Annotated in this window: 157 protein-coding genes and 2 tRNA genes (1 of these 159 running past the window's edge); 53 read left to right on the top strand and 106 right to left on the bottom strand. The window is 45.2% G+C overall.

What is annotated here, in order from left to right:
• The 4 genes from Q1A18_RS06785 to Q1A18_RS06800 all read left to right on the top strand — a co-directional run.
• Nucleotides 1-158, top strand: partial view of a putative sulfate exporter family transporter gene (locus tag Q1A18_RS06785; RefSeq protein ID WP_299578180.1) — the final stretch only. It extends 778 nt beyond the left edge of the window; 158 of the gene's 936 nt are visible here — the last part of the coding sequence; its start codon lies off the left edge, out of view; the stop codon is at nucleotides 156-158.
• Between the two features lie 91 nt (nucleotides 159-249).
• Complete coding sequence (locus Q1A18_RS06790; RefSeq protein WP_299578181.1) at nucleotides 250-693, top strand: DMT family transporter; 444 nt, start codon at nucleotides 250-252, stop codon at nucleotides 691-693.
• Nucleotides 694-841: 148 nt separating this feature from the next.
• The gene (locus tag Q1A18_RS06795) at nucleotides 842-1,387 is read left to right on the top strand and encodes a GNAT family N-acetyltransferase (protein ID WP_299578182.1); all 546 of its coding nucleotides are present in this window, start codon (nucleotides 842-844) and stop codon (nucleotides 1,385-1,387) included.
• A 259-nt stretch (nucleotides 1,388-1,646) separates the two neighbouring features.
• Nucleotides 1,647-2,645, top strand: coding sequence for a DMT family transporter (locus Q1A18_RS06800; protein ID WP_299578183.1), 999 nt, complete (start codon nucleotides 1,647-1,649; stop codon nucleotides 2,643-2,645).
• A gap of 67 nt (nucleotides 2,646-2,712) precedes the next feature.
• Here Q1A18_RS06800 and Q1A18_RS06805 read toward each other — a convergent pair whose 3' ends face one another.
• Nucleotides 2,713-4,059 carry an FAD/NAD(P)-binding oxidoreductase gene (locus Q1A18_RS06805; RefSeq protein ID WP_299578184.1) on the bottom strand — a complete coding sequence of 449 codons (1,347 nt, stop codon included), beginning with the start codon at nucleotides 4,057-4,059 and terminating at the stop codon, nucleotides 2,713-2,715.
• Nucleotides 4,060-5,307: 1,248 nt separating this feature from the next.
• Between Q1A18_RS06805 and Q1A18_RS06810 the strand changes: the two genes are divergently transcribed.
• Both Q1A18_RS06810 and Q1A18_RS06815 read left to right on the top strand, forming a co-directional pair.
• Nucleotides 5,308-7,590 (top strand): tetratricopeptide repeat-containing sensor histidine kinase, encoded by a 2,283-nt coding sequence (locus Q1A18_RS06810; protein WP_299578185.1) that lies wholly within the window; start codon nucleotides 5,308-5,310, stop codon nucleotides 7,588-7,590.
• 972 nt (nucleotides 7,591-8,562) lie between these two features.
• Complete coding sequence (locus Q1A18_RS06815; protein ID WP_299578186.1) at nucleotides 8,563-10,110, top strand: TlpA disulfide reductase family protein; 1,548 nt, start codon at nucleotides 8,563-8,565, stop codon at nucleotides 10,108-10,110.
• 231 nt (nucleotides 10,111-10,341) lie between these two features.
• On the opposite strand, the gene Q1A18_RS06820 is transcribed toward Q1A18_RS06815, so the two are convergent.
• The 7 genes from Q1A18_RS06820 to Q1A18_RS06850 all read right to left on the bottom strand — a co-directional run bounded on the left by Q1A18_RS06820 (nucleotide 10,342) and on the right by Q1A18_RS06850 (nucleotide 25,942).
• Nucleotides 10,342-11,058, bottom strand: coding sequence for a hypothetical protein (locus Q1A18_RS06820; RefSeq protein WP_299578187.1), 717 nt, complete (start codon nucleotides 11,056-11,058; stop codon nucleotides 10,342-10,344).
• A gap of 105 nt (nucleotides 11,059-11,163) precedes the next feature.
• Nucleotides 11,164-15,879, bottom strand: a complete 4,716-nt coding sequence (locus Q1A18_RS06825) for an efflux RND transporter permease subunit (protein WP_299578188.1) — start codon at nucleotides 15,877-15,879, stop codon at nucleotides 11,164-11,166.
• Nucleotides 15,880-15,941: 62 nt separating this feature from the next.
• Nucleotides 15,942-19,022 (bottom strand): efflux RND transporter permease subunit, encoded by a 3,081-nt coding sequence (locus Q1A18_RS06830; protein ID WP_299578189.1) that lies wholly within the window; start codon nucleotides 19,020-19,022, stop codon nucleotides 15,942-15,944.
• A 12-nt stretch (nucleotides 19,023-19,034) separates the two neighbouring features.
• The gene (locus Q1A18_RS06835; RefSeq protein ID WP_299578190.1) at nucleotides 19,035-20,093 is read right to left on the bottom strand and encodes an efflux RND transporter periplasmic adaptor subunit; all 1,059 of its coding nucleotides are present in this window, start codon (nucleotides 20,091-20,093) and stop codon (nucleotides 19,035-19,037) included.
• Nucleotides 20,094-20,119: 26 nt separating this feature from the next.
• Nucleotides 20,120-21,604 (bottom strand): TolC family protein, encoded by a 1,485-nt coding sequence (locus Q1A18_RS06840; protein WP_299578191.1) that lies wholly within the window; start codon nucleotides 21,602-21,604, stop codon nucleotides 20,120-20,122.
• Between the two features lie 15 nt (nucleotides 21,605-21,619).
• On the bottom strand, nucleotides 21,620-24,955 hold the full coding sequence (locus Q1A18_RS06845; RefSeq protein ID WP_299578192.1) for an ABC transporter permease subunit: 3,336 nt from the start codon (nucleotides 24,953-24,955) through the stop codon (nucleotides 21,620-21,622).
• 93 nt (nucleotides 24,956-25,048) lie between these two features.
• Nucleotides 25,049-25,942, bottom strand: a complete 894-nt coding sequence (locus Q1A18_RS06850) for an ABC transporter ATP-binding protein (RefSeq protein WP_299578193.1) — start codon at nucleotides 25,940-25,942, stop codon at nucleotides 25,049-25,051.
• Nucleotides 25,943-26,429: 487 nt separating this feature from the next.
• Between Q1A18_RS06850 and Q1A18_RS06855 the strand changes: the two genes are divergently transcribed.
• The gene (locus tag Q1A18_RS06855) at nucleotides 26,430-27,371 is read left to right on the top strand and encodes a mechanosensitive ion channel family protein (RefSeq protein ID WP_299578194.1); all 942 of its coding nucleotides are present in this window, start codon (nucleotides 26,430-26,432) and stop codon (nucleotides 27,369-27,371) included.
• 171 nt (nucleotides 27,372-27,542) lie between these two features.
• Here the strand turns inward: Q1A18_RS06855 and Q1A18_RS06860 are convergent, their stop codons facing one another.
• On the bottom strand, nucleotides 27,543-28,193 hold the full coding sequence (locus Q1A18_RS06860) for a hypothetical protein (protein WP_299578195.1): 651 nt from the start codon (nucleotides 28,191-28,193) through the stop codon (nucleotides 27,543-27,545).
• A 137-nt stretch (nucleotides 28,194-28,330) separates the two neighbouring features.
• Between Q1A18_RS06860 and Q1A18_RS06865 the strand changes: the two genes are divergently transcribed.
• Both Q1A18_RS06865 and Q1A18_RS06870 read left to right on the top strand, forming a co-directional pair.
• The gene (locus tag Q1A18_RS06865) at nucleotides 28,331-29,965 is read left to right on the top strand and encodes a HAMP domain-containing sensor histidine kinase (RefSeq protein WP_299578196.1); all 1,635 of its coding nucleotides are present in this window, start codon (nucleotides 28,331-28,333) and stop codon (nucleotides 29,963-29,965) included.
• A 47-nt stretch (nucleotides 29,966-30,012) separates the two neighbouring features.
• Nucleotides 30,013-30,702, top strand: coding sequence for a response regulator transcription factor (locus Q1A18_RS06870; RefSeq protein WP_299578197.1), 690 nt, complete (start codon nucleotides 30,013-30,015; stop codon nucleotides 30,700-30,702).
• 24 nt (nucleotides 30,703-30,726) lie between these two features.
• Here Q1A18_RS06870 and Q1A18_RS06875 read toward each other — a convergent pair whose 3' ends face one another.
• Nucleotides 30,727-31,734 carry a hypothetical protein gene (locus Q1A18_RS06875; protein WP_299578198.1) on the bottom strand — a complete coding sequence of 336 codons (1,008 nt, stop codon included), beginning with the start codon at nucleotides 31,732-31,734 and terminating at the stop codon, nucleotides 30,727-30,729.
• Nucleotides 31,735-31,903: 169 nt separating this feature from the next.
• The gene (locus Q1A18_RS06880) at nucleotides 31,904-32,728 is read right to left on the bottom strand and encodes a hypothetical protein (protein WP_299578199.1); all 825 of its coding nucleotides are present in this window, start codon (nucleotides 32,726-32,728) and stop codon (nucleotides 31,904-31,906) included.
• Between the two features lie 340 nt (nucleotides 32,729-33,068).
• On the opposite strand from Q1A18_RS06880, the gene Q1A18_RS06885 reads away from it, so the two are divergent.
• From Q1A18_RS06885 to Q1A18_RS06895, 3 genes are all read left to right on the top strand, one after another.
• Nucleotides 33,069-33,746 carry an outer membrane beta-barrel protein gene (locus Q1A18_RS06885; protein ID WP_299578200.1) on the top strand — a complete coding sequence of 226 codons (678 nt, stop codon included), beginning with the start codon at nucleotides 33,069-33,071 and terminating at the stop codon, nucleotides 33,744-33,746.
• A 224-nt stretch (nucleotides 33,747-33,970) separates the two neighbouring features.
• Nucleotides 33,971-35,614, top strand: a complete 1,644-nt coding sequence (locus Q1A18_RS06890; protein ID WP_299578201.1) for an NAD+ synthase — start codon at nucleotides 33,971-33,973, stop codon at nucleotides 35,612-35,614.
• A 149-nt stretch (nucleotides 35,615-35,763) separates the two neighbouring features.
• Nucleotides 35,764-36,465, top strand: a complete 702-nt coding sequence (locus tag Q1A18_RS06895) for a Crp/Fnr family transcriptional regulator (RefSeq protein ID WP_299578202.1) — start codon at nucleotides 35,764-35,766, stop codon at nucleotides 36,463-36,465.
• A gap of 128 nt (nucleotides 36,466-36,593) precedes the next feature.
• On the opposite strand, the gene Q1A18_RS06900 is transcribed toward Q1A18_RS06895, so the two are convergent.
• Both Q1A18_RS06900 and Q1A18_RS06905 read right to left on the bottom strand, forming a co-directional pair.
• The gene (locus Q1A18_RS06900) at nucleotides 36,594-39,074 is read right to left on the bottom strand and encodes a bifunctional UDP-N-acetylmuramoyl-tripeptide:D-alanyl-D-alanine ligase/alanine racemase (RefSeq protein WP_299578203.1); all 2,481 of its coding nucleotides are present in this window, start codon (nucleotides 39,072-39,074) and stop codon (nucleotides 36,594-36,596) included.
• 2 nt (nucleotides 39,075-39,076) lie between these two features.
• The gene (locus tag Q1A18_RS06905) at nucleotides 39,077-39,649 is read right to left on the bottom strand and encodes a thymidine kinase (RefSeq protein ID WP_299578204.1); all 573 of its coding nucleotides are present in this window, start codon (nucleotides 39,647-39,649) and stop codon (nucleotides 39,077-39,079) included.
• A gap of 77 nt (nucleotides 39,650-39,726) precedes the next feature.
• Between Q1A18_RS06905 and Q1A18_RS06910 the strand changes: the two genes are divergently transcribed.
• The 10 genes from Q1A18_RS06910 to Q1A18_RS06955 all read left to right on the top strand — a co-directional run bounded on the left by Q1A18_RS06910 (nucleotide 39,727) and on the right by Q1A18_RS06955 (nucleotide 55,301).
• Nucleotides 39,727-40,572 carry a hypothetical protein gene (locus tag Q1A18_RS06910; protein WP_299578205.1) on the top strand — a complete coding sequence of 282 codons (846 nt, stop codon included), beginning with the start codon at nucleotides 39,727-39,729 and terminating at the stop codon, nucleotides 40,570-40,572.
• A 41-nt stretch (nucleotides 40,573-40,613) separates the two neighbouring features.
• Nucleotides 40,614-41,306, top strand: coding sequence for a 16S rRNA (cytidine(1402)-2'-O)-methyltransferase (rsmI, locus tag Q1A18_RS06915; protein ID WP_299578206.1), 693 nt, complete (start codon nucleotides 40,614-40,616; stop codon nucleotides 41,304-41,306).
• A gap of 150 nt (nucleotides 41,307-41,456) precedes the next feature.
• Nucleotides 41,457-42,209, top strand: coding sequence for a YjjG family noncanonical pyrimidine nucleotidase (locus Q1A18_RS06920; RefSeq protein ID WP_299578207.1), 753 nt, complete (start codon nucleotides 41,457-41,459; stop codon nucleotides 42,207-42,209).
• 1,068 nt (nucleotides 42,210-43,277) lie between these two features.
• Complete coding sequence (locus Q1A18_RS06925; RefSeq protein WP_299578208.1) at nucleotides 43,278-46,427, top strand: SusC/RagA family TonB-linked outer membrane protein; 3,150 nt, start codon at nucleotides 43,278-43,280, stop codon at nucleotides 46,425-46,427.
• Nucleotides 46,428-46,437: 10 nt separating this feature from the next.
• Nucleotides 46,438-47,892: a SusD/RagB family nutrient-binding outer membrane lipoprotein gene (locus tag Q1A18_RS06930; RefSeq protein ID WP_299578209.1), complete on the top strand. Its 1,455-nt coding sequence runs from the start codon at nucleotides 46,438-46,440 to the stop codon at nucleotides 47,890-47,892.
• A gap of 19 nt (nucleotides 47,893-47,911) precedes the next feature.
• The gene (locus Q1A18_RS06935; protein WP_299578210.1) at nucleotides 47,912-48,646 is read left to right on the top strand and encodes a BT_2262 family domain-containing protein; all 735 of its coding nucleotides are present in this window, start codon (nucleotides 47,912-47,914) and stop codon (nucleotides 48,644-48,646) included.
• Nucleotides 48,647-48,664: 18 nt separating this feature from the next.
• A complete protein-coding gene (locus Q1A18_RS06940; protein WP_299578211.1) occupies nucleotides 48,665-49,111 on the top strand; it encodes a lipid-binding protein in 447 nt (148 codons plus the stop codon).
• Nucleotides 49,112-49,723: 612 nt separating this feature from the next.
• A complete protein-coding gene (locus Q1A18_RS06945; RefSeq protein WP_299578212.1) occupies nucleotides 49,724-52,891 on the top strand; it encodes a SusC/RagA family TonB-linked outer membrane protein in 3,168 nt (1,055 codons plus the stop codon).
• A 16-nt stretch (nucleotides 52,892-52,907) separates the two neighbouring features.
• Entirely contained in the window at nucleotides 52,908-54,518 is a 1,611-nt protein-coding gene (locus Q1A18_RS06950; RefSeq protein ID WP_299578213.1) for a RagB/SusD family nutrient uptake outer membrane protein, read from the top strand.
• A gap of 24 nt (nucleotides 54,519-54,542) precedes the next feature.
• Nucleotides 54,543-55,301 carry a hypothetical protein gene (locus tag Q1A18_RS06955; RefSeq protein ID WP_299578214.1) on the top strand — a complete coding sequence of 253 codons (759 nt, stop codon included), beginning with the start codon at nucleotides 54,543-54,545 and terminating at the stop codon, nucleotides 55,299-55,301.
• Between the two features lie 768 nt (nucleotides 55,302-56,069).
• On the opposite strand, the gene Q1A18_RS06960 is transcribed toward Q1A18_RS06955, so the two are convergent.
• The 9 genes from Q1A18_RS06960 to Q1A18_RS07000 all read right to left on the bottom strand — a co-directional run bounded on the left by Q1A18_RS06960 (nucleotide 56,070) and on the right by Q1A18_RS07000 (nucleotide 64,965).
• A complete protein-coding gene (locus Q1A18_RS06960; protein ID WP_299578215.1) occupies nucleotides 56,070-57,368 on the bottom strand; it encodes a hypothetical protein in 1,299 nt (432 codons plus the stop codon).
• Nucleotides 57,334-58,881 carry a replicative DNA helicase gene (gene dnaB, locus Q1A18_RS06965; protein WP_299578216.1) on the bottom strand — a complete coding sequence of 516 codons (1,548 nt, stop codon included), beginning with the start codon at nucleotides 58,879-58,881 and terminating at the stop codon, nucleotides 57,334-57,336. The genes Q1A18_RS06960 and dnaB overlap by 35 nt, the downstream gene beginning before the upstream one ends.
• A gap of 130 nt (nucleotides 58,882-59,011) precedes the next feature.
• Complete coding sequence (locus Q1A18_RS06970; protein ID WP_299578217.1) at nucleotides 59,012-59,989, bottom strand: D-alanine--D-alanine ligase; 978 nt, start codon at nucleotides 59,987-59,989, stop codon at nucleotides 59,012-59,014.
• A gap of 3 nt (nucleotides 59,990-59,992) precedes the next feature.
• Complete coding sequence (locus tag Q1A18_RS06975) at nucleotides 59,993-61,051, bottom strand: RluA family pseudouridine synthase (RefSeq protein ID WP_299578218.1); 1,059 nt, start codon at nucleotides 61,049-61,051, stop codon at nucleotides 59,993-59,995.
• A 2-nt stretch (nucleotides 61,052-61,053) separates the two neighbouring features.
• Nucleotides 61,054-61,860 carry a PASTA domain-containing protein gene (locus Q1A18_RS06980; protein WP_299578219.1) on the bottom strand — a complete coding sequence of 269 codons (807 nt, stop codon included), beginning with the start codon at nucleotides 61,858-61,860 and terminating at the stop codon, nucleotides 61,054-61,056.
• 270 nt (nucleotides 61,861-62,130) lie between these two features.
• Nucleotides 62,131-62,289 (bottom strand): 50S ribosomal protein L34, encoded by a 159-nt coding sequence (rpmH, locus tag Q1A18_RS06985; RefSeq protein WP_299578220.1) that lies wholly within the window; start codon nucleotides 62,287-62,289, stop codon nucleotides 62,131-62,133.
• 230 nt (nucleotides 62,290-62,519) lie between these two features.
• Nucleotides 62,520-63,140, bottom strand: a complete 621-nt coding sequence (rsmG, locus tag Q1A18_RS06990) for a 16S rRNA (guanine(527)-N(7))-methyltransferase RsmG (protein ID WP_299578221.1) — start codon at nucleotides 63,138-63,140, stop codon at nucleotides 62,520-62,522.
• A gap of 95 nt (nucleotides 63,141-63,235) precedes the next feature.
• Complete coding sequence (locus Q1A18_RS06995; RefSeq protein ID WP_299578222.1) at nucleotides 63,236-63,847, bottom strand: sigma-70 family RNA polymerase sigma factor; 612 nt, start codon at nucleotides 63,845-63,847, stop codon at nucleotides 63,236-63,238.
• Nucleotides 63,838-64,965, bottom strand: coding sequence for a glycosyltransferase (locus Q1A18_RS07000; RefSeq protein ID WP_299578223.1), 1,128 nt, complete (start codon nucleotides 64,963-64,965; stop codon nucleotides 63,838-63,840). The genes Q1A18_RS06995 and Q1A18_RS07000 overlap by 10 nt, the downstream gene beginning before the upstream one ends.
• Nucleotides 64,966-65,103: 138 nt before the next feature.
• On the opposite strand from Q1A18_RS07000, the gene tgt reads away from it, so the two are divergent.
• The 4 genes from tgt (at nucleotide 65,104) to Q1A18_RS07020 (ending at nucleotide 69,437) form a co-directional block, all read left to right on the top strand.
• Nucleotides 65,104-66,234 (top strand): tRNA guanosine(34) transglycosylase Tgt, encoded by a 1,131-nt coding sequence (gene tgt, locus Q1A18_RS07005; RefSeq protein WP_299578224.1) that lies wholly within the window; start codon nucleotides 65,104-65,106, stop codon nucleotides 66,232-66,234.
• A gap of 32 nt (nucleotides 66,235-66,266) precedes the next feature.
• A complete protein-coding gene (locus Q1A18_RS07010) occupies nucleotides 66,267-67,355 on the top strand; it encodes an LptF/LptG family permease (RefSeq protein ID WP_299578225.1) in 1,089 nt (362 codons plus the stop codon).
• A 201-nt stretch (nucleotides 67,356-67,556) separates the two neighbouring features.
• Nucleotides 67,557-69,101 carry an acyl-CoA carboxylase subunit beta gene (locus Q1A18_RS07015; protein ID WP_299578226.1) on the top strand — a complete coding sequence of 515 codons (1,545 nt, stop codon included), beginning with the start codon at nucleotides 67,557-67,559 and terminating at the stop codon, nucleotides 69,099-69,101.
• A 15-nt stretch (nucleotides 69,102-69,116) separates the two neighbouring features.
• Nucleotides 69,117-69,437, top strand: coding sequence for a biotin/lipoyl-containing protein (locus Q1A18_RS07020; RefSeq protein WP_299578227.1), 321 nt, complete (start codon nucleotides 69,117-69,119; stop codon nucleotides 69,435-69,437).
• Nucleotides 69,438-69,499: 62 nt separating this feature from the next.
• Here the strand turns inward: Q1A18_RS07020 and Q1A18_RS07025 are convergent, their stop codons facing one another.
• The 5 genes from Q1A18_RS07025 to Q1A18_RS07045 form a co-directional block, all read right to left on the bottom strand.
• Entirely contained in the window at nucleotides 69,500-69,736 is a 237-nt protein-coding gene (locus Q1A18_RS07025; RefSeq protein WP_299578228.1) for a hypothetical protein, read from the bottom strand.
• A gap of 123 nt (nucleotides 69,737-69,859) precedes the next feature.
• Entirely contained in the window at nucleotides 69,860-70,672 is an 813-nt protein-coding gene (ispE, locus tag Q1A18_RS07030) for a 4-(cytidine 5'-diphospho)-2-C-methyl-D-erythritol kinase (RefSeq protein ID WP_299578229.1), read from the bottom strand.
• 53 nt (nucleotides 70,673-70,725) lie between these two features.
• Nucleotides 70,726-73,590 carry an aminomethyl-transferring glycine dehydrogenase gene (gene gcvP / locus Q1A18_RS07035; protein WP_299578230.1) on the bottom strand — a complete coding sequence of 955 codons (2,865 nt, stop codon included), beginning with the start codon at nucleotides 73,588-73,590 and terminating at the stop codon, nucleotides 70,726-70,728.
• Nucleotides 73,591-73,675: 85 nt separating this feature from the next.
• Nucleotides 73,676-74,317 carry an MBL fold metallo-hydrolase gene (locus Q1A18_RS07040; protein WP_299578231.1) on the bottom strand — a complete coding sequence of 214 codons (642 nt, stop codon included), beginning with the start codon at nucleotides 74,315-74,317 and terminating at the stop codon, nucleotides 73,676-73,678.
• A gap of 7 nt (nucleotides 74,318-74,324) precedes the next feature.
• On the bottom strand, nucleotides 74,325-74,975 hold the full coding sequence (locus tag Q1A18_RS07045) for a protein-L-isoaspartate(D-aspartate) O-methyltransferase (RefSeq protein ID WP_299578232.1): 651 nt from the start codon (nucleotides 74,973-74,975) through the stop codon (nucleotides 74,325-74,327).
• Nucleotides 74,976-75,311: 336 nt separating this feature from the next.
• Between Q1A18_RS07045 and Q1A18_RS07050 the strand changes: the two genes are divergently transcribed.
• A complete protein-coding gene (locus tag Q1A18_RS07050; protein WP_299578233.1) occupies nucleotides 75,312-76,727 on the top strand; it encodes a sugar transferase in 1,416 nt (471 codons plus the stop codon).
• Between the two features lies 1 nt (nucleotide 76,728).
• Here the strand turns inward: Q1A18_RS07050 and thpR are convergent, their stop codons facing one another.
• Both thpR and Q1A18_RS07060 read right to left on the bottom strand, forming a co-directional pair.
• A complete protein-coding gene (gene thpR / locus Q1A18_RS07055; protein WP_299578234.1) occupies nucleotides 76,729-77,289 on the bottom strand; it encodes an RNA 2',3'-cyclic phosphodiesterase in 561 nt (186 codons plus the stop codon).
• Between the two features lie 25 nt (nucleotides 77,290-77,314).
• Nucleotides 77,315-77,926, bottom strand: a complete 612-nt coding sequence (locus tag Q1A18_RS07060) for a DUF4294 domain-containing protein (RefSeq protein ID WP_299578235.1) — start codon at nucleotides 77,924-77,926, stop codon at nucleotides 77,315-77,317.
• Between the two features lie 88 nt (nucleotides 77,927-78,014).
• Between Q1A18_RS07060 and Q1A18_RS07065 the strand changes: the two genes are divergently transcribed.
• Nucleotides 78,015-79,286, top strand: a complete 1,272-nt coding sequence (locus Q1A18_RS07065) for an arginine deiminase family protein (RefSeq protein WP_299578236.1) — start codon at nucleotides 78,015-78,017, stop codon at nucleotides 79,284-79,286.
• A gap of 92 nt (nucleotides 79,287-79,378) precedes the next feature.
• Entirely contained in the window at nucleotides 79,379-79,909 is a 531-nt protein-coding gene (locus Q1A18_RS07070) for an RNA methyltransferase (RefSeq protein WP_299578237.1), read from the top strand.
• Nucleotides 79,910-79,993: 84 nt separating this feature from the next.
• Here Q1A18_RS07070 and Q1A18_RS07075 read toward each other — a convergent pair whose 3' ends face one another.
• The 8 genes from Q1A18_RS07075 to nagB form a co-directional block, all read right to left on the bottom strand.
• Nucleotides 79,994-81,595 carry a tetratricopeptide repeat protein gene (locus Q1A18_RS07075; protein WP_299578238.1) on the bottom strand — a complete coding sequence of 534 codons (1,602 nt, stop codon included), beginning with the start codon at nucleotides 81,593-81,595 and terminating at the stop codon, nucleotides 79,994-79,996.
• 246 nt (nucleotides 81,596-81,841) lie between these two features.
• Nucleotides 81,842-82,480: a deoxynucleoside kinase gene (locus tag Q1A18_RS07080; RefSeq protein ID WP_299578239.1), complete on the bottom strand. Its 639-nt coding sequence runs from the start codon at nucleotides 82,478-82,480 to the stop codon at nucleotides 81,842-81,844.
• Between the two features lie 147 nt (nucleotides 82,481-82,627).
• Nucleotides 82,628-84,733, bottom strand: coding sequence for a prolyl oligopeptidase family serine peptidase (locus Q1A18_RS07085; RefSeq protein ID WP_299578240.1), 2,106 nt, complete (start codon nucleotides 84,731-84,733; stop codon nucleotides 82,628-82,630).
• A 60-nt stretch (nucleotides 84,734-84,793) separates the two neighbouring features.
• Nucleotides 84,794-85,279, bottom strand: a complete 486-nt coding sequence (locus tag Q1A18_RS07090) for a hypothetical protein (protein WP_299578241.1) — start codon at nucleotides 85,277-85,279, stop codon at nucleotides 84,794-84,796.
• Between the two features lie 51 nt (nucleotides 85,280-85,330).
• The gene (gene pnp / locus Q1A18_RS07095) at nucleotides 85,331-87,595 is read right to left on the bottom strand and encodes a polyribonucleotide nucleotidyltransferase (protein ID WP_299578242.1); all 2,265 of its coding nucleotides are present in this window, start codon (nucleotides 87,593-87,595) and stop codon (nucleotides 85,331-85,333) included.
• A gap of 106 nt (nucleotides 87,596-87,701) precedes the next feature.
• On the bottom strand, nucleotides 87,702-87,971 hold the full coding sequence (rpsO, locus tag Q1A18_RS07100; protein WP_299578243.1) for a 30S ribosomal protein S15: 270 nt from the start codon (nucleotides 87,969-87,971) through the stop codon (nucleotides 87,702-87,704).
• A gap of 268 nt (nucleotides 87,972-88,239) precedes the next feature.
• Nucleotides 88,240-89,523, bottom strand: coding sequence for a DUF2851 family protein (locus Q1A18_RS07105; protein WP_299578244.1), 1,284 nt, complete (start codon nucleotides 89,521-89,523; stop codon nucleotides 88,240-88,242).
• 138 nt (nucleotides 89,524-89,661) lie between these two features.
• Nucleotides 89,662-90,489, bottom strand: a complete 828-nt coding sequence (gene nagB / locus Q1A18_RS07110) for a glucosamine-6-phosphate deaminase (protein WP_299578245.1) — start codon at nucleotides 90,487-90,489, stop codon at nucleotides 89,662-89,664.
• A 332-nt stretch (nucleotides 90,490-90,821) separates the two neighbouring features.
• On the opposite strand from nagB, the gene Q1A18_RS07115 reads away from it, so the two are divergent.
• On the top strand, nucleotides 90,822-91,346 hold the full coding sequence (locus tag Q1A18_RS07115; RefSeq protein WP_299578246.1) for a VTT domain-containing protein: 525 nt from the start codon (nucleotides 90,822-90,824) through the stop codon (nucleotides 91,344-91,346).
• A 64-nt stretch (nucleotides 91,347-91,410) separates the two neighbouring features.
• On the opposite strand, the gene pyrF is transcribed toward Q1A18_RS07115, so the two are convergent.
• The 6 genes from pyrF to cls all read right to left on the bottom strand — a co-directional run bounded on the left by pyrF (nucleotide 91,411) and on the right by cls (nucleotide 98,381).
• Entirely contained in the window at nucleotides 91,411-92,244 is an 834-nt protein-coding gene (pyrF, locus tag Q1A18_RS07120; protein ID WP_299578247.1) for an orotidine-5'-phosphate decarboxylase, read from the bottom strand.
• A 58-nt stretch (nucleotides 92,245-92,302) separates the two neighbouring features.
• Nucleotides 92,303-93,388, bottom strand: a complete 1,086-nt coding sequence (gene prfA, locus Q1A18_RS07125) for a peptide chain release factor 1 (protein WP_299578248.1) — start codon at nucleotides 93,386-93,388, stop codon at nucleotides 92,303-92,305.
• Nucleotides 93,389-93,497: 109 nt separating this feature from the next.
• Nucleotides 93,498-94,664 carry an AIR synthase related protein gene (locus tag Q1A18_RS07130; protein WP_299578249.1) on the bottom strand — a complete coding sequence of 389 codons (1,167 nt, stop codon included), beginning with the start codon at nucleotides 94,662-94,664 and terminating at the stop codon, nucleotides 93,498-93,500.
• A 78-nt stretch (nucleotides 94,665-94,742) separates the two neighbouring features.
• The gene (locus tag Q1A18_RS07135) at nucleotides 94,743-95,216 is read right to left on the bottom strand and encodes an N-acetyltransferase (RefSeq protein WP_299578250.1); all 474 of its coding nucleotides are present in this window, start codon (nucleotides 95,214-95,216) and stop codon (nucleotides 94,743-94,745) included.
• A complete protein-coding gene (locus Q1A18_RS07140; protein ID WP_299578251.1) occupies nucleotides 95,216-96,655 on the bottom strand; it encodes a RimK family protein in 1,440 nt (479 codons plus the stop codon). The genes Q1A18_RS07135 and Q1A18_RS07140 overlap by 1 nt, the downstream gene beginning before the upstream one ends.
• Nucleotides 96,656-96,914: 259 nt before the next feature.
• Nucleotides 96,915-98,381 (bottom strand): cardiolipin synthase, encoded by a 1,467-nt coding sequence (gene cls, locus Q1A18_RS07145; RefSeq protein ID WP_299578252.1) that lies wholly within the window; start codon nucleotides 98,379-98,381, stop codon nucleotides 96,915-96,917.
• 96 nt (nucleotides 98,382-98,477) lie between these two features.
• On the opposite strand from cls, the gene Q1A18_RS07150 reads away from it, so the two are divergent.
• Complete coding sequence (locus Q1A18_RS07150; RefSeq protein ID WP_299578253.1) at nucleotides 98,478-98,879, top strand: DUF6146 family protein; 402 nt, start codon at nucleotides 98,478-98,480, stop codon at nucleotides 98,877-98,879.
• A 248-nt stretch (nucleotides 98,880-99,127) separates the two neighbouring features.
• On the opposite strand, the gene ribD is transcribed toward Q1A18_RS07150, so the two are convergent.
• The gene (gene ribD, locus Q1A18_RS07155) at nucleotides 99,128-100,174 is read right to left on the bottom strand and encodes a bifunctional diaminohydroxyphosphoribosylaminopyrimidine deaminase/5-amino-6-(5-phosphoribosylamino)uracil reductase RibD (protein WP_299578254.1); all 1,047 of its coding nucleotides are present in this window, start codon (nucleotides 100,172-100,174) and stop codon (nucleotides 99,128-99,130) included.
• 35 nt (nucleotides 100,175-100,209) lie between these two features.
• Here ribD and prmC point away from each other — a divergent pair, with 35 nt between their 5' ends.
• The 3 genes from prmC (at nucleotide 100,210) to Q1A18_RS07170 (ending at nucleotide 103,103) form a co-directional block, all read left to right on the top strand.
• Nucleotides 100,210-101,061 (top strand): peptide chain release factor N(5)-glutamine methyltransferase, encoded by an 852-nt coding sequence (prmC, locus tag Q1A18_RS07160; RefSeq protein WP_299578255.1) that lies wholly within the window; start codon nucleotides 100,210-100,212, stop codon nucleotides 101,059-101,061.
• Nucleotides 101,062-101,071: 10 nt separating this feature from the next.
• Nucleotides 101,072-101,950, top strand: a complete 879-nt coding sequence (locus Q1A18_RS07165; RefSeq protein ID WP_299578256.1) for a DUF362 domain-containing protein — start codon at nucleotides 101,072-101,074, stop codon at nucleotides 101,948-101,950.
• A gap of 82 nt (nucleotides 101,951-102,032) precedes the next feature.
• Complete coding sequence (locus tag Q1A18_RS07170; RefSeq protein ID WP_299578257.1) at nucleotides 102,033-103,103, top strand: endonuclease/exonuclease/phosphatase family protein; 1,071 nt, start codon at nucleotides 102,033-102,035, stop codon at nucleotides 103,101-103,103.
• Here the strand turns inward: Q1A18_RS07170 and Q1A18_RS07175 are convergent.
• Nucleotides 103,097-104,026, bottom strand: coding sequence for a DUF58 domain-containing protein (locus Q1A18_RS07175; RefSeq protein ID WP_299578258.1), 930 nt, complete (start codon nucleotides 104,024-104,026; stop codon nucleotides 103,097-103,099). The genes Q1A18_RS07170 and Q1A18_RS07175 overlap by 7 nt on opposite strands.
• Nucleotides 104,027-104,197: 171 nt before the next feature.
• Here Q1A18_RS07175 and rimM point away from each other — a divergent pair, with 171 nt between their 5' ends.
• Together rimM and Q1A18_RS07185 are read left to right on the top strand one after the other, a co-directional pair.
• Nucleotides 104,198-104,731 (top strand): ribosome maturation factor RimM, encoded by a 534-nt coding sequence (gene rimM / locus Q1A18_RS07180; RefSeq protein ID WP_299578259.1) that lies wholly within the window; start codon nucleotides 104,198-104,200, stop codon nucleotides 104,729-104,731.
• A gap of 85 nt (nucleotides 104,732-104,816) precedes the next feature.
• Complete coding sequence (locus Q1A18_RS07185; protein ID WP_299578260.1) at nucleotides 104,817-105,521, top strand: head GIN domain-containing protein; 705 nt, start codon at nucleotides 104,817-104,819, stop codon at nucleotides 105,519-105,521.
• Nucleotides 105,522-105,596: 75 nt separating this feature from the next.
• Here Q1A18_RS07185 and Q1A18_RS07190 read toward each other — a convergent pair whose 3' ends face one another.
• The 4 genes from Q1A18_RS07190 to Q1A18_RS07205 form a co-directional block, all read right to left on the bottom strand.
• The gene (locus Q1A18_RS07190) at nucleotides 105,597-106,145 is read right to left on the bottom strand and encodes a hypothetical protein (protein WP_299578261.1); all 549 of its coding nucleotides are present in this window, start codon (nucleotides 106,143-106,145) and stop codon (nucleotides 105,597-105,599) included.
• Nucleotides 106,146-106,256: 111 nt separating this feature from the next.
• Complete coding sequence (locus Q1A18_RS07195) at nucleotides 106,257-106,691, bottom strand: FKBP-type peptidyl-prolyl cis-trans isomerase (protein ID WP_299578262.1); 435 nt, start codon at nucleotides 106,689-106,691, stop codon at nucleotides 106,257-106,259.
• An 87-nt stretch (nucleotides 106,692-106,778) separates the two neighbouring features.
• Nucleotides 106,779-108,095, bottom strand: a complete 1,317-nt coding sequence (locus Q1A18_RS07200) for a TldD/PmbA family protein (protein ID WP_299578263.1) — start codon at nucleotides 108,093-108,095, stop codon at nucleotides 106,779-106,781.
• Between the two features lie 32 nt (nucleotides 108,096-108,127).
• Nucleotides 108,128-109,654, bottom strand: coding sequence for a metallopeptidase TldD-related protein (locus Q1A18_RS07205; protein WP_299578264.1), 1,527 nt, complete (start codon nucleotides 109,652-109,654; stop codon nucleotides 108,128-108,130).
• A gap of 454 nt (nucleotides 109,655-110,108) precedes the next feature.
• On the opposite strand from Q1A18_RS07205, the gene Q1A18_RS07210 reads away from it, so the two are divergent.
• Together Q1A18_RS07210 and Q1A18_RS07215 are read left to right on the top strand one after the other, a co-directional pair.
• Nucleotides 110,109-111,128, top strand: a complete 1,020-nt coding sequence (locus tag Q1A18_RS07210; RefSeq protein WP_299578265.1) for a glutamine synthetase beta-grasp domain-containing protein — start codon at nucleotides 110,109-110,111, stop codon at nucleotides 111,126-111,128.
• 108 nt (nucleotides 111,129-111,236) lie between these two features.
• Entirely contained in the window at nucleotides 111,237-112,364 is a 1,128-nt protein-coding gene (locus tag Q1A18_RS07215) for a histidinol-phosphate transaminase (protein ID WP_299578266.1), read from the top strand.
• Nucleotides 112,365-112,381: 17 nt separating this feature from the next.
• Here Q1A18_RS07215 and Q1A18_RS07220 read toward each other — a convergent pair whose 3' ends face one another.
• Genes Q1A18_RS07220 through Q1A18_RS07230 form a run of 3 tightly spaced genes read right to left on the bottom strand, consistent with a single transcriptional unit; the run spans nucleotide 112,382 to nucleotide 115,688 of the window.
• Complete coding sequence (locus Q1A18_RS07220; protein ID WP_299578267.1) at nucleotides 112,382-113,230, bottom strand: HAD-IIA family hydrolase; 849 nt, start codon at nucleotides 113,228-113,230, stop codon at nucleotides 112,382-112,384.
• A gap of 6 nt (nucleotides 113,231-113,236) precedes the next feature.
• Entirely contained in the window at nucleotides 113,237-114,280 is a 1,044-nt protein-coding gene (locus Q1A18_RS07225; protein WP_299578268.1) for a hypothetical protein, read from the bottom strand.
• A 49-nt stretch (nucleotides 114,281-114,329) separates the two neighbouring features.
• On the bottom strand, nucleotides 114,330-115,688 hold the full coding sequence (locus tag Q1A18_RS07230; RefSeq protein WP_299578269.1) for a glutamine synthetase family protein: 1,359 nt from the start codon (nucleotides 115,686-115,688) through the stop codon (nucleotides 114,330-114,332).
• A 402-nt stretch (nucleotides 115,689-116,090) separates the two neighbouring features.
• Here Q1A18_RS07230 and Q1A18_RS07235 point away from each other — a divergent pair, with 402 nt between their 5' ends.
• The gene (locus tag Q1A18_RS07235; protein ID WP_299578270.1) at nucleotides 116,091-118,280 is read left to right on the top strand and encodes a glutamine synthetase III; all 2,190 of its coding nucleotides are present in this window, start codon (nucleotides 116,091-116,093) and stop codon (nucleotides 118,278-118,280) included.
• 111 nt (nucleotides 118,281-118,391) lie between these two features.
• Here Q1A18_RS07235 and Q1A18_RS07240 read toward each other — a convergent pair whose 3' ends face one another.
• The 21 genes from Q1A18_RS07240 to Q1A18_RS07340 all read right to left on the bottom strand — a co-directional run bounded on the left by Q1A18_RS07240 (nucleotide 118,392) and on the right by Q1A18_RS07340 (nucleotide 154,062).
• Nucleotides 118,392-120,014 (bottom strand): sulfatase, encoded by a 1,623-nt coding sequence (locus Q1A18_RS07240; RefSeq protein ID WP_299578271.1) that lies wholly within the window; start codon nucleotides 120,012-120,014, stop codon nucleotides 118,392-118,394.
• A 121-nt stretch (nucleotides 120,015-120,135) separates the two neighbouring features.
• Entirely contained in the window at nucleotides 120,136-121,689 is a 1,554-nt protein-coding gene (locus Q1A18_RS07245; RefSeq protein WP_299578272.1) for a sulfatase, read from the bottom strand.
• 91 nt (nucleotides 121,690-121,780) lie between these two features.
• The gene (locus Q1A18_RS07250; protein ID WP_299578273.1) at nucleotides 121,781-123,241 is read right to left on the bottom strand and encodes a sulfatase-like hydrolase/transferase; all 1,461 of its coding nucleotides are present in this window, start codon (nucleotides 123,239-123,241) and stop codon (nucleotides 121,781-121,783) included.
• Nucleotides 123,242-123,427: 186 nt separating this feature from the next.
• Entirely contained in the window at nucleotides 123,428-124,459 is a 1,032-nt protein-coding gene (locus tag Q1A18_RS07255; RefSeq protein ID WP_299578274.1) for an alpha-L-fucosidase, read from the bottom strand.
• Between the two features lie 3 nt (nucleotides 124,460-124,462).
• Nucleotides 124,463-126,583: a discoidin domain-containing protein gene (locus Q1A18_RS07260; protein WP_299578275.1), complete on the bottom strand. Its 2,121-nt coding sequence runs from the start codon at nucleotides 126,581-126,583 to the stop codon at nucleotides 124,463-124,465.
• A gap of 50 nt (nucleotides 126,584-126,633) precedes the next feature.
• The gene (locus Q1A18_RS07265) at nucleotides 126,634-127,638 is read right to left on the bottom strand and encodes a LacI family DNA-binding transcriptional regulator (protein ID WP_299578276.1); all 1,005 of its coding nucleotides are present in this window, start codon (nucleotides 127,636-127,638) and stop codon (nucleotides 126,634-126,636) included.
• A gap of 257 nt (nucleotides 127,639-127,895) precedes the next feature.
• Nucleotides 127,896-129,542, bottom strand: coding sequence for a RagB/SusD family nutrient uptake outer membrane protein (locus Q1A18_RS07270; protein ID WP_299578277.1), 1,647 nt, complete (start codon nucleotides 129,540-129,542; stop codon nucleotides 127,896-127,898).
• A 33-nt stretch (nucleotides 129,543-129,575) separates the two neighbouring features.
• Nucleotides 129,576-132,932: a TonB-dependent receptor gene (locus Q1A18_RS07275; RefSeq protein WP_299578278.1), complete on the bottom strand. Its 3,357-nt coding sequence runs from the start codon at nucleotides 132,930-132,932 to the stop codon at nucleotides 129,576-129,578.
• Between the two features lie 148 nt (nucleotides 132,933-133,080).
• Nucleotides 133,081-134,082 carry a FecR family protein gene (locus Q1A18_RS07280; protein WP_299578279.1) on the bottom strand — a complete coding sequence of 334 codons (1,002 nt, stop codon included), beginning with the start codon at nucleotides 134,080-134,082 and terminating at the stop codon, nucleotides 133,081-133,083.
• A 76-nt stretch (nucleotides 134,083-134,158) separates the two neighbouring features.
• Nucleotides 134,159-134,752, bottom strand: coding sequence for an RNA polymerase sigma-70 factor (locus Q1A18_RS07285; protein ID WP_299578280.1), 594 nt, complete (start codon nucleotides 134,750-134,752; stop codon nucleotides 134,159-134,161).
• Between the two features lie 461 nt (nucleotides 134,753-135,213).
• Complete coding sequence (locus Q1A18_RS07290; RefSeq protein ID WP_299578281.1) at nucleotides 135,214-136,077, bottom strand: endonuclease/exonuclease/phosphatase family protein; 864 nt, start codon at nucleotides 136,075-136,077, stop codon at nucleotides 135,214-135,216.
• Between the two features lie 91 nt (nucleotides 136,078-136,168).
• A complete protein-coding gene (locus Q1A18_RS07295; protein ID WP_299578282.1) occupies nucleotides 136,169-137,944 on the bottom strand; it encodes a RagB/SusD family nutrient uptake outer membrane protein in 1,776 nt (591 codons plus the stop codon).
• Between the two features lie 27 nt (nucleotides 137,945-137,971).
• Nucleotides 137,972-141,274 (bottom strand): TonB-dependent receptor, encoded by a 3,303-nt coding sequence (locus tag Q1A18_RS07300; RefSeq protein ID WP_299578283.1) that lies wholly within the window; start codon nucleotides 141,272-141,274, stop codon nucleotides 137,972-137,974.
• A 366-nt stretch (nucleotides 141,275-141,640) separates the two neighbouring features.
• Nucleotides 141,641-143,098, bottom strand: coding sequence for a hypothetical protein (locus Q1A18_RS07305; protein WP_299578284.1), 1,458 nt, complete (start codon nucleotides 143,096-143,098; stop codon nucleotides 141,641-141,643).
• A gap of 94 nt (nucleotides 143,099-143,192) precedes the next feature.
• The gene (locus Q1A18_RS07310) at nucleotides 143,193-144,923 is read right to left on the bottom strand and encodes a hypothetical protein (RefSeq protein ID WP_299578285.1); all 1,731 of its coding nucleotides are present in this window, start codon (nucleotides 144,921-144,923) and stop codon (nucleotides 143,193-143,195) included.
• Nucleotides 144,924-145,102: 179 nt separating this feature from the next.
• Nucleotides 145,103-146,185 carry a DUF5007 domain-containing protein gene (locus Q1A18_RS07315; RefSeq protein ID WP_299578286.1) on the bottom strand — a complete coding sequence of 361 codons (1,083 nt, stop codon included), beginning with the start codon at nucleotides 146,183-146,185 and terminating at the stop codon, nucleotides 145,103-145,105.
• 199 nt (nucleotides 146,186-146,384) lie between these two features.
• Nucleotides 146,385-147,023: a fasciclin domain-containing protein gene (locus Q1A18_RS07320; RefSeq protein ID WP_299578287.1), complete on the bottom strand. Its 639-nt coding sequence runs from the start codon at nucleotides 147,021-147,023 to the stop codon at nucleotides 146,385-146,387.
• 36 nt (nucleotides 147,024-147,059) lie between these two features.
• The gene (locus Q1A18_RS07325) at nucleotides 147,060-148,598 is read right to left on the bottom strand and encodes a RagB/SusD family nutrient uptake outer membrane protein (RefSeq protein ID WP_299578288.1); all 1,539 of its coding nucleotides are present in this window, start codon (nucleotides 148,596-148,598) and stop codon (nucleotides 147,060-147,062) included.
• Between the two features lie 20 nt (nucleotides 148,599-148,618).
• A complete protein-coding gene (locus Q1A18_RS07330) occupies nucleotides 148,619-152,047 on the bottom strand; it encodes a SusC/RagA family TonB-linked outer membrane protein (protein ID WP_299578289.1) in 3,429 nt (1,142 codons plus the stop codon).
• Nucleotides 152,048-152,274: 227 nt separating this feature from the next.
• Nucleotides 152,275-153,378 (bottom strand): FecR domain-containing protein, encoded by a 1,104-nt coding sequence (locus tag Q1A18_RS07335; protein WP_299578290.1) that lies wholly within the window; start codon nucleotides 153,376-153,378, stop codon nucleotides 152,275-152,277.
• Between the two features lie 54 nt (nucleotides 153,379-153,432).
• Complete coding sequence (locus Q1A18_RS07340; protein ID WP_299578291.1) at nucleotides 153,433-154,062, bottom strand: RNA polymerase sigma factor; 630 nt, start codon at nucleotides 154,060-154,062, stop codon at nucleotides 153,433-153,435.
• 148 nt (nucleotides 154,063-154,210) lie between these two features.
• On the opposite strand from Q1A18_RS07340, the gene Q1A18_RS07345 reads away from it, so the two are divergent.
• The 4 genes from Q1A18_RS07345 (at nucleotide 154,211) to Q1A18_RS07360 (ending at nucleotide 159,490) form a co-directional block, all read left to right on the top strand.
• A complete protein-coding gene (locus Q1A18_RS07345) occupies nucleotides 154,211-156,208 on the top strand; it encodes an OmpA family protein (RefSeq protein ID WP_299578292.1) in 1,998 nt (665 codons plus the stop codon).
• A gap of 206 nt (nucleotides 156,209-156,414) precedes the next feature.
• Nucleotides 156,415-157,671, top strand: coding sequence for a threonine ammonia-lyase (gene ilvA, locus Q1A18_RS07350; RefSeq protein ID WP_299578293.1), 1,257 nt, complete (start codon nucleotides 156,415-156,417; stop codon nucleotides 157,669-157,671).
• A gap of 305 nt (nucleotides 157,672-157,976) precedes the next feature.
• Nucleotides 157,977-158,750 (top strand): DUF5995 family protein, encoded by a 774-nt coding sequence (locus tag Q1A18_RS07355; RefSeq protein ID WP_299578294.1) that lies wholly within the window; start codon nucleotides 157,977-157,979, stop codon nucleotides 158,748-158,750.
• Nucleotides 158,751-158,920: 170 nt separating this feature from the next.
• Complete coding sequence (locus Q1A18_RS07360; protein WP_299578295.1) at nucleotides 158,921-159,490, top strand: acetate uptake transporter; 570 nt, start codon at nucleotides 158,921-158,923, stop codon at nucleotides 159,488-159,490.
• A gap of 176 nt (nucleotides 159,491-159,666) precedes the next feature.
• On the opposite strand, the gene Q1A18_RS07365 is transcribed toward Q1A18_RS07360, so the two are convergent.
• The 6 genes from Q1A18_RS07365 to sppA all read right to left on the bottom strand — a co-directional run bounded on the left by Q1A18_RS07365 (nucleotide 159,667) and on the right by sppA (nucleotide 167,504).
• Nucleotides 159,667-161,940: a GH92 family glycosyl hydrolase gene (locus Q1A18_RS07365; protein ID WP_299578296.1), complete on the bottom strand. Its 2,274-nt coding sequence runs from the start codon at nucleotides 161,938-161,940 to the stop codon at nucleotides 159,667-159,669.
• 161 nt (nucleotides 161,941-162,101) lie between these two features.
• Nucleotides 162,102-163,046 (bottom strand): pyridoxal-phosphate dependent enzyme, encoded by a 945-nt coding sequence (locus Q1A18_RS07370; RefSeq protein WP_299578297.1) that lies wholly within the window; start codon nucleotides 163,044-163,046, stop codon nucleotides 162,102-162,104.
• Between the two features lie 233 nt (nucleotides 163,047-163,279).
• A complete protein-coding gene (locus tag Q1A18_RS07375; RefSeq protein ID WP_299578298.1) occupies nucleotides 163,280-163,573 on the bottom strand; it encodes a putative quinol monooxygenase in 294 nt (97 codons plus the stop codon).
• Between the two features lie 157 nt (nucleotides 163,574-163,730).
• Complete coding sequence (locus Q1A18_RS07380; RefSeq protein WP_299578299.1) at nucleotides 163,731-164,546, bottom strand: purine-nucleoside phosphorylase; 816 nt, start codon at nucleotides 164,544-164,546, stop codon at nucleotides 163,731-163,733.
• Nucleotides 164,485-165,588: a tetraacyldisaccharide 4'-kinase gene (gene lpxK, locus Q1A18_RS07385; protein ID WP_299578300.1), complete on the bottom strand. Its 1,104-nt coding sequence runs from the start codon at nucleotides 165,586-165,588 to the stop codon at nucleotides 164,485-164,487. The genes Q1A18_RS07380 and lpxK overlap by 62 nt, the downstream gene beginning before the upstream one ends.
• Before the next feature lie 143 nt (nucleotides 165,589-165,731).
• Nucleotides 165,732-167,504, bottom strand: a complete 1,773-nt coding sequence (gene sppA / locus Q1A18_RS07390; protein ID WP_299578301.1) for a signal peptide peptidase SppA — start codon at nucleotides 167,502-167,504, stop codon at nucleotides 165,732-165,734.
• 89 nt (nucleotides 167,505-167,593) lie between these two features.
• On the opposite strand from sppA, the gene folK reads away from it, so the two are divergent.
• Nucleotides 167,594-168,082: a 2-amino-4-hydroxy-6-hydroxymethyldihydropteridine diphosphokinase gene (folK, locus tag Q1A18_RS07395; protein WP_299578302.1), complete on the top strand. Its 489-nt coding sequence runs from the start codon at nucleotides 167,594-167,596 to the stop codon at nucleotides 168,080-168,082.
• A 108-nt stretch (nucleotides 168,083-168,190) separates the two neighbouring features.
• Entirely contained in the window at nucleotides 168,191-169,474 is a 1,284-nt protein-coding gene (locus tag Q1A18_RS07400) for an MFS transporter (protein ID WP_299578303.1), read from the top strand.
• A 90-nt stretch (nucleotides 169,475-169,564) separates the two neighbouring features.
• Here Q1A18_RS07400 and upp read toward each other — a convergent pair whose 3' ends face one another.
• The 18 genes from upp to Q1A18_RS07490 form a co-directional block, all read right to left on the bottom strand.
• Nucleotides 169,565-170,227: a uracil phosphoribosyltransferase gene (gene upp / locus Q1A18_RS07405; RefSeq protein WP_299578304.1), complete on the bottom strand. Its 663-nt coding sequence runs from the start codon at nucleotides 170,225-170,227 to the stop codon at nucleotides 169,565-169,567.
• 49 nt (nucleotides 170,228-170,276) lie between these two features.
• Nucleotides 170,277-171,344 (bottom strand): GNAT family N-acetyltransferase, encoded by a 1,068-nt coding sequence (locus Q1A18_RS07410; RefSeq protein WP_299578305.1) that lies wholly within the window; start codon nucleotides 171,342-171,344, stop codon nucleotides 170,277-170,279.
• Nucleotides 171,345-171,347: 3 nt separating this feature from the next.
• A complete protein-coding gene (locus Q1A18_RS07415) occupies nucleotides 171,348-172,286 on the bottom strand; it encodes a polysaccharide deacetylase family protein (protein ID WP_299578306.1) in 939 nt (312 codons plus the stop codon).
• A complete protein-coding gene (locus tag Q1A18_RS07420; RefSeq protein ID WP_299578307.1) occupies nucleotides 172,283-173,194 on the bottom strand; it encodes a hypothetical protein in 912 nt (303 codons plus the stop codon). The genes Q1A18_RS07415 and Q1A18_RS07420 overlap by 4 nt, the downstream gene beginning before the upstream one ends.
• On the bottom strand, nucleotides 173,175-174,503 hold the full coding sequence (locus Q1A18_RS07425; RefSeq protein ID WP_299578308.1) for a polysaccharide deacetylase family protein: 1,329 nt from the start codon (nucleotides 174,501-174,503) through the stop codon (nucleotides 173,175-173,177). The genes Q1A18_RS07420 and Q1A18_RS07425 overlap by 20 nt, the downstream gene beginning before the upstream one ends.
• Before the next feature lie 9 nt (nucleotides 174,504-174,512).
• Complete coding sequence (radC, locus tag Q1A18_RS07430) at nucleotides 174,513-175,202, bottom strand: DNA repair protein RadC (RefSeq protein ID WP_299578309.1); 690 nt, start codon at nucleotides 175,200-175,202, stop codon at nucleotides 174,513-174,515.
• Between the two features lie 123 nt (nucleotides 175,203-175,325).
• Nucleotides 175,326-175,577 carry a 30S ribosomal protein S20 gene (gene rpsT / locus Q1A18_RS07435; protein WP_299578310.1) on the bottom strand — a complete coding sequence of 84 codons (252 nt, stop codon included), beginning with the start codon at nucleotides 175,575-175,577 and terminating at the stop codon, nucleotides 175,326-175,328.
• Between the two features lie 30 nt (nucleotides 175,578-175,607).
• Nucleotides 175,608-175,679: transfer RNA gene (locus Q1A18_RS07440), tRNA-Glu, on the bottom strand.
• Between the two features lie 180 nt (nucleotides 175,680-175,859).
• On the bottom strand, nucleotides 175,860-176,801 hold the full coding sequence (locus Q1A18_RS07445) for a hydrogen peroxide-inducible genes activator (protein ID WP_299578311.1): 942 nt from the start codon (nucleotides 176,799-176,801) through the stop codon (nucleotides 175,860-175,862).
• A 60-nt stretch (nucleotides 176,802-176,861) separates the two neighbouring features.
• Nucleotides 176,862-177,374, bottom strand: a complete 513-nt coding sequence (locus Q1A18_RS07450; protein WP_299578312.1) for a TrmH family RNA methyltransferase — start codon at nucleotides 177,372-177,374, stop codon at nucleotides 176,862-176,864.
• A gap of 56 nt (nucleotides 177,375-177,430) precedes the next feature.
• Complete coding sequence (locus tag Q1A18_RS07455; protein WP_299578313.1) at nucleotides 177,431-177,913, bottom strand: LytTR family DNA-binding domain-containing protein; 483 nt, start codon at nucleotides 177,911-177,913, stop codon at nucleotides 177,431-177,433.
• 526 nt (nucleotides 177,914-178,439) lie between these two features.
• The gene (locus tag Q1A18_RS07460; RefSeq protein ID WP_299578314.1) at nucleotides 178,440-179,879 is read right to left on the bottom strand and encodes a thioredoxin family protein; all 1,440 of its coding nucleotides are present in this window, start codon (nucleotides 179,877-179,879) and stop codon (nucleotides 178,440-178,442) included.
• Between the two features lie 109 nt (nucleotides 179,880-179,988).
• On the bottom strand, nucleotides 179,989-196,710 hold the full coding sequence (locus Q1A18_RS07465; RefSeq protein WP_299578315.1) for a hypothetical protein: 16,722 nt from the start codon (nucleotides 196,708-196,710) through the stop codon (nucleotides 179,989-179,991).
• A gap of 160 nt (nucleotides 196,711-196,870) precedes the next feature.
• Complete coding sequence (locus tag Q1A18_RS07470) at nucleotides 196,871-197,272, bottom strand: hypothetical protein (protein ID WP_299578316.1); 402 nt, start codon at nucleotides 197,270-197,272, stop codon at nucleotides 196,871-196,873.
• Nucleotides 197,273-197,384: 112 nt separating this feature from the next.
• Nucleotides 197,385-201,272, bottom strand: a complete 3,888-nt coding sequence (locus Q1A18_RS07475) for a tail fiber domain-containing protein (RefSeq protein WP_299578317.1) — start codon at nucleotides 201,270-201,272, stop codon at nucleotides 197,385-197,387.
• A 92-nt stretch (nucleotides 201,273-201,364) separates the two neighbouring features.
• Nucleotides 201,365-208,168 (bottom strand): hypothetical protein, encoded by a 6,804-nt coding sequence (locus tag Q1A18_RS07480; protein WP_299578318.1) that lies wholly within the window; start codon nucleotides 208,166-208,168, stop codon nucleotides 201,365-201,367.
• 111 nt (nucleotides 208,169-208,279) lie between these two features.
• Nucleotides 208,280-209,278: a PorP/SprF family type IX secretion system membrane protein gene (locus Q1A18_RS07485; RefSeq protein WP_299578319.1), complete on the bottom strand. Its 999-nt coding sequence runs from the start codon at nucleotides 209,276-209,278 to the stop codon at nucleotides 208,280-208,282.
• Nucleotides 209,275-210,468 (bottom strand): gliding motility-associated C-terminal domain-containing protein, encoded by a 1,194-nt coding sequence (locus Q1A18_RS07490; RefSeq protein WP_299578320.1) that lies wholly within the window; start codon nucleotides 210,466-210,468, stop codon nucleotides 209,275-209,277. Before Q1A18_RS07490 ends, Q1A18_RS07485 begins: the two co-directional genes overlap by 4 nt.
• A 459-nt stretch (nucleotides 210,469-210,927) precedes the next feature.
• Between Q1A18_RS07490 and Q1A18_RS07495 the strand changes: the two genes are divergently transcribed.
• A complete protein-coding gene (locus Q1A18_RS07495) occupies nucleotides 210,928-211,716 on the top strand; it encodes a hypothetical protein (RefSeq protein WP_299578321.1) in 789 nt (262 codons plus the stop codon).
• Nucleotides 211,717-211,807: 91 nt separating this feature from the next.
• Here the strand turns inward: Q1A18_RS07495 and ppk1 are convergent, their stop codons facing one another.
• The 3 genes from ppk1 to Q1A18_RS07510 all read right to left on the bottom strand — a co-directional run bounded on the left by ppk1 (nucleotide 211,808) and on the right by Q1A18_RS07510 (nucleotide 216,539).
• Nucleotides 211,808-214,207, bottom strand: coding sequence for a polyphosphate kinase 1 (gene ppk1 / locus Q1A18_RS07500; protein ID WP_299578322.1), 2,400 nt, complete (start codon nucleotides 214,205-214,207; stop codon nucleotides 211,808-211,810).
• A gap of 410 nt (nucleotides 214,208-214,617) precedes the next feature.
• A protein-coding gene (gene prfB / locus Q1A18_RS07505) for a peptide chain release factor 2 (RefSeq protein WP_363322885.1) occupies nucleotides 214,618-215,707 on the bottom strand; the annotation gives its coding sequence in 2 pieces (ribosomal slippage) (nucleotides 214,618-215,652 and nucleotides 215,654-215,707; 1,089 coding nt in all).
• Between the two features lie 115 nt (nucleotides 215,708-215,822).
• Nucleotides 215,823-216,539, bottom strand: coding sequence for a hypothetical protein (locus Q1A18_RS07510; RefSeq protein ID WP_299578324.1), 717 nt, complete (start codon nucleotides 216,537-216,539; stop codon nucleotides 215,823-215,825).
• A gap of 773 nt (nucleotides 216,540-217,312) precedes the next feature.
• On the opposite strand from Q1A18_RS07510, the gene Q1A18_RS07515 reads away from it, so the two are divergent.
• Nucleotides 217,313-217,909, top strand: coding sequence for a 30S ribosomal protein S16 (locus Q1A18_RS07515; protein ID WP_363322886.1), 597 nt, complete (start codon nucleotides 217,313-217,315; stop codon nucleotides 217,907-217,909).
• Between the two features lie 106 nt (nucleotides 217,910-218,015).
• Here Q1A18_RS07515 and trxA read toward each other — a convergent pair whose 3' ends face one another.
• The 3 genes from trxA to Q1A18_RS07530 form a co-directional block, all read right to left on the bottom strand.
• Nucleotides 218,016-218,333 (bottom strand): thioredoxin, encoded by a 318-nt coding sequence (gene trxA, locus Q1A18_RS07520; RefSeq protein ID WP_299578326.1) that lies wholly within the window; start codon nucleotides 218,331-218,333, stop codon nucleotides 218,016-218,018.
• Nucleotides 218,334-218,376: 43 nt separating this feature from the next.
• A complete protein-coding gene (gene dnaE, locus Q1A18_RS07525) occupies nucleotides 218,377-222,018 on the bottom strand; it encodes a DNA polymerase III subunit alpha (protein WP_299578327.1) in 3,642 nt (1,213 codons plus the stop codon).
• Between the two features lie 159 nt (nucleotides 222,019-222,177).
• On the bottom strand, nucleotides 222,178-222,651 hold the full coding sequence (locus Q1A18_RS07530; protein WP_299578328.1) for a regulatory protein RecX: 474 nt from the start codon (nucleotides 222,649-222,651) through the stop codon (nucleotides 222,178-222,180).
• A 538-nt stretch (nucleotides 222,652-223,189) separates the two neighbouring features.
• Here Q1A18_RS07530 and Q1A18_RS07535 point away from each other — a divergent pair.
• Nucleotides 223,190-223,585, top strand: coding sequence for an HU family DNA-binding protein (locus tag Q1A18_RS07535; RefSeq protein ID WP_299578329.1), 396 nt, complete (start codon nucleotides 223,190-223,192; stop codon nucleotides 223,583-223,585).
• A 338-nt stretch (nucleotides 223,586-223,923) separates the two neighbouring features.
• On the opposite strand, the gene Q1A18_RS07540 is transcribed toward Q1A18_RS07535, so the two are convergent.
• The gene (locus Q1A18_RS07540) at nucleotides 223,924-224,619 is read right to left on the bottom strand and encodes an energy transducer TonB (protein WP_299578330.1); all 696 of its coding nucleotides are present in this window, start codon (nucleotides 224,617-224,619) and stop codon (nucleotides 223,924-223,926) included.
• A gap of 350 nt (nucleotides 224,620-224,969) precedes the next feature.
• Nucleotides 224,970-225,042, bottom strand: a tRNA-Met gene (locus Q1A18_RS07545).
• A gap of 220 nt (nucleotides 225,043-225,262) precedes the next feature.
• Between Q1A18_RS07545 and Q1A18_RS07550 the strand changes: the two genes are divergently transcribed.
• From Q1A18_RS07550 to Q1A18_RS07570, 5 genes are all read left to right on the top strand, one after another.
• Nucleotides 225,263-226,126, top strand: a complete 864-nt coding sequence (locus tag Q1A18_RS07550; RefSeq protein ID WP_299578331.1) for a M23 family metallopeptidase — start codon at nucleotides 225,263-225,265, stop codon at nucleotides 226,124-226,126.
• Between the two features lie 8 nt (nucleotides 226,127-226,134).
• Entirely contained in the window at nucleotides 226,135-227,313 is a 1,179-nt protein-coding gene (locus Q1A18_RS07555) for a 1-deoxy-D-xylulose-5-phosphate reductoisomerase (RefSeq protein ID WP_299578332.1), read from the top strand.
• A gap of 1 nt (nucleotide 227,314) precedes the next feature.
• Nucleotides 227,315-228,649 carry an RIP metalloprotease RseP gene (gene rseP / locus Q1A18_RS07560; RefSeq protein WP_299578333.1) on the top strand — a complete coding sequence of 445 codons (1,335 nt, stop codon included), beginning with the start codon at nucleotides 227,315-227,317 and terminating at the stop codon, nucleotides 228,647-228,649.
• A 50-nt stretch (nucleotides 228,650-228,699) separates the two neighbouring features.
• Nucleotides 228,700-228,906, top strand: a complete 207-nt coding sequence (gene tatA, locus Q1A18_RS07565) for a twin-arginine translocase TatA/TatE family subunit (protein WP_299578334.1) — start codon at nucleotides 228,700-228,702, stop codon at nucleotides 228,904-228,906.
• 96 nt (nucleotides 228,907-229,002) lie between these two features.
• Nucleotides 229,003-230,040: a DUF4837 family protein gene (locus Q1A18_RS07570; RefSeq protein WP_299578335.1), complete on the top strand. Its 1,038-nt coding sequence runs from the start codon at nucleotides 229,003-229,005 to the stop codon at nucleotides 230,038-230,040.
• Between the two features lie 82 nt (nucleotides 230,041-230,122).
• On the opposite strand, the gene Q1A18_RS07575 is transcribed toward Q1A18_RS07570, so the two are convergent.
• The gene (locus tag Q1A18_RS07575; RefSeq protein ID WP_299578336.1) at nucleotides 230,123-230,683 is read right to left on the bottom strand and encodes a DUF3332 domain-containing protein; all 561 of its coding nucleotides are present in this window, start codon (nucleotides 230,681-230,683) and stop codon (nucleotides 230,123-230,125) included.
• Nucleotides 230,684-230,686: the final 3 nt, after the last annotated feature.

Here is a 230,686-nt window from a genome sequence, read left to right on the forward strand (position 1 = left end):
AGCGTGGCATGGTAGTAGCCCTGTTTCTGATAGGCTCAAACATTTCGCTGGGTGAAGTCAAAAAAGCAGGCTCGCGCAGTTTTATCCTCGGCATTTTGCTTTGGATTTTCATTGCCAGCCTATCCTTGCTGGTACTCCACAAGTTCAGTGCTATCTAAGCCGCGTCATGTTGTCTTTGATTTTTATGGCGGTCCAAATTTTCATCATCATAAAAACATTCCCTAGTTTTGTGTTCTTAAATAGAATTTGATGAAAATTATTTACACGCTTATTGTTCTTTTAATCGGGTGTTTGCTGGCCATTCAGGGAAGTATTAACACCCAGCTAACAACATTCTTAAAACATCCTTTGCAAGGAGCATTAGTTAACTTCCTGGTGGGGTTTATCTGTCTGGTGGGGTTCAATTTAATTTTAAAAACTCAAACGCCAGACTGGGGACAGCTAAAAATAGCCCCTTGGTATTTATTTGCCGGTGGCATGCTGGGCGCCATTTTTGTATCATCAGTTATCTTTTTTATTCCCAAAATTGGCGTTAGTACCGTTTTAGCGGCATCCATTGCCGGACAACTTGTGGCCGCGTCCATCATCGATCATTTTGGCTATTTTGGTCTGGCCGTGCATCCTATTTCTGCAGGTCGGATTGCCGGCATCCTGCTCCTGCTTGGTGGAATATTTCTGATTCAGCGCTATTAAACAGACTTTCCCTCTGCACTTGTTATCCCTAAGATAAAAGCCGATCTTTGTCCTTCTTTTCCGTTGAGCTCGTTACCTGCAAAAGGAACTTGCCCGGGAAAGTGAGTTGAAACGATGCAAAGGATTCATCCTTCAAAACCAGTTTAGCATGAGAAGATTTCGCCTATACAACGATACGGACCAGCGCCTGGCTGATGCCTGGAATTTATATGAACAGTCCTTTCCTTCCGAGGAAAGACGAAGCTGGCACCTGCAACAGGAGATCATGAAGCATGAATCGTATCACTTCGATCTGATCCTGGTTGACGAAGCGTTCGTGGGCATTCTCCTGTGGTGGGAATTTGAGACAATCCGTTACATCGAGCATTTTGCCATATCGTCCACGCAGCGGAATTCCGGGCTCGGCAAAAGATGTCTTGAAGCCTTTCTGGCCGAAAGCCATCAGCAAGTCCTGCTGGAGGTTGAAAAACCGGAAGACTCGCTGAAACAGCGACGTATTGGTTTTTATGAGCGCATAGGCTTTTACCTGAACAACTACGACTATGCCCAGCCTCCGTATCAGGAAGGAGGGCCGTTTGTTGAATTGCTGCTCATGTCATACCCGGCTGCTTTAAGTGAAGCGGACTTTCAAGTCTTCCTAACCGAGTGCCATCCCATTATCCACCACCCCTATTTTGAAAAGAATCCGGGATAACTACCCCAGAGCCGGTGGATTGGCCAGCCTTCGGTCATTGACTGCCGCCACAAAAATACGAGCCCGCAACATCCTCAAAACTTACTGAGCTAAAACGCAGAAAGACTGCCAATTTCCTCTTTCAGAAACAAACCATACGAAGTGTATTTTTTCGTGTTGTTTATTGATGAAAAATGTGGATATTTGCGCACTTTTTTGGATCAGCCCAAGTGGCTTGATCGATTAACAATTAAACAATTACAAGTAAAACCGGATAGCCATGATTTCATCGACAACTAAAGGAACAATAATGATTTTGCTGTCGGCCATCTTTTTTGGTCTGATGCCTTTCTTCGCCTTAAAAACCTACGCCGAAGGATTTGATGTAAACAACCTTTTGTTGTACCGTTATACCTTTGCCTTCATCCTAATCGGCTTGTTTTGCATGTACAAACGCATTCAGATTCGGATAAGCCGGAAGCAGTTTTTTCACCTGTTGCTGGCTGCTTTGGTAGGAACCATGATGACCACCTATACGCTTTTTAAATCCTATCAATACATTTCATCGGGTTTAGCCAGCACCCTGCACTTTGTGTATCCGATCTTTACGCTGGCTCTGGCTTCGCTGCTGTTTAAGGAACGCTTTACAGGCCGAAAGCTGCTGGCCCTGCTCTTGTCATTTGCCGGCATTGCTATTCTGGCCACTGGCTCGGGTGGAGACCTGAACATGGTAGGTATTCTGTGGGCGTTGGCCTCCGGCATATTGTATGCCTTTTACATCATCACCATGGCTCACCCCGAGTTGAAAAACCTGAATTCCTTTACCGCCACCTTCTGGATATTTGGATTCACGGCGGTGCTGTTTCTCATTCAGGGGCTGGTAACCAACGACATCAACCTGCACTTCACCCCCAAAGCCTTGTTCTATACGCTTAACCTGAGTGTATGGTCCAGCTTTGCAGCCGTCGTTCTTTTCTTCAATGGCTTAAAACGCATCGGGCCGGGAAATGCCTCGCTGTTATCCACCCTGGAGCCACTTACCGGAGTTTTGGTGGGTGTGCTTGTTTTTCATGAAACGCTGGACATGAAAAGCCTGGTGGCCATGTTGTTGATTTTGGGCTCGGTATTCACCGTAATTCAGCATAAAGGCCAGCCGGCAGAAGCCGGCAAAGCCCCTTCAATTCCCTGGTGGAAAACCGCATTTTCCAGCCTTAAACGACACCAGCGGCTCGCCTATGTTTTTGTTCTGCTTAAAGGATCGAAAAAGCGGCCGCTGTAAAACAGAAAAGGGATTGCCTACTTCAACAGTACCTGCAATCCCTTTTCTTTTCTACCTGAACGTCGGCTTACATCAGCCCTTTCAGCATACCATGGTAATACATGGGTTTTAGGCCGTGAACCTTTAAAATCCACCACATGCCACGCTCCACTGCCGGATCGAGAAACGGAACAGTCGGCATCAACTCCTTGTCGTAGCCAAATTCGCACATCAATACTTTGCCATGCTCGGTAACAATCGGGCAGGCCGTATAGCCATTGTAAATCTGCTCCGGTTCTTTTCCTTCCATCATGGCAACCAGGTTTGCAGCTGCAATGGGCGCCTGAATACGAATAGCGGCCCCGGTCTTACTGGTTCCCAGGCCTGCCACATCACCCAGCACTACAATGTTGGGATAGTCGGGCTGAATTAATGTTCCTTCATCGACTTTCGCCCATCCACCATGTCTCAATTTCCCTTCAGTAATCGCCAGTGGCGAATGACGCATAAAGTCGGGCGCCTCCATCGGGGGTGTAAAGTGCAGCATATCGTAATCCACGCCAACCAGCTCCGAGTCGGCTACGCGGGGCAAATGAGCCAGCGTGGGCTCGTCCAGTCGTTGGAAAAAGGCCTTCTTAGCCTGCGTGTCCACCTTCACCAGCCGGTGCTGGTACTGAACGCCTACTCCACGTTCGTCATACAAGGTCTGCAGACGATCGCCATACACTGCAGGAGTCATCAGGTTATTGGAGTTGGAATAATAAGTCATTTCAAACCCCTCACAGATGCCTTCATCCCGCAGGTAATCTTCGGTCATCAGGGTAATTTTCTTGGGCGCTCCTCCACATTTTAACTTCGAATATGTGTCGGTAAACACCAGTTTCCCTTCCGGCTTTTCGCGCAGTTTGGTGATGGCCTCGTGGCACTTAATGGCCCCCTGGTAATCGTAAATGCAGTGCGCATTTCCTTCGCCCAGTGTTTCTCTGGAAATGCCTTCAATCCGGTCAAAATTCATTTGACAGCCGGGAGCCAATACTAAAAAGTCATAGCTTACTTTTCCATTCGCCCGGGTCATCAGGTAATTCTGGTCCGGAACCAGCTCTTCCACGAAATCTTTTAGCCACTTTACGCCTGAAGGCATCAGGTCCTTGTTCGGCTTCAAAATTTCCTCCGGCGTAAACACGCCCCCGGCAACCAGGGTGTATCCGGGCTGGTAGTGATGAATTTCCTGTGGTTCGATGATGGTGATATCGTCGTGCCGAAGCATATCCGACAAATAAGCCGCCATGGTTATTCCGGCTGCTCCTCCTCCTACAATCACCACTTTGGCCTTGGCCTCACTGGCCGATAGATATTGATAGGCTCGTCCTCCCAGAACAAGTCCTCCCAATCCGGCTACGCCGGCTGTTAAAAATTTTCTTCTTGATAGCGTCATGCTTTATCAAATTTTAGTTGGTTGGTTTTTGGTCAAGCCGCCAAAACTAGCTTTTCCCCAAAGGTCATCCTATGACGAATCTCATTGCAACGAAAGGCCCGGCTTTCCGACACGCTCATTTATTCGGATAGTTTGAAGGGAACAATTGATCATTTAACACGCAAAGACAGACGCTTTTCTGGCACCTTGGAGTTAAAAAAGTTATCGGTTGTCCGTTGTCGGTATTCAGTTGTCAGTTTTCGGTATTCATTGGTTTTTTGCTCTGTTTCGCTCTGTGCTTATAAAATTTGTCATTGATAGTCATTATTTGTCAATGATGGTTATTGGTTGTTAGTCGATAGCTATTTACGTGGTGCCCAGACAGGCAGATTGTGCGTGAGTTCGTACGTTCATGTCTTCGTGCGTTCTCCCTTCTACCTGGCTCATCTGCTCACTTTTCATTAACCCATCCGTCCCGGTTCCCGGGACACCTTCCCTTCGAGAAGAGAAGGAAATCCAACCACCAGCGTAAGGTGCGTTTTCTAATTAGATTGAGGAATACGCTTAGCGATAAAAGGAAGGCGCATAACACATGGGGCCTGGGAAATCACCTACTGCCTACTGCCTGTTTACTGTATTCTTTGCTGTTAAAAATTGATCTTCGGATAGTCAGCTATTCGGATTGTGCGTGAGTTCGTACGTTCATGTCTTCGTGCCTTCTCCCTTCTACCTGGCTCATCTGCTCACTTTTCATTAACCCATCCGTCCCGGTTCCCGGGACACCTTCCCTTCGAGAAGAGAAGGAAACCCAACCACCAGCGTCAGGTGCGTTTTCTAATTAGATAGAGGAATACGCTTAGCGATAAAAGGAAGGCGCATAACACATGGGGCCTGGGAAATCACCTACTGCCTACTGCCTGTTTACTGTATTCTTTGCAGTTAAAAATTGATCTTCGGATAGTCAGCTATTCGGATTGTGCGTGAGTTCGTACGTTCGTGTGTTCTTTTCTTTGCGTTCTCTTGGCGACTTGGCGGTTAAGAAGATTGTTATCAGTTTGGCTCTCGCTACTCGAAGCCTGTTAAAGTTGATTGTGCGTGAGTTCGTACGTTCATGTCTTCGTGTCTTCATGCCTTCACTCGTTCGTTGATCTGTCCGTTGAATTTAAAGCCAATACCAAATTCAGAAAAAAGAATCCATCCAGCATTATTTTTTCAGAGGTTTTCTCCGATTTCTTGCTATTTTAGTTTGCTTATTCTTCAACCCCGATAATGAGCAAATTATTCTTACTCCTTACCTTCTTTTTGGCTGCAATCCATGCTTCAGCTGGTAACCAAAGTGAACTGTGGCAACAAATACAAGGTTCAAAACATGATACAAGCCGTTTTCGTTTATTCACGGAATTAGCCGAGTATTACGATAAGCTTCCCCTACCCGATTCGGCCATTTTCTACAGCCAAAAGGCCATTCAAACAGGGCAAAGTGTTCAGCCCAAAAAGTCAGAAAAGACAAACCACAACTTGCTACTAAGCCGATGTTACCGGGTACTTGGATTTTCATTCTTCATGCAATATCAACTGGATAGCACCTATCACCACTTTCATCAGGTGGAGCAAATTGCCCGGCAAGAACTCAGCCAAGAAGATAACAAGCACCAGAAGCGCTATCAACAATTTTTAGCAGAATCACTCCGGAACATGGGAGTTATTAATTACCTAAAAGGCAATCTGGATCAATCCACCCAGCTGTACCTCCAAGCCATTCCCATCAGTGAAGCCTTACAAGACACTTCGGAGCTAGCCAACTCCTACTCAAAATTAGGCCTTACCTACAAAAAACAAGGAAAACTGGCAGAAGCTCTAAAATATTTCTACGAATCACTTCACTATTACGAACGTCTTAATCAACCCAAAGAAACAGCTGTCGCCTTCCTCAACATTGCAACCATTCACTACGATCAGAATAATCACGAAGAGGCCATTGAAGGCTATAAGCGCACCTTACAATTATTTAAAGCACAAGGCGATGAAAGAGGGGTCGCCATTTGTTTGTCCAATATTGGTAAGTCCTATGGGCACCTTGAAAATTTCGACCTGGCTTTGCAGTACGTACAAAAAGCCTTGGAAGTAAACCAAAAAAGGAATAATAAAGCGGGCATAGCCAATAACTATGGAAGCATCGCTATTCTTTATGAGAATATGGGCAAGTACGAACAAGCTTTAAGCTACTATAAAAAGACCTTAAAACAACAACAAGAGTTGAATGACATTCCCGGCTTGATCAACATTTATGGGAATCTGGCTTCTGTTCATATCAATCTGGCCAATACGAGTACGAGTTCGGCGCTTCGAGAATCACACCTCAACAGTGCCATTGCCTATGGAACTAAAAGCCGCCAACTTGCTCCTAACTTCAATGCCCCATTCCAACAAAAGGCAGTTACAATAGCACTTCGTGAAGCCTATACCCAAAAAGGAGATTACAAAAAAGCATTGGAATTTGCCAATGCAATTATTGAATTGAATGACACCATTTTCAATAAAAGTAAGGCGGAGGCAGTTGCTGAGGTAGAAGCGAAGTACGAAACAAGCCGGAAAGAACAACAGATTGAACTTCAAAAGAACCAGCTAGCTCAAAAAGAAATCTTGCTCAGTAAAGAACGCCTGTGGCGCAACTCGGCGATTATTGCCTTTTCCCTCACCTTGCTGGTTCTAATTCTGATATACCACAACTATAGCCAGCACAAGAAGAACAATCGCATCCTGAGGCTAAAAAATCAGTTGATTGAAGAACAGCGGAAAGAAATTCAGAAGCAAATGGACAAGCAATGCGAAACCAACAAACGCCTGAACGAGCTGGTCTTGTTTAAAGAAAAAATCACCGGAATGATTGTCCACGACTTAAAAAGTCCGTTGAATGGCATTATCAATAGTGGGTATATTGATGACGAAGAGCTTCGCAGTGAACTTGTCATTCACTCCGGTTACGAAATGCTCAACCTGGTTGATAACATGCTCAACGTTTATAAGGCCGACAGTACCGAAATGAAAGTAAATCCAAGGAAGAATGACTTATTCCAATTGGTTGAAAATGAAAAAACCGGACTGCTCTTTCTGCTCAACGAAAAAGAATTAAGCCTCAAAATTGAAGACATCACCCGCCCTGTTTTCTTTGCCGACAATCATTTAATCAAACGGGTAATTGCCAACCTGCTGAGCAATGCCGTTAAGTTTTCACCGCAAAAAGGAACCATTACGGTTCGCATAGAGCAACCAGGCGAAACAGATATCCGGATCGGGATTCGCAATCAAGGGCCTCACATTCCGGAAGAAAAACAGCACCTGATTTTTGAAGAATTTGGACAACATGACTTACGACAACTCGGAGTAACGGCCTCCACCGGACTGGGACTGACGTTTTGCCAGTTGGCAATAAAAGCTCATGGCGGAACGCTTGGCGTAAACTCATCGGAAGGCAGCGAGACGGAATTCTGGTTCAAATTACCCAACAGTGTTGTTGAAGAAGAAACTGAAAAATCAATCGAAAATAATTGATTGTCCGATTTTCGGATGTTCGGATAGTTCGTAAGTTCGTGACTTCTTGAGTTCGTGACTTCGGTTATCCGCTTTAAGCGTCTTCCTGAACTTGTTTCAGGATCTGTTGCTAATCAGAAGTTGTCGGTTTCGATTAAACGCTGACAGGACCTTCCGACGCTGACAGGACCTTCCGACGCTGTCAGGTTATGGGCTGCCGTTCACCGATGCGTTCTTTTCACCAAGGAAGAGTGGCACCGGGTTACCGGTGACGAGGTAGTTTTGTTGCCAATTCAGAATTAGTCCGCTTCCTTCTTTGTGCAGTTTTTGACCACCCCGTCCCCGACAAGTCGGGAACACCCCTCCTTGTCAGGCGGGGAAATGGGCCTGAGCCGGACAATAGACTTTGCGCCCAACGCAAAAGGAAGTGTTGAACATGGATGACACCACCACGCAAGGAACATTGGCCCAGCCGGAAGCTCGCCGTTGATCCCCAACTGCAGTTTGCTGCAAGCCGACTGGAGTTCGTCCGGGACCAACTCGAGTTCTGATTTTGCCGACTGCAGTTTGCTTAGAGCTGACTTCGCGGACCTTTTTGCCGAATCAATTCACCTCAGACCCGAATGAGTTTGGTTCAGACCCGAATTAATTCATGTTTTAGCCGAATTAATTCACCTCAAAGGGAACTGAATTCTGTTTTGACCCTCGCGAGTTCATGTTCGACCTCCGCGAGTTCGGTTTTGAGGTGGGGGGGGGTACCTCGGAGGTACCCCCCTGAGGTGTTAAATAGAAAATGCTTCGTAAAGATTATCAGCTATTTAGAACGAAAATAAAAAAGTGCTTACTCGTACATACATTTTGTAAATTTTTATAACTTAATCGGCGAAAACGAAAACAACTAAACTTAAAACGATCACTAATCAGATATATGTTGCACTGCAACTTACACATACCTTGTGTTCAATTTTAAAAGAAACAGAAGACCATAAAATAATGAAAAACCAATTACTGATTTTAACATCCATTTTTTTCTTGGCAATAAATATTAGTTGTAACAAACCGACAAATTCGATTCAGCAGCCAAAAGAAGTTACCATAACTGGGCAAGTAATTAACAAACATAATTATGACCCAAAAACAATCGTCATAATCATTAATGACGTAGCTTCAGGAGAACAAATCAAATTTCTTGATGATTTGGATGAAAAAGGAAACTTCGAAATAAAATTTGAAAGGTATTATCCTCAGGAAGTCATGTTAAAGTATTTCTCAATATGGGAAATATTTGTTCATCCAGGAGACAGTATTCATATTGAATTGGATGCTGAAAAAATGAAATCAAATGAAACTATTTATAATGCTTTGACTTTTTCAGGAGATGCAATAACCGAAAACCAACAGCTTTCTGCTTTTAATGCATGGTTTAGCCCAATACGAAAAAAAGAATCTCAGTCAAGAGTAGAAGAAAGTCGTTATAATTTTGAAATGTATAAACAATACAGGGATAGTTTGAGAAATGAATACCAAAAAGAATCTAATGAATTTATAAAGGCGAATAAAATCTCAGAGCCAATAAAAACCTGGATTTATTATGAAATTGAACATGACTACATTCATAATTTGGTAAACTATCCAAGACATCATCGTCAATTGAATAATTATGAAAAAAGTTGGGATGTACCAGTCGATTATTATGATTTTTTTATAGAATCAAAACTTAATTCCAGATTCATTGCTAACGCACATTTTGCAAAATCCTTTCTGAACGAATTTTTTATCTTTTATGTCCGTGGTCATATCAGGCAAGAACTAATCACCAAGGGTTTAGTAAAAGACACAATTTTCCCGAATGGTAGAACAGCACAACGTTGGCTTGTGGAAAATATTGATTCTGTTATAATTAGTGGAATAGACAAGTTAACTCCAGACGAAATAAAACAATATATGCTAAGTAATTACTTTATTATGAAGCAAAGGCAGAACAGCGATACGGAAACCTATGAAGAGTATTTGCCACTTATAAATAAGGAGATTAAGGAACCATTTTTATTGGCAAACCTGAAAAAGAATTATGAAGAGAATAAGAAATTAGAGAAATCACCCCAATCAAATAGGAAGAAAATATTTGATGCTGAAGATAACTTAGGAACTGAGATATTAAAGAAAATTATTTCGGATAACAAAGGCAAAGTAATTTATATCGATTGTTGGGCAATTTGGTGTGGACCTTGTATTGCAGAAATGCCTAATTCGAAAAAATTGATGACTGAATTAAATAACGAAAAGGTTGAATTTGTATTCCTGTGTTGTAATTCACCTGCGGATGCAGGAAAGAAAAAAGTGGAAGATTTGAAACTTGGAGGAACACATTATTTTTTAAATCAAGACCAAACAAATTATATTCAAAAAGAACTTGCGTTTTCATCGTATCCTAACTATGTTCTAATTGACAAGAAAGGAAATATCGTAACATCAAGTCCATTTAATAGCCCAAGTAATATTGAGACAAAGAAAAAGATATTAGAATTGATTAATGAATAAAAAACAGAACCACCTACTCCGCTAGCACAGTTTTACAAACCGTGTCTTGCCGGTAAAAGCAAGAAGTTATTTGCCCACCTACCCCTCGTCTCAGCAAAGCGGTGCCGAGGGGTAAGCTGCTTGTCGTTTGCAACGACGCGACACCAACCAATTGCTTTGAAAAGCCTTTGTTGTTAGCTTTCCATTTAAATAGCTTGGGGCAGCACACCGGACTCACGACTCACGACTTCTTTAAATGAACTTCTCGCGTTTTTGCAGGTTAAACAGGCCGTAGAGGGTAAACAACAGGGTACCGACGATCAGAAAAATACGGTTTTTCAGCACGATGCCTTCCCACACTACTTCATTCATATTTCGGGGAACACTGAGTGGATTGAGGAACACATTCCAGTAGGTACGCTGCAGGGCATCGCTAAAGATGAGCAGCACCACCCCCAGAATGACCATCACCACCGCAGTTCCGTTGCCATTTTTAATGATGGTGGAAAACATAAACGCCAAACTGCCCAGAAACAAAACCGGAAACATGAGTTGCCGGGCTATTTCAACTAAATTAACGGGCGTAAGGAAAATAGAACTCACCCCGGCAAAGGCCAGCAGCAACAGGAAAACCAATACAAAAACCAGTACGAGCCGCACCAACCACACTTTGTAGCGGTAGTCGGGTATGCCGAATAAAATTTCGAGAATACCGGCGTCCAAATCGTTCTGAATTCCAAAGGTCATGGGGTAAAAAATCAGCAGCATGGCCGGAAAGATCAGGATGCCATACACAAACTCTTCATCAGGCACCTCGCCATTCCAAACGGCAGTAATGGCCACAAAAGCAAAAAAGGCAAAAGCAGCCAGTAAAAACCAGATAAAGCGGCCCCCAAAGATGATCCGGAAATTGTATTGAATCATTTTACGGATCAGGTTTATCGTATTCTTTAATTTGAGTCTATTCATTTTTAAGTAAGAGTTTTCAGTTGAGAGTTATCGGTTATCAGTTAATCGTCCCTTGTCAATCGTCCAATCGTCAATAATTTTGCCTTTGCCTCTGCCTCTGCCTTCCTATTTCAAATCTTTAATCAGGCACAAGTAAGCGTCTTCCAAAACCGGCTTGGCCTCAATGGCGTCCTCCGCAGGTTGCTCATGGCTCAGCATGCGCACCCGAATCTTATCCTCCACCCGCATGTGGTGGGTCACCATGTGTTTGTTGGGCATTTGGTCGAACTCCGCCACATCCACATCAAACTGCCACACCAGCTTATCGGCCAGGTTCACCATCGCAATCGGAGTTCCGTGATACTTCACCCGCCCGCGGTTGATGACAGCCACCTGGTTACACGAGCTGGAAATATCTTCAATAATGTGGGTGGAAAAGATCACGATTCGCTCGCGGCTCAACTCGACCAACAGGTTCCGGAAGCGAATCCGTTCGCGCGGATCCAGACCGGCAGTCGGCTCATCCACCACCAATATTTTAGGCAGATGAAGCAGGATTTGAGCAATCCCGATTCGCTGCTTCATTCCTCCGGAAAATGACCCGATTTTGTCGCCGCGTTTTTCCCACATATGCACCGACTTCAGTACATATTCAATGCGCTCCCGACGGGCTTTGGCATCGGTCAGTCCTTTCAGCAATGCCTGATAATCCAGGAATTCCTGCGCCGGCATATTTTCATAGGTTCCAAATTCCTGCGGCAAATAGCCAATCAGTCCCTGCAACTCTTCCCGCTTTTTCTGGGTGTCAATTCCATTGATCCACACCTTGCCATAGCTCTGCTCAAATATTCCGCAGATAATCCGCATCATGGTCGATTTTCCGGCTCCGTTGGGCCCCAGCAAACCAAACATGCCGGTGCCTATCTCCAGCGACACCCCATCCAGAGCTTTAAAGGGCACTTTTCGTTTCCCGATAACCGGAATTTGTTTCACCAGGCGCAAGGTGGTCCTCCGCAGGTTTCCAAAGCGTCCGGTAATCCGGTCAATATTCACTTTCTCATCATACAGGCGCCGTGCCGTAACCGAAATAAGCAAGGCCAAATACCACAGAACGGCAAAGGCCACCACCAAGCCAATAAAGTTGGTTTTCTTCCACAGCACAAACAGCTCAACCAAAGGCAGCAACCAAAACAGGAACAGCTTGCTGTATTTCTGAATGGCCTTGAACAAGCCGCCGGAGCTTGCCGCTTGCCGGTGTTCCAGGTAAATGGCTACCGGTTTCCAAATTTGGTTCAGGTAGAGGTAAACCATAACCAACATGAAGCTGATCCAGAAAGCTGAGGCGAGGTAGAAAAACGTAAAATAGATCAGGAACGCCAGCAGGGGCAGTTGCCAAATCAGCTGATCAAATTCCCGGATGGACCGGTATTCCTTTTCCAGCCCGGCCCGTCGACGAATGTTCAATCCTCCAGTCCATTCGCGGCTAAAGCGTCCCGGCCGGTCATAAATTTTCACCAGATTTTGAATAACGATATGCACCCGGTCATCGGGCCCAATCAGTCGGGTTCCCGCTTTTTTCAAGCTGTTTAGCACAAACCAGGTCATCCCCGGTACCAGCACCACGGCCAACACTGTATCCAGCAGTTGCCAGGTCAGGGCATCCACCTCCAAGTAAATCCAGCTCAGGATGGCTCCCATGGCCAGCAGCTGAAAAGCTTTCAGTTTCCAGTCCAGTTGGTAAAACCACTCCAAGGCACTTTCCAGTCCCGAATAAAAGGTCGGAATAAAGATGAGGGTCAGCACCGTACTCAAGGCTAATCCGCCAATAACAATAATGGCAAAGGGAGCCCCAATCACGCTGACATACTCGGCTTGTCCCATGGCCAGCGGCACCATGGCCACAATGGTGGTAATGGTGGTAATCAGAATGGGACGCACCCGCGACAAGCCCGCGGTCATCAGTGCCCGCGGACGACGATAGCCCTGCTTGCGCAAAATGTTGCTGTAGTCAATCAAAATAATCCCATTGTTGACCACCACACCCAGCAAAATCAGGAAGCCAATCATGGTATTGGCATTGAACAAGCTGTTGCCGGTAAGCAACAGGGCCAGCAGCGAACCAATAGCGGCCAGCGGAATGGAAAACAGCAACACAAAAGGCGTGGCAAAGGATTCGAAAACCGAAGCCAGAATCATAAAAATCAGAATGATGGCGGCCAGAATCAGGAACTTAAACTCGCCCAGGTCGTCTTCTTCATGAATCACCTCGGCAGCAACGCCCGATGGAAAGTTATAGGAGGCAATCAGCTCATCAATTTCGTAACGGTAGGAAGCCAGCAAATCATTGGACTGCTGTGCCTCATCAATCAAGCTGTAGGTAATTTCAATTTGTTTTTCCTGGTTCACCCGGTTAATTCCGGCCAGCCCACGGGCATACACCAGCTGGGCAAAATCCTGCAGGTCGTGCAGCCCTCCGGCAGCATCGCTCACTTGCAACAGCTTCAGGTCATCCATCGTTCGGGTGTCGTCCTCCAGCGGGTCTTCCTCCCCCTGCCGAATGATAATTTCATACTCATCCACCCCTTGGTTAAACTGTACACCGGTAGAAATTTCGCCCGAAAACGAATTCAGCTCGCTGGTAACCTGGCTGATGTTGATGTTGTATTCCGTCATCAGCAAGGGGTCGAACAGCATGTGCACTTCCGGCCGGTTATCCGACACGTTCAGCCGCACCCGGTTGATGAAATCCAGTTCTTCCAGGAAGTACTCAATGTCTTCGGCTACGGTCTGCATCATCTCGAAATCCTGCCCTTTCAGCACCACTTTTTCTTCGTTGCTGCCAATCCCCAGCAAGCGTTGGAAATTACCCATCATATTTCGACCGCCACCGCCAAAGCCGCCACCACCACCGCCGGAGCTGCTTTGTTCAAACGAGATTTCGGCCGAACCGATATTCCGGGTCAGCTCACTGATTGATGACTTAATTTCAGCAAAACTACGGCCATCTATTTTTTCAAAATCCTCCACCAGCTTCACCGTCACCACTGCTTCTTCTTCCTCAATGGTGCTAAGCACATCCTGCTTTTCCTTCACCTCCTCCAGCTTTTCTTCAATCTTGCTAACCGTTTCATCAGTCGTTTCCAGGCTCGACCCGGAAGGCATGGTCACATACAGCTGAATTTGATCGTTCTCCACTTCCTGCAAAGAACTGACACTGATTGCCAAACTGGCAAACACCGTGATGAAAAAGATTGCCACCGCGCCCAGAATTGTTCCGGCCGGATTGCGCATGCACGATTTCAGCAACAACATGTAAATCTGCACCATCCGGTTGTTCGTGGTCAGCTTCTGGAATGCAATGTCCTTTCCCTTTTTTCGTTTCAGAATGAAATGAACAGCCATGGGCACAAAAAGCAAGGCCACCAACAGCGACACCAGCAAAGTTGAAATGATGGAGACACCCACATGCTTACCCAGCATTTCAATCATGAAGTTGGACGAAAACACGAACGGCAGAAAGACCGTGATTGTGGTGAGCGTAGCCGCCAGAATGGAGCGCCAAACTTCCGTGGTTCCTTGTGTTACGGCCGAATCGGCCTCCTGTCCCTGGCCGGCAAGCCGGTAAATATTTTCGAGCACCACCACACTGTTGTCGAGCAGCATGCCGATAGCCAGCGCCATCCCCACCAGCGTAAGGCTGTTCAGGGTAATGTCGTAAGCATAAAACAGGTTGAAAGCCGTGAACACCGACACCGGAATTGCCAGCGCGATGAAGGCCACAATGCGCACGTTTTTCAAAAACATCCACAACACAAACACGGCCATCAAGCCCCCAATCAGCGCCAGGTTGATGATCTGATCAATGTTCTCCTCCATCGTTTCGGCGGAGTTGTCCTGCACAAAGAGCTGAACATCTTTTCGGGCCAGCTTTTCATTCAATCGTTCAACCAGCTCCTTCGTTTTATGCGACAATTCAATCTGGTTGGCCTGCGAGTCATTAATCAGCCGAATGGTAACCGCATCCTGCCCATTCACGCGGCTGTAGCTGGTTTCTTCTTTCACCCCAAACCGAATATCGGCAATATCCTTTAGCAGAATGGGACCTTCGGCAACCACCAGCCGTTCCAGATCACTCACCTGCGTATATTCAGCCGTAACATGAACGAAGTAATGCTTTTCCTTTTCGCGAAGCGCCCCCACATAGGTACGCGACTGCGAATTTTGCGAGAGCAGCGAACGAATCTGTCCCGGAGTAATGTGATAAGCTTCACAAGCCTCCATATCCAGAATCACCTCGATGGATTTTTCTTTTCCGCCAAAGACATTCACCCCGGCAATCCCATCCAGGTTCTCCAAATCGGGAGCAATCTCCTGATCCACCAAATTCCGAATCCGGTCTACTCCACCACCACCACGCGCTTGCAGCTCCATAAACTGGCTGCTCATCTGAGACAGATCCACCCGGTTAACACTTACCCGAACGCCTTCGGGCAAATCTCCCTGTATTTCATTGATTTTTTCCTGCAGCTTGAGGTAGGCGAAGCTAAAATCAACCCCTTTCTGATAATAGACAATCACGGTTCCCATGCGGGACGTGATGGTAGATTCGAGCGACTCAATCCCTTCCAGCGTTCCCACGGCTCCTTCAATGGGAATGACCACCTCATTTTCGAGGTACTCCGGATCAGCTTCCTGCGGTGCAACAGCCTGAACAAAGAGGAAGGGAAGCTCTACATTGGGCAGTAGCTCCACCCCCAGCTGTTTGTAGGAAACATAGCCCAAAAGGGTTAGTCCTAAAAACAACATGCTAATCAGGGTCTTTCTATCGATGATAAATTTCATTGGTCTATTTTCCATTTAACTGGTTACCATTTACGAATTGTCAACCGTAAATGAGCAAATCGTCAATTCTTATTTTTGATCCGGTCTTTAATTCCCTCAATGGCATCGTACATACACGGAATGACAATCAAAGTCAGCAAGGTGGAGGTCACCAAACCACCAATAACCGCCAGCGCCATGGGCGAACGCAGCGAGGCACTTTCACCAATTCCCAGGGTTAGTGGGAACAAGGCCAAAATCGTTGTTAAGCTGGTCATGATGATCGGGCGAATCCGTTGCTGTCCGGCTTGTAAAATTGCCGCGCGCCGTGCCATGCCCTCCTGCCGCAATTGCAGGATGCGGTCGACAAAGATGATGGAGTCGTTCACGGCAATACCCACCAGCATGATGATACCGATGTAAGCCATGATGTTGAGTGTTTTTCCCAGCAGGAAGAACACCAAAACAGAGCCCACCACCGCCAACGGGATGGTCAGCAAAATCGTGAACGGGTGCAGCAACGACTCAAACTGCGAGGCCAACACCATATACACCAGCACAATGGATAAAAGCAAGGCGAAGCTCAGGCTGGCCATAGACTCCTGCCGTTTTTCTTCTTCACCACTAATGTTCACTTGGTAGTCGGGAGGAATGCTCATGGGAGCCAAGGCCGCACGAATTTCCTTGACAGCCTGATCCAGCGGGACATCCTTATCCAGCTGGGCCGTAATTTTTCCAATCCGGTTTTGGTTGCGGCGGTACACCTCTTTGGGTGATTGTCCGATATGAATGTCCGCCAACTCGCTGACCATAAACTCCTGGTTATTGCTTGAAATCATCAGTTCGTCCAACTGCGCCAATCCCTTATCCGGAAGCTTCAGGGTAATGTCCTGCATTTCGCCCTGCCGTTCCACCTGCCCGGCCAGCTTTCCTTCCAGCTGATCCTGAATTTGCGACACAATGGTGTTCACACTCAGGTTATACATCCCGGCCCGCAAACGATCCACCATGATTTCCACTTCAGGCGAACCTTCTTCCAGCGACGACTCAAAATTGTACATGCCCGGCAGCCCTTCAACCCGCTGTTTCACTTCAGCAGCAAGCGATTCAATCACCGCCAGGTCTTCTCCCTGCACTTCAATAACCAAAGGAGCCTCGTCGGTTCCCATAATACTTTTCAAGGCCGTTTCATCCTGATGATAACTGATTTCCATCCCCGGAATTTCACCCACGGCCTGGCTGATTTTGCGGATGGCAGCCGTTGAGATCAGTTCGCTTTCCGGAGCCAAAATGATTTTTATGCTGGCGGTATTTTCGCCTTCAAAAATATCGGTGGTAGAGCTGCTGATGCCACTGGTTGGCCCCACATGGCTGAAACTGGTTTCCAGGTTGTCACCCAACAGTTCAGCCACAATGGCTTCCATATTTTCCACAGCGGCCGTAGTACGAGCCAGGCGTGTGCCTTCCTGCATTCGAATTTCGATACTGAATTCGCGGGTTTCTGTTTTCGGCATAAATTCGGTACCAATAAAAGGAACCAGCAAAGCGGATCCGGCCACCAGAATAAGTGCACCCAGGATAACCACCCATTTTACCTTCAGCACCTTGTCCAGGAAATTCCCATAGCCTTTCACCTGAACCGAGCGTGATTTCACCTGCTTCTTCCTGTTCTTATAAAACAGGTTGAACAGCATGGGAATAAACAGAATGGCCACTGCCAGGGATGAAACCAATGAAAAAGCAACCGTCCAGGCCTGATCTTTAAACAGCTCGCCCGACGCACCATGCAGGTAAACAATGGGCAAAAACACGATGATCGTGGTGATGGTTGATGCGGTGATGGCACCTCCCACTTGCGAGGTTCCCAGAATCGCGGAATCGCGCACCGATAGACCCGACTCGTGGTTTCGGAAAATGTTTTCCATCACCACAATGGCATTGTCAACCAGCATGCCGGCCCCCAGCGCCAGCCCTCCCAAAGTCATTATATTCAGGCTAAGACCGTTAAAATACATGAGGTTGAAAGTGGCAATGATTGAAATGGGAATGGCAACACTGATAATCAGCGTGCTTCCGGCCCGCCGCAAGAACAGAAACAGCACAAACACGGCTAATAAAATTCCCAGCAAGGCCGACTCTTCCACCTCATTAATGGCATCGCTGATAAAGCTGCCCTGGTTGGTCACCATTTGCAGTTGGTAGCCGGGCAGCGCTTTTTGAATGTCCGCAATGCCTTCGTTGATTTGCTCAACGGCTTTCACCGTGTTAAACTTCGTTTCCTTATAAACAGAAAGGCCCAAACAACGCTTGCCATTCAGGCGAACAATATTCTCAGGATCCTTATTCTGAAAACGAACGGTGGCCACTTCACGCAGGTAAATGGGGGCAAAAGCCGCCTCGGCATTATCGGCCGTAATTTGTTTATAGCCTACAATCACGTTTTCAAAATCCTCAACATCCGTTAGCAGGCTCACCCCTTTCACCACATAGCGCAGGCCCATCTCTTCAATGCTTCCGCCCGAAATATTCTGATTGAAGCTGGCAATACGAGTGCTGATTTCATCCAGCGACAAGCCAAAAGCATCCAGCAAGTATTCGCTGGTTTCAATGAGCACTTCCACTTCCTGTGCACCCGACACATCCACTTCGGCCACCCCTTCCAAACGAATCAGCTCGTTGCGAATGTAGTTGTCGGCAACCTTGCGTAAGTCGTTCATATCGTCGTTGGTGGCATGGCTCAAGCCCAAGATCATTACCGGTGAAGTGTTTGGATCGTGCTGGGTAATGTTGATGGCATCAATATCCTGGTTTTGGGCAAAGGAGGTCACGGCTTTCTGTAAATCCAGAAAGGCATCGTCCATGTCCTTGTTCCAGGCATATTCAACCGTAATCTGGGCGCTTCCCACTTTGGAAACCGACGAAACTTCCACCACATCCGACTGCCGGATTGCCAAAGCTTCGAGGTTTTCCACAAACTGATTTTCCATTTCCTCCGGCGGCCGTTCACCCGATTCCAGCTCAATAAACAGGCGCGGGTTATTCAGGTCCGGAAACAGGTCAACGCCCAGCTTATCGTAGGAGATGTAGCCCAGAAGCACCACGCCAAGCACCATCATCAAAACAGTAACCGGATAATTGACCGAAAATTCGCTTAACTTCTTCACGGGATATCCTTTCTATTTGATGATTTTTACTTTCGAACGGGCACGCAAGGTCTCAAAGCCTTTCACCACCAATCGGTCGTTGGCTTTCAAGCCGGAAGTAATCTCCACCTTATCCTGATTTTCATAGCCCAGGGTCACCTGTTTTTGCTCAGCCGTTCCCTGCTCAACCACAAAAACCGACTTGCCCCGCTGGTTCGAGATGATCACCTCTTTCGGAATGACGATGACACTGTCTTTCCGATCAAGCACAATCTCGGCCTGCACAAACATTCCCGGCCGCAGCTTCAACTCGTCATTATCGATGCTCAACTTTCCTGTGAAAGTGCGCGTTTCGGTGCTGATCGCCGGCGATAATTCCCGAACCATCCCGTGCAAAGTATCTTCGGGCAAAGTGTAATTCATCACGCGTACATCCTGGTTCGGCTCCACCTGGTTGATGTATTTCTCCGGCAGGTTCACTTCCAGCTGCAACTTCTCATAGCTCATCAGGCTGACCACTTCGGTGCCGCTGGTTACTTTTGTTCCCTGAGTGAAATAAGGCAATTGGGTAATCACCCCGCCAAACGGTGCACGCACATTCATCTTTTCCATCTGAATTTTAGCCAGTTCATAACTGTCGCGTGCATTAACGGCCGACACCTCGGCGTTACTCAATTCACTTTGTGTTACCCCACCCTTGTCGAAAAGCGATTTTTGCTTGGTATAGTTTTGCTCTGAAATTTTCAGGTTCAGCTCTTTGGACTGCATCCCAAGGTTATTGACATACTCTTCATCCTCCAACTTCACAATCACCTGTCCCTGATTGACCCGGTCGCCCAGCATAAACGGTTTGCCGGTCTTCGGATTGGTCGCCAGGGTATAGCGACCGGCCATCTCCGTTGTCAGCGTAGCCTCTTTGGTCGCCACCACGGTACCTGTCGTATTAATGGTTTGCTCGATAAAGCCAGGTCTCAACTCCTCAACCGAAACCGGGATGGCAATTTCAGTTTCCGAATCAGCACTTTGGTTGTTGCACGCAGTCAAACCCAGTAGTGCGGATAAAATTACGGTAGTATACAAATTGATCTTCATGGGATTGCGTTTTATAAGGATGGTTTTTAGTTATTACTTTTTTGAATTAGTTCTTCGGGAACAATGCCTCGTCCCAGCTCAAAGTCGTACAGGGTTTGAATCTTCAGGTTGAGCAGTTCTATTTTATAATCGATTAAAGACTGTGCGTAAGCCATTTTCTTTTCCGAAAGCTGGGTTTGAAACAGGTTCAGGTCCATGCTGGTCAGGTCGCCATTGGCATAGCGCTCCAGGTTGATCTCGTAGGTCAGCTGGGCATTCCGCTCGTTTTGCTCGGCGATGGTAATTTGGTTTTTGAGGTTCTGCAACGAACGATACACCTGACGAATATCCATGATGATTTGAATTTTCTGCTGTTCAAAACTCAATTCCTGGGTTTTAATCACAGCTTCCTGGGCTCTCATTCGGGATTTTTTCTCGCCCCAGTCAAACAAGGGCACATTGAACGAAAGCGAAACCCGCGGGTTGTTCGTTGGATTCTGATAGATGTTGGACAACTTGGGATCATCGCCAATGATTCCGACCGAAAGGTTCATCTCCCCTTGAAACTCATTCAAGGCGTTGGTGCGAATCAGATCAAATTGCGAAGTTTCAATGTCAATCTCCCGCTGGCGAAGCTCCATGCGCGAACCCAATCCATAATTAATGGCATTTTTCAAATCGACCGCAACAGGCGTGGCATCCACATTAGCCATCACGGCAATCTCCTCAAAAATATCCATGCCAATGTACTGCTTGAACTGGTCTTTATAATTTTCCAGACTCACCTGCTGGTTTTGTACGTTCGACTTGGCGGTGGCATAGTTCAATTCAGCCTGATACAGCTCCTCGCGGGCAGCCAGTCCGGCCTCTACCTTGTTTTTTGTGATCTCGTAACTTTTTTCGGTATTCGCCAATTCGTCCTTCGAAATATTCAGGCTCATTTGAGCCATGTACACATTGTAGAAATACTGTGTCACCAACTTCTCCAGATTAAGCAGCTGCATGGCATAGCTCAGGTTCGAGTTTTCCAAATCCAGTTGTAGTTCCCTCAGCTGCAGTCGAAGCCGGTTGTAGGTGAACAGCGGCTGAGCCAAGCTGATGTATAAATTATTGGTAAACGACCGATCTTCCACATTATTAATGTCACTGTTGCTCTTTTGCCAGCCAAAGCGGTTAACCAGCGAAACCGTTCCGTCGGTCAGCAAAATAGGCTGCGACACGGTAAAGGTTCCCGACGAACCAAACGACTCATTGGTATACCAGGAAGAATAATAATCATCAAACGAGCGGGTACGGCTGTATTCCACCGGGTTCAGGCTGAGCGAAAACTGCGACTTCAATGCTGCTTTCTGGGCATTGAGCGACTCCTGCGAACGCTCCAGATTCAGCAAGGATCGCCGAATATCGGGGCTGTTTTGCGAGGCAATTTCCATCGCTTTCTCCAGACTTAGCAGCTGTTGGGCCCAAAGTGCGCTTACCGGAAACAAGACCAGCAAAATCAGGAACCTAAGTTTAACGAAAGTAGATTTCATACGTATTTCTTCTTTTTATTGTTTAATCAGTTTAACGGCATCGGCCACTACCATGCGGGCAGTTGACTGGTTGGTCAGCTCAATTTTGGCCGTATCCGGAGAAAAATAGTAACCACCCAAATGGTTCCATCCCTCCTCGGCTGTTTTCAAGTCAACCACGACTTCTTCATCCCCATCATCATGATGTACAATAAAGTGGTATTCGCCATCATTACCGCCACGACGCCCACGTCGGTTATCTTTATACACATAGGCATACACCTGGTAATAGCCCACTTCGGAGAGGGGCACATTCCAGGTAGCCACCTTATCGCCTTCGCCCGCCCGCAGGTAGTAAGCCGAGCGAATGTAGGCGCCATAAAAACTGGAATGGGTTGTCAGCGTCCAGGTTCGTGGAGCCCGCCAACTGGAGAACCCGGCGTATTTGCCGGTCGATTTTTCTTCTTTAATCAGCAATTTGCGCAGCAAGCTGGTCTCGGCCTCTCCCCTTACTTCAAAGCCCGGATCTTCATTGTCCAAAATAATTTCATTGTCTTCGGCAATGCGAACCGGCTGATCCACAATGCGCTCTCCTTCATAAGGAATCGCCTTTTTATCTTCTTCTATATTATCCAAGGGCAAGCGAATTTCAGACGGGATATTTTTAGAGGTCAGCGTATTGACATTGGCTCCACGAGGAGTGCCATTAAGCAAATAGCTCACCTCCTTGGTTTGGTTTCCTTCCAGGCGAATCAGCTTACTAATGGTTTCCGGGGAACCACCCATCCCGCCAAAACGACCACCAGGCCCTCCTCCCAAACGAAAGTCAACCGACACAATTCCTTCCACATCTTCGGTGTTGCTTATCTTGAATTTGACCATGGTTTTGAGTTGATCGCCATCCAGCACATTCACCGCATCCACCGGACCAACCAAAAAGGCCGGCAAGCGAGTACTGCTGAACCAATCTTCCATATAAGGAATCAGATCAATCCCAAATTCTGCCCAAATGGCCTCGTTAAAATCTTCGATGCTTGAAGCGGTAAATTTCACTTCCCGAAGGTAATCATACAGAAAATCTTCAAACGCCTCATCTTCGGCCTTGGTCTTGATGATGGAGAACAGGGCTTTTCCTTTTTGCTGAATGACATTATCAATGATTTGCTTTTCATCCGGATCATCCAGAATTTCTTCAAAGCTGCGTGATAAAAGAGCCAGGTTGGCTTGCTCATCTTCCGACATGCCTTGCAGGTCGCGCATCCACCCCATCCGCATGTCTCCGGTCGATTGCTTTTTGTAGGCTTCAAACACCCGGTCGGATACCGGCCAGCGCTCGGAGCGAATGTAATAGGCATAGTTGTAAAACAGGGGGAATGCATAAAACGCATTTTGTGTCTCCTCAATCTCCAACTCGCCCTGCGACCGGTTAAAATCAGGCCTGCCCTGCTCGCGGGTAAAGGTTGCCAGGAAGTTTTGAAACACCTGGACTTTCTTCTCTGCGGTGGTCAGGTTTTCATCGTTTCGCCCACCATAGCGACGGCGTTGATTCAGGCGGCCGTTAAAGTCAGCTTCGCCCACCAACAAGCCTTTTTCAGGGAATAAGATCATTTCGGGTTGAATTTGCTCACGCGCCCCACTTAAAATGCGTTCATACGAATAGAACTGCACCGGAACTTCTACCAAATCAAGCCGCTCAAACGGATAATACAAATCAACATCCCGTTCAAAATCCTGAATTACTTCGGTAATAACTCCCGGAATGGTGTCCTTAATTTCTTCGAAAAACCCGGAAAAATAATCATGTCCTTTCCGGTAATAAATGTTGAAATCCAATCCGTCAATTTCTTTGTTCATCCGCTCATACGACCCAATGGCCAGCGAAATTTGCGACTGCGCATGCGAGTTGGTAAACACAAACCGTCCTTCAGTTTCCTCCACCAGGCCCTGCGAAATTGCGGTCAGCCCCGGACGCGAACTGACTTCAAGCCGATACGTACTAAACTGTCGCGACAACCATTGCTTATTTTTCACTCCAAAGCCCGCGCCGGGAATTGGGTACCAGTTATTTTCGCGGGTCAGCAGCACATAGTCCGGAGTAATAAAAGCATGTCGTTTATCAATCTGATACATGAAGTTGCGATAGGCTTCTTCCCGGGTTTCATCATCAATATCCAGGAAGCAAGCGGCCTCATTAATCTTTCCGGCGTATGAGAATGTGATTTCCAACTGCTGCCCCGGCCGCACGCTCAGCCCAGTTAGTTCAATCAGGCCAAGCTTACGTTCAAAGGCCTGAGCTTGTCCGTCCACCGTAAGCTGTTCCAATTTCAGAGCAGGATTCAAACTAAACAAAACCGTAGAAATCGGTTCATTCCGGGTATTTTGAGCCTTCAATCTGGCTTCACACACAATCTGTTCGCCCCGATGCTCTAACTGAATATCGTAATTCGTAATGGTCAGTTGGGGTGTTCCCAGGTATTCATCGTTCAACCGAATCATTTCTGCCCGCAGCTCCTGATCCTTCAAAAAAGAACCGACATGCAAACTTCCCAGGTAAATGCCCCCCGCCAAACAAAGGGTTCCGAAAACCAGCGAAAACAGACGCATGGTTTCTGAATGCGGCAACCGACGTAAAAGCAGGATGGTATAAAAAATAAAAGCAATGCCGAAAACCAGGTACATTCCCCGGTGAACAAGAATGGTGGATAAGTTGCCAAAGCCGACAAAATCGGAAAAAGTCAAAGGAATATTAAAAGCCATGTAATCGAACAGGTAATAATACTTATCCTGAAGATAAAACAGCGAAATCGCAACATACCCCAGCAGGACGACAAAAGTAACTGCCTGGTTGCGAATAAGCGACATAACCAAAAAGGAAAGCCCCATGATAAACACCAAGGTGGGCACACTGATTACCAAGAAATAGTAGAGGTAAGCCAACCAGTTGACACTGGTGTTTTGCGTAATCAAGTTAAATATGAGGGCAATTGTAAGGATGATCAGGTTCAGCACAATAAAAACAACCAGGTTACCCAGCGTTTTGCCAATCACATATTCGCCGTTGGTCATCGGACGCATATAGATCACCTCGGTGGTATCCAGCTTCTTATCCCGTTTCAGAAAGTCGGAAGCCAGGAAAATGGCGATCACCGCCTGCACCACATTCAAAAACAACAGATTGACATACGGAATGATTGAAGGAAGCCCTTTCATGGCCCACTCTCCGGCACCTCCATTCGACTCAATCAATACGCCAAAATTGAATAAAGAGAGGAAGATCATCGCCAGAATCGCGAAAATCCGGAAAAACCAGCTGCGCAACAAAGTCGTTGTTTCGTAACGGGCAATTGAGCGAATATTGTGTATCGAAATCATAAAAGTCAGTTATCAGTTGTTCAGCCCTTCTGGCCTATCTAATATTTTCTATACCAAATTGTCCGGGAGGCCCTCCTCCCAATATCTGAATCCTTAAACGGCCGTCCATTGGTTTAAGCGACTTTCCATAAAATAAACGTAGGCATGTTCCAGGTTCGGATCAATGTTGTGCCCCGAATACCCGTTGATCTGATCGGCCACCACCTGTATTTCCCATCCTTCGCTGGTTGGCACATTGGATATTACCGGATACTTTTCATTGATTTCCTGGTATTCTGTCTCGCTGGCGTGAATAAGCCAGACCTTATCCCGGGCTTTATCCACCAAGTCATCGGGCGAACCACTGTAAGCCAACTCTCCAAAATTCAGTAAGGCCATGTTTTTACACGTGCTGGAAATATCGCCCACAATGTGGGTCGAAAGAATAATAATAACATCGTTGGTGGAGATGGTCGATAACAAGTTTCGAAAACGAATGCGCTCTTCTGGGTCCAGCCCCGTGGTGGGTTCGTCCACAATGATAATCTTCGGATCGTTGATTAAGGCCTGAGCAATTCCCAGGCGGCGCTTCATCCCTCCCGACAACCGATTGGCTTGTCGGTCGCGCGCTTCAAACAAGCCCACTTCTTCCAGCATTTTGTCCACAGCACTGGCCCGCTCCCTGGCATTTTTCATGCCCGCCAGCCGCGCTGCATAGTCCAGAAATTCGTAGGTTTTCAATTGTGAAAAAAAGCGGAAATCCTGCGGCAGGTAACCCAGCATCTTCCGAATCTCTTTTCGGTTTTTCACCAGGTCATAACCATTGACAGTTACTTTGCCGGAACTTGGTTTCATCAAGGTCACTAAAATCCGCATCAGGCTTGATTTGCCTGCACCATTCGGCCCCAGCAGCCCAAACATCCCATTCTCAATTTCCAAATGAACATCGTTTAGGGCCCGGTTTCCGTTGGGATAAATTTTACTTAGTTGGTCAATCGTAATTTTCACTGCGTCAGTTTCGTTTAGTTTGTAGACTCTTTCTTTCAGCAAACGTTTAATGCTTATCGAAAGAATTCACCCCTTGTTTCAATAAAAATCCGGCTCCTAAATTTGGTAAACATTGGCTCATTTCCATTTTTATTAGACCAAACAGGTTTGCGTACCGACCAAATTACAAAAGAACAGGGTAAACAACCTCATGTAAAGACCTGCTGTGAAACGAGTTCTACAAGATTCACAATTATTCTACATCAACACCCAAAGAGAAGCAAGCATCAAATCTCATGTAAAACACTGCGGAACAAGGCATTGACATCAACTAAACAAAACTGGCACGATTTTCCGGAATAGTTAACAAGGTCAATTTTAAATTCACCTGGGCTTAAGCCTTATCTGTGAATTGTTCCATTGACCCTGGAATTGACACCAAAGCACTAGCCGCTTGCGTCAATTTCTTCTAATAACTTGAATTACTAATCATCACACTCCGCAAAAAATGAACACATTATTCACTGCCGACTTTTGGGGTACTCTTCTAACCCGATTATCCCACTGGATTTTTACCGAATTGCCATCAATCGTTATTCTGATTGTACTCTTACTGGTCACGTTGCGGGTCAGCTTTTTCATGATTCAGAAAATCCGGAATCTTTTGGCCAAACGCACGGTTCATCAATCCGAAGAACCCAACCTGGAAGTAGAAAAGCGCCTGAATACCTTGATGGGGATCGTCCGCAAAATCGTGGCAGTTATGATTTGGTCCATTTTCATTATGATTTTTTTGAAGAAAATCAACATCGACATTGCACCTATTTTGGCCGGTGCTGGTATTGTGGGGCTGGCTGTGGGCTTCGGAGCTCAGGAATTGGTTCGCGACTTTATCAGCGGATTCTTCATTCTACTTGAAAACCAGATCCGCACCGGCGATGTGGCCATCATTAATGGCACCGGAGGGCTCGTCGAAAAAATTGAACTTCGAACCATCACGCTGCGTGACTTGTCAGGCGTGGTTCACATTTTTCAAAATGGTAAAATCAACACGGTTTCGAACATGACCAAAGAATGGTCGGCCATGGTTTTTGACATCGGCGTGGCCTACAAGGAAGATTTGGATCAGGTGATGAAAATCATGCAGGAGGTGGCTGAAAAAATGAGGCAGGACAACCAGTATAAAAACCTTATTCTGGAACCCATGGAGATTTTCGGGCTTGATAGTTTTGGCGACAGCGCCTTAGTGATTAAAGGGCGGCTAAAAACCAAGCCCAGCCATCAATGGACCGTTGGCCGCGAATACCGCAAGCGCCTGAAAGCAGCCTTCGATCAGCAACGGATTGAAATTCCGTTTCCACACCGCACCATTTACTGGGGCGAAGAAATTGACCCGCTCAAATTGGTCATGGACAAGGAGCAAACCGGCAAAACCTGGCCGGAGCAATAAACGATTTTTTGCGGTTGGCTGGGTTTAGTATCCGAAAACACTAAGCCATTCTTGGTCAACCGACTTAGTCTGCGTGAAGATTGAGTAAAGCTGGCTGCTAATGTATGCAGCCAGCTTTTTCATTGTTTAATTGATCTGTTTTCTGAAAAGAGCGGGAGCAAAATTTTCAAATCACTGGTTATCTTCCAAAATAATTTCGTCCTCAACGTCCATTTCTTCGGAATGCTCAACAGGCTTTTGACGGATAATCTCAATTTTTTCACGACCTCCACGCAAGTCCTTCTTCTTGTATGAGATGACTCCCGGGTCGTCTAAGCGAATCACCATCTTATCATCCTGTTGTGCGCTGTGCCAACGAATGGCCATAGGAGGATGCGGCGGCTTGGGAACATGCACAACATGTGGAGCCGTATGAATCATCATTTCACGTTTCATAGGTCCGTTACCACGTTTGATTCTCACCACTTTCCGAACGGAATCGCCCGCTGCAAACCACTCCGATGGCAGGTCGTCTTCTTTCGAAAAAACAAAAACCTCCTGGTTTTCTCCGTCATCCGTCACCTCTATATTAAAGCGCTTCAGCTTTCCTTTTAGGATGGAATCAAGCTCTTCGGTAAAGCCAAATTCTTCCATCAACTCAAGCTCTGAGGCATCGCCCAGTAAAACGGTGTCCATAACTGTTTTCTCACCGTTTTCTATTTTAACCAACTTGAGGTGCTTTTTCTTGTCGGGTTGCGAATCGGGTTGCGCGGTCACCAGAAGAGCAGCCAGCAGAAAAAGTAAAAACAAGCCGATTCTTCTTAATTGTAATTTTGTTTTCATAACATGAATTTTAATTGAAGTTTGCATCATCAAAGGTAGGACAGCCCCCACCCAACTCTCCGTTAAAGCCTGGTTAAACTCTGTTAAGGAAAAGTTAAAGTCAAAAACACGCCAAATGAATTGGTTATCTTTGAACTATGAACAAACGGTTTTTCACATTACTAATGGTGCTGATGGGCACGTCAATTCTGGGAATTATTGCCATTCAGCTTATTTGGATAAACCAAGCCATGCAAGTACGCAATGAGCTGTTCGATCGCAGCGTAAACCAGGCCTTGACCAATACGGCGCACCGGATGGAAACCCAGCACGATGTTCAGCTGATCACCGGAATTCCGCGTCCGGGGCAATTCCACTGGCAAACAAAGCAAATGCCAACACCACCCATTCCGCCTCGTCCCGTGAAAATTATCCGGAATTCAAAATCACCGCAAAGCAGCAGCCGCATCAAGCTGGACCTTTCCGTCAACGACAGCAATGTGCATATTATAGAACTAAATCAAGACAGTACGTTTAACCTTAAGAACACGCACTCCTTTATTTCCAAAGCCGATACCATTTACACCACCACCACCGCTTTGGTGAAATCAACCATTGTCAAGCTCGATTCGATTGAAACCATTGTGGATACACTCAGCTATTTTCATCCACAACTCAAGCAGCGCCTACAAGACAAATCAAAAAATCTGAAAAACATTGGGAACCGGGTTATCCGCGAAATTATCGCTTTTGAAGATGCTCCCATTTCCATTGATCAGGTCAATTCGATTCTGAAAGAAGAGCTTCAAAACCAAAACATTAACCTCAGCTACGATGCTGCCATTCTGGAACAAGACACGATCACCAGCATGACGGCACAAGCCGACAGCCTTGCCCTAAGCCATACGCCATACCAAACCAACTTATTTCCTCAAGCCATCTTCGACCGCAATACCCAACTGGCCCTCTTTTTCCCTACACAAAACCGCTACATTTACCGCTCGGTTTCGTGGCTACTGGCAGCTTCTTTCATCTTTTCACTATTTATTCTGACAACCTTTGGATTGACGATCTTTTTTATGCTGAAACAAAAGAAGATTTCGGAGATGAAGTCGGACTTCATCAATAACATGACCCACGAATTTAAAACGCCCATTGCCACCATTTCAGTGGCTGCCGACTCCATCAAAAATGAAAAAGTGATTCGTCAACCTGACAAAATCAACTACTTTATTGACATGATCAAAAAGGAGAACTTCCGTATGAACCGGCAGGTAGAAGACATCTTAACCATTGCCCGGCTGGATAAAAAAGAGTTTGATTTCAAATGGGAACCCATTAACCTGCATCATCTGATTGAAGATGCTATTGAAAGCATCATATTACAAGTAGAGAAACGCGGAGGTAAAATTGAGACCGAACTGCAGGCGGTCAATCCAACCGTGACAACCGACCGGACTCATTGTGCCAATATTATCTACAACCTGCTAGATAATGCCAACAAATACTCAGAGGATAGTCCCCAAATAAAACTTGAAACCCACAACAACTCCAAAGGGGTAATCATTCGGGTTTCAGATAAAGGCATTGGTATGAGTAAATCGGTTCAAGGCCGGATATTTGAACGCTTTTACCGGCAGACCAGTGGCAATATTCACAACGTAAAAGGGTTTGGACTCGGACTGAGCTATGTTAAAGCCATCGTAGAAGCCAATCAAGGAACGATTTCGGTCCACAGCGAACTGGGCAAGGGTAGCCAGTTTGAGGTATTTTTACCCTTCATGAGAGGATAAACTGACAATTGATAACATTGAATTCGGAACTTAAAACTAAGAAAACAATGAATGAAAAGCGACACCTGTTTTTAGTGGAGGATGATTTGAGTTTCGGTGCGGTATTGAAATCCTACCTTGAACTGAATGACTTTGAAGTGAGCTGGGTGGATGATGGCAAGCTGGCCATCGATCGCTTCCGAAACTCCAGCTACGACCTCTGTTTGCTGGATGTGATGCTCCCCAACCTGGATGGCTTTACCATTGGTACCGAAGTCCGTAAAATTGATCCGCACATTCCCTTCATTTTTCTTACGGCCAAAAACCTGAAGGAAGATGTGCTTCGAGGTTATTCGATTGGTGCCGACGATTACATAACCAAACCTTTTGACACCGAAGTGTTGCTTTGCAAGATTAAAGCCATATTAAACCGGAACAAGCAACACCCCAAGTCTCGCCCCACTCAATACCAGCTGGGAAACTCGGTTTTTGATGTTTCGTTGCGAACCATTTCACGCGAAAATATGGAGCAAAAACTTTCACCCAAAGAGGCTGACCTGTTGGAGCTACTCTGCCAAAACAAAAATGAACTTTTGCTTCGCGAAACAGCCTTGCTTAAGATATGGGGAGATGATGGTTATTTTACCGCCCGAAGCATGGACGTTTACATTACCAAACTTCGGAAATACCTGGCCAACGATGCATCGGTTGAGATTGCCAACATCCACGGGCGAGGCTTCCTGCTTAAAACAGACTGATCTCTGACAACAAGCCCCCAAAGCCTATTCCGGCTGATAGCCCGACTGATTTAAGATGCTGAGATAATCCTGTTGCTCCATCAACTGCTGCAGGCTCACTTCCGGATTCTTCTTCATATAAGACCGTACAATCTGCCAGCCCAGCCAGGCTCCTACCCTGCCGGGTGACTCGGTGGTAAAACTGGAGGTATAAGGGCCATCATCCACATACCTTTTGATATCCATACGCTTGGTCGAAAACAACAAATTCTGCTCAGCCATGTAGCTCCACATAGCCGCCTCGCTTTCCTCACAAAAAGCAAGCTGTGCATCAGTATAACCAACAATCAGACTATCGGGCAAATCCGGCATCATGGCCTCCACAAAGTACAGCAGGCTTCCTTGATACACCATGTTTTCAATTACTTTGCTGGCCCTGTTGCTGATTGGAAACTCGGTAGCTCCCCAAAAATGCATAGCATCCGACACAATCTTTTGCGGGTGCATGTTTCGTATTTTATAGTTCGCAATTCCCAAGCTCGGATAATACGGAGAATCGGCCCCTAGGTACTTGTCCAAACTAATGCCGATCAGTGAATCGGCCAACACCACCGACTGGTTCAATCCACTGATGCAGGTATAAATAGTTGGAACCACTTTTTGAGGGAAATAATAATGATAGTGCTTAAAGGCCTGCGTAAAATCGTGCGCCAGAGCCTCTTTATCAATCAACTGATCGGCCTGCTGTTTAAGGCTTACAATCATCGTATCCGCCACAAAGGATTTTAGCTGGGAAAGGAAACCTTCGTCTTCTGGTCCTCCAATCCCAATCATGTGGTAGTTGAATAATTCGAAAAAGCGCCCATACTCCTGCTCCAGTTCGGCAATTCGTTCTTTGGTCAGCGCCTCATCTGCAAAAAGCGCATCGTCATAAAACTTCACTGTCTGTCCTGTCTCGACATCCGAAACATCAACACGCAAAGGATTTCGTTGGCACGAACCAATAACAAAAGCCATACCCACCAAAAACAAAGCCCATTTTATCCTCGTCATTTCAGCTTTCATGTTTAAATCATTCGTTCTGTTTAACTTCAAAACAAACCCCGACAAATCACGGTCGGGGTCAAAATTACAACTCGTTAAACTACAAAATATTTTCTGATGAACGAACGAAATCCTTGAAAGGCTTGAATTTCTCGCTAAGAAAAGCCTCAATCAATGGTTATTCTTTCCAAACCGAATCAAGCACTTCCCACAATTCAGCACGCACGTGACTTCGCGATTCATTTGTCTCCTGCATCAACATGTCGATATCTTTACCGGCATGGGCATTCTCAAAGGCTCCATATACATCGGCTGCCCCCAGTTTCGAAAAGTCAGCAAAGTAATCAACAGTTACATAATCAAAAGGCAAGCTTTCCCCAAATGGGTAAACCGACTGCCACAAGGACCAGCCACTACGGGTATCGGCATTAATCAATGCCTGGTGCACGGGGCGCCATACGTTCATTTCATTGTTCACATAGGCACCTCCATGTCCAGGCTTAACTTTCATGCTGTTGACCTGAATGTATTTAAAATTGCCGGGGCCACCTTCTGGATAAACAGCGCCAACCCGACGAATCAGAACTTGCCGGACAAGCTGCCGGCTATCCATCGTTTCTTCAAACAACTCATCCAGATCCGCTTCAGGATGCACCTTTTCCATGTCCACCGAAAAGGTATGCTCCAATTTAGCCGGATCATCAAATAGCGCAACGGTAACAAAGTTATACTCATCATCAGCGCCCGTGTAATGAATGCGGTACAACACCCATCCAATGATCTCCCCTTGGTTAATGCGCTCCTGGTGGATGGGCTTCCACACCTTCTGCTCAAGGTCAACATACTTACCCTCATCGCCAGCTTCCACTTTCATGAAATCAACCACTGCAAAAAGCGAGGGTTCATCCTGAGCCTGGCTGGTAAAAAGCCCGGCTCCAAAAACAAATGCGATTGCCAAAGCCCAACGCATTACCTTCCGACTCATGTCATCTTTTGTACTCATTTTCATGTCATTTAAAGTTATTCAATCAATTCCTGAATAAGTTACCACTTATTTAGATTAAATAAAAATAAAACCTAAAGGGCAAGAACCTAACCACCAGTCGATTAACATACTAAAAAGCATCGGCAGTGACATAAAAAAATCGTTTAATTAATGTAAAAATCACCCAGCAGCAGGAAGTTTCATTAAATCGTCTAATTTTGGGTTAACAAATCCAAAAGTTCGGAAACAACTGATAAACCGATGAATTGTCTTTCTCAAAAGAAAATTCGAGATTTGCAGATACAAAAAAACAAGATCATCCGTTCAATTATTCAGATATTCAGAAACAAAAACAATTATGAAACACCGATACCATAACCTTTTGCTCCTCCTTCTTTTGTTCCTTATCAGTCAATCGGCGTTCTCGCAGCGAGCCATGGACCTATCCTTCACCGGCAGCCCTTCCATCAACTGGTTTTCCTCCGACACCGAGGGCGTTGAATCAGGAAAAGTAGCCATGGGTTTTGATTACGGAGTAAATGCGGACTTTTATTTTGATGCCGAAAACAAGTACGCCATTTCTACCGGATTAATTGTCAACAACGTGGGAGCCAAACTGAGTTACTACAACCCAATGGGCGATATTCAGTTTGCCGGCGAAAGCTTTGCTTCAGGAGCCTCTTTCCGCTACCGGCTAAAATATGTCGAAGTTCCCCTGATGATAAAGTTACACACCAGCCAGTTTCAACGCTGGTCGTACTGGGGACAGTTTGGCTTCTCCTCCTTTGTGAACATCCAGGCCAAAGGCGACAGCAGCGACGGCAGATTCGATAAGCACAAGATCAATGATGAAGTCAAATTATTCAACCTCGCCCTGAACATTGGTATTGGCTCCAACTTTGACTTGGGAGGCGACAACGCCATCGCCCTTGGGCTGGTGTACAAAAACGGTTTTATGGATGTAACATCCAATGACCAGTTTGAAGACAAAACAACCTTAAATTCACTCGTTCTGAAACTGGGCTTGATATTCTAAAGCCTGTCTCCGGCTTCGAAATAAACGATTGTGGCAATTCGACAGGCAATCAAGGGGTTTTTTATTCTTTTTCAGTTATTTTTGCGAATCCCATAGGATCCGTTTGAAAACGAATAAATTATCAGATGAAACACCCATGACTGCGATTTCCGGATACCAGGAGCATGCTACAAGTAGCTTATTCGGTGTCTTGATTTTCGGGTCCTGGCTCTAATTTAAAACACATGAAAATTGCACTGGCGCAACTGAATTACCATATTGCCAACTTCGAGGCAAACACCAATAAAATTATCGGAGCTATCCGGCAGGCTGAAGAACAAGGAGCTGAACTTGTCGTTTTTTCAGAACTGGCAGTTACCGGCTATTATCCGCATGATTTACTGGAACGCAAAGAGTTTATTAAGAAAGCCGAACAGGCCATTCTGAAAATTGCGCAGGAGTGCACCAACATTGCGGCGCTGGTTGGCGCACCAAGCATCAATCAAAGTCCGCGAGGTAAGAAATTATTCAACTCTGCATACTTGCTTAACCAAGGAAAGGTTGAAACCGTACGCCACAAGTCATTATTGCCAACCTACGACATTTTTGACGAATACCGCCACTTTGAACCCAACCGCCAATTTGAAATCGTTCCGTTTAAAGGCAAGAAGCTAGCCATCACCATTTGTGAAGACCTGTGGGACGAACAGCCCACCCAAAATGAATTTGGAAAAGATAAATTATACACCCGGTCGCCGCTGGAAGAGCTCAGCAAGCACCAGCCTGATTTGGTGATCAACCTGTCGGCATCACCGTTTTCCTACAACCAGGAAAACTGGCGCAAAGACACCTTGGTCAAAAAAGCCATCAAATACCAACTTCCGATTGTCTATGTCAACCAGGTTGGCGCGCAAACCGAAATTGTGTTCGATGGCGGTTCCTTTTTCCTGAAAGAAGATGGAACCATTCCCGTGGAACTGGCCTATTTTGAAGAAGACTTTCAGGTGATTGATACCGATAATCCTACTTCAAAACCAATCGAACACGAGGATTACATTGCCAAAATTCACCAGGCCTTGGTTTTAGGCATTCGCGACTATTTTCAGAAAATGGGCTTTAAAGATGCCATACTGGGGCTATCCGGCGGGATTGATTCAGCACTGGTTTGTGCCTTGGCCGTTGAAGCCCTAGGCAAAGATCATGTACGTGGCGTACTAATGCCCTCCCGCTACTCGTCAGACCACAGCATTGACGATGCTGTAAAACTGGCTGAAAACCTCGGAATCAGGCACGACACCATCGCTATCCAAAGCATGGTCAATGATTTTGAAGAACAACTAAAACCCTTGTTCAATAACCTGCCACCCAATGTGGCCGAAGAAAATATCCAGGCCCGCACACGAGGCATCCTGGTGATGGCTCTTTCCAACAAGTTTGGCAATATTTTGCTGAACACGACCAACAAAAGTGAGTGCGCTGTGGGCTACGGCACCTTGTATGGCGACATGAATGGTGGACTGTCGGTATTAGGCGATGTTTACAAAACCGATGTTTATAAACTCTCCCACTACATCAACCGCGAGCAGGAGATCATTCCACACAACAGCATTGTCAAGCCACCGTCGGCCGAATTACGCCCCGACCAAAAAGACACGGATTCCCTGCCCGATTACGATATTTTGGATGCGGTACTGTTCAATTACATTGAAATGAACCTATCTCCGGATGAAATTATTAGCAAGGGTTTTGAGCCGGAAACCGTTTTAAAGATAACTCGAATGGTCAATCAAAATGAGTACAAACGGTTTCAATCCCCTCCAATTTTAAGAGTAAGTTCAAAAGCTTTTGGCTTTGGCCGAAGAATGCCCCTGGTGGCCAGGTATAATTAGTTTAAAAAGGCTTGATTTTCCCTGCACACCCCATAAAATGAGAGGTCACCACAATCAGCCTCACTCAAGGGCAAATAAGTCGTCAAAAGATTTTTTATTTGTTAAATTTAGTTAACTTTGATGCTGTATAACATATAAAGTTGGAATATATGCTGAGTCATGAAAGGGGAATTAAGGAGATGCTCGAAAATCCAGAATCGGTTTTCAGTTTGTTAACTCCCGATGAAAAAGAGCAACTACTCAAACATATCACGCTCGCCAATTTTAAGAAAAATGAGTTCATCTATAAGGAAGGTGATAAACCCAGCGGATTCTTGTTCTTGATTGAAGGAAAAATCAAGATCTTTAAAGAAGGGGTTGGGGGACGCGAACAAATCATTCGCATGACCAAGCCTTGTGGCTTTATTGGGTACCGCGCTCTTTTGGCCGGAGAAATACACATTGCATCAGCCGTTGCTTTAGAAGACTCACTGGCCTGCCATGTTGATTCCGAATTTTTCTTCGACTACATGCTGAAAAACTCAGACATTACCGCTAAGCTTTTACGGAAACTGGCCCGCGAACTCGGTTTTTCCAACTCGCGCACCGTTACGCTTACCCAGAAACATATTCGCGGACGTTTAGCCGAATCCTTGCTTTTATTAAAAGAAAAGTATGGGTATGAAAACGACGGGGCAACGTTGAAAGTGTTCCTTTCGCGCGAAGATATTGCCAACCTTTCAAACATGACCACATCCAATGCCATCCGTACGCTTTCCACTTTTGCAGGCGAAAAAGTCATTGCCATTGATGGTCGTAAAATCCGGATTCTAGACGCACATAAACTGGATAAAATTAGCAAACTGGGCTAAAATCCACTAACTATAAAAAGCAAAAGGAGAAATTGACCTGTTTCAGCTCAATTTCTCCTTTTGTTCTTACTGGCCCCACGCTACCGGAAACCTCCATTTGGACCAAGTCGGATTTTGCAAAAGTTTTCTTATTCTTGCGAATACACCCGTCGTACGCGTTGCGAAATCCCTGTCAAAATCTCATACGGAATCGTTTCGGCCCAAGCAGCAAGCTCCATTAAGCCAATGTGCTCGCCCATCAACTCGACCAAGTCACCCGCTTCTACCTCTACTTCCGAAACGTCAATCATCGTCATATCCATGCAAACATTCCCGATAACAGGCACCCGCCCACCATTCACCCATACTTTACCCACGCCATTACTGAAGCGGCGGTTGTAACCATCGGCATAACCGACCGGAATGACCGCGATTTGCTTGTGTCGATCCACTTTTCCTTTTCGTCCATAGCCAACGGTCTCTTGTTTCAACACCGTTTTCACTTGCGAAACAGCCGTTGTCCAACGCGCAATTGGTCTTACGTCAATCGATTCGGAAGCCACTCCATAAAGCCCTATTCCCAGTCGGACCATATCCATCTGAAACTCCGGGAAGCGCTCAATGCCGGCTGAGTTGAGAATATGCCGGATCACCTTATTTTTTTGATTAGCAACAACCACATCAGCTAGTTGCTCGAACCGCTCATATTGCCTTCGGGTGAACGCATCATGCAAGGGTTCGTCGGTGGCTGCCAAATGCGAAAAGACCGACTGCACGCGCAGAATCCCCTCTTGTTGCACCTGGCTCGCAATTTCAGCCAACTCCTCAGCATCCGAAAATCCCAGGCGGTTCATGCCAGTTTCCAGCTTAATATGAACCGGATACTGCGAAACCGCTGAGTGAGCCGCCACCTTATTAAATTTCCGGAACACCTCCCAGGAATAAATGTTGGGTTCCAAGCGGTACTCAATCATCGCATCAAAGCTGTGTTCCTCCGGGTTCATTACCAAAATGGGCGTTTCAATGCCGGCCTGTCGCAACTCAATTCCCTCATCAGCCACGGCTACCGCCAGGTAGTTCACCTTCTGGTATTCCAGAGCACGAGCGATTTCCACCGTTCCACTTCCGTAGGAAAAGGCTTTCACCATAACCATTATACGGGTTTCAGGTTTGATTACAGCCCGAAAAGCGTTCAGGTTCTCCACCAAGGTGTTCAAGCTAATTTCCAGCTGGGTACGATGGTATTTTTTCTGAAGCAAGGAAGACACACTTTCGAATCGAAACTCACGCGCTCCTTTTAAAAGGATGACTTCATTCTGAAAATCTTCCGTCTTTGCCTGTTTCACAAACTCCTGCGTTGACTCGTAAAACTGGGCCAGCACCTGAAACACACCTCGATGCTCCTGAATGACCGAACCAATTCCGATGAGTTGATTCACCCGATTCAGCTGCAGCAAACGATTCACCTCCGTGTAGAGTTGATAGGGCGCAAAGCCAGATTGCTTGATGTCGGATAAAATAACGGTTTTCCGCTGGCTTGGGAAACCGGTTTGTTGATTCAGAAACTGCAAGGCAATTTCCAGCGAATTGATATCTGAATTGTAAAAGTCATTAATCAGCGTACAGCCATTCACCCCCTGCTTAAGCTCAAGTCGCATGGCAACGGCCTGCAAACTTTCAAACCCGCAGATGACGGAATCACTCAACCATCCTTTGGCACAAATGAGCGCCAAACAGTGACAAGCATTCTCTATGGAAGCCTCATCAACAAATGGAATCGGAATGGCATAGCTGGATTTTCCCCACTCAAAAAGAAGCTGGGTTGTTGCCTGGCTGGATTTTACAGTAAACGCCAGATCGGCCGGCAAACCATTGGTTGACCACGAAAAAATACGGGTTTCGCTTGATGCATATTTTTCAGAAGCCATTTGAAAAACCAGCTCCTGATCCCGCCGGCAAACCAACAAGTTGGCTCCTTCAAAAAGCCGCAGTTTTTCGCCCACTTTTTCTTCCATCGAAGAAAAGTTTTCCTGATGTGCATCACCAATGTTGGTAAACAAGCCCATTTCCGGACGAATCAATCCGGTCAGTTTCTCCATTTCGCCGGGCTTTGAAACTCCTGCCTCCAGAATCCCCAACTCCGCATCTCCCTGCATGTTCCAAATTGAAAGCGGAACACCAACCTGCGAGTTGTAGCTTTTGGGACTTCTAAAAATTCGGAATTCCTGTTGCAGCAAATCAAAAAGCCATTCTTTCACAATGGTTTTCCCATTGCTCCCGGTGATTGCCAAAACAGGGAACTGAAATTCATTTCGAATAAAGGCGGATAACTGCTGAAGCGCAGTCAATGTATTCTTTACAACAATAAAAGAGGCTTCCTGAAAGGCATCCGATTCCTGCGGAGGCGCTGAAACCACAAAATGGCGAACGCCTTTTTCATACAGCTCAAGCAAGTGACGGTGGCCGTCATGACGCTCTCCGACCAAGGCAAAGAAAAGACAGCCTTCCGGATCGACCAGTGTTCGGCTATCGATGGAAAGCAATGAAACACCCCTCGTTTTTGCAGCACTTCCCGTCACTACGGTTCCCTCAACAACTGCTGCTATTTTCTCAATTGACAATTGGCTCATAATTATTTCACCTTATTGTAGCACACCCGACAAAGTGGTTCATATTCTGACTTCTCCCCTAAAAAGACTTGCTTGTCATTCGAGACCAGTCGGTGCGAAAACTGAGCCACACTGCCACATCGTACGCAGATGGCATGTACTTTCGACACATAATTGGCGATTGCCATCAGGTCGGGCATCGGCCCAAAAGGCTTCCCTTGAAAATCCATATCCAACCCGGCAACAATTACCCGAACTCCCATGTCAGCCAATTTCTGGCAAACATCAACCAGGCCTTTATCGAAAAACTGAGCTTCATCGATGGCCACCACATCCACATTTCCGGCCAGCAACAAAATATTCGCAGAGTTTTCAACCGGAGAACTGGGGATGGAATTCTCGTCATGCGACACCACATCCTGCAATGAATAGCGGGTATCGACAATCGGCTTAAAGATTTCCACTTTTTGGCGGGCAAACTGTGCTCGTCGCAATCGTCTGATTAACTCTTCTGTTTTTCCGGAAAACATGGAACCGGCAATAACTTCTATTGTTCCGCCGTTTTTATGATGACTGACATCCCTTTCAAGAAACATTTACAGTGTTTAAATTTGTATTTTACTACTTTTACAAAAGTAACGAAATTGTCGGGTTAAATTGTTTTTGAATCATTATGGAAAAGCACAAATTGATACACCTCATTTTAAAAGATCTGGAAGAATTAAATGAAATTGCCGCCGAGCTAAAACAGTCTCAGGAGCTCTCGCGTTTTATGCTTGACATTGCCGTTAGCAAGTCGAAACTTGTGGCGCAGGAGTTTGAATTCTTAAAAGAACTCAGCCAGCAGAAAAGCACCAACGGAAGCGCTCTAAAAGAGCCCGTAACCCTGGCAAGTCCCATTGTTTCGGAACCGGCAATGGAAACAACAGAGGAGGAAATAACAGCAAAGGTAGAATCTCCCAAACAGGCAATTGAACAGCCGGAGCCTTCTTCGATTCAACCCGAGAAAAGCGAGGAGCCCACAACAACTGAACCTGAACCTCAGGTAGCCGAAGTTCCTGAGGAACCAATTTCAGCAGAAACTAACGAGGTAGAACCGGAAGCTGTTGTTAGCCCGAATATTCAAGAAGTGGAAGAAGTAAGTGAAAAACAAACCGTCATGGCTGAGAACTTACCAGAAGAAGAGGAAGAACCTGTGTTTTCCAAAACCCTTGGTGAAAATTTTGTTACGGGCAAGTCACTGAATGACCTGCTTCTGGAAGGCAAACCAGTAGACACCAAACTGTCCAGTTCACCCATCCAGAAGCTCGAAACAGCCATTGGCCTTAATGACCGCTTTCAATATACCCGGGAACTTTTCAACAACAATCCCGAACTTTTTTCACAAACCGTGAAGGAGATTGACCAGGCCCAAAACCTGGAGGAAGCCGTGGCCTATCTGAATTCCAACTTCAAATGGAAAAAGACCGACACCAGCGTTCAGTTTGCTCAACTGATTAAACGACGTTTCAACAACTAAACCGAAATTCAAACTGAGATACATTAATTACACAGCAAAAAATGGGAAAACTATATATTGTGCCAACTCCAATTGGCAATTTGGATGATATGACTTTGCGGGCCATCAAAGTTTTAAAGGAAGTGGACTTGATTTTGGCAGAAGACACACGCACCTCTTCCAAGCTGCTTCATCATTTTGAAATTCAGAAGAAGGTCTTTTCACACCATAAATTTAACGAACATAAAACCGTAGAGCACATTGCCCAGCGTATTGCCGGGGGCGAAACCATTGCCCTCATTTCGGATGCAGGCACGCCAGCGATAAGTGATCCCGGTTATTTATTGGTGAGAGCTTGCATTGACCATGAAATTGAGGTTGAATGCCTGCCCGGAGCCACTGCGCTAATTCCAGCCTTGGTCAACTCCGGACTCCCCAACGACCGTTTTTGCTTTGAAGGATTTTTACCACCCAAGAAAGGACGTCAGAAAAAGCTGATGCAACTGGCCGAAGAAGAACGCACCCTGATTTTTTACGAATCGCCTTACCGACTGGTGAAGAGCCTCGAGCAATTTGCTGAGTTTTTTGGTGCCGACCGCAGAGCATCCGTTTCACGCGAACTTTCCAAACTGCATGAAGAAAATGCACGAGGCACAGTCACCGAACTCGCCAACCATTTCAAATCAAAAACTGTTAAGGGGGAAATTGTAATTGTGGTAGAAGGCAAAAGCAAGCCAACAAAAGCCAATAATTGACCACTATCACAAGGAGGTTCAACATTCGGACATTCAACTTCCCGGGCTTTAAAGAACTTCGAACAACTTGATATTTCGAACCTGGAATTTGGAACTTGCAACTTGCAACAAAAGACTCAGTCAATAATAAAAAAAGAACAACGGAGCTGCATGAGACAATACGACCATCTCTATTTTGACCTCGACCATACCCTGTGGGATTTCGGCACCAATTCGAGACTCGCCATGCAAAAAACCGTTGCTGAAATGGGATTAGACAAGCTGATCCCTGACTTTGACCGCTTTTTTGCTTATTACGAAACCATAAACACCAAACTCTGGGCAGCATACCGCAAGCAGGAAATCCGAAAACAAGAATTGATTCGTAAACGATTTGAGGATACTTTGAATTATTTCAACATCACGACGGTTGACCCGCTGGCCATGAACGACCACTACCTGAAGCTGATGCCCGTCCAAAAACAGCTTTACCCCAATGTACTTGACGTATTGGACTACCTGAAGCAAAAAGGCTATCAAATGCATATCATCACCAATGGCTTCACCGAAGTTCAACATCGCAAAATTGAATCAAGTGGCTTAGCGCCTTATTTCAAACGCATTTTTATCTCAGAGGAAGTGCAAGCCCCAAAACCAGACAAACGGATTTTTCAACACGCCCTTTCATCCTGCAATGCCCGTAAAAAGAAGAGTTTAATGATTGGCGATTCATGGGAGGCAGACATCCTAGGAGCTAAAAACGCTGGTATCAATCAGGTCTTAGTCTTACACAATACACACCCCCAGACAACACCACCAGCAAAAGAATGGGGCGAGGAAAAAGAACACTACTTCCAAAATATATCTCCTTCAACAACGACTTACATTGTAAGCGGAATTGAAAAGCTAAGCAAACTGCTTTAAATTCAAAGCTGTCCTTTCCGCTATTCTAAAAACAAAAGCTTACCCAGCAGCAGGCACAACACGTTGTTTTTGCGCTTCTGTATCCAAACGGGCAGAACCACCAATGATGACTTTTGTCATCATTTTATACCAATTAACATTTTTGATTATTTATTCAACATTTCATCTGCCATTGCACCTGATCCAATACACTTCTTAGCAAAAACCATTGAATTAATTACGAAATGAAACTAATCTTTCTGTAAATTATTTCCCGCATAAAATAAATAACACAATCTTGAAACAAGAGTCTTCAAACCCGCATGCCATAAGGGGTTCAGCAAACAGCCACCGAGACACGGAACACCAAACACTTACAATCCACAAATGAGATATATCAACTTTTATGTATTTTTTTGATTAAAAACTTTCGCGGTATGAGGATTTTTATATTTTTGTATTTAGTTAAGGTTTTTTAACAATCTTAAAGCAATTGAAATTGAAGGTTTCAAACACTTTTTCTCGCTAAACAACAGGCCAATTTTATTTGGGGGAATAAACGACCTGTTTTACACTAAAGGGGATAAAATTTTACTATCCTGTTTTATTGATGCATGATAAATTAATGCTATTAAAAAACTAACATGACTAAATCCGCATTATTGCCAGCAATTTCTGCCTGCTCACTTTCCGAGCAACAAGCAATTAAAATGAACCGCAATATGCCTATGATATTAAAAAAACGGACCAGAGGCTTGCACTTCTTTCTCCTTCAATTTCAAAGAAAAGTTCTCAGTAACTGCACCTCTGGTCCTCTTTGCTCTCAACACACGACTACTCACTACCAAAACAACATACTCAACACGACAAACACAGCTAACATTGGTGCAAATTTTTTAACTAAATAACACAACACTAGACCGAAAAATAAAATGAAGTGAAAAGTAAAATAAAAGAATGCTCTTGTTCATGATTCATGGTTGGGGGACCGAAAAGTAATCAGAAACCAAAAGGAAGCAAGATCAGATTTTACTATCCCTTTATCATACGAGCAAAAAATTAATGCTGTTAAATTTTAAAATTATTTCTATGAAAAAAATCGCATTGTTACTTGTAATTTTTGCATTTGGTTTGCAGTCGATATACGCGCAAACCAAGGAAATTTCAGGTACAGTTACTTCCGCCGAAGACGGGAGTACTATCCCTGGCGTTTCCGTATCTGTGAAAGGTACTACACTTGGTACCATAACAGACCTTGACGGAAACTATGTCATTACCGCTCCTCAAGAGGCAAGAACATTGGTATTCTCCTTTGTTGGCATGCAAACCCAAGAGTTGGCGATCACCGGCAACAGAGTCGATGTTGAAATGGAATCCGACGTTGTTGGAATCAACGAAGTGGTTGTAACAGCCCTGGGTATTAAGAGGTCGCAAAAAGCAATCGGATATGCAGCAGCCTCCGTTGGCGCCGAAGAGCTAACAAAAACCAGAAACTCAGACATCATGTCAAGTGTTTCGGGAAAAGTTGCTGGGGTTCAGATCTCCACAAGCTCGTCCGACCCTGGTGCTTCAAACTCAGTAATCATCCGGGGGGTAACTTCCTTAGGCGGAAGCAACCAGCCCTTGTATGTTATTGATGGCGTTCCATTAACCAACAACGCCAGCAGCAGTGCAAGCCTGGACAATGGCTTTGACTTTGGTAATGCGGCCAACCTTGTCAATCCCGACGACGTTGATAATATTACCATCTTAAAGGGAGCATCCGCTACGGCACTGTATGGTAGCCGCGCCTCTAACGGAGTTGTATTAATCACCACCAAAGACGGATCAGGCAAAACCAGAATTGACTTCAACTCAAGTGTTGAATTCTCAGACATTCTTCGCCTGCCTGAATTCCAAAACGACTTTGGAATGGGATGGGACGCACACCACACATTAAACGAGAATGGTAGCTGGGGACCAGCCTTCGACGGAAGCCTACGCCTATGGGGTAATATCTACAACAACTCCCAGAAGCTCAAACCATTTCTTCCTCAAAAGGACAACGTAAAAGACTTCTTTGACTATGGAATGAAATACTCAAACTCAGTCTCTCTTTCAGGAGGAAGTGACAAAACAACTTACTATTCTTCATTATCGTACATCAAACAAGATGGACTTATCCCCACTGATATTGATTTATACAACAAGTACACATCCTCTTTCAGGGCAACACACGAAATTGGTAAATTGAAGGTATCAACCTCCATCAACTACTCTCAACAAGAGAACAAGTTCGCCCCAACAGGACAGGGACTGACCGTTATCAATGGACTCTACCAAACACCAAGAGACGTAAGCATTGTAAGTTTAGCTGACTATAAAACCGATCCTTTCGATAACATCGATTATTATTACACTCCCTACGGTATTGCGAATCCCTATTTCGTAATTGATAACATGGAAGCAGCCTACGAACAAAAAAAGTTCTTTGGAAAAATGCAATTTGACTATCAAATCACAGACGACTTGGGCGCGATGTATCGTATGGGTATTGATGCTTCTGATGATGTTCAAAAGATTGGAACACCTGAGGTTCAGGCCGCTCCAGGAACACCCAACGAAAATGCATCGACAAATCAAGAAGGCTCAGTTGAAAAAGCAACTATTCGCAGACATGAATACACCCACGATTTCTTGCTGAACTACAACAAAATGCTGGAAGACTTCACCATCAGCGCAGTAGGCGGTATTAACATCAACGAACGCAATGTAAGCTCACTAGAAGGAACAGTAACCGGCTTAGATATCCCTGGGTTTTATGATCTAAGCAACTCTTCCTCCACTCCCGTCGTAAATGAATTCTATTCAAAAAGACGCCTGGTTGGCTTATTGGCCAGCGCAGAAGTCGGGTACAAGGAAACATTATTCCTTACCCTGAATGCCCGGAACGACTGGTCATCAACACTCCCTAAAGACAACAACCAATTCTTCTACTATGGAGCCGCAGCGAGTTTCCTCTTCAGCGAATTACTACCTGAAAACATGAAAAAATCCGTTGACCTCGGAAAAATTCGCTTAGCCTATGGAACAACCGGTAATGATGCTGACGTATACTCCATCAACCCTGCTTTCATCAAGAGTGTAATATTCAACCCATTCCGAACACTGGATTTCCCTCTCAACGGACAAAATGCGTTTGAGGTGGGCAACACCTTAGGAAACCAATTACTACAACCTGAGATTTCTTCCGAATTTGAAATTGGAATGGAAGTTAAACTCTTCGGCAACCGACTGGGATTTGACATCGCCTATTACGACAAAACCTCCGACAATCAGATCTTTGGACTTGACCTGGCTCCATCAACCGGATACACCAACCAAACAACAAACCTTGGTGAAATCAACAACAAGGGTATCGAACTATTGGTGGAAGGTACACCTATCCGCACCAGAGACTTCAGCTGGAACATTCTATTTAACTATGCTAAAAACAAAAATAAACTGGTTAGCCTTCCCGAGGAACTAGGCGATAAAATTCCAATTGGAGGATTAAGCACAATCGGCTTTGTAGCTGTTGTAGGACAACCCATTGGGCTTTACGAAGGAACAGTTCCTCAAAGAACACCCGATGGCAGAATCGTTGTAAATCCAACCACAGGTAGACCACTTACGGCAACCGAGAAAGAAATCATCGGAAGCTCAGATTACGACTACACCATGGGGATTACCAACTCATTCAGCTACAAAGATTTCACCTTAAGTGCTGATTTAGACATTCGCCAAGGTGGAGTGATGTTCTCAAGAACAGCTGACATCAACTATTTCACGGGTAACATTGTTCAAACAACCTACAACTCGCGAAGAACTTTCATTATTCCAAATTCGGTCATTGAAAATCCAGATGGAGAAGGCTACATCACCAATACCACACCTATCTCCAAAGAAGACATGGATGACTATTTTGCAGATGGAGCTGACTTACTCGATGAAACATTCCTGATTTCGCGCTCATTTGTGAAACTGAGACGCGTAGCCTTAACGTATGATCTACCAAGAAAATACACAGAAAAAACACCATTTACCGGGATTTCACTAACAGCATATGGAAACAACCTGGCACTGTGGACCCCGGCTGAAAACAACCTGATCGATCCAGAAGTATCGACTTTCGGAAATGATCTTGAAGGTAAATTTGGTGAATTTACAGCAAACCCATCAACACGGAGCTGGGGCTTTAATCTTAAGTTGAACTTCTAAAAAAAAGAACATGAAAAAAATATTGTTAATACTTACTCTTATAAGTACAATGTTGGTTTCCTGCGAGAGCTGGTTGGATGTTAATGACGACCCCAACGTACCCACTGCAGTAACCACAGAACTGGTTTTACCTGCTGCCCAGGCATCCATTGCTGTTCAAGTTGGAGGTCTGCTTTTCAATACGGGTGGTTTTTACGCGCAATATTGGTCACAAGCTCCTGAAGCAAACCAATACAACAACTTAGACAAGTTCGATGTAAAAACCGACTTTATGGATAACGTCTATACGGAGCTATACGCCGGAGCACTTAACGACCTAAAGTATATTTTAACTGCCGCTGAAGAAGAAGAAGATTGGGGAAATTATTTGGCTGCAACAGTTCTGCGTGCCTACACTTACCAACTTCTGGTTGATTTATTCGACAAGGTTCCTTACACTGAAGCCCTACAAGGGACAGAAGTACTCAACCCAGTCTTTGACGACGGAAAAGTCGTATATGATGGCATCACAAGTGAAATCAATGATGCCCTCAGCAAGGTAACAGGCACTGAAATGGTAGCCACCACCGACATGCTTTTAGGAGCAGACATTGATGAATGGATCGGTTTTGCCAATGCCCTGAAATTAAAAATCTTCATGCGTCAAAGCGAAACTTCCGAAAACCATCAGGCAGAAGTAAAAGCTTTGATTGCCGAGAATAATTTCATGACAATGGACGTCATGTTTGCGTCATTCGCTGACGAACAAAACAAACGCAACCCTTGGTACGACACCGATGTTGATCGCTTGGGAGGAATCAACCATGTAGCAACAAGAAACATCATCAGTTTCCTTGCTACAAACGCAGACCCTAGGATAGATATCATGTGGAAGAAAGCAACCAAGAATGACGAATTCAACGGTAACTTCCCTGCTGGAAAAACGATTCCCGGAATTAAAAACGAAGACTTTAGCTTCCCGAACGTAAGTCCAACACAACCAATTTATCTTTACACAATGAGCGAGCTATACCTGTTTATTGCGGAAGCAGAACTTCGCTACAACAATGATGCAACTGCCGCTAAAGTAGCCTACGAAGCCGCCATTGACGCCAACTTGGCACTTCACGGAATCAGCACTCCAGGAGCCGACCTCTACGGAACGGGCAAACCCTATGAGTTTGACGGAACACACAAGCAAATTATGATGCAGAAGTGGGCATCCCTGGCCTTAGTTAATAATATTGAAGCTTGGTTCGAAACGAAGCGAACGGAATACCCGGTTATATCAGGAGCAACGGCAAGCCAAATCATGGATAATCCTACTTTATACACACCCGGAGATCGTATTCGCCCTTATGAGAACAATCTTGGAGATGGCAAATGGCTAAATCGCTTCTATTATCCTGATGCTGCTGTGTCTACCAATGAAAACACACCTAGTCAGCCAAACCTGACGGACAAAGTTTGGTGGGATCAAAATTAAATTTTAAAACGAAAGAAATATGAAAAAAATAATAGCGAGCCTTTTCGTATTGAGTATCCTGTTTATTGGATGTGAAAAGGATATTACGACAGAAGACATATCCACCATTACAAACTATGTTACTTTCTCATTTGACGATACAAGTGAAAAAGATCAGCTTGGAAATAATAAATTGATAATTGAGAAAGGTACTCCGTATGACGTTGCAGAACACTTCTCTGCAACGGAGGGCTCTGAAGACGTGACTGATAGAGCTGAAATAGATGGAACAATAGATGTTAATACACCGGGATACTACCCGATTCACTATTCTGCAGTTAATGCAGACGGCTATTCTGCCGGAGTAACAAAAGGCATCTTTGTTTCTGATCCTGACTTTACAACTGATATCTCAGGCAGTTACACTGCAACTGTCTACAGAACACCAACAGGAGAGACATTCACTGAAGGATTTCCTGTTAACATTACCCTAATTACCAATGGAAATTTCTACATTAACAGACTACTAGGTAGTTATTACTATGATGGATTTGGGTATAGTTCTTCTGGCAGTTATTTTGTCCATGGATTTGTTGCTCTACATCCTGACAATACGTTAACCCACGGAGCAAGCTTCTCTCCCGCATGGCAAGATACGCTGGAAGGAGAAGGTATCGTTGATGGCAGTTATGACCCAGACTCTGGTGTAATTACATACGGTGCACTCTATGCAGGAGGACGTACCTTCCATGTTACATTAACCCCAAATTTCTAACATAAAAATTGATAGAATATGAAAGCAATCACTAAATATTTTTTCTTCCTTCTTGCATTTGTCGCATTTTCGGCATGCCAGGAAGACCTTAAAATTGAAGATGCAGGGTCCTTACAACTGTCAGGCGACTGGACTGTCATAGAATACAGCCTGGATGCCGATCCGCTTTATGGCCCATACGAATTGCAGCTTTACAACACGGCCACGGGTACCGATTCCATTTGGATTGAAAACATCTACGACAGCGGATATAAGGTAAAAAGTGCTAAACTCTCCGAAACAACCTTTGCAGTCACTGGAGCAACTGATGTTAATGGCGAAGCTGATGGACTAATTGATATCATTGATGGCAAAGTTATCAACAATGACAGTATCGTCTTTCGTGTAGTTCTGTATGATGAAGATGGTGAAGTAGTTGACGATTACCTGGAATCAGGACACCGCTATACAGGCTGGCAAGATTAATCTCTAAATCCAGAAAAACCGCAGTGTGCTTTTTAAAAGCTAAAAAAGCTTACATGAAACAAATATTCCCTGAGCAAGAAATGCTCAGGGATTTTTGTTTAGTAAAATGAGAGGTAACAAACTCAGCGTCCAATAATAGCCCCGAACATATCATCTCCTCTCCTTCAACAACCTTCAATAATCAACATCCGTTGAGCACCTTACTAATAATTACGCCATACAAAACCGCCACTCTACCCCTACACTACTCATTGTCAGTAAACAATATTCTTTTCATCCGTATTTTGGCAACAAAAAACACCCCTCCTCCAAAACCCCAGTAAAAACGACCCATGTAAGCTTTAGGTTACTTATTTCTTAACAGATGTTATCAACACTAGCAAGATTCAGTTTAATTATTATTTTTGCTCAATTAAGACTTTTTAACATCTGGTTAGAAAGCATAAATTGAAATTGAAGGGTCAATTTAAGTCATTTCGGTTCGTGCTTTTATGATTTGGGGATCATAAAACAAGCTTAACGTTAAAGGACAGTCTCGTCTTGTGGCTACGCTTTTGCCTTGATTGTTGAATAGTTATAAAATTAATGCTGTTAAATTTTAAAATTATTTCTATGAGAAAAATCGCATTGTTACTTGCAATTTTTGCTTTTGGTTTGCAGTCATTGTATGCGCAAACCAAGGAAATTACAGGTACTGTCACTTCCGCCGATGACGGAAGTACGATCCCTGGTGTCTCTGTTTCCGTAAAGGGCACCACACTGGGAACTATTACAGATTTAGATGGAGCTTATGTTATTAACGTTCCTCAAGACGCCGCATCCTTGGTGTTTTCATTTGTTGGTATGCAGTCACAAGAATTAGCCATTAGCGGCTCGGTGGTGAATGCAACACTAGCACAAGATTTCGTAGGTGTTGAAGAAGTTATGGTTGTTGCCTACGGTACATCAACCAAAGGATCATTTACCGGTTCGGCTGCAGTTATGGGAACCGAAAAACTGGAAAAACGCCAAGTATCCAACGTATCCAACGCATTAGCTGGAGCCGTTGCCGGTGTTCAGGTATTGACAGACAACGGACAACCCGGATCTTCAGCAACAGTGCGCGTTCGTGGTGTTGGATCAATCAACGCAGAATCAGACCCCTTGTATGTTGTGGATGGTATTCCATTTGACGGAGACTTAGCCTCAATCAATACTTCCGACATTGAGTCGATGACCGTATTGAAAGATGCTGCTTCTACAGCCCTTTATGGTGCACGTGGAGCCAACGGGATCATCATGATTACCACTAAAAAAGGAACATCCGGAGAAGCTAAAATCAACTTCGACATGAAAGTTGGTGTAAACGACCGTGCCGTTGAAAACTATGATGTTTTCACCAGCCACCAAAAATATACGGAAACAGCCTATAATGCTATCTATAATGCTGGTATTTATAACCTGAAATACAGTCCAGCTAAGGCTAACGCGTATGCCAATGCAATGTTGACCACTGATTCAGAAGGTGGTTATGGATACAATATTTACACAGTTCCACAAGGTGAACTTCTAGTTGGATTTAATGGAAAACTAAACCCCAACGCTGCTTTAGGCTATAGCGACGGAACCTATTATTATACGCCAGATAACTGGGCCGACGAAACATTCTCGAACAACCCAAGACAAGATTACAACCTGTCGATCTCTGGTGGTAACGACAAACAAAACTACTTCATTTCATTTGGTTACATGGATGACCAGGGAGTGATTTCAGGTTCTGGCTTTAACCGTATCTCCGGACGTTTCAACGGAGACCATAAAGTAAAAGAATGGTTGAAAGTGGGCGCCAATGTGAGCTACAGCCAAATCAACAGCGATTATCCTGGCGAGCAGGTAACAACAAACTCCAGCGGGAACGCTTTCTTTATCGCCAACTACATTGCTCCGGTTTATCCAATCTATGTGCGCGATGCCAACTCGAAAGACATCTTGCTTAACAATGGTCGTAAAGTCTATGACTATGGAGATGGAAATAGCACGAACTTCTCCCGTTCGTTTATGCAAATCGCCAACCCCGCCGGTGACTTGACTTACAACAAAACAGAATACTTAACGGATGTTATTAACAGCTCTTGGTATGCTGAACTGACTCCACTGGAAGGATTGAAGTTGACTGCCAAGTATGGTTTCAACATCGATAATACGCGTTACAACGACTTAGGAAATGCCTACATGGGACAAAGTGCAAATTACGGCGGAACGGCTTACCAGGAACAAACCCGTACACAGGGCTTCAACCAGCAATACATTGCTTACTACCGTTTTGCCGTAGCTGATGTACACCAGTTTGACATCACGGCTGGTTACGACGGTTATACGTATTCTGACGAGTTTGTTTTCGCTTCGGGAGACGAACTATATAATCCGGAAAACTATTATGTAGGTAATGCCATTGACAACCTCCGTGGTGGTGGTGGTAAAGATGTTTACACCACCAAAGGTATTTTGGCCCGTGTAAACTACTCGTATCAGGACACCTACTTTGCAAACATTGCATACCGTCGTGATGCGTCATCTCGTTTTAGCCCGGACAACCGTTGGGGTGACTTCTACTCGGCCAGTGCTGCGTGGATGATGAGCAACGAAGACTTCCTGGCTGGTGTGCATTGGATTGACATGTTGAAGTTGAAAGCCTCTTACGGGGAGCAAGGAAACGACAACATCGGAAACTATTATGCCTGGTTAGACCAGTTCAAAGTAACCGGATCAGATGGTGTATTTTCGGATGGAACCTTGGCTTACAAAGGAAATCCGGACATTACCTGGGAAACTTCTACTTCATATAACTTGGGAGCAGATTTTGGCCTGTTCTCCAATACCGTGTCAGGATCAATTGAGTATTTTGGCCGTAAATCAGCCGACATGCTTTACTACAAGCCTGTTGCCGGAAGTTTGGGCTACACCTCAATCCCGATGAACGTAGGTTCAATGACCAACTCAGGAATTGAAGTTGACTTGGCTTGGAGCATTTTGAAAACAAACAATATCAACTGGAGCCTGAATACAAACGCCACCTTTATCAAGAATAAGATTAATGAGCTGCATTCTGATTTGAATGGTGAGTTGATTGATGGTGCAAGGATTTATGAAGAAGGCGAATCGATGTACCGGATGTACTTAGTTGACTATGCTGGCGTAGATGCCGAAACCGGAATGGCACAATACTGGGCTGAAGATGCTGAAGGCAACCCAATTAAAACCAGTGACTACACCGTTGCTCAAGACTATAAAGTAGCGACAGATAATTTGCTACCTGCTGTATACGGTGGATTTGGAACAACTGTTGATGCCTATGGCTTTGATGCTTCTATTCAATTCTCTTACCAATTGGGAGGTGAAATTTACGATTCAGGTTACGCACGCCTAATGCACAGTGGTAAGTCAAGTTCTGCCGGAACCAACTGGCACAAAGACATCCAAAACGCCTGGACACCAACCAACACCAATACGGATGTTCCGCGCTTAAACGCAAACGACCGGTATGCCAGCTCTCAGTCTACCCGCTTCCTGACAAGCTCTGACTACCTGAGCTTGAACAACATTACAGTAGGTTACACTTTGCCTTCAAACATGGCACAATCAGTAAGTTTTGATAAAATCCGCGTTTATTTTGCTGCGGATAACATCGCTTTACTGTCAAGTCGTAAAGGCTTGGATCCACGTCAAAGTTATACCACAGCAACAACGGCGCGCTACACACCAATTCGCACCATTTCTGGAGGTATCAATTTAACATTCTAATAAAAAATTGACAATTATGACTTTTAATAAAACATATTTCCTTGCGTTAATCGCATCCTTTTCCTTCGCCCTTACTGGGTGCGAAGACCTGGACATGCTGCCCGAAGGAGACGAAATAACGTCTTCCCAAAAAGAAGAGGTGGTGGAAAACGACCCGTCGAAAGCAGAAGCCGGAGTAAACTCTATTTTTGCTCAATTTTCGCAATTTGCCCCCAATGAAGATGCTTTGGGGTCTGAACGTCACAATGACTTTGGCTACCCGGCCATCATGATGTTTACCGATGCCAACGGCTACGATGTAGTATCGGAAGACAACGGTTACAACTGGTCAGGCAACAGCCTGGACTACTCTGACCGGGAGAAAGCATCCCGCGAAGGCCAAATCACCTGGAACAACATGTACGCCATCATCAACATGGCGAACAATGTAGTTGGATCTATCGACGAAGAAGTGGAAGACCCAACTTCTCAATTCTATTTAGGACAAGGATTGGCCACACGTGCCTTTAGCTACTGGGTATTGGCTCAGTTGTACCAATTCAACTATGTGGGGAATGAAGCGGCTCCTTGTGTACCAATCATTACGAATGAAAATGCGGGTGTAGCTGCTTTGGAAGGTGCAGCACGCTCAAGTGTAAAAGAAGTGTATGACTTAATTACTTCTGATATTGACAAAGCCATTACTTTCCTGAGCTCGGCAAAGGAACAAGGCATCAACCGCAAAGACAAACGTTACATTGACTTAGCCGTAGCCTACGGTCTTCGCGCCCGGATTAACCTGACTATGCAGAACTGGGCTGAAGCTGCTGCAGATGCCAGCAAAGCTATTGAACTTTCAAATGCCACACCTAGTGGTCTTGATGCAGCCAATAAACCAGCTTTCTGGACAGTAGACGAAGACAATTGGATGTGGGGAATTATTATTGCTGAAACCGACCGTGTAGTAACTTCTGGTATTGTGAACTGGATCTCACACATTGGTTCTCTAAACTGGGGATATGCCAATTATTCCGGAGGAAAGCAGATTAATAAACTTCTTTTCGAATCAATCCCGGCAACAGATGTTCGCAAAGGATGGTGGATCGATGAGACTCTGAGCTCTCCTAACTTGAATGAAGAGCAAGCTGAAGCAATGATTAGCATTGGCTATGTTCCTTACACGCAAGTAAAATTTGCTCCTTACCAAAACGTGGTTGAAACATCAACCAATGCCAACGACGTTCCTTTGATGCGCATCGAAGAGATGTACCTGATTAAAGCCGAAGCGGAAGCCATGAGCGGAGCAAATGGAAAAACAACCCTGGAAAACTTTATCCAGACTTACCGCAATCCGGACTATGTTTGCGCAGCCACATCTCCTGAAGATATTCAGGAAGAAGTATTCAACCAACGTCGGATTGAATTGTGGGGCGAAGGCTTAAACTGGTTCGATATTATGCGTTTGAACAAAGGTGTTGACCGTCGCGGTGCAGGCTACCCGAATGCCACGATGGTATTCAACATTCCGGCCAAAGACGCTAACCTGCTATGGCCAATTCCTGAAGCTGAAATTCAAGCAAACCCGGCTTTAACCAACGCGGATAATAACCCAGCGGGTACAACTCCGGAGCCAGTAGCAGATCTTTAATGTCTCACCCAATTATTGAAAATTATGAAAATAAACAAATTATATTTCGCATTCTTCGTATTACTAGCAACTACCATGGTAGCCTGTAGCGAATATGAAGATACCGTTGAGCCAAGCCCAGTGGTGCCAGCAGATAACCCTGCCGTTCGCTTTTACTCGAATAACGCCACATTGTTTGAATTTGAATCAACAGATGTCCTGTCGTTTGACCTAACTGTGGTTAGAGACAACAAAGAGGAAGCAGTTGAAGTGCCAATTACAGAAGTGGCTGATACCGCAAACATTTTCAATGTACCTGAGACCTTAACTTTTCCAGCTGGAGTAGATACTCTTAGTCTAACCATTACACTGGATGACAATGCTCCACTAGGAAAAAATTGTGGTTTGGAAATTCAACTTGACGAGCAATATGCAAATCCTTATAAAGTAGAATATCCCTACTTCAAACTTGAAACCTTTATTCAACCACCATGTTCAGAGAATGAAGTAATTCTGAATATTACTTTTGATGGCTATGCCAGCGAATGTACATGGGAAATTCTGGATGCTGACGACGAAGTTATAACATCAGGAGGCCCTTGGGCCGATGGTACTGTTTCAGCAACCAGCAAGCATTGCTTGGAAGATGGTACTTATACATTCAAAATTTACGATGAATACGGCGATGGACTAACTTACCCGGAAACGGGAGCTGCCTCTCTTGTTTTTGATGGTAACGAGATTGTACACATCGATGGTGATTTTGGAGATACAGGATCTGCAAGCTTCACATTAGGAAATTAATCCTACAAAATAATTCACTTAAAGGGCTGTCCAACTATTGGGCAGCCCTTTTTGTTTTTCGCTCTAACGCGCGACATGCTTGATACCATCTCCACTACTACATTGTTTATTCCTTGATATCTAAAGGTATTTTCTCTGTATTTAAACACAGAAGATACGCAGAACTAACACAGAAAATACATTGAAGATATGACCTTGCTCCGAACACAAGACCTCGCCGGGTACATGGTAAAATCGGTCAGACACGAATTCAGGGACACACAAAAGCATGAATTCTCGGAAAGGAAAACCGATATATGATAACAATCTTCTTAACCACAAAGAAAGCGCAAAGGAAAGAACACACGAGATCACGAAGGCAAGAACTCACGCACAATCCGAAAAGCTGACTATCTGAAAATCAATTTTTAACTGCAAAGAATCCAGTAAACAGGCAGAAGGAGAACCTACTGACGTCAAATGGAAATAGTGGGAATCAAGCATCTAACCAATGTCCATCATTGACAAATAATGACTATAATGACCAATTTTAACCACAGAGGAAAACAGCGTTTTTTTCACCGACTTACACGGAGAAAGGCGCAGCTGTTGGGCACAAACTGAAAACCGATAACCGATCCTGAAACAAGTTCAGGAAGACGCTCAAATCATCGTACACACGAAGTTTGAAAACTGTCAACTGAAAACCGATAACTGAAAACAGTCTTCTTAACCGCGAAGAAATAACACATGAACTTAAGTACTCAGGAACTTATGAACTTTCCTCTTTTAAGTCTTCTGCTTTTTCTTTTTAGCGGCAGGGAAAAGAATGTTATTCAAAATCAGGCGGTAGCCCGGAGAGTTGGGGTGTAGGTTTAAATCGGTTGGTGGATCGCCCACCAGGTGACGGTAGTCTTCCGGATCGTGCCCGCCATAAAAGGTCCAGAAGCCCTGCCCTACTTCGCCATGAATATAACGGGCCTCACCGGCTGCCTTATTTTCGCCCATTACCAGCACATCCGGTTTCACCAGCTGATGCTTAAAAGCAGTGGTTTGCCCCATAAACCCCTTAATGATCCGTTCGTGGTTTTGGGTAAGCATGGTGGGTATAGGGTCCCATTTGGCTGAAAATTCAAACAAGGTAAAGTAGTCTTGTGCCGGCGTCACTTTTCGGCTCGTAGAAACATCAATATCCGAAAACTCATACTGAAAGGGATCTTTCACCACGGTAAAATCACGAAAGGCCAGTGTGCGGTTATAATTGAGCTTATCGTTCAGATGCGGGTCGGCCGGGTCGCCGTCAAACATCGACTCACAAATGTCCACTCCATCTGCCGCACGGGCAATATCGTAGGTGTCGGTAGCCGCACACATGGCAAATAGAAAGCCGCCGCGAGCAATGTAAGCCTGAATTTCGTTGGTTACAGCCTGTTTCATCTCCGAAACTTTGGCAAAGCCCAGTTTATTGGCCAGTTCCTGATTGGTCTTCACTTCCTCCTGGTACCAGGGCATATGCTGGTACGAGCGGAAAAACTTTCCAAACTGCCCGGTAAAATCTTCATGATGCAAGTGCAACCAATCATAGTCCGGCAACTGATTCGTCAGGATTTCTTCGTCATAAATCACCTCGTATGGAATTTCGGCATAGGATAAAACCAAGGTCACGGCATCATCCCAAGGCTGTTTGTTAGGTGGAGAATATACCGCAATTTTGGGTGCTTTTTGCATGCTTATGGCATCCTGGTTTACCTCAGCCCGACCTATCTCGGCCAACAATTGATTGACCTGTGCATCTGCCAGCTTTTCAACGCGAACACCGCGAACCAAACATTCGCTTTCAATTTCCTGGTAATAGGGTATTAAAAAACTGCCGCCGCGGTAGTTGAGTAACCATTTTACTTCAATGGCCTGCTCCAGCGTCCAGTAGGCAATTCCGTAAGCTTTTAAGTGATTTTGCTGTTGCTGATCCATGGGAACCAACAAATAAACAGCCCAGCTGCTCTGGGCGAAGAACAACGAAAGAAAAAGGACCAGCAAGCCCTTCTTCAGGCGTTTAAAAAGGAATATCGTCTGCTTTAGGCATTCCATATGAATCGCTATTTTCGGACTCAAAACCACTGTTGACCGGCATTTCCATGCCTCCCGTGTCATCATTCATTTTTGACCCAAAGGTTTGTCCAAAGTTTCCATCGCCAATTTCCTCCGGAATAACCGTTTCCAAATCGGCAAACTTCACGTTTTGTTTCTTAAAGGCCAGCTGCACATCGCCCACCGAACCGTTACGGTGTTTGGCAATAATAATCTCGGCCACACCAATCAGCGAATTCCCGTTTTCATCCTCTGTAATTCCGTAGTATTCCGGACGGTGAATAAACAACACCAAGTCGGCATCCTGCTCAATCGCACCGGATTCCCTCAAGTCGGAAAGCTGTGGCCGTTTCCCTTCGCGCGATTCCACCGAACGGTTTAGCTGCGAAAGTGCCAAAATCGGGATATCCAGCTCCTTGGCAATGGCTTTCAGCGAGCGGGAAATCATACTCACCTCCTGCTCACGGCTTCCGCGTCCGGCATCACCTGCCGTCATCAGCTGCAAGTAGTCAACAATCACCGCACCAATATTGTGTTGCATTTTCAAGCGCCGGCACTTGGCCCGGAATTCAAAAATGGACAAGGCAGGCGTATCGTCGATAAACAGCGGGGCATCTTCCAGCACGTTCAGCTTCCGGTTAAAGTGTTCCCACTCCCAATCGACAAGGCTACCATTCTTAATTTTTTCGGATCCCAGCTCCGTTTCGGCCGCAATCAAACGGTTAACCAACTGCACCGAGGACATCTCCAGCGAGAAAACCGCTACCGGAGCCCGATGCTCAACAGCCATGTTCCGAGCCATGGAAAGTACGAAAGCCGTCTTACCCATCGCCGGACGTGCGGCGATAATCACCAAGTCGGTTTTCTGCCATCCTGAAGTCATTCGGTCCAAAGCAGTAAATCCGCTGGGCACCCCGCTCAAGCCATCTTCGCGCTTCGATGCTTCTTCAATCAAGCGCGCAGCTTCTTTCAGAATGGGTTTAATTGGCAGGGTTTCTTTTTTGATGTTTCCTTCCGCAACTTTAAAAAGAGCCGTTTCCGAAAAGTCAATCAAATCATCCACATCCATATTGTCATCATAGGCACTGGTTTGAATCTCCGATGACACCCGGATCAATTCGCGTTGAATGTATTTCTGGGCAATAATGCGGGCATGGAATTCGATGTGAGCCGCCGACGCCACACGACTGGTTAATTGGGTAATGTACAGCGGACCACCAACAGCATCCAGCTGCGCCATGTCGCGCAATTGCTGAGTTACCATCAACAAGTCAACCGGCTTTTCGTGGGTGGACAAATACTTGATGGCATCAAAAATCTTTTTGTGTTCTTCCTTGTAAAAACTAGGCGTGTCAATCACATCAGCCACCGTAACATAAGCATCCCGCTCCAACATTAAGGCACCCAAAACGGCTTCTTCAACATCAATTGCCTGGGGGGGCAACTTGCCATATTGCGCGTTGAGCTGTTCTAGGGAGGAAACTTTTTGATTGCTTTTTTTATCTGTGGCCATATCTGCAAATACTATACGTGTTGATTTTCAATTTCTTTCGAAAAGCTAATTGGTTCGAGAAACGAACTTTAAAGGTAAAAAAAAAGGAGACCTTTTATAATCTCCCTCAGGAATTTATAAGGACTAGTTTTCAACAAACCTGGTCTTTTATAATCTTGCTTATGATGTCTTTCAGTTGCATTCCCATGGCTTCAATCTGCTGAGGAATAAAACTTGTTGCGGTCATTCCCGGTGTGGTATTTACTTCCAGGAAATAAAAAACACCATCCTTCAGGATATAATCGATCCGGACAATTCCCTTGCAATTGCAAAGGTCGTAAATACGCGATGAAAGCTGCTGACAGGTTTCAGTCAGCGATTCGGAAATACGAGCAGGTGTAATTTCAAGCGTTGCGCCTTTGGTGTATTTCGCCTCAAAATCGAAGAACTCATTCTTGGGGATCACTTCGGTTACCGGAAACAAAAACGACTCATTCTTCAGCTTCACAAGTCCACTGGTAATTTCAAGTCCTTCAATAAACTCTTCAACCAAGGCTTCGTTGCTTTCTTTCCAAGCGGCTTCAATAGCTACTTTCAGGTCAGACTTCGTCTTCACCTTGGTTATTCCAAAACTGGAACCACCGGCATTGGGTTTTACAAAAACAGGCAAACCCAGCTCTTCAACCAAGACATCCTCGTCAATCACATCCCCTTTGGTTAGGCGAACGGATTTGGCCATAGCCAGATCGAAATTGCGTAAATAGTTGCTGCAGTAATACTTATTGAAGGTAAGCGCTGATGATTGCACGCCGCAAGTGGAATAGGGAATTTTCAACAAATCGAAGTAGCCCTGCAAAATACCATCCTCACCCGGTGTGCCATGAATGGTGATGTAAGCATAATCGAACCGGATGTGCTCATTTTGGTAGTGAACTGAAAAATCCTGCTTGTTGATGTCCGCCACCGGCTCCCCATCAACCACCAATTTCCAGTCGGCTCCTTTCATTTCCACAGCCCAAGGCTGAAACAATTCCGGATCAATCGACTGAAAGACATTTTTGCTGCTATTCACCGATACCACATATTCGGAGGAATCGCCTCCGTACACCACTGCAATATTCTTTTTCATCCGTTAATCAATATTTCTGTTAGCAATGTAAGCACGCCATTTGTCAATCGCCTGGCTCATGTCTTCCGGCAATTCGGAATCGAAAAGCATTTCCTCGCCTGTTACCGGGTGAATAAACCCGAGTGTTTTGGCATGCAAGGCCTGGCGAGGCAACACGTTAAAACAGTTGTGTACAAATTGCTTGTATTTGGCAAAAGTGGTTCCCCGTAGTACCTGATTGCCACCATAGGTATCATCGTTAAAAAGCGGATGCCCCAGGTATTTCATATGTACCCGGATCTGGTGCGTACGGCCGGTTTCCAGCTGGCACTGAACCAGGGTAACATAGCCCAGCTCTTCCAAAACCTTGTAGTGTGTTACCGCATGTTTGCCATGTTCCCCTTCAGGATACACGGTAAAAACCTGCCGGTCTTTCACACTGCGCCCAATATTTCCTTCAATGGTGCCCGTGGGTTCTTTGGGTGTTCCCCAAACCAACGCAACATACTGTCGTTTCGTTGTTTTATCAAAAAACTGTTGAGACAACTTCACTTTGGCCAATTCGGTTTTAGCGACCACCATTAAGCCCGAAGTATTTTTATCAATGCGGTGTACCAGTCCGGGACGCGGATCTGTTGTTTTGAAAAGCGGCAGGTCCTGGTAATAATAGGCCAGGGCATTAACCAATGTTCCGCTGTAATTCCCGTGTCCGGGATGAACCACCAAACCAGGCTGCTTATTGACCACCAGCAACTGGTCGTCTTCGTACACAATATCTAAAGGAATATGTTCCGGTATAATCTTCAACTCACGCCGGGGAAAATCCATTACAATGGCCACTTCATCCCCAGGCTTAACTTTATAATTTGACTTGACAGCCTGTCCGTTAACCAGAATATTACCGGCTTCGGCCGCCGCTTGAATCCGGCTTCGCGAAGCATTGTCGATCCGGTTTACCAGAAATTTATCCACCCGAAGCAATTTCTGCCCGGCATCTACCATCAGCTTATAGTGCTCATACAAAGCACCTTCTTCCGACTCATCCAGCTCTTCACTGAAGTCTGTATTTTTATCTTCAACCATCCTTAAAATTCCTCTTCTTCTTCCAACTTTAGTTTCTCCTCATCCACGGTCAACCAGATATCGATTGACGCTCCCTGCTCAATTTTTGCGCCCGGGGCCGGGGCCGGACGTTGCTGCCACACACGTGCGCTGGCACTATCTTCAGCCGTTTCAAAAGAGTCATCATAAATAATTGCTCCCAAATTCAGGAACGACACTGCAGTCAACTCAGTGGCTTGATCCAGCCGAACACCTAATAAATCCGGAACTTCAGTAGCTTCACCAAAGCGACTTTGCCCCACCGTTAAATCAATATTAGCCCCCTTGTTGACCAAGGTTCCTTGTTTCACCGGTTTCCCTTGAAGTTTCTGTTCCAACACCAGGTTTGGAAACTCGCTAGGCACATAATCCACATTCCCAACATTCAAGCCGAAACTCATCATCAGGTTCATGGCCTGACGATACGAAATATCGGTCAGTTTGGGCATAGCAACCTGCTCCGGTTTAGACGCGCAAATGGTCAAAAAAATAGTACGTCCACGCTTCACCATGGCTCCGGCTGCAGGCACTTGGTCAATGACTGCTCCAGGCGCTGCATCTTTAATGTACAAGGAATCCACGACATCAAAAAGCAACTCATCCTCCACCACTTTCATTTTCACTTGCTCAAGCTGCATGCCCGAAAAATCGGGTACGGCATAAGCTTCACCATGGTTGGTATAAATTCGCAATCCGAATATGGTGATCAACAACAGCATCACCGTAATAACAATTGCCAGTAAGACACTTATCCAGAAACTCTTACTTGCCAGGTACGCCTTAAAACTCATAGGGTAAGCATTTAATCTTCTTATGAAACAAAAATAGCTTAAAAATTAGTATGTGGAAATGCGATTAAAATTTAATCCGAATATCTGGCACAATGGGTTATCAGCTTAACGTTTTGGTCAACTCATACCCGCTCGGAGGATAGTTTCAAGCCTGCCAACCAACTTCGGTCTCCCGGCATCTTTCGGCTGACCTATTCAACATGGCCCAACAAAAAAAGGCAAAGAATAGTTATTCTTCACCTTTCAATGTATTTAAGTTTTTTCAGTGTCTTAACGCTTATGACGTGGTTCGTCAGAAACAGTCAATTTCTTTCTTCCTTTCGCACGACGCAATTTCAAAACTTTGCGACCGCCGACAGAAGCCATTTTCGCACGAAATCCATGTTTATTTCTGCGCTTTCTGTTAGATGGTTGAAATGTCCTTTTCATTTGTCAATATTTTTATGTGTGATGTACTCTCGCTTATTTTGGACTGCAAAAATAATTCTTTTTTGATTCCTTCCAAAATATTGTCAGGAATTTTCACGGGTTTTCATACGAATTCTTCATCCGGCTCGGGTTCCAGCAACATTTTTATAGTCAGTCAGTCCAATCCTTCGCTGGCAGCAATTCCTGCGTTACAGCCAAGGTCATGCCACAGCCAGCGGTATTGCATGAAATTAGAGTCGTAAATGAATCAGCTTTTTCGTTTCAAAAAACTCCTCCTCAAATTGGTCACTCAAAGGGTAAACCGATACCTTTTTCCTGAAGGCTTCCAGCTCATCGTCAAAATCGCCACCCTTCAGGTATAAAATACCATTCGCTAATGAATTATGCTGAACCTTACTGATTTTCTTGCGCACCAGCGAAACAAATTTTGGGAAAGCAGTGACCGCCCGGCTGACAACAAAGTCAAATTGCCCGGGCACTTTTTCTGCCCGGTTCTGCTCCGCCCGAACATTGGTTAAGCCCAGACTCTGGCTCACTCCTTCAACCACTTTAATCTTCTTGGCAATGGAATCGACCAGAAAAAAATTGGTTTCAGGAAAAAGAATCGCTAATGGAATGCCCGGGAAACCACCTCCCGTTCCAACATCCATGATGGAGGTTCCCGGTTCAAACCGGATGTATTTGGCAATGGCCAACGAATGCAGTACATGGCGCTCATACAAATGATCGATGTCCTTGCGGGAAACGACATTAATTTTTTCGTTCCACTCGCTGTACAATGCTCCCAATTGTGACAATTGCTCCTGTTGCTGACTTGTTAAATCCGGAAAATATTTCGTGATGATTTCCATAGAATATGCGTATAATAAAATTACAAAACCGCTGACCCTTGAAGATGTCTTCAATTTAGCCTCGAAACAAAATAAACAAGCTGCAAGCTACGAACTTACTCTTCCTGATCATCAATCTCGGTAGATTCAATCATTTTAAAAAGCATTTCCCGTGCTCTGAACAACTGAGCTTTTACTGTTCCGAGCGGCAAATTTAGCTCTTTTGCAATTTCCTCATACGAATATTCACGAAAATAACGAAGTTCCACCAAGGTGCGGTAGCGCGGTTTTAGTTTATGAACGATGCGACGTAGTAAAATGGCCTTTTGAATACGAATCAGTTTTTCCTCCGGGTTCGGGTCTTTCGATTTGAGTCGAACCGACTGCTCATTTTCATTGCTTTCCGGATTGCTTTCAATCGAAACGTGCACGCCCTTCTTCTTACGCAAGAAATCGATGCAATTGTTTGAGGCAATCTTAAACAGCCAGGTACTAAAGGCGTAGCTAGGTGAATACTGATGCAGATTTTTAAATGCTTTACCAAAAGCTTCGATGGTCAGGTCTTCGGCATCGTTCTTATTATTGACCATTTTCAGGAGCATAAAATAAATGGCATCCTTATACTTACTCAACAGCTTTGCAAACGCTTTTTCATCTCCTTCCAAGGCGGACTCGACTAGCGCGTAATCCTGTTGGGCCTTATCGGACAAATTAGGATTTAATTCCATTTATTTCGTTTATGATGGATGTAAATTTTTATACCATGCAACAAACTAATTATCGGCCTGATATAAACGTACACAAACGAAGATAAAAAGATTTTATCTTCCTTCAAACGGGCTGACATAGTTTTGACAATAAAAAGTTGTAAAAAAAGGACAAAAAAGGCTGGAATTACAAAAAACGGCCAATTCTGAGGCTCCACAACTAACAGCCAGGTCCCTAGTCCGACAAACAGTAACTTAAAGACATCGGCCAGCCCATGAAGCAACCGGGCTCCAAATCGCAACTGCCGGTTCAGACAAATTTTCTTTTTTATTAAAGCTGAAAAATCGCTCGATTCCGTCTCGGTATTTTCCCGTACACAGGTTTCAGTATCCACAGAAACCTTTACCTTCTTCTTGACCGCAGCATTCAAAACCAATTCCAGGTTAGCAAAATGGTCGTTCATCTTCCCTTTAAAGCCAGATTGGTTAAAATAAATGGCCCGTTGAAAAAGCACGTTACTATCCTGATAAATAACAGGCAAACCTCCCAATGAATAGGCAGCCGAGCTTAAGAAAGCAGAAAAACGCTCCAATCGACACAGTTTATTCCACACATTTCGTTGTGCCAAAACATTGGTGTAATTAATCAGCAAGCTTGAATCGCCCACCTGTTCATTCGCCTTTTTCAGAAACTGCCGATTAATCTGATGACTGTCGGGCCTTACAAACAATACCAACTCCGAGTTGGAGGCTTTCATCGCCAGATTGATGGAAAGCTTTTCAGAGAAATTGGTTTCCTGACAAATAGAGGTGAATTTTAACCGGGGAAATTTTTTGGCCAGCTGAGCGACCTTCTGAATGGTGCAATCTTCGGAGAAATCATCCACCACAATCACATCATAGTTCGAATAATCCTGCTCCAGCAACTGCGTCAGCACCGCTTCAATGCGCTCTTCTTCGTTACGTACCGCCAGGCAAACACTCACCGACCGCTCTGCCTGTTGCGGTGATGTTTTTTTTATCAACAACAAACGGAGATAGAAAAACAATAGAAAGAACAACTCAACCACCACAGCTCCAAAGAAAATGGCCGGGGCAATCCATTCCAACGTTGTTCGGTTAAAGAAGTCGCAGTTCATGTTCAGATTTTACTCGCAAATTTAACAATCAAACACATTTAATTCCGTTTTTTTAAATTAAAATAATGACCAGCCAGAAGCGTGGCTTTCTGGTGGTTTAACTTTTATGCCTATCTTTGAGCACTCAAAAATTAATGCATGGACTTTACGCTTCAACATCAAGCAGTTAACAGCCAAGCCCGGGCTGGAAGATTGGAAACAGACCACGGGGCAATTGAAACACCTATTTTCATGCCGGTTGGAACAGCCGGATCAGTCAAAGGAATTCATGTTAAAGAATTAAAAGACGATATTCAAGCACAAATCATTCTTGGAAACACCTACCATTTGTATCTGCGCCCCGGAACCGAGATCATTCAAGAGGCTGGCGGCCTGCATAAATTTAACGGATGGGATGGCCCCATTCTGACCGACAGTGGCGGTTTTCAGGTTTTTTCACTGGGAGACATCCGCAAGCTAAGCGAAGAAGGAGCTAAATTTCAGTCTCATATTGACGGATCGCGTCACTTGTTTACGCCCGAAAGCGTCATTGACATTCAACGTCAGATCGGCGCCGACATTATCATGGCCTTTGACGAGTGTACGCCAGGGGATGCTGATTACGATTACGCCAAAAAATCGCTGGGACTAACCCAACGCTGGCTTGAGCGTTGTGTCAACCAAATGGAAAAAACCAGCCCGCTTTACGGGCACCAGCAATCCCTTTTCCCCATCGTTCAGGGGGCCGTTTATCCGGATCTTCGGGAAGCGGCTGCCAAACACGTCAGCTCCATCCCCAGTGATGGTTATGCCATTGGCGGATTGTCGGTAGGCGAATCCGAGGAAGACATGTACGCCATGATTGATGTGGTTAATCCGATTCTGCCCAAAGAAAAGCCCCGCTACCTGATGGGCGTTGGAACCCCCATCAACATTCTGGAAGCCATTGATCGTGGCGTGGACATGTTTGATTGTGTAATGCCTACCCGCAACGGGCGAAACGGTATGCTGTTCACGAAAAACGGCATTATCAACATTAAGAACCGGAAATGGGCCAACGATTTCTCTCCGGTTGACCCCGATGGCACTTCTTTTGTGGACCAGCACTATTCGAAGGCTTTTTTACGTCACCTTATTGTTTCTAATGAAATGCTGGGTGCACAAATTGCCAGCCAGCATAACCTGGCCTTTTACTTGTGGCTGGTTAAGGAAGCCCGCCAGCAAATTCTGGCAAACACCTTCAAAGAGTGGAAAGAAGAGCTGGTTCAAAAACTTGGCAGGCGATTATAAATTTTTCAGCATAAAGAAAACTAGTGGGCCCTATGAAAATACCCAGACTGCAAACCATTGACATTTACATCATAAAGAAGTTTCTCGGAACATTCTTTTACTCCATTGCACTAATCATCAGCATTGCCATGGTGTTTGACGTCTCGGAAAACCTGGACGAATTTATTTCGAAAGACGCGCCTATCAACGTCATTATTTTTGACTATTACCTGAATTTCGTTCCCTTCTACGCCAACTTATTCAGCGCGCTGTTTACATTCATTGCCGTCATCTTCTTTACCTCGAAGATGGCCTACAACTCGGAGATCATTGCTATTTTGAGTAGCGGCGTTTCTTATGCCCGGCTCATGCGTCCGTACATGGTTTCGGCCTTTATGATTGCACTTTTCTCTTACACACTGGGCAACTACATTATTCCGCCGTCGAATAAAAAAAGGATCGAATTCAGAAGCACCTATATCGATTCGCCCCGAAACTACCTGGAAAGAAACATTCACCGACAACTCTCTCCGGGCGTTTTTATTTATATGCAAAGCTACAATACCTCCAATGATGTGGGGTATAAGTTTACCATTGAAAAGTTTGAAGAAGGAAAATTGAAGTCGAAGCTTGAAGCCGACTACATCAAATGGGACCGGGAAGATAAAAAGTGGACCGTTAATAATTATGTCATTCGCGATATTGACGGCTACACGGAAACCATCGACACCGGTACCAAGCTGGATACCACTTTAAATATGACACCTGAAGACTACCGGGTCATGAAAAATGTTGTGGAAACCATGATACTGCCTGACCTGAATGATGAAATTAAAGACATGAAGCTGCGCGGGGTGAATACCACCGAATTTGAAATTGAAAAACACCGGCGTTTTGCAGGCCCCTTCTCCGCCTTTATCCTGACGATCATCGGAGCATCGCTGGCTTCGCGAAAAGTAAAAGGAGGACTTGGCCTTCATCTTGGCTTAGGAATTCTGCAAGCCTTCACCTACATCATGTTTATGCAAATATCCACCGTTTTTGCACTGTCAGGAGCCGTTTCCCCCTTGATGGGCGCATGGATCCCTAACATCCTTTTCGGTGCACTGGCCGCATACATGTACAAATGGGGAAGCCGCTAAGCGAACCTTCAAACGATATATCAAATTGTTCAAAACCAAATATTAACTCTCTCGTAAGAGCTAACATCAAATGTTTTAAAAATGTAGTAATGTGTTTGAAAAAGTTCTAATTTTGACCCGTTGAAGAACATAAAACTAAACACAAAATCATAACGGTCTCAAACAAAAACGAGACATTTTTTTTAATTAAAACTATATGATATGTCGTTGAAACGGAATATCCTTGACCTTCGAAAAAGGAAAAGTGAAGTTCTCAAAGGTGGTGGTGAAAAAGCCATTGAGAAGCAAGTAGCCATGGGGAAACTCACGGCCCGCGAACGTATTTTATACATCCTTGACGAGGGTTCATTTCACGAGTACGACCTGTTTGTTGAGCACGTTGGCCGCGATTTTGACATGGAAAAGAAAAAATTGCATGGCGATGGTGTCATCATCGGAACAGGAACAATTCATGGTTCTCCGATTTGTATTTTTGCACAAGATTTCACCGTAGCCGGTGGGTCACTGGGCTTAATGCACGCCCGGAAAATCACAAAAATCATGGATCACGCCCTTAAAATGCGCGTGCCTTTAATCGGTATCAACGACTCTGGTGGTGCCCGTATTCAGGAAGGTGTTGACTCCCTGGCAGGTTATGGCGAAATCTTCTTCCGCAACACCCTGGCCTCTGGTGTGATCCCTCAAATCTCAGTTATTCTGGGCCCTTGCGCCGGTGGAGCCGTATACTCTCCTGCTTTAACTGACTTTGTATTTGTGGTAAATAACATCTCCAAAATGTTTATTACCGGACCAAGTGTCATCAAAACGGTACTTGGCGAGGAAATCTCCATGGAAGAGCTTGGAGGAGCTAAAGTTCATGCTGAAGTGACCGGGAACGCCCACTTCTATGCTGAAAGCGAATTGGAATGCTTTGATCAAATCAAGAAATTGATGGCTTACATTCCATGGAACAACAAGCAAAAAGCAACGAAAATTGAGCCTCAACTTCCGAAGAAGAAGACAAAAATTGAGAATATCGTTCCCGGCGATCCTAAAATGCCTTATGACATTCGTGACATTATTGGAGCCATCACCGACGATTCTGAGTTCTTTGAAATCATGGAATTGTTTGCTCCAAACATCGTTATCGGATTTGGTCGCTTGAACGGAGAAACAGTTGGTTTTGTCGCCAACCAGCCTAAAGTATTGGCCGGAGTATTGGATTGCGACAGCTCGGATAAAGCAGCCCGCTTCATTCGCTACTGTAACGCTTTCAACATCCCAATCATCACTTTAGAAGACTTACCAGGCTATCTTCCGGGCGTTGACCAGGAGCATGCCGGTGTAATTCGCCATGGTGCAAAAATTCTGTATGCTTACAGTGAAGCCACTGTTCCAAAAATCACCGTGATTATCCGCAAGGCTTACGGTGGAGGTTATATTGCCATGAACTCGCGTCACCTGCGTGCCGACTTCGTATTTGCATGGCCTACAGCCGAAATTGCCGTTATGGGCCCTGAAGGAGCTGCGAACATCGTATTCCGTAAGGAAATCAGCGAAGCAGAAGATCCGGATGCCATGCGTCAGGTTAAAATTGAGGAGTACAAAGAAAAATTTGCCAACCCGTATGTGGCAGCAGCAAGAGGATACATCGATGAGGTTATCGAACCTGAAGATACCCGCAAAATGTTGCTTCACGCCCTGCAAGTGTCTGCGAACAAAGCGGTGAGCGGACCAAGCAAAAAGCACGGAATTCCTCCATTTTAAATTAAAACAAGAAGTATGACTGAAAAGAAATACGAAACGATAATCGTTCATAGCGCAAAGTACTTGACTGAGTACACGCGCAAATACCGGAACAGACCGATTTGGGCAACCCCCGATGAAAACCTTATCTATTCATTCATCCCAGGCACCATCATTGATGTGCATGTAAAAGCGGGTGAAAAACTGAAAGAAGGTGATAGCCTGTTGATCCTGGAAGCGATGAAAATGCACAACAACGTTCAAATGCCATTTGATGGCCAAATTGTAAAAGTGCATGTTAAACCGGGAGAGAAAATTCCGAAGAAACATTTGATGCTTGAAATCAAACCATTATAAAAAAAAAGGGGCTTAAGCCCCTTTTTTTATTTGTTTTCAACCGCCGGGCATCCCCTCTTGTTCTATTGCCAGTAGTTATCATCCACCATCCAGGCTTCAAGTGCCAGCGTCTGATCAATTGCCGGAGTCCAGTCCATTGTTCCCCGGTTCCAGAAAAACTCATCCACCATCCAGCTTTCGAGCTCCAATGCCGGCTCAACTTCTGCTTTCATCAAATCGCTCCTTGCTCTACTCTGCATGCCCGCCAAAACAGCAGCAAAAAGAGCCAATACTAAAATTTGTTTAACGAATCGTTTCATAGCTTCAAGACTTTCGTGTGTGTTTCTAATTGTTTTCTAATCAAAAGACTCACGAAAAGAGCAAAAGTTACGAACGAGACTGTTAAAGTTTCTGAGTTTAATCTTAATGAAATCTTAAAATCCTTATAATTCCTGGCTAAACACTTCGTAATCATCCGGGAAATGAGCCGCCAGATTCTTCTTCTCGGAGCGGAAAAGACCATACACCGCCGAACCACTTCCGGACATTAAGGCGAAAGTGGCTCCCAGCTGGTATAATTTTTCTTTGATGGCCTTTACTTCAGGATGCTTCTCAAAGACAACCTGCTCAAATTGATTTTGAAGGTTGCCCTTCCATTTTGAAACGGGAAATAGAATCAAAGCTTTCAGGGACATTCTACTCATTCCGGGTACAATATTTTTATAGGCTTCCGGGGTAGAAATATGGATAGGAGGCTTTACAACAGCCAGGTAGTAGTCAGATAAATTCAGATGAACCTCTTCCAGCAACTCCCCGCGACCACGGGCAAGAGCCGGTTTCTGGCGAATAAAAAACGGACAATCGCTCCCCAATTGCAAGGCATAAGCCAACAATTGCTCTTCGGAAAGCTTCAGTTGAAAAAGCTCATTTAAAAGAAGCAGCATGTAGGCTGCATCCGACGAACCTCCGCCAAGACCCGCTCCTACCGGAATATTCTTGTGCAAATGAATTTTCACCGGAGGTAACTGAAAATCCGTTTTCAGCAACTGATAGGCTTTCACAACCAGATTTTTTTCAAAGTCTTCCTTCAAATCAATCCCTGAAATTACAATGCTAAAAGCGTCAGATTCGACCACTTCCAAGGCATCCTGAATCGGGACAGGGTAAAAAACGGTCTCTATATTATGAAATCCATCGGGTCGTTTCTCTGTAACCAAAAGACCCAAATTAATTTTGGCAATCGGATATACTATCATGGTAAAAAAAATGACTGCTGTAAAGATACGAAACAGCAGTCATGATCAAGTAACTATTGATAAGATTCTATCGGATCGCAGGTACACATCAAGTTGCGATCACCATAAGCATCGTCTACACGGCCAACTGGTGGCCAGTATTTATTTTCTTTTTGCCACAACAACGGGAAGGCTGCCTGCTGGCGACTGTAAGCATGCTCCCAGTTGTCAGCTGTTACGGTATCAGCCGTGTGCGGCGCATTTTTCAGCGGGTTGTCTTCCTTGTCCGATTCACCCCGGATGATGGCTTGAATTTCTTCGAAAATCGATTTTAATGCCTCAATGAAACGATCCAGCTCCTCTTTCGATTCGCTTTCGGTTGGCTCAATCATCAAAGTACCATGAACCGGAAATGAGAGCGTTGGTGCATGGAAGCCATAATCCATCAAACGCTTGGCAATATCAGCTTCGGTAATTCCTGAATCTGCCTTCAAATGACGGCACTCCAGAATCATTTCGTGTGCCACCCGTCCCTTTTCTCCAACATATAAAATGCCGTATGTATCTTTCAACTGACTGGCAATATAATTGGCATTCAAAATGGCAATTTCTGTGGACTTGGTCAAGCCATCAGCGCCCAGCATTTTAATATATCCATAAGTAATAGGCAGCACAGAGGCACTACCCCATGGCGCTGCCGAAACAGCTGAAATTCCAACATGTCCATTATTCATAACCGGATGCGATGGCAGGAATTCCACCAAATGCGCGGCCACTCCAATAGGGCCAACACCCGGACCACCACCACCGTGTGGAATGGCAAAAGTTTTATGCAAATTCAGGTGACAAACATCGGCACCAATCCGCTTGGGATTGGTTAAGCCCACTTGCGCATTCATGTTGGCACCATCCATGTAAACCTGACCACCATATTGATGAATGATTTCGCACATTTCTACAATCGATGCTTCAAACACCCCGTGCGTTGACGGATAAGTAACCATAAAAGCTGAAAGGGTATCTTTATATTCTTCCGCTTTCTGACGAAGAGCTTCTACATCCACATTTCCCTTTTCATCGCAAGGCACCACCACAACATTCATCCCGGCCATTACGGCACTTGCCGGATTGGTTCCATGCGCCGAGGCGGGAATCAACACCACATTCCGATGATCATCTCCACGGCTTAGGTGGTACTGGCGGATTACCATTAATCCGGCGTACTCACCAGCTGCCCCTGAGTTTGGCTGCAGACTCACATCAGCAAAACCAGTAATTTCAGCCAAATCACGTCGCAGCTCCTCCATCATTTCATGGTAGCCGCGAGCCTGATTCTTAGGCACAAAAGGGTGAATACTGCTAAACTCAAACCAGCTAAGTGGCAACATTTCGGTTGCTGCATTCAGTTTCATGGTGCATGAGCCCAGTGGAATCATGGAGTGTGCCAGAGAAATATCACGATGCTCCAACTTTTTAATGTAGCGCAGCATCTCGGTTTCCGAACGGTACTTTTTAAACACCTCCTGCTTCATAAATGAAGACTGGCGCAAAAAGGCCGCATCAATCGCACACACTTCCGGATAGTCCAGAATATGCGGATAACGTTTGTTTGCAGCTTTGGCAAACACCTCAATAATCCAGTTAATATCTTCCAGGTTGGTGGTTTCGTCGATGCTTAAACCAACTTCCCCATTTTCAAAATAACGGAAGTTCATTTCCAGCTCATGCGAAAGCCACTCAATGTCTTCGCGTTTAACGTGCTTGGGCAGCGCAAAACGAATGGTGTCAAAATAATTCTGATTCAACTGCTGGTAGCCCAGTGCGCTTATTTGCTTGTCCAGCAAAACAGCGATGGCATGCACCCGTTCGGCAATTCCACGGATTCCTTCCGGACCATGATACACCCCGTAAAAACCGGCCATCGTAGCCAGCAGCGCCTGGGCTGTACAGATATTAGAAGTTGCCTTTTCGCGTTTGATATGCTGTTCACGTGTTTGCAGAGCCATGCGTAAAGCATGATTACCATGCTTATCTTTTGAAACGCCAATGATTCGGCCGGGCATAATCCGCTTGTACTCGGCACGGGCTGTAAAGAAAGCGGCATGCGGACCTCCATAGCCCATAGGTACGCCAAAGCGTTGTGAGCTTCCAAAAACAATGTCGGCTCCCCATTCTCCCGGAGGTGTTAACAAGGCCAGGCTAAGCAAATCTGCCGCCACAGCCACTTTGGCATCCACAGCATGGGCCTGTTCCACCCAGTTGTCATAAGACAAAATTTCGCCATTGGCGTTCGGATATTGCAACATGGCTCCAATAACCTGCTCATCAAAAGCAAAGTCACCAATAGCACCAATCCTCAAATCAATGTTTAACGGCATGGCTCGTGTCTGAAGTACTTCCAATGTCTGCGGCCACATATTTTCATCAATCAAAACCACATTGGCACCGGCTTTGGCTTTAGCTCTGGACCGTCCATTGTACATCATCACCATGGCTTCGGCTGCTGCAGTCGCTTCATCAAGCAAGGAGGCATTCGCCAGTTCCATCCCCGTCAGCTCACAAACCATGGTTTGAAAATTCAACAAAGCTTCCAGCCTCCCCTGAGAAATCTCGGCCTGGTAAGGTGTATAGGAAGTGTACCAAACCGGGTTTTCCAAAACATTCCGCAGAATGACAGCGGGCGTAATGGTGTCGTAGTACCCCATCCCGATATAGGTATTGAACACTTTGTTCATTTTAGCCAAATCGTGAATCCGACGGTAATATTTTCTTTCCGTCAGTCCATCCTTCAGCTTCAATGGCTTTTCCAACCGGATATTGGCCGGCACAGCCTGATCAATTAACTCTTCAAGAGAGGAAACACCGATGGTTTCCAGCATACTTTTGATATCCTCCTCCCGAGGACCAATATGGCGTGTTGCAAAATTATCACTTCCCATTTTTTCTTTTTTATATCTGAAGTTTGCTGTAATATTAGCTGGAAGATGTGTATAAAAAAATGATTTTTACCCGCAACTAGTGCGTTCAGTCCACTAAAAAGGGATTGCTATTTTTCTCAAATCCAATGCTGGTTTCCGGCCCATGTCCGCTGTAAACCACCGTCTCATCCGGGAATTTGAATAACTTGTTTTTGATGTTTCCAACCAGCTGCTCAAAATTCCCTTTGGGTAAATCGGTACGGCCAATACTTCCGTAAAACAACACATCACCTACCAGCATGAATTGCTGATCGGGTTGATGCAGTACGACATGCCCCGGAGCGTGGCCCGGCACATGAATCACCTCCAACGAAGACTTCCCAAAAACAACCGGTTGCCCTTCGGTTAAGATGTGATCAGCCGGATCAACAGGTTCTACAGGTACCCCAAACCGATCTCCATGCTCGGTGATGGCTTCCACCAGAAAAGCATCTTCCTGGTGCGCATAGAACGGAATGTTATACTTACTCCGGCAATAATTAATCCCCAATATGTGGTCGAAATGGCAATGGGTATTGACCAACTTAACCGGCTTCAATTGCTTTTCCTGAATAAACTGATCCAGCTCTTGCTGCTCATAATCGAAAAAGCAACCGGCATCAACAATGATGCACTCTCCGGTTTCGTCATACAACACGTAAGTATTCTCCTGTATCGGATTAAATGTAAATTTCTTAATTTGTATCATTCGCTTATTAATTAACAGTACCCTTTAACATGGGAACAAAAACAAATGTTCCATGTTTTTCCCTTTCAAATTCTTCCTCAGAAATTCGGGTAATTTTATACATGATTTGTTTTTCGGTTGGTCCCACGGGAACCACCAACACGCCACCTACACGTAACTGCAGCAGCAAGTCTTCCGGAACATACGGCGCCCCGGCTGTAATAATGATCTTATCGAACGGCCCGTATGTTGGCAATCCTTTGTAACCATCACCATAAAAGAACTTGGGATGATAACCCAATTCGGGAAGTAACTGCTGCACTTTCAGGAAAAGTTCGCGCTGGCGCTCAATGGTAAAAACCGTAGCACCAATTTCAAGCAGCACAGCTGCTTGATAGCCACTGCCGGTTCCCACTTCCAACACTTTCTCGTTGGGTTGCACATCCAGCAGCTGGGTTTGAAAAGCAACCGTAAAAGGCTGCGAAATGGTTTGTCCGGCACCGATAGGGAACGCCTGATCCTTGTAGGCAAACTGAATAAAACTACTATCCATAAACAGGTGGCGCGGAATCTTGGCGATGGCATCAAGTACCCGTTGATCTCTAACACCCTTAATACGAATACCTTCAACTAAGCGCTTCCGCAATCCTTTATGTCTTAAACTATCGCGAGCATCCATTAGCATCCAATTTTTAGGTAAAAATACACCAAAATGACTGTAATTTGTGGCCTTAGCAGTTAACATTATCAACAAATCCCGTTGAAAAGTACTGATTTGGCCGAGTCCATCAAAATAGCCTTTTATTTCTAAACGGACGCTATAATCACCAAAAGGAATTTGCTTTCGTTCCTTGCCAGCCACAAGGCGCTCCACGCGATCCGCTGAAAGTTGATGCGATAGCAAGCATTCCGTGATGGAGAACAAGCTAAAAAGGTTAAATTAGTCCATTAATTAGCCCTGCCGCCCGTTTCAACCAAGAGGCGTAGCAGACGCAAGCAACCCAAATTTGTCTCTATGAAGGAAAAAGTACAAGTAGCCAGGTACTTATTTTTTGACTTTATCGCAGCTGCAACCAGCTGGACTTTTTTTTACGTCTACCGCAAGCGCCATATCGAACCACAGCTGTTCCAGGTTGATGTTCCGCTTGAATTGACCCAACACTTTTTCCTGGCTTTAGTGCTAATCCCTCTGTTTTGGATTTTCATCTACTATTTCTCGGGCTATTACAGCAACATTTTCCGAAAATCGCGCTTACTGGAGTTGGGACAAACGTTCCTAAGCACCTTAACCGGAGTGATCATTCTGTTTTTCTGCTTTCTGCTTGACGATTACATCAGTGGCTACCAGGACTACTATAAATTATTCGTCACCCTTTTCCTGCTCCACTTTTGTTTCACCTATCTCTTTCGGCTTATTCAAACCAGTCGAATTATACGCCGGATTCATCAGCGTGAATTCGGATTTAACACCTTGCTCATTGGAAGCAATGAAAAGGCCCTGAACATTTATCGCGAGCTAAACAGTCAGCCCAGGCCTGCCGGCTTTCAGTTTATTGGTTTCCTGACCATTGATGAGGATGATCCGCAAATACTTTCGCCAGAGCTTCCCAACTTGGGGAACTTAAATGACCTTGCCACCATTGCTGAAAAGCACAAACTGGAAGAAGTGATCATTGCCATTGAATCGTCCCAGCATGATTTGCTTGCGCCTGTTTTAACCGCCCTCCAAAATCTGAATCTGACCATCTGGGGAATTCCGGATTTATACGATTTATTATCCGGGAATACCCACAGTAGTATTATATACGGTAGCCCGCTTCTGAAAATATCCAACGGCATTTTGCCCGACTGGCAAGCCAAACTCAAGCGATTGATTGACATCAGCTTTTCCGTTCTGGCAATTCTTTTCTTCTTGCCTCCCAGCCTTATCATTGCCATCATCATCAAACTTCAAAGCAGTGGGCCGGTGCTTTATAAACAAGAACGAATTGGACGGTTTGGCAAACCGTTTACCATCTTTAAATTCCGAACCATGGTCCGGCATGCAGAAAAGAACGGCCCGGAACTATCCGGAGAAAATGATCCCCGTATCATCCCTGTCGGGCAATTTCTGAGACGAACACATCTCGATGAAATTCCCCAGTTTTTAAATGTCATTAAAGGGGAGATGTCGTTGGTCGGTCCACGTCCGGAGCGTAAGTACTTCATTGAACAGATTGTGCAACAGGCGCCACACTTCAGTCTTCTACACAAAATCCGGCCTGGAATCACCTCCTGGGGCCAAGTAAAATACGGGTACGCTTCTTCGGTTGAGCAAATGATCAAGCGGCTTCCTTACGATCTGGTATATCTGAAAAACAGGTCGATTTACATCGATTTCAAAATCTTAATTTATACCCTGATTGCCTGCTTTAAAGGTGATGGAAAGTAAACTAGCTCAACGTGTATTTTCCCAAAACATGGTATTCTGAGCCGGAAGGTGACAAATGACTCTCATACAATATCAATTCATCAGCAATCACATTTTGAATTGCTGTTTTCCCCAACTTTTCCATCGTGGCTTCAAAATACTCGACCTTATTGGGGCGTTTAAGCCGCCCCAGCGTCAGGTGCGGATTGAACTTTTTGGAAGATTCGATTCCGGCATTTTCCAGCTCCGTTCGGAGTTTTTTGGCCAACTCTACCAATATTTCGTCGGTTTGTACCCCAAGAAAAATAACCGATGGAATTCCACGGTGTCGAAAATAAGCCAATCCCCCCAGTTGAAATGAAAACGATTTGGTATGGCTGGCTACCCGACTGAGCACAGCCTTCACCTCTGCCAGTTGGTTTGCTGAAAGGTTCCCAAGAAAACGAATGGTCAGATGTTGCTTTTCCTTAGAAACCCACCGAATTCGTTCCTGCTGCAGCTCTTGCTTCAACCGCTGAACCTGCTGCAGGAGCTCCGGCTGCAGGTCTATTTTAAAGGCTATAAATACGCGTTTTGCTTCCATCCCTACCATTAAATATGCAGTTGGTTCAAATAACTCCAGCCTCAATTCTCAGAATAATTTGTTCGATTAACAGGTCTTCAATCACCGGATCATATTCCTCTTTCAGGTCGTTGCCAAACAAGCGTGCCACCCCTTGCCAGAAGAAAGCTACCAATCCCCCTTTCAAATCTTTAATCAATTCATACGAAGTATGGCCGGTTTGCCGGTCAATCAGTTTGATCAGAATCCGCCCTTCCGAAATGGTCAATTTCTTTAACTCCGACCCATATTGATCAAACAGCTCTTTTTCTACCTGTTTCACATATTTTCGTCGCTCCTTTTCGGTCGCTGCAGCCAAGTACTCCGCTTCGTATTTATCCAAAAGCTCAGCCGCTTTGGTTGCATACGGATACACTTTTTTCACCTTTCGCTCCAGCCGGTAATAGCGTTTCTCATACCGGTGGTTCTTAAACTTCAACTTCGGAAAAACAGGGATTTCTTCCAGATTCTGATGAGGCAAAGTATCCCCGTTCGACTCAACACCCTCAAGCCAATACAGCGAATCCGGCTCCTGAGCCATTCCTGCCAGAGCCAGACCAAAAAACCAAACGAATAAAATCAAACAGTTTTTCATGATACCCTGCGAAGATAATGACATGTTATTTAACTTGAAACGAATCAGGCTTGTTTCAGATTAGCTTCGGTTTAGAGTTACTATATTTGTGCAAATCTTAGAAAATGGTCACATGTCTGAAAGATTAAAAGTAAACGTAACATCAGAGTTCGGCGAACTCGAAGGCGTCATTGTGCATACCCCGGGACTGGAAGTTGAGGAAATGACCCCGGAAACAGCCAAGCGAGCCTTATACAGCGATATTCTGAACCTGGCAGTTGCCGGAAAAGAATACATGCAACTGAAGGGCGTCTTATCCAAAGCCAGTCGTTGTTTTGAAGTGAAAGACCTGCTTAGCGATGTGCTTAGTAATGATCTGGTGCGACAAAAACTGTTGCAGGAAATATGCACCGCCGAGAAAGCGCTGGACATCCTTCCGGCCTTGCTCGAAATTGACGCAAAAGAACTTGCCCGCCAGTTGATTCAGGGAGTTCCCATCAAGCGCGACAACCTGACTCGCTACCTGAGCCAGGAACGTTTTAGCCTGACTCCACTCCATAACTTTTTATTCACCCGCGACGCTTCCATGTCCTTTTGCGACGAGGTTGTTATTGGAAAAATGGCCAACAAAGTTCGCGACCGCGAGGCTTTAATCATGGAGACCATCTTCAACAACCATCCATTAATCGAAGCCCGGACCTTAAACCCCTTGAATGCTGAAGGCCTAACGCCCGGCAAAAAAATCATGATTGAAGGCGGTGATTTTCAGGTGGCGCGTGAAGATGTGCTCGTAATCGGAACCGGTATCCGAACCAGTACCGAAGGAATTGATTTTATTCTGGAAAGCATCAAGGCTAAAAAGGAGAAAATCCACCATGTCATCGTGCAGGAACTGCCCGATATGCCGGAGTCATTTATTCACCTCGATATGGTTTTCACCTTTCTGGACCGCGATGCCTGCATGGTTTACGAGCCCTTGATTTTAGGTACCAATCGTTACCACACCATTCATATTCAAATTGAAAACGGAGAAGTTTCATCCATTCAAGAAGAGAAAAACCTGCCGGAAGCGCTGAAGAAACTCGGCATGGATCTGAAACCGATTCATTGTGGTGGCAGCAAGGACATCTGGACTCAGGAACGGGAACAATGGCACAGCGGAGCCAACTTTTTCGCCATCGCCCCCGGGCAGGTTATTGGCTACGAACGCAATGTTAATACGGTGGAAGAGCTCAACAAAAATGGCTTTGAGGTCATTAAGGCCGAAGATTATATCAGCGGGAAAGCAACACTTCCGAGAAACCAGAAATGCGTGATTACCATTGCAGGCTCGGAACTGGCACGCGGTGGTGGCGGAGCGCGATGTATGAGCATGCCTTTCCGCCGAAAAGCAATTGAGTGGTAGCTCTGAGCAAAGCCATTACAAAAGCTACCGTGGTATTATTTGTGATTTAAAAATGGAGAAAACAGTCCTGTTTTCAATTTGAACTAATTTTGATGCGTAAACTACGAACAAACGAACTCGGGCGAATCAGTGCCGAAGAATACAAAAAGACAGAAAAGACGCCCTTGGTGATTGTACTGGACAATATTCGCAGCTGCAACAACATCGGCTCAGTATTTCGAACATCCGATGCCCTGCTGATTGAAGCAGTGCACTTATGCGGCATTACAGCTACCCCACCCAACAAAGAAATTCATAAAACAGCTTTGGATGCCGAAAAATCGGTTCCTTGGACTTATTTTGAAAAGACCGAAGATTCCATTCAGCAACTAAAAGAAGAAGGCTACCGCATATTTGCTTTGGAACAGGTCGAAAACAGCATCATGCTTCCGGATTTTGAGGTAAAGAAAGACGACCGCTTAGCGCTGGTCTTTGGCAATGAAGTAAAAGGGGTACAGCAACAAGTCATTAACCAGTGTGATGGCGCCATTGAGATTCCTCAGTTTGGAATCAAGCATTCCTTCAATGTCTCGGTTAGCGCCGGCATTGTGATGTGGGACCTGTTTAAAAAGTTCCGCTACTAATTGAATTCCATTTCAGAAAAGACATAAAAAAAGCGACTTCAAATGAAGTCGCTTTTTTTAGCTCATCGATCTTGATCGATGTTATTATTTTACAATTCCTTGAAATTTAGCGTCATCCCAGTATTTAGCAAATTCTAAATCTGTAGCTGCTTTTTCTTTCAATTCAGGTTTCATATCAACTGCTTTTTCAAGGCTTTCGTACATCAGGTTTTCTTTAGCTGTACGAGCACCAACAACTGCTTTGAAGTATTCTTTCATGTAGCAGCCTTCCCAAGTGCAGTTCTCCAATGATTTCAACGCACCATTGTTATCACCAGCCAGGATTTTAGCCAAACCTACGTTTGGAGAATCGCTGTCGCCAAACAATTGAACGGCTTTGTCATACTCACCTTTTTTCAGGGCAACAATTCCTAAGTTGTAGTTAACTTCTTCGCCAGCACCTGAAGCAGCACCGAATAAAGCTTCCGCTTTGTCCAAGTCACCTTGACGTAAAGCAACAGTTCCTAAGTTGTTTTTGATGATTGGCTCATTGCTAGCCAAGCTTTCTGCTTTTTCGAACAATGGTTTAGCCTCATCGTATTTTCCTTGCTGAGCCAAGATCATACCAGCGTTGTTATGACCTCTCCAGTCTTTAGGATAAACTTTGATGAATGAATTGTAGATAGCCAATTTTTTGTTTTGGTCAGCTGTCAAAGTAGCAGCATAAAGCAATTCAGCTGGGTTCAATGAAGCTGGGTCAGAATCAGCCAAAGCGGCGATTTCTTCGTCCGTTTTACCAATCAGGTCAACGTTGGCAGAAATTTTAGCACGACGCAATTTTGGAAGAATCTCGTCAGCAACAACTGTAAAGGCTTCAGACAAGTTTCTGATTTCACGCTCACGTACTTCAGGATCTGAGTACATTGAAAGAACACGCAAGATCAATTCTTTATCCTGGATGTTAGATTTTTCCATCATTTCCTGGAAACCTTCCCAGTCTTCCGGAGTGAATTTTGTTTTCAATTCAGCTTCCACTTTTTCTTTTTTCAATTCTCTGGCAACAACTTTGTTTGAAGAGTTTTCACGTTGCTCAGACAATTTTGTGTTCCAATCCAACTCACCATCAGGAGAAGCATAAGCTGAAACTTCAACATTTTTCAACTCTTTGCGCTCAGCCTCGAAAGCGTCTTTCGCGTAAGCATACAATTCTTTTACATCTTCGCTTTTCAATTCAGTTCCACGAACATAAGAGCTGTTGATTAAGTAGTGAATGTCAGCTACGTACTGATCTGGCACAATGCGTTGGAATGCATCGATGTTTGGATCGTAAACACCTGTTGTGTTTTTCTCACGCTGAATACCAATGATTGGCATGGGGTAGTTAATGGCCATTTCTGAAGTTGACAACACACCGTCAGCCACTTTGATCGGCTCGAAATCCAAACTCTTAGATCCTTTTGAAGCAGTAATACGAATTTCAAGATCAGAAACACGCATGTCATCATCATAAGCTACCGCATCTTTGTATGAAAAGTTTCCACCAGCATAGCTAATCACTTTATTGTTGGCGTCTACTTTTTCCCCTTGAAGAGTTACTGATTCGAATGCAGTTTCACCACCGTCATATTTCAAGACCGGAGTCGCTACAATTGTGGCTTTTTTGTTGAAATATTTTGCCGGGAAACGGCCATCAATAGCAACATCCACATCGCCACCGTTGGCTTCTAAAATTTCCGGAGTTACTTTGAAGTTAATGTCATCTGCATTCTTTTTCATCTTCTTAAGGCTGGAGCAGCCTGCAAAAAGCACTGCAGCCAAAACAAAAAAGGATAGAGTTTTTAAACTAAGTTTTTTCATGTCGACAGTATTAGAATATTTAATTTTGAATTAATTCGGTACTTGTACACAAAAATAGCAATGTTTTGACGAAATAAAAGCATTGTTCGAACTTTTTTAATCCATTAAAACCCTGTTAATCCCACTGGAATAGTCGGTTTCAAAAATAACGGAAAGCAGTTGGCGAAAATGAGTTTCATCATGCACAAAATCAATATTATTCGTATCAATTACCAGAATTGGAAAATCATTTTGTTGCTTAAAAAAACGGAAATATCCCTGACGGATTTGCTCCAGGTAAGCCGGATCCATATTCTGCTCGTAAGCCCGTCCTCTTTTTTCAATATTGCTTAGCAGTTTTTCAACATCAGCATGTAAATATACGTAAAGATCAGGCTTGGGCAACTTGTCGTAGATGATGTTAAAAAAACGTTGATACAACACATACTCATCGGGTGACAGGGTGGTTTGGGCAAAAATCAGCGATTTCATAAAGTAATAGTCCGAAACAAGGAACGAGCTGAAAAGCTCAAACTCACGAATGTTGTTTTTCAACTGGTTGTAGCGGTCAGCTAAAAACGACATTTCCAGCGGAAAGGCAAACTTCTCACGCTCGTTGTAAAATTTGGGCAGAAACGGATTGTTATCAAAGCCTTCCAATACAGTTCGGGCTTCAAATTCCTCGGCAATCTTATTGACCAGAGTTGTTTTCCCCGAGCCAATATTTCCTTCTATGACTAAATAATTGATTTTCATATCAAAAAAAATCCCGGAAGTTTCATCTCTTCCGGGACATAAAAATACAATAATTTCCTGTTGATTGGCAAGATCTCTTGCCTCATCTGCTGATGGTGAATAACGATTTCAGCCCAAAGCTGATGATAGTATGTATTCGGTGAGTGTTTACATCCTCATACCCAGATGGAAAAACAGAAATGACCAAACATCAGTATATTCTTCAATCACTTTGGCGGTGGGCTTACCTGCTCCATGCCCGGCTTTGGTGTCAATCCGAATCAAGGTAGGCTGCGATCCGCTGTGCCGTTCCTGCAAGCGGGCAATGTATTTAAAGGAATGTGCCGGCACCACGCGATCATCATGATCTGCTGTGGTTACCAAAACCGCCGGATAGTCAACATCTTCGCGGATGTTGTGATAAGGTGAATAGCCGTAGAGGTACTCAAACATTTCCTTGCTGTCTTCGCTGGTTCCGTAGTCGCCGGCCCAGGCCCAACCAATGGTAAACTGATGAAACCGAAGCATGTCCATCACGCCAACTGCAGGAAGGCCTACCCGAAACAACTCAGGACGTTGATTAATAACCGCGCCCACCAATAAGCCTCCGTTCGATCCACCCATCAGGGCCAGCTTCTCACTCGAAGTATAATTTTCGGCAATCAGGTATTCAGCTGCAGCAATGCAATCGTCAAATACGTTTTGCTTATTCAACTTGGTGCCGGCCTGGTGCCAGTCTTCACCGTACTCACCGCCACCCCGCAGGTTAGCCACCACATATATTCCGCCATTGTCAATAAAAACCATGCGGGTGGTAGAGAAAGAAGGTGTTAAACTGACGTTGAATCCACCATAACCATATAACAAAGTGGGATTTGTTCCATCGAGCTTAAGACCTTTTTTATGCACAATAAACATCGGCACACGCGTCCCGTCTTTCGAAGTGAAAAACTCTTGCTTGACAATAAAGTCACCCGGATTAAACTTCACCTCAGGGCGATAAAACAGCGAAGACTCCTGGGTTTCAATATCAAACTGATAGATCTCGCCCGGTGTATTGTAGGATGAGTAGCTGTAAAAAGCTTCCGGCTCTTCCTTCTTTCCCGAAAACTGGCCGACACTTCCAAGCCCGGGTAGTTCAATCTCATACTCCAAAGCGCCATCGTAGTCATAAACTTCCACCACGCTGTGGGCATCTTTCATGTATTCGGCCACGATCCGGCCACCAACAAAACTAACGGTCTGCAGCACCTCGTCTTTCTCCGGAATGGTTTCAACCCAATTTTCCTCTTCCGGATGCTTCACATCAATCTTCACCAACCGGTACTTCGGAGCTTTATAGTTGGTCCGAACAAACAGGTTGTCACCTACATTATCCTGAACATGAAACTCATAATCCAGCCGGTCCATTAACGAAACATACTCGGCATTTGTACGGGTTAAATCTTTCACCGACAAGGCATTTCCATGCGAAGCCTCACTTACCGACACCAGCAAGAAACGCTTATCTTCAGTAACTTCGGCACCAAACATGCGCTTAGGCTTATCCTGATCTTCCATGATCAGCTGATCCTCAGCCTGCGATGTTCCAAGCTGATGATAGTAAATCTTCTGATATTGATTGGACTCTGACAGTTCAGTCCCTTCCTCTGGCCGGTCATAGGCACTATAATAGAACCCATTGTTGTACCAAGCCAAACCGGAAAACTTCACCCATTGGATATGGTCGTCAAGCAACTTCCCAGTTTCTAGATCCTTCACGAAAATTTCATTCCAGTCAGAGCCTGACTTGGCCACCATGTAAACCAGGTATCGCCCATCTTCCGAAAGTTCGACTCCCGACAAGGCGATGGTGCCGTCCTCCGAAAAGGTATTGGGATCAAGAATGACTTCCGCTTCCTCGCCCAGCTTTTCCGTACCATACAGAACATTTTGATTTTGAAGCCCATTGTTTTTGAAATAAAAATATTTTCCGGCTCTTTTAAACGGGGTACCGTGTTTCGGGTAGTCCATCAAATCGGTTAGCTGTGCCTTAATTTCTTCCCGGTATGGAAGTGATTCCAGGTAATTAAAGGTCACCTTGTTTTGTTTTTCAACCCATGCGGCTGTTTCGGCTGAGTTATCATCTTCCAGCCAGCGGTAAGGGTCAGTCACTTCCGTACCAAAGTAGGTATCTTTCACCTCCTCTTTGGCAGTTTCCGGATAAGGTATTGTGGATTGGTTTGTACAGGAACTCATCAATACAAAAACGAATAAGTATAAGCTATTCTTCATGATCGGATATATTTGTTTTGCAAAAACTAAAACCTATCCGTATTCAGCTCTGGTAAATAATTACAATATTTTATTTTCGGATCGAATTCGCGCGTCTTTCCGATTGCCAACCAACTGGCCTGCCAGTAAGCCAAAAACAAGGCCAGGGATAAGAAAAAACCAGCGATCGGTAGCGGGAAACAGCAGGCTAAGCAGGAAACCAATTACGCCGGCCACTACAATAAAGTAAAAGCTGCATGAATAAGTATAGAAATAAGGCGGATAAAAGCCATGCTCTTTTTTCAGATGGCGAGCCAGCTTATCAATGTGCTTGTCGTAGCTACGTCGTTCTTTGCCAATTTGCGTAACAGCCTGCTTGATCGATGCCGATTGCTCTTCGATTTCCGGCTTTAACTGCTTACAGTGCGGACAACCATCCGAGAACTCATCAATCCGGCTAAGCATGCGAAGGTATTCGGCAACTCGCATAAAACGCAAATCACTTGCTTTGGTTCCTTCCAGCTCCTGCTCAACATGAGCGGTTAATCTCTGACTCCATTCTTTCATAATAGAAGAAAAAAAATGCCCGACAAGCGGGCATCTATTTATAAACTAGTATTAGTCTCTGTTTTCTCTTGGCGGACGACGATCACCCCGGTTGTCGCGGTTTCCTCTTCCGTCCCGACGGTCACCTCCATCACGGCGTGGCGGACGACGATCGCCTCCACGGTCGCTACGTTCGCGCTCCACATAACCTTCCGGTTTTGGAAGTAATGCTTTGCGAGAAAGTTTCAGTTTCCCATCGCGGTCAATATCCAGCAGTTTCACTTCTACCTCATCACCCACTTTCAAGGCGTCTTCCACATTGGTCAAACGCTCCCAGGTAATTTCAGAAATATGAAGCAAGCCTTCTTTGCCCGGCATAATTTCAATAAAAGCTCCAAAAGTGGTGATATTCTTCACCTTACCTTTGTAAGTTTCTCCTTTTTCAGGTAGTGCAATAATTCGTTTTACGCGCTCTTTAGCAGCTTCCAACGCATCTTTATTCAATCCTGAAATTTCAACCCAACCAAAATCATCGCGTTCTTCAATCACAATCACCGTGTTGGTTTCTTCCTGCATTTGCTGGATATTCTTACCTCCAGGTCCAATGATTGGTCCAATCATTTCCTTCGGAATCTGAATGGTTTCAACGCGTGGTACATTTGGTTTGTATTCGGCACGTGGCTCAGGAATAACCTCAAGGATTTTTCCAAGAATATGCTCGCGGCCTTTTTTGGCTTGATGCAAGGCTTGTGTCAGAACTTCATACGAAAGTCCGTCTACTTTGATATCCATTTGAGTAGCCGTAATACCTTTTTCGGTTCCGGTTACTTTGAAGTCCATATCACCCAAGTGATCCTCATCACCCAAGATGTCAGAAAGAACGGCAAATTTACCTGATTCCTTATCTGAAATCAATCCCATGGCAATACCTGAAACCGGACGTTTCATGTTCATACCGGCATCCAACATACACATTGTTCCGGCACACACAGTAGCCATAGACGATGATCCGTTTGACTCCAGAATATCAGAAACAACGCGCACCACATAAGGGAAATCCTGAGGGATCATGCGTTTCAGGGCACGGAATGCCAGGTTACCGTGACCAATTTCACGACGACCCAGTCCGCGAGGTGTTTTTGCTTCACCTACACAGAAAGGAGGGAAGTTGTAATGCAACAGGAATTTTTCGGTTCCCTGGAAAGTTACATTATCAATCTTCTTAATGTCCATTTTTGTTCCCAAAGTAATGGATGAAAGCGATTGGGTTTCGCCACGGGTAAAGATGGCTGAGCCATGTGCACCTGGCAAGTAATCCACTTCACCCCAAATTGGGCGAATTTCGTCTGTTTTACGACCATCCAGACGAATACCTTCATCCAAAATCATGCGACGCATGGCCTCGCCTTCCACTTTGTGGAAATAGCGACGGATTAGTTTTTCGTCCTGTACCAAGTCAATTTCTTCATTCTCAGCATTGGCTTCCAAGTAAGCTTCTACGTAGTCATCCACAATCTTTGCAAACGACTCAATACGAACTTGCTTGTCAGTAATTTGCTGCTTGGCAACATCATAACAAGGCTGAAACAAATCAGCCTCTACTTTGGCTTTCAGCTCCTCGTTGTTTACTTCGTGACAATACTCACGTTTCACAACACCTACTTCAGCGGCTAATTCTTCCTGTACTTTACAATGAACTTTAATGGCATCGTGAGCAACTTTAATGGCTTCCAGCATCTCTTCTTCCGAGACTTCATCCATTTCACCCTCTACCATCATAATATTATCGTAGGTAGCTGCCACCATAATATCGATGTCAGCTTCGTCCAACTGAGCGCTGCTAGGGTTAACAATCAATTCTCCGGCAACACGGGCTACGCGCACTTCAGAGATTGGTGCTTCAAAAGGTACGTCAGAAACGGCAATGGCAGCAGACGCAGCCAGCCCGGCCAATGAGTCGGCCATGACGTTTTCATCGTAGGAAATCAAGCTGATCATCACGGCTGTTTCAGCGTGGTAATCAGAAGGGAATAGCGGACGAAGAGCACGGTCAACCAAGCGGGCAACCAAGATTTCATCGTCACTTGGGCGAGCTTCACGTTTTAGAAATCCACCGGGGAAACGACCTGCAGCCGAGAATTTTTCACGGTAATCAACCGAAACAGGCATGAAGTCAACATCTTCTTTAGCTTCTTTGGCTGAAACCACCGTGGCCAGCAACATGGTGTCACCCATTCTAACGACAACTGCACCATCAGCTTGCTTTGCCAAACGACCCGTTTCAATCGAAATGGTCCGGCCATCGCCAAGGTCAATCGTTTTAATAATTTGATTCATAATCAATTTTTCAGATAAAATTTAACAATACGAACTAAGTCGAATGGTGGTGGGGATTTCAAAAATAAGAAAAGGCAATAACTTTATTGCCTTTTCTTTTGTAAAATTATCGACGTAATTTCAATTCTTTAATAATCGCACGATATCTTTCGATATCTTTATTTTTCAAGTAGTCAAGCAAGTTACGACGCTTACCTACCAAACGAACCAAGGCACGCTGTGTACTATAGTCCTTTTTGTTTTTCTTCAGGTGTTCGGTTAAGTGAGAAATACGGAAAGAGAACAAGGCGATTTGTCCTTCTGCAGTACCCGTATCTTCTGCGTTTTTACCAAATTTTTTGAAAAACTCTTTTTTTGTTTCTGAAGTTAAATACATTTTTTCTTTTTTAAATTGTGATACAATTTTTAAACCGCTGCATCGCTTTCAATTACAACCGCTTAAAATTAATTCCAAAAAACTTCCGCAAAAGTAATGAATATTCTTTGATTATCAATCCCAAAGATTGATTTTTCAGCCAAAAGAGTGCCTCATTCTGAATTGTTTGAAATCCGAGTCCACTTTCTGCAGCAGGCTGCCCTGCCTGCTATCAGCCCAACCGTCAAATGACAGTAAATCTTTCAGCCAGGCCCCATGTTCCTTACATCTATTTTTGCTCAAACGCATGATTAACGAGCTTCACACCCAAATGACACTGCAAGCAACGCTTTGGAGTGCAATAGCCATTTTTCAATTGAATCAAAGCCTGGCTGTCAAAAGCAGACCGAACCGATACTCCCAATTCTTTCCAGTTCGAAATAATGGAATTGCTTTCGGCCGGTAGTTTCTCCAAAAACTGCAGAGCCCTGTCTTTCAAGTATTGCCGGTTGTGGTATTCGCCATAAACGAACAAGAAAGGCACGACCGTATTGATTAAGATGTTTTGAAAGGCAGCATCGCCCAATAGCTTAGGTCGGTTGCCCGATTCTTTGTTGAAACGATAATGGGTATCCCAATAGCCCGAAGCCTGAACCCGAAACAATTCACGGATTTCATGCAAATTATCCTTTTCAACCAAATTCGAAAACAAAGCCGAAGAGTGGTGCACCAAGGCGGCAAACTGTGCCAGCCGAACCGTCGGAAAATTGACCGGACGCAATCGTAAAAATTTCCAGAGATGAGCTTCAATGGGCTTTAATCGGTACTTTTTATACAAAAACCCGTATTCTTTCTGTAAGGCCAGAAAGTAATCGTCCCCCAACAACTGTTCGTTCAACAAGCCGGCATTTCCAAACAGTAAGGCTTCCAACTGAAACAGGTCATTCTTATGCTTCGCCAAAGTTTGAACCGGTAAAGCCCGGGCCAGCAGCTCAAACGGCAGGGCATTGGTTTTCAAGCCAAAATTACGCGCCAGAAACAGGTAAAAGGTTTCGTTCCAATCGTTCTTGTTAAGTGTCAGCTGGTCAACAATAGCCCGTGTTTTTTGCTGCAAGCGCTCCACCATCAGCCCATGAAACCAAATTTGCAAAGCCATAGAATCTATTTCATGAAAACGGTCGGCACACGCAATCCAACGATCAGATTTCAGCAATTTTTGATAATTCTCTTCCAGGTAAGATGGATACTGAAGCACCAGACTTGGAACCTCTTCGCCTGCTGAGGTTTTCACTTCTACATTGTTTTCGCGCACCACATGCAACACCACGTTGTCATAAGCGGCATCCTTTTCATGCTGGTGCAGGTACCAATCCGATGCTTTTTGATGAATCTCAACATTGCCGGCCCAGGTTGTTTCACCAATCTTAACCCGCGCGTTAAAGAAATCGGGACCAGCATCGGTATTCGGCTGCCCGGGATGAACCACCTCGACCACTTCCCCATCTTCGGTCTTTAAATTACCCGCCCTAAATAACCGGTGCTTCCATATAAACTGAAGAAAAGCCTCGTTCATAATGACTTATTTTCCACTAAAGTTATGAAAAATATGAGTTACTGACAGCCTGTTGTACAAAACAAAAAGGACGACTGCCATCCCCTTTAACCGGGTAATTGCAATCGTCCTTTCAATGCGCTATTGGCTGGGGTCAGGCTACCAAACCAAATCTGAAGCGGCTAATTTATCCGCGTCCAAATTATCTGCTTCAATTGATTTGAAATGCTTGTAAGTACCCACTTTCAGTTCATAAGTTGCCTGCTCGTCACAAACAATCATTCCTTTGGGGTGCAGTTGCAGCGCGCTGATGGTCCACATGTGGTTCACTCCTTCTTCAACAGCATGGCGTAAAGCTCTTGCTTTCGACAGACCATTCACAATAATTACCACTTCTCTGGCATCCAGGACAGTTCCAACACCAACGGTCAGTGAGCTTTTAGGCACCTTATTTACGTCATTGTCAAAAAAGCGTGAGTTGGCCACCATGGTATCGTAGTTCAACTCTTTGTCGCGTGTGCGAGATACCAACGATGAACCAGGCTCATTAAAAGCAATGTGTCCGTCAGCACCAATTCCACCTAAAAACAAATCAATTCCACCAACCGATTTAATTTTATCCTCGTAACGTTGGCATTCTGCTTTCACATCCGAGACATTGCCATTCAGAATGTTAACATTCTTTTCCTGAATATCGATATGTGAAAAGAAATTATCCCACATAAACGAGTGGTAACTCTGAGGGTGATCTTTAGGAATTCCCACGTATTCATCCATATTGAAGGTCACCACATTTTTAAAGCTCACTTTTCCGGCTTTATGCAAGGCAATTAACTCTTCGTAAGTTGCCAATGGAGAGGACCCTGTTGGTAAGCCCAGGACAAATGGTTTTTCTTCGGTAGCATTGGCTAACTGAATTCTTCGCGCGATGTAGTTGGCCACCCAACGTGACGCAACCTGATGTGTTTCTTGAATAATTAATCTCACGTTATTTCATGTTTTAATGTGAATAGTTCTATTATACGGCTAATTGCTTCCCGGCTTTAAGAAGGGTTTAAACTTCCAGAGGCAAACCGCTTACACAGCCTTTGACAGAGCAAAATGCAAAGCTACAATTTTTACCATTAAAGCCTCCATTGCCAAGCCGAATTAACTGTTTACTAACACTCGTGTCGTTTTAAAGCACTCCCGAACAAATCAAAAATCAAACTCACTTGCTAAATTTTCATTTTTGGAACATCATTCTACAGAAAAGGGCAACACAAAGCATGTATTTATGACAAAAAGCTGGTAAATTTATTCTGAAAGGAATGAATGCCATGAACAGGTCCTACTTCAAACTGAAACAAATACTGCCTTTCCTGATTCTGGCAGCACTGGCTGTAACCATTGTTTCACTTACAGTTGGAAAGGAAATATACGGACATCGCGAACACAACCTGCTGTCCTTTGGCGTGGTTAACTTTTCAGGCTATTTGTTCTTCTTAGTCATGCCGGTAGAGCTGGCGTTTATTTACTACCTCACCTCGGGTATGGATGTAATGCTGCTGAACCTGCTGGCAATAAGTACAGCACTGGCCGCACAGGTCATTGATTATTACATCGGGCGTTTCTTTAGCGGGCGCATCATCGACCAGCTGATTGGTCGCCACCGGTATGAAAAAGCCAAAGAGGAGATCCGAAGATATGGCAACATCACCATTTTTGTTTTCAACCTGCTGCCACTTTCCTCCCCGGTTATTTTACTGGCCGCCGGCATGCTCAAGCATAACCTGAAAGAAACGCTTTTCTACAGTTTGCTGGGCTTGTTTTTGAAATACCTGCTGATCAGCCTCATTTTTTAACGGCATAAAAAAACCCGAAGCAGATTCGGCACTTCGGGTTGATTTTATCTTATGCGAAAAGCGCTTACAACAACTCTGCTTCCAGCAACAATTCTTCCATATCAACCTGCACATCCATCGCGGCTTCGCGGGCTTTTTCAGCAAAGTCCGTATCATTCGAAGCATAAATAATTCCACGCGATGAGTTAACCAACAGGCCACACTGGTCATTCATGCCGTATTTGGCTACTTCTTCCAGGCTACCTCCTTGTGCACCAACACCAGGAACCAATAAAAAATGATCAGGCACAATGGCCCGAATTTCTTCCAGTTTCTCAGCCTTAGTAGCTCCAACCACATACATCATGTTATCGGTATCGCCCCATTGCTGCGATGTTTTCAAGACCGTTTCGAACAGCATTTCGCCATTGGCCTCATTTTTCAGAAACTGAAAATCGAAAGCACCTTTGTTTGAAGTCAGTGCCAACAGAATAACCCACTTATCCAGGTAAGTCATGAATGGCTTCACCGAATCTTCGCCCATATAGGGAGCAACGGTTACCGCATCAAAGTCCATCCGATCAAAAAATGCCCGAGCATACAAGTTCGAGGTGTTTCCAATATCGCCCCGTTTGGCATCGGCAATAATAAATTGCTCCGGATATTTTTCACGAATGTAGTGCACCGTTTTCTCCAGGCTTTCCCAACCGGTAACACCCAAACTTTCGTAGAAAGCCAAGTTGGGTTTATAAGCCACACAAAGATCCTGCGTAGCATCAATAATTTCTTTATTGAAAGCAAAGATCGGGTCAGAAGTTTCTTTCAGGTGTGCAGGAATTTTCAGGATATCAGAATCCAGGCCCACACATAAAAAACTTCTTTTTTTTCTGATCTGTTCAAATAATTGTTCGCGGTTCATGTTTATGCTGTTTTAACAAAGGGGTGACCCAAAGCCACCCCCTCACTAATATTTTAATTTAAATTTCTGCTTCTTTCAGTCGTTCTGAATTTTCTTCGACCATCAGCTTTTCGATAATCTCATCGATGTCGCCATTGATAATAGCCTGCAAATTATAAAGCGTCAGGTTGATGCGGTGATCGGTTACCCGGCCTTGTGGCCAGTTGTAGGTCCGAATTTTAGCTGAACGGTCGCCGGTTGACACCATGGTTTTCCGTTTCGAAGCAATCTCATCCAGGTATTTCTGGTGCTCCATGTTGTAAATACGGGTCCGCAGTTCGGCCATCGCTTTATCCAGGTTTTTAAGCTTCGATTTTTGATCCTGGCACTGCACCACAATTCCGGTCGGAATGTGTGTCAGACGAATGGCCGAATAAGTGGTGTTCACCGACTGTCCACCCGGACCTGACGAACAGAACTCATCACGACGAATGTCTTCGTTTCGCAGTTCAATATCGAACTCTTCCGCTTCAGGAAGCACCGCTACCGAAGCAGCCGAGGTGTGCACACGCCCCTGTGTTTCCGTCTGAGGAACACGTTGTACCCGGTGTACGCCTGATTCATATTTCAGCACACCATAAACGCCTTCGCCCGTAACGGTTGCTACAATTTCCTTGTATCCGCCCGAGGTACCTTCATTCACGGTAGTCACTTCCATGCGCCAGCCCTTTTTCTCGCAATACTTCGAGTACATGCGGTACAGGTCGCCGGCAAAAATACTGGCTTCATCACCACCAGCTCCTGCGCGAATCTCCAAAATGGCATTCTTGCTATCTTCCGGATCAGCCGGAACCAGCAAGAGTTTTATTTCTTTTTCTTTGGCCGGAAGCAGCTCTTCGCTGGCTTCAATTTCTTCGCGGGCCATTTCGCGGATTTCTTCATCCGTTTCCTGTGCCAGCATTTCTTTACCCGATTCGATATTATCCACCAGGCTACGGAATTCTTTAAAGGCTTTCACCAAAGATTCCAGCCGCTTGTATTCCTGGCTTAGTTTCACGTATCGCTTCATGTCAGCCATTACCGACGGATCGGTAATCTGTTGGCCTACTTCATCCAGCCGATGCTGAATGGCTTGGTACTTTTCTAATATTGAATGGTCTGCCATATTTTATATTCCAAATTCCAAGTTTAAAAATCCATCATCAAAAACGATTGAACTGCTACAAAAGCCTTGACTTTTGCGGTTCCGAATTGCTTCCATAAAGCAATCAGAGCTAGTACTCAAAGGTTCCGAACTCGGATTCGATCGTTAGTTTTTTCCCTTCGCAAGCCTCAACCCGACCAACAATCTGCGCATCAATGTTAAATGATTTTGATATTTCAATGATTGATTCTGCAAACTCCGGTTTCAGGTAAATTTCCATACGGTGCCCCATGTTAAATACTTTGTACATTTCGGACCACTCGGTTTTTGATTCTTCCTGAATCAATTTAAACAACGGAGGAACAGGGAAAAGGTTATTTTTAATTACATGCACCTGATCTACAAAGTGCAGCACTTTGGTTTGCGCACCGCCCGAGCAGTGCACCATGCCATGAATATCAGCGCGGTGATGATCCAAAATTTTCTTGATCACCGGCGCATAAGTCCGTGTTGGAGAAAGCACCAGTTTCCCGGCATCCAGGCCAAGGTTGTCAATGGCATCGGTTAGCTTTTTGCTACCGGAATAAACCAAATCAGCCGGAACTTCCGAGTCAAAACTTTCCGGATATTTCTGGGCCAGGTAGTTGGCAAATACATCGTGACGAGCCGAAGTCAGTCCATTGCTGCCCATCCCGCCATTGTATTCCTTTTCGTAAGTGGCCTGACCAAAAGAAGCCAGTCCAACAATCACATCGCCCGGCTGAATGTTATCGGCCGAAATCACATCTTCGCGCTTCATCCGGCAAGTTACCGTTGAATCAACAATGATGGTGCGTACCAGGTCGCCCACATCAGCTGTTTCGCCGCCTGTAGGATAAACCCCAACGCCCATTTCCTGCAACTCTTTGCACAGTTCATCGGTTCCGTTGATGATGGCTGCAATAACTTCGCCTGTAATTTTATTCTTGTTCCGACCAATGGTTGACGACAACAGGATATTGTCGGTTGCACCCACACACAGCAGGTCGTCAATATTCATAATCAGAGCATCCTGCGCAATGCCTTTCCACACCGACACATCGCCGGTTTCTTTCCAGTACATGTACGCTAAGGAAGATTTGGTACCAGCACCGTCAGCGTGCATAATGTTACACCACGCCGGATCGCCGCCCAGCACATCGGGAATAATTTTGCAAAATGCGTTTGGAAACAATCCCTTGTCAATATTTTTAATGGCCTGATGGACATCTTCTTTCGATGCGGAAACGCCCCGCGCCATGTACCTGTTATCGCTCATAAAATCAGTCTGTATTTTCAGGCCACAAAGTTAATATTTTTAGGCGATTCTGAAATTAGTAATTTGAAGGTATTCGCATTAATCTCCAGCAAGCGAGGAAAGCGTCTGTCGCATCAGCAAGGCATCGCTGCCATCCTGGTAATAGTTTTTCCGTCTGCCAGTATGCTCAAATCCCCAGTTTCGATACAGCTGAATGGCCCCAGTATTGTGTTCGCTCACTTCCAAAAACAGGAATATTTTCCCACTCTCTTGCGCCACCTGAACCGCTTTCTCCAACAAGCGCCGGGCATATTGCTTCCCCCGGAACGCAGGAGCCACAGCCAAAGAGTAAACCCGCAAACCCAGGCTATTCTTTCGTTTGAGCAGAACGATAAAACCAGCGATCTGACTTTGCTCGGTCAGCACCAAAAAATCGCCGGAAGCACGGCTTAGCAGATAGAGTATCTGGCGGCGCGAAAAGCATTCGGCAGCAAAACACACTTGCTCCAACCGAACAAGCTCATCCAGATCGGTCTTTACAGCAAGCCTTATGGTATACTCACTTGCTTTCATTAGCGGCGTTTTTGTTCCAGCCGGTCTAAAAACTCACGCAGAATCAGGCGATACAACTCATCGCCCAGGATAGCATCTTCTACGCCCTGATCAATCGAAGGATTGTCGTTGACTTCAATCACTACCGACCGACCATCAATTTCTTTTAAGTCGACCCCATACAAACCTTTTCCAATCAGCGAGGCTGCTTTTACAGCATTCCGAACCACATGCTTGGGAACCTTGCCGATGGGTACCGACTCAAAAGCACCCGAGCGCGTTTTACCATTATCCTGGTGGTTGTAAATTTGCCAGTGTCCCCGTGCCATAAAATACTTGCAGGCATACAGCGCCTCGCCATTCAACAAGCCAATGCGCCAGTCGAAACGGGTTGGCATAAATTCCTGGGCCAGAAATACCGAAGACTTTTCTGACAACAGTTCCAGTGCCTTGCCGTATTCCTCTTCGTTGCTCACTTTATGCATGCCAACAGAAAAAGAGCCATCCGGCACTTTCAATACGATGGGGTTTCCAAGAGCCGTTTCAAGCTCATCAAAAGCAATGAGGTTATTCTTAAAAATCAGTTTGGACTTGGGCGTTGGAACACCCTCCCGCTCCAGTAGTTCTTTCAGGTACACTTTGTTGGTACACCGAATAATGGACAGCGGATCGTCGATAACCACCATATCGGCCTGCCGTGCCTGCTGAGCCAGCCGATAAGTCAGGTGATTGAGCGCTGTGGTTTGTCGAATAAACAAAGCATCAAACTCAAGCAAGCGAATCGTGTCCTCTTCCGTAATCAGTTCGGCATTGATGTTCATTTTCCGGGCTTGCGACAAAAACTTATTCAAGGCCCCTTTATTACTGGGCGGCAACTGCTCTTCCGGATCGTGCAAAATGGCCAGATCAAAGCGGGAAGATTTGTGCGAGCGCGGCTGACGCCAGACTTTCTTATTGAATCTATCCAAAGCCTGAGCAAACAAATCCTGCTGCTCATCACTCAACTCATTCAAACTTAAAGGACGGATGGAGTCAATCTGGTTTTTGGCGCGGTTAACAAAGCATACCCGCAAAATGGGGCTTGGCAGCTGCTCAAAAACAAAATGAGCCACCTTGCTCATTTCCGGAACATTGCAGCTCCCAAAGTAAATATCAAGGGGCACCAATTCCTGCTCTGGCTGATTCAGGGATTGAATCCAGCGGTAGGTAATTTTCTGCAGGTTGTCATCCAAACGGGCAATAGCACCACTTTCCATCCGGTTCAACACATCCACATCGGGCAACACTTTATGCCCGCGGGCCTGAGCCAGCAGCGAACAATAATAGCCTTCGGAGTGGTACTGAAGCTTCTCGCAAAGGTTTATCACCAGCAGATTCTTCTTACTTAAATGTTCATTTTGCAGATAATCTGCCGCAGTGGTAATGGCTTCCGTTTCGTAGTAAGGTTTCCATTGCGTCACTGAATCCAATAATATTAAGGTGGACTGCATGCGTTATTTTAGTCAAAAAAAATAAGGTTAACGGATTAAAATCCGGCGGACATCAAATGCCGCCAATCACTCTCTGCCCAAAGGCAACCCAATCTAAACAGACAACTAGGCATCAGCCAGTTGAACGGTCGGATCAGACGTCCTATTGACAATGCAATTGTACGTAAATAAATGATTGATTATTCTTCCGCCTGCTTTAATTTCATAAAATAACGACCGGAAAATTCAGCTACATCATCGGGCTTAAAATACGGGCAAACGACTCCATGATTTTACGATACCGGCTCCGCTGTTTCCATTCATCCAGCAGCAACTCCTCACTGTTCTCCAGGTCATCCAAAAACAAGGCTTCTACCTGATGCGCCATGGGTTCATCATAAATCATGGCATTCACTTCAAAATTGGTTTCAAGACTCCGAAAGTCCATATTGGCTGTTCCTACGGAAGAAAAAACACCGTCGACCACCATAAACTTGCTGTGGGTAAAACCGGGCTTATAATGAAAGATGCGCACGCCAGCTTCCATCAGCTCCTCCACATAGGAGTCGGACCCCCACTTGGGGAAAAAGGCATCCGAACGCCCGGGCAACAAAATACGAATATCGATTCCGCCAAGTGCGGCCGTTTTCATGGCATAAATAATTTCAGAGGTTGGAATAAGGTAGGGCGTGGCCAAAAACACGCGTTCGCGAGCCGATGCGATGGCCGAAAAATAAGCCTGCCCAATACTTTCCCAATCCGAATCGGGACCACTGGACACCACTTGCATGAGCTTGCCATCTCCACCCGAAAGCTCCGGGAAATAGCGTTCTCCCTTCAGGATTTCCTTGGACACAAAATACCAGTCGGCCATGAAGATAATTTGCAACGAAATAGCCGCACCGCCGGTCACCTTCAGGTGGGTATCACGCCACAAGCCCAAATCCTGGCTTCCATGCATGTAACGATCGGCAAAGTTCAGTCCTCCTGTAAAGCCAACTTCTCCATCAATAACAATAATTTTGCGGTGGTTCCGGTAATTCACCCGTGAAGTAAGCATGGGAAAGCGAACCCGCATAAAGCAGTCAATTTGCACACCGGCCGCCTGAAGCTCGCGAATGTATTTTTTAGGCAAACGCCAGCTGCCTACGTCGTCATAAATAAAGCGAACTTCAACGCCCTGAGTGGCTTTCCGAATCAACAACTCCTTCAGCTGGTTGCCCAGCTCATCATTTTCAACAATGTAATACTCCAGGTGAATGTGATCCCGGGCTTGTTCGATGGCCTGAAAAATAGCCGGAAAAGTTTCGTGTCCATTCCGAAGCAAGGTCACCTCATTATCGCTGGTCAACAAAGCATTGGAGTTTGACAACATCAAGTTCATCAAGTGTCGCTTACTTACAATCTGCTCATCAAAAAGGTGCTCGTTCTCTGGCAGCAAACGCAGTTGATCCTGCGTTTCTTTCCGTAACCTCTCAAGGTAATACAAGCCCTTTTTCGAAAACATCTTTTTCTTGCGGTACTCCTGCCCAAAAAACAGGTAAATAATGATACCCGCTACCGGCAAGGTAACCAAAACCAAAACCCAGCTAATGGTTTTAATCGGACTACGATTCTCAAGAATAATGAAAACAGCGATGAAAACAACCGTTACAAAGTACAAGATGGTAACGGTTCCCGGCGTGTATTGCCAGATTCCCTTCAAAAACTCTACCATTCAAGAAAGATTTAAATCAATCAACTAAATTTCTGTATTTTTCACCTGATAAACAAACCATGGCCCTTTTTCGTATAAAATTTCAAAACAGCAGCCATGAAAAATTTTGCATTTATCCTTCTGGTTTTAATTTTAGCCGCTTGCGCCAGCCAGAACAACATTCAACTCAAAGAAGTGAATGCGGAGGAAGAAAACGACAGTGTCAGCTATGAATTGATTGTGTTGGATCCGGGTTTCGAGAGTTGGTACATTACCTACAGCAAACCGTCGTGGTACCATTCTCAAAGCTATTATGAAAACTGGAACCAACAATATGTGAATGCGTGGAACTACCAAACCATTTGGCGACACAACTCACAACTGCTCGATGGGCAAATCAACTATGATTCGCAAACAGACTACGGACTGGAAATCAACCACAAACTGTTCTACTACTTTCAATATGTAGAGCGCGTGCTGAAAATTCGAATCATTGAAAACGGGCCAAGGGCTATTTGAGCGCGATCAGCGAATAACCATGTCAACCTAACGAAAGTCTGTTTCAACCCCACGAATAATGACTTTCCCTTAACGAACAGGCATTTGAGTTAGACGAATAATGACTTTATCGAAACGAATGGCAACTTCAATCGAACGAATAAGTACTTGAACCAAACGAATTCAACTTCCTGCATTTCCGGCCCATCCCCTTTGCAGGCAAAAGTCCCGCGATGCAATCATGGTTAGCTTGGGGCTAACATTAGCCTTTAAGCCGGATTGATAAAAAACTTCAGCAAGGTATCGTGCATATTTTCCGATTGGGATGGTGCTACGGGCAAACGAGGAGCGGGCACCCCTTTTACAAAAAAGGTATTCCCATAGTACACATAGGCTTCGTCCCACAAATTCTGATCGATAAACGATTGCAACAAATGCTGGCCCCCCTCAACCACCACCGACTGAATGTCGTGGTCATACAAATACGCTAAAACCTGAGGGATAACCTTCGTCTGAAAATCAATTTGCACATATTCCAGGTTGGGCTTCGATTCGACTGCTTCCTGGGTAAAAACCACCGTAGGACAGCTTCCGCTTTTCAGGTTCAGCTTTTCCGACAAGTGGTTGGTGCGATCCAAAAGCAAGCGCAAGGGCTGATTGCCATCCCACTCACGAACGGTAAGCGAAGGATTGTCTTTCAAAGCCGTGTTGGTGCCGATTAAAATAGCAGCTTCCTCGGTCCGCTGTTTATGCACCTGCCTGCGCGAAAGCTCATTGCTAATCCAGGTGGGCTTGCCATAGGTTATTTGCGAACGGTCAATATCCAGAAATCCATCCATGGTTTGTGCCCATTTCAGAATCAGGTAAGGTCGTTTTTTCTGATGAAAGGTAAAGAAACGCCGGTTCAGCCACAGGCAGTCTTTTTCCAGCACCCCAACCGTAACCTCAATCCCGGCTTTACGCATTTTTTCAATGCCTTTGCCGGCCACTTTGGCAAACGAATCAATCGAACCAATAATCACTTTCGGAATCCGATGTTCAATAATCAAATCGGAACAGGGAGGTGTTTTACCAAAATGCGCACAAGGCTCCAGACTCACATACAGGGTCGATGACGACAGCAAATCCTTGTTTTTCACCGAGCGAATGGCATTGACTTCAGCATGAGCTTCACCACATTGCTGATGAAAACCTTCACCAATAATTTTCCCTTCATGCACAATCACACAGCCCACCATCGGGTTTGGTGCAACATTGCCGGCACCCAAACGGGCCAGTTCCAAACACCGGTTCATGTATTTTTCAGCTGTGTTCATCCCAAAAAATTTAACTTTGCCAAAAATACAAATAAATGCAGGCAAGCATCAAGTTTATCCGAAAAGAATTAACCGGGCTTTATCACGAAGGTGAAATTGAAAGTCTGATCCGCATCATCTTTGAAAAGCTCCGGCGCTACACGCTAAGCGACCTGATGCTGAAAAAAGATGTCCTTTTGACGGAAGAGGAAAATCAGCAAATCCTCCAAATTGTGGCCCGGCTAAAAAAGCAGGAGCCCATTCAGTATATTTTAGGTGAAACCGAATTCTACGGACTTCCGTTCAAGGTCACCCCCAGTGTATTGATTCCCCGGCCCGAAACAGAAGAGCTGGTGGACTGGATTTTGAAATCCCGTCAAACCCAGGCTCCCCGCATTCTTGATATGGGAACCGGCAGTGGCTGTATTCCCATCAGTCTGAAAAAGCACTGGCCCGAAGCTGAGGTAATGGGCTGCGACATTTCGGAGGAGGCCCTGGATGTTGCCCGCAAAAATGCAGGACTGAACAAAACCGAAGTGGCTTTTTTTCACCTGAACATTTTAAACCCACTGCTTCCCGAGTCTTTCCCCGGTATTGACATCCTGGTTAGCAATCCGCCTTATGTTACCGATTCGGAAAAAGCAGTCATGAGCGACCTGGTTTTAAACAACGAACCGGCAAAAGCCCTGTTTGTACCCGATGAAGACCCGCTGGTTTTTTACCAGGCTTTAACCACATTTGCCCTGAAACACCTTCGGTATGGAGGCCAGCTATTCTGGGAAATCAACGAAGCTTTTGGCGAAGAATCGGTTGCTTTATTGAAAGAAAACGGTTTTTCAAACGTTACCTTAAGAAAAGATATAAACGGAAAGAACCGCATGATTTATGCGGAAAGACTCCGACCATAAAATCCCTCTTATGAAACGCAGACAATTTATCACACATAGCCTTCTGGCAGCCGGCGGCTTTTGCCTTTTACCAAAAGCTTATGCAGCCACAAGCCACCCCGAGATGGTGATTTTACGAGGCGGAAGTCCGGCAGAGATGCTTGACTTGGGACTGGAAGCGCTTGGCGACCTGGACCGGTTTATTCAGCCCGGACAAAAAATACTGGTAAAACCCACCCTCCAATGGAACCAGTCGCCCGAAAGCGGGTTAAACACCAACCCCAAATTGCTGGCCACCTTGGTCAGACGTTGCTACGAAGCAGGCTCACGGGGCGTTTTCCTGGTTGACCAAACTGAGGATAAATGGACCCAGTGCTACAAGAACAGCGGCATTGAACGAGCAGTAAAAGATGCCGGGGCCAAAATTCTGCCCGGAAACAAAGACTTCTTGTACAAAAGCGTAAACATTCCCAACGCCCAATCCATGCAACACCCCAAGTTGCATGAGGTTTTGCAGGAAGTGGATCTGATCATCAATGTGCCGGCCGTACAAATCAGGCCAGACAACCAATATTTTGGAGCATTCCGAAACTTGGAGGGCTTAATCTGGCAAGAGTCCGGCAATCAATCTATGGCTCCGCAACAACTGCTTGACTTTCTGCACTACAAAAAGCCGAGCCTAAACATTATGGACGCCTGCCGGGTAGCAACTCCAACAGGCTTGAAGGACTATAAAAGCCTGATTATTTCAACCGATATCGTATCAGCTGAGAGCTCTGCCGCCCAACGCCTTGGCATCAATCCGGAAAGTTTGCCCTACCTCGCACTGGCAGAACAAGCCGGTCTGGGAAAAACCAAACTTGCTCAGGAACAAATCCGGAGTATCGTGCTGAAAAACACCAAGCAATAAATCCTTCCCAAACGGGCTTGATTTGCTTGCTGGCTTTTCTTTATATTTGTTTAAACTGTTTTATAAAACTTGAACCATCGCCTTGAAAAAATTTCTCAGAAATAGCATCCTGTTTTTCAACCTACTGGCCATCCTGGGACTTTTAATGAGCTACCTGTCTGTCAAAATCAGTCCGGCCAGCTGGTGGGTTGCCGCCTTTTTTGGCTTGGCCTTCCCTTATTTTTTATTGCTGAACCTGCTTTTCATTGTGCTGTGGTTATTTACCAAAACCCGCTTTGCCATTTTATCCCTGCTGGCCATTGCCGTGGGCTACACCCACCTGTCGCACTACATTCAGCTAACAGGTAAGCAAAGCACGGAAGAAGGCCTGGTTGTTTGCAGTTACAATGTGAAGAATTTTTATGGTGATATGCGCAGCAAAAAAAGCGATGTTGCCGCCAACGTATTAACACACCTTCAAAGTAAAAAGGCCGACGTAATTTGTTTGCAGGAGTTTCGCCCATCCGGCCAAAACAGCTTTACCAAAAGGCCAACCAAAGGCAAGTTACCCGATCCCAAAAAACTGAAATATGTGCACACCAGCAAAACAGGCTCGCTGGTTAACTATTCCAGCTTCCCCATTATTTACAAGGAAGAAGTGCACTTTGAAGCCTCGGCTAACATGATTCTGATTTCGGACCTGAAGACCCCAACAGACACCCTTCGCCTGTTCAACTGCCACCTGGAAAGCTATCGGTTTACGGATGCTGAAATCCAGTCGCTGGACTCCATTTCGTTTAAAGAACAGGAAGAAACTTACCGCAAAGTACGGTACACCGGATCGAAGCTAAAGAAAGCTTTCATCAAACGCACCGAGCAGGCCGAAACCCTGCACCAGCTCATTGCGGCTTCTCCGCATGAAGTCATTGTTTGTGGAGATTTTAACGACACGCCCATTTCCTACACCTACGCCACGGTGGCCCAGGGACTAAAAGACGCCTTTGTTGGTTCGGGAGTTGGCATTGGGAATACCTACCTGGGCAAACTGCCCTCGTTTCGAATTGACTATATCCTGCATAGCCCCAATTATCAAAGTTACAATTTCAAGGTTGACCGGGTGAACTACTCGGACCACTACCCCATCAGCTGCACCTTAATCAAAAGCGATCAGTAAAGCTTTTTTCGCTTGCGCAAAAACTGGTGCAAAACCTGGCTGAATTCTTCATTGATGTCGGCTTCAACCAGGTCGATGTGGTACTGCCCGCACTTCACCCGCAGCTGCTCAAACCGCTGAGCAATCGCTTTCAGGTAATTTTCTTTTAGTTCGTGCGGCGAAAATTTCAATTGCTGACCACTTTCCAGGTCAACAAAGCGGTAGGGGCGGTTCTGAAATTCGAACTGCTTCTCCTGCTTATGGTCGGTTACATGAAAAAGAATGACCTCATGCTTGTTGTACCGCAAATGCTGCAAGGCCGAGAAAAGCTCCTCGTCTTCGCTGTCATCCATCATATCGCTAAAAATCAAAATCAGCGATCGCTTATGCACCTGCTCGGCAATTTGATGAAGCGCCTCAACCGCATTGGTTGTTTTGCGAAGATCATCCTTTCCCCTCGTTAACAATCCGGCCAGCTTGCCATACAGCAACTCCGCATGCACCGAGGACAATCGGCATTCGGAATGATATTCAATATGATCGGAAAACAAGCTTAAGCCAACCGAATCGCGTTGCCGCCGCATCAAGTACATCAGGGCAGCAGCGCTGTAAGCTGAAAATGCCAGCTTATTGAACAGTTTATGCTTCCCCGTTTCATAAGGAAACAACATGGACGAGGAAGTATCAATCACCAGCTGGCAGCGCAGGTTGGTTTCTTCTTCATACTGCTTAACATACAAACGATCTGACCGGGCAAACAATTTCCAGTCGATGTGCTTGGTCGATTCCCCTTGATTGTATTGCCGATGCTCGGCAAACTCAACCGAAAACCCATGAAAAGGGCTGCGGTGAAGTCCGGTAATAAAACCTTCAACCACTTCACGGGCAATCAGCTCCATATTGTCGAACTGCTGAAACTGCTGGATGTCAAAAAGTTTGTTCATTGTTTACAAAAATAGGCAAAGCAATGGCGCTAACAAGCTTTCCGACGATCTAATTTCGCAACCAAGTCAGGAAACAGGCTCATTTTCCGGCCGAACAAAAACCTACGGCTTAGTCGATTTAATTTGAATTTCTGATTTGTTTCAAGCAAGCTTGTTTCCTATTTTTGAGCCATGGAAACGATTGAAAAAAACACCTGCCAAAAAATTGGCTATTTTCAGAAACCGCATGGCATCAAAGGGGCACTCTCCTTAATTTTTGAGCCTCAGTATGACTTAAGTCTGGAAGAAGAACCCACGCTTTTTCTGGAACTGGACGGCCTGCTGGTTCCTTATTTCATTTCGGACGAAGGTCTTCGCTTTCGTTCGGCCGAGTCGGCCATTGTGCAGCTGGACTGGATCGAGAACGAAGAACAGGCCCGCAAACTGAACGGAGTTTCCGTTTACCTGAAAGAAGAAGATCTTATTCATTCGGAGGATGAATTTACGCTTCACCACCTCATTGGCTTCCGCCTATCGGACCCCAAAATTGGGGAGATCGGTACCATTGAGCGCGTGGAAGACTTTGGCGGCAACCTGCTGTTTCAAGTTCAATACCACGGCAAAGAAGTGCTGATTCCGTTCAATGAAGATTTACTGGTTCAACTGAATGAGAACGAACGGACAATCGTTATCCAATGCCCCGATGGAATTCTGGACCTCGATTAATTTTTTGGGCCCGCTCATGCAACCTTTCATTTTTTAAGCGGTCTTTACGAAGTGAACAAACAATAGAAAACTAAAATAACACGCTATGAAAACAAAATTGATAACCTTAGTTACCATCTTTAGCTTATTTATCGGACTGACTGCCAAAGCGGACGAAGAAACCAGAGAAGTTCCTTCCTTTTCTGAAATCTCCATTCGCATTCCGGCTCAGGTCTATGTTGAACAAGGCGAAAAACAATCGGTTGAGCTGGTGGCTAAGTCATCAACCCTTGAAGAAATCATCACGGAAGTAAAAGGCCGGGAACTGATTATTCGTTTTGCTGCCAAAAACTACGTATTCAAATCATTCACTCCGGGAAAAATTGAAGTATACATTACCGTCCCCGAAATAAATGCTTTATCACTTTCCGGCTCAGGCGACCTGATCAATGATGGCCCCATTGTAAGCCGTATTCTTGACCTTACAGTAAGCGGAAGTGGCGACATTTTACTGGACGACCTGAAAGCTGACCGGGTTAAGGCCTCGGTTTCAGGCAGCGGAAATATTAAAGTTGCCGGCGACGGTGTTTCTGATGACCTGTCGGTCAACCTTTCCGGTTCGGGCAATTTCAAAGGCATTAACTTTGAATCAACTGATGTTAAGGTAAAAGTAGTTGGCTCGGGAAGCGCCGACGTGTTTGCCGTAAAAAACCTGCATGTACGCATTGCCGGCTCCGGAAGCGTAACCTACCAGGGCAATCCGCTGGTTGACCAGGGAATTGCCGGCTCCGGAACTGTCAAAGAATATTAAGCGAAGTATCGCTCAGAATAAAAAATGGCACGTCAACTGATTGACGTGCCATTTTTTTTATTCCGTTGTTCCTGGCTATTTGGTGATACTCACTTTCTTCACCGTCTTCTCGCTTACATTCATTGTCTTCATCACGGCATCCAGGTTGTTAATATCAACTGATTTAGTTGACCAGAACTCGGCAGGCAGCACCGCAATCCGGAATATTTGATTATCGGTCTCTTCCGGCAGAAGCTCACCCACAGTTTGATCAATAAAGATTTCAACATCCCCCACGGTATAGTCGAAATTATACACGATCAACCCCTCATCCACAATGTAGGTTTGAGGTAAAGCCCGCCATACATCCAGCCATTCGCCAGTGCTCGACTCCACTTGGTCCCACAAAATGTAAACCATGACGATATCCGTATCGTAAGTCGTAAAATCTTCCGGGAAAGCAAAATACAAGGAATAATCATTGGTCGGTGAAAAAGTCCCCTCTATTTCAAAAAGATAGCCATTTTCTCCATCAAATCCATCCAGCCCATCTTCTCCCGGAGGTCCGGGAGGGCCTACTGGTCCTTCACAGGCCGCAAAAACAGCAAGTGTAAGGATCATTAAAAGTCGTGTAATTGTTTTCATACGCTTCAATTTTTATTGTTTATTTTATTCTAACTTCCTATAAGTTCCCGATTAAACAAGATTAATGCCAGAACTTGAATCCCAAACGCAAAAGGATGCTATTTATTTCGACTAAGCAAGGATATCAACCAAACGAATGTCAAAAGAAAGCACCGCATAAGGTGGAATTTTATTGCTGGTTCCTTTGCGCCCCCAAGCCAAATCAGCAGGCACCCAAAACTTATACCGACTTCCTTTCCCCATCAACTGGAGGCCTTCCTGCAAACCCTCAATCAACTCAGCAAGCCTCACCTCGTCCGGCTTATTCTGGCGGTAAGTATCTTCCAGAATGGTTCCATTCAGCAGCAAGGCCCGCTGATGAATCAGCACAGTACTGTAAGCATCTGGCTTTTCACCTTCCACTTCTTCCACAATTTTATACTGCAGCCCGGTAGCCGTTTCTACCACGCCTTCCTTTTGCGCATTCTGTTGCAGAAAGTCCTCTCCAACCTTCTGATTGTACCCTGCTGAACTTTTACTTTTCCCTTTTTTCTCTCGTCTTGCCACAATTTGTTTTTCTTCAAAAATAAAAAAAGAATACCTTCCCCGCTAAACGAAGAAGGCATTTCACTCATTCCATATCCTTGGCCAGACTTAGCTTCCGCTAAAGTCGACCCCCTCAAACACCATGGATGGCGTTTGCCAGGATGAATTTAAATTGGGATCGTTGCCGACTTCCGCCAGACTCACCCACAAATCCTTCATATTACCACTGATATTCATTTCGGAAACCGGCTGAACAATTTCACCGTTTTCAATCAGAAATCCATCGATTCCATAGGAAAAATCGCCCGTTGATCCATTGGTGTTTCCGCCATTAAAGCCGGTAACCAGAATGCCTTTTTTCATTCCTTTAATCAACGCCTCCAGGTTCTTGTCTCCCTGCTCAAAAATCAGGTTCGATGTTTCGCCGGTGGTCGGCTCAGTCTCCAGCTTTTTGGCGTAATACGTATCGATGAAATAGGTTTCCAAAACGCCTTGATTGAAGACCATTCGCTTTTTCGCGGCCAGCCCTTCGCCATCAAACAAATGCGACCCCAATCCACGCTGAAGGAAAGGATCATCAGTCAAAGTTAATTTTGGCGACGCAACTTTTTGGCCCAGCTTGTCTATCAAAAACGAGTTTTTCTGCTGAATACTGTAACCATTCAGCGCACTAATTAAGGGCGAAAACAGGCGCGGTATACTTAAATTTTCAACGAGCATGTCATATTTCCCCGAAGCGATTTTCTTCTGCCCGATTTTCTTCAAGGCACGATCCAGGGCTGTCGTTCCAACTTCTGTCTTTTTCAGTTGGTCAAAAAAGATGGCACGTTCACTCCAGCCTTCGCTCGGGCGGGCATCTCCTCCGTCAACCGATACAGACGCGTACAGGCTGAAACTGCTGTTGGACGTTTCTCCTTCAAAACCATTACTGGTAAGCATCAACCGGCTGCTGGTATGATCCGAATAGCTTGCCGTAACCGAAATAATCCGGTCATCTTTTTGATACACCTCCTTCTCCACCTGAAAAGCAAGATCGACTTTGGTTTTCGGGTCAAGCTGATCATACGAAGGATCAACAGTGCTTAAGTCCCGCTCTTCACCTTTGTAATACAAGGCCGGATCGGGCAAACTGCGAAACGGGTCAGGCGACAAATACTTCGTACCGGCAATGGCCTGCTCAATAAAATGCGCCAGCTCCTTTTGCTCCAGGCGGTTGGTGCGGTGCACCGAATATTTGTTGTCGACAAACAACCGGACACTCATACTACTTTGAATGGCTTCCTTCAGGGTATCAATCTTTTGCTCCCGGACATCGACATTGCTGCTCTTACTTTCTGAAATGATGATACCGACATCATCGGCACCATTATCCAAGGCGTGTTGCATGGCCCACTTGGCCAGCGTATATTTTTCTTCTTGTGTCATTTTATACCATTTTTCTGATGAATTCAAGCTTTTTAACTCATACCTCCAACCGTCAGCTTTTTAACCAAAACCGTTGGAAGACCACAGGTAACCGGAACTGACTGACCTCCTTTTCCGCAGGTCCAGGTTCCGTTATCAATCAAGTAATCATCAGCACACATGGTAATATCTGCCAGCGCCTGCGGCCCATTACCTATGATATTGATATCTTTAATGGGTTGGGTCAGCTTGCCATTCTCAATTAGGTAACCCGACTTCACAAAGAATGTAAAGTCGCCGGCGCCAATTTTCACCTGGCCATTGCTGAAGTTGTCCACGTAAATGCCTTGCTTTACATTGGTAATGATGTCCTCGCGGGTATGAGGACCCGTCTCCATATAAGTTGCCCGCATTCGGGGCAAAGGAACGTGCCGGAACGATTCGCGCCTTCCATTTCCTGTTGGATTCACCTGGTAGTGCTTGGCACTAATCCGGTCGTGGATGTAACTATTCAAAACACCATCTTTCACCAAGTAGGTTTTCTCGGTCGGATTTCCTTCATCATCGCGGTTCAATGATCCCCGATTGTCAGGCAGGGTGCCGTCATCAATAATATTGACAAAGCTTTCAGCTACCTTCTTACCCATTTTATCAGCAAAAATAGAAGTGCCTTTGCGGTTGAAATCGGCCTCGAACGTATGGCCGATGGCTTCATGCAGCAAAATACCGGAACCACCGGCCCCCATCACCACGGGCATTTCGCCGGCCTTGGGCTTGGTGGCTTCAAACAGCAAGCTGGTACGGTCAACCACCTCTTTGGCAACCAGTTCAATCAGGTCGTCCTGTAAAAATTCAAATCCTTTGCGGAAAGAACGGGAACTGTAGCCATTTTCAATTTGTCCGTCTTTCTCCATCACACAGAAAGCACCCAAACTAACCAACGGACGGTAGTCGTAGCTCAAAACCCCTTCCGAACTATAGAACAACACATAGGCTGACTCGTCAGACAAGTTCGCATTCACCTTGGAAACGCGGTTGTCCAGCGCAAAAATCTGATCATTCAGCCGTTGAATAAACGGAATTTTTTCCGGAACCGTCACCTCCTCCCACGAGCGATTGATTCCATAGTAATCGGATGGGAAAGCTTCAACAATTTCCTGCGTCGGAATATTTTTGGATCCGCTGGCAATATTGGCTGCCGTATTCGCAGCCTTCATCAATGCTTCAGGTGTAATGGTCTCAGAATAAGCAAAACCGGTTTGGTCTCCCTTCAACACCCGAATGCCTACACCAAAGTCAATATTGGAAAAGGCCCTGTTCACCTTGCCGTCTTCCAATGCCAAAATATTCATTGTTTTGTGCTCAAAAAACAGGTCGGCATAATCACCGCCTTTGCTCAGTGCTTTATCTGTCACTTTTTGTAACAAATGAAGGTCTATCCCGAAATGATCCAGGTAGGCCTGAACTTCAACCGACAGGGGCGTACCCTGACACGACTGAATAAAAGCAGGCAACATCATGCTTCCTGCGACAGCCGAACCGGAAGATTTCAAAAATTTTCTTCGGTCAATGTTTCTCATTTTTACTAAAATTTATCGGGTTGTAAGTTTTCATCGTTTATAAATCTCATTGTTATTGACATCCACCCCATCAGTTCGGAGCAAACAATTAAAATTACGCAATGAGAAGAAATAATAACCCATTCTTCTGCAAAAATATTTTTTTTGATTACAAAAACGACCGCATCCCCAAAGCCCCAAACCTATCTAAAAAAGGGACCACCAACCACGAAACAGAACACAAAGAACAGGACACCCCCCTATTATCAACACCCACAAGCAACAAAACAAGACATCTACACAATAACACCCCTTTCCAAAACAGGGGATAACACAAATACATTCCACTTATGTGAATTTAATATTAACATTATTACAAAATGTTGGCAACTTATGCGTATTTTTGATCCATGACTCTACTTTTGACCTAGGATCATTGACAAAAACATATCGTTAACTCAAAATTCATAACAAAATGAAATCAAAACTGGAATACATTTGGCTGGATGGATACAAGCCGACGCAAAGCCTAAGGGCGAAAACAAGAATTGCAGAAAACTTTAGTGGGAAACTGGAAGATTGTCCTGTATGGTCATTTGATGGCTCATCAACACAGCAAGCAACAGGAGGCTCTTCGGATTTATTATTAAAACCCGTTGCCATTTTTCCAGACCCCGACCGCAACAATGCCTATGTCGTCATGACAGAAGTACTGAACCCGGATGGCACACCTCATGATTCCAATGGAAGAGCTCATATTGAAGAAGAAGACGAAGATTTTTGGTTTGGCTTCGAACAGGAATATTTCCTGATGGACCCTAAAACCAACAAACCCCTTGGATTTCCGGCTGATGGCTATCCGGCCCCTCAAGGCCCTTACTATTGCGGTGTTGGCGGAGACAAAGCATTTGGCCGTGACATTGTTGAAGAACACTTCGACATTTGTCTGGAAGCCGGCCTGAACGTAGAAGGAATCAACGCGGAAGTGGCTGCCGGACAGTGGGAATTTCAGATTTTCGCCAAAGGCGCGCACAACGCAGGCGATCAGATCTGGGTGGCGCGTTACTTCCTGGAAAGAACCGCTGAAAAATACGGCATCGTTGTTGACTGGCACCCCAAACCTCTTGGCAAAGAACTGGACTGGAACGGCTCTGGCATGCACGCGAATTTCTCCAATGGCTTAATGAGAACCTGTGGCGACAAAGCCGTATTCGTTGCCATCTGCGAAGAATTCGGAAAAAACATCAAGGCACACATCGATGTTTACGGTGCTTACAACGACCAGCGCTTAACCGGTCTTCACGAAACAGCAGCCATTACCGACTTCAGTTACGGTGTTTCCGACCGCGGGTCCTCTATCCGTATTCCGGTAGGAACAGTTGAAGATGGATGGAAAGGCCGCCTGGAAGACCGTCGCCCTGCCTCAAACGGGGATCCTTACAAAATTGCTGCCGTGATTATTAAAACAACACACAAAGCAGTAGCCAAACTTTAGGCTAAATACAATCGCACAAAAAAAGCTGTCCTCCCCCGGGCAGCTTTTTTTTATCTTCTGCATTTTAGCCCGTCTGGTTTATTTACTTTTGGGGTCAAATTTCACGCCATGCAACAACAGCAAATCAAGATCAACAGACAACTTTTCACCGAAACCTCTCACTCACCGGCCTTAATCGATATGGTAGGCGAAGAACAACTCGACCAAGTCATCGACTTTTGCTTCATTGCCAACCCTTACTACCCCACCGATGAAATGCTGGATGAACTAAAAACCAAGCTAAATACCATCATCAAAGCCTATCCGTCGAGCAACCCCAAGCTGGCCCGGCAAACCCTGGCCGAAGTGCTGCAATTGGATGCGGAAACCCTGTTTCTGGGAAACGGAGCCACCGAACTTATCACCATTGTTGAAAAATACCTGATTGATGACATTGCCATCCCCATCCCTACCTTTAGCGAATACATTGAAAAAATTCGCAGTGCCGATGCCGCCAAGCTCTACCAACTTGATCCGAAAAAAGACTACCAGCTCAACCTACAGGACTATGCCCGTTGGATTCGAAAAAACAAGGTCAGCGCGGCACTAATCATCAATCCCGGCAACCCCACCGGGCAACTGATGCACACCAACGAACTACGGCAATTCCTGACCGAAATGAAAGAGCTGAAACTAATTTTACTTGACGAATCGTTTATTGATTTTGCGGACGAACAAATTCCGAGCCTGCTGAACGAGGTCCACCAGTTCAAAAATCTGATTATTGTGCGAAGCATGAGCAAACACTGCGGTGTTCCGGGCTTGCGACTCGGCTATATTTGTACCTCCAATCCGTTTTTTCTGAAAACCATTCAGGAAGCGCTTCCCATCTGGAACATCAATTCGATTGCAGAGTATTTTTTACTGCAACTTAAAAACACCAGCCCAATTTACCACGAAACACGCTTGCGTGTTATTCAGGACATTCGGGAACTGCACCAAAAACTGAAACAACTGGATGGCTACAAAATATACCCGACCGGAAGTAATTTCATCCTGCTGAAAATTGAATTTGAACTGAAAGCTTTTGATCTCCAAATGCAACTGCTGGAAAAGTATGGATTATATGTACGCGATTGTAGCAATAAAATCGGACTGGATCAATATCACATTCGGGTAGCTTCACAAGGCCCCGACAAAGACCAGCTATTGGTTGATGCCCTGCAGGAGATTGCTACTTCTTGCTGTTCGGCTTAAGTAAGAATAAAGCGAAACTAGAAACTGGCCACCGAATCACACACATAAGTTGGAATAATTCCGGTGGAACGGATTTTCATTTTTGCATTCTCCGGCAAGGTATTCCCGGACAAAACCAACATGGTGTCCATCCCAAACTTGTTGCCTCCCATGATGTCTGTCAGCAAAGTATCGCCAACCATCAGAATATCATCACGGTTCAAGGCCTGTTTCTTGCAGGCCTTTTCATAGGCAAACATAAACATCTGAGCATCGGGTTTTCCAAAGCGAATGAAGTGCCGACCTAAAATTTCCTCCACCATATCAGAAATACCACCAATGGCTATCGCAATATCGGTCCGGTTCAACGGGTAGTTAATATCGGTATTGGCCACAATCACCGACATGGATTTCTTCCGCAGCAAGTTGACCACCTTATTGATATCATTGTTCCAGTCAAACCCTTCATCATCCAGAAAAACCAGACACTGCACATCATCAACGTCTTGCAAATCCAGCTGACTGATCGGCAAGGTTTCCAAACCTGCCAGTTCTATATAATGAGCCGACTGCTCAGTCCCCAGATAAGCCACCCGTCCTTTTTTAATTTTCAGCTTCAGCCAGTCGTGCGCCAGCATGCCCGACGAAATAATTTTATCCGTTGTTATGCTCGGAATGCCATTGATTTGGTAAATGCGAGCCAGTTCCTCCGGACTGCGGGAAGCATCATTCGTAAGCACATAGTAGTCAATTCCTTTTTCATCCAAAAAATCGAAGGTATTCTCAACCCCGGGAATAATCCCTTTATGATTTTTCAAGACTCCGAAAGCATCAAAAAAAACCGCTTTATACCTGGTCGCTACGCTTCTAAAATCTTTTGTTTTCATACAACTTTACAATTTTAATGCTTTCAACAGCCGATCTACATTGAAGTTAGTATCAATAGTCGGAATGTATAAATCATAGGCTTCCTGCTGCAACTTTCGGGCATAGGAGGGCAAGAAGAAATGGGTGCCATCCTTTATGACATAATTGAGAATAAAGAAGCGGTAAACCTCCTTGATCAGGCGAACCTCAGACTCGTTTAACGGATAAATCCGATGATATTCCTTCAGAAACATCAGAAAACGGTCTTCCATCAAGGTATCAATCTTATAACTAAACACCGTACGGTCGCCGACATCGGAAACCACCCGGCTAAAAAAATAAAAGTCCATCACGCGGGTTGACTCCCGAAACCAATCGTAATCCCATCGCGAATAAAACTTACCATCGCCGCGAACCGAAAAATTCCCGATGTTCCAGTCCACAAAAACAGGAATCGTTTCAATTTCGGTTGAATAATTCACCTTGTCGGCCCGAAAGAGAAACTGATCGCACTGCCGCTTGATCAAATCCTTTTGCTGCTGGTTTCCGCAGAACTTTCCGGTGTCCACATTTCGCATCAAACGATGAATGTCGGTCACCACGGTTTTGGAAGCACTTGGCAACTGGTTGCTGACATTGGAACAGGCCTTGTGAAAGCGGGCCAACTCACGCCCCAGCTTCCGGATATTCTTATCCTCCAGCCGGCGGGGCATCTTGTCTTTTATTTTGATGGGATTATAGAAAACAACCCAGGCACACTTCTCCTGTTCAAAATAACGGTAGATGAATAAATCATTGCGTTTAACCAGCGACCGTGCCAGGAAATTCTCATACGGCGCCTCCAGGTTATTGGCCAGGTTGTTAATGATGACATGATCTTCCTTGAAATGCTCAAAATTGCCATACTCTGTTAGCTTGGCAAACACAGGCTGCCGTTCGTAAAAGGAGATTTTGTATACCTGATTGGTTGAGACATGGGCACTCACATCAAAAATCCCTTTGATTTCGTGCCGGTCATCAAATTCGCGCCAGGCCCGTCGTATAACCTGAAAATAATCGAGCGTCTGCATAGTCATTTCTTTTTCTGAGCTTTCCAAAAGTAATCAGAAAGACGGATTTCTAAATAATTTCGAAATACCTTTTTATCTCCCAATCCGTTACCGCACGCATAAATTCGCGCCATTCCCATTCGCGGGTTGCTGTAAAATGCGCCACAAAATCATCGCCAAATAAACTCCGGGCCACGTCCGACTCTTTCATTTTCTGCGTTGCGTCCATCAAATTAGCTGGCAGATGCTCGCGCTCATGCTGGGCATATTCATTGCCACCAGTAGCCGGTATGGTCAGCTTCATTTCCTGCTGAATACCATACAAGCCCGAAGCCAGCGAGGCAGCCATGGCCAGATAAGGGTTGGCATCAGCACCCGACAAACGCATTTCCAGCCGGGTTGTCCGGGCCTCTCCATTGATCACCCGCACCGCCACTGTCCGGTTGTCAAATCCCCAGCTCGCGGTTATTGGCGCCCAGGCCCCTTCGCGCAGGCGCTTATAACTATTTACAGTAGGTGCATACATTGATAAAAGAAAAGGCATGCAATACAACTGTCCGGCCAGGTAACTTTCCATCAGCGGACTCATGGGAGCCTTGGGATCTCCGGAATAGAACAGGTTCTTTTTCTGATGGCGATCCCATAAACTTTGATGAATGTGCCCGCTACAGCCCGGCAGTTCTTCATTCCATTTTGCCATAAAACTAGCCACAATTCCATGGCGGTAAGCAATCTCTTTCACACTGTTCTTAAACAAAACCGCCTTATCTGCCGCGCGCAGCACCTCGTCATAACGAATGGCAGCTTCGTAAACCCCCGGCCCGGTTTCCGTATGAATACTCTCCAAGGGGACATCAAACAATTCCAAATCGTTATACAGGTCGTTGAAAAAAGATTGATACTGACTGGGGCGCAACATGGAGTAGCCAAACATTCCGGGAGAAATCGGCTTTAATTCCGAATAATTTTTGGCAGCCAAATCATGAGGTGTTCCTAAAAAGTTAAACCACTCAAACTCCTCGGAGAAGACTCCGGCAAACCCCATATCCGAAGCCATTTGCTGCACCCGTTTCAGTAAACTCCTCGGACAGGCGGCTTTGCCTGCAAGCTCATCGCCACTAAAGTCAGCCAAGAAGAAAGGCAAATCGCCATCCCAGGGAACTTTCCGATAGCTGCTCAAATCAAGCTGAACCCGGGCGTCGGGATAGGCCGTATGCCAACCGGTCATCTGCACATTATCGTAAACTTTATCGTTGGAATCCCAGCCAAAAACCACATCACAGAAGCCCATACTTCCTTCTGCCGCTTCCAAAAACTTGTCTTTGCTAATGGTTTTCCCCCGCAAAATTCCGTCAATGTCAGCCACCGCAAATTTCACTTTATTGTGATGACTGTCCTTTAGCTTCTGAATTAACTCTTTGTTCCCCATAAAATTTACTCCATTCAGTATTTAACGGCACCTAGCAAGATAAAAAGATTGCCCTATGCAAAGCAAGGTATTTCAATAAAATAAAAACACAATGCTCCGACAAGCATTCAGCCCGTAGCTCTACACCTCAGACGATCATCAAATAATTATGATCACATTCCATTTTACTGCCCCCGAACCACCAGCATTTAAATTTCAACTCAAAAGGTAGTCATTTTAGAAATACATCCCCTTAAAACACCCCCTTCTTCATAAAAATGACAACATAAAAACAACACACACCCTAAATTCGGAGGAAATTTCAATAAAACACACATACAAAACTGAAAAATACCTATTTTTGCAACCGTTAAAAACAGAAAGAACTTCTTCGAGATATTATATTAATTAAAGCAAACCACCATGGCACATTTCAGATTTAAAGCGCTGCAAAAAGTAATCGAACGGCAGCCCGTTAAGGTAGTCAGAGAAGACAGCCTGACCTCCAACTATTATGGGATAAATGTTTTTGATCGTCCCAAAATGAAAAAATACCTTTCGAAAGATGCGTATAAAGCCGTTTGCGAAGCCATTGACCTGGGCCGGGCTATTGACCGCAAAATGGCAGACCAGGTTGCACAAGGTATGAAAGCCTGGGCTACAGAGAATGGTGCCACACACTACACGCACTGGTTTCATCCGTTAACCGACGGAACAGCAGAGAAACACGACGCTTTTATTGTTCACGAAGAAGGTGGCGGCGTGGTCGAAGCCTTTAGCGGGAAAGTGCTTTCGCAGCAGGAACCCGATGCTTCATCCTTCCCCAGTGGTGGAATTCGTCAAACGTTTGAAGCGCGCGGCTACACCGCCTGGGATGCTTCCTCTCCGGCTTTTATTGTTGACGGAACGCTGTGTATCCCCACGGTTTTCATCTCCTACACCGGTGAAGCACTCGACTACAAAACACCGCTGCTCAAATCGATTCAGGCTGTGGACAAAGCGGCCACTGCCGTGTGCCAATATTTTGACAAGAACGTAACCAAAGTCAACGCAAACCTGGGATGGGAACAAGAATACTTCCTGATTGACGAAGCGCTGTTTGCTGCCCGTCCCGACCTGATCTTAACCGGACGTACCCTGATGGGGCATGCCTCATCCAAGGACCAGCAGTTGGATGACCACTATTTTGGATCGATTCCAACACGGGTTTACTCCTATATGGAAGACTTGGAAAACGAAGCCTACAAACTGGGCATTCCGCTAAAAACACGCCACAACGAGGTGGCCCCCAACCAATTTGAGGCTGCCCCTATTTACGAAGAAGCCAACCTGGCCAACGACCACAACCAACTGTTGATGGACATCATGAAAAAGGTAGCCCGTCGCCACAATTTCAGGGTCCTGTTTCATGAAAAACCCTTTTCCGGAATTAACGGATCAGGAAAACACAACAACTGGTCGTTAACTACCGATACGGGCGTTAACTTATATTCTCCGGGAAAAAACCCCAAAAGCAACCTGCAGTTTCTCACCTTCGTGATCAACGCCATGAAAGCCGTATACGATCATCAGGACTTGTTACGGGCCAGCATTGTTTCGGCATCCAACGCACACCGCCTGGGCGCTCACGAAGCCCCTCCGGCCATCCTTTCGGTATTCTTAGGAACAGAGATTAGCAAGATGCTCGACCTGATGGAGGAAGCTGTTGTTGACCGCAAAATGACTCCTGATGAAAAAACAGCACTGAAGCTGAATATTGGCCGGATTCCTGAAATCATTCTGGACAATACCGACCGCAACCGCACTTCGCCGTTTGCCTTTACCGGAAACCGGTTTGAGTTCCGCGCTGCCGGATCATCAGCCAACTGCGCTTCATCATTAATCGTTCTGAACACAGCGGTAGCCGCACAACTTGACAGCTTCAAGGCTGAAGTGGATGCCCTGATCGAGAAAGACGTTAAGAAAGATGAAGCAATCTTTCAGGTGCTTAAAAAACTGATCATCAACTCAAAACCCATTCGTTTTGATGGCGATGGTTACAGCGACGACTGGGTAGCCGAAGCCCAAAAACGCGGTTTAACGAACATCAACAGTGTTCCAGAGGCGCTGACCGCCTACCTGAGCAAGCAAACCAAACAGCTATTTACTTCGCAGGAAGTTTTTTCAGAAAAAGAGCTTGAAGCCCGCACCGAAGTTGAGCATGAGAAATTTACCATGAAAGTGCAGATTGAAGCCCGCGTATTGGGTGATCTGGCCATCAACCACATTGTTCCTACAGCGGTTCAGTACCAAACCACGCTGCTGGAGAATGTTAAAAACATGAAAGAAGTTTTTGATGCCGACGAGTTTGAGACGCTGGCGCATGCCCGCAAGGAACTGATCCGCGAGATTGGCGGTCACATCTCATCCATCAAAGCCAAAGTGCGCGAAATGGTGGAAGCCCGCAAAGTGGCCAATGTCATTGAAGACAGCTTTGAGAAAGCCAAGGCTTATGACAATACCGTTCGCCCATACCTGGATGATATCCGCTACCATATTGACAAGCTTGAACTGACGGTGGACAATGAGCTTTGGCCATTGCCCAAGTACCGCGAACTGCTGTTTGTACGCTAACAAACGCAAGCCGATAACATACCAAAGAGGCTGCTCACCTAAAGTTGTGAGCAGCCTCTTTTTTCATTTAAATGCTTCCGCCTTCGAGGAGAAGCTTTCCGCGATCTCCACTTAGTTGTTTACCACATCCAGGTAAGCTTTCAGGAAGCGCTGATCATTGGCATCGCTGTCTCCGTATTTTTCGCGCAGCTCGGTTAAGCGTTCGTGCATCATTTTTTGCACTTCAGCATAAGCCGGATCGTCATACACATTGGTCATTTCCTGCGGATCCTTTTCCAGATCATACAATTCCCACTCATCAATATCGTAGTAAAAATGAATCAGCTTGTATCGGTCGGTTCGCACCCCGTAATGGCGTTTCACCATATGAATGGAAGGGTATTCGTAGTAGGTATAATAAATGGCATCGCGCCACTCCGAGCTTTCGCCGCTAACCAACTTGCGGAAGGATTCACCTTGTACATCCTGCGGAATATCAACACCGGCATAATCCAGAAATGTTGGTGCAAAATCAATGTTCTGAACCAGTTCATCCACGACGGTGCCCGGCTCAATTTCCGACGGATACATCATCAGCAAAGGTGTCCGAAACGATTCTTCGTACATAAACCGCTTGTCGAACCAGCCATGCTCGCCCAGGTAAAAGCCTTGATCGGAGGTGTACACCACAATGGTATTTTCAGCCAATCCGTTTTCTTCCAGAAAATCGAGCAACTGGCCAACGCCCTCATCCACCGAGGCAATACAGCCCAGGTAATCCTGCATGTATCGCTGAAAGCGCCACTGCATCAGCTCCTTTTCATTCATGTCTGGATATTTGCGGGCAAAGTCTTCCACAATCGGATCGTACACCGCATCCCAGGCTGCCCGTTGTTGCTCATCCATTCGCCCCAGGTTGTTGGTATAAGCCGCTTTGTCCCAGGTCAAGGTCTGAGGAATGCCCAGCTCATCCATCACCTCGGGCCGTATTTTGGAGTCGCCGGCCCAGTTCATATCTTTCAGCACATTCATTTCCTGCTCTTTGGCAGCTGTTCCACGCCCTTCGTAATCATCAAAAAGCGTTTCGGGCTCCTTAAAGGTCATCCCGGTGTATTCCTTGTAATGACGCTCGGCTGGCAACCACTCGCGATGCGGGGCCTTTTGGTGGTAAAGCAAGCAGAAGGGCTTTTCCGGATCGCGCTCTTTCAGCCACTTCAACGACATTTCGGTGGTTAAATCCGTCACATAGCCATCCAGGCGTTTTTTCTCACCATTAATGATGAAATCCGGATTGTAATAATGGCCCTGCCCCGGCAATACCGCCGAATAGTCAAAGCCCTGCGGCAAGCCATCCAGGTGAATTTTTCCGATCAGAGCCGTTTGATACCCATTTTGCTGTAACAATTTCGGGAAGCTCATCTGGTTCCAATCGAACGGCTGCACATTGTCCACCTTTCCGTTGACAAAACTGTGCTTGCCGGTAAGCATAACTGCCCGGCTCGGCGCACAAATGGAGTTGGAGACAAACCCCCGGGTAAAAATGGCTCCCTGCTCTGCAATCCGGTCAATGTTCGGCGTTTTATTGAGGCCATGCCCGTATGCACTGATGGCTTGATAGGCATGATCATCACTCATGATGTACACAATATTCGGCTTGGTCTTGGTTTTCTCCGCGGCCGGTTGGCTGCAAGCTGCCAGCCCCAGTCCGGCAATCGACAAAAGACCAATTGATTGGCTAAGGTTTATATTCATCATTAACTGTTTATTGATTTAAACTAGAAATCGTATCTTAATAAGTATTCTACACTTCGTCTGCTATAACTCATCGCTTCGGCTTACTGCCTTTGGATAATAACTTCGGAATAAGACGTAAATTTTAATTATTCCAGTGTGTTTCTACAAGTTCCCTCATCACAGGATAAGACTCATCCGTGTCGCCAACTTCTTTCCGAAGCAGAATAAGCTCCTCTTTCATTTCTTTTATAATTCCGGCATAAGCGGGATCATGATAGGCATTGTAGTTTTCATGCGGGTCTTTCTGAAGATCGTAAAACTCCCAGGCAGGCGCTGTCGTTTCTTGCTGCGCTCCCGCCATGTCCAGCGGTTGACCATAGAAAAAGGCCAGTTTATAACGTTCATTCCGAATACCGAAATGTCCGGGCCGATCCTCCAGGTGCAGCCAGTACCGATAATACATCGATTTTCGCCAGTCTTCAGGAGTCTCCCCTTTCAGGTTGTTCCGGAAACTTCTTCCTTCAATAAAATCGGGCTTTTCAACCTTGGCATAATCGGCCAGCAAAGCCGCAAAGTCAATGTTCAAAATAATATCATCAATGCGTCGTCCACCATTAAATTCTTTGGGGTAACGAATGACAAAAGGCATTCGCAAGGATTCCTCATAAATCAGTCGTTTATCAAAGAAACCATGCTCACCCAAAAAGTAGCCCTGATCGGCCGTGTAGATAACAACCGTATTATCGGCAATCCCCTCTTCTTCCAGGAAATCGAGCAACTTGCCAATGTTGTCGTCAATGGCGGCACCACTTCGAATAAAGTCTTTCACCAACTTCTGATAGGTTTTCTTGCGTTGTTCCCTGGCATCCAGGCCATCTACCGAAAATGGCAACTCCGGATACTGCGCCCAGTAGTTGGGATTTTTGGTATTCTCGAGGTAACGATCACGAAGGTTTTCAAGTACCTGACCTTTAAATGTTCGGCCAGTGGTTTCAGGCCCTGAATCGTAAAGGCTTGCCGGCTCCGGCAGCTCAACGCCATCCAGCAGATTTTTATAGCGATCGGGAAAATCAAAGGGTTCGTGCGTTGCTTTAAAGTGACACATCATCATAAAGGGCTTGGTTTTATCCCGCTTCTTCATCCAGTCGATACTCAAATCAGCAATCACATCGGTCGAAAATCCTTCATACTCTTTCCCGCCACCATAGCCGTCTTCCCAGTTATCCTTGGTTTTCAGAATCGGGTTCCAGTACCTTCCCTGCCCTGGCAAAACATTAAAATAGTCAAAGCCGGCCGGTTGCGTTTTCAGGTGCCACTTCCCAATAATGGCCGTTTGGTAGCCATTTCCTTGCAACACTTTGGCAATGTTCATACGATCCGGATTCAAGGCATTGGCAAGCGTATAAACTCCGTTATGATGACTGTACTGTCCGGTTAATATGGTGGCACGACTTGGTGTACAAATCGAGTTGGTGCAAAAACAATTGTCAAGCACAACACCTTCGCTGGCCAGCCTGTCGATATTGGGCGCATGCACATAATCCTTTAAAATTCCGCCGTAAATACCCCAAGCCTGTGAAGTATGGTCGTCACTTAAAATAAAAAGGATGTTGGGCTTTTCTTCTGGCACTTGCTTTCCGGTGCAAGCTGAAAGAACACCGAGCGCAGCAGCCATTAAATCAAATCTGAATCTCATTGGTTTATCGTTATATTTTCAATCATTTTCTTTGAACTCGCAAGGAATATTATCCTGCTTCTCTGTGCTTGTTTAAGCCCAGGCACATTTCCTATTTCTCAGGCTCTATTTTGTAATCTTCCCCATTTTCGGATTTTTGGCAGGATTCCAGCCAATCCATCAAGTCGGCTTTCATTTGAGCCGCCAGTTCTGAATTTTGCGCCAAAATATTATTTTGCTCTCCCGGATCATTCAGCAAATGATATAACTCAAAGGTTTTTCCGTTGTCGGTACTAATCAGTTTGTACTCTTGCGTTACCCACGATAATCTTTCCAGGTACCGAAATCCCATCGGTCTTTCACGCTCCGCTTTCTTCCCCTTCAAAACCTCTGTCAGGCTGATTCCGTCGATTGGCCTTTCTTTTGGAAAGTCAAGTTCCAGCAGGTCGACTACAGTTGGCAAGTAATCGCTGGTAAAACAAGGGAAATCGGTCTTTTGCCCAGCTTCAATCCCCTGTGGCCAAACACAGAATGCCGGCACACGTACTCCTCCTTCGTACAAATCGCGCTTACGCCCGCGGTAAGGTCCGGCACTTCCGGGCGTACGCAGCTCGGGGCCATTATCACTGCAAAACCAAATCAGGGTGTTTTCGGCTTCTCCCAGCTCCTCCAGCTTTTCCCACAAACGGCCCATCTGTTGGTCCATGGCTGAAATTGTCGCGTAATATAATTGCTCCCGGTAGGAATACGAACCATACTCATTCATCATTTCTTCGTTAGCCACCACCGGCAAATGCGGCGTATGTATCCAAATCACCGAAAAGAAAGGCCGCCCCTTTTCTACAGAGTTTTCAATAAAAGGGATCGCCCGGTCAACAATGATTTTTGAATCGTCTCCATCCAGGTTTTCGGTTTCACTGGTCTCTTCGCCTATCCAGTAAAATGTTTCATACGATTCTGCCGTGCTTTTATCTTCAATTGCTTTCCAGCCATACCGCAGGCTTTCTCCTTTTTCGGTATCAAAAGTGGCCGGCTTTAACATCGGATCGTAGGTGGGGACCTTCGATTCGGTTACAAAATAAGTATCGTAACCATGCATGCTGGGAATACTATAATGCGTTGAATCGCCGGGACGGCCGCGATTAGCATCTTTCACTTGAGTCGTTAAGGTGCCTAAATGCCATTTTCCAAAGTGGCCGGTTGCATAGCCTTTCTGCTTAAGCAGCTCGGGCAAGGTAATTTCTTCTGTTTTTAGATGACCTGAGTTTGCATTTGGAATTCCGAGACGATACGGGTTTCTTCCGGTTAAACAACTAGCCCGGGTTGGCGAACACACCGCTGAAGCAGCATAAAAACGATTAAAGGTGATTCCTTTGCCTGCCAGCATATCCAGGTTGGGCGTTTTTATTATCTCATTCCCGTTAAATCCCGTATCTCCCCATCCCAAATCATCGCACATCACAAAAACGATATTGGGCGTTGCGGCCTTTTCGGCCTTAGTTGGTCGGGCTTGAACGAAATTACCCGGCAACAACAAGGATGTTCCGGCAATTAGTTTGATGAGGTTGGTCATGATTTGCTTATGTTTTGTGCGCGCTTATTTACCAAATACTGGCCAAAGGCAAGGCGTTCCCCTGGCTTCCAAAATTAAATAAAAAATCCTTGCCCTTGATAATTGGATGGAAAGCTCCACCAAAAACCAAAGGCAAGGACATCAAAATGCATTTCTAATAAAACTGGAATTTGTGAATAGCTAAACTTAGTCTTTCTCCGACAGTTTTAGCTCTCCTGAGATATACCTTCCAACTTTCTGAAGTGTTTCAACATCTACATCTCTAATCTTTCCCTCGTAATTTGGTCCAACATTAATAGAAAAGATATTTCCATATTCAACAGCTCCCAGATAATCTTTATAAAGATCTTCAGCTGGCTTGCATAGCTTATCATGCTTAGGCAAGGAATAAAACCAGTCAGCCCCACCTTCATGCTTGGGAAGTATGGGATAGGTAAATTCAGCCACTAAAAAATCGTCATAACTATCTTTAAGGTGATGTTCATTCCATACCGTTGATTTATCGCCGATTGGTCCGGGTTTTCCTCGCTCACGAAGGTTTAAACGGCCGGCAGTTTCTCCAGTATTAAAACCAATAAAGCAATTGGGTTGAAACTGGTGAATAAAATCAACGGTTTCTTTGTGCGATAAACCTCCATCTCCAGCGGCATGATCCATCCAGAAAAACTCGATGGGGCCATATTGAGTACAAAGCTCTTCCAACTGTGCCTTTTTCATTTCCGGGTTAGTCCCACCTTTCATCCAGCCTCCGTCTTCGGCTCCGGGCCAGTTCCAGTCACCTTCAGAAAAATAGAGTGCCAGTTGTATGCCGTATTTATCACACGATTTTTGAAGTTTAGCCAACACATCAACCCCCAGCGGACTGTTGGTCACTTTTTTATCCGTGGTTTCTGTATCCCACAAACAAAATCCATCATGATGCTTAGCCAGAAAAAGGATATATCCCATTCCGGCTTCTTTAGCTACCTTACACCACTGGTCGGTGTCACAGCCCGAAGCTTGAAAAAAAGAAGCATCTTTATCCAATGTTGGTGTCCACTCACTTCCATAAAAGGTACTGAACGACCAGCAGATAAACATGCCGAACTTCATCTCTTTAATTTGTTCTGCTCTAACCTTATCGTCAATCCTTTGGGAGTAGTCTGAAATAGAACTGCCACCACATCCCAACAAGATTAATCCGGCCATTAATAAAGAAAATACACTTCGTGATTTCATCGTTTATTTTGTTTGTAATTTGTTACCAATAACAAATACCTCAACTTCAGCAAAGGAAGCCAGGCCAGTTTGCCGGACATCCGATCTGGATACCAGTTTAACAAATCGTCCTTCAACGGTATGCGTAAATTTTATCCGCCGACGAATGGGGTTATTTTCAATATTACTGAATGTTCCGATTGCCTGCGGTTCTCCCCAGCTTTTCCCATCCGTGCTTACATAGCAAGCATATTCATAAATAATCCCAGCCTTTTCACCATCCTGACGGGGTAAATAGGAAAAGCCATCCAGCGTCAAATTCGTTCCTAAATCCAAAACAATTTCATGCGGATGAGCATGTTTACTTTCAGCTAACCAAAAGGTTTTGGGATCATTATCAATCGCTTTTTCCGAACTGGCCTCCTTCCGGCCGTCCACAGAAACCACGTTCCACTGTGCTTTCGGTACCCCAAATTCGGTGATCATTAAATCCGTTTTGAAACCGGTGGCTTCATCCTGGGCATAAGCATGTACTTCTCCTCCTAAAGGCAGCTTTACCGGGCCTTCGTATTTTTGAAAATCCGTTGATTGGGGTTCTTCTCCAAGCGCATAAAAAACAGAAATTCCTTCAACGGCTTCAAAACTCAGGTTTCCCAGAATATCGAACCGTGCCACAGGATCGGCAACCAAACGAGGCGCGCAGTAAATTCCCAAATTGGAAAGGGTTAAGCAAGGAGCTTCCGTTTCCAAAGTCAAGCGCAGCCTGGATGTTGTTACATCATCAAAACGCAGAATCCGCTTATAGCCAATGGTTGTTCCCTGTGTCAAAGGCTTGTACTTCCCATCGTCTTCATACTCCAGAGTGAATGTATGTACCCGTTGACCCAGGCGGATATACTCCTGAAGCAATAACCGGTTCAGGGTTGTTTCCTGCCCAAAATCGATGGTAAGTGTGGCTTGCTGAATGCTATCATTGGTTGCCCAGTAGCTTTCTGTACTTTCGTCAACACATCGGTCAGCCGCAAATTCGGTCTGTCCTCCGCGATAGTCACTTGCAGTAAGGGTGGCATTTTTAGCCAGGTTAACGGCAAACTCCCGCTTGACCTGCTCCCTGAATTTCAGCAAAGCTTGCGCATCAACATCCCGAATTTGCCCGGTTGGTGCAATTGCCAATCCTAAATCCAAAGACGATCCCCGACCAATGGAGGTATAGTACAAATCCATCAGATTGGCTAAGCTCCTTGGCTGATGTCCGGTGTGAAAATACCATGCTTTGGGCCACAGCAAAGTGGTGTTCACCTCTGCCGGAATCCACTCGTTTCCGTCGGGATCACCTGTTCCCAGCTTTTTCGTGTACTCCTGATTTCCCTCTCCGGGAAATTTACCTGCTGTGCTAATTGTATTCCAGTTGGTTTCGCTACCGATGCCCGCTTCGTTTCCAACCCAGCGAACTCCCGGGCCCACATCGCTAAAGATTACCGCATTCGGCTGGTGTTTCTGAACAATGGAAAAGATACTATCATACCCATAATAGGTTCTACGATCGATGTTTCGCAGTTCGTTGGCTCCACCGTAATAGCCGGTACCACCATTGGCGCCGTCAATCCAGAATTCGAAGATTTCTCCATATTCAGTCATCAGTTCTTCCAGCTGCCTGTAAAAATAGTGGACATACTCCGGACGCCCGTATTCTGCATGATTTCGATCCCAGGGAGACAGGTAAACACCGAGTTTTAATCCATACTTTTTACATGATTTTGACAAGTCGTCCAGCACATCGCCTTTTCCGTCTTTCCAGGGGGTGGCTTTAACCGAATAGTCGGTATACTTGCTGGGCCACAAACAAAAACCATCGTGATGTTTAGCCACCAAAATCAGTCCTTTCATGCCTGCTTCGCTGGCTACCCGGGCCCACTGGTCGGTATCCAGATCGGAAGGATTAAACAACTGGGGATCGACATCGCCATAGGCCCATTCTTCTTCGGTATAGGTATTCAGTCCATAACAAACAAGGCTGAAATATTCCATTTCATGCCATTGCAACTGTCCCTCGGTTGGCACGGGCCCATAAGGCTTCGGAGGATCAACTTGTTGCACACAAGCACTTAGCAGGAGCAACACAATAAGCAGGTGATTGATTTTCATCGTTTTATTTCGCTAGGTTCTCAATTAATAGTTTGTATTATATATTTCGCTTAACACGATTGTCTTCTTAAAATGGATGTCGGTAAGATTTGCTCCTCCACTCGCGTTTCGGAAGCGTCGATTTTCGCCAGCAACATCTGCAACGAAACGTCTGCCATCAGCTCAATCGGCTGGCTCACCGTGGTCAACTCCGGATCAATAGCCACTCCCATTGGATCATTGTCAAAGCCAACTACTGCAACATCTTCAGGGACCCTGAATCCGGCGACTTTCAGGTATTTAATTGCTCCAATGCCTACGTCATCACCAACAGCCAAAATAGCATCCGGCTTCCGAGGCAGCGCCATTAACTTTTTCGCTCCCTCCATGCCATCTTTCATGAAAAAATCACCCCGAACCACAAGCTCTTCCTGAAATTCCAGACCAACATCAAGCAGCGCTTGTTTATAGCCTTCCAGTCGCTCCTGATAAACATTGAGTTCAATGGAGCCGGTAATGAATGCAATTCGCTTTTTAGGCATGCTGCGAATGAACTTAACAGCTTCGTATGCCCCCTGATAGTTATCTACAACAACCTTTGAAACGGCTTCCTGAGCAGGAACCCGGTCGAAAAAAACCAAGGGAATATCCTCTTGTTTGAAGGCGTCAAAATGCGCTCCTGTAGTGGTTTCCTTCGACACCGAAGCCATTACGCCAGCCACCCGGTTGTCAATTAAAGCTTCAACATTTCGCTTCTCGGTAGCCTCCTTTTCATTGGACTGAAAAACCATGACGGAATACCCGGACTGGTTGGCTTTTTCGGACACTTCGGAGATAAACTTGGCAAAAAAATGGTGCTGAATATTGGGGACCAATACGCCAATGGTATTGCTCCGTCTGTTTCGAAATCCCTGGGCCAAACGATTGGGGCGATAGCCCATTTCTGCCGCTTTATCCCAAACCTTTTTGCGGGTTTCATCACGAATGGACTTACTGTTGCGCAGAGCCAGCGAAACAGTGGTGTGATGTACGCCTAATTCATGAGCGATATCTTTAATGGTAATGGTCTTTTTCATGCGCTGATATAGAGATAACAAAACTGCAGTTCTCACGTGAGAATTCCAAGCACCTCACAAGAAAAATTCTAGATTTATTCTGCAAACTCATTCCTACCCCAAAACATTGCCAACAAAAAAACCGCCTCTGTAAAAGGGCGGTTTTCTGTTTCTTTGGATTTTATAAAAACAAGGATCAATCGAGCACTACTTTGGCAACCACCGGCTGATGATCCGAAGGGTATTTCTGGTCATTTACTCTGAACATTAGCCTATGGTCAATAATTTGGATTTTGAACCATGGCCCCTTGACTCAAGTCCATTTGAGTTTGAGGAATGGGTTGATATTCGTGTTTCCCCGCTACAAATGCTGCATTGGCTAAGTGAGAGCGAAGCTGTTTTTCAGTTTCGAAATAGCTATTCATCACTTCGTCAGCAATACCCCACCGAACAAGGTCAAAGAACCGGTGCCCTTCGTGCGCAAACTCCAGACGACGCTCTGTGCGCAAAGCCGCTAAAGCTGCATCTTTCGATCCGAATGCAGTTTGATAACTGTCAATGACATAGTTGGCTGCATCAGCACTGCCATCCATCGTTTTGACATACATGCCATCGCGGGCACGTTCCCGAACCATATTGATATAAGTGCGGCCTGTTTCAAGGTCATTGGTTTCGATAGCTGCCTCAGCACGCCAAAGGAGTACATCTGCATAGCGAATGATGTAGTAGTTGACGGCTGTAATGTATGGCCATACCGCCAAATAATGAGGGGAGTTAGTTGACAGTAGTCGCTTTTTTGTAATATGGGGTCCGTATACCGAAGCTTCACGTGGTGTCCAGTCATAAACCTGAATATCAAAAAACGGAATACCGTGGCGGCCTAATGTGTGATCAAGTCTCGGGTCAATTGGATCAGCGTCTTCAAGCATGGTATTATCGTAAGCTGGCAAGCCATTAGCATCAGTTTTAAAGGCATTGACCAGGTTTTGGGATGGACGAAGGAAGCCATAGCCTGCATAAGGGCCTCCGGGAGACATTAAGCGGTCTCCGATAGAGCCATTGTAGTTGCTCGGAGAACCATCATTAATTGAATACTGGATCGCAAATACAATCTCTGGCCCATTGTCATTATCTGGCAAAAAGACATCGCTGAAGTTGGTCATCAGGCTATACTTTTGCGATTCAATGACATCATCGGTTTCAGTAATCACATCATCCCACTTTTTCTGAAACAGATAACATTTGGCCAAGTAAGCTTTTGCAGCCCATTTTACCGGACGTCCGGGCTCAGTTTGCTCTCCGGGAAGTACTTGGGCCGCGGCTTTAAAATCATCTTCAATTTTTGCCCATTGTTGTTCGTTTGTTAAATCAGAATTTGAAAGAGCATAGAAATCTTCCTTGGTAACAACCGTTTCGTCAATGTAGCAAATATTGCCATAGATTTTTTTGGCTTCAAAATGATAATGCCCTCGCAAAAAGCGCATTTCTGCCAAACGTTGCTCTTTTAATGAGGCGTCAAACTCTTCGCTTTCATTCAAGAGACGAATGGCCAGGTTGGCACGACGAATTCCTTCATAAAGGGCTAACCATTTACGCTCGATGTCTTTAACGGTTGGGTCGGTTGCAAAAATCTCCATTAGGTGAATTTGGTTTTGGTCACCAGTACCACCACCACCTTTATAAGCATCATCGGAAACAACATCGCCAAAACTCCAGTTTGATGCTGGAGAATTGTATGCATTCGAGGCTTCGTCAAATTGTCCATTTAAAACAGAGTAAGCTGAAATAACAGTCTTTTCAACATTCTCTGGTTTTAAAATCTGATCGGGTGAAAGCTCTCCAATTGGGCTTTCCTCCAGGAAGCTATCACTACAACTACTTAAAAGGAATACGCTTAGAATCAGAAAATATATAATTCGTTTCATGATAATTTCTTTTTATGGTTCACTGATTAAAGATTAAAATCCAAGGTTTACACCAAAGGTGAATGTTCGGGAAGGAGGATATAATCCACGGTCAACACCAATATCCAAGTTGCGGTGTTCCGAGCTATAGTTTTGTAAGCCGACTTCCGGATCCAGTCCATCGTAGCCAGTGATGGTAAATAGATTTTGGATTTGAACGTAAACACGGAGCTTACTGCTGTTGATACGTGATGCCAGCTTATCGAATGTGTAGCCAATCGTTAGGTTTTTCAGACGGACATAGGAAGCATCAGAAATGTAATAGGATGAAGGACGGATGTTGTTGTTGGTATCATCCAACGATAGGCGAGGAACTGTTCCGCCTGTGTTATCTGTACTCCAGGCATCGTGCACATGGTCCAGCTTGTTGTAAGCCGAAAGGTTGAAGAAATCTCCGTAGTAACGGGTTAAGTCCCAAACTTCGTTGCCAAAACTGCCATTAAAGAATAAGGCCGCATCCAGATTCTTGTACTGGAATCCAAGATTCAATCCTAGAGTAAAATCAGGATGTGGGTTCCCGATAAAACCACGGTCATCTCCATCTAAAACGCCATTGTCATCGGAGTCCTCAAATTTCAGGTCACCAGGCTTGGCATTCGGTTGAACCTTATGGGCATCAATTTCTGCTTGATCTTGGAAGATTCCCAAGCTGCGGTAGCCATAGAATGAAGAGATGGGCTGACCAACTTCAGAACGAGAAGTTTCCTGATCGAAGTTTACACTGTGCAGGTAGGAGCCTGGCAAAGCGATGAAGTCAATGTCATCAGGCAGACTGGTCAATTCATTTTTAATGTGAGCGACATTTAGGCTGGCATTCCATGAGAAATCGGCTTTGCGAACACTTTGGTAGTCGATCAACAATTCAATCCCTTTGTTTTCCATTTCACCCACATTGTCCCAAACGGTTTGGTTGGTACCACCAGCAACCGGAGGAAGAGGACGCTCCAAAAGTAAGTCTTTGGTTTTCTTGAAGAAGTAATCGGCAGTAACACTTAAACGGTTATCAAAGAATCCCAAGTCTAATCCAATGTTGGTTTGGGTCGTTGTTTCCCATTTTAGATCGGCATTTCCGTTCCTACTTTGAGTAAAACCGTTGTAAACAGAACTTTGTGCTCCGTCAATCGCGTAGTTTGAATGATTTGGGTTGGTGTAATAACTTTCAATTGTGGCGTAAGGAGGAACATCCTGGTTCCCGTTTTGTCCCCAACCTAAACGTAACTTCAGATTATTTATGGTGCCTTTGTTGAAGAAATCTTCTTCACTGATTCGCCATCCGGCAGAAAGAGCCGGGAAGTTCCCCCACTTGTTGTTGCCAAGTTTTGAAGAACCATCACGACGGAAGGTGAATGAGAAAAGATAACGACTGTCGTATGTGTAATCGGCTTTTCCAAAATAGGAGGTCAAAGAGGAGTTTAAGCCACTGCCCGAGTTCTTCTGAGTGCCGCCATCTCCTGCATCCAGGTACCGGAAGTTATCTTCTTCATACGGAAAGCCTTCACGCGAAGCGCTGTTTATTTCGTAAGTTGATTCAATGGCTTCCATCCCCCCTAACAGATCAATTTGGTGCTTGTCGTTGATTCGGGTGCTATAGGCAATCGTATTGGTCCATATCCAATCAAACTTCCAGCTACTGGTTGTTGACAAGGTGCTAATGGTGCTGGGGTTGTGCGCTCCTGTTTCCTGAAACTTAGGGCTGAAATTTCTCCGGTAATAATTGGAGTAGTCGGCACCAAAGTTTGTTTTTAACGTCAGGCCCTTAATGATTTCCAGCTCAGCATAAATATTTCCAAAGAATTTAAGTCGTTTGTGGGGATTATCCTGGTTATGGAAAAGTTTGGCGTAAGGATTTCGGATGTCACTTAAAAAGGCTCCGGCAAAGTTGCCATCCAAATCATAAACAGGAGCAATCGATGGGTACTTGTAAGCATCGTAAACCACACTACCCAAAACACTGTTCGTTTGCGCTTGGTTGGACCACGAGTGAGATAACGAAAGGTTTTCGCCAATTGTCAATCGGTCAAAGAAGCGGTATTCTGAATTGTAGCGGGCGTTTATCCGTTTAAAATCGGTGAATTTAATAACTCCTTCCTGATCGAAATAACCCAAAGAGAATGATTGGTTGGAATTGTCTCTTCCGTTGGAAATACTTAGGTTATAAGATTGAACCAGCGCATTTTGCTGAATTTGGTCTACCCAATTTATATCGGTTGATGGCACCAGGCTATTTTCATCTAAAAACGTTGGGATTGTTGGTGTAGCGCCCGTTCCGTAAACATCACTTACAGGTGTCTTTCCATCGTTTTTGTGGGCTTCCCACAGCAGGTCGCCATAGTCTTTTGCATTCAACGGATTCAGTTGCTTGGCTGATGATTGCACTCCCCAGTAAGCATCGAAGCTAACACGAGCATCCCCTTTTTCTCCTTTTTTGGTCGTAATGATAATCACCCCATTGGCAGCCCGCGAACCATAAATAGAAGCTGACGAAGCATCTTTCAAAATTTGAAGTGATTCGATGTCATTGGGATTGATCATGTTAATGCCTGATTCGACAGGGACTCCATCGATAACATATAGCGGATCATTGTTCCGAATTGTACTGAATCCCCGAACCCGAACAGACACGCCTCCACCTGGAGCATAATCCCCAACGACATTAACTCCGGCCATTCGGCCTTGAAGCATCTGATCAACCCCGGCTACTGGTGTGCCGCTCAAATCTTCAACGTCAACGGTTGAAACAGCTCCGGTTAAATCTGCTTTTTTGACCGTGCCATAACCAATTGCAACGACTTCTTCGATGCCAATAGTTTCGTCTTGCAAAACAACATTGATTGTACTGCGTCCGGCTACTGACACTTCTTGTAGCTGCATTCCTACAAAGGAGAAAACCAAAACAGCCTCTACCGGAACATTGGGTAATTCGTAAAAGCCTTCACCGTCGGTGATGGTTCCGCTTGACGTGCCTTTAACCATAACAGTCGCTCCGGGGATAGACTCTCCGGAACTGTTGGTCACCGTCCCTCTTACCGGTTGTTGTTGAACGGTTGTTTTTTCAGTGATGACTACATTCTTGCCAACAAATTCAAATTGGTAGCCATTGGGACTCAAAACTTCGTCCAATATTGTTTCTACAGTCGCATTTCTCACTGAAATATTAATATTCCTTTCGTCATTTAAGAGATTACTGGGAACAAGAAAACCAATACTGAGCTGATTCTCAATCTCTTCAAAAACCTCCGTCAGACTAACGTTTTCAAAACTCATAGTTATTTTGGCGGTTTGTGAGTTGCCGGTATTGGCTTTGGCCAACATGGCTGAAATCAAAATTAAAAAGACAACTAAACGCATCATGAGATACCATTTTTTCAAGTAACAACGGGATATTAACCCGTAGAATACAGATTTTTTTTTCATAATTTTGTCCTATTATTTTTTATTAAAACTCAAGGGATTGGTAGTCCCTTATTCCAGCGGGCAATATTGGTAGTATTGCCCGTTTTTATTTCAAATAGATTAAGTCGGGCTCTGGAAACCTTTCTTTTCGTTCAACTTCCATCGGAATTGAAATTTTTAGCATTTTGATGACTTCGCCAATAGAGGTCTCCCGGTGTATGGTCCCGGAAAAACGATAACTATCGGCAAGTTTGGTGTTTTGATAGATAAACTGGACATGATAGATTTTCTCCAGTTGCTTGGTTATGTTTCCAAGAGTTTCGTCCCTGAAAATTATTTTTCCATCTTTCCAGGCAACATAAAGGTTCGTATTTACTTCGCTAATAGTAACGGTGTTCTTTTGTGTATTTAGTTCAAGCATTTGATTCGGTTGCAGCAAGTATTTTTTTCCTGAATTGGGCTGAAATTCTACCTGCCCTTCAACCAAGGTTGTTTGATAGATTGGTGCTCCCTGTTGGGCTGAAACATTGAACTTGGTTCCGAGTACTTTTATTTGAGCCAGATCTGTTTTTACAATAAATGGTTTGTCGGTCTGCCGGGTAACATCAAAATAGGCTTCTCCATTAAGTAAGACTTCCCGTTTGTTGGCATTGAATCCATTATCGTAGTCCAGGGTAGACCCCGGACGCAGGCAAACCATGGTTTGATCCGGAAGTGTGACAATTGAGTTGGCGTAGGGAGTTGCACGAATTGAAAAATCCTGCTTGGCCGTTTGATTTTGTTTTTGGTAGAAAAAGTGAGAGCCCCACCAACCAAGGTTTAATACCAGAAACGCAATTGCAGCATACCGAAGAATGAAAAAGGAGTTGAACCTTTGGGCTTGGTTATTTTTTCCTGTTTGCCGAGGCTGAATCTTTTCCCAAGTCTCCGAAAAAGGGACTGCCGGCTTTTTATCCGCCGCTTGCCCAGACCAGGACCAGAGTTTATGAAGATCAGCAAATTCATGGGCATTTTTATCATCATCGAGCCATTGGTCCAGTTTTTTTAGTTCATCCTGGCTGGCCTGACCTTGAAAAAAACGTGCTATGATTTCGTGAATATTTCGCATTCGTTGAATGTGTTTGTTATAAAAACACGAACTGGAGGTTGAACCCTACATGGATTTTGAAGAAAAATGGATTTTTTTAGGACAGACTTAAATAAAATAAAACGGGGAGTTTGGGGGCTGCTTCTTTTGAAATCAAATAAGGAGCAAGTTCTTCCCGGAGCTGCTTGATCGCTCTTGTTATATTGGCTTCAACAGCTTTGATTGAAATATCCAATACAGCAGCAATTTCTTTGTTGCTTAAATCTTCGAAGCGACTTAATTGAAAAACTTTTTTGCATTGTGGACTCAAGCCCTGAATGGCTTGTTGCACTTTTTCAAAAAGTTCGTGGTAAAGCAAAATATCTTCGCCTGTCTTTTCAAGCAGTTTATGACTGATTGAGTTGATTAGGTATTCCGGTTGATCTGTTGTTTGAAACTGTTTTTTTCGCTGCCGAATAACATTCAAACTTCGATTGCGCACCAGAATGAAAAGATAGTTTTTGATCTCATCGTCGTTTTGCAAATGGATTTCGTTTTCCCAAAGTTTGATGAAAGCGTCCTGAACGACGTTTTTGGCATCTTCTTCATGATACAAAAAACGTTGGGCAATGTCATAGTAAACGTGGAAGAAACGATTGTAAATCGTTTCAAACTCATTTTTTTGAAGTGGTTTTAGTTTTTTGTTAGCCATATAGCAAGCAATCTTTACAAAGCTATGAAAAATATTATCGTCCTTTTTCTGCTTTTAAACAAGCCTGTTGTTAGCAATACTGAATTTCGGTTTAAGATATCCGCTTCATACTAAATATAAGAAAACAATGTTAACAACCCGCAAACAATGAATGACTCAAAACTAAATACTGAAGTTTGCCTTAAGTTTAACTCAATATCAAATCTGTATAATTAGGTAATAACGCCCTCACTCATTCATCCAGAGCTGTTTGTTCTGTAATAAGAGCAATTACTTTAAATGCGCTTCGCTCTTATTGATGCTATATATCGCTTGCATTTGCACTAAACAAGAAATCACAGATTAACAGAAAAGATGGAGTAATGACTCTTCCAAGGCACTTCTAAAACAGCTATCAACAAAAAAAACCGCCTCTGTAAAAGGGCGGTTTTCTGTTTCTTTGGATTTTATAAAAACACGGATCAATCGAGCACTACTTTGGCAACCACCGGCTGATGATCCGAAGGGTATTTCTGGTCATAGCTGTCTGTTAACACGCCGTAAGACATCACGTTAACATCCTCACTAACAAAGACGTAATCAATTCGATTGTTCATTGGGGCATCAAACTTGAAACTATTGAAGGTTCCTACCGGGCCATAAGGAGGCATTTGAGTAACCGCATAGGTATCGTTCAAGTAGCCGCTAATGGTTTGAATCTGCTCCGTTTCAGGAGTTGAATTTAAATCACCCATGAAAATAATGGTCCCATCACCCGCTATTTCCTTCATCTTTTCAACAACCAGAATACCGGACTGACGCTGCGCCTCAACGGCCTGGTGATCAAAATGCGCATTGAAAACAAAGAAGGTCTTTGCCGTCAGTTTGTCTTTAAACTCACCCCAAGAACAAATCCGTCGGTGCTTGGCTTCCCAGCCGTAAGAGGGTTCTTCAGGTGTTTCGCTCAGCCAAAAATCACCACTGTCAAGCAACTCGAAACGCGATTTCTTATAAAAAATTGCGGAGTGCTCTCCGGCCTGCTTACCATCATCGCGCCCCACTCCTGTAAAGGCAAATTCCTGCATTTCCAACAGGTCATTCAGTTGCCCAATTAACCCTTCCTGCGTACCAAAAATATCAAACTCATGGTAGCGAATCAGCCCTTTCACTTGTTCCTTTCGGTTTGGCCAGGCATTTTCGCCATCATTTGGCGTATTGTAGCGGAGGTTGTATGAAGCAACAATCAGCTTGGTTTCAACTTGATTGGTATCCGATGTGGTTTGTTTGCCATTGCATGCAGCAAAAGCCAGCATCACAAAAATTGAGAAAAGAAATTTTATTTTCATTGTTATAAATTATGAAGAACGAATGGGTTCATTTCCATTCGTTCCTGTGGCTATTCAATCCGTTCTTTTCCGTATTAAAAACCCATTTCGCTTACTCCCATCCTGGGTTTTGTTCCAAGTTAGGATTCATCAAAACATCATTCTCCGGAATGGGATAGTAATAATTCCGATCGTTCCAAACGCGTGGAATGTTATCCAACCAAGTCAATTCTCCCGAGGTTCCGTTGGTCAGACGCTGTGGGTTGGGCTCACCATTGATCGTCTCCCCCACCTGCACAAATTCATACGAAACATCGGGCAGTGGATTCGGAAGTTGTTCAACAAAGATAACATCATCAATCCCATCTTCATTCAAATCCATCGGAACATTTAATGCCGGCACATAAAAACCACGCCAATTCATTTTCATTAGCTCTCCGCGTTTCCATCGCACTAAGTCGTTGAAACGAAAGCCTTCCATAACCAATTCAATAGCCCGTTCTCTTCTGACTTCCAATATTACCGGATCACCAATTTCCGGAAAGTAGTTTGTTTGCAGGTACGAATCAATCTGAGAGGGCAACTGATCAAGCCCTGAAGTAATGCCCGCACGTGCACGCAAAGCTCCAATGGTCATTGCCCAATCAGCATCGTTAAGAGTTCCCAGCTCAGCTTTGGCTTCGGCGTAATTTAACAACACTTCGGCATATCGGAAAATGGCCACTGAATTGTCATTGTAATCTCTCAAATCATAATAAGTATCATCCAAAACCCATTTGATCGGCTGGTAGCCCGTCAGCACATAACCGAAGGTTGGTGGCGCCGGAATAATTTGTCCGCCATGCACCCGCGTGTAATCACCCAAGCGAATGGTCTGTTTCAAACGCAAGTCCCGTTCTTTTACTTCTTCCCAGAAAGGCTTGGTTTCATAACCGGCTTCAGCCGTAAACGCTGTGCCATCCAGGTTCAGGTAGGTATTCACAAAAGTTCGGGACAAGCTTGACTTAACCCCGTAGGTAGGACTGGTATATTTCCAGTTGGCCGCATGCAGAATACCTAATTCCTGGCTCATAACCACGGCCAGCATCACTTCGGTATTCACCGGGTTTGTGCTTACAAACAAGTTGCGGTAAGCCATGTCGGCATCCCCGGAACGATTCAGTGCATAGCCTGAATGGTCAATAACTTCCTTGGCAGCAGCGGCAGCTTGCTCCAGCCAGGCATCAGCCGAAGTTTGAAGTCCCAGTTCGGTATGGTACTTCCGGAAAGTTCCTTCGAACAGGCAAATGCGTGCTTTAAGCGCATAGGCCACCCATTTGGTAATGGTGCTGCTAGAGGCATCACTTTCTTTGCTGATGTTTGTGCAGGCATAGTCGATGTCTGCCAGCACCGAGTCCATCACCAGTGTCCGGGAATCTCTTCCGGCATAAAGCAATTCCGTGTCATTGATGTCCGGTACTTGGCTGATCCATGGAACATCGCCAAATCGCTTAACTTTTTCGAAGTAGAAAAAAGCCCGGAAAAAGCGCGCCAACCCCATGTAGTGTTCACGAACCTCCGGAGCAACGGCTTCATCGGTATTGTTTTCAATGAAGAAATTAATATTCCTCAAGTCAGACCAATTCCATTCCGATGCCTGGTTTGGGCCATAGCTGTTGGTGAGGAACTGGTTAATGGAATTGCTGGCAATAAAGTCAGACATGTCATCGCCCAGGTAAATATCCTGAGCGGATGGAAGGATGTTATAAAATGAGTTAGAGTACAATTTGAGTCCAGCCTCGGTGTTAAACACGGGCTCTTTAGAAACCTCGGCTTGCGGCAGTTCCACCATTTCGCATGAAGTCAGCAGCAAGACAAACAGCGCTATATATAAATTGAAATACTTCATCGTTCTATTTTTATTTTTCATTAATTACTAGAATGTTGCTGAAATTCCGAAGGAAACTGTTTTCAACATGGGATAATTCAGCACGTTTCCGCTTCTGCGTCCACTTCCCGATGTTAATTCCGGGTCTGACCCTCCGATATTCTCCACATCAAAATCTTTGGTTGTGCGGTACAAAGGCGACCAGGACCAAAGGTTTTCGCCCGACAGGTAAACCTTGGCTGACGACAGGAAGGAGATTTGCTGCATCATGCTTTTAGGCAGGTTGTAGCCCAGTTGCACATTCTTCAGCCGGACGTAAGCAACATTCATCGTATACCGGGTTTGTTTCTGATTGAGCTCTCTTCCCCAACCAGCAACATAGCCGCGGTAGCGCGGAAGAAAAGCGTTCGGATTACTCTCCGACCAAATGTTATCCAGGTGCCACTTAGGCATGTTGTTGTAAGGGCGGTTGTATTGGCCCCAAAAGTGACTGGCCTCGGCATCGGGCCACCAATCCTGCTTGCCAACTCCTTGGAAAAATCCGGAGAAAAAGAAGTTGTTCCAGTCACCGCCCAGGTTCAAACCAAAGGTATAGCGAGGACTTGCATTCCCGATCACCTTCAAATCGCCCGAATCGCCAACCCGGTTTTGACCAATATTGATTTTTCCATCGTTGTTCAAATCCTGAAACTTGATGTCACCAGGCAAAAGAATATTGTTGGATGAAACCCGAATATAGGATTGATCGGCATGAGCCTGAATTTCGGCCTCACTTTGGAATAAGCCTTCAGTTACAAATCCCCAGATCTCGCCAAGCTCCATGCCTTCATAATAGTCCGACAGCAACTTATCCGGGTTGTTAAATTTCGTAATCACCGATTTATTGTCGGCCAGGGTGAAACGCACATTGTAGTTAAACGGCTTGGCGGCTAACTTAAACTGATCGCGCCAGCTAACAGTCAATTCCCAGCCTTTGGTTTCCATATCGGCATAGTTGCCCTTAGGCACGCTGGCTCCAAATACTGCCGGAACCGGTAAGCCACTGGTATACATATCGGTTGTTTCCCGCTTATACACATCGGCTGTAATGTTTAGCTGATTGGAAAAAAAGCCCAGGTCCAGACCAAGGTTTTTAGTGGTTGCCGTTTCCCAGGTCAATCCTTCCGGAATCACATTGGGCTGTGACGTAACCGCTGGTCGTGTTCCGTTGATTACGCGTCCCAGTTGCGAAATATTAAAAAGTTCGATGTAGGAATAAGGCGAAACATTACCATTTCCCAACGAACCGTAAGAGGCCCGCAATTTTACGTTCGAAACTTTTTCATCATCCAGGTTCCAGAATGATTCTTCAGAAATACGATAACCGACAGAAACCGAAGGGAAAAAGGCCGTTTGCTGGTCGGACGGAAATTTAGAAGAAGCATCCAAACGACCATTGAACTCCACCAAATACTTGTCTTCGAAACTATAGTTTAACCGATAAAACTGACCGGCAACACGCCACTTATTATAACTTCCGTCAGTAGCAATATTTTCCCCAATGGTCAAAGCTATATTTTCGGCATCCTCAAACAAAATTCCATTCCGTTGCCCTGAAAATGACTCATAGGTACTTTCTTCATAGTTAAAGCCAGTCATAACTTTCAGGTAGTGCTTTTCGTTGAAGGTGTTTTCATATTCTCCATAAATATTGGAGGCCAGGTAGTGCGTATCAGCACTAATCCGACGAATATCATTGGTTGTTGTTCCAACATAGTTCACAACACCTTCCTGCCGGCTGTAAGGTACTTGTATCCGTCTTCGTTTCTTAGATTGGTTGTTGGTTGAAAAGGTAAAATCGCCTCGAAGACGCAATTTGTTATTGAGCAAACTGGCCGTTAAGCCGGTGGTGTTTTTAACAAACGTCCGCTCACTGTCCTCGCCGTTTTTGCCGTAGTACATGTCTCCTACCGTATAAGCCCCGGCATGAGTCAGCGTTCCATCCGGGTTCAGCATGGGTGATGTGGGGTGCCCTTCGTCGGCAATGTTTCGCCAGATACCGCCACCTTCACCAACATTCAGGGGTTGGTGGTATTTTTGCTGCGAGTACTCGGTATTGTTATCCAGCGTTAGCCAGTCCGTAATTTTAATGTCTCCCTTCGCTCTGAAGTTATAAATGGAATAATCATCAGAATTATACCGAAAGAGGCCTTCCTGATCATTGTAACGGCCAGAAACATAATAGCTCACTTTTTCGTTGCTTCCTGAAACTGAAATATTCTGATCCACTGAAGTCAGCTTATCTTTATACAACAAACCGTACCAATCCGTACTTCCATAATAGACATAGTTCCCATCGCTGTCAATTTCGTAGTCAGGCAAATCGGGGTTCTCCGAGCGCCTTTTCAGCTCTTCCAGATAGGCCAGCGAAAAAGCCTGGGTTTTATTAATCGAGGACGGAATACGGCTGTAATCATTGTAAGCATTGTAGCCCTCACTGAACCACTTGGCATAAGTATAACCATCTGTAACAAAATCGGGCACAGCGGTAGGAGATTTAATTCCGTAGTTCATGGTGTAATTCACAGCAACCTTCCCGCTCTCAGGTTTCTTCGTTGAAATAAGAATCACCCCGAAGGTTCCACGGGCTCCATAAATGGCTGCAGAAGCGGCATCCTTCAATACGGAGATATTTTCGATATCATTTGGATTCAGCAAACTGGGGTCTCCCTCAACTCCATCAATCAGGATTAAGGCAGAACCTCCCTGCCCTATGGAAGAGGCTCCGCGAACCTGATAACTGGCACTCCGCATTGGCTTTCCATCAGCCAAATTGATGGTCAGGTTGGGAACGACACCTTGTAAGGCCTGCGTTAGGTTATTAACCGGACGGTTGGTCAAGGTTTCTGAACTAACTTGCTCAACAGCACCTGTCAGATTCACTTTTTTCTGAGTACCATACCCCACAGCAACCACTTCTTCGATACCAATAGTTGCATCCGCCAGACTAACATTAATCACGACTTGGTTACCCACGGCTACTTCCTTTGTTTCCATCCCAACGAACGAAAAAATCAAGATAGCATCAGCAGGTAGATTGGTTAAAGAATACTTCCCGTCAAAATCTGTAACCGTCCCCTTGGCTGTTCCTTTTATAACGATTGCGGCACCGGGTAACCCTACTCCGGAAACATCCGTCACCTTCCCGCTAATCGAGCGAACCGGTTGATTCGTTTGTGAATAGCCGTTTAACGCAATTGCTTGCATTACTCCGAGCAGCAAAAGCAAGCCTGTTAGTTTCACCCTCACTAGAATTTGGCCCGACTTCCCTGGAAGAGAAAATCCGGCATGAATCTTCTTGTTTTTATTCATACTTTTGAATTGTCTTGATTAAATAATTCATTTATTTGATCTCAAACCCGAAGGGCGCGCAGGCCTTTCAGGTTTCCTTTTTCTGGCGGCAAATCTAGACCAGCCTTGTTACAAAAAGATTACAGCGAAATTAAGTTTGAACTGTTTTCTGATTCCCTTGAATTATTGAAGCAGATTCCCACACTAGTTTATAAAAGAAAAGGCCGCCCATTAAAAAATGAACAGCCTTAAATTTCTAAAAAGAGAAATGCGTTACCCCCAAAGACCTGAAGCAAAGAACGTAACTAATGCAAACTGAAATAGCCAGATCTCATTTGCAGCCTCGAATATGGGGAACAAGAGCAGGTGAAGTAGGTATTTCCTCAATTAATTCTTTTCAATTCTTATCTCTGCTTTTGAACGATCCACCTCCATTCCATGCTCATTAAACCAGCTAAACAGGTCTTTCCCCATAGCCATGCTTAATAAAGCAACGGTATTATTCATATCATACTTGGTTATATTCTCTTTGGTAGCATGCTTTCTCTTTAGTCTAAAATAATCCGCTAAAAAGTCGGGATTTTCGCTTCTTAATTGCTCAAAAACCCAGTACGTTTTTCCCCAATGAATATTATTCTTTGCTCCCTTATCTAATTCATCGCCTGTTCCAGTCAGGTTGCCACGAATATCATAGTTCTTCATTGACGGATCATGTTTCAAAGCTCGTTCAATTGTTCTTTGAATACGCCGCATACCTTCTTCCTCATAGCCCATGTCCATCATCACCAAGTTACCAACATAGGTTGCTATTGGCTCATTCCAGACTTCAGCAAAAGGAAGCACCCAAGAGTGAACAGATTCATGCGTCAAAAATTCAATCATGCTATCTTCCCGTTCAGGAAAGCCTCCCCACCAAACGGCCAGGGCTACTACTTTTCCACTTGAAAACCCACCACCGCCAGTTGCTAGCAATGTGATCTGAGAAGCCATCCCAGGGGATAATGAAACTCCCATTCGATTTTCAATATAGGGAAATGATCGTTTATATACATCCACCATGCTGTTAGCATATGGTTTCATATAATCGTTAAAACTCAAGTTGAAAGTTCCGTGATCTTCATTGTATTCTAACTGATCAATTCCCCTTCCATGAAACTCTTTTTCCTCATCAACTTTTTTACCTGAGACTATATCCTTTAACAATGGACGCCAAATAACCTTATTAATGGAATCTCGCGCACTGGGATGATTTCCAGCTAACGCCCTTGAAGAAACTAAAAGAGTACCTTTCCCAACTTTTCTTTTTGCCATTACGGGTTGCTCGGCAGCATCCTGAACAAGAATATCCCAGCGATTGGATTGATCCAATTTAAATATTGCAGCCCCTTTGCCTTCTACTGTTTCTGCTTTTACTTTTTCAGTGGCAGCTAACGGGTACTGAGCTGGCCCTGTGCAAGAAGCTCCAAAAATATCAAGCAGCTTGTTTTGCGAAATACCATTCTCAGTTCCCATAATAACCACTCCGCCACCTTCAGTGAGAAAATCCTGAATTGTTTTAATATCTTCATCCGTATATTGCAGGCGATCATCACAACTCAGCAGGATCAACAGGTTTGCATTGGAAAAATCAAAGTTATACAAGTTGCACCAGTTGGTTACTCCTTTCCCGTCAGGCAGGTATTGCTGATGAAAACGGTTATCGGCATAAAATGAAAACTCATGCGATAAATCGGTTACCGCATGGACAACTACTTCTTCATTTTCAGCTTCTGCAGGCCCTTTACAAGAATACAGAACTGAAAAAATAGAAAATAACACTACTGTTGTTAATTTAATATAATTCATTAGAACAAAATTTTAATAGAGTGAACAAAGTCCTTCAGGTCAACCCTGCATCAATAACACTCGTCTATCTTTTAGTTTTTATATCGTGATTATCTTAGAGCTCTTCTTTGTAATCCCCTATCTTCTCTAACTTCACGACTCCCGCTTCAGACACTTCTAAAGGTGCTGCATTTAGATTGAAGATTTTTCCATTGAATTCAACCTTTTCCAAACGTTGTTTTTGCAAAGAAAGCCCTGCTGACCTCATAAATGGAAAAAGGTCTTCGCCTACAGCTATTGACATGTCTTCGACCATTTCCTCCCAAGTCAGGCGATGCATTGGAGTTTCTTTCCAACGCGTGTGCTGAACATATTTCCAGCGGGGATACCATGTTGGTCCATACCGGTCATCCAACTTCTGCCAAATCCACCAGGTCTTGGTCCAATCCTTGCCTTTTCCATACTTTTCTCTGAGTTTTTCATTCTCGTAATGGGTCACCAAATCAAGCTGATCTCCATTGGGGTCAAAATCAAAAAGACGATTACACTTCTTCACCGGATAGTCCCTTAGTCCTGTGTCAAACCAGGCATCAACTTTTCCCTGAAACCAACCCGCATGCGCTTCTCCGCGGTTTGGGACAGGAGTAATTCCGGCAACCTCTCCGTCATCATTTACCGGACCGTGCATCGTATGAGCCAATTCATGTGCAAATATGGAAATGATCCCCTTGGGAGAAAGGCTAATAATTCCATTCTCTTTCGGCTTATAGGCATTAACGGCCCATCCGCCACCACCACCTGATGATAAAACCAAGTACATTGGCTCCAAAGTAGGTTTCGAAGGCAACCATCCTTCAATCAATTCTTTTGCTTTTGGAACATCCTGATTGACAGTTTGAATCAATTCCGGTTTTTGATTTGCGGCATAAAAAAGAACAATATCACTAAACTGTTTTTCTAATTCCGGATAAATTCCACCACCGCCGCCATTAGCCATTGGATAGCGCGGCTCACCTCCTACCGGATCTTTTCCTGTTGCCGCTTCCTGCAGTAAAGAAACCAGCAAACGATCTTTTTCTGCTGCTTTTAATTCGTCGCCTTTGGTATTACTCAACAGTTCCTCATGGCCAACTACAATAACCTTTCCTTTGCCAAGCTGTCGAGAAGCTACTACAGGATTTCCCTTTTCTCCTTTAGCTTTTACTTCCCACTCGTTATTACAGGAAATAGTTGCATAAGCCACATCGCGATAGGCATCACTCTCTGACGTAAATTTAGCTCCAAATCGACTACTAAGCTGATTGAGCGACCACTCCTCAACCAACTTCCCTGCTGTTGGGGTAGTTCCAAAAATAATTAAGCCACCTCCTTCATTTACAAAACGAACCAATGCCTCTTGTTCTTCAGGGAGGTAATTTTGCGCATTAAGATCCGTTTGAGTAGTAATAATGACATTGTATTCGAAGTTTGGATACCACGCAAAAGGATAAATCTTCCGTGTTTCATCCCAAGGCATCCTTACACGGCATTTTCCATTTGCATCCAGCACCGAATTTAAAGCAGCTTGATTTCCGATTGCCCTGAACCCCTGATTGTTCAATCTCCGGGGCAAGCCCCACATCGTAGCAAACTTACACTGGTGGGCCAGGTCAATCATCACATTCAAGCCATTATCTTCAACAACTGGTTGAAGCGGTAAGGGATATTGCTTGGCAACTGACACTGGTAGAGTCTTCCCGGTCTGCCAATACGAATCAATTTCATCATAAGTCAACTGTTGTCCCTGACCGACGTTAGAATTCAACAGCAAAATCAAACCAATTAAAATGGAATATTTGAAAGTCATTGTAGGTAAATTTTGGTTAGTAGTAAAGATTATTAATGTCTGATGGGTTGAAGCTTTTTCCTTTCTTATGGCAATTTCTACCACTGCATTGTTTCACGTTTCTATTCTCCCGCCCCCTATCCGACATAAAAAAAAGCAGGCCTTACCTCCGTAAGACCTGCTAAAATTATCATTAAGGCTTACTCCAGTTTTTTAGAGTAAGGAATTCGCATCTTAATTTCCCAGCTTCCCGAGTCGTTGATTTTTATTCCCCAACGGATGTAGGCTTCACAAACAATCTCCCCGGTTGTTTCATCCACCTTATAGTCAGACCAATCCTGCTCACCATAATCCGCCTCATAGGCCTCTTTATCAACCGTAAACGCATCCTTGGTACTCAAATAGTACATCAACTCTCCCCAATTATTCCTTCCAAACTGAGGAAAGGGAGGAGCAGGAAGCGAAAAGGTCGTGCCTGTTTCATCTGTTGTTGTTTCCGTTGAATTATCATGAAAATTTTGATAGTAGCTTGCTCCATTAGGATAGCGAACTATTTTCTCTGGAGCAAATGGAGTATCATCGCTATCAGTAATTATCATCTTTACGCGAACACCTTGCTTTGGTTCTTCACTTGTTTTCTTAACCGCAAAATAAGGATCAGTTCCATTTAAAACTCCGGGAACCCTATCATCGTAATCATTCTTCAAATGAGAAGCAAAAAGAGCCTTTTTACTTCCATCCAACTTAATCAGATTATTCCTTACAATCATCTCTTTCGGAAACTCAACAGGTTTAAAATCCTCCAGCTTTACAATTACATAATCGTTTAGCTGACGTTCTCCCCTCACATTGGATACATTGACATCGAGAACAAAAATATTCTCATCGGCAGGAACAAATTTAGAAGCCTGGGTAAAAGCCATTTCACCGCTAACGTCATTAATCAGGATACTTGGTTTATCCGCCAATTCCAGTTTGGCCTCAGCCAAAGCAAGTGTGGTATCCGTATCCGGGTTAAATGATTCTTTCCAAATCAAAATCTCATGCTCTTCCTGTAGTGCATTTGTCGGATTTCCATTCTTATCTCTTATGCCTGTAATTTCCCAATGCATAGGATAAGTTGATCCTTCGACAGAAGGAGGCGCGGAAGTCATAAAAGTTCCACGCGGAACAAAGATTGTATCTTCCAAAGCATATATATTATCGCTAATATAGCCTACCTCGGGGGCCTCACAAGAGACCATAGCTGAAAGCAAAATTACTATATAGAATATCTTTTTCATTTGTTTATAATTTTTTACAGTAATCCCATTAACTGTGGAATAACTTCTACTTAAAAACATCTTCACATTTTCAAAAATTATCATCCTGGCTATTTCATGATCAAAAAAATAAAAGCGGCAACAACCAAGACTCTAACTCTCTCTTACCAAGACTCTTTAATTTATAGCAAACCCTTACAGGTATTCTCACCCCAAGTCGCTACTTCTTTTTGTGATTGAACAGAACATGAGTTCCTTGTAAAACATGGATCACGCCGTTTGTTGAAATAAGATTAGAGGTACGGACAATTATACGGGTATCATCTTCAATATTATCCCACTCATCCCATTCTTCTCCTTTCTTATACGTAAAATATACATACTCAGGCGGAGAGCTTAACTCATTGCTATACGAGTTAAGGTCTGGTTCCAACGAAATACGTCGTGTTTCTCCATTAACCGCAGTATAAATTTTTCCTTCCTTTGACATATCCTCACGAGCAATTTTTTCGGCAAATACATATCCCCCCATATACTTCTTCAGAGTATCCGTCGGAATATCATCAATCGTAAATTCTGCTAAAGGATCGGTCTCTCTTAATTCAGCAAGAACAGCATCAACATAATTTCGAACAGAAAGGTTATTCGCCACAAAAAGAGTTGTACTCCCATCAACTTCGTCTGCCAGTCCTGCTCGCTCCAGCAGTATCGCCATTGTATCCAGCTGAGGGTGAGATTTCAGGAATTTCATCGTTGACATGCCTACAAAGGAGTCACTAATTCCCCCATCCACAATGTAATCGTCTTCACATGAAAAAAGAACACAAACTACTGCTACTATTAATAACAAATTCTTCATAGCTATTTTAGTTATATTTTATTATCCAGTAATTAATTAAATCTTACCTCTCCAATACTCCGTTTGGACAATGGAAGGGTTATTCGAAATGATTGATGGAGAAATAGGCCAAAAATATCCACGCTTTTTGATCCGGTTGGTATTCATCCAGGAAACTCCTTCGTAGTAATAATCCATCCGAATCCGGTCAAAGCCGGAGTGCCCCTCTCCAACAAGCTCGATTGCACGTTCGTCAAACAGTGCTTTTAGTAGGCTTGCACGATCAGTTCCACCTGTATAGGCAGGAACTCCAGCTTTAGAGCGAATTAAATTTAAGTCTGCCACAGCAGCCGCTGCATTGTTCAGTTTTGCATTTGCCTCAGCACGAAGCAAGTAAACATCAGCTAAACGAAAGATCAAGATATTTGATTCCAAAAACTGCGAGTACTGATCTTCTGAATCCGGATCTTGTGATTGATGGGAATACTTCATCAGGAAGTCCTCATCGGGCGTACTGTAATCATAAAAGAAAAGGTCTTTCCGGACATCATTCTCCCGAGCTTCATCTTGAGCCATAAACTGATTTCCATAAAAGTCAGGATCAATAAAAGGTGATTTATTCGTATTCCTGTTTTTCCAAATAGGATAATTCAAGGTTAAGCCCGTAAAGGCATCATCCGCATTGCGCATCCGCATCGACTCGTTCATGTCTGAACTCCAATTAATTTCAAACAAGCCGGTTTTAGACTGTCCAATACACATTTTATTAAACCCTTCAACTCCCTCAGCCACATAATCAATTAACTCGACATTTCCATTGTCAATAACCGATGTAGCTGATGCAATACATTCATTCAGCATTTCCTGGTTATTATTATCCCGGCTTGCATACCACAAGGTAAGATGTGCTTTCAATGCTTCCGCACTTGCCTTATTAGCTGTTATCGCCCATCGGGGATCATCTGGGGTAGAATATTCCAAATTATCAATTGCCTTGTCGACAGCCAATAAAGCATGATCCAGAACATCTTTTTCAGGAGATCGGGGGATTTCTACAATAAAGCCATCTTCAGTTACCAACTGATCCGATGACTCTACAGACTCGGTTACGATTGGCACATTTCCCCATACCCGAGTAAGATAAAAATAGGACAAGGCCCGAATAAAAGCGGCTTCCCCAATAATCCGTTTTTTATCTTCAACTGAAGAAAAAAGCTCATCAGGCATCTCCTCAACATAGCTTTCAATTGTGACTGCCCAGTTCGCTGCCCGGTAAAGCTCTTTCCAGCTTTGTGAATATCCTCGATAAGGCAGGTTATAGTTTCCACTTCCTTCGATATAATTTGTGATCCAATTACGGCTATTCATGAAAGTCATTCCTGTAAACTCTCCCCAGAACATGAAATTTGATTGGACAGTTACAGCATACTTTAAAAGGCCATAGGCTCCTGCTAATGCTTGTTCGGCATTACTCTGGTTTACCCAGAATACATTTGGGTGGGTTATTGTTACCGGCTCTTGGTCTAACAAATCATTACAGCTCTGGCTACTAAGCAGTAGCATGAAAGCAATAAATATGTGTGTTATCTTTTTCATCGTATTCAATTTTTATTTTTTTAGAACTTAACATCAACCCCAAATGAGATGGTGGATGCCTGCGGATATCCATTACCATAAACGTGTCCTTTCGCATTAACCATGGTTGCATCAACCACCGCTTTTGACCGTTGCCATTGATAAGGATTAAGAACTGACAAGTATACTCTTAAACGAGAAAGCCCATAGTCGCGAATAAAACTTTTCTTATCAAAAGTATAACCAATAGATGCATTGGTAATTTTCCAGTAGTCACCACTCTCCAGCCATAAAGTTTGATTCCCTCTAAAACCATAAAAAGCTCCTAGACTTGGACTGGTAGGATAAAGGGCGGGGAAGCGAACTCCAGCAGCTCCATCTCCAGGTTTTTCCCAAAAGCTATGAGCACTTAAATCAGCCAATCCTGTTTTCGCCCAACCATCTCCTCCGCGATCATAGCGATCCATATAGCTATTAAGTACTGTATTTTTAATATCTGCCCCGAATGAAAACTGACTGTATGCTCTCAGGTACCAACCTTTATACTGAAGATTAATATTAAATGATCCTAAAAGGTCTGGAACGGGAGAATAGTCAGGCGCTAACTTCAAATCATGATCTTCATTGAGAATATAATCCCCATTTAAATCTTTCCAGATTGGAAAGCCCGGGCGAATTGCAGCCCATGCACCTTTTCCTGCCAAAGGCTCTCCTGTGTATGGATTTACCGGTAACTGAGACAAATCATCAATAATATAATCATTCAGAAACATTTTATACAAGTTAACCGGCAAGCCAACAACATAGCCATAGTCACCTCCAATATAATCTCTGTTTCCGCTCGGCAATTTACTGATGAAGTTCTTATTCTGAGATAAGCCTGAACTAAGTTCTAAACGCAAGTCATTATTCCGGGGAAAGACATGCCAGCGAACCATTGACTCCCAACCGTAATTAAGAATACCTGCAACATTTGCTTTTGCTTTATTGTAACCGGAGTAGGCCGGGAACCGAACATCAAAGAATAGCTTGTCGGTCAATTTATTGTAAGCATCAAATGTTACACTTAACCGTTGCTTAAACATATCCAACTCAAACCCCAGGTTCCATTGACGTGAATTCTCCCATGATAATTTATCATTTCCAATGCTATTATAATTCGGAACAACTCCAGTCACTCCGGCATATGAGGATGGGTTCATCTGATTGGCCCCAAAATAAGTTCCACTATACCCAAGTTGATAGCTACCAAACCTCAGGTAATTTTCGGGAAACTGTTTCCCATTAATCCCCCAGCTAAATTTAACCTTTGCAAAATCGACAAAGCTTTCTTTCACCAAGGCAAACCAAGGCTCATCAGAAATCACCCAAGCTGCTGAGAAGGAAGGGAAATGTGCCCAACGGACATCAACTCCAAATCGGGAAGATCCATCAATACTATAGCTCGCACCAACGATGTATCTTTTCTTATATTTATAACTTACCCGTCCAAAATATGAGATCATTGCATTGGAAGACAAAGAAGTAAAACCTCCAATTTCTTCTTGGGTATACCGATCATTCACTACTTGGATGGCATCACTACCAAAGCCAATGGCATTCAGCCCCATATCTTCATAACGGTTGTAATCAACCTTTTGCCCTAAAATACCGGTGAACTGATGCAATTCAGTATCTCTATAGTAGCTCAAATAGACATCTGAAGAAAGATTCTTTCGGGTATAAAGAGAATAACTGGCAAATCCATCTCCTTCGGTTCTTGTCGTTGACGGTTCATAAAAATTCTTCTTATTACTGTCATAAACAAAGGTCTGTTGCGAGTTTAAAGTAAGACCTTTAAAAAGATCCAAAGATGCAAAATTTGAAACTGTCGTAGTAATTGATTGATCAGTATTTAACTTCTCTTCCAATTCCCCCTGTAATGATGCTATCTTTTCATCCGTTACGTAAAACAGCGAAGAGTTCAATGAATTCGGACTAACTGGCAAGGCCGGATTTGCATAATTTGTGTATCTCCAAGGATTTCCCTGTCCTGTTTGCTGATCAGTGAATACAATTCGTGTATTTAACTGATTATTAAAACGCTTACCTACCTTGCTATTGATATTGGCCGATAAAGTATATCGATCAAACCCAGTCTCTTTTACGACCCCCTTATTATCATCATAACCTAGTGATATCCTATAGTTTGCCTCTTCAGACCCTCCTCTCATGCTCACATTATACTGCTGCTTAATACCTGACTGAAAAAACAGACTTTGATAGTCCATATTATTATTAAAAGCATAGTTCAAGCTGTCTGACAGCATAATTGGTAAATTATCTGACATTTGCTCGCCAGTTGTCCACCATTTTTGAACCATATCCATTTTGGCTTGTCTTTCAGCTGCCCCAATAAGCATTGCAACTCGATCAGGTTTAGGCTGAAATCCATAATTTGCAGTAAAAGTAAATTCAGGCTTAGCTAACGCTTTTCCTTTTTTGGTATTAATAATAATTACGCCATTTGCCCCTCTGGAACCATAAATTGCTGCTGCAGAGGCATCCTTCAAAATATCAATACTTTCAATATCCGTTGGGTTCAAGGATGCTAAGAAGTCCGTATTAGAAACATTATAACCGGCAAGGTCTTCCAATGAGGTCTGCACCCCATCTACAACGTAAAGCGGATTACTAAAAGCAGTATTCGCATTCAAATCGCCCGAAATACTTGTATTACCGCGAATTGTTAATGCCCCTCTGGCTCCGGGAGCTCCACTAAGTGTCACATTCTGTATTCCGGTTGTCTGAGTTGCAAGCAAGGCACTAACATTCGTTACAGGAATATTCTCCAGATCTTCACTACGAACACTTGTAACCGACGCTGTCAAATCTCTTTTATGTACCGATTGATAACCAATGGCAACCACTTCTTCCACGCCAATGCTTTCTTCTTCCATCATTACATTAATCGTTGTTTGGCGTCCAACTTTTATCTCCTGAGTCTTCATCCCGATGAAAGAAAATATCAAAACAGCATCTTCAGAAGAAACTGTAAGCTCATAATTTCCATCAACACTAGACACAGTCCCTTTAGACGTCCCGGCAACAGCAATGGTCACTCCAGGTAGTGCCCCCCCATCTTCGTCAGTTACTTTTCCGGTTATAACCCTGTTATTTTGTGTTAAATGCAAAGTCGAAAGAATGATGTGTCTCTCAGAAATCCGGTATTTCACGTTAGTGTCACCAAAAAGGACATCCAGCACGTCTTCAATACTGCGATTTTTAACATTAAGTTCAACTTTACGTTCCAGATCAATAGCATCTTTGTTATATACGAAATAGTATTCACTTTGATCCTCTATTTGAACCAAAGCATCAACTACCCGAACATTTCGAAGATCTAGTGAGAATTTAGCTGTTTGGGAATGAACCTGAAGTGCAAATGACTGCGCAATTCCCAACATAACAAACAAAATCGTAAACTTCATTTTCAATACAATTTTTCGGGGATGCCTGGCTTTTAGACAGCTACAGGCATAGAACCCTCTGTTTTTTTTCATACTTTTGAATTGATTTGTTAGTACTTAATAAATCGTTGATTTTTTCAAACTTTAAACAGGAAGGAGTTGCCGCTCTTTCCTGTTTTTGCTTCATGTTTAAGTTTTTATCATCGTATTATCTTTCTATTTTTGTTTAGGGTTCGTATTTCTTCTGTCTAATTCGTGACTTTATTCACATCCCGGCTGATCACGATCTTCCGCTTTGAGTAACTTCCATCAGGCTGTTTTTCACGCTTAATATAGTTGATCGTTATCGGGATCGAGCTGGCAAAGATGTCCAATACCTGCTCAATATTTTCGTCAATGAAAGTGGCATATAATGTATAGTTCCCCAGCGAGGGATCAGTCATTTCGATATCGACATTGTACCAGCGCTCCAGCTTGTTGACAATCCCAGCAAATGGTTCATTCTGGAACAGCATTTTACCGTCTTTCCACCCGGTAAACACATCCATCTCGTCTACTTCAGAGGCACGTATTTCCTGGCTTCTGATGTCGTAGGAAGCCGAATAGCCCGGTTCGAGCAAATACTCTTTGTGACTTGCTTTGAGGATCAGTGTTACTTTGCCTTCCACCAGGGTGGTTTCCACTTTCCCGTTATCTGCAAAGCCGTTCACATTAAAAGTAGTCCCATACACTTTTACAGTCAACTGGTTGGTCGAAACCTGCATGGGCATGCTCTCATTCTTCGTAACTTCAAAATAAGCTTCGCCTTTGAGTTTCACCTCGCGGGTAGAGCCAGTAAAAACCGATGGAAAGGAAAGACTGCTTCCCGAATTGAGCCAAACTAGGGAGCCATCGGGTAAAACAACTTGTGTTTTGGCTCCAAGGGGAGCCCGAAAGGTATTAAAGGTCTTCTGGCTAGCCGTCAACGAATTAAGGTTAGGGTTACCTGTGGATGCCTGGTAATAAAAATAAATGGTTGTTAAAAGTAAGGGAATAGACAAAATAGCTGCGATATGAGAAACCCACTGCATCATACTTCTTGATCGAAGTCTATGCTCGGCTGAATCAGGTGTAGCAGCAAGCCTGCTCATCAGCCGTTTTGAGGCCTGCTTCCGTTCTTCCGCAGCAAGCGCTATTGGAATAAATACCAATCCGGCAATAAACTTTCTGGCATAAGCCAACTCCTCTTCAGAAAGTTCATACTGTCCCTGTATTCTTTTTTGCTTTTCGGCATTGTAGTCGTCAAAATTTCGGATTTCAGTCTGAAAAGCCTCATCTGCAAGTAAGTTTGTTAATTTATCGTGTACCTCCATGAGTTTATCTTTCTTGCCGTTTTAATAGGTAGAGGGCAAAAAAGCAAAAAGGTACTACCCCAAATCAATCTTTTTTTGAAATAATAATAGAAGCGCCATCAATAGCTCATCCCTATAATCGATACCCTCCCAGAGTTGAGAGTCAATTTTAGTTCGAAGATTCGCAATGGCCCGTTGCATCATATTTTTAATGGTCTGTTCCTTGACATCCATGATCCGGGCAATTTCGGCATAAGACAGGTTGAAATAAAAACGCAGGAAAATTAATTCTCGTTGGCGGTCAGGCAGACTATTAATGGACTGGACTAACAAACTACGCAATTGCCTGGAAGTTTCTTCAACTTCAATAAACTCGGCTGATGAGAAAGAAAAAGCTTGCGAATCACTATCTTCAGGATTCCGGGAGGTAATTGCCCAATTGATTGCTTTGTTTTCAAGAAGTCTTCGTCTTACCGAAGAAAGGAGGTAAGCCTTCGTGTTTTTCACATCACCCAGAGTTGTTCGTCTCTCCCAAATCCGAAGAAAAACATCCTGTACCGAATCTTTGACCAGGTCTGGCTCATTAACAATCTTCAGCCCATAGTGATATAAATCCGAATAAAAATGATCGAAAAGTAGCGCCAAAGCAGCATGATCTCCGGATTTCATCTGTTTCCAGGCAATTATCATTTGGTTTGTGTCCACGCTCATTTGCATATTTGATGACAAAACACCCCATAAAAGAACTAAAATATTTATGAATACAGAAATGCATATACTTTATCTTTTCATTTTACGTTTTTCCATAACGAACAAATTTGGTTACTTTTATTGCCTTAATCAGCCTTGTTTCATGAAGCGGACCTATTTAATCAGTATGCTCTTTTTAGCCCTGTTTGTTTTGGGCGCTTGTTCCCCTCAAAAACATTATCGTTTAGGAACAGTTTCTTTTGAAATTGGAGAATACTACCGGGCCACCGAAAAATACCGTAAAGCTTACCGCAAGGATGACAACCTGCAGCATAAAATGGACATGGCTTACAACATGGCTGAAGCCTTCCGCGCCACTGGAGAATATGGGAAAGCAGCCATTTGGTACAAAAATGCCATCCGACGCCAGCACCCCGATTTCAAAGCCCTGCTTTATTATGCAGACTGTTTGCGGGCCACTCAAAAATACGATGAAGCCATTGAAGCCTACCAGCAATACCTCGACTCCATCCCCAACGATGTGCAAGCAATCAATGGGTTGGATGCCTGTCGTTACACCCGCGACTGGGAGGAGAATCCCTCCCGCTATGTGGTTAATCCGGTGCGCGAGCTCAACTCCAAATACAGTGACTACGCGCCTGTTTTTGTGGGCGGACGCGACAATGAAATTTTGCTGACTTCTACCCGTGAAAATACGGTAGGTAAAAGGCAAAGCGCCATCTCCGGAAGTTACTTTGCGGATATATTCCGGGCCGAATACCAAATTCAACGGCAAAAATGGGGAGCACCGGTTCTGGTTGATGAATCGGGCATGATCAACTCGCCCAATGAAGAAGGAGCCGTTACCCTGTCGGAAAATGGTGACGAAATGATTTTCACCCGGGCTCGTTATGACAAGCAAACCGACTTGGGCGCTGAACTCTACCGCGTAAAAATGTCACGGGGCAATTGGTCCGAGCCCATAAGGCTGGACTTGGTTGGCGACAGTCTGATTGCAGCTCATCCTTCGCTGTCGGCCGATGGAGACACCCTTTATTTTGTGTCGGACAAACCCGGCGGCTATGGCGGCAAAGACATCTGGATGGCAACAGCCAGCGGAAACACGTTTTCCAATCCGGTGAACCTGGGACCTAAAATCAATACGCCAGGAAATGAGGTTTTCCCAACCATCCGATCCAATGGCGAGCTTTATTTTTCTTCAGACTACCACATGGGCATGGGCGGACTCGACATTTTTAAAGCCACCCGCAATGAGGAAGGCGAATGGCACATCCAGAACCTGAAGTCGCCCATCAACTCCACGGGTGATGATTCTGGCATGGCATTTATTGAAGGCGAAGAGACCCGCGGGATGTTTGCTTCAAACCGGAAAGGTTCGCGGAGCGATGATATTTACTCCTTTTATTTGCCTCCTAAAGTTTTCCGTATTGCTGGTGAAATTTATGACAAAGAAACCAATCAACGGTTGGATGGCGCCCGCATCCGGATTATCGGAACAGATGGCACCAACCTTAAAATGCGGGCTGACAATGGGCAGTTTCAACTCAAACTGAACCCTGAAACAGAATACGTTTTTGCAGCGTTTAAAGACGGCTACCTGAATGATAAAGGCCGCGAATCCACCATTGGTTTGGAAGACAGCCAGGATTTCCGCGTCAACTTGTACCTCACCCCTACCGATGCGCCCATCAAAGTTGACAACATCAACTACGAGTTTGGAAGCTGGGAGCTACTGCCCCAATCGGTCAATGCCCTGGACAGCTTGGTAACAATTTTGGAAATGAATCCCACCATTACCATCGAGCTGATGTCGCACACCGACTTTGTGGGTTCCGAAGAATTCAACTTCGACTTGTCGCAAAAACGTGCCCAGGCCGTGGTTGATTACCTCATTCAAAAAGGCATTAATCCTGAACGACTGGTAGCCAAAGGCTACGGCGAAACCTGGCCCAAGAAAGTAACACGTACCATGGCTCGTCAATATGATTTTCTGAAACGAAATGACGAGCTAACCGAGGAATTCATCAACCAACTTAGTCCGGAACAACAAGAAATTGCCAAAGGACTGAACCGGCGCACAGAGTTCCGGGTTCTTTCAACCGATTTTTACGAACGCTTTGCACCCGAAGTCGAGAAGTAATTATTTCAGAGAATTCCGGAAATTAAACAGAGCCAAAATCCGCCCCGTTAGTCAGATAAGAAGGACACTCTGAACAATACTTTAAATTCGAAACAAAATTTCGCCAATCGTTTTTAAGACGTGCGAAAGTGACGTATTTTTGTAGGTCGATTTATTCAATAGATCGATACTATTGCGTAATGTTGCTTTCAACTAAAAGAGAAGAAATGACCAAAAAATATTTCCCGACGCTCCAGAATGTTAACCGGGCCAAATTGACCCTCAACGAAATTTTATCGTCCACTCCGCTCATGGAAAACATGAACCTGTCGGAGCAGTTTGGAGCCTCCGTGTTTTTAAAACGCGAAGACCTGCAGATTGTGCGCTCCTACAAAATTCGTGGTGCCTACAACAAAATCAAAAGCTTGAGCCAGGAAGAGCTGAAGAACGGCGTAGTATGTGCCAGCGCCGGAAACCACGCGCAAGGTGTGGCATATTCGTGCCAAAAGCTGGGGATTCACGGGAAGATTTACATGCCCACCACCACGCCAAGACAGAAAATTAAGCAGGTGCAAATGTTTGGACGGGAGTTCGTGGAAATTGTTTTGATTGGCGACACTTATGACGATGCCAGTACTGAAGCCTGGAAAGACTGCACAGAAAATAAAAAGACCTTTATTCACCCCTTTGACGACCCCTTGATTATTGAAGGGCAGGCCACCACAGCCCTTGAAATTCTGCAGGATTCAACCCGGCAGATTGACTACCTTTTTGTTCCCATTGGCGGCGGCGGACTGATTGCCGGTGTAGGCAGCTATTTCAAACAGGTTCATCCCAGCACCAAAATCATCGGAGTTGAGCCGGCCGGAGCTCCTTCCATGTCCGAATCGCTGAAACAAGGCAAAGTTGTTACCCTTGAAAACATCGACAAATTTGTTGATGGCGCAGCCGTGCAACGTGTTGGCGAAGTTACTTTCGACATCTGCCAGCAAGTGATTGATGACATCGTACTGGTTCCGGAAGGCCGCATCTGCACCAAGATTTTGGAACTGTACAACCGCGATGCCATTGTGATTGAGCCGGCCGGAGCCCTTTCCATTGCCGCGCTCGACTATTACGCCGATCAAATAAAAGGGAAAAACGTGGTGTGCATTGTTTCGGGCAGCAACAACGACATTACCCGTACCGAAGAAATTAAAGAACGCTCCCTCTTGTTCGAAGGGCTGAAGCATTATTTCATCGTTCGTTTTCCGCAGCGGGCTGGAGCTCTACGCGACTTTGTGGAAAACGTGCTTGGACCTACCGACGACATTACCCACTTCGAATACACCAAAAAGAACAGCCGTGAACGAGGGCCTGCTTTTGTCGGCATCGAGGTACAGGACCACAAGGATGTGGAAGGACTGCTAAACCGAATGAAGGAAAATGGCTTTGTGTATGAATATGTGAATGACAAACCCGACTTGTTTCAGTACTTGATATAGGAGGCAGAGGGCAGAGAGCGAAGCGGTATGGGCGAAGAGCAGAGCGGTAAGAGAAGGACGGTTCTGTACTTATGCACAAAAACAAGGCTCAGGCAAAGGCATAGGAGAGTTAATGCTTGCCTCTTGGTTCTAAAGCTAGCAAGGCAAATAGTTTAAAGTCTGGAGTCTAAAATCTAATATCTGGAAGTCTTCGCTCTTATCTGGAATTTGAAACTTGAAGCTCTGGATCTGAACCTTATCCGCAGGCAAACCGTTGATTAGCTTGATGTAAAATAAGTCAACGCAATAAACTAATGCCTGTTCTTATGCCAGCCAAACCACTGAAAACCATTGATGAGGTGATTGAAACCCTGGATCAGATTATCCAGCACTGCGAACACAATAACGATCCTTCCGGATACTTTGCAGCCTTATACCAGAAGGTCACCCTCAAAGTAAAAGAAGGAATTGAAAACAACTATTTTGACAATGGTCCCCGCATGGAGGTGCTCGATGTACTGTTTGCCCAACGGTACATCGATGCCTGGGTCGGCAGCCGGGCCGGACTTCCGCTAACCCGCTCCTGGCAGAGAGCCTTTGACTTATCAACCAGCTACTGGCCCATTGTTTTGCAGCATCTGCTCATGGGCATGAACGCCCACATCAACCTCGACTTAGGCATTGCCGCTGCCCAAGTATCGCGTGGAAAGGAGCTGAATAAGCTGCACAATGACTTCAACCGGATCAATGAAATTCTCTCTTCGCTGGTGCATGAAGTGCAGGATGACCTCTCTCAGGTTTGGCCGGCCTTGAAATGGATTCTCAAATGGACCGGGAAAGTGGACGACTACCTGGTGGATTTCAGCATGCAGCTGGCCCGTGATGGCGCCTGGAAATTTGCCGGTTTGTTTTTCCATACACCAGACCATGAATTGGAAGCCTGCCTTCAGAAGCGCGACCAGCAGGTGGCCGACAAGGTAAGCGTTGTCCTCGACCCCGGATTAATTGCCAACGCCGTCCTGGCCTTGGTTCGCCTGACCGAACGTGGCTCCGTTTCCCAAAAAATCGGAAAGCTAAAACACACAAAACCTTTCGCTTAGTTAAGCGCTTCTTGCTTCAAACAGGCCTGCCCGCTCGTCCAATATTACCAAATCACTAATCCTTTAAAAGAACCATCAGCCGCAGGCTACAGCCCTGCCGTCAACTCGATTTAATTCTTAGTTTTGCGCCGAATTTAAAAGAAAAATCAACACAACTAAAACACCTGTCAATGAACAACACAAAACTAGGAAACCCTGCCGTAGTAGGCTTGGCAGGATTCGGTTTAACAACCCTTCTGCTTCAATTTCACAACCTCGGATGGATCGGCCTCGGCCCGGTACTGGCGATGGGTTTCATCTTTGGCGGACTGGCTCAGCTGGTAGCCGGTTTTCTGGAACAAAAAACAGGCAATAACTTTGGTTTTGCCGCTTTTTCAAGCTACGGTGCATTCTGGATCGGCCTGGGACTGATCTGGCTGTTCAACCACTTGGGGATTTACGAATCGTCGCACACCGACGTTGGTTTTTTCCTGCTGGGATGGACCTTGCTCACGTTCATTTTCTGGATTGGAACATTCTTTATTCACCGTGCCATGTTTATCACCTTTACAACTCTTTTACTTGGTTTCATCTTCCTCGATCTGGGGCATTTCGGATGGCCGGTGATGAACCAGGTAGCAGCAGTCGTTCTGATCGTTTGTGCCTTCTCGGCCTGGTACATGATGGGCGCTATTATTCTGAATGATTTGGCCAAACGCACCATCTTACCCGTTGGGCAAGCGCTGATCAAGACAAAATAAAGAAAGCACCCAAACAACATTGAAAAGTATTGACGGATTCTATTCCCTCAATACTTTTTTTGTTTCTACCCAAAACCTTAGGCATCAAAAAAAGCCTTCCTATTTGGAAGGCTTCTTATCTTTAGCTCAGGATATCTAACATCCTGTTATTTTCAGAAACGGAAGTAGTAATACCACTACTCGGTTGCTCCTGCTTCGCCCACATAAGCCATCGGCTTGGAAGTCATAAAGAACTCCAGCTTCCCGCCTTTCATCAGCTCATCGTGCGTGAAGAATGGCTTATCAAGCTCTTTACCATTCAGCACCAACTTCTCAATATATTTGTTCTCTCTTGAATTATGGTGGGCTACAATTTCAAAAACACCACCCGGAACGTGAATTTTAGCCTGATCAACAATCGGACGGCCAATGGTGTAGGTAGGATCACCCGGACAAACCTGGTAAAATCCAATGGCATTCAGCACATACCAGGCCGACATTTGACCGCAGTCTTCGTTCCCGATAATTCCGGCCGGCGTGGGCAAGTAAAAATCATACAAAATCTGGTCGAGGTAGTTCTGGGCTTTCCAGGGCGAATTGGTCCAATTGTACAGAAAAGCCATGTGGTGACTGGGCTCATTGCCGTGCGCATACTGTCCGATCAACCCAGTAATATCGCCCGAGGCATTTTCGCCCACAATTTCAGAACTGGTGGTAAACAGCGTATCGAGCTGGGTTTCAAAATTGGCTTTCCCGCCATACATCGCAATATGGTTTTCAATAGCATGCGGCACAAAATAGCTCCACTGGTAAGCATTCCCTTCTACATAATCGCTTCTTTCGTGTTCCGAAAAGCGGGGCTGAAAAGGAGTTCGCCAGCTTCCATCGCCATTTTTTCCGCGCATAAAGCCGGTGCTTTCATCAAAATACAGCTTGTAGTTTTCCGATTTTCTGAAATAGCGCGCAGCTGTTTCCTCATCGCCGGCTGCCTCGGCTATTTTGGCAATACACCAGTCGTAATAAGCCATTTCAACGCCATACGACACCGATTCAGAAATAGAGTCCGCCGGAACAAAACCATATTTCTCCTTGAAATAAATGTGCTTCGACATCACATTCTCTTCGCGTGTTCCCTTCACCTTTTCCAGCCATTCGGGTTGGTAGGTGGATGAAGTAACAGCCGCTTCGAGCCATGCTTTTAAATCGGCTTGCGGCACCAAACCTTTGGCCAATGCATCGGCCAAAACCGAAGTGGCCGGATAACCCACCATGGTTCCGGTGTAATTCGAAGCCAGCGGCCATTTAGGTAACAAGCCTCCTTCGCGGTATTTCTGCACCAGCGACTCGGCCCATTCCCTGGCCTTTTCCGGGCGGATAATGGTCATCAACGGATGAAAAGCCCGGAAGGTATCCCACAACGAAAACACGCTGTAGTTGGTAAATCCTTCAGGAGCTGTCCGAATACTCTTATCCATTCCACGGTAGCGGCCATCAACATCCTGGTACGTAAAAGGCGCCATCATGGAATGATACAACGCAGTATAAAAGTTGGTTTTTACGTTCTGGTCATCGGTACTGATTTCAATGCCCTGCAAGGCTGCTCTCCATTCGTCTTGCGACTGGGCAACCGTAGCTTCAAAATCCCAGTCTGGCAGTTCGGCCTGCATGTTTTGTGCTGCTCCCTTTTCGTCTACAACCGAAAGGGCCACTTTTACCAACAAGGGCTCTTCTGCATTGGCAAACTGAAAATGCAGTTGAATATCACGTCCTGTTAGTTCGCTTTTATTGGTTTTTTCGTTTTCCGAATACACAGTCAATTGCTCGAAAGGCTCGGCAAACTCAATGCGGTAAGCCATCAGATGATCGCTGGCCCAACCACTTGTTTTCTGCACACCCTCCAGGGTTTTATCATCAATTTTGCGGAACGAGTTTTCAACAATGCGGTGTCCCCAGTTGGGTTGAAGGATGTGCCCCAGGTTCAGCATCAGCTTTCTTTCCGAAGCTTTTGCGTAACTATACCGATGGAAGCCAACCCGCTTGGTAGCCGTCAGCTCGGCGGTAACACCGAAGTTTTTAAGCTGCACCTGATAGTAACCGGGAGTCGCCGATTCGTCCTTCTTGTCGAAGGCGCCAACAGGCTTTTGCTCATCGGTATTGGAGTACGGAAGCAACAGGACATCGCCCAAATCGCCAATGCCGGTGCCACTTAGGTGGGTATGGCTAAATCCGTAAATGGTAGAGTCTTCGTAATGATAACCACTGCTGGCATCCCATCCCATAATATGGGTGTCGGGACTCAGTTGAACCATCCCGAAAGGAACGGTTGCCCCAGGGAAAGTGTGCCCGTGAAATCCGGTCCCGATAAAGGGATCGACATACTGTAGCGGGTCGAAATTTGATTCAGTTGTTGAACTTGGTGTACAGCCCGTTAAAAAGGCTGCCAACAAAAAGACAAATAGGCTCGTTTTCATTTTTCTTATTTTGCTTTACGAGGCAAAAATAGGATTTCCTGAATAAAAGGCCAGCCGATCCGCTTCTTTTTCAACGATGATCGAGGTTCTGCAAAGTACAACAAAGACAAATGGTCAGTTCGGGGTATGGTTAAGACCAACGCCTCAGAAAAACCTTCCGTTTAAAACGGCAGGTTGTCAAGGTCTACATTGCCGCCACTGAGGATGATTCCTACTGTTTTGTTGGTTACAACAACTTTGTTTTCGAGAATGGCTGCCAAGGGGACAGCAGAAGATGGTTCCACAATGATTTTCATGCGCTCCCAGATCATGCGCATGGCCTGTACAATGCCCCGTTCGGAAACGGTGACAATCTCATCGGTCTTGCGCTGAATGATGCGAAAATTCATTTCGCCAACCGAGGTCAGCAAGCCATCGGCAATGGTTTTGGGGTCGACTGACGGAATCAGCTTGTTGGCATGAAACGAGCGATAGGCATCATCGGCTCCTTCGGGTTCGGCAGCAATTACCAGGCCTTTGGGATTTAGTTCGCGTCCGGCAATGGAAGTTCCACTCAACAAGCCACCACCACCAATGGGGCAAAGCAAAATATCCAGCGGCCCGACCTCTTCCAACAGCTCTTTAGCTGCTGTTCCTTGTCCGGCAATCACATCAAAATTGTTGTACGGATGAATCTCAGTCGCTCCGGTTTTAGCCGCTATTTCGGCCAATGTTGATTCGCGACTGGCCAGCGTAGGCTCGCAAAAGGTGATTTGGGCACCATAGCCTTCCACTGCCTTTTTCTTGATGGAAGGCGCATTGCGGGGCATCACGATGTAAGCGGGCACGCCACGCATCCGCGCTGCCAAAGCCAAAGCTGCCGCATGGTTTCCAGAGGAATGGGTGCACACCCCACTCGCCACCTGCTCGTTGCTTAATGAAAACACCGCATTGCAGGCCCCCCGAAATTTAAAGGCACCAACTTTTTGCAGGTTCTCGCACTTAAAATACAGCTGCGCACCTGTTATTGCATTGAGCGAACGGGAAGTAAGCACCGGCGTACGATGTACCAGGGAACGAATCCGTTCATGCGCTTGAACCACATCGGTATAATCGGGTAGTTTCATAAAATAAGAACTAAAACTTTTAAATACTAGATTTTAGACTCCAGACTTTTAACTACTTGCTCCACTTTCTTTAGAAACAAGAGCCAGGAAACAGAAGGCAAACATCAACTTCCTTTGCCTATGCCTTCTCCTGTGCCTTGTTTTCGTGCATGAGTACATCGGTGCGTAAGTACAGAACCGTCCTTCTTTTCTGCTCTGCTCTTTGCCCTTACCACTTTGCTCTCTGCCCTTCCCTAGGCCAACTTCTTACAAACGTGGATCGCCGGCTCTGCTGCCGACAAGTCCACCAGCTGGGGAACAATTCGTGTAAAATGCTCCGAAGCCATATGCTGATTTAACAGCGACTTGCTTTCCCACTCTTCCAACATCATCAGTACCTCGGGGTTTTGGCGGTCCTGCACCAACTCATAGCGGATGCAACCTGCTTCTTTCAAGGTTTCCTGAACCAGCTCTTTCGCTAGGTTTAAAAACGAACCAAATTTAGTCTCATTCACCGCAAAGCGGGCAACTACTTTTATTGTGCTCATTGTTTGTATTTTAGTTTTAATTACATGGTCAGCTCTCTCCCAAATAGACAATTGTCGATCTCGCTTACCTAAACAAGGTTCATGAGTGCATTCTTTCATAAGTATAGAACCGTCCTTCTCTTACCGCTCTACTCTTACCTCTTTGCCCTTGCCCTTCCTATCCCATTCGGGCTATCAGGTTGGTCAGAATCAGAGTCATGGAAGGCTCGGAACGCATGGCAACTTCCTGCACCTCTTCGTGCGATATTTCAACAATTTCGCCAGGCACACCGCTATCGGTTATAATGGAAATACCAAACACTTTCATATCCATATGGCGGGCAACAATAACTTCAGGCACGGTGGACATGCCCACTACGTCGCCACCTAAAATGCGGAACATCTTGTATTCGGCCGGTGTCTCGAAAGTTGGTCCCTGCACACCCACATAAACCCCTTCCTTCACTTCAATTTTGTTTTTCAGGGCGATGAATTTGGCCTGGTCGCGCAGTTCTTTGCAATACACCTGACTCATATCGGGAAAACGAGGCCCCAGCTCATTTTCATTTTTACCGTGCAGCGGATGCTCCGGAAACATGTTGATGTGGTCGCTGATAATCATCAGGTCTCCCACTTTGTAGTCGGGGTTAAGCCCTCCAGTAGCATTGGAAACAATCAGATTACTGATTCCCAAGCGATTCATCACCCGCACCGGGAAAGTCACTTCCTTCATGGAATAGCCTTCATAATAATGAAAACGACCTTGCATAGCCAGAATTTTCTTACCCCCCAGCTCGCCATAAATTAAAGTGCCGTTGTGCCCATCAACTGTCGATACCGGAAAATTTGGAATTTCCTTATACGGAATCTTCGTTTCAATCGCTATTTCATTGACCAAGCCACCCAGTCCGGAGCCCAGAATGATCCCTACTTCAACGTTGCCTTTGATACGTTCGCTTATGTAATTCGCGGTTACTTCTATTGTCTTTAACATAGCCTACAATTGTTTTGTTAAAACTTTTTCCTTCGTGATCCAGAAATTTAATTTTCAATGGGACATAGTAAAATTGCGATTGAATGGCCTCCGGGAAACTGGTTTCATCCCGAAGTCGCATGGCATCTTTTTCCGTGGTCAGAATAAGCGGATTGCGGTCCTGGTATTTAGCCAGTCGCTCTTCAATCATCTTTAAGTCCTTGGCGGTAAAATGATGATGATCTCCAAAAATCAGTTCATCCACCAAAGCAAACTTGCCGGCCACATAGGTTTGCCACAACTGCGGATTCGCAATCCCGGACAGCAAAATAACCGGCCTTTTCAGGTCCTCATCAGCCAAAGGCTGTTTGATCGCGTCCGGAAAAACAGGCATCGGATCACCATACTCCATGGTTGTAAAATACAAGGATTGGTAAGGCCGAAGGTTCACATCTTTCATAATAATCCGCCGGGTAATGGGTGTGATTTCATCCGGACATTTGGTATAAATGATGATGTTGGCCCGTCGACGCTGGTATTTGCGTTCGCGCAGACGCCCCACCGGTAGCAGTTCGTCTTTATCAATCGGACGGTTATAGTCAATCAGCAGAATGTTGATTCCCGGCGTCACCTTCCGATGTTGAAAGGCATCATCCAGCAAAACCGCATCGGGTGAATTGGCTTCGTCCTTCAGCAGCTCCTGAATTCCACGCACTCGTTTTTCGTCAACAGCCACCGTTACCTCCGGAAATTTTTGTTTAATCTGAAGCGGCTCATCGCCCACCTCCCGGGCTTGCGAAGTGGTTTCTACCAAGCGAAATCCTTTGGTTTTGCGCTTGTAGCCCCGACTCAGGGTAGCCACCCGAACATGCTTTTTCAGCAACTCCACCAAGTATTCGGTATGCGGTGTTTTTCCGGTCCCCCCAACGGTAATGTTACCAATGGAAATCACCGGGATTTCAAATTCGGTGGATTTAAATATTTTGTAGTCATACAGGCTGTTTCGGATGTAAACAACCAGTCCGTAAATCCATGAAACAGGGTATAATAAAAATTTTAGCATAGTTGAATTTTGTTCTACGAAGTTATTAAAATTCATACATAAAAAAAGAAGCTGCCACGAGGAACAACTTCTCTTTTCATCTTGTTAGTTAACCGAACAAAATCGCTGTTGGGGAACAGTTCTGTCTGCCCGTTCAGACCGATTTAATCCAGCTGAATATCATAAGGCATGCGGGCCAATATGCCGCGCGTTTGCTTCATCCGCTTCAGGTGCTGATAAACCGGATAAGCATCTCCAAGTTCTTGTTTTACAAACCACATTTGTGCCGATCCGGACATCTCTTTCAGCCATTCTTCAAACGGATCTTTAATCTCAGGTAAGGCCTTAATGCGGTAACGATCCAGTCCGGCCATTTCTTTAGCCAACTGAATGGCATCGGTTACGCCCCCATACTGATCAATCAGGCCAATTTCCAAAGCATCAGGACCTGCCCAAACCCGGCCTTGCCCCACTTCATCCACCGCCTCCATGGTCATGCTGCGCCCTTCGGCCACCCGACCGGTAAAGGTGCGATAGCCTTCTTCAATGTAATTTTGCATCAACGCTTTCTCAAATTCAGTGAGCGGACGGGTAAGCGATAACATGTCGGAATGAGCATTGGTATTCACCACATCCTGTGTGATTCCCAGCTTATCCGTCATCAACTCTCCGGCGTTGGGAATCACCCCGAAAATACCGATGGAACCGGTGATGGTTGTCCGATCGGCCAGGATGGTATCAGCCGCCGCTGCAATGTAATAACCACCTGAAGCGGCCACATCGCCCATCGACGCAATTACCGGCTTGACATCGGCCGCCAGTTTGACCTCACGCCAAATGACTTCCGAGCCGTAAGCACTTCCTCCCGGCGAGTTAATACGAAGCACAATGGCCTTGATGGAACTGTCGCGACGAGCCTGACGAATGGCACGTGACAACTCTTCCGAGTCTACCCCATCGTTTCCGGAACCGGGCATATCGATACCACCACTGGCATAAACCACCGCAATTTTGTCGCGAGCCAGTCCTTTACCATCCGTTGGTGCAGGTACCCGGGAGTAATCATTCACGTCAACAACCCGTACATCTTTGCTTTCGCGGGTTCCGGTAAGTTGTTTCAAATCATCAATCACCTGATCTTTATACTTCAACGAATCCACCAGGCCTTGCTCTAAAAGGTAATCGGCCAATTGGAAAGTCGTTACCTCGTCAGCTAAGTCGCGCAGTTTTTCGACTGAAACTCCGCGTGAACCGGCAATATCTTTCAGCATTTGAGTCCATAAGCTGCCAATGTATTTTTCAGTTTGCAAGCGGTTTTCCGGGCTCATTTTTTCCAACAGGTAAGGTTCAACTGCTGCCTTAAATTTCCCGTGACGAATCACCTGCATTTCAACGCCTACTTTTTCCAGCGCATTTTTAAAGAATAAATGCTGCGAGCTCAAACCTTTCAACTCCAACATTCCTTTCGGGTTCATCACCACCTGATCGGCAACCGATACCAGGTAATAGGCTTTTTGCGACAAGGCCTCGCCATAGGCATAAATAAATTTGCCACTTTCCTTGAAGTCCAGCAACGCTTTCCGGATTTCTTCAACAGTCGCCAAACCGGCATTAATCATTGACGGATTCAGGTAAATGCCTTCTATCTTGTCATCCGTTTTGGCTTTCTCAATGCAATTCAGAATATCCTCCAAGCCAATTTGTTTTGTTCCGCTAAAACCCGGAAGATCCAGATCACTGAAAGGACTTTTATTGGTTCGTTCCACAATTTGGTGTTCCAGGCGAAGGATTAGCACGGTTTTATCCTTGACGGCAACCGTCTTTTCACTCATGGAAACCAGGGATGAGAAAATCCCAATGGACAAAATCATCATTAAAAACCCGGCAATCATCACGCCCACAATTGTTGCCAGGGTATACTTCAAAAAACTCTTCATAATGCTTATTTATAGCTTGTGGTTTCTAACTTTGTATTTCTTATGAATATGTACGAAAATACACAATTAGTTACAATAATAATCTAAACATGGCCAAGGTTTTTTTGCTTTTGGGAGGTAACTTAGGAAACAAAAAAGTAATTTTTAATCAGGCGCTTGCCTTGCTGGAAGAGGCCGTTGGTAAAATCGAACAACAATCAGCCATCTATGAAACAGAGCCCTGGGGCTTTGAGTCCGAGGATTTGTTTTGGAACCAGGTCGTGGTGCTTGAGACCCGTTTGGATGCTGACAGCCTCTTGGTTGAAACACAGCAAATAGAGTATCAATTGGGACGTGTGCGGCATGGAGCACAATACAGTTCGCGCTTGATTGACCTGGACATTCTCTTTTACGACCAGCTGATTCTGAATCAACCCCGGCTTGAAATCCCGCATCCCCGCATGGGCGAGCGACGGTTTGTGTTGGAGCCGCTGGCCGAAATTGCTCCTGACTTCATTCATCCTGCTTCCAAAAAAACAATTGCTCAATTACTTGCCGAATGCACGGACCAATTGGCGGTGAAAAAACTGGACGCCTGATTTATCCAATCAGCAGGCATTTCCACTCCACGGCTGAATAAGATCTTTCAAAAAAGTGCTACCTTGTTGCCCTAAACAACTAGTTCAAACTAAAATTTTAAAAGCGCGATGGCTAAACGAACACCATTCCCAAAAGTTTTTTGGGTAGCCAACACCATTGAAGTGTTGGAACGCTTTGCCTATTACGGCATTTACATGAGTTTTGGAATTTACCTGGGACAACTGGGCTTTTCCAAAGGTGATTTGGGGGCAATCCAAAGTATCTTTCTGGCCCTCTCCTATCTTATTCCCCTTTTTTCAGGGACTTTTGCTGACCGGTACGGTTTTAAAAAGATGTTGCTCATCTCGTACATGGCCTACCTACCAGCCATTTTACTGCTCATTTTAACCCAAACCTTCAACGGGATAGCCCTGACCATGCTGACTATTGGTTTTGCAGCCGGTATTTTTAAACCTCTGATTTCGTCAACGGTACGGGCGACTACTGATTCGACCAACAAAACGCTGGGTTTCGGTATTTTCTACCAAATGGTTAACCTGGGGGCTTCGTTGGGACCAATCGTTATGGGTAAGCTGCGCGGATGGTCGTGGGATTATGTGTTTTATACCGCTGCTGCCACGGTGGGTTTGATGTTTATCATTACCCTGCTTTTTTACAAAGAACCTGAGCGGGAACTGGAAGGTGTCACCCTTCGTCAAAAGTTCAGGGATATGGGCGAAGCGCTTTCCAACCTCAAATTTTTGAGTTTTCTGATTTTACTGGGGGTATTTTTCTGGCTTCCCTTCTGGGCCTTTTTCAACGTACTGGCCGTGTATATCAACGATTATCTGGATACCGCATCGCTATACGAATCGGTTCGCATGGTAACCGGCACCGGTATTGCCCAGTTCATTTCGAGCCAGGAAGAAGGCGTATGGCGGATTAACGCCGAAGCCATTTCGCACACCGGCTACATCATCATCGTTTTTCAATTGCTCATTTCCCGGATTTTTGAGAAGCGGGCGGCCATTCCTTCCTTTATGATTGGCTTGCTGATTGCAGCGGCCGGCTTTGTGGTGCTCGGACTTTCTGTGACCTCTGCAAGCGGCCTGGTGTTTCTTGGCGTATTTTTGTTTGCCGTAGGCGAAATGATTTCCTCTCCCCGTATTCAGGAGTACATCATGTGGATTGCACCGAAAGAGAAAGCTGGGTTATACATGGGAACCAATTTTCTGGCCACCTTCATCGGGGCTACACTCAGTGGTGTTTATACCTGGCTGATGGGAATTTACGAATCTTCCGGTCATCCGGAATACATCATGTACACGCTGACAGTACATACCCTGTTGGGCATTCTGGCCATCTACCTGTTTGTTAAAAAGCTGGGCGAGTTCCAGGAACGAACCGAATAAGGCAATCATCAGACAAGTGAAGACATAAAAAAACCGGGCAACACCCGGTTTTTTCTATTGTGAATTATCTTAACGCTTATTCGTTATTTTCTAGTGTGAATCAGCTTTGGGGCCAAAAGCCAAATCGCCTGCATCTCCCAATCCGGGAACAATGTATGATTTAACGGTCATTTCATCGTCAATGGCACCAACCCAAAGTGTTACATTTTTGGCTTTAATTGTCTCCTGAACGTATTCCACCCCTTTCTTACTGGCAATAACCACCACCAGGTGTACATGTGTTGGATCACCTTTTTGCAAAAGTGCTTTGTATCCCATTTCCATCGAAGCGCCCGAAGCCAACATCGGATCCGAAAGAATTGCTACTTTTTCATCCAGATCCGGCGATGCCAGGTATTCAAACTCAATATGAAACTGCCCTTGATCATCATACTTCCGGTAAGCCGAGATAAACGCATTTTCAGCCCGGTCAAAAATATTCAGCAAACCTTGCTGAAGAGGCAATCCGGCACGTAAAATAGTTGCCAGAACCGGTTGCTGGTGCAGGGTTGGAACTTTAGCCACACCAAGTGGTGTTTTTACTTCTTTTACTTTAAAATCGAGCGTCTTGCTGATTTCGTAAGCAAATATTTCGCCAAAACGTTGTAAGTTTTTTCGAAATCGAAGAGGATCCTTCTGAATCTCGTGATCTCGTATCTCTGCAATGTATTGATTGAAAATGGAATTCGACTCGCTCAGGTTGATTACTTTCATGTCCAAAAAATTTTGCCGAAAATAACGATTTTTTTCTTTTTAGAGGGGCTTAAGTAAAGATAAAATCCCCTTCACCGTCCTGAATTTTGCGCATCGCTGCAGAAATCGGGAAAGAAGAATAAATTCCTTGTTCTATTCTCTTATGAAACAAGAATGGGTTCGCATGTTTCTGAATCTTTTTTGCCAGCTCAGGCTCCAGAATTGTCAGAATTTCAATTTTTTTCCGCACCGAAAGCTGAATCAGAAAACGCGCAGCTACCCATAGTGAATTCTGCGGCAACTGCAGATGAACGGTTTTCAAATGGCCATCGCGGATCGAATAAATCAGAAAGCCAATCAACCGCCGCCCCTTCATGAATTTGACCGTTTTGTAATGAAACTGGCTGGCATAGGAAGAAAACGGATAGTTCGGCAGCCAGTCCTTTTTCGCAGTGGATACCCAAGGATAGGCAAAAATCCATTCCAGTTCTTTTTGCCCACGCTCAAACAGGTAACTATCCTTTTTGGCTTCAACCAAGCGATAACAAGCCTCATCCGGCAAGTCGAGCACATCAATATTGAGCTGCTTCCAGCGGCGGGGATGATACAGCAAGCGCATCAGGTTGGCCAAAAGACGAATGAACACATCCACAACTTTAAAGAAAAGCGTCATCCCCTTAAACCGATCGCGCAGCAAGTCAGCGGTTTTGACAAAAAAGTAAAAGCGCACGCCATCCTCCAAAAACATCGGTGTAAAGAATTCTGATTTTAAGTAAACCTGGAGCGAAGCAGGCGCGTAGTTGGTAAACAGCAAGCGCTCCTCCCAATCCTTCAAGGCCTCTGTCAGCAGTTGTGTTGAATATCCCCGACGTCGATAATCGGGATGAACCCAGTTTCCACTCAGCCAGGCAATTCGCTTGCTTTGGTTCATCAGGCGGGCAGGATAAAGAGTTCGAAAAGCAATCAGCTTTGTATCATCGTGAAGCAGGTAAAGCACCGGATCTTCCGCCTCTGCATGCGGGTTGTTAACATAGGAGGCTACCCGGGCCGGACTAATGGGTTTTGTTTCCAAATCCCGAAAAAAATCACTCGTTAGAAATGACTCTAACTCCTGCAACCGAATCTTCTTCAATTCCATGATCTATTCTCTTTTTACCACATGTTTATTTACCAATCGTTTCATTTGAAACGACAAAAATTCCATTTTCACAAGTTGGCTGGCACAAGCAAAACCGTCCTGCTCCATGGCCAGCCGCTGATAATGTTTCTTTTCCGGATCCAGCTTCAGACCGGCCGTACCAAAGGTCAGATCACATAAACGCTCGCGCCGAATGGCATCAAACACATCGCGCGACACCCCTTCATCGGTAAACGGAAAAGCAAATGCTTTAACGGCAGGCGAAAAATTGGCCGTCAGCCACTCCATACTTTCCCTGATTTCATCCAGCTGATGTTCTTCATCCAAGAGCCAGAATTCCGGATGATCCCAGCTATGAGCTCCCACCGTAAAACCATCCTTTTCCAACTGATGCAGTTGTTCCAGGGTCATGTAAGGACTTTCCTTTTGCAGATAGGCTTCCCAATCCAGGCCAACGTCTTCGGCCATCTGGTCCAGCGAAAGCAAATCGGCATAGGTATTTTGCAGATCAGAAGCCACCCCTTGTTTGGCAAAAAACTGATGCAAAACCGCTGCTTTATACCGGTGAAAAAGATCGTGATTATCGACAAAAGCCGGGTTGACGAAAAAAGTAGCCGGAACACCCTTCTCCTTCAAAATAGGAGCAATCACCTCATAACATTCCCGCAAGCCATCATCAAAACTAAGGTGAAAGGTATTCCTCAGATTGTGACCTTTGTAAAGCTCTTCAAGCGATATGGGGTCAAAATGGGTCAACAAAAAGTCCAGGTCTTTCTTGAACCGGCTGATTGACGGGAAACGGTAATTGTACTGAAACGGGTGTTCCCCATCTTTCACTATGTGATAAAAAGGCAGCAGTACAGGCACTTCCTCCCCCGAACCTAAAGAGGCAAGTGAAAAAGGTTTAGCCACCGCTGTTAATATTTTGTTTCTGATGTTCATTTTTTAAGCCATTTTGACCACCACGGCAACCGGTTGTACCGGTAGTGATGGTACTTTTCGGGGCTTGCCCCAAATCCTTTATATAGTCGGGCAACGCCCGGTATTTGTGATCCTTCAAAATCCAGCAAGTACTCTTTGCCGGCGTTCTCCTGAATAAACCGGTCAATCAGGAAATACATGGCCTGGTACTTTTTACCTTCCGCACTGCTGATAGCACTCAGGTAAGTTACCCGGTATTTATCCCGAATAAAAAAGGCTGCTGCACAAAGCTCATTGCCGGGCGAATAAACGCCATAGATTTGCCCCAGGCTTCGGCTTAGCGCAAAGGCCAGAATATTTCGCAGCTTCTGCATTTCCTTCTCCGACAAACGAACCTGTTGGTTTTTCTTTTTAAAGCGCAGGTATTCTCCTGCTGAAATACTGCTCACCAAAATCAATTGGTGCTTGCTGGCTTTTTTAAGTTTACGCCGGGTATGTTGCGAATAATTACCGGCCATTACCTCATAACTATCCACGAGCGACAACAACAGGTTTTGCCGTTTTTCATACCCACCAACACTGTCTACCGGAAGTTGCATGGCGTTCAGATTGATTTCGGCAAACGAAAACCGCCGGGCCACTTCCTGTAAAAACAGCTGACTGACTTCCCTGGTTGGTGTTGGAAAAATACCGAGTTGCTGACAAAACAAAGGTTGGTACAAATAGCGAATGCCGAACTTCTGGCGGTAAGTCAAGGGCATGACATACCGATAATTCCCCATCACCAAAGCATCCCAACGGTCGCAAAGCTTGTCGAGATACCATGAGCGGGCATAAATCAAGCTATTGGGCGCATTGTCCAAACACCGATCCCATTGGTCGGTATCAATCGCTTCATAATTGACGTAGCTAATTAGTTCCTGATTCATCCTTGTACTTAATCGCCTGTTCTGTCATCTGTTCAAACACGGTACGCCATCCTTTCCATTCTCCCCGGTCACTCAGACTTTCATTATGCCATAAACATATAAAAGTTCCCCCGTATTCCCGAATTTCCTGCATTAATTTTCCGATGACCTCCAATGCCTCGTCAGGCGCAAGTTTCAGGTAATTTTTAAGCGTGACATCCATGAGCTGAAAAGGGTGAATCCGAAGCGTGGTTTGCTCCTCTTTTTTCAGGTCATAAAACCAGAAGGAGCTGGAAGTTCCTGCGCGAAATCCACACTGGTCGGCATAACCCATGGTATAATCATGTTGAATACCAGCCTTGATTAAACGCCGGTATGTGGTTGGAAGCACCAGACGCAAAAAATGCTGACGCGAGGCTTCCACCTTTTGCTGAGTAATAGTCTCCAGGGTTCGGATCTCCTGCCGAAGTTCCTTTTTCCTTTTTGTTGACCGATAGGAAGGATGAATGCCCAATTGAAAATTGGCACTTAGCTCTTTTATCAGTTTTTGAAGTTCCTCATTGTCTGGCGACACATTCCGGTCGTATTGACTTGTTTTGCCTAATAAAATAAAAAAGCGAAGCAGCTCTTTTCGCTCCCCATACAGCTCGCGAATGTAATCGTAAGTATCGTACGGATCATCCAATTCTCCTCGCAACACCTGCATCCGTTCTTCCAGCAAATGCTTTTCACCTTTGAGCAAACCACGCACAAAAGCGCCAGCCGTGCGCCACCATCCTTTATTCTTATAGGCCCAGGCATTATCAATATCAATGGTTGAAAGAAAATCAAAGCGAGGTTTTTCATAGTCAAATCCGGGATAATGCATCTTTATTTCATGAGCAATAAGTTGCGCCCACTGATTAACCACCGGCTTATCCAACAAATGATTGCGATACAGCACACTATGATGCGACGGATAACGATGATGTTCATCCAGCTCGCGCATCAGGTACTCCTCGTACCGACTCAGCAAATAAAAACTGGCTGCAAAAGGATCAAAGGGTAAAAAAGAATCACCTGAGGATTCAAAAAAATACACTTCGTCCTTATAGGGCACTGCTTCCAGACTATGAAAATTAATGGTATGTTGAAAAAGAATCGGATGTGGATGCATCTGTAACGGACAATCCAGTGGAAGCAAGGAATAATTTATCTTCGGAAACTGGCTTTCATTAAACTCATGCAGGTCGGTTGTCAACAAAAAAGGAACGCCCAGGATTTCGGAAAAAATAAAATCAAAGGTGTATTGCAAGCGATTGGTTATTTCCTGAGCAAATACAACAAGCATAATTGGTTTTTAAAGTAAAGCCTCATCAGCAAAGCTAAGATACTGATCGTGGGCAATAATGACATGATCGAGCACTGTAATTTCCATTAATTCGGCAGCATCCTTAATTTTTCGGGTTACTTTTTTGTCAGCTTCGCTGGCAGCGCAGTTTCCCGAAGGATGATTGTGGCATAAAATCAAGGAGCAGGCTAATTTTTCAAGGGCTGTTTTCAAAATCAGTTTGACATCAATCACCGTCCCAGTAATGCCGCCTTGGCTCACCATAAATTTATCGATAACGGTGTTAGAACGGTTGAGCAATAAAATCCAAAATTCTTCATGAGGAAGATCTTCCAGCAGAGGCCGAAAATAGTTTGCTGCATCACGACTATTGACTATGACCGTTTTGGCCGGGGCATTTTCTTCTTTTCGGCGCCTCCCCAATTCCAGTGCAGCCAGAATATTCACTGCTTTGGCCTCTCCAATACCATTAAACTTAAGCAGGTAGGAGGCATCTTTTTTACTGAGCGTCGCTAAATCATTGTTCACCGTTCCCAAAATACGGCGGGATAATTCAACGGCTGATTCTTTCGAATTGCCTGAGCCAATTAAAATGGCCAGCAATTCAGCTTCCGACAGGGAGCGTGTTCCTTTGGTCAACAGTTTTTCCCGTGGCCGGTCTTCCACGGCCCACTCTTTAATGCTTGGTTTCTTGTACATGATACTGCAGTTGTGCTAAACCAAGTTATGAAGAATGAGAGAAATAATGAAATCCATCCTTCAGTTCAGAGCAAAAAAAAAGCCTCTTCTTTCGAAGAGGCTTCCTTAATATCTTGTGTTTGCTTATAACTTGCTAACGTGTGAAGTTAATTTTGATTTCAAATTGGCTGCTTTGTTTTTGTGAATCAAATTCTTCTTAGCCAATCGATCAATCATAGAAACAACCTTTGGAAGTTGCGCTACGGCTGCTTCCTTTTCGCTTATCGCACGAATATCACGAAGCGCATTACGCATAGTCTTGGCAAAGTACTTATTGTGTACTTTCTTTTTTTCGTCTTGACGAATTCTTTTTTTAGCCGATTGATGATGTGCCATTTTCTGTTTCTTCTGAATAAATAAAATTAGTAGCCCGTAGGGGATTCGAACCCCTGCTACCAGGATGAAAACCTGGCGTCCTAACCCCTAGACGAACGGGCCATCATGTCTGTTCCTGAATTGGAGTTGCAAAAGTAATTGTTTTTTTTTTGCTTCCAAATTTTCTCAGGATTTTTTTTCGCTGAAATCGGCTGCCCTACTTTTAGGGTGGCTGTTTTTGATTTCAGCGATGCAAAGAAATGGAACATTTTTTAAACTTCAAAACAAAAAATGAAAAAAAATTTACTTCCATTCTACAATTGTTCCCCGCTCGCGACTCAACAGTTCCTGGGGCATGGCAGCAGCCATCTCTTTCCACAACAAGTCAACCAGCTTATTCTTAGCAAAATGGCGTGAATACACCAGACTAACTTCGCGCAAAGGGGTTACATCATCAAAACTTCGAACATGTTTTCTTCGACAATCAGACATATCCACCGTTGCCAATTCCGGAATCAGGGTAATGCCGCCTTCCTTGTCAATAATGTTCATAAGCGTCTCTAACGAGCCTGCTTCGAAGTGAAAAGGAAGCTCCCGGTTGGATGCCCCTTTAAAGGAACACAGGTTGATTACCTGGTGGCGGAAACAGTGGCCATCGCTCAGCAACCAAATCTCCGGCGTGGCAATGTCTTTCACTTTTAGTTTTTTCTGATTGTAAAGCGGATGATTCTCGTGGCAATAAAGCATCATTTCCTCGTAAAAGATCGGCCTCTCATTAATCTTATCCTCTTTAAGCGGTGTGACTAAAACGCCCACATCCAGCAAATCGCGCTTTAAGTGGTCCACAATATTTTCGGTAGTCAACTCCTCAACGGTAATCAGAATATTGGGGTATTTGCGCTTGTAGTTACCAATAAAGAGCGGCAATAGGTAAGGTGCTAATGTGGGAATGATTCCGATTTTCAGTTCTCCGGAAATCAAATTTTTGTGATCCTTGACAATGTCGTTTACCTTTTCGGTTTCCTGCAAAATAATCCGCGATTGCTCAATAATGCGTTTGCCAACATCGGTTGGAATTAAGGGTTGCTTGCTTCGGTCGAAAATAATAATCTCTAAATCTTCTTCCAGCTTTTTGATTTGCATACTGAGGGTGGGTTGCGTGATAAAGCAATGTTCGGCAGCGCGGCCAAAATGCCTAAACGTGTCAACAGCAACAATGTATTCCAACTGAGTTAGTGTGATCATGGATTTTTCTATTTTATCTTGCTACTTGCTAAAAATAGAAAAAAACAACAGAAACTAAACTTAATTAGTAAAAAGTTGCTGACGCAACCACTCAAAAAGAGCAATACTTAACGCATGGGAGATATTCATTGATTTACAAAGACCTGTCATCGGAATATGAACACTGTGAGCACAGCGATGGATATGTTCTTCGGAAAGTCCATGCATTTCACTTCCCAGCAGAAACGCAACTTTATCAGGAAGTTTCGTGGCAAACACGTTTGTCGATGCTTCATTGGTTTCAATTGCCACCAGGGTATAGTCCTTCGGAATGGCCTGAAAAAATTCCTCCGAGCTAAGCCAAACCAGTTTGACATGCTTGTAGCTTAGTCCTGCCGTTTTCCGAATGCTACCTTCGCGCTTGGGGTTTTCATCATCGAGCAAGTAAAGCGTGTCGCCCCCAACATTATCTATTAGACGCATTAAACTACCCACATTTTGCGGATTTTTAACTTTCAATGCAGCCACAATGGGCTTGTGCGTTGGTTCAGGATACTGCTGTGACTGAAAAAAAGCAACTGAATTTGTTTCCATCCTGTTCTTGCTATTTGAATTCTTTGCCCCTATACCTATCTGGAAAGAATCCTTTATCATTTAACTGCCCGGAGTACATTCTGTTCAGACAAGGTGCCGGATATTTTTTCCTTAAACGATTTTCTGCGCGGAGCTGAAAAACACGTGCAATCAAACATGATCCACTTTTTAAAGCTTGCCACCTTGTTCTTTCCTATAATCATGTTTCGACCACTTCCGTGACGAACACATAATTCAATTTTGCTATTCTCAATGTAGGAAAACGATTGAATCGCATTATAATTGACAATAACCTGCCGGTTAATCCGAAAAAAGCCCGGGCAAATATCTTTTTCTATGGCCGACAGTCCTAATTCACAAAAATAGGTTTCATTATCTTCGGTTACGACAAATACGTTTTTATTCTCATGAAAAAAATAAAGAATTTCCTGAATCGGAAGAATCAACTGGGTTAGCCCTTTCGATACAATAATATTCTTCAATACCAAGGAAGCTCCCTGGCTTTCATCATGCTCCTGAATCTCACAATACGCCTTCATTGTCAACATGTTTATGTTGCAGAGTATTAATTAAGAACGCCTTAATGTCTGAAACAAACCACAAACAAGAAAATTGATTAGTTTAAAAAAAGATGAAAGCATGGAATCACAACATCAGGTATGCTAAAGCCCTTCATCCGATTCATTGCTGAATTGGCAAATCGTCAAAGGCTTATTTTATAAGCCCGTTTATCCCTAAAAGTCCCTTTTCTTCAATTTGCAGTAAGCGAGCACCCGGCATTTATGTAGTTCCCGGATGATCAAACATTATAGTCTCTACCCTCTTCACGTTATTACTTGTTCTCTTTCATTTAAGCTTAGGCTCCATTCGCTATTTAGCAGAAAAACAACCTAAAAAAAACGCCATTTGGGTCAACCCTAAATCCATCGTAACTCTCTTAAGTAATTTTCAGTTACGATAATTCCACCCCAAACAGACTACAAAGAAAACAAAAACAACTTAGCAAATGACCATTTATGTCTTGCAAATCGATTATTTAACTTATCAATCAGAAAAAATACGTTTCTAATTGCCACTGATAAATGATTCAAGCTGCTTAAAGGATTCCGGAATTTGTAAGATCGTTTTATCCTTACCCAGAATAAACATAACCGGACTCGACAAGATGTAGTAATCATTAGCCACCGGGCTATTGATACCACCGGGCGCCCACACATCAGTCCATCCATAATTTTTTTGATTGTGAAACTGCTCCCATTTTTCCCGGTCCTCATCCACTGAAATGGTAATCACATCGAACCAAACCTTATTTTCAGGCACGTCATTCCAGCTTTTCAGTTTGTCAAGCAGCTCCTTGCAATGGCTGCATTCCGAATCGTAGAACACGAGCAGGCCATAGCTTTTATCGTTGGAAATTCCGTTAAACCGCACCTGCATACCGTTCACCATTTCGGCCTCAAAGGAGGGAGCCAGTGCCCCTGCCGTTAGTTTCTTCATTCCTTCCAGCCGCCGAAGAATTTCCTGTTTTTTGGATGTCAGACAATGTGGATTCTGAATATGCGCTTCAAGCATTCGCATGCCCGGTGCAATTCCCAAAGCCTCGTATCCGACATAAAAATAATCAACCATCCAGCCATACACCTCCGGATGCCCTTGCGCCGCTTTTTCGCAGGCAATCCTTCCTGCTTGGGTAAACAGGGAATCCCGAAGTTCATCCGACGTGACATGCATGCCAAACATGCGCATGTAAGCGGTTACAAAGTCATTGAAAGCCTGAGTACGCAAAAGCCAGGGATCACTCAAATCAATCTCATCAAAATAATGCAAAGCCTGCTCGTGCAGTTGTTGCTCTGCCGAAGTTTCCCAGCTGATGTCTGGCACTTTCTGAAAAGCATACACACGGCTTACGAACAAGTCATTTTGAGCTTCCTCCAACGCGGCAATCCATTGGTTATAGCGCTGTCTGTTTTTCTCAAACTCCTTTTCCGCTTCCTTGTAAAACCGGCCTTCCTTTTCATGATAACCAGCCAGAAGCTGCTCCAGCAAAATAAGGGGTTGTCGGCGCGTGGCATTTTCTTTCAGAAAAGCAAAGTAGCTTGTGTTCTCCACGTCATTGCCCAGGTAAACGCTATCCGGCTGTGTTTGCAGCGGATTAATGCCAATTTCCAGGTCATTTTCATTCATGAAAAAAACAAACTCCGAAGGATAAGACTGGTCCGTTGCTTTTTGGCGGTAATCCATCCGTAACAAAAACTGTCCGGGAAGATGTGCTTTCGGGATTGTCAGACTAACCGAATCCTGTACGCCATCAATCGTCTTCAAGGCCGATTCATAGCGTCCGTTTTCAAAGGGAGTCACCGTTATTTTGGAATCATACACTCCCCGAATGTGAATGGTTAGTTTCGTCTCATTCCCCTGCCCTGAAGCCTTCAGGCTCCAAGGTAGTAGTGCCAAAAGCACCAAGGCAAAAATGTAAATTGGTTGATTATCTCGTTTTAAATTCATTGTTCTCTCTTTTTAGCCACTTCAATTCCGGGATTTCGCTCTCCGCTACGCTCCCATTTTTTCTGCGGCAAATATATTTAAGTTTCATAGAATATCCGTGTTCATCCAATCAGTTGCTTTTAATACACCGGACGGGGAAAGCATACGCCTTAGTTGTTGTGCTCATCGCGCTCCCCGAAGAGGTAATGGACAAATAATAGCCCGTGGTGCTCGAGTACTGCGTACCGCTCCAATAATAGCCGTTGCTTCCCCGGTATTGCAAGTTTCCGTTCGAATAGTACAAGTTCCCGGCCAGATGAAGTTTCAATACAGAGTTGAAGGCATCTGCACCCCTCGTCCAGTACTGAGGCGGGTTATCTGCATTGGTCCATTCAGTCAACGTAGGAATACGCCAGGTACCACCAAGCAACAGTCGACAAGGATCATTACTTACAGCCCATTGCGCACTCTGAGAAATCCCCGGAATCCAGCTATCCGCAGGCGCACGCGTTCCGTCGTACTTAAAGCCCTGCGAGCAGTTAAACTGCCAGTACCATCCCCCCGAAGCTTCGGAATTGTCGGTCAGGGCAGTTGGCTGACGATCGGCGCCCAGGTTCTGAGTTAACCAACAAGCTGCACTTCCCGACATGGTGCTGCTCACCGAATGATAAGTAACTGTTTTGCTTTCCGGTGCTCCGTTCTCACCTTCGGTATGCAGGACTGAAAATGTTTTTCGGCAAACCTTAAAGCTAGATTGTACCGGGCTGTAGGCTGTGCCTTCACTGTTAGTGGCAAAGGCACGAACATAATAAGTTGGCCCTTCGGTCAAGCCCGAAATCATTCCAGTAAAACTTCCAACACCACTTCCCACTGAAACCTTGCTATCTGCGATGGTCGGATTTCCAGTTGTATTCCAGCACAAACCGCGGTCTGTGACTGGCTGGCCTCCGTCAATCGTCACAGTTGCTGTTCCGGCGGCTGTGCTTAAACTGATGGTTGAGTTTGGAATAACTACAGCACTAACGGAAGGCTTTGCCAACTGAACCTCATCGCGAATACACCTTACCGGGAATGCATAAGCCTTGGTGGTTGTACTCAGGGCACTGCTTGATGTATTCAGGCTCAGGTAGTGCCCGGTTGTGGAGCTGTACTGGGTGCTGGTCCAATAATAGCCATGACTTCCACGATACTGCAAGTTTCCGTTCGAATAATACAAGTTTCCGGCCATGTGTAACTTCAGTTCCGAATTATAAGCATCTTGAACACTGTTCCAGAACTGTGGCGGAGCATCGGCTTTGGTCCATTCGGTCAGGGTTGGAATGCGCCATCCAAGGCCAAGCAACAAGTGGCACGGATCATTGCCCGAAGACCAGTTTGAGCTTTGAGAGATGGAGCCAATCCAGGATTCCCAGGCCGGTGCAGGCGAATAGGCCGTTCCGTTGTGTCTAAAACCTTGTTCTTTGTTAAACTGCCAGTACCAACCCGAAGCCGCTTCTGCATTGTCGTTATACGAAGTAGCTTCCCGGTCGGCTCCCAGGTTTTGAGTAAGCCAGCAAGCAGCTTTCCCCGACACATTGGTGCTAATGGAATGGTAAGTTACAATTTTGCTCACCGGAGCTCCATTTTGACCTTCAACATGAATAACATCAAACGAGCTTGGGCAGATCTTAAAACTGGTCACCGTTGGGCTGTAAGCCGTTCCTTTGCTGTTGATGGCATACGCCCTTACGTAATAGGTTGGTCCTTCTTTTAACCCGGTTAGCTTGCCGGTAAATTTACCAACATCGCTTCCAAGCGGCACGGTATTGTCCGCCGTTGTTGGTGTGCCGGAAGTATTCCAGCAAAAGCCCCTTTCAGTAACTTCAGCCCCTCCGTTTGAAGAAACCGTTGCCGTTCCTTCCGCAGTGGTCGCCGTCATCCCGGAAGTTGGGATTTCAACATCGCTTACCGATGGGATGCTGATGCTTACCTCATCGCGAATACAACGCAGAGAATAAGCATAGGCTTTGCTGGCCGTACTCATAACACTGCTTGAGGAATTGATGATAAAATAATGCCCCGTGGTTGAACTGTACTGCGTACTGCTCCAGTAGCTTCCTACGCTCCCCCGGTTCTGCAACACACCGGTTGAATAGTACAGATTCCCGGCCTGGTGCAGTTTCAATACCGAATTATAGGCATCCGTTGCACTGTTCCAGAACTGAGGTGCTGCATCGGCTTTCGTCCACTCAGTGGAAGTTGGAATACGCCAGCCCAAACCAAGTTGTAAGGCGCAAGGATCCTCTGCGGCCGTCCAGCTCATGCTTTCTGAAATGCTTCCAACCCAAGTTGTCCAGGCATCCGAAGGTGTTCGACCACCATCAAACTTATAGCCTTGTTTCCGGTTGAACTGCCAGTACCAGCCTGAAGAAGCCTCCGTGGCATCGTTGTATGCCTTGGGCTGCTGGCTGGCTCCCAGGTTTTGGGTTAACCAGCAAGCCGACTTGCCCGAGATATTGCTACTTATGGAATGATAGGTTACGGTTTTTGTTTCCGGAGCCCCATTCAGCCCTTCGGTGTGAATTACTTCAAACTCAACCGGACAGATTTTAAAACTGGTTACTTCGGGGCTGTATGCCGTTCCTTCGCTGTTAGTTGCATAAGCACGTACATAGTAAGTATCACTCTCATTCAAACCTTCCAGCATACCGGTAAAGCTGCCCAAGCCACTTCCTACCGGAACAACTTTATCCGAAAGCGTTGGAGTCACTCCGGTCGTATTCCAACACAATCCTCTTGCAAGAACCTTGGCTCCACCATTCGTGGTAACCGTGGCTGATCCTTCTGCGGTGGTTGTTTTCATTCCGGAAGTCGGTACTTCCACATTGCTGACCGTGGGAATTGAAATCTTCAGGTCTTCGCGTAAACAACGCACCGGAAGCGCATAGGCTTTACTGATTGTTCCCATCACACTGCTTGAAGAAGTCAAAGCCAGGTAATGCCCGGTTGTTGAGGCGGACTGGGTACTGCTCCAATAATACCCAAGCCCACCGCGGTTTTGCAGCGCTCCGTTTGAATAATATAAATAACCGGCCAGGTGCAGCTGCAATTCGGACTTATAGGCATCAGATGCACTTGTCCAAAATTGTGGAGCGGCATCTGCATTAGTCCATTCAGCAGAAGTCGGCAGTCGCCATCCAAGGCCCAACAGCAGGTTACATGGGTCATTATTCAACGACCAGCTTGAACTCTGCGAGATGCTGGAGATCCAGCTGGTCCATGCATTGCTGGGGCTGTAAGAAGAACCATCGTGTTTATAACCCTGCGGCAGGTTAAACTGCCAATACCAGCCTGAAGCAGCCTCCGCATTATCACCAACAAATTCGCCTTGGCGGTCAGCTCCCAGGTTTTGAGTCAGCCAACAAGCCGATTTGCCGGAAACATCAGAACTAACAGAGTGGTAAGTTACGTTTTTGCTTACCGGTGCTCCATTAACCCCTTCGGTATGAATAACAGTAAACGTTGCCGGACAAATTCTGAAGCTGGCATCCGCCGGGCTGTAAGCCACCCCTTCACTGTTGATGGCATAGGCACGGATGTAATAGGTTGGCCCCTCAACAAGTCCGCCAATTGTACGGGTAAAACTTCCTACGCCATCGCCGGATGAAATTTTGCTGTCGGCAATGGTCGGATTGCCGGTTGTGTTCCAGCACAATCCCCGATCCGTAACTTCTGCTCCTCCATCATTTGTAACCGTCGCATTTCCTGTCGCGGTGGTTTCAGTCATGGCTTCAGCTACAATCGTTACCTTGCTAACGGATGGTGTTGAAATAACCACTTTGTCGCGAATACAACGTACTGAGAAGGCATAGGCTTTACTGGCTGAGTTTGGGGCACTGGAAGAGGCATTCAAGTACAAATAATGTCCCGTAGTAGAGGCTGCCTGCGTGCTACTCCAGTAGTACCCATGACCTCCCCGGTTTTGCAGTCCTCCGGTCGAATAGTAAAGGTCTCCTGCCAGATGCAATTTCAAGTCAGAATTGTAGGCATCGGCTGCCTTTTGCCAGAACTGGGGAGCATCATCGGCATTTTCCCATTCCGCTTTGGTTGGAATCCGCCAGCCCAAACCAAGCAGCGAATTACAAGGGTCATTGCCTGCTGACCAGTTTGAGCTTTCTGAGATGCTTCCTGTCCAGGAAGTCCAATCGTTGTTTGGAACGTAGGAGTTCCCTACCGGCTGATAGCCTTGCTGGCGATTAAACTGCCAGTACCAGCCGGCGGCAGCCTCAGAGGCATCATTGTAAGCATCCGGTGCGCGATCAGCTCCCAGGTTTTGGGTCAACCAGCAGGCTGCTTCGCCTGAAATATTCGTGCTCACGGAATTGTACGTTATTGTTTTACTAACCGCTGCTCCATTCAACCCTTCGGTATGAATCACTTCAAAACCGGTCGGACAAATCATGAAGCTGGTCACTTCCGGGCTGTAGCCCGTTCCCTGACTATTGGTTGCAAAAGCGCGAATGTAATAGGTAATTCCTTCTTTAAGGTTTTTCAGATCACCGGTAAAACTGCCCAAGCCGCTTCCGATGGTTAATGTGCTGTCTGAAACAGTTGGCGCATCGCCGGTTGTATTCCAGCACAATCCGCGGGTTTCCACAGCAGCACCTCCATCTGTTGTAACAATGGCTGTTCCTTTAGCCGCATCCGAGGTCATGCCCGAAACAGGCACCTCAACCTTACTCACCTGCGGTGCCGACAAAGTCATCTCCGTGCGGATACAACGCATTGGGAAAGCATAGGCCTTATTAATATAGGTAACGCTACTTCCACTCGTTGTTAAATAGAGATAATAGCCGGTGGTACCCGTATACCGGTCACTACTCCAGTAATACCCATAGCTACCGCGGTTTTGTAATGCCCCGGTAGAATAATTCAACAGTCCTGCCAGATGCAATTTCAATTCTGAATTGTAGGCATCGGCCGCCTTTTGCCAGAACTGGGGAGCAGCATCGGCATTTTCCCATTCCGCTTTGGTTGGAATCCGCCAGCCCAGACCTAAAAGCAAGCGACAAGGATCATTCGCACTTCCCCAGTTAATGTTTTCAGAAATGCTGGAAGTCCAGGAAGTCCAGGCATTGTTCGGAATATAAGATGATCCTACCGGTTTGTACCCCTGAGAACGGTTAAACTGCCAGTACCAGCCAGAAGCAGCTTCGGACTTATCATTTACTGCAGTGGCTTGCTCGTCAGCTCCCAGGTTTTGCGTCAGCCAGCAAGCGGCTTCGCCCGAAATCATACTGCCAACCGAGTGGTAAGTAACCGTTTTGCTTTCCGGTGCTCCATTCAAGCCGGCGGTGTGCATCACATCAAATTCATAAGGGCATATTCTGAAGCTGGTTACAGTGGGGCTATAAGCCGTTCCTTCACTGTTGGTGGCATAAGCCCGCACATAATAAACAGGCCCTTCTTTCAAATCAGCCAAGGTTCTTGTAAATTCCCCGGTTCCTCCTCCGGCCGTAATCACCTCGTCGGCAATGGTAGGTGTTGAATTGGTTTCACTCCAACACAAACCTCTTTCGGTTACCGGCATCCCCCCGTCCGAAGCAACAGTAGCCGTAGCATCCGCCGATGTGGCGGTCATCTCTTTTGCAGGTACCTCAACATCACTCACTACTGGCGCTGATTTGACAAGTTCGTCACGAATACAACGCACCGGAAATGCATTTGCCTTGTTGGAGTAGGTAACGCTGCTGCTTCCCGAATAAATGTATAAGTAATTTCCGTTGGTTGAATTGTAGCGATCGCTACTCCAGTAATACCCATAAGTTCCGCGGTTTTGAAGCGCGCCGGTATTGTAAGCCAGAAGTCCGGCCTGGTGAAGTTTCAATTCGGAATGATAAGCATCCGCTGAATTTGTCCAGAATTGGGGAGCGGCGTCGGCATTTTCCCACTCCGCTTTGGTAGGAATACGCCAGCCTAAGCCCAACAACAAGTTACACGGATCATTGGCACTCATCCAGTTCACATTCTCCGAAATACTCGTTATCCATGGGGTCCAGCTATTGGCCGGCAGACGTGAACCATCGTATTTATAGCCTTGTTTCCGGTTGAACTGCCAATACCAGCCGGCCGAAGCTTCGCTGGCATCGCTAACCGAAGTGGCTTGCTGGCTGGCTCCCAGGTTTTGGGTTAACCAACAGGCCGATTTACCCGAAATACGTGAACTTACGGAACTATAAATTACCTTTTTCGTCTCCGGTGCTCCATTCAATCCTTCGGTGTGGATAATTTCAAAATTGGTTGGACATAACTGAAAACTGGTGGTTGACGGGCTGTAAGCTGTCCCTTCGCTGTTGACCGCATAGGCCCGCACATAGTACGTAACCCCTTCTTCTAAATTAGATAACAGCTCGGAGAACGTTCCCTTTCCGGAGCCACTTGGAAGCGTATGATCGTCAACCGTTGGGTTGCCAGTTGTGTTCCAGCAAAGTCCCCGGCTGGTTACTGCGGCACCTCCATCTGAAACAACAGTTGCCACACCTGCCGCCGAAGTTTCCGTTACCAGCGAATCCGGAATAACAACATCACTCACCGATGGTAAAGCAATGGTAATTCCATCGCGGATACAACGAAGCGGCAAGGCATAAGCTTTAGAGAAATAGTTAATCCGGCTGCCGGAATACAAATCCATAAAATAAGCACTGCTGGTGTTAATCTGGGTATTACTCCAGTAACGTCCATAACTGCCTCTGCCGGCAAGTACGCCATTGTTGTATGCAAGCACCCCTGCTGAATGCAGTTTCAGTACCGAGGCAAAAGCATCGGCACCTGTTGTCCAGTCTTGCGGTGCTGCATCGGCATTTTCCCATTCGGTCTTAGTCGGGATGCGCCATCCCAAGCCCAGCAACAGGTTACATGGATCCTTGGCTGCCACCCAGGCTGAGCTTTCCGAAATGCTCGTTGTCCAGGCTTCCCACGCATTCGAAGGTGTCCGGGAGCTATCGTATTTATAGCCCTGCGAACGATTGAACTGCCAGTACCAACCCGCCGAAGCTTCGGTGGCATCATTCATACTCGTTGCTTGCTGATCGGCTCCCAGGTTTTGGGTAAGCCAGCAACGCAAGTCACCGGACAAATCGGTACTTACGGAATGATAAACAACCGTTTTTGATTCCGGAGCCCCGCTAAATCCTTCCACATGCATAACCGTAAAAGCGGTGGGACAGCTCTTGCTGCTGATATCAGGTCCGTAAGCCGTTCCAACACTGTTGGTGGCATAAGCCCGTACATAATAAGTAGGTCCTTCAACCATTCCTGTAATGGTATCGCTATAGGTTCCCACTCCGGCTTCACCATTTAAGATGACCTCATCATCAAGCGTTGGGTTACCTGTTGTGTTCCACACCAGCCCCCTTTCGATTACTTCTGCACCCCCGTCATCAATAACATCAGCTGTTCCGAGTTGAGTTGAATCATCAATCGCCTCGAGCACAACCGAGCCAAGCGTTGGCACAACCGGTGCGGTTAAAATCGTATCAATTTCGCCATAAGCCGTGCCCAGGCTGTTGGTGGCATAAGCACGGATATAATACGTTGAGGCATGTTTCAGTCCTCCAAGAAAGGACTCGAACTCACCCAGTCCGCTACCATTTTTTGTTTTGGTCAACAGATCTATCGTGGGGATGGTGTCACTACTCCAGCAAACGCCTCGCAGAATTACTTCGGCGCCGCCATCAGCAACCACATCACCTCCGCTAACAGCACCTGAACTCCAAATGGAATCGGACGCCAAGGTATGAACAGTCGGAATCGTCAGCGTTGTCAGGGTATCCACTTCGCCATAAGCCGTTCCCATGCTGTTGATGGCGTAAGCCCGTACATAGTAAGTCGTTCCCTCCTTCAGTTCAGTAACGTTCAGCGAGAACAAGCCTGTTCCGCCAGTGCTATGCTCCACCGATAAACTGTCGGTCGTTGGTGTTCCGAATGCACTGTAGCAAACCCCTCGAGCGGTTACCTCCACACGACCATTGTCCGTAACCTCACCACCACATACTGCCTCGTTCCGGGCTACCGATTTCGGTGCGCTGGTAATGACTGTTGGAATGGTTGGCGTGGTAAATGAAATTGCTTCCGGGCTGAAACGGGTTCCAACCGCGTTGGTCGCATAGGCCCACACATAATAAGTGGTGCTGGCTTTCAGGTTTGTAATCGTTCCGTTGATTTCGGTTGAACCGGCTCCCAACGAAATGCTGCTGTCAGCCGGCATAGGAACCGTAGGGGCCTGACCGGTGGTATTCCAGTAAAGTCCCCGGTCGGTAACCGGAGAACCTCCATCCGTAATGACAGAGGCTGAACCGTCTCCCGTTGTCATGGTCAAGTTGGTCATCAAAGCAATACTTACCATTGGACGAATGGCTTCGGTCACCAGACTATCCAGCTGTCCGTAAGCCGTTCCCAGAATGTTGGTGGCAAAGGCTTTAATGTAGTATTTGGTTCCGGGCAACAATCCGCTGACGTTGCTCACATAAGCTCCTATTCCACCAGCCATATCATTCAGTTTAACGCCCGTTTCCAGGTCAGGATCGTTCGTCAGGCTCCAGCACACACCTCTCACATTGACCGGCATTCCTCCGTCATTGGTCACTTCACCTCCGCATACAGCATGCGTACTATCCACCGCCGAAGGTTTCGTTGTTGTTACTGCCGGAAGCATTACTTCCTTGGTACGGAAGAAGACCTGACTGCCATAACTTGTTCCAACCGCGTTGGTCGCATAGGCTCTTACATAGTAATCGGTCTCCGGTTTCAGGCCAGACAAGTTGGCGGTGAAACGCCCAATACCCGTTGTGGTTTCATCAACCGTTTTGGTGGGAAGTGCCACCGTTGGCGCATTGTGCATGCTCCAGCAAACCCCGCGAGCCAAGATGGGCGTCCTTCCATCGTCAGTAATTTCACCCCCGCTGGTTGCGGTTGTCGCAATAATATTTGTAACCGGCGTTGTCGCCACCAGAGTTGGGAAAGCATCGGTCAAAAATGTCCGTTCCAAACCGTAGGCCACCCCAATCTTATTGACCGCATAAGCCCTTACATAATAAAGCGTGTTCGGTTTCAGATCAGTCAACTTGCTGATGTAAGAGTCTGTTCCCGACCCGTTGTATGTCCGGCTGTCTTCGATGGTTGGGTTGGTATGTGTACTCCAGCACACTCCCTTAAGCGTCACATCAGCCCCGCCATCGCTGGTAATGTCTCCTCCGCAAACGGCGGTGTAACCTTCAATCTCGGTAACTTCATGGGTAAACAGTCGGGGCGCAGTTGGAAATATAGTTACTGAAACCTGGTTTCCATAAGCCGTACCTGCGCTGTTGGTTGCATAAGCCCGGATGTAATAGCTAATGCTCATGTTCAGTCCACCAATGTTGCTGGTAAAATTACCGATTCCCGTACCATCCGAAGTTTTATTGACCACTACGGTGTCGGGATCAAAATTGGCATCGGTGCTCCAAAGCACCCCGCGGTCAGTAATTTCAGCTCCTCCATCATCCGAGATTGTTCCTCCGGTAACCACTTCTGACTTGGTAACAGGAACAACATAATTGGTTGTAATGCTTGGCAAAATTGCCGGAGTGGTGTAGCTCACCTCATTTCCGTAAGCCACTCCCTGGCTATTCACCGCATAAGCCCGCACATAATAGGTCGTCACCGGATCCAAGTCTGTCAAGGTACTTCTAAAGGTGTCTCCGTTAAGTTTGTCGTACCTTGTTTTGGTGTGTAAACTGACCGTTGGATTATGTCCGGTACTCCAGCAAACTCCTACATTGGTGATGCTTGAACCTCCGTTACTTTGAATAAGTCCACCTCCAACGGCTGATGTTCCGGTTGATGATGCCAGTAATTCCTGCGTGGTTAAACTGGCAAAGTCAAGAGTAGTGAAGCTTAACTCATCGCCAAAGGCTATGCCGATTTCGTTCTCCGCATAAGCTCTTATGTAATAGGTTGTTCCTCGTTTTAACCCTTTGAGCTGGGTCGTGAAATAGCCAATACCGGTACCCGTTTGAGCCGATTTATTGACTTTAACCGTATCAGGCTTGAAGCCGGAAACAGTACTCCACACCATTCCACGGGTAGTAACCGATGACCCGCCATCATCGGAGATATGGCCCCCGCTATAAGCAGTCGTTCCGTTTACATACCAGGCCGGACGGGTAGTCAGAGTTGGCAGGACCGCAGGATCAGTAATAAAGCTAAGTAAGTTTCCGTAGCCTGTTCCGGCAATGTTTTTGGCATAGGCCTGTATATAATAAGTGGTATTCCCTTTCAGACGTTGAAGTTTACTGAGGAACGAACCGGTTCCACTACCATTAGTCGTGCGGTTCACCACCACCGTATCCGGGTCGAAAGTAGCGATTGTGCTCCAAACTACTCCGCGCGAAGTAACATCTGCCCCACCGTCCTTGGAAATGTTACCGCCACTGGTAGCCGTTGTTGGCCCCGTTGCAGACGCATAAATTGTTCTTATCGAAGGAACTACCGGTGTAAGAAAACTCACTTCCTCGCCATAAGCAATGCCGACACTGTTTTCGGCATAAGCCCGGATATAATAAACCGTGTTGGGAGCCAGCTTCGTAAGCAGGTCGGTAAAGGAACCGGTAAAGTAACCGGTTGATGCTGTCCGGTTTTTAACAATGGTGTCCGGTTCGAAATTGGGCTGGGTACACCACACCAACCCACGGGTAGTCACCAAAGCCCCTCCGTTGCTGGTAATGGTTCCGCCGCCATTAGCCGACGTTGAGGACAGCAGCGTAACCGGATCGGTAACAACCGTTGCCAAAACCGGAGGTTCGGTCGTGAAGCTCACTTCTTCGCCATAAGCTATTCCAACGGCATTCACCGCATAAGCCCGCACATAGTACGTCGTGCTTCCCATCAAGTCGGAGATGGTACTTGTAAAATCACCTGATCCTCCGCCATTCGTCGTATAGTTCTCGTCTTCGCGAACCGGGTTGTGCGAGGTACTCCAGCAAACACCACTTTGCGTAACCGGACTGCCTCCATCTGAAATGATGCTTCCTCCGGCCAAGGCTGACGTGCTGGTCACTGAGCTCTTTTCAATGTCAGTAGTTACTACAACCGGAATGTCTTTCGTGGTGAAACTCAGTTCCTCCTCGGCGTAAGAAGTTCCAATCCCATTCACCACATACGCCCGAACATAGTAAGTGGTGTTGGGCAATAAACCAGTCATGCGCGAGCTGAAACTTCCTGAAACACTTTCAGTGGTTCGGTTCACCAATACCGTATCCGGAATAAAACCAGACTGGGTGCTCCAAACCAATCCTCCGGAAGTAATCAAAGTTCCTCCATTGCTGATGACCGTTCCACCGCTGGTTCCTTCCACCCCGTTGAGTTCACTCTTCGGCGTTACTGTTCGTACAATCGCAAATTCCGGAGGGCCGGAAATGAAACGCACCTCATTTCCGTAACTTACTCCAGCCTCATTGATGGCATAAGCCCGAACATAGTAGGTGGTGTTGGCCATCAAATTGGTCATGGTATGAATAAATTCACCAATTCCCACTCCTTCGGTGGTCCGAGGATTATATATTGTCGGGTTGCCGGTCGTGTTCCAGCAGATACCACTTTGGCTCACCTCCGAACCGCCATCATTACTAATGAAACCGCCACCAACAGCCGAAACTCCGCTGATGTCCGACACTTCATTGGTGGTAATCGTGGCCAGAGTTGCGGTAACAAAACTCAACTCATCGCCATAAGCAATACCAATCCGGTTGATGGCGTAGGCCCTCACATAATAGGTTTCCCCCTTGGTCAACCCTGTAAGCTGCCCCGTAAACGATCCATCTCCGTTGCCACAAACCAGTCGGTTATCATCAATGGTTGTCATTTTCTCCGTGCTCCAGCAAATACCCCGCTCCGTAATGGGCTCTCCCCCATTATCGGCAATCGTTCCCTGAACAGAAGCTGAAGTTCCCTGAACAGAAGTAACTCCATCGGTTACCACCCACGGCACTGTTGAGGTTGTCGTGACCAAACTATCCAGGTTACCGTAGGCCACTCCGGCACTATTGATAGCATAAGCACGCACGTAATATTTCGTACTTCCACTCAGCCCCGACAGCTGGCTCGAAAAAATACCGACATCTGAACCGTCAATGGTATAGCTGTCTTCCATGGCTGGATTGGGGAAAGTTGACCAACAAACCCCGCGGCTGGTTATGGTATCGCCACCGTCGCTGGTTATGGTTCCGCCACTTATTGCCCGGCTACTTCTTACATCCGAAGGTTTGGTTGTAATTAAGGTGGCCAGCTCATCGGTCTTAAACTGGTACGAATCGCCGTAGGCAATCCCCTTTTCATTTATCGCGTAGGCTCTTACATAATAAGTTGTTCCCGGAGCCAGGCCAACGAGTTGAGTTGAGAAGCTTCCGGGCCCCATACCTACTTTTACCGTATCATTCAAAATGGTTGGATTATCCGATAGGCTCCAGCAAAATCCGCGATCGGTAACATCCCAACCACCGGTGTTATTCACTCTACCCCGGGCTTCTGCATAAACACCGCCAATGTTGATCACATCAATGGTGACCACCTCCGGAACAGTTGCTTCCGGTGTAATGAAACTGTATTCATCTCCGTAGGACACCCCCGTTACGTTCATGGCATAAGCTCTGACGAAATAAGTAGTGTCTGGCAGCAAGCCAGTCAGTGTGCTGCTGAAAGAACCCAGCCCCGTTCCTGTAAAAATATCCGAGAGTTTCGAATCCCGGTCAAAAGTCGGGTTTTCGGTGGTAGCCCAGCAAACTCCACGTTCAATAATTTCAGAATTTCCGGTATTGGAAACAATCCCGCCACTCTGCGCCGTATTTTGGGTAATATCGCTTGGCTCAGTGGTAAAGATTGAAGCAACTGACGCCGTAACAAAACTGGTTTCGCTGGTATAGCCGGTTCCTGCTGAGTTGGTAGCATAACCTTTCGCGTAGTAAGTTGTACCCGGTTCCAGCACAGCCAGTGTACTTTCAAAAATACCCACATCGGACAGGTTGATTGTTCCTGAAGGATAATACTCATAATTTACCCGGTCGGTACTCAGGCAAATCCCGCGCGCAGTAACTGGTGCTCCGCCGTTATTCAGAATCTCCATCGTTCCCAGTGCTGAGATATCTGTAATTTCAGAAATCTGAATTGACGCCGAACTCAACTCCGGCACCACCGGTGGTAAAGAGGTAAACACGATCAGATTTCCATAGGAAGTCCCGGCTTTATTTACCGCATACGCCCGAACATAAAAAGTAGTGCTTCCCAGCAAGCCGGTCAGGCTACTGGGGAACTCCCCCACTCCTGATCCATCATCTGAAATGGTAGCTTCCGGATCATCCAGCGGATCACCAACCACGCTCCAGATAATTCCTCGCGCGGTAATCGGATAACCGCCATCGCTGGTGATATCACCTCCACTCTGTGCCGAAATACTGGTGATGTTTGTGGGATCAAGGGTAATAATTTCCGGAGCATCCGGAATAATGGTGAAGGTTTTATTTTCGCCATAACCAACCCCCACCCAACTACGGGCATAGGCACGAACGTGGTAAGTAACATTGGGCACCAAGCCGGTCAGGATACTGCTGTAAAGTCCCAGGCCGGTTCCGTCAGTTGTATGATTAGAGAAAATGGTTGGATTTTCAGATGTGCTCCAGCAAACGCCGCGCGCTGTTACTTCTTCTCCTCCGGCATCCAAAACATTTCCACCTCCTACAGCAGTTGAGCTCATGAAAGAGGCAGTTGAAAGCGTAATAACCTGGGGGTAGAATAAGGTGGTCAAACTATCGAGGTTACCGTATGATGTTCCGGCTGCATTGACCGCATAAGCCCTCACATAATAAGTAGTACCCGGCAGCAGGTCAGCCATGGCACTGGCAAAAGTTCCGGAGCCGTCGCCTGTAATGGCTTCGCTGGTTTTGCTTGGCAAATCAATGGTCGGATCTTTTTCTGTACTCCAGCAAATCCCCAAGGCGGTAATTTCCGAGTTTCCGACATCAGTAACGATCCCTCCACTCAATGCCTCGTTGCCGGTCACATTGGTGGGCTTTACTGTTACAAGCTGAACCAGGGAGGCCGTCACAAAACTGATTTCACTGGTGTAGGCGGTGCCAGCACTGTTGGTGGCATATCCTTTGGCGTAATAAAGGGTTCCGGGAGTCAGCCCGGTTAGTTGACTAATAAAAATTCCAATGTCTGTCGGGTTCACCGTTTCAGAAGGATAATAATGGTAGGTAATCCGATCCGTGCTGATACAGATTCCCCGATCAGTTATTGGTGCTCCCCCGTTATTCAGAATTTCCATGCGTCCCACCGCCGAAACATCGGTAATGTCGTACACACTGATATTGGCAGAACTGAGCTCAGCCAAAATTGGGTCAGGGGTTGTAAACTGAATCAGATTTCCATAGGCTGTTCCAGCTTTATTGACCGCATAGGCCCTCACATAATAAGTGGTGTTTCCAAGCAGGCTGGTCAGCAGACTTGGGAACCGCCCCACCCCCGAGCCATCGTTGGTAATGATGTGGGAAGGATCGTCCAGCGGATCGCCCTGCACGCTCCAGATAATTCCTCGTGCGGTAACCGGTTTTCCTCCATCGCTGGTAATATCACCCCCACTTTGAGCCGACATGCTGGTGATAGCTGTGGCTTCCAGCGTCGTAATTTCAGGAATATCTGTAATGATTGTAAAAGTCTTTTCTTCACCATAGGCAATGCCGACACTGTTGCGTGCATAGGCCCGTACATAGTAGGTAACATTTTCAGCCAGCCCGGTCAAGTTGCTGGTGAAGTCACCCAACCCGCTTCCGTCAGAAGTATGGTAAGAATAAATCGTTGGATTGGCACTTGTACTCCAGCACACGCCACGTTCAACAACTTCTGCGCCCCCATCAGAAATTACGGTTCCTCCGCCAACAGCTGTACTCCCGACAAAAACGGCCGGCGTCAGTGTTGTCACAACCGGGTAGTCTAAAGTTGTCAGGCTGTCCAGGTTCCCATAGGCTGTTCCGGCGGCATTAACTGCATAAGCGCGAACATAATACTTGGTTCCCGGAAGCAGGTCAGTCATCGAACTTGGGAAAGTGCCCAATCCACCCCCGGAAATTGCTTCGCTGGTTTTGGTTGGCAAATCAGTTGTCGGGTACTTCTCGGTACTCCAGCAAATTCCCCGGGCCGTTATTGCCGAATTCTCCGAACTGGTAATCTCGCCTCCGCTTAAAGCCGTAAAGCCTGTAACATCGGAAGGTGGAATGGTAGTGATAATTACAGGAAATGCGGTGGTGAAAACAACTTGGTCGCTGTAACCGATTCCGGCTTCATTGGTTGCATACGCTTTCACATAATACGTTGTTCCGGGCGACAAAACATCCAGCAAGGTTTGAAAGTCTCCAATTTCAGAACCGGTATCGTGGGTTGAAGGAAAATGGTTAAAGGTCACCCCATCGGTACTCCAGGCCACCCCGCGCTCGGAAATTTCAGCTCCTCCATTGTTGATAATCGTCGCGTTAATTTGTGCTGAAGTTCCGGTAATGTCATTCACCGTGATCAATTTTTCCAGCAAAGGCGGCTCCGGACCAAGGGTGGTAAATTGTACAAGATTGCCATAAGCTGTTCCTTCACTATTGACGGCATAAGCCCGCACATAGTAGGTGGTATTCCCCATTAAGTCGTTTAGCAAACTGGCATAAGTGCCAATTCCTGCTCCGTCTTCCGTGCGTAAGGCTTCGCTGTCATTCAGCGGGTCGCCCACGGCGCTCCAAATAACTCCCCGCAAGCTAACCGGGGCACCGCCGTCATTCATGATGTTTCCACCCGTTTCGGCTGACATGCTGGTAATATTGGAAGCCTCCAGGGTAATAATCGTAGGAATGGTTGTAGAAGTGGTAAAGGTCAGGTTTTCACCATAAACAACGCCTTCGGCATTCACGGCATAAGCCCGAACATGGTAAGTGGTGTTGGGCAACAAGCCGGAAAGGTGACTAACAAAAGCACCCAGACCGTCTCCGGAGGTAATTTTCTGGCGGGTGCGGGTATTCAGGGTTGTATCGGGGTTGGCACTAAACCCCCAGCAAATTCCGACAACAGAAATGGCCGATCCTCCAGTGCTGGTTACCACACCTCCTCCGGTTCCGGAACCTCCAATCAGGTCGGTAACCGGTGTTGTGGTTACTGCAGCTTCACAGGCTATGTTCAACCATACACTTCCATTGCAATAGCGGAAGGCTTTTTCAGCAATGCTGATATACATATCTCCTTCGGCAGCTATTGGCGGGTCTTCGGAAAGCACCGGAAAACAACAGGTTTCAATCATCTCATCGGTGGAGAAGGCCGAGTTGCCCAAAAGTGTTTCGCCCCCCATATGATTCATTTTCACCCAACCGTTTCCGCCGGAAACCACCAGCGACTGATCGTTTGTGGAATAAAGAAAAGCTCCGGATGAAGGCGATGAAGGCAGTACCAACTTCTCCGGCAAATACGGAATTCCGTTTTTCACGGTAAAGTAGCTCTGTGCCGTAGCATCTTCATAAACCGCTGAGCAAAAGTCGACCCAGGCATTTCCGGTATACACCATCGGCTTTTCATCTTGCCGGCTATAAATCAGCATCCCGGTTCCGGGACTCACAATTTTCGCCGTATTGTCATAAACCGGGAGATGAGGAATGCCCTGTTCTACCCGGAAATAATCCTCTTGTGCGCCAACCAGAGCCGGCACCAACAGAAGAACCATTAAACAAAGCCAGCCCCAGGCCAGACTCCCTTTCGAGTTTAAAAGATGCATTCTCCGGAATGCACTTGCTGCGTTTTTGCTTTTATTTTCCATGTTTGTTGCTTATTCCACTTCATTCCTTTGCATGGATGAAGCGCTTACCATATTGTTTTAAAACCCTTTATATTCTTTTTTCGGCCTTCTGAGACGGCCGTATAATCAAAGAGTTGACTAGTATTAGTCAACTCACTGAATTTTATGCTTTTCGCTTTGCTCATTCCGAACCTGCGTATTTCACGAACTTTATTCCGTTCTGGTACTTAAATTCCAAAAACAAGATGCTTCCCCATAACTTAAGTTCATAATCACTGATGGGGCTTTGGGTGGTGGACAGGTACCATACGGGAGGATTTGCTTCCCCTGAACATGATGTCACATGGTATTGCTCCTTCAGCCTTTGAAACACTTCATCTGAATAGGTTACCCGGATTTGCCGGGCATGATCGGAGGTACTGCATTCGATTAAAAAAGGAAAGTGCTCGAAATGCCGGATCAGCCACATGGCGCTTTTATTGTAGGAGCAATAATTAGCTCCATCTTTATAAACTTCAAGCATTTCGGGGGTGATTTCCGAAGCGGTTGTTGTCTGTAATTCAACAAAAGAAAAGTCTTTCATATCACAAGTTTGCTGTCATCCTATTCTGTTCCCTTATTCCAAGCTGTCCGAAATACCAGGCACTTACCCTTAAACCTGAATGAAAAATGAAAGGCCTTTGACATCCAGCCGCTTATTCCAGTTTCAATAAGATACTTTCCAGTTGTTGCTGCAGCTTATCCACCTTGTTATTCAACTCTTCAATCTGTTGCTGCTGACTGGCTAATTTATGCTCCTGCTCTTTGACCGCCTGAATAAGAACAGCCGTAAGCTGGGTGTAATCGACTTTCAGAAAGCCATCGTCTCCGGTAGTAACCATGGATGGATAAACCTGTTGAAGTTCCTGAGCAATGACTCCGACTTTAGGGCCGCAGGCATATTTTTGCTGATCCCGGTATTCGAACTGAACACCACGCAGGCGATCAATCTTTTGCAAGACTCCGGACAAGGTTTCAATGCGTGTTTTCAATCGTTCATCCGAAGGGGTGTAGAAGTTTCCGTTCACAGTCACATCCTGACCAAAAGCAGCATTGCCATCAACATCAAAGGAGAGTCCCTCACCGGCATCGCCATCGTTGCTCAACGAAAAGTTGCTTAAGGCCAACGATTGGGTGGCTGTATGGTTTCCAAGGTTGTCATTGCCGGCATTGGCATCAACATAACCTTTGGTAGCCACCGTAGATGCATCATCTGTTTCCAGCGGGGTCGCCACATTCAGGATTTTGTAGTTCGTAACCCCGTCGCCAACCAACACATCAGCAGTCGCCGGTCCAAAGCCGCTAATTGAAATGTCAGCCTTGGCCACAGCTTCGGCCTGGTCAGAGGCATTTCCTCTAAAAAATGCACCGGAAGCCAACGCAAGCTTCTCGGCATCAATTACCCGGCTATCCACATAATTTTTTGTCGCTGCATCCTGCCCCTCGGTCGGATCTTTCAAATTCGTCAGTTTGAAATTCGTAACACCATCTCCCATCAACACATTGGCAGTTGCCACTCCGAAACCACTAATGGCGATGCTGCTTTTAGCCACACCTTCCGCTTTTCCTGATAAGTTTCCTACAAAAAGATATTCCGAAGCAAGTGCCAGTCCCAAGTCAGGGTTGGCCAGCAAATTGTCCAGGTAACTTTTATTAACAGCATCACCAACATCAACCGGAGTACCCAGGCTAACAATTCGGTTTCCTCCCAAAGAGATATCCGCTGCAGCCACGCCAAAATCACTGACTGGGATGGCATTTTTACCAACAGCCACGGCTTTATTGCTTAGGTCTCCAAGCAACAACATGTCATTGTTCAGCGCAATATCAGCCGGGCTCACCACTTTCCCGTCTACATAAGCTTTGGTTGCCGCATCCGTCGGATCGTTAGGATTAGCCAAGTTCACAATGCGCTGATTATTCATTGAAAGGCTGGTGGTTGGATCGCCAAATCCACTTAAAGGGATGTTTATTTTGTCCAGCTTATTGTTGCTAACCGCCTGATCGGCAATGGCCAAACTTACATCCTGAAGCACGGCATTGTTTCCTCCGGTTACCACCAGTTCCGTAGAACTAAGCGCTCCTCCGGCTATGGTGCTTGCCTCAACCTCCAAGGCCCCTGAAGGGTTCTGTTTTAATCCGGTGCCCGCTACATCGCTATGAAGTTTGGCAGCCGTTACGGCATCGTTAGCCAGCGAAAGTGTTCCATCAGCAGCCAAACTAGCATCGCCCGAAAGCAAGACCTGCACCGCTTTTCCGGTGGCATCTCCCACAAATATTTTTCCGTTATCGAGTGAGGAAGAATAGGCTTTAATACTTTCATCCACATATTCCTTGGTCGCTGCATCTCTTTTGACTGAGGGATTGGCCAGGTTGGTTATTTTCCAGTTGATTATTCCATCGCCCATGACCACATCGCTTAAGGCTGCTCCGAACCCACTGACAGGAATGTCTGACTTTTGCACGGCATCAGCCTGATTCAATTCATTCCCTTGAAGAAAATATCCCGCTGCCAACGGAATTTTATCGGTACCAATCTCCCGGTTATCCACATAGTTTTTTGTTGTGGCATCCTGAGTATCAATTGGATCTTTCAGATTCGTGAGCCTGTAGTTAGTAGTGCCATCGCCCATCGCAACATCAGAGACAGGAACTCCAAAACCACTGATAGCAATGTTGGTTTTGGCTACACCTTCCGCTTTGCCGGATGCATTACCAACAAAAAGGAACTCCGATGCAAGGGCCAAGCCCAAATCAGGATTAGCCAACAAATTGTCCAAATAGCTTTTATTAACCGCATCGGCATTGTCAACCGGAGAACTCAGATTCGTAATTCGATTTCCTCCCAAAGAAACATTCGCTGCCGCCGTCCCAAAGTCACTTACCGGAATTGTGTTTTTATCTACAGCGCCGGCCTTATCAGTTATATTCCCCAGCAGCAACATGCCATAGTTAAGCGAAATATCAATGGGATTGATTTTTTTATCATCCACATAAGCTTTGGTTACCGCATCGGCAGGACTGTTAGGAATTGCCAGGTTGGTTATTTTTTGATTATTCATGGAAAGGCTGGTGGTAGGATCACCAAAGCCACTTAAAGAAATACTGCCTTTAGGCATTTCTCCTGCCTTGTTGGCCACATTTCCAACGAAAAAAGAACCGGAAGTCAGCGAAAGGTAATCATCCGGATTGGTCAATCGGTTATCCACATAAGCTTTGGTGGCGGCATCATTATCATTCGTCGGCGTTTTCAGATTGACGATCTTATAATTCATAATCCCATTTCCCAGGCTCACATCCGCAGTTGCATTTCCAAATCCACTGATTGGAATATTGGCTTTATCCAACTTCGGATTGGTTACTGCAGCATTTGAAATGGTGAGTTTTCCGGTATTGTCAATGGTTGCATCTCCGGACAGAGCCACCGAGTTTGCGGTACTATTGGCATCTCCCACAAAAATATGCCCATCTCCCAAACTGTTTCCCAAAGGAATCCAGGCAACTCCGTTGTAAAAGTAAAGCTGATGTTCTGATCGATTGTAGAACAGCTGTCCGTCTTTAACGGTAATTGGTGATGGCTCCGGGTTTGAGATTCCGGATGGGGTTGACCCGTTGGTGGAAACTTCCACCCAATTGCTGTAAATGTCATACAGGTAAAGTACATTGTTGGCCGTATCGAAGAATAAATCTCCAGGGACCGGATCATCAGGCAGCACCATGCCTTCTTCAACGCCACCTCCACCACTAATTTCAAGCCATTCAGGAGCTGAGCCATCTTCCGCTTTGGAGGACATCATAAAAAGCTTCTTTTGGGTTGTCAGGTAGAACAAATCTCCAAACTTAGCCATTGCGGGTAACTCCGTTACATCCGGAATAAGCACCCACTCAGTTCCTGTTGAATGATAATACTTCTTGGGCATTAAAAGGTAAACAACCGAACCTTTTGCCATAAGCGGAACACTGGAGATATCAGAACTAAATTTGGGCGTTACGGTAGGCGAAATCATCTGCCAGGAAGAAGCGTTTAGCTTATAAAAATTTCCATCCACATACCTAACCATAGCCCCGTCACTAAAACTTGATTCCGGCAAGGCTATCCCTGAACTGTAGCTTGGCATATCCGAATTCATAGAAATCGTGGTGGTATTGAGCGCCGATGTTCGTATGGCATCCGATGTATTCTGCGTAACCAGCGGATAACCTGACTTTGTAGGTCTAAAAATCATTCCTTTCCCCAATACGGGATTAATCCCATTTAAGGCAGCAACAAGAGCAATGACCTGACTCCCGCTTACTGAAGAAACTTCCGTAATTTCAAAGGAGTTTCCATTACCATCGATAATCTGATCACCCACCAAAATATTCGCTGCCCGATAGGTGGAGCTTACATCTGAAAACGAGGAAGTTACCTGATAAAGCGTATCCACCATCTTTACTCCCGAAATTGTGAAGGTTCCATTGAATTGACTTACAGTTTGTGACTTCCCCGTTAAGGAAATCACAAACAGGATAATACCAATTAAATAATAACTGTAGTTTTTCATCGGTTAATCTTTTCAATCAAGATTTCATCGCTTTTTCGTCCACCATAGTCCCCGTCCTAAATTCAGCAGAATAATCTTAAGTCGTTAAAACATTAAAAGTTAATTACAATGGACACACCTGGTCCATTTCCTGGTGTACCTCCCACACCATCTCCAAAACCGGGAGAAAAAATCTGCTGACCAAGAACCCCATCTCCAATATCATAGACCATAACATAACCAATATCCACTCGATAATAAACAGGGGTGTCTACAGTACCATCAGGCAGAGAATTACTCAAAACCATTAGGGTCAGCTGCGGCAACATGAATGAGGAACTTGAATTATTCATGGTCTTATCGATATCTATAATTTTAAGTGCGAAAGTTTCGCTCTGCAACTGACTCAACACATCGGATGAAGTCACGTTAATCTGAAATGACTCCAGTTGGGTTCCTGTGGGGATCGTGATTACAAAACCTGCAGTAGTAGGACTTGCAGTCGCACTTACCTCACAGGAAATCAGATTTAAATCACCAAAACCTCTGGCCATAAATGAAAATCCGGGCTCAATCACGCCCTCATAAATCTGTGGAGCCCCTCCACCTGAAGACGAAGCTGTTTTCCAAGTAGCTCCTGTTCCTGAGGCATTAGCCGTTAGTACTTTGTTGGCATCTGCCGCCCCGGCTAACGGAGCAATTTTATCCAGTTTGTCTTTATCGATGGCCGGCATAACTCCTGCATTTGTTGCAGTAGCTGCTGGTAAAGTGGCATCATTCCCCGAGCTGCTCTCAACCGTTACTGTTGAAGCATCGGTAGTGTAAGAAAGATCAGTAACACTGCTTCCCTGCCAGGTAAAGCCCCCTGCTCCATTAGAAGTCAGTGATTGTCCGCTCGTGCCATTACCGGCAATGCCTGCAAGTTTCATGGCGGTGATTGCCTGGTTGGCCACATCTTCGGCCACAATGGTTCCGTTGGCAATTTTATCCGAGGTAACCGCATCTGCTGCCAGTTGTGTTGAAATGGTTCCCGATCCTGAACCGGTCACATCTCCTGTCAAACTAATGGATGAACCACTTCCTCCGGCAGTCCATTCAGTGCCATTTCCGGCACTATTGATGGTTAATACTTTATTGGCATCTGCCGCCGTGTAACCAGGTACTTTAGTATCGACATATGTTTTTACAGCTTGCTGCGTCGGAAAAAGAACATCTGAATTTGATGCCAAGGAGCCATCAGTACTTTTATTCGCGGTGTCTTCCTTGCCTTGCACGGTGGCGTTGGCACTTACCCGAGCATCTGTAAAATACAAGTTAGTTCCTTCCGCAACCATGGTGGTGGTATAATCACCAGTCTGAGGAGTGACTGCCCCTGTTCTGCCGTTAAAAGAACCAACTTCACTTCCTTTTGAAATTTGTGACCAGCTGCTACCATCCGACAACACCCAATCACCTACATCCAGTGTTAACCCATAGATATTATTTTCTCCAGCTTCAGAAGCAATGTAATAATAGCCCTTGCTTGAGGTAGGATCAGGCAATGCAGGCGTATTGGTCATGGCATCGTACGCTCCCTGAAAGAAAACATCTCCAACAATTGATGCAGGCAGATAGGCTTCATCAATTTGTCCACTGACATTCAGAGGAACGACTCCATTCGGGATTCCTTTTTCAGATAAATTGATTTTAGTATCCAAAGCACTTTGTGTAGCTGTGCTAATGGGTTTATTCAAATCGCTGGTGTTATCCACCAGATTCAAATTCATATTGGTTTTCAGGCTGGCTAAATCACTCACTCCTGTACCTCCGTTTGCTACGGGCAACACACCGGTCAAATTAGCAACAGACACATTTCCGTTGATATTTCCAGAAGTTGTGATATCACCGGTAGTCGTAATACTGCCCGCTGAAATGCTACCGGTTGTAATTGAATTTGGCGTAATGTCTCCCAGGCTAAGCGTTATTTCAGGAGTTGTTGACGCGTTGGCAACAGTCCCGCTAACACCATTGGCAGGTACCACCGACACATTGGTCACTGTTCCTGTTCCTCCACCCACGGCAGAAAGAACACCATCACCATCAATGGTCAGGTTCGAACCAACTTTAATCCCTCCCAGGCTTGTTCCTGAAGCCTTGGGTAAAGAATAAGTAAAATTATTTGCCCCCGCTTCTATGCCATCCAACTTCGCTTTGTCTTCAGCAGAAATAAGTCCCGGACTAGTCGGAGATGCTTCAGGAATGGCTGTTGTTATCGATCGATTTACCCATTTTGACCCTGTCGCATTCCATTGCAAGATATCGTTGTTGGTTTTTCCCGAAATTGATACATTGGATAAACCATCAATAGCATGGTTGTGTGAACTGCTAACATTGGCTGATAGAATACCATCCACATCAATGGAAAGATTGGCTCCAATCCGAACACCTCCCACTTGGTCAACTGTTGCCACAGGCAAAGTGGGCGAAGCAGCTTCTGTCCACTCCACTCCTGTTTCATCTGCTTTTACTGCCAGCACTTTGCCACTATTTCCGGTTTTTACTGGCAACAACGCATTGATAGCCGATTCGGCATCAGTGGCTCCGGTACCTCCATGTGTTACCGGAATAGCTGTGCCGTTCCAGGTTCCGGAAGTAATTGTGCCTACTGTTGTCAGGTTGGTTGAACCTGTCCAGTTTGAAAGAGCGACATTCTCTACCTGACTTAAGTCCAGAATAGATTTCACAGCCGTTGCATCCAAAGCAGTTGGGGCAGCCGAAGCTCCCGAATTATTTCCAAGTAGCGTTTTGTTTGCAATAGCCGCCAGTTCCAACGTAATTTCACCGGAAGCACCACCTCCGGAAAGTCCGCTTCCTGCCGTGATTCCTGTAACATCTCCTCCGCCAATGGAAGAAAGATCAACAGTGCTACCTGTTCCTGAAATCGTTAAATTGTTGCCGGACAAACTCAAGGTCTGATCACCGGTGTTGGTTCCCGACAAGTTTGATCCGCTTACTGTTCCCGAAGCATCAACCGATGTAGGCGTCAACGCTCCGTCAATTGTTCCATCAACATAGTTTTTAGTGGCCGCATCGGTCAGAGCCAATGGCTCAGCAAGGTTGGTAATCCGCTGACTTCCCAGATCGAGGGCAGCCGCAGCTGCTCCAAAGCCACTCAAAGGAATTATATTTTTTGAGGTTGCCTCAGCCTTTCCTGCGGCATTTCCAACATAAAACTGTCCCAGCCCCAAGGATAAGCTTGAAGGATCGGCTGCTATCCCATCTGAAATATCCATCCATGAAAACGTGCCATCACCATTGGACTGGAGCACGCTGCCCGAGGAACCATTTTCCAGTGCAATGCTACCAGACCCCTTTAAGCCGCCAGCACCAATTGCGTTCGGTGCAATTTTCAGCGGACTCAAAGCCGTTCCGTTACCACTTAGCGTTTCATCGTGCGCAACCTCAGCAAGCACCTCCGTTTTCAGCGCATAAAGACTTAAGTCCTGATCGCCTGTATTCACATTACTTGTATTAGCCAGAATAGCCAGCTGCGCATCGGTAACATAACGCTTATCTGTTGATGATGCAATATCAGCTGTTGTCGCATCTTCACCGGCAGTTACCATGCCATTGGCATCGTATGTAATTTTTGTTTTAGTGGCACCAACAATGGCCGGATTTTTATCCAGCTTATTGTCCAAAGCTGTTTGAGTAGCTGTACTCACCGGCTTATCCATGTCGCTGGTGTTATCGACATTTGACAAACCGACATCAGCCTTTGTAATTCCTACCGGCGAATTGATCACCGGGCTATCCAAGGTTTTATTCGTAAGGGTTTGTGTAGCCGTTTCACCAACCAGCTGCTCCAGAATTCCTTTTGCATCATAAACTGTTTTCAGCATATCGCCGCCACCAGCCGAGGCAATATTGTCATCCACATATTTTTTCGTTGCAGGCTCATAATCAGCCGAGGGCGTAAAAGCCGTGGTATTATTCAGAGTCAATACTTCAGTCTTCTTCGCATAGCCCGATAAATCCTGATCACCAGTATTGGTGCCACTGGTATTAGCAAGTGTCGCCAACTGCGCATCGGTCACATAGCGTTTATCTGTTGATGAAGCAATATCAGCTGTTGTAGCATCCTCTCCTGCAGTTACCAAACCATTGGCATCGTAGGTAATCTTCGTTTTGGTAGCTCCAATAATGGCCGAATTCTTATCCAGCTTGCTGTCTAAAGCCGTTTGTGTAGCATTACTTACCGGCTTATTCAAGTCACTGGTATTATCAACCTGTCCCAATCCTACATCGGCTTTACTTAGTTCCAGCATCGATTTGATAACTGTAGACGACAAAGCAACCGGGGTAGCCGAAGCGCCCGAGCTATTTCCCAGAATTGTTTTATCACCAACGGGCGCAAGACCTACTGTTAAATCTCCCGAAGCCCCTCCGCCGGTCAAGCCATTTTCAGTCGTTACAGAAGTAATGCTTCCGCCACCGCCCAAACCAGACAGGTCAACCGTATTGCCACCGGAAATACTTAAATTGGTTCCGCTGAGGCTCAGGCTTTGATCGCCTGAATTGGTTCCACTCATGTTGGTAATCAGATTCAACTGTGTATCTGTCACATACCTTCTGTCCGTCGATGGAGCGATATCAGCCGTTGTGGCATCGGCCCCGGCAATCACCAAACCGTTATTATCGTAAGTTATCTTAGTTTTTGTGTCTCCGGTAATAGCCGGATTTTTATCCAGTTTACCATCCAATGCCGTTTGAGTGGCATTGCTTATGGGTTTATTCAAATCACTGGTGTTGTCCACCTGGTCCAGCCCCACATCAGCCTTTGCCAAAGCCAGCATTGACTTAACAACTGTCGAAGACAAAGGAACCGGAACGGCCGAAGCACCCGAGTTATTTCCTAAAATTGTTTGGTCACCAACCGAGGCTAGTCCTATGGTTAAATCTCCGGAAGCACCCCCACCGGTCAAGCCATTTTCGGTCGTTACAGAAGTAATGCTTCCGCCACCGCCCAAAGCAGACAGGTCAACCGTATTGCCATTCAATATACTTAAATTTGTTCCGGACAGAATCAGGCTTTGATCACCCGTGTTGGTTCCGCTGATTCCATCAAGCTTCCCTTTATCCGAAGCGCTTAATAAACCATCATCCGTGGTTGTTGCACCGGGTATTGAGTTCAGCTGATTATCCACATACTGCTTGGTGGCTGCATCAGTCGCATTGGCAGGAACCGCAAGATTCGTCAGGGTATGCCCTCCCATGGAAATGTTGCTGACCGGGGCACCAAAACCACTTAACGGAATGGCACTTTTGCTGGTTGCCTCGGCTTTTCCTGCCGCATTACCAACATAGAACAAACCATTTCCCAAGGTCAAATCAGAAGGATTAACCGACACGCCTGATGAGATGTCTTTCCAGGAAAAAGAACCATCGCCATTTGACTGCAGCACATGCCCATAAATGCCCGGCGACAGAGAACCGCCACTTCCCTTGAGGCTTGAAGCCCCTACGGCACCGGAGGACAAGCCCAACGGGTTGGAATAAGTTCCATCGCCATGCAAGGTATTGTCATGAACAACATTGCTCAAGCCGCCATCGCCATTATTCAAAATAGCCGCTAAGTCAACATGACTTCCACGCGGACCTGAAATGGAAATAATCGTCCCATTCAAACTTAAAGATTGGTACAAATTAGCCAGGCTAATGGTGTTTCCTTCAGAGATTGTCAAATCCTGGTTCCCATCCAAGCTTAAGGTTTGCGGTTTGATGTACCGCTGCACCTGACCATCCACGTATTCTTTATTTGCCGCATCCCGGTTTTCCGAAGGATTCGACAAATCAGTCATTCGGTAGCCCCCCATCGAAACATTGGATTGGGCATAGCCAAAACCACTCAAGGGAATATTACTTTTTTTGGTTGAAGTAGCCTTCCCCGAATCGTTACCAATGAAAAACTGACCGGAAGGAAGCGTAAGTTCAGAGGCATCAACCGGCACTCCCTGAGAAAGATCCTTCCAGGAGAATGTTCCGTCGCCATTTGATTGCAAAACATTGCCCGGAGTTCCAGGAGTTAAAACAGTCCCTTGCCCTTTCAGGTTTGAAGTACCCACTGCACGACTGGCTAGCCCTAAGGGGTTTGAGCCAGAGCCATCGCCTTGTAATGAAGAATCGTGAATGACAGGCTTATCGTCTTCACTTAAAGCATTCTTCAGGTCAACCTGGCTTTGGGCGACACCCGAAATTGACAGGATAGTTCCATCCAAGCTCAGTGTTTGTGATTCCTGAGCTGCTTCATCAACATATTTCTTGGTTGCCGCATCTGATGCATCTACCGGGTCGGCCAGCTGGCTAATCCGGTTTCCGTCCATCAATAAATTCGTTTGAGCCGAGCCAAAATCCGTAAGCGGAATTGCGGTTTTGTCCACGCCTTTGGCTGTTCCGTCTACGCCTACCAACACCTGCCCATCTTCTAAACGAAGACCGCCATCCTCTGTTGGAAGGTTGTTGCCCACAGCAAGCCATTTACCATTGCTGTAGATCAGCAAATTATCATCCGAAGTGTTAAAAAACAACTGCCCTTCAGCAACATTGCCCGTCGGATTAGTTGTTCCAAGTTGAATGGCTGACAATTCACTTGAAATGGTATTCCAGCCAAGGCCACTCCAGAAATAGAACTGATTTTCCTGGCTATCGAACACCAACAGGCCTTTCGCCGACGAATCGTTTCCATTAAACATTCTTAAGCGCTGATCCGTGGTCAAGCGGGGAATTAGAAGTCCTTTGCTTTCGGAATATAATTCAAGAATTGCCTTTGAATTCGCAGGAACATTCCCTTTACCAATACTGACCCCTCCATCCTGAGCATTAACGCCCATGCATGTAAGTTGCAATATAACAATCAGCAAAACGTAAACATTTCTCATAAGCCTATCTAATTATCTTTTAATTTTCTGCACAAACACTTCTATTTCAAAAATTTACTTTCATTCCAAACGTCTGGATAAACCACACAATTTCAAGCACTAAGGCAACTGCTACCGGTATAGGTTATTCCGGTTGACTACCTCGCCTATCCGGTGCCGAACAGCAGCTTTCCGCTGATAATTATACAGCACCGCTTTTTGACTGAAACTATAGGAAAGGTTCAGCCCGTGTGAACTGAACTGATTAACTCCTTTTCCAACACCATATTCGTAAGTATATCCCACCATCAGGTTTTTATTGACTTTTAGTGATAATGAAGTCGTTAAAGCCATATTCAAACGATAACTCAGGCCTGCCCAAATCCGATCTTTGAATAAAAAGTTGACCGCCAGGTCGAAGACCGGAGCCGCATAGCCATTGGAAACCTCTCCTTCATTCACCTGCTGAGTAGCCCCCCGGTAGTACTTGACCACCAGATCGGGCCGGAAAAGAACATCCCGGTTGATTTGATACATGGCTCCCAGGATCAGGTCCCAACTGGGATAAATAACCAGTTCCTCATTCCAGGTTTTATCAACAAGCATGTTGGCACTCAGCCCGGCAAACATAAAGTCGTTCATATAAAAGGCCCCCAACTTAGTTGTAAACCGATCGGTTCCCCATATTTCATGATCCAGCAGGTATTCATCATCATAAGAGGTTATGATGTCCTCGGTGCGGTAAGAAGTACTTTTTATACCGATGCCGTAACCAAAAGCCAAAAAGCCTTTAGGCGAAACTTTTACATTGCTCGACAAGCTAAGATCAAGCGAGTTGATTTTTCGGAGACCGATGTTTTCGCGCATCAAGGTTGCATTAAGGCCAAGACGTTTGAAACGAAAAGGGATGTAAACGTTGGTTCCAAAAACCTCGGGATGATAAGGCAAGCTCACCCATTGAAGCCGGCTGATCAGGTTGATCGAAATATAATCCTTGAAGGAATTATAGGCCGGATTAATGAACTCCTGCTTAACAACCGATTGCAAATGCATCATTTCCTGGGCGGTCGATTGCTGACTTTGCACAAGCAGCATCAGGCCTAAAACCATGTATCGAATTTTCCGGATCATTTGCTGCTTTTTACTTCAACCACATTTCGAACAACGAAAGGGGAATCTCCCGTCCACAAGGTCATTTGATAGTAGTAGGTTCCTGGGGTATAATGAGCAAAATCCAAGTCATTCTGATAGTTCTGATTTTTGTACACCATGGCTCCCCAGCGGTTGTAAACCTCCAGTTCAATTTGAGAATACCTGGAAATATTGGGTACTTCAAAAACAGAATAAGACATCCCGTCAAGAAGAATGAAATTGACCAGTTCCAAAACAGAAGCACAGGCCTGGCCATAAAAGCCGGATGAGTTTTTGGTGTTACCCAGCAAGTAGAAATCATTAACCCGCCGCGACTCATAATCAATCGAATAATCCTTGAAAAGAAAATCATCGGCTCGGGCGTAAAGCATGCTGTAGTCGTCAACTCCTAAGATATTTTGAAACGCATCGAACATGGATTGCCCAACAATAAACCTGTTCTGGGTAGAGCTTTCAGAGAACACCTGCCATCCCCAAGGCTCAATCTTGCGCACATTCGGATCATTAATCATACTTGCCGCATCGGCAAAAAGAGCTCCGTCAAACAACACATCAACCGTTCCGCCGTTTTTCACATCGCTGATAAACAACGGATGAAAAGCATAGTCATCACCTACCGGAAACCAGTACGTATCGCCAGGTAATACTTCACGAATCAATTTCCCATCGACATAACTGGCATTGGTAGCCGAATTGGAGAAAATCACGGCATCGGCAGCTGCATTAACTATTTTAAATAAACTTTCATTCGAAACATGGACCACTCCCGAAGTCAGAGCGAGTGAGTTATGAATAAACAGATCACCATTCAGAAAAACGTCTCCTTCTGGCTTATCCATTCTAAACGATCCTAAGCTGGAACCAAATCCGTCAAGATCAATATCGGAATTGCCTGCAAAGACAAAGCTGCCATCGCCCAGGTGCTTACCTGAAAAAGTAACCGTAGCCGGAGAGGTCGCATGAAAATAAACCGTTCCTTGGTTTGTAAGGCTGGCTGTTTCATCCAGAAGCACATCGCCGTCAAAGCAAATTGAGCTTTCTTCAGCCACATAGAGATCCAACTCCTGAATCTTCACACCCCCCTTTTCTTCATTCAAATCCCCGGTATCTGCATAAACGCCAATGGTTAGCACAAGCAGTCCAGCGAGTAAAAAATTAAACAATCGCATTCTTCATCCCTTTATTGAGCACAGGTCTGAAAAAAAGCGTCAAGCAAGCATTTCACCGAATCCCGACAGCCCTTTTATATTGATTTCCAGACCCTAAAGCAATGACAAAGATAGAGTTGTGCATCAAGTAATACCTATTCTTAATTACACGAAAAACACGAAGCGGAATTTCTCAATCTAAACTGTCCTATTTTCGAATTAAAGCCGAATAATTACAATCATATGATCACATCTAAAGAAGGAATGCAGAAATACAGGATTGACAGAGAAGCAATTCCTCCGTAAAAGTCAATTCACGAAATGCGCTCTTATCATTCTTCTACCCATTCAACAAGGCATTGCACCACCTCCGGAAAGCCCGGCAACTTAAAAAAGGGACGGAATTTGTTTCCATCCTGACAATTATTAATTTTCTTTGAAGAATTGAATGTACGAAGAAACTTATAAATGCATTTATCCATGATTCTGAATCGAGTTTTTCTGATCACAGCCCTTGCCATCCTGTTGTTTTCCTGCGGAAAATCAGAAAAAGAACTGGCAGCTGAACGACTTTCATTTGCTGAGCGTTTGTACCAAAATGGAGATACAACCGAAGCCCTGCAGCAGTTGGACACCTTGCAATTGAAATACAAAGGAGCCATTCAGGCAATGGTGGAGGCCGACAAATTCAGGAAGAAAATCTATGGTGACCTGTTTTATAAAAAACAAGATGAGATGGACTCCTTGAAAGTCACCCTGCAAGAACTGGAAAGTAAGTTTGTGACTGAAAAGACCGAGTTTGACCGCTATACGCAATACATCCATAAACGCCAGCAATTTAAGCGACGCTGGAACAAATCCTTTATCCAGGTTCATTTGGATGAGCGGGGCGATTTATACATTTCAAGCAACTACTATGGAGAACAATGGCTTGAGCATACAGGACTACGGGTTTACGACAACGACATTCAGGCCAAAACGAAGAAAGTACCTTTGGACAATGTGCTCAATCATCGCAGTGATTTTATGGAAACAAAATGGGAGAAAGTCACCTACCGCGACGGGGCAGATAATGGTGTCATTGCCTTTATTGCCGAACACGCCGATCGTAACTTAAAAGCGGTGTTCTTAGGCTCGCGCTATTACTACATCATTTTGGAGGACTATGACAAACAGGCCATTAAAGATGCCCTGGCCTTGTCAAAAGCGTTAAAACGGAAAGCCAAACTTGAAAAGGAAATTCAATCGCTTCAAAACAAGGTGGGCTAACACCAGTTGAAGCGAAAGTCTTTTTCAGGCAGCTTTGCATTGATTCAAACCGTGCCTGAAAAAGACTATTCTTACTTTAATCATCAACCGATTAGCGGATTTTTTCAATCAATTCGGGAGGCTGAGCCAAAATTGCCTTACGCCCGTTAATAACAATTGGTCGATGCAGCAATTGCGGATTTTTGGATAGAATTTCGATCCACTCTTCATCCGAAATCGTTTTCCCCTTGTATTCTTGTTTATACAAACTTTCATGGGTTCTGACCAGCTCAAAAGGCGTCATGCCCGACTTGGACAGAATCGCCTTAATTTCCTCGGGACTAATACCCTCTTTCAGGTAATTTTTCACATCAATCTGATAGCCGTTTTCTTCCAGGTATTTCAACCCGGCTCGGCTCTTCGAGCATCTTGGATTATGGTAGATTCTCATGACTACTTGGTGTTTTTCTTTAATGTATTGATAATAATCTTCCTGTGCGCGAAACCGTCCTTCCATATCCTGCCGATTATAAGTATTGGTCAGATCATTATCCAGAATCCGGGACTTGGTATTATCACGCAGCTGTATTTTAAGCATTTCCCGCAGTTCTGCTTTCAGATCCGGATCGTAAATTGGGCAAGCCACTTCAATTCTTCGGTTTAAGTTTCGTGGCATCCAATCGGCTGATGAAATAAAGACTTGCTCATCACCACCATTTCCGAACAAGAAAATCCGGGAGTGCTCAAGGTATTTATCAACAATACTGATAGCCTCAATGTTTTCATGCACATCATTCAGCTCGGTCAGCAGTCCGAAAATGCCGCGAACAATCAACCGAACTTTAACCCCCGCACGCGCAGCCTCATACAATTTATCCATCATTTCCGGATCAATCAGGCTATTCATTTTAAGCAGCATGTACCCTCGTTTTCCCGATTTGGCAAGGGCTATTTCACGATCAATCTTATCGGTAAAAAAACTACGCATTGAAAATGGGCTTACCACCAAATGCTTGTAGTTGCTGATGCGGTAATTATGCTTAAAAAAGCTAAACAAACGAGCAACTTCATCAGCAATCCTGGGATCAGCCGTCATTAACCCATCATCTCCATACACCCGCGCCGTGCCTTCATGGAAGTTACCGGTTCCCACATAAGCATAATTCCGGAAGGCGTTTTTCTCCCTTCGTCGAATCCAAGCCACCTTACTGTGCACCTTCAATCCAGGCACTCCGTTCACCACATGGGCTCCTTCTTCCTGCAGTTTGTTTGACCAGTAAATATTGGCTTCTTCATCAAACCGGGCCTGCAATTCAATAACCACCGTCACTTTTTTCCCATTTCGAATGGCGTTCAGCAAGGCATTAACCACTCGTGAGTTGCTGGCAACCCGGTAAATGGTTATTCCAATTTCTTTAACTTTTGGGTCAATTGCGGCTTCGCGAAGCAAGTCCAAAAAGTGCGTGAAACTTTGATAAGGATAATGCAGCATGATATCCTTGCGCCTCAGCTTTTTCAAAATGCTCTCGTGCTGCTTCAGGGACTTATGCCGAATTGGGGTTAGCCGTTTGTAATAGTGCTCGGGTTTCCCAATCTCCGGGAAATCCATAAAGTCTTTATGGTTATGATATTTTCCGCCAGGCACTTGGTTGTCCGGATCAAGCTTCATTTTTTTAATAATGAAACTGAGCAGGTCCTCCGGAATCTCCTTATCGTACAACAAGCGAACAGGCGTTCCCACCTTCCGCTTTTTCAAGCTGGCTTCCATCTTTTCAACAAAGCTTTTGGAAATATCATCGTCCAGATCCAGCTCGGCATCGCGCGTCACCTTGATGGTGTAAGCTTCAAAGTGATCGTAATTAAACAAGGGGAAAATATCGGGCAGGCTGAACCGGATGACATCGTCCAGCAGGATAACATATTTTCTTCCGTTTTTTTCCGGCAGCACCAAAAAACGCGACATGGAAATATTAGGCACGCGAATCAGAGCATAAGCAAACTTCTCCGGACGCTCTTTCCGCGAAAGCTTAATTGCCAGGTAAACCGAGCGGTCGCGCAGGTACGGAAACTTATTTTCCTTGCTCAGCATGATCGGAATCAGGTTGGGCAGCACCTTTTCTTTGAAGTAATTTTTGACAAAAAGGACCTGTTCTGGCTCCAAATCATTTTCATCAATCAGCAAAATATTCTCCTGCCTCAGCTCCTGAATGATTTTACGGAAAATTTCCTGCGATCTTTTTTGGTGAGAAACCACAATCTCCATAATCTTTTCATGCAATTCTTCCGGTTTGATGTCACCAAGCAAGGTTTCATCATTGCCAAAGTCAACCATTCGCCGAACGGAAGCTACCCGCACGCGAAAAAACTCATCCAGGTTGTTTGAAAAAATTCCAATGAAGCGAATACGCTCTAAAAGCGGAACCGTGGGATCCTCTGCTTCCTGCAAAACACGCGCATTAAATGAGAGCCAGCTAATTTCGCGATTAATGTATGGGTTGTCAATTTTCGTCATAGTCTTTCTGTTTTAGAAAAATCGCCTGCAAGGACGAAGGCGTAAAACGATCTTTTCCTAAAGATGCAAAAAACTTTCTGCTTTTGCACCTCTTGCATCCGTTCAAATGAAGATTTAGCAGCAGAATTTCGCTCCTGATTTTACCGACAAAGAATCTTGATTTTTGAAAAGATCACTCGTTTTCTTCCGGGCAGTTGCCCCTTTACTGGCCTAGCCTGCAACTAATCGAATAACGCCCTAAACCTGCATCATGTTCACGTAGCCTGCTAATCCAACAAGCGCAAAAATGCAAACCCCTATGCATTACCAATAAAGCAGACGCATTCTAAAATTCCAAAGGATTTGAAAGAAGGTGTTAAAAAAAGGCGGAGGCCGAAAGAAGGTCTCCGCCTGTAAAGTCATAGCCGGAATTAGTCTTTACTAAATTCCATCAGGAAGGCTTTTATAAAGCCGTCGATCTCCCCATCCAAAACAGCCTGCACATTGCCTGTTTCATAATTGGTTCGGGTATCTTTCACCATTTTATAGGGTTGTAAAACGTACGACCGAATTTGTGATCCCCACTCAATTTTTTTCTTGGTTGACTCAAGCTGCATCTCGGCTTCCCGCAGTTTTCGAAGCTCCAGTTCATACAGTTGCGACTTCAGCAAACGCATGGCGTTCTCTTTGTTGGCTAACTGAGAACGGCTTTCGGTGTTTTCAATAACAATGCCGGTAGGAGCATGTCGCAAGCGCACTCCGGTTTCGACTTTGTTTACATTCTGCCCTCCGGCTCCTCCCGAACGGAAGGTGTCCCAACTGATGTCTGCCGGACTAATTTCGATTTCTATCGAATCGTCTACCAATGGCGCTACAAAGACCGAAGTGAAAGAGGTCATTCGCTTATTCTGGGCATTGAAGGGTGACAAGCGCACCAGCCGGTGAACACCGTTTTCACTTTTCAGGTAGCCATAAGCATAATCGCCTTCAAACTCAATGGTACAGTTCTTAACGCCAACTTCATCGCCCGCATTAAATTCTGACACCGTGACCTTATAGCCTTCCTTTTCGCCCCAGCGCATGTACATACGCATCAACATATCGGCCCAGTCATTACTTTCGGTACCGCCGGCGCCAGCATTTATACGCAAAATAGCTCCCAGCTTATCCTCTTCTTTGCGGAGCATGTTGCGGGTTTCCAGGTCTTCAATCACTTGAAGTGTTTTTTGGTATTGCCCCTCAATTTCTTCTTCGCTCGCCTCGTCGGCTTCAAAAAATTCATACAGAACCTGCAAATCATCCAGCGCCCGATCCACCTTTTCAAAACCTTCGGTCCACACCTTGATGGATCTGATGGCCTTCATTTGCGCCTCTGCTTCTTTGGGGTTATTCCAGAATTCCGGATCTTGTGTTTTAAGCTCTTCTTCTTTGAGTTGAATTAATTTTGCATCGTAGTCAAAGATGCCTCCTCAGAGCATCTCTGCGCTCTGCAAGCTCTTTAAGCTGCTCTTTTTGAATCATGATATATCTGTTTTGATTGATCACAAAAGTAGAAAAACACCACGGATTAATCAATAAAAAAACGAGCAGCCCTTTTCAGGATGCTGCCCGTTTTGAAAATAGATATGTTGTGTTTTTACTCGTTCCAAACAACAGCTTTCGTATTGATTGTTTTGGCTTGCAGATTAACACCTACTTTGCCTGGCTCATACTTAAAAGCGTGTAGCTCTACGATGAAGTTATCATCCAGTTCCGGAGTGAAATCGGCCTTCCAGCCAGCTCCTGAACCTTTAACCACAAACTCTTTCGTGTCGCCTTTTTGAGTTTGAGACTGATAAACTTGAGTTTGATCCTCGTCATTCTCAAACATCTTAACAATCACGTAGTCTGCACCTTCAATTTCAGTCCAGCTCAAGGTCATGCTCACCTCTTCGGCATCAAAAGTCGAAACAATTCCGTCAGTTGGATAAATCATATCCTCAGTCAGGTTATCCACCGCCTTCTCGGTTTCAGCTGATTCAGCCAGAATATCAAAGCTGTATGATCCTACCAATGGCTTCTCTGTTGAGAACTCACTCTCGGGAGTTTCGTAGTAGAAATCTAAACTATAGCCTTGAAAAGCCTCTAAAGTATATTCTGTTTGATCTTCAGCTGTTACTGCTGCACTTTTAATCGGCTTGTTGGCAAAAACGTGCAACGCTAATCCATAAAGTGTATCCACTTCATTTTCTGTCTCTACTGTTTTGGAAATCACAAACACATCAGATGAAGAATCAAATGCTACTTCTTCTGACTCACATGCAACGAATCCAAACATCATCGCAATTGCCGCAATAGGAATAAATTTTTTCATAGTGTTCTAAATTCTATAAATTTTGTTTTAATGTCTCCAATAGATGCTTCAAGCAGCAAAAGGTTGCGGAGGAAAATTATTTTTTTTGAAAAACATCGCTAATCCCTCCTTTCAAACAAACTTCAGCCGCATTAGTACCTGCATCCACCACCCTTATCTTAAACGACAAAAGGAGTCTATGCGTATTATTTCAGTCTGAAAAAAAAATAATATTGGCACTTTCACTTTTCAGCTCCCTTCCTCAACTTTTTCAGGTGCCCCTCAGGTTTAAACACACAAGCACGCTATATATTTTGAAAAGTTAATCATCAAACTGTCTTCGAAACACATCTTATTTTTAAGAACAAGCCTTATGCCGGCTTTGTTGCATACAGCCAGTTTGTCTTTTGCTTGAGCTACAGCGATTATGACTCAATATTTCTTTCTCAGATTTGACGCCGGAAATCCATCCTCCTTTTGATTAAATGCAGCATGGCCGTCAAGAGGCTCTTTTCCTTCCACCAGTTGCAATTAACATCCCTTTGAATTCCTGAACCGGACTTTATCCCTACCAAAGCAAGCAGCCAGAGTAGTATTATTCCTGATGTTTCCAGACTACCAGCTCATTGTCAGCAATTCATAAACCACTTCAGACCGAGCCCCTTTCTTGCAATTTTGGCTTCTCTATCGGGCAGTTATCTTTTAAAACTCAAGAAAAGAATGTTTCATTTAAAAAAATAAAAGTATATCTTTGCGCCACAATTAGAAATTGTTATCAATTAAAATTAATTCACATGCCAGCAAAAATCAGATTGCAGCGACATGGTCGCAAACGTTTAGCATTCTACCACATTGTGGTAGCTGATAGCAGGGCACCACGAGATGGTCGTTTAATTGAAAGGATTGGATCTTATGACCCAAATACAAATCCTGCTACGATCGATCTTGATTTTGATAAAGCTTTAGACTGGCTTACAAAAGGTGCTCAGCCAACAGACACTGTAAGAGCTATTTTATCTTACAAAGGAGTATTGTACAAGAAACACCTTATGGGTGGTGTTGCCAAAGGTGCTTTCGACGAAGCAGAAGCAGAACGTCGTTTTAACGCTTGGTTAGCTGACAAAGAAGCTAAAATTCAAGCAAAAAAAGATCGTCTGAACCAAGATGCTGATTCGTTAAAAGCCAAACAATTGGAAGCTGAAGCAAAAGTGAACGCCGACCGGGCTGCCGCAATTGCAAAGCGTGATGCCGAACTGGCAGCCGAAGCTGAAGCAGCTAACGCTCCTGAAGAAGCAGAAGAAGAAGTTGTAGCTGAAGAAACTGCTGCAGAGGAAGCTCCTCAAGCAGAAGCACCTGCTACTGACGAAACAGAAGAGAAAAAAGCTGAGTAAGCATTTTTTTCCCTGGTCTGAAAAAGACAAAACAATTCCCAAATAAAAAGGGGCTCAACTGAAATAAGTTGAGCCCCTTTTCTATGTTATCGATTTCTTTGTTGTCTTAAAGAATCGCATCAACCTTAGATGCCAAAGCGGCTTTTGGTGCTGCACCAACGTGCTTGTCTACAATCTCTCCACCTTTGAAAAACAAAATTGTAGGAATGTTGCGGATACCAAATTTCATGGCTGTTTCCGGGTTGCTGTCTACATCAACTTTTGTAACCAACAATTTTCCTTCATAATCCTGCGACAATTCTTCAACCACAGGAGCAACCATGCGGCAAGGGCCACACCATTCTGCCCAAAAATCAACTAAAACCGGTTTGTCTGACTGAAGAACAATTTCTTCAAAGTTTGCATCATTTACTTCTTGTGCCATAATCAATATTTTTTAATCTATTATTCTATTTAAGCCTGCAAAGCTAATTTATTTTAAAAGTTAACGAATCATGCTTCCGGAAAAAATCTTCCAGCTCATGCGTCATTTCCACGCGAGTATTTCTAGAAAACAGGTTGACCATACTTTTTGTTTCTGCATCCCAGATATTAAATCGCAACAAGGCTTTCCCCTTGTTCTTAATGCTGATGTTTTCAATCTCCTGAATCAAATCCGGGGTAACTTTCTGCAAGGGCAACTGCAAGGTCACCGACTTGATGTTGTTCTTTCGGATTTCTGACAACAGCTCGATGGTTCGAATTTTGAATTCCAGCATATCGGAGTTAAAACGTGGCTGAACCTGCCCCTTCACCATCAGGAAAAGCCCTGTTTTGCAGTATTTCGAAAATTCCACATAGTTCTTTCCAAAAAAGAAAAAGGTATAAGAATCAGTATAATCTGCCAGGGTCATGGTGCTAAATGGTTTGCCGGTCTTACCAACTGCTTCGCGGCTTTCGGTCACCATTCCGGCAAAAGTTAGCTCCTTCCCTCTCAGCGCTTCAATGTTGTTATTCAGATCCTTCAAGGAGAATTCGTTGCTGGTAAAATTATCAACCTCCAGCCTGAAGTCATCCAAGGGATGGGCCGAAAGGTAAATCCCAATCAAGGCTTTTTCCTTCTCCAGCAGAACGATTTTGGGCCATTCGGGAACGTCTGGAATATCGGGGGTTTTTACAGCTTGTGCCGACATAATTTCACCAAACAGCGACTGCTGAGCATTGTTGCTTTCCAGCTGCATTTGTTGTCCGTAGCGGGTCAGCCGCTCCAGAAAAGTGGGTTCATTCTCGGCCATGCTGGCAAAAAACTGACTGCGTTTTAGCCCAAAACTATCAAAAGCACCGGCCATGGCTAAGCCTTCAATATTCTTTTTATTAACGGTATGCAGGTTAACGCGCTCCACAAAGTCGAACACCGAGGTAAACAAGCCGCCTTCGCGGGCTTTTACGATGTCGAACACAGCACCTGCTCCTACCCCTTTAATGGCGGCCATTCCGAAACGAACATCGCCTTCGGGGTTTACCATAAACTTATTGAAACTCTCATTCACATCAGGCCCCAACACATTTATACCCATCCGTTTTGACTCCTCCATGAGTTTGGTAATATCCACAATATTACTCAGATTTCGACTCATGTTCGCCGCCATAAACTCAGCCGGGAAGTGCGCTTTGAGGTAACCGGTTTGGTATGCAATATGTGCATAACACACCGAGTGCGACTTGTTAAAGGCATAGGATGCAAAGGCCTCCCAGTCTTTCCAAATCTTTTCAATAATCACTTCGGGCTCCTTGTTCATTTCCTCACAGCCCTCAACAAACTTCGCGTTTGCTTTACAGCCATCGATAAACTTCACTTTCAGCTTATCCATCATGGCCTTAATCTTCTTACCCATTGCCTTACGCAGTGAATCTGAGTCACCGCGCGTAAAGTTAGCCAAGTGTCGCGACAGTAACATCACCTGCTCCTGGAACACCGTAATTCCATAGGTATCCTTCAGGTATTTCTCCATCATCGGATGGTCATATTGCACTTGCTTGCGACCGTGTTTCCGATCAATGAAATCGGGGATGTATTCCATGGGACCCGGACGATAGAGGGCGTTCATGGCCACCAAATCCTCAAAACGGTTGGGCTTCAGGTTACGCAAGTGCTTTTTCATCCCGGGGGATTCAAACTGGAAAATGGCTGTCGTATCGCCCCGGCTAAAAAGCTCAAAGGTCTTTTCATCATCGCCTGGAATGGCATCAATATCCACCTCCAACTTGCGCGACAAGCGGATATTCTCCAGGGTTTCCTTGATAATGGACAGGGTTTTCAGCCCCAAAAAGTCCATCTTCAGCAAACCAATATCTTCTACATAACGTCCGTCATACTGGGTCGTGTATAAATCTTCCTCTTTGGTGGGCATCAAGGGAATGTGCTCATCCAGCGGATCACGTCCAATCAAAATCCCACAGGCATGCACCCCGGTCTGCCGAACCGAGCCTTCAAGCGTTTCGGCAAATTTTAGGGTTGAAGCGATCAGGGGGTTATCCGATTTCTTTTCATTCCGAAGTTCCGGACTTTCCTTATACGCCTTGACAAAACTCATTTTAGGAGCCTCAGGCACCAACTTCGCCAGGCGATCGGCCTCGGGCAAGGGCAGCTTCAGCACGCGCGACACATCACGAATCGCCAGCTTCGTGGCCATTGTTCCAAAGGTACAGATATGCGCTACGCGGTCGCGGCCATATTTTTCGGTCACCCAATCGAGCACCAGCTGTCGGCCGTCATCATCAAAGTCAATATCCACATCGGGCATTGAAATCCGGTCGGGGTTCAGGAAACGCTCAAACAGCAGGTCGTGCTTAATGGGGTCAATGTTGGTGATTCCGACACAGAACGAAACGGCGGCACCCGCAGCCGACCCCCGTCCAGGTCCCACCAAAACCCCCATCTCCCGCGCGGCGTTGATAAAATCCTGGGTAATCAAGAAGTAGCCCGGAAAACCCATCGTTTTAATGGTTTCCAACTCGAAATCAAGGCGTTCCTTCACATCTGCCGGAATAGGGTTTCCATAGCGGTAATCCTCCTGAGCCCCCAAATAGGCCAAGTGTTTCAGGTATTCGGCCTCCAACTTAATCCGAAGAACACTTTTATATCCTCCCAAGCGCTCAAAAGCACCGTCCTTAAACTCTTCTTTTAATTGTTCCTCTGTATATTTTTGCGCATACTCTTCTTCGGTTCCAAACTCTTCCGGAATCGGAAACTCCGGCATAATGGGCGATGAGTTCAGCTCGTACTCTTCAATTTTATCGGCAATTTCCTGGGTGTTCACCAACGATTCCGGCACATCGGCAAACAGCTGGTTCATCTCAGCCGTGGTTTTAAACCATTCCTGCTTGGTATAGCGCATCCGCGTGGGGTCGTCAATATCCTTACCCGTATTCAGGCAGATCAGCAGGTCGTGCGCGTCGGCATCCTCTGCATTGATAAAGTGCACATCGTTGGTGGCAATCACCTTAACCTGGTACTTTTCGGCCAGCTCCAGAATTACCTTATTGACCAAAACCTGGTTTTTATACACATCCTCATTGCGTTGCGGATCATCCGATTGATGGCGCTGCAGCTCAAGGTAATAATCGTCGCCAAAAACCGACTTGTACCATTTAATGGTTTCTTCGGCATCCTCGATCGATGATTTCATGATGTGCTGCGCTACCTCTCCCCCCAAACAAGCCGAGGAAACAACTAGTCCTTCGCTGTATTTCTCCAGAATGTTTTTATCAATACGTGGCTTGTAATAAAAGCCCTCATTACTGGCAATGGATATCAACTTGATCAGGTTGTGGTAACCTTTCAGGTTTTTCGCCAACAAAATAAGGTGGTCTCCCGACCGGTCAACCTTATCGCTTTTATCCTGAATCGTGCGAGTAGCCACGTAGGTTTCGCATCCCAAAATGGGTTTAACACCTTCCCGCCTGCACACATCATAAAATTCCTTAATCCCAAACATCATCCCGTGATCGGTCAGGGCAAGTGCCTTCATGCCATCGGCCTTGGCTTTGGCCACAAGTCCTTTTACGCTTGCGGCTCCATCTAATATTGAATATTGTGAGTGTACGTGTAAATGTGTGAAAGGAATCATTGTCAATTCGTTTTATCTGTCTTCAAGTTCGTGGCCCCTAAAAAAATTGAAGGGCTAAAAATACGGTTTTCATTTTGCTCCTGAAACTTCTGTCCTTAAAACATCCAAAAAGGAAGATCGTGTTCAGTCTGAAAGGAACGGGCCAGCCAGCCTTTTGGTTTAGCTTTCCCTTAACAAATGGTCCACTGCCGGAAAAATAAAATCCGGCTCAAAGCCCCGGCCCTGTGCAAAACGAATCAATTTGGCTTTCCGGTCGTAATCGGTCGCCGCCTTTACGCTTTTGTTCTTTTCCCTCAACAAATCCAAGAGCTGCTCCTGGTAGGCCGCTTCATCAATCTCCTCCAGCGCCGCGTCAATGATCCCGGCATCCACTTGCTTGGCCCGTAGCTGAAAGCTGATCTTCACCCTTCCCCATCGGTTAAAGCGAAATTTATCCTTCACAAAACTTCGGGCAAAACGCTCATCATCAATGTATTTCTCCTCAATCAATAAATGGATGATTTCTGTTGTTTCTTCCATTTCGAGCCCCCAATCCTGTAGTTTCTTGCGGATATCGCCCGTGCATTTTTCCGCGCGGCTGCAAAGAGCCGCTGCCCGGTGCCAGGCTTCTTTTTGTTGCTGATTCAGCGCCATCGTTCTTTTCTTTATGCAATTCCTTTTCTGTTACTTTCGGTCAAACCTCCTCAAGCTTAACGCCTTGCAACGTGTTGATCAAGCCAGGGGTTTCTGTAAAAAATCAAAGATAGGGAATCTGCCGGACGAATGAATCAAGAAGAAAGGAAACCGGAAAAAGCAGCAAGAAGGAAGAAGGCATACAGCCAGAAGGATGAAGGAATGATTAATTATGTTGAAAAACATATTATATTTCCGGGATATCTTTTTTAATTTAGATTGATGATTAACAATAACCCGTCAGGCATCAGCCTGATTCATCAATTCCCCAAGAAAGAACCATATCCGGCGTGAGCAACAACTCCTGCCGGATGCCTCTGACTCACTAATGGCAAGCAGCTTTAACCCACCCCGCTTCTGCTCCATTTTTATTCGCACAACCAACTGGAAGCAATCCGGGCTAAAACGATCATTTTAAAACAAAAGCCCTGCTTCAGCGCTCAAAACTCCCAAGCCCTCTTCATTGATCAATTTGTTTAATTTTTAAAAAGGAATAACCATGTCAATAGATTATACGGTAATAGAAAAAGGCCAGCCCGGAGTGGTGGGTGGTGGCGAAAAGAAGTACTATGCACACATTCAATTCGGTAAAGAAGCCGGCATTGATGAGCTGGTTAAAGACATTGAAAAGTTCAGTGCCCTGTCGGAAGCCGATATCCGGGGGGTTATTTATGCTCTGGAGAATGTGATTCAGGATAAACTGGCGCAAAGCCGGATTGTAAGGCTCGAAAAACTGGGCAGTCTCTACCCGGCCATCAGCAGCAAGGGGGAACTTCTGAAAACAAATGTTACTGCTGAATCGATTAAAAAAGTAAGTGTAAATTACCGGCCCGGCAAGCGCATTTTGGCGGCCATCGAGGATGCCGGATTCAACAAAATCAAAAAAACGACCTAGCACATTGACCGGCTCAAAAAAGTCACGCGTGGTTTTACCTAAAGTCACACGTGATTTCGATCAAAGTCACACGTGGTTTTAACCAAAGTCACACGTGACTTTTTTCAACAGCAGCCGCACATCTTATACAACAGAGGGTTTCTGGGGTTTTGCACAACAAGGAGGGTCTGGCTAAATGTCAGGCCCTCGTAGGTAAAACACCTCCCTTAACCGCCAATTGCAGGCTCAATGAGCATCACAACTCTATCGAGGACAGAAGTGCAATCACACACCATAATTAACCCCGGCATTTCTACCAGGGTTAACCATGATTCGCAAAGGCTTCGGGTTCATTTCGGCTATTGCAACACAAAGCTAATGGGTACGCTGAAAGCCACTTTCACAGGCTCGCCGCGCTGTTTGCCCGGTTTCCAAATCGGCAGGCTGTTCACAACGCGTAAAGCTTCCTTATCCAGCGCCGGGTCAACACTGCGGATGATTTTGGCATCGGTAACCCGTCCGTCCTTGCCCACAACAAATGACACATAGACTTTGCCCTGAACGCCATTTTCCTGGGCAACAACCGGATATTTAATGGCATCAGCAATGTATTTACGCAAGGCCAATTCGCCACCCGGAAACTCCGGCATCTCTTCCACAATGTAAAACACCTGCTCCTCTTCCTTTTCGCGTTCCTCTTGCGCATAATCAACAACAATCGGACTGACATCAATCTCTGTCTCCTCATCCGCTTCACTGTCCATAATTTCCAGTTCATCTTCAATCTCAACATCGTTGGCTACGATGTTAAGCACTTCCACAACCTTGGGCGGAGGTGGTGGTTCAGGCGGCTTCACGGCTTCCTGCCTGGTTATCGGAATAATTTCGGTTTCAACTTCCTGCACCGCTAAGGTTCCTGTAAACTCAGCTTTCGTAACATTGGTTTTAAACTCAAAAGCAAGCAACACAATCCCCAGAGCGATGACCAAGCCGATCTCAATCAACAAATTCCGATAACAATTCAAATCACAAGATGGATATTTCTTGACTTCCATAACTTTTGGTTTTTATTTGCGATCATAAAATCGAAACATGTAAAGAGTAACTCAAGCGGAAGATGTTAGCGCATCCTTCAAGGAAGAAGGAAATGAACACGGTTCATGACACCAGGCTTTTAGCCTTCGGGGCACAACGAACTTTCAATAATATATACGAACACAAATGAGGCTTGGTTCTAGTTAAAAGAAAACAGAATCAGAAGTAAACGATGGAGTTAAAAAGAAAGACGAAACTACGCCCGGTAGTCCATGAAAAGGGAAGCAGTAAGCTTGAACAAAACAAGCTTGAAGAGCAAAGAAAAGTGCATAAAAAAAGGAGAACCAATTTCTTGATTCTCCTTTCGGTGTAGCGGGAGCCAGACTCGAACTGACGACCTTTGGGTTATGAGCCCAACGAGCTACCAACTGCTCCATCCCGCAATATATTTTGAATGTTTTTTGTCTGTTTTGAACGTACATTCTCGGTAATTACTTCCTCAAATGCGGTTGCAAATATAGAGTATGTTTTTGAAATAACAAAACATTCTTCACTTTTTTATTTTTTCACCATCTTTAAATCCGTTAAAAAGTATTAATTTCAATGCGCTTCAATAGGCATTCATCGAATTGTTGCTAATTTTGTTGCTCCCAAAATCTTACAATGGTTAAAAAGAAAAAGAAGAAAAATTTAATTGAAAAGCTCAAAAACCGTTACCGGTTGATCATTTACAACGATTCGACCTACCAAACCGTTTGGAGCATGCAACTTACCCGGATCAAGGTGTTTACCCTGGCAGGCTTTGGGAGCTTAATTCTGATATTGCTGACCGTTGTGATTATTGCCTACACCCCCATCCGCGAATTTATTCCGGGTTATCCGTCAGCCGAAGTTCGGCAAATGATTGTGCACAACGCCACGCTGGTTGATTCGCTGGAAGAGCAACTTCAAATTCGGGATAATTATTTTGAAAAAATTCGTTTACTAATTGAAGGCGAAGTTCCGCACGACCCGGATTATATTGCAGACACCACCATCCCATCCAATCAGATTGAGATCAATCATTACAACCACGACTCCATTTTCAAACAAAAAATACTGGAAGAGCAACTCAGTCTTTCCATTCAGCAAGAAAATTCGAAGCCGACCAACATTGCCAGCCTTCATTTTTTCAGTCCGCTAAAAGGTGTTATCACCAACCGGTTTGACCAACAAAATGACCATGTTGCGATTGATGTGGTAGGTTTACCCAACTCCCGGATTTCTTCGGTTATGGACGGAACGGTAATTTTTGCCGGATGGACCGTTGATACCGGCTACATCATTTACCTGCAACATGAGCACGATTTAGTTTCGGTGTATAAACACAATGCCGAGTTGCTAAAAAAAGTAAACGACAAGGTGAAAGCCGGCGAAGCAATTGCCATCATGGGAAACACAGGAGAGCTGACAACCGGCCCGCATCTGCACTTTGAACTGTGGCACCAGGGAATTGCGCTTGATCCGGAGAAATACATTGATTTTTAAAATTTGCTATGAAAAAACGAATAGCCATTCTTGGGTCTACCGGATCAATAGGTACGCAAACACTGGAAGTAATTGCCCAAAACCCCGATCATTTCGAGGTGGAAGTACTTACGGCCAATAACAACATCGACCTTTTGGTTCAGCAGGCCAAACAGTTTCAGCCCAACATGGTGGTGGTAGCCAACCATTGCCGCTACAATACGCTGGTAGAGGCGCTGAAACATGAGCCCATTAAAATATTTGCAGGCAAGGAAGCGCTGGAGCAGGTTGTTCAGCTTGAAACAGTTGACGTGGTAGTTACTGCCATGGTGGGCTATTCAGGCTTAATTCCGACCATCCGGGCCATCGAAGCCGGGAAGCACATTGCCCTGGCCAACAAGGAAACCCTGGTGGTTGCCGGCGAAATTATCATGCGCAAAGCCGTTCAGAACAAAGTCAACATTTACCCCGTTGACTCCGAACACTCCGCCATTTTCCAGTGTTTGGCCGGAGAACACATGAATGAAATCGAAAAGATTTACCTCACAGCTTCCGGAGGGCCTTTCAGAAACCTGACAGAAGCACAGCTGGAGAAAGTAACTCGCGAGGATGCCCTGAAACATCCCAACTGGGAAATGGGTGCTAAAATCACCATCGACTCGGCCAGCATGATGAATAAAGGCTTTGAAGTAATTGAAGCCAAGTGGTTGTTCGACCTGAAAGCATCGCAGATTGATGTGATTGTCCACCCGCAAAGCATTATCCACTCCATTGTTCAGTTTCGCGACGGATCGATGAAGGCCCAAATGGGACTTCCGGACATGAAATTACCCATTCAGTATGCGCTGAATTTCCCGCAGCGGTTACCGTCTAACTTTGCACGGTTCAACTTCCTGGACTATCCAACGCTAAGCTTTGAACAACCGAATACAAAAAAATTTCGTAACCTTGCACTCGCTTTTGAAGCTTTGGAAAAGGGAGGTAACCTTCCCTGCATTCTGAATGCAGCCAATGAAGTGGTCGTTCAGGCATTTTTGAAAGAAAAAATTCGATTTGTCGACATGCCCGCCCTCATTGAAGAAAGCATGCAAAAAGTAACAAACCTAAAAAATCCGGTTTTGGACGATTATATTCAAACCGATAAAGAGACCCGATTGTTAACAACTTCATTAATTAAACAACGAAGTAAAATTAAGACGATAAAATAGCATGGAACAAGTAATTATAAAAGCAGCTCAATTAATTCTCAGCTTATCCATATTAGTCGTGCTCCACGAGTTCGGACACTTTGCCTTTGCCCGGCTTTTTAAAACCCGGGTCGAAAAGTTTTACCTGTTTTTTGACCCTTGGTTTGCCCTGTTCAAAACCAAGCGCGGCGAAACAGAATACGGAATTGGCTGGTTGCCACTGGGTGGCTATGTAAAAATCTCGGGCATGATTGATGAATCCATGGACAAAGAGGCCATGCAACTGCCTCCACAACCCCATGAGTTCCGTTCCAAGAAGGCTTACCAGCGCTTGCTGATTATGCTTGGCGGGGTAATGATGAACTTCATTTTTGCCTTCGTGATATACGCCGGTGTATTATATTTCTGGGGAACCCAGTATTTACCAACTGAGAATGCGACCATTGGAATCATGGTTTCGGAAACCGGCGAACAAATTGGGCTGCAAAACGGCGATAAAGTGTTGTCGGTCGATCAGGAATACATTAGCGAGTTTAATAAAATTATTCCGACCGTCATTCTGGACAATGCCCATTCCATTCAGGTGTTGCGCGATGGCAAAGAAGTGAATGTAGAGGTTTCGGACGAAGACCTTGCCCTGCTCATTAAGAGCCGCAGCGTGATGAATCCTCGTGGGTACTTTCATGTGGAAGTGGCCAAAGTTGAAAAAGATTATCCGGCAGAAGCAGCCGGGCTGATGGCCGGAGACGTTTTTGAAGGCGTTGATGGTAAAAGCTTTCAGTTTTACGATGAGTTTTTAAGCTATATCAAAGCACATAAAAACGAAACCATTGAATTGAATGTGCTTCGCAATGGACAGGCCTTAAGTCTTCCGGTGAATGTTCCCGAAGATGGGATCACCGGTTTTCAGGCAAAACCGCAAAAAGAAGCATACGATTACCTCCAGTTCGAAACCATTGAATACGGCTTTTGGGAGTCGATCCCGGCCGGTATCAACCGGGGAATATCTACCATTAAAGATTACCTGAAGCAGTTTAAACTGATCTTCTCTCCCAAAACGAAAGCCTACGAATCGCTGGGTGGATTCATTGCCATTGGAAACATCTTCCCGGGGGCATGGGACTGGTATTCTTTTTGGAGTATGACGGCCTTCCTGTCCATTATTTTGGCAGTCATGAACCTGCTTCCAATCCCGGCGCTGGATGGTGGTCACGTCACCTTCCTGCTTTATGAGATTGTTTCGGGCCGTAAACCAGGAGAAAAATTCTTAGAGTACGCACAAATCAGCGGGATGATTATTCTGCTTACCTTGGTACTTTATGCGAATGCAAACGATATTATCAAGCTTTTTACTTAAGAAGCGATTAATTTTTTTCTATTTTTGTAGAAACCATTAAACTTTGGACTATGTACTTATCGATTATTTGCGGCATGTTTGGCCCACAAGAGATCATCATCATATTAGTCATTGTACTACTCTTGTTTGGCGGGCGTAAAATTCCTGAGCTGATGAAGGGATTGGGAAAAGGAATGAAGGAATTCAAGAAAGCCACCAACGAAGATGATGACGATCAACCAAGTGAAAAAAAAGACACTGAAAAAATTAATAAATAATCAGTTTAGCTTGAACCAAAACCCCGTCCACAAGGCGGGTTTTTTTGTGGTAAGATTTTTGTTATTCATACATCACAAACCAGATCTCCTTAAATTATGAAACAAATACTGACTTCAAGCTTAATGTTGGTTGCTCTGCTTTTTGCACTGAGCTCGTGCCAGGACAGCAACACCAACATGCGTAAAAAAATTACCGGAAAAGCCGGCGAATTGGTTGTTGTAGTTCCCGATGCTACCTGGGAAGGAGCCACCGGGAAACGCTTCCGTGAAGTAATGGCTCAGCCTCAATTGGGCCTGCCCCAGGACGAACCCATTTTTGACCTGATTAATGTTCCACCCTCTGCTTTCAAGGAAATCTTCCGAACAAGCCGAAACATCATCCGGTTGAAAATCTCAAATTCAGTCGACAGTTCCAGGGTTGAATTCAAGAAAGACATTTGGGCCTGGCCGCAGTCTGTGGTCAACATCTATGCAAAATCGACCGAAGAATTCAACAGCCTGTTTGACCAAAATTCAGACCGGATTGTAGGCTACATGCTAAGAGCTGAACGCGACCGGCTACAAATGAACTACAAAAACTACCACGACGTAGCCACTAAAAACACCATTCGCGACAAGTTTAAGATTGAACTCAACGTTCCGCCGGGATTCAAAGTCAGCAAACAAACCGATGATTTTGCCTGGATTCGCTACGAAACACCCGACATCAGCCAAGGAATTATTATTCATACTTTTCCCTACACTTCCGATAGTACCTTTACGGCAAACTACCTTTTAAACAAGCGCGATTCGCTACTGAAGGCCCAAGTGCCAGGCCCAACGGAAGGCAGCTACATGACTACCGAGCACCAGGTAGAGCCGGTATTCAATGTATTTGAGCTGAGAAAAAACTATGCGGCCGAGATGCGTGGCCTTTGGCGCGTAGAAGGTGATTTCATGGGTGGCCCCTATGTCAACCTTTCGGTATTGGATGCTGCCAACAACCGCATTGTTATGCTGGATGGTTTTGTTTACGCTCCCCGATTTGACAAGCGAAACCTGCTTCGCCAGGTAGAAGCAATGATTCTCTCGTTGGAGCTGCCTGATCAGAAAAAGAATGACAAGATCAATAGCCAGATTAAAATGGGCAATTAGCCCTGTATAAAACGAAATGAAAAATGGGATTGTAGTCGACTACAATCCCATTTTTCATTTATTTATTGCACGAAGTTTCTGATTACTGAAGCGCAACCTGGCGTGCAAAGTCCAGACCGTCTTTCAATGCCAAACGATCAAAGCCACTTTGAATCGTCATTTCACCCTCAGGAAGAACAACTTTGTAAGCAGTTTCGCCTAACTCAACTTCAACCAGCTTTTGGTATTTGTTTCCTTTTTTCATATACCAGCTTTGGTCCTCATCACGGTAAACCAATTCTGTTTTTTCGTTGTTTTCGCCCAACTCCTGAATGGTCATCTTGTATTTCTCAGAAGTCAACTGATACGATTTTCCATCAATTTCAACAATCTTTTCACTTTTATCGCCCTCTTTCATTGCCATCGGATTTTCATTGGTCCAAAACTCAATCGAGTTCAACACCACCGCATCAACAAAAACAGAGATTCCGTAAACAGGAACAATGTTCAACGCCAAAAACACCAACTCATTGACAAATTTATCACCAACAGATTTGTTCCAATCATAAACACTGCGTGTCAAGTTAAAACTACCGATACAACTACTCAACATCATTACGGCTGACAACAGCACAACAAAAGAAGTCTTCTTCATTTTTTTCATAAC

The sequence above is a fragment of the uncultured Sunxiuqinia sp. genome (genome assembly GCF_947495665.1).
Taxonomy (GTDB): domain Bacteria; phylum Bacteroidota; class Bacteroidia; order Bacteroidales; family Prolixibacteraceae; genus Sunxiuqinia; species Sunxiuqinia rutila.

Bases quoted from the DNA above. Each gene is read 5' to 3' on its own strand.
- Q1A18_RS07365 (WP_299578296.1), bottom strand. From the start codon at position 161,940: ATGAAAACGAGCCTATTTGTCTTTTTGTTGGCAGCCTTTTTAACGGGC.
- Q1A18_RS07320 (WP_299578287.1), bottom strand. From the start codon at position 147,023: ATGAAGAATTTGTTATTAATAGTAGCAGTAGTTTGTGTTCTTTTTTCA.
- folK (WP_299578302.1), top strand. From the start codon at position 167,594: ATGGCCAAGGTTTTTTTGCTTTTGGGAGGTAACTTAGGAAACAAAAAA.
- Q1A18_RS07230 (WP_299578269.1), bottom strand. From the start codon at position 115,688: ATGGGGAACAAAGAGTTAATTCAGAAGCTAAAGGACAGTCATCACAAT.
- pnp (WP_299578242.1), bottom strand. From the start codon at position 87,595: ATGAATCAAATTATTAAAACGATTGACCTTGGCGATGGCCGGACCATT.
- Q1A18_RS07115 (WP_299578246.1), top strand. From the start codon at position 90,822: ATGAACAGGTCCTACTTCAAACTGAAACAAATACTGCCTTTCCTGATT.
- Q1A18_RS07255 (WP_299578274.1), bottom strand. From the start codon at position 124,459: ATGAAATCACGAAGTGTATTTTCTTTATTAATGGCCGGATTAATCTTG.
- Q1A18_RS07535 (WP_299578329.1), top strand. From the start codon at position 223,190: ATGTCAATAGATTATACGGTAATAGAAAAAGGCCAGCCCGGAGTGGTG.
- trxA (WP_299578326.1), bottom strand. From the start codon at position 218,333: ATGGCACAAGAAGTAAATGATGCAAACTTTGAAGAAATTGTTCTTCAG.
- Q1A18_RS07460 (WP_299578314.1), bottom strand. From the start codon at position 179,879: ATGAATTTAAAACGAGATAATCAACCAATTTACATTTTTGCCTTGGTG.
- Q1A18_RS06930 (WP_299578209.1), top strand. From the start codon at position 46,438: ATGAAAAAAATATTGTTAATACTTACTCTTATAAGTACAATGTTGGTT.
- rpsT (WP_299578310.1), bottom strand. From the start codon at position 175,577: ATGGCACATCATCAATCGGCTAAAAAAAGAATTCGTCAAGACGAAAAA.
- Q1A18_RS07185 (WP_299578260.1), top strand. From the start codon at position 104,817: ATGAAAACAAAATTGATAACCTTAGTTACCATCTTTAGCTTATTTATC.
- upp (WP_299578304.1), bottom strand. From the start codon at position 170,227: ATGAAAGTAATCAACCTGAGCGAGTCGAATTCCATTTTCAATCAATAC.
- Q1A18_RS07175 (WP_299578258.1), bottom strand. From the start codon at position 104,026: ATGAACAAACTTTTTGACATCCAGCAGTTTCAGCAGTTCGACAATATG.
- Q1A18_RS07215 (WP_299578266.1), top strand. From the start codon at position 111,237: ATGCAACAACAGCAAATCAAGATCAACAGACAACTTTTCACCGAAACC.
- Q1A18_RS07210 (WP_299578265.1), top strand. From the start codon at position 110,109: ATGAAATCAAAACTGGAATACATTTGGCTGGATGGATACAAGCCGACG.
- Q1A18_RS06955 (WP_299578214.1), top strand. From the start codon at position 54,543: ATGAAAATAAACAAATTATATTTCGCATTCTTCGTATTACTAGCAACT.
- rimM (WP_299578259.1), top strand. From the start codon at position 104,198: ATGGAAACGATTGAAAAAAACACCTGCCAAAAAATTGGCTATTTTCAG.
- Q1A18_RS07130 (WP_299578249.1), bottom strand. From the start codon at position 94,664: ATGAGCGATAACAGGTACATGGCGCGGGGCGTTTCCGCATCGAAAGAA.
- Q1A18_RS07280 (WP_299578279.1), bottom strand. From the start codon at position 134,082: ATGCGAAATATTCACGAAATCATAGCACGTTTTTTTCAAGGTCAGGCC.
- Q1A18_RS07135 (WP_299578250.1), bottom strand. From the start codon at position 95,216: ATGAAAGCAAGTGAGTATACCATAAGGCTTGCTGTAAAGACCGATCTG.
- cls (WP_299578252.1), bottom strand. From the start codon at position 98,381: ATGGTAGAGTTTTTGAAGGGAATCTGGCAATACACGCCGGGAACCGTT.
- Q1A18_RS06925 (WP_299578208.1), top strand. From the start codon at position 43,278: ATGAAAAAAATCGCATTGTTACTTGTAATTTTTGCATTTGGTTTGCAG.
- Q1A18_RS07415 (WP_299578306.1), bottom strand. From the start codon at position 172,286: ATGAACATCAGAAACAAAATATTAACAGCGGTGGCTAAACCTTTTTCA.
- Q1A18_RS07200 (WP_299578263.1), bottom strand. From the start codon at position 108,095: ATGACACAAGAAGAAAAATATACGCTGGCCAAGTGGGCCATGCAACAC.
- Q1A18_RS06875 (WP_299578198.1), bottom strand. From the start codon at position 31,734: ATGACGAGGATAAAATGGGCTTTGTTTTTGGTGGGTATGGCTTTTGTT.
- Q1A18_RS07250 (WP_299578273.1), bottom strand. From the start codon at position 123,241: ATGACCAACCTCATCAAACTAATTGCCGGAACATCCTTGTTGTTGCCG.
- Q1A18_RS07315 (WP_299578286.1), bottom strand. From the start codon at position 146,185: ATGAAAAAGATATTCTATATAGTAATTTTGCTTTCAGCTATGGTCTCT.
- Q1A18_RS07190 (WP_299578261.1), bottom strand. From the start codon at position 106,145: ATGAAAACAATTACACGACTTTTAATGATCCTTACACTTGCTGTTTTT.
- Q1A18_RS06905 (WP_299578204.1), bottom strand. From the start codon at position 39,649: ATGTTTCTTGAAAGGGATGTCAGTCATCATAAAAACGGCGGAACAATA.
- Q1A18_RS07555 (WP_299578332.1), top strand. From the start codon at position 226,135: ATGAAAAAACGAATAGCCATTCTTGGGTCTACCGGATCAATAGGTACG.
- Q1A18_RS07400 (WP_299578303.1), top strand. From the start codon at position 168,191: ATGGCTAAACGAACACCATTCCCAAAAGTTTTTTGGGTAGCCAACACC.
- Q1A18_RS06870 (WP_299578197.1), top strand. From the start codon at position 30,013: ATGAATGAAAAGCGACACCTGTTTTTAGTGGAGGATGATTTGAGTTTC.
- Q1A18_RS07225 (WP_299578268.1), bottom strand. From the start codon at position 114,280: ATGCAGACGCTCGATTATTTTCAGGTTATACGACGGGCCTGGCGCGAA.
- Q1A18_RS07275 (WP_299578278.1), bottom strand. From the start codon at position 132,932: ATGATGCGTTTAGTTGTCTTTTTAATTTTGATTTCAGCCATGTTGGCC.
- prfA (WP_299578248.1), bottom strand. From the start codon at position 93,388: ATGGCAGACCATTCAATATTAGAAAAGTACCAAGCCATTCAGCATCGG.
- Q1A18_RS06855 (WP_299578194.1), top strand. From the start codon at position 26,430: ATGAACACATTATTCACTGCCGACTTTTGGGGTACTCTTCTAACCCGA.
- Q1A18_RS07420 (WP_299578307.1), bottom strand. From the start codon at position 173,194: ATGAATCAGGAACTAATTAGCTACGTCAATTATGAAGCGATTGATACC.
- Q1A18_RS07335 (WP_299578290.1), bottom strand. From the start codon at position 153,378: ATGGAGGTACACGATAAATTAACAAACTTACTTGCAGATGAGGCTTTT.
- Q1A18_RS06980 (WP_299578219.1), bottom strand. From the start codon at position 61,860: ATGAGTTTTAAGGCGTACCTGGCAAGTAAGAGTTTCTGGATAAGTGTC.
- Q1A18_RS07060 (WP_299578235.1), bottom strand. From the start codon at position 77,926: ATGTCATTATCTTCGCAGGGTATCATGAAAAACTGTTTGATTTTATTC.
- Q1A18_RS07325 (WP_299578288.1), bottom strand. From the start codon at position 148,598: ATGAAAAAGATAACACACATATTTATTGCTTTCATGCTACTGCTTAGT.
- prmC (WP_299578255.1), top strand. From the start codon at position 100,210: ATGCAGGCAAGCATCAAGTTTATCCGAAAAGAATTAACCGGGCTTTAT.
- Q1A18_RS06895 (WP_299578202.1), top strand. From the start codon at position 35,764: ATGCTGAGTCATGAAAGGGGAATTAAGGAGATGCTCGAAAATCCAGAA.
- Q1A18_RS06945 (WP_299578212.1), top strand. From the start codon at position 49,724: ATGAGAAAAATCGCATTGTTACTTGCAATTTTTGCTTTTGGTTTGCAG.
- Q1A18_RS07020 (WP_299578227.1), top strand. From the start codon at position 69,117: ATGACTGAAAAGAAATACGAAACGATAATCGTTCATAGCGCAAAGTAC.
- Q1A18_RS06920 (WP_299578207.1), top strand. From the start codon at position 41,457: ATGAGACAATACGACCATCTCTATTTTGACCTCGACCATACCCTGTGG.
- Q1A18_RS07470 (WP_299578316.1), bottom strand. From the start codon at position 197,272: ATGAAAGACTTTTCTTTTGTTGAATTACAGACAACAACCGCTTCGGAA.
- sppA (WP_299578301.1), bottom strand. From the start codon at position 167,504: ATGAAGAGTTTTTTGAAGTATACCCTGGCAACAATTGTGGGCGTGATG.
- Q1A18_RS06995 (WP_299578222.1), bottom strand. From the start codon at position 63,847: ATGGAATTAAATCCTAATTTGTCCGATAAGGCCCAACAGGATTACGCG.
- Q1A18_RS07265 (WP_299578276.1), bottom strand. From the start codon at position 127,638: ATGAAAAAGACCATTACCATTAAAGATATCGCTCATGAATTAGGCGTA.
- Q1A18_RS07045 (WP_299578232.1), bottom strand. From the start codon at position 74,975: ATGGATGCTCGCGATAGTTTAAGACATAAAGGATTGCGGAAGCGCTTA.
- Q1A18_RS06820 (WP_299578187.1), bottom strand. From the start codon at position 11,058: ATGAATAGACTCAAATTAAAGAATACGATAAACCTGATCCGTAAAATG.
- Q1A18_RS07285 (WP_299578280.1), bottom strand. From the start codon at position 134,752: ATGGCTAACAAAAAACTAAAACCACTTCAAAAAAATGAGTTTGAAACG.
- Q1A18_RS07090 (WP_299578241.1), bottom strand. From the start codon at position 85,279: ATGAAAGAATGGAGTCAGAGATTAACCGCTCATGTTGAGCAGGAGCTG.
- Q1A18_RS07425 (WP_299578308.1), bottom strand. From the start codon at position 174,503: ATGCTTGTTGTATTTGCTCAGGAAATAACCAATCGCTTGCAATACACC.
- Q1A18_RS07575 (WP_299578336.1), bottom strand. From the start codon at position 230,683: ATGAAAAAAATGAAGAAGACTTCTTTTGTTGTGCTGTTGTCAGCCGTA.
- Q1A18_RS06940 (WP_299578211.1), top strand. From the start codon at position 48,665: ATGAAAGCAATCACTAAATATTTTTTCTTCCTTCTTGCATTTGTCGCA.
- ribD (WP_299578254.1), bottom strand. From the start codon at position 100,174: ATGAACACAGCTGAAAAATACATGAACCGGTGTTTGGAACTGGCCCGT.
- Q1A18_RS07085 (WP_299578240.1), bottom strand. From the start codon at position 84,733: ATGAAGAATAGCTTATACTTATTCGTTTTTGTATTGATGAGTTCCTGT.
- Q1A18_RS07450 (WP_299578312.1), bottom strand. From the start codon at position 177,374: ATGGAAACAAATTCAGTTGCTTTTTTTCAGTCACAGCAGTATCCTGAA.
- Q1A18_RS07355 (WP_299578294.1), top strand. From the start codon at position 157,977: ATGCCAGCCAAACCACTGAAAACCATTGATGAGGTGATTGAAACCCTG.
- Q1A18_RS06835 (WP_299578190.1), bottom strand. From the start codon at position 20,093: ATGAAGATCAATTTGTATACTACCGTAATTTTATCCGCACTACTGGGT.
- Q1A18_RS07235 (WP_299578270.1), top strand. From the start codon at position 116,091: ATGGCACATTTCAGATTTAAAGCGCTGCAAAAAGTAATCGAACGGCAG.
- Q1A18_RS07290 (WP_299578281.1), bottom strand. From the start codon at position 136,077: ATGAAAATAAAATTTCTTTTCTCAATTTTTGTGATGCTGGCTTTTGCT.
- Q1A18_RS07220 (WP_299578267.1), bottom strand. From the start codon at position 113,230: ATGAAAACAAAAGATTTTAGAAGCGTAGCGACCAGGTATAAAGCGGTT.
- Q1A18_RS07530 (WP_299578328.1), bottom strand. From the start codon at position 222,651: ATGGCGCTGAATCAGCAACAAAAAGAAGCCTGGCACCGGGCAGCGGCT.
- radC (WP_299578309.1), bottom strand. From the start codon at position 175,202: ATGTACAAGAAACCAAGCATTAAAGAGTGGGCCGTGGAAGACCGGCCA.
- Q1A18_RS06960 (WP_299578215.1), bottom strand. From the start codon at position 57,368: ATGGAATGCCTAAAGCAGACGATATTCCTTTTTAAACGCCTGAAGAAG.
- Q1A18_RS06885 (WP_299578200.1), top strand. From the start codon at position 33,069: ATGAAACACCGATACCATAACCTTTTGCTCCTCCTTCTTTTGTTCCTT.
- Q1A18_RS07150 (WP_299578253.1), top strand. From the start codon at position 98,478: ATGAAAAATTTTGCATTTATCCTTCTGGTTTTAATTTTAGCCGCTTGC.
- tgt (WP_299578224.1), top strand. From the start codon at position 65,104: ATGGACTTTACGCTTCAACATCAAGCAGTTAACAGCCAAGCCCGGGCT.
- Q1A18_RS06810 (WP_299578185.1), top strand. From the start codon at position 5,308: ATGAGCAAATTATTCTTACTCCTTACCTTCTTTTTGGCTGCAATCCAT.
- Q1A18_RS07165 (WP_299578256.1), top strand. From the start codon at position 101,072: ATGAAACGCAGACAATTTATCACACATAGCCTTCTGGCAGCCGGCGGC.
- Q1A18_RS07260 (WP_299578275.1), bottom strand. From the start codon at position 126,583: ATGAAAATCAATCACCTGCTTATTGTGTTGCTCCTGCTAAGTGCTTGT.
- Q1A18_RS07105 (WP_299578244.1), bottom strand. From the start codon at position 89,523: ATGAACGAGGCTTTTCTTCAGTTTATATGGAAGCACCGGTTATTTAGG.
- Q1A18_RS06845 (WP_299578192.1), bottom strand. From the start codon at position 24,955: ATGATTTCGATACACAATATTCGCTCAATTGCCCGTTACGAAACAACG.
- dnaE (WP_299578327.1), bottom strand. From the start codon at position 222,018: ATGATTCCTTTCACACATTTACACGTACACTCACAATATTCAATATTA.
- Q1A18_RS07490 (WP_299578320.1), bottom strand. From the start codon at position 210,468: ATGCGATTGTTTAATTTTTTACTCGCTGGACTGCTTGTGCTAACCATT.
- Q1A18_RS07570 (WP_299578335.1), top strand. From the start codon at position 229,003: ATGAAACAAATACTGACTTCAAGCTTAATGTTGGTTGCTCTGCTTTTT.
- Q1A18_RS06880 (WP_299578199.1), bottom strand. From the start codon at position 32,728: ATGAGTACAAAAGATGACATGAGTCGGAAGGTAATGCGTTGGGCTTTG.
- rpmH (WP_299578220.1), bottom strand. From the start codon at position 62,289: ATGAAAAGGACATTTCAACCATCTAACAGAAAGCGCAGAAATAAACAT.
- rpsO (WP_299578243.1), bottom strand. From the start codon at position 87,971: ATGTATTTAACTTCAGAAACAAAAAAAGAGTTTTTCAAAAAATTTGGT.
- Q1A18_RS07510 (WP_299578324.1), bottom strand. From the start codon at position 216,539: ATGAAAAAATTTATTCCTATTGCGGCAATTGCGATGATGTTTGGATTC.
- Q1A18_RS06890 (WP_299578201.1), top strand. From the start codon at position 33,971: ATGAAAATTGCACTGGCGCAACTGAATTACCATATTGCCAACTTCGAG.
- Q1A18_RS06860 (WP_299578195.1), bottom strand. From the start codon at position 28,193: ATGAAAACAAAATTACAATTAAGAAGAATCGGCTTGTTTTTACTTTTT.
- Q1A18_RS07015 (WP_299578226.1), top strand. From the start codon at position 67,557: ATGTCGTTGAAACGGAATATCCTTGACCTTCGAAAAAGGAAAAGTGAA.
- Q1A18_RS06815 (WP_299578186.1), top strand. From the start codon at position 8,563: ATGAAAAACCAATTACTGATTTTAACATCCATTTTTTTCTTGGCAATA.
- ppk1 (WP_299578322.1), bottom strand. From the start codon at position 214,207: ATGACGAAAATTGACAACCCATACATTAATCGCGAAATTAGCTGGCTC.
- Q1A18_RS07375 (WP_299578298.1), bottom strand. From the start codon at position 163,573: ATGAGCACAATAAAAGTAGTTGCCCGCTTTGCGGTGAATGAGACTAAA.
- Q1A18_RS07540 (WP_299578330.1), bottom strand. From the start codon at position 224,619: ATGGAAGTCAAGAAATATCCATCTTGTGATTTGAATTGTTATCGGAAT.
- Q1A18_RS07360 (WP_299578295.1), top strand. From the start codon at position 158,921: ATGAACAACACAAAACTAGGAAACCCTGCCGTAGTAGGCTTGGCAGGA.
- Q1A18_RS07070 (WP_299578237.1), top strand. From the start codon at position 79,379: ATGCGTAAACTACGAACAAACGAACTCGGGCGAATCAGTGCCGAAGAA.
- Q1A18_RS06825 (WP_299578188.1), bottom strand. From the start codon at position 15,879: ATGAAATTTATCATCGATAGAAAGACCCTGATTAGCATGTTGTTTTTA.
- Q1A18_RS07330 (WP_299578289.1), bottom strand. From the start codon at position 152,047: ATGAAGTTTACGATTTTGTTTGTTATGTTGGGAATTGCGCAGTCATTT.
- Q1A18_RS07245 (WP_299578272.1), bottom strand. From the start codon at position 121,689: ATGAGATTCAGATTTGATTTAATGGCTGCTGCGCTCGGTGTTCTTTCA.
- Q1A18_RS07040 (WP_299578231.1), bottom strand. From the start codon at position 74,317: ATGATACAAATTAAGAAATTTACATTTAATCCGATACAGGAGAATACT.
- Q1A18_RS07380 (WP_299578299.1), bottom strand. From the start codon at position 164,546: ATGTTAAAGACAATAGAAGTAACCGCGAATTACATAAGCGAACGTATC.
- pyrF (WP_299578247.1), bottom strand. From the start codon at position 92,244: ATGAACCGCGAACAATTATTTGAACAGATCAGAAAAAAAAGAAGTTTT.
- Q1A18_RS06790 (WP_299578181.1), top strand. From the start codon at position 250: ATGAAAATTATTTACACGCTTATTGTTCTTTTAATCGGGTGTTTGCTG.
- Q1A18_RS07000 (WP_299578223.1), bottom strand. From the start codon at position 64,965: ATGAACTGCGACTTCTTTAACCGAACAACGTTGGAATGGATTGCCCCG.
- Q1A18_RS07455 (WP_299578313.1), bottom strand. From the start codon at position 177,913: ATGAAGGCGTATTGTGAGATTCAGGAGCATGATGAAAGCCAGGGAGCT.
- Q1A18_RS06950 (WP_299578213.1), top strand. From the start codon at position 52,908: ATGACTTTTAATAAAACATATTTCCTTGCGTTAATCGCATCCTTTTCC.
- rsmG (WP_299578221.1), bottom strand. From the start codon at position 63,140: ATGGAAATCATCACGAAATATTTTCCGGATTTAACAAGTCAGCAACAG.
- Q1A18_RS06910 (WP_299578205.1), top strand. From the start codon at position 39,727: ATGGAAAAGCACAAATTGATACACCTCATTTTAAAAGATCTGGAAGAA.
- Q1A18_RS07080 (WP_299578239.1), bottom strand. From the start codon at position 82,480: ATGAAAATCAATTATTTAGTCATAGAAGGAAATATTGGCTCGGGGAAA.
- gcvP (WP_299578230.1), bottom strand. From the start codon at position 73,590: ATGGGAAGTGATAATTTTGCAACACGCCATATTGGTCCTCGGGAGGAG.
- ispE (WP_299578229.1), bottom strand. From the start codon at position 70,672: ATGATAGTATATCCGATTGCCAAAATTAATTTGGGTCTTTTGGTTACA.
- Q1A18_RS06795 (WP_299578182.1), top strand. From the start codon at position 842: ATGAGAAGATTTCGCCTATACAACGATACGGACCAGCGCCTGGCTGAT.
- Q1A18_RS07300 (WP_299578283.1), bottom strand. From the start codon at position 141,274: ATGAATAAAAACAAGAAGATTCATGCCGGATTTTCTCTTCCAGGGAAG.
- Q1A18_RS07050 (WP_299578233.1), top strand. From the start codon at position 75,312: ATGAAGGAAAAAGTACAAGTAGCCAGGTACTTATTTTTTGACTTTATC.
- Q1A18_RS07445 (WP_299578311.1), bottom strand. From the start codon at position 176,801: ATGATCACACTAACTCAGTTGGAATACATTGTTGCTGTTGACACGTTT.
- ilvA (WP_299578293.1), top strand. From the start codon at position 156,415: ATGACCAAAAAATATTTCCCGACGCTCCAGAATGTTAACCGGGCCAAA.
- Q1A18_RS06935 (WP_299578210.1), top strand. From the start codon at position 47,912: ATGAAAAAAATAATAGCGAGCCTTTTCGTATTGAGTATCCTGTTTATT.
- tatA (WP_299578334.1), top strand. From the start codon at position 228,700: ATGTACTTATCGATTATTTGCGGCATGTTTGGCCCACAAGAGATCATC.
- rsmI (WP_299578206.1), top strand. From the start codon at position 40,614: ATGGGAAAACTATATATTGTGCCAACTCCAATTGGCAATTTGGATGAT.
- Q1A18_RS07515 (WP_363322886.1), top strand. From the start codon at position 217,313: ATGCCAGCAAAAATCAGATTGCAGCGACATGGTCGCAAACGTTTAGCA.
- Q1A18_RS07205 (WP_299578264.1), bottom strand. From the start codon at position 109,654: ATGAGAAACATTGACCGAAGAAAATTTTTGAAATCTTCCGGTTCGGCT.
- Q1A18_RS07065 (WP_299578236.1), top strand. From the start codon at position 78,015: ATGTCTGAAAGATTAAAAGTAAACGTAACATCAGAGTTCGGCGAACTC.
- Q1A18_RS06975 (WP_299578218.1), bottom strand. From the start codon at position 61,051: ATGGTTGAAGATAAAAATACAGACTTCAGTGAAGAGCTGGATGAGTCG.
- Q1A18_RS07010 (WP_299578225.1), top strand. From the start codon at position 66,267: ATGAAAATACCCAGACTGCAAACCATTGACATTTACATCATAAAGAAG.
- Q1A18_RS06865 (WP_299578196.1), top strand. From the start codon at position 28,331: ATGAACAAACGGTTTTTCACATTACTAATGGTGCTGATGGGCACGTCA.
- dnaB (WP_299578216.1), bottom strand. From the start codon at position 58,881: ATGGCCACAGATAAAAAAAGCAATCAAAAAGTTTCCTCCCTAGAACAG.
- Q1A18_RS06840 (WP_299578191.1), bottom strand. From the start codon at position 21,604: ATGAAATCTACTTTCGTTAAACTTAGGTTCCTGATTTTGCTGGTCTTG.
- Q1A18_RS06970 (WP_299578217.1), bottom strand. From the start codon at position 59,989: ATGAAAAAGAATATTGCAGTGGTGTACGGAGGCGATTCCTCCGAATAT.
- Q1A18_RS07270 (WP_299578277.1), bottom strand. From the start codon at position 129,542: ATGAAACGAATTATATATTTTCTGATTCTAAGCGTATTCCTTTTAAGT.
- Q1A18_RS07485 (WP_299578319.1), bottom strand. From the start codon at position 209,278: ATGATCCGGAAAATTCGATACATGGTTTTAGGCCTGATGCTGCTTGTG.
- Q1A18_RS07345 (WP_299578292.1), top strand. From the start codon at position 154,211: ATGAAGCGGACCTATTTAATCAGTATGCTCTTTTTAGCCCTGTTTGTT.
- Q1A18_RS07495 (WP_299578321.1), top strand. From the start codon at position 210,928: ATGATTCTGAATCGAGTTTTTCTGATCACAGCCCTTGCCATCCTGTTG.
- Q1A18_RS07475 (WP_299578317.1), bottom strand. From the start codon at position 201,272: ATGAAAAACTACAGTTATTATTTAATTGGTATTATCCTGTTTGTGATT.
- Q1A18_RS07240 (WP_299578271.1), bottom strand. From the start codon at position 120,014: ATGATGAATATAAACCTTAGCCAATCAATTGGTCTTTTGTCGATTGCC.
- Q1A18_RS07465 (WP_299578315.1), bottom strand. From the start codon at position 196,710: ATGGAAAATAAAAGCAAAAACGCAGCAAGTGCATTCCGGAGAATGCAT.
- lpxK (WP_299578300.1), bottom strand. From the start codon at position 165,588: ATGCTAAAATTTTTATTATACCCTGTTTCATGGATTTACGGACTGGTT.
- Q1A18_RS07310 (WP_299578285.1), bottom strand. From the start codon at position 144,923: ATGACTTTCAAATATTCCATTTTAATTGGTTTGATTTTGCTGTTGAAT.
- Q1A18_RS07025 (WP_299578228.1), bottom strand. From the start codon at position 69,736: ATGAAACGATTCGTTAAACAAATTTTAGTATTGGCTCTTTTTGCTGCT.
- Q1A18_RS07480 (WP_299578318.1), bottom strand. From the start codon at position 208,168: ATGAGAAATGTTTACGTTTTGCTGATTGTTATATTGCAACTTACATGC.
- Q1A18_RS06800 (WP_299578183.1), top strand. From the start codon at position 1,647: ATGATTTCATCGACAACTAAAGGAACAATAATGATTTTGCTGTCGGCC.
- Q1A18_RS07410 (WP_299578305.1), bottom strand. From the start codon at position 171,344: ATGGAATTGAAGAAGATTCGGTTGCAGGAGTTAGAGTCATTTCTAACG.
- Q1A18_RS07305 (WP_299578284.1), bottom strand. From the start codon at position 143,098: ATGAATTATATTAAATTAACAACAGTAGTGTTATTTTCTATTTTTTCA.
- Q1A18_RS06805 (WP_299578184.1), bottom strand. From the start codon at position 4,059: ATGACGCTATCAAGAAGAAAATTTTTAACAGCCGGCGTAGCCGGATTG.
- Q1A18_RS06900 (WP_299578203.1), bottom strand. From the start codon at position 39,074: ATGAGCCAATTGTCAATTGAGAAAATAGCAGCAGTTGTTGAGGGAACC.
- Q1A18_RS07550 (WP_299578331.1), top strand. From the start codon at position 225,263: ATGGTTAAAAAGAAAAAGAAGAAAAATTTAATTGAAAAGCTCAAAAAC.
- thpR (WP_299578234.1), bottom strand. From the start codon at position 77,289: ATGGAAGCAAAACGCGTATTTATAGCCTTTAAAATAGACCTGCAGCCG.
- Q1A18_RS07295 (WP_299578282.1), bottom strand. From the start codon at position 137,944: ATGAAGTATTTCAATTTATATATAGCGCTGTTTGTCTTGCTGCTGACT.
- Q1A18_RS07370 (WP_299578297.1), bottom strand. From the start codon at position 163,046: ATGAAACTACCCGATTATACCGATGTGGTTCAAGCGCATGAACGGATT.
- rseP (WP_299578333.1), top strand. From the start codon at position 227,315: ATGGAACAAGTAATTATAAAAGCAGCTCAATTAATTCTCAGCTTATCC.